Annotated in this window: 228 protein-coding genes, 1 other RNA gene and 1 riboswitch (2 of these 230 only partly in view); of the genes, 102 read left to right on the top strand and 127 right to left on the bottom strand. The window is 58.7% G+C overall.

What is annotated here, in order from left to right; genetic code table 11:
• Window positions 1-248: the 3' portion of an elongation factor G gene (locus tag RA28_RS12730; RefSeq protein WP_039529169.1), read on the top strand. 1,681 nt of this gene lie to the left of the window's left edge; only the last 248 of its 1,929 coding nucleotides appear in the window; the start codon falls outside the window, past its left edge; it ends in the stop codon at window positions 246-248.
• A 20-nt stretch (window positions 249-268) separates the two neighbouring features.
• On the opposite strand, the gene RA28_RS12725 is transcribed toward RA28_RS12730, so the two are convergent.
• From RA28_RS12725 to RA28_RS12705, 5 genes are all read right to left on the bottom strand, one after another.
• Window positions 269-1,846 carry an ABC transporter ATP-binding protein gene (locus RA28_RS12725; protein WP_039529167.1) on the bottom strand — a complete coding sequence of 526 codons (1,578 nt, stop codon included), beginning with the start codon at window positions 1,844-1,846 and terminating at the stop codon, window positions 269-271.
• Entirely contained in the window at window positions 1,843-2,949 is a 1,107-nt protein-coding gene (locus RA28_RS12720) for an ABC transporter permease (RefSeq protein WP_039529165.1), read from the bottom strand. Before RA28_RS12720 ends, RA28_RS12725 begins: the two co-directional genes overlap by 4 nt.
• The gene (locus RA28_RS12715; protein WP_039529163.1) at window positions 2,950-4,044 is read right to left on the bottom strand and encodes a microcin C ABC transporter permease YejB; all 1,095 of its coding nucleotides are present in this window, start codon (window positions 4,042-4,044) and stop codon (window positions 2,950-2,952) included.
• A 1-nt stretch (window position 4,045) separates the two neighbouring features.
• The gene (locus RA28_RS12710) at window positions 4,046-5,959 is read right to left on the bottom strand and encodes an extracellular solute-binding protein (RefSeq protein WP_241481127.1); all 1,914 of its coding nucleotides are present in this window, start codon (window positions 5,957-5,959) and stop codon (window positions 4,046-4,048) included.
• Between the two features lie 166 nt (window positions 5,960-6,125).
• A complete protein-coding gene (locus RA28_RS12705) occupies window positions 6,126-6,635 on the bottom strand; it encodes a c-type cytochrome (RefSeq protein WP_039529157.1) in 510 nt (169 codons plus the stop codon).
• A 120-nt stretch (window positions 6,636-6,755) separates the two neighbouring features.
• Here RA28_RS12705 and RA28_RS12700 point away from each other — a divergent pair, with 120 nt between their 5' ends.
• A complete protein-coding gene (locus tag RA28_RS12700; protein WP_039529155.1) occupies window positions 6,756-7,589 on the top strand; it encodes a prephenate dehydratase in 834 nt (277 codons plus the stop codon).
• A 12-nt stretch (window positions 7,590-7,601) separates the two neighbouring features.
• On the opposite strand, the gene RA28_RS12695 is transcribed toward RA28_RS12700, so the two are convergent.
• The 3 genes from RA28_RS12695 to nudC are packed head-to-tail and all read right to left on the bottom strand — an operon-like array spanning window position 7,602 to window position 9,663.
• The gene (locus RA28_RS12695; RefSeq protein ID WP_241481134.1) at window positions 7,602-8,123 is read right to left on the bottom strand and encodes a chloramphenicol phosphotransferase CPT family protein; all 522 of its coding nucleotides are present in this window, start codon (window positions 8,121-8,123) and stop codon (window positions 7,602-7,604) included.
• Between the two features lie 49 nt (window positions 8,124-8,172).
• Entirely contained in the window at window positions 8,173-8,640 is a 468-nt protein-coding gene (locus RA28_RS12690; protein WP_039529148.1) for an SRPBCC family protein, read from the bottom strand.
• 39 nt (window positions 8,641-8,679) lie between these two features.
• A complete protein-coding gene (gene nudC / locus RA28_RS12685; RefSeq protein WP_039529145.1) occupies window positions 8,680-9,663 on the bottom strand; it encodes an NAD(+) diphosphatase in 984 nt (327 codons plus the stop codon).
• 177 nt (window positions 9,664-9,840) lie between these two features.
• On the opposite strand from nudC, the gene RA28_RS12680 reads away from it, so the two are divergent.
• The 3 genes from RA28_RS12680 to rsgA all read left to right on the top strand — a co-directional run bounded on the left by RA28_RS12680 (window position 9,841) and on the right by rsgA (window position 13,059).
• Window positions 9,841-11,736: a bifunctional 2',3'-cyclic-nucleotide 2'-phosphodiesterase/3'-nucleotidase gene (locus tag RA28_RS12680; RefSeq protein WP_039529142.1), complete on the top strand. Its 1,896-nt coding sequence runs from the start codon at window positions 9,841-9,843 to the stop codon at window positions 11,734-11,736.
• A gap of 39 nt (window positions 11,737-11,775) precedes the next feature.
• Window positions 11,776-11,874: signal recognition particle sRNA small type (ffs, locus tag RA28_RS22510), an RNA gene on the top strand.
• 156 nt (window positions 11,875-12,030) lie between these two features.
• Window positions 12,031-13,059 carry a ribosome small subunit-dependent GTPase A gene (rsgA, locus tag RA28_RS12675; protein ID WP_039529139.1) on the top strand — a complete coding sequence of 343 codons (1,029 nt, stop codon included), beginning with the start codon at window positions 12,031-12,033 and terminating at the stop codon, window positions 13,057-13,059.
• Between the two features lie 30 nt (window positions 13,060-13,089).
• Here rsgA and RA28_RS12670 read toward each other — a convergent pair whose 3' ends face one another.
• On the bottom strand, window positions 13,090-13,950 hold the full coding sequence (locus RA28_RS12670) for an alpha/beta hydrolase family protein (protein WP_039529135.1): 861 nt from the start codon (window positions 13,948-13,950) through the stop codon (window positions 13,090-13,092).
• 178 nt (window positions 13,951-14,128) lie between these two features.
• Window positions 14,129-14,350: riboswitch (cobalamin riboswitch) on the top strand.
• Window positions 14,351-14,442: 92 nt separating this feature from the next.
• Here RA28_RS12670 and RA28_RS12665 point away from each other — a divergent pair.
• A complete protein-coding gene (locus RA28_RS12665; protein WP_039529486.1) occupies window positions 14,443-14,850 on the top strand; it encodes a hypothetical protein in 408 nt (135 codons plus the stop codon).
• Window position 14,851: 1 nt separating this feature from the next.
• Here RA28_RS12665 and RA28_RS12660 read toward each other — a convergent pair whose 3' ends face one another.
• Entirely contained in the window at window positions 14,852-15,355 is a 504-nt protein-coding gene (locus RA28_RS12660) for a protein-tyrosine phosphatase family protein (RefSeq protein ID WP_039529132.1), read from the bottom strand.
• A 171-nt stretch (window positions 15,356-15,526) separates the two neighbouring features.
• Here RA28_RS12660 and RA28_RS12655 point away from each other — a divergent pair, with 171 nt between their 5' ends.
• The 5 genes from RA28_RS12655 to RA28_RS12640 all read left to right on the top strand — a co-directional run bounded on the left by RA28_RS12655 (window position 15,527) and on the right by RA28_RS12640 (window position 19,618).
• Window positions 15,527-17,284 carry a DNA polymerase III subunit gamma/tau gene (locus tag RA28_RS12655; RefSeq protein ID WP_039529129.1) on the top strand — a complete coding sequence of 586 codons (1,758 nt, stop codon included), beginning with the start codon at window positions 15,527-15,529 and terminating at the stop codon, window positions 17,282-17,284.
• An 81-nt stretch (window positions 17,285-17,365) separates the two neighbouring features.
• Window positions 17,366-17,710 (top strand): YbaB/EbfC family nucleoid-associated protein, encoded by a 345-nt coding sequence (locus tag RA28_RS12650; protein ID WP_039529126.1) that lies wholly within the window; start codon window positions 17,366-17,368, stop codon window positions 17,708-17,710.
• Between the two features lie 61 nt (window positions 17,711-17,771).
• A complete protein-coding gene (gene recR / locus RA28_RS12645) occupies window positions 17,772-18,365 on the top strand; it encodes a recombination mediator RecR (protein WP_039529123.1) in 594 nt (197 codons plus the stop codon).
• A 102-nt stretch (window positions 18,366-18,467) separates the two neighbouring features.
• Window positions 18,468-19,028, top strand: a complete 561-nt coding sequence (locus RA28_RS22505) for a thermonuclease family protein (RefSeq protein ID WP_082029817.1) — start codon at window positions 18,468-18,470, stop codon at window positions 19,026-19,028.
• 101 nt (window positions 19,029-19,129) lie between these two features.
• On the top strand, window positions 19,130-19,618 hold the full coding sequence (locus tag RA28_RS12640) for a hypothetical protein (protein ID WP_039529484.1): 489 nt from the start codon (window positions 19,130-19,132) through the stop codon (window positions 19,616-19,618).
• Here RA28_RS12640 and RA28_RS12635 read toward each other — a convergent pair.
• Window positions 19,615-20,256 carry a ribonuclease T2 family protein gene (locus RA28_RS12635; protein WP_052261456.1) on the bottom strand — a complete coding sequence of 214 codons (642 nt, stop codon included), beginning with the start codon at window positions 20,254-20,256 and terminating at the stop codon, window positions 19,615-19,617. The two genes, RA28_RS12640 and RA28_RS12635, sit on opposite strands and share 4 nt — an antisense overlap.
• A 131-nt stretch (window positions 20,257-20,387) precedes the next feature.
• On the opposite strand from RA28_RS12635, the gene RA28_RS12630 reads away from it, so the two are divergent.
• Both RA28_RS12630 and RA28_RS12625 read left to right on the top strand, forming a co-directional pair.
• Window positions 20,388-21,149 (top strand): DUF1013 domain-containing protein, encoded by a 762-nt coding sequence (locus tag RA28_RS12630; protein WP_039529120.1) that lies wholly within the window; start codon window positions 20,388-20,390, stop codon window positions 21,147-21,149.
• Between the two features lie 53 nt (window positions 21,150-21,202).
• Window positions 21,203-21,592, top strand: coding sequence for a hypothetical protein (locus RA28_RS12625; protein ID WP_039529118.1), 390 nt, complete (start codon window positions 21,203-21,205; stop codon window positions 21,590-21,592).
• 37 nt (window positions 21,593-21,629) lie between these two features.
• On the opposite strand, the gene RA28_RS12620 is transcribed toward RA28_RS12625, so the two are convergent.
• A complete protein-coding gene (locus RA28_RS12620; RefSeq protein ID WP_039529115.1) occupies window positions 21,630-22,661 on the bottom strand; it encodes a permease in 1,032 nt (343 codons plus the stop codon).
• Window positions 22,654-22,962 (bottom strand): ArsR/SmtB family transcription factor, encoded by a 309-nt coding sequence (locus RA28_RS12615; protein ID WP_039529112.1) that lies wholly within the window; start codon window positions 22,960-22,962, stop codon window positions 22,654-22,656. Before RA28_RS12615 ends, RA28_RS12620 begins: the two co-directional genes overlap by 8 nt.
• 134 nt (window positions 22,963-23,096) lie before the next feature.
• Here RA28_RS12615 and pdxR point away from each other — a divergent pair, with 134 nt between their 5' ends.
• From pdxR to RA28_RS12580, 7 genes are all read left to right on the top strand, one after another.
• Window positions 23,097-24,557 carry a MocR-like pyridoxine biosynthesis transcription factor PdxR gene (pdxR, locus tag RA28_RS12610; protein WP_039529109.1) on the top strand — a complete coding sequence of 487 codons (1,461 nt, stop codon included), beginning with the start codon at window positions 23,097-23,099 and terminating at the stop codon, window positions 24,555-24,557.
• A gap of 125 nt (window positions 24,558-24,682) precedes the next feature.
• Window positions 24,683-26,461, top strand: a complete 1,779-nt coding sequence (gene xsc / locus RA28_RS12605) for a sulfoacetaldehyde acetyltransferase (protein WP_039529106.1) — start codon at window positions 24,683-24,685, stop codon at window positions 26,459-26,461.
• 4 nt (window positions 26,462-26,465) lie between these two features.
• Entirely contained in the window at window positions 26,466-27,473 is a 1,008-nt protein-coding gene (gene pta, locus RA28_RS12600; protein WP_039529102.1) for a phosphate acetyltransferase, read from the top strand.
• Window positions 27,474-27,571: 98 nt separating this feature from the next.
• Complete coding sequence (locus RA28_RS12595) at window positions 27,572-28,603, top strand: putative sulfate exporter family transporter (RefSeq protein ID WP_052261459.1); 1,032 nt, start codon at window positions 27,572-27,574, stop codon at window positions 28,601-28,603.
• A 24-nt stretch (window positions 28,604-28,627) separates the two neighbouring features.
• Window positions 28,628-31,444, top strand: coding sequence for a molybdopterin oxidoreductase family protein (locus RA28_RS12590; protein WP_039529098.1), 2,817 nt, complete (start codon window positions 28,628-28,630; stop codon window positions 31,442-31,444).
• Window positions 31,441-32,190, top strand: coding sequence for a 4Fe-4S dicluster domain-containing protein (locus RA28_RS12585; protein ID WP_039529095.1), 750 nt, complete (start codon window positions 31,441-31,443; stop codon window positions 32,188-32,190). Before RA28_RS12590 ends, RA28_RS12585 begins: the two co-directional genes overlap by 4 nt.
• Window positions 32,190-33,077, top strand: coding sequence for a dimethyl sulfoxide reductase anchor subunit family protein (locus tag RA28_RS12580; RefSeq protein WP_039529092.1), 888 nt, complete (start codon window positions 32,190-32,192; stop codon window positions 33,075-33,077). Before RA28_RS12585 ends, RA28_RS12580 begins: the two co-directional genes overlap by 1 nt.
• Before the next feature lie 129 nt (window positions 33,078-33,206).
• Here the strand turns inward: RA28_RS12580 and dapA are convergent, their stop codons facing one another.
• Window positions 33,207-34,079, bottom strand: a complete 873-nt coding sequence (gene dapA, locus RA28_RS12575) for a 4-hydroxy-tetrahydrodipicolinate synthase (protein ID WP_039529089.1) — start codon at window positions 34,077-34,079, stop codon at window positions 33,207-33,209.
• A gap of 135 nt (window positions 34,080-34,214) precedes the next feature.
• On the opposite strand from dapA, the gene RA28_RS12570 reads away from it, so the two are divergent.
• Window positions 34,215-36,188, top strand: a complete 1,974-nt coding sequence (locus tag RA28_RS12570) for a lytic transglycosylase domain-containing protein (protein ID WP_039529476.1) — start codon at window positions 34,215-34,217, stop codon at window positions 36,186-36,188.
• Here RA28_RS12570 and RA28_RS12565 read toward each other — a convergent pair.
• The gene (locus tag RA28_RS12565; protein ID WP_039529086.1) at window positions 36,162-37,031 is read right to left on the bottom strand and encodes a DMT family transporter; all 870 of its coding nucleotides are present in this window, start codon (window positions 37,029-37,031) and stop codon (window positions 36,162-36,164) included. The genes RA28_RS12570 and RA28_RS12565 overlap by 27 nt on opposite strands.
• Entirely contained in the window at window positions 37,028-37,693 is a 666-nt protein-coding gene (gene mnmD, locus RA28_RS12560) for a tRNA (5-methylaminomethyl-2-thiouridine)(34)-methyltransferase MnmD (protein ID WP_039529083.1), read from the bottom strand. The genes RA28_RS12565 and mnmD overlap by 4 nt, the downstream gene beginning before the upstream one ends.
• A 55-nt stretch (window positions 37,694-37,748) precedes the next feature.
• Between mnmD and RA28_RS12555 the strand changes: the two genes are divergently transcribed.
• Window positions 37,749-38,783, top strand: a complete 1,035-nt coding sequence (locus tag RA28_RS12555) for an NAD(P)/FAD-dependent oxidoreductase (RefSeq protein WP_082029816.1) — start codon at window positions 37,749-37,751, stop codon at window positions 38,781-38,783.
• Here RA28_RS12555 and RA28_RS12550 read toward each other — a convergent pair.
• From RA28_RS12550 to RA28_RS12535, 4 genes are all read right to left on the bottom strand, one after another.
• Complete coding sequence (locus RA28_RS12550) at window positions 38,775-39,587, bottom strand: FAS1-like dehydratase domain-containing protein (RefSeq protein WP_039529076.1); 813 nt, start codon at window positions 39,585-39,587, stop codon at window positions 38,775-38,777. The two genes, RA28_RS12555 and RA28_RS12550, sit on opposite strands and share 9 nt — an antisense overlap.
• A 44-nt stretch (window positions 39,588-39,631) precedes the next feature.
• Window positions 39,632-40,174 carry an NADPH-dependent FMN reductase gene (locus RA28_RS12545; protein ID WP_039529073.1) on the bottom strand — a complete coding sequence of 181 codons (543 nt, stop codon included), beginning with the start codon at window positions 40,172-40,174 and terminating at the stop codon, window positions 39,632-39,634.
• Between the two features lie 134 nt (window positions 40,175-40,308).
• Complete coding sequence (locus tag RA28_RS12540) at window positions 40,309-40,980, bottom strand: OmpA family protein (protein WP_039529473.1); 672 nt, start codon at window positions 40,978-40,980, stop codon at window positions 40,309-40,311.
• A gap of 119 nt (window positions 40,981-41,099) precedes the next feature.
• Window positions 41,100-41,792, bottom strand: a complete 693-nt coding sequence (locus RA28_RS12535; RefSeq protein ID WP_039529070.1) for a helix-turn-helix transcriptional regulator — start codon at window positions 41,790-41,792, stop codon at window positions 41,100-41,102.
• Between the two features lie 105 nt (window positions 41,793-41,897).
• On the opposite strand from RA28_RS12535, the gene RA28_RS12530 reads away from it, so the two are divergent.
• The gene (locus tag RA28_RS12530) at window positions 41,898-42,089 is read left to right on the top strand and encodes a hypothetical protein (RefSeq protein ID WP_039529067.1); all 192 of its coding nucleotides are present in this window, start codon (window positions 41,898-41,900) and stop codon (window positions 42,087-42,089) included.
• 2 nt (window positions 42,090-42,091) lie between these two features.
• Here the strand turns inward: RA28_RS12530 and RA28_RS12525 are convergent, their stop codons facing one another.
• Window positions 42,092-42,739, bottom strand: a complete 648-nt coding sequence (locus tag RA28_RS12525; protein ID WP_039529065.1) for an RluA family pseudouridine synthase — start codon at window positions 42,737-42,739, stop codon at window positions 42,092-42,094.
• A gap of 96 nt (window positions 42,740-42,835) precedes the next feature.
• Between RA28_RS12525 and RA28_RS12520 the strand changes: the two genes are divergently transcribed.
• Together RA28_RS12520 and RA28_RS12515 are read left to right on the top strand one after the other, a co-directional pair.
• Window positions 42,836-43,246: a nuclear transport factor 2 family protein gene (locus RA28_RS12520; protein ID WP_039529062.1), complete on the top strand. Its 411-nt coding sequence runs from the start codon at window positions 42,836-42,838 to the stop codon at window positions 43,244-43,246.
• A 2-nt stretch (window positions 43,247-43,248) separates the two neighbouring features.
• Entirely contained in the window at window positions 43,249-43,959 is a 711-nt protein-coding gene (locus tag RA28_RS12515) for an SGNH/GDSL hydrolase family protein (RefSeq protein WP_052261455.1), read from the top strand.
• On the opposite strand, the gene rarD is transcribed toward RA28_RS12515, so the two are convergent.
• From rarD to RA28_RS12465, 10 genes are all read right to left on the bottom strand, one after another.
• Window positions 43,950-44,855, bottom strand: coding sequence for an EamA family transporter RarD (gene rarD / locus RA28_RS12510; protein WP_039529058.1), 906 nt, complete (start codon window positions 44,853-44,855; stop codon window positions 43,950-43,952). The genes RA28_RS12515 and rarD overlap by 10 nt on opposite strands.
• A gap of 191 nt (window positions 44,856-45,046) precedes the next feature.
• Entirely contained in the window at window positions 45,047-47,500 is a 2,454-nt protein-coding gene (locus RA28_RS12505) for a GcvT family protein (protein WP_039529056.1), read from the bottom strand.
• An 88-nt stretch (window positions 47,501-47,588) separates the two neighbouring features.
• On the bottom strand, window positions 47,589-48,572 hold the full coding sequence (locus RA28_RS12500; RefSeq protein ID WP_039529054.1) for a GlxA family transcriptional regulator: 984 nt from the start codon (window positions 48,570-48,572) through the stop codon (window positions 47,589-47,591).
• Between the two features lie 10 nt (window positions 48,573-48,582).
• Complete coding sequence (locus RA28_RS12495; protein WP_039529468.1) at window positions 48,583-49,476, bottom strand: homocysteine S-methyltransferase family protein; 894 nt, start codon at window positions 49,474-49,476, stop codon at window positions 48,583-48,585.
• A 12-nt stretch (window positions 49,477-49,488) separates the two neighbouring features.
• Complete coding sequence (locus RA28_RS12490; protein ID WP_039529051.1) at window positions 49,489-50,541, bottom strand: zinc-binding dehydrogenase; 1,053 nt, start codon at window positions 50,539-50,541, stop codon at window positions 49,489-49,491.
• Window positions 50,542-50,551: 10 nt separating this feature from the next.
• A complete protein-coding gene (locus RA28_RS22255) occupies window positions 50,552-51,028 on the bottom strand; it encodes a cupin domain-containing protein (RefSeq protein WP_052261454.1) in 477 nt (158 codons plus the stop codon).
• A gap of 18 nt (window positions 51,029-51,046) precedes the next feature.
• On the bottom strand, window positions 51,047-53,494 hold the full coding sequence (locus tag RA28_RS12480; protein ID WP_039529048.1) for a GcvT family protein: 2,448 nt from the start codon (window positions 53,492-53,494) through the stop codon (window positions 51,047-51,049).
• 15 nt (window positions 53,495-53,509) lie between these two features.
• Window positions 53,510-53,890 (bottom strand): GFA family protein, encoded by a 381-nt coding sequence (locus RA28_RS12475; RefSeq protein ID WP_039529045.1) that lies wholly within the window; start codon window positions 53,888-53,890, stop codon window positions 53,510-53,512.
• A gap of 4 nt (window positions 53,891-53,894) precedes the next feature.
• The gene (locus tag RA28_RS12470; protein WP_039529043.1) at window positions 53,895-54,518 is read right to left on the bottom strand and encodes a LysE family translocator; all 624 of its coding nucleotides are present in this window, start codon (window positions 54,516-54,518) and stop codon (window positions 53,895-53,897) included.
• On the bottom strand, window positions 54,518-55,087 hold the full coding sequence (locus tag RA28_RS12465) for a helix-turn-helix domain-containing protein (RefSeq protein WP_039529039.1): 570 nt from the start codon (window positions 55,085-55,087) through the stop codon (window positions 54,518-54,520). Before RA28_RS12465 ends, RA28_RS12470 begins: the two co-directional genes overlap by 1 nt.
• Before the next feature lie 57 nt (window positions 55,088-55,144).
• On the opposite strand from RA28_RS12465, the gene RA28_RS12460 reads away from it, so the two are divergent.
• Window positions 55,145-55,486 (top strand): DUF1294 domain-containing protein, encoded by a 342-nt coding sequence (locus RA28_RS12460; protein ID WP_241481126.1) that lies wholly within the window; start codon window positions 55,145-55,147, stop codon window positions 55,484-55,486.
• A 42-nt stretch (window positions 55,487-55,528) separates the two neighbouring features.
• Window positions 55,529-56,701 (top strand): peptidase S41, encoded by a 1,173-nt coding sequence (locus tag RA28_RS12455; protein ID WP_039529460.1) that lies wholly within the window; start codon window positions 55,529-55,531, stop codon window positions 56,699-56,701.
• 17 nt (window positions 56,702-56,718) lie between these two features.
• Here the strand turns inward: RA28_RS12455 and RA28_RS12450 are convergent, their stop codons facing one another.
• Window positions 56,719-57,174 (bottom strand): GAF domain-containing protein, encoded by a 456-nt coding sequence (locus tag RA28_RS12450; RefSeq protein ID WP_039529036.1) that lies wholly within the window; start codon window positions 57,172-57,174, stop codon window positions 56,719-56,721.
• A gap of 54 nt (window positions 57,175-57,228) precedes the next feature.
• Complete coding sequence (locus RA28_RS12445) at window positions 57,229-58,401, bottom strand: thiolase family protein (protein WP_039529034.1); 1,173 nt, start codon at window positions 58,399-58,401, stop codon at window positions 57,229-57,231.
• A gap of 98 nt (window positions 58,402-58,499) precedes the next feature.
• On the opposite strand from RA28_RS12445, the gene RA28_RS12440 reads away from it, so the two are divergent.
• The 3 genes from RA28_RS12440 (at window position 58,500) to RA28_RS12430 (ending at window position 61,106) form a co-directional block, all read left to right on the top strand.
• The gene (locus tag RA28_RS12440; protein ID WP_039529031.1) at window positions 58,500-58,838 is read left to right on the top strand and encodes an STAS domain-containing protein; all 339 of its coding nucleotides are present in this window, start codon (window positions 58,500-58,502) and stop codon (window positions 58,836-58,838) included.
• Window positions 58,839-58,860: 22 nt separating this feature from the next.
• Window positions 58,861-59,310 carry an ATP-binding protein gene (locus tag RA28_RS12435; RefSeq protein WP_052261453.1) on the top strand — a complete coding sequence of 150 codons (450 nt, stop codon included), beginning with the start codon at window positions 58,861-58,863 and terminating at the stop codon, window positions 59,308-59,310.
• A 218-nt stretch (window positions 59,311-59,528) separates the two neighbouring features.
• Window positions 59,529-61,106, top strand: a complete 1,578-nt coding sequence (locus RA28_RS12430; RefSeq protein ID WP_039529029.1) for a gamma-glutamyltransferase family protein — start codon at window positions 59,529-59,531, stop codon at window positions 61,104-61,106.
• A 25-nt stretch (window positions 61,107-61,131) separates the two neighbouring features.
• Here RA28_RS12430 and hspQ read toward each other — a convergent pair whose 3' ends face one another.
• A complete protein-coding gene (gene hspQ, locus RA28_RS12425; RefSeq protein WP_039529025.1) occupies window positions 61,132-61,458 on the bottom strand; it encodes a heat shock protein HspQ in 327 nt (108 codons plus the stop codon).
• Between the two features lie 80 nt (window positions 61,459-61,538).
• Here hspQ and RA28_RS12420 point away from each other — a divergent pair, with 80 nt between their 5' ends.
• Together RA28_RS12420 and RA28_RS12415 are read left to right on the top strand one after the other, a co-directional pair.
• Window positions 61,539-62,420, top strand: a complete 882-nt coding sequence (locus RA28_RS12420; RefSeq protein ID WP_039529021.1) for an AEC family transporter — start codon at window positions 61,539-61,541, stop codon at window positions 62,418-62,420.
• 60 nt (window positions 62,421-62,480) lie between these two features.
• Entirely contained in the window at window positions 62,481-63,062 is a 582-nt protein-coding gene (locus tag RA28_RS12415) for a transglycosylase SLT domain-containing protein (protein WP_039529018.1), read from the top strand.
• A 13-nt stretch (window positions 63,063-63,075) separates the two neighbouring features.
• On the opposite strand, the gene RA28_RS12410 is transcribed toward RA28_RS12415, so the two are convergent.
• The 4 genes from RA28_RS12410 to RA28_RS12395 all read right to left on the bottom strand — a co-directional run bounded on the left by RA28_RS12410 (window position 63,076) and on the right by RA28_RS12395 (window position 69,249).
• A complete protein-coding gene (locus RA28_RS12410) occupies window positions 63,076-63,672 on the bottom strand; it encodes a LolA family protein (RefSeq protein ID WP_039529015.1) in 597 nt (198 codons plus the stop codon).
• Between the two features lie 39 nt (window positions 63,673-63,711).
• Entirely contained in the window at window positions 63,712-66,615 is a 2,904-nt protein-coding gene (locus tag RA28_RS12405; RefSeq protein ID WP_039529013.1) for a DNA translocase FtsK, read from the bottom strand.
• A 14-nt stretch (window positions 66,616-66,629) separates the two neighbouring features.
• Window positions 66,630-67,811, bottom strand: a complete 1,182-nt coding sequence (locus RA28_RS12400) for an aminotransferase class I/II-fold pyridoxal phosphate-dependent enzyme (RefSeq protein WP_039529011.1) — start codon at window positions 67,809-67,811, stop codon at window positions 66,630-66,632.
• Between the two features lie 109 nt (window positions 67,812-67,920).
• Window positions 67,921-69,249: an amidase gene (locus tag RA28_RS12395; RefSeq protein WP_039529007.1), complete on the bottom strand. Its 1,329-nt coding sequence runs from the start codon at window positions 69,247-69,249 to the stop codon at window positions 67,921-67,923.
• Window positions 69,250-69,303: 54 nt separating this feature from the next.
• Between RA28_RS12395 and RA28_RS12390 the strand changes: the two genes are divergently transcribed.
• Window positions 69,304-70,566 carry an FAD-dependent monooxygenase gene (locus tag RA28_RS12390; RefSeq protein WP_446737315.1) on the top strand — a complete coding sequence of 421 codons (1,263 nt, stop codon included), beginning with the start codon at window positions 69,304-69,306 and terminating at the stop codon, window positions 70,564-70,566.
• Here RA28_RS12390 and RA28_RS12385 read toward each other — a convergent pair.
• The 4 genes from RA28_RS12385 to RA28_RS12370 all read right to left on the bottom strand — a co-directional run bounded on the left by RA28_RS12385 (window position 70,563) and on the right by RA28_RS12370 (window position 73,196).
• Window positions 70,563-70,748, bottom strand: a complete 186-nt coding sequence (locus RA28_RS12385) for a Trm112 family protein (protein ID WP_039529006.1) — start codon at window positions 70,746-70,748, stop codon at window positions 70,563-70,565. The genes RA28_RS12390 and RA28_RS12385 overlap by 4 nt on opposite strands.
• Window positions 70,745-71,386 carry an LON peptidase substrate-binding domain-containing protein gene (locus RA28_RS12380; protein ID WP_039529003.1) on the bottom strand — a complete coding sequence of 214 codons (642 nt, stop codon included), beginning with the start codon at window positions 71,384-71,386 and terminating at the stop codon, window positions 70,745-70,747. Before RA28_RS12380 ends, RA28_RS12385 begins: the two co-directional genes overlap by 4 nt.
• A gap of 27 nt (window positions 71,387-71,413) precedes the next feature.
• Window positions 71,414-72,331, bottom strand: coding sequence for a thioredoxin (gene trxA / locus RA28_RS12375; RefSeq protein WP_039529000.1), 918 nt, complete (start codon window positions 72,329-72,331; stop codon window positions 71,414-71,416).
• A 76-nt stretch (window positions 72,332-72,407) separates the two neighbouring features.
• Window positions 72,408-73,196 (bottom strand): exodeoxyribonuclease III, encoded by a 789-nt coding sequence (locus RA28_RS12370; protein WP_039528996.1) that lies wholly within the window; start codon window positions 73,194-73,196, stop codon window positions 72,408-72,410.
• A 223-nt stretch (window positions 73,197-73,419) separates the two neighbouring features.
• On the opposite strand from RA28_RS12370, the gene RA28_RS12365 reads away from it, so the two are divergent.
• The gene (locus RA28_RS12365; RefSeq protein ID WP_039528994.1) at window positions 73,420-73,875 is read left to right on the top strand and encodes a hypothetical protein; all 456 of its coding nucleotides are present in this window, start codon (window positions 73,420-73,422) and stop codon (window positions 73,873-73,875) included.
• Between the two features lie 150 nt (window positions 73,876-74,025).
• On the opposite strand, the gene RA28_RS12360 is transcribed toward RA28_RS12365, so the two are convergent.
• Window positions 74,026-74,712 (bottom strand): response regulator transcription factor, encoded by a 687-nt coding sequence (locus tag RA28_RS12360; protein WP_039528991.1) that lies wholly within the window; start codon window positions 74,710-74,712, stop codon window positions 74,026-74,028.
• A 161-nt stretch (window positions 74,713-74,873) separates the two neighbouring features.
• Between RA28_RS12360 and ribA the strand changes: the two genes are divergently transcribed.
• On the top strand, window positions 74,874-75,968 hold the full coding sequence (gene ribA, locus RA28_RS12355) for a GTP cyclohydrolase II (RefSeq protein ID WP_039528988.1): 1,095 nt from the start codon (window positions 74,874-74,876) through the stop codon (window positions 75,966-75,968).
• Window positions 75,965-76,465, top strand: coding sequence for a L,D-transpeptidase family protein (locus RA28_RS12350; protein ID WP_039528986.1), 501 nt, complete (start codon window positions 75,965-75,967; stop codon window positions 76,463-76,465). Before ribA ends, RA28_RS12350 begins: the two co-directional genes overlap by 4 nt.
• On the opposite strand, the gene RA28_RS12345 is transcribed toward RA28_RS12350, so the two are convergent.
• Together RA28_RS12345 and RA28_RS12340 are read right to left on the bottom strand one after the other, a co-directional pair.
• Window positions 76,449-77,108, bottom strand: a complete 660-nt coding sequence (locus tag RA28_RS12345) for a YggS family pyridoxal phosphate-dependent enzyme (RefSeq protein WP_039528983.1) — start codon at window positions 77,106-77,108, stop codon at window positions 76,449-76,451. The genes RA28_RS12350 and RA28_RS12345 overlap by 17 nt on opposite strands.
• Window positions 77,109-77,211: 103 nt before the next feature.
• Complete coding sequence (locus RA28_RS12340) at window positions 77,212-78,159, bottom strand: porin (protein ID WP_039528980.1); 948 nt, start codon at window positions 78,157-78,159, stop codon at window positions 77,212-77,214.
• A 280-nt stretch (window positions 78,160-78,439) separates the two neighbouring features.
• Here RA28_RS12340 and RA28_RS12335 point away from each other — a divergent pair, with 280 nt between their 5' ends.
• The 4 genes from RA28_RS12335 (at window position 78,440) to holA (ending at window position 83,049) form a co-directional block, all read left to right on the top strand.
• Window positions 78,440-78,922: a DUF3576 domain-containing protein gene (locus RA28_RS12335; protein WP_039529448.1), complete on the top strand. Its 483-nt coding sequence runs from the start codon at window positions 78,440-78,442 to the stop codon at window positions 78,920-78,922.
• A 71-nt stretch (window positions 78,923-78,993) separates the two neighbouring features.
• Window positions 78,994-81,546: a leucine--tRNA ligase gene (leuS, locus tag RA28_RS12330; protein ID WP_039528978.1), complete on the top strand. Its 2,553-nt coding sequence runs from the start codon at window positions 78,994-78,996 to the stop codon at window positions 81,544-81,546.
• Entirely contained in the window at window positions 81,533-82,024 is a 492-nt protein-coding gene (gene lptE, locus RA28_RS12325) for an LPS assembly lipoprotein LptE (protein ID WP_039528975.1), read from the top strand. The genes leuS and lptE overlap by 14 nt, the downstream gene beginning before the upstream one ends.
• Window positions 82,021-83,049 (top strand): DNA polymerase III subunit delta, encoded by a 1,029-nt coding sequence (holA, locus tag RA28_RS12320; protein WP_039528972.1) that lies wholly within the window; start codon window positions 82,021-82,023, stop codon window positions 83,047-83,049. Before lptE ends, holA begins: the two co-directional genes overlap by 4 nt.
• On the opposite strand, the gene RA28_RS12315 is transcribed toward holA, so the two are convergent.
• Window positions 83,046-84,230 carry a TIGR03862 family flavoprotein gene (locus RA28_RS12315; protein WP_039528970.1) on the bottom strand — a complete coding sequence of 395 codons (1,185 nt, stop codon included), beginning with the start codon at window positions 84,228-84,230 and terminating at the stop codon, window positions 83,046-83,048. The genes holA and RA28_RS12315 overlap by 4 nt on opposite strands.
• Before the next feature lie 45 nt (window positions 84,231-84,275).
• Here RA28_RS12315 and RA28_RS12310 point away from each other — a divergent pair, with 45 nt between their 5' ends.
• Window positions 84,276-84,572 carry a hypothetical protein gene (locus RA28_RS12310; RefSeq protein ID WP_039528968.1) on the top strand — a complete coding sequence of 99 codons (297 nt, stop codon included), beginning with the start codon at window positions 84,276-84,278 and terminating at the stop codon, window positions 84,570-84,572.
• Here RA28_RS12310 and RA28_RS12305 read toward each other — a convergent pair.
• The 3 genes from RA28_RS12305 to RA28_RS12295 are packed head-to-tail and all read right to left on the bottom strand — an operon-like array spanning window position 84,569 to window position 86,657.
• Window positions 84,569-85,306, bottom strand: coding sequence for a VOC family protein (locus RA28_RS12305; RefSeq protein WP_039528964.1), 738 nt, complete (start codon window positions 85,304-85,306; stop codon window positions 84,569-84,571). The two genes, RA28_RS12310 and RA28_RS12305, sit on opposite strands and share 4 nt — an antisense overlap.
• Window positions 85,303-85,911 carry an enoyl-CoA hydratase/isomerase family protein gene (locus tag RA28_RS12300; RefSeq protein ID WP_039528960.1) on the bottom strand — a complete coding sequence of 203 codons (609 nt, stop codon included), beginning with the start codon at window positions 85,909-85,911 and terminating at the stop codon, window positions 85,303-85,305. Before RA28_RS12300 ends, RA28_RS12305 begins: the two co-directional genes overlap by 4 nt.
• Window positions 85,908-86,657 (bottom strand): SDR family oxidoreductase, encoded by a 750-nt coding sequence (locus RA28_RS12295; RefSeq protein WP_039528957.1) that lies wholly within the window; start codon window positions 86,655-86,657, stop codon window positions 85,908-85,910. The genes RA28_RS12300 and RA28_RS12295 overlap by 4 nt, the downstream gene beginning before the upstream one ends.
• A 133-nt stretch (window positions 86,658-86,790) precedes the next feature.
• Here RA28_RS12295 and RA28_RS12290 point away from each other — a divergent pair, with 133 nt between their 5' ends.
• The 5 genes from RA28_RS12290 (at window position 86,791) to lpxK (ending at window position 92,813) form a co-directional block, all read left to right on the top strand.
• The gene (locus tag RA28_RS12290) at window positions 86,791-88,314 is read left to right on the top strand and encodes a hypothetical protein (RefSeq protein WP_039529445.1); all 1,524 of its coding nucleotides are present in this window, start codon (window positions 86,791-86,793) and stop codon (window positions 88,312-88,314) included.
• A gap of 145 nt (window positions 88,315-88,459) precedes the next feature.
• Window positions 88,460-89,806 (top strand): TldD/PmbA family protein, encoded by a 1,347-nt coding sequence (locus RA28_RS12285; RefSeq protein WP_039528954.1) that lies wholly within the window; start codon window positions 88,460-88,462, stop codon window positions 89,804-89,806.
• On the top strand, window positions 89,793-90,593 hold the full coding sequence (locus tag RA28_RS12280) for an inositol monophosphatase family protein (RefSeq protein WP_039528951.1): 801 nt from the start codon (window positions 89,793-89,795) through the stop codon (window positions 90,591-90,593). The genes RA28_RS12285 and RA28_RS12280 overlap by 14 nt, the downstream gene beginning before the upstream one ends.
• Entirely contained in the window at window positions 90,590-91,825 is a 1,236-nt protein-coding gene (locus tag RA28_RS12275) for a 3-deoxy-D-manno-octulosonic acid transferase (RefSeq protein ID WP_039528949.1), read from the top strand. Before RA28_RS12280 ends, RA28_RS12275 begins: the two co-directional genes overlap by 4 nt.
• Entirely contained in the window at window positions 91,812-92,813 is a 1,002-nt protein-coding gene (gene lpxK / locus RA28_RS12270) for a tetraacyldisaccharide 4'-kinase (protein WP_039528946.1), read from the top strand. Before RA28_RS12275 ends, lpxK begins: the two co-directional genes overlap by 14 nt.
• A gap of 46 nt (window positions 92,814-92,859) precedes the next feature.
• On the opposite strand, the gene RA28_RS12265 is transcribed toward lpxK, so the two are convergent.
• Together RA28_RS12265 and RA28_RS12260 are read right to left on the bottom strand one after the other, a co-directional pair.
• Window positions 92,860-93,522 (bottom strand): DsbA family protein, encoded by a 663-nt coding sequence (locus RA28_RS12265; protein WP_039528943.1) that lies wholly within the window; start codon window positions 93,520-93,522, stop codon window positions 92,860-92,862.
• 13 nt (window positions 93,523-93,535) lie between these two features.
• The gene (locus RA28_RS12260; RefSeq protein WP_039528939.1) at window positions 93,536-94,042 is read right to left on the bottom strand and encodes a DUF721 domain-containing protein; all 507 of its coding nucleotides are present in this window, start codon (window positions 94,040-94,042) and stop codon (window positions 93,536-93,538) included.
• Window positions 94,043-94,123: 81 nt separating this feature from the next.
• On the opposite strand from RA28_RS12260, the gene mutY reads away from it, so the two are divergent.
• Window positions 94,124-95,179 carry an A/G-specific adenine glycosylase gene (mutY, locus tag RA28_RS12255; protein WP_039528937.1) on the top strand — a complete coding sequence of 352 codons (1,056 nt, stop codon included), beginning with the start codon at window positions 94,124-94,126 and terminating at the stop codon, window positions 95,177-95,179.
• A 58-nt stretch (window positions 95,180-95,237) separates the two neighbouring features.
• Window positions 95,238-96,374: an alkane 1-monooxygenase gene (locus tag RA28_RS12250; RefSeq protein ID WP_039528935.1), complete on the top strand. Its 1,137-nt coding sequence runs from the start codon at window positions 95,238-95,240 to the stop codon at window positions 96,372-96,374.
• An 81-nt stretch (window positions 96,375-96,455) separates the two neighbouring features.
• Here RA28_RS12250 and RA28_RS12245 read toward each other — a convergent pair whose 3' ends face one another.
• From RA28_RS12245 to RA28_RS12230, 4 genes are all read right to left on the bottom strand, one after another.
• Window positions 96,456-97,838 carry an adenylate/guanylate cyclase domain-containing protein gene (locus tag RA28_RS12245; RefSeq protein ID WP_039528933.1) on the bottom strand — a complete coding sequence of 461 codons (1,383 nt, stop codon included), beginning with the start codon at window positions 97,836-97,838 and terminating at the stop codon, window positions 96,456-96,458.
• A 132-nt stretch (window positions 97,839-97,970) separates the two neighbouring features.
• Window positions 97,971-99,074 (bottom strand): site-specific DNA-methyltransferase, encoded by a 1,104-nt coding sequence (locus tag RA28_RS12240; RefSeq protein ID WP_039528931.1) that lies wholly within the window; start codon window positions 99,072-99,074, stop codon window positions 97,971-97,973.
• Between the two features lie 105 nt (window positions 99,075-99,179).
• Window positions 99,180-99,797 (bottom strand): ribonuclease HII, encoded by a 618-nt coding sequence (locus tag RA28_RS12235; RefSeq protein ID WP_039528929.1) that lies wholly within the window; start codon window positions 99,795-99,797, stop codon window positions 99,180-99,182.
• A gap of 116 nt (window positions 99,798-99,913) precedes the next feature.
• Complete coding sequence (locus tag RA28_RS12230) at window positions 99,914-100,408, bottom strand: hypothetical protein (RefSeq protein WP_052261452.1); 495 nt, start codon at window positions 100,406-100,408, stop codon at window positions 99,914-99,916.
• A 175-nt stretch (window positions 100,409-100,583) separates the two neighbouring features.
• Between RA28_RS12230 and RA28_RS12225 the strand changes: the two genes are divergently transcribed.
• The 3 genes from RA28_RS12225 to RA28_RS12215 all read left to right on the top strand — a co-directional run bounded on the left by RA28_RS12225 (window position 100,584) and on the right by RA28_RS12215 (window position 103,180).
• Complete coding sequence (locus RA28_RS12225) at window positions 100,584-100,868, top strand: hypothetical protein (RefSeq protein WP_082029824.1); 285 nt, start codon at window positions 100,584-100,586, stop codon at window positions 100,866-100,868.
• Window positions 100,840-101,541 carry a winged helix-turn-helix domain-containing protein gene (locus tag RA28_RS12220; protein WP_039528924.1) on the top strand — a complete coding sequence of 234 codons (702 nt, stop codon included), beginning with the start codon at window positions 100,840-100,842 and terminating at the stop codon, window positions 101,539-101,541. Before RA28_RS12225 ends, RA28_RS12220 begins: the two co-directional genes overlap by 29 nt.
• Window positions 101,542-101,623: 82 nt before the next feature.
• Window positions 101,624-103,180 carry a DUF427 domain-containing protein gene (locus RA28_RS12215; protein ID WP_039528921.1) on the top strand — a complete coding sequence of 519 codons (1,557 nt, stop codon included), beginning with the start codon at window positions 101,624-101,626 and terminating at the stop codon, window positions 103,178-103,180.
• Between the two features lie 106 nt (window positions 103,181-103,286).
• Here RA28_RS12215 and RA28_RS12210 read toward each other — a convergent pair whose 3' ends face one another.
• From RA28_RS12210 to RA28_RS12185, 6 genes are all read right to left on the bottom strand, one after another.
• The gene (locus RA28_RS12210; protein WP_039528919.1) at window positions 103,287-104,078 is read right to left on the bottom strand and encodes a DUF1217 domain-containing protein; all 792 of its coding nucleotides are present in this window, start codon (window positions 104,076-104,078) and stop codon (window positions 103,287-103,289) included.
• The gene (gene flbT / locus RA28_RS12205) at window positions 104,075-104,476 is read right to left on the bottom strand and encodes a flagellar biosynthesis repressor FlbT (RefSeq protein ID WP_039528916.1); all 402 of its coding nucleotides are present in this window, start codon (window positions 104,474-104,476) and stop codon (window positions 104,075-104,077) included. Before flbT ends, RA28_RS12210 begins: the two co-directional genes overlap by 4 nt.
• The gene (flaF, locus tag RA28_RS12200; RefSeq protein WP_039529439.1) at window positions 104,476-104,850 is read right to left on the bottom strand and encodes a flagellar biosynthesis regulator FlaF; all 375 of its coding nucleotides are present in this window, start codon (window positions 104,848-104,850) and stop codon (window positions 104,476-104,478) included. The genes flbT and flaF overlap by 1 nt, the downstream gene beginning before the upstream one ends.
• A gap of 77 nt (window positions 104,851-104,927) precedes the next feature.
• The gene (locus RA28_RS12195; protein WP_039529437.1) at window positions 104,928-106,175 is read right to left on the bottom strand and encodes a flagellin; all 1,248 of its coding nucleotides are present in this window, start codon (window positions 106,173-106,175) and stop codon (window positions 104,928-104,930) included.
• 210 nt (window positions 106,176-106,385) lie between these two features.
• Window positions 106,386-106,733 (bottom strand): flagellar biosynthesis protein FlgN, encoded by a 348-nt coding sequence (locus RA28_RS12190; protein ID WP_039528913.1) that lies wholly within the window; start codon window positions 106,731-106,733, stop codon window positions 106,386-106,388.
• Complete coding sequence (locus RA28_RS12185) at window positions 106,723-106,998, bottom strand: rod-binding protein (RefSeq protein WP_039528910.1); 276 nt, start codon at window positions 106,996-106,998, stop codon at window positions 106,723-106,725. Before RA28_RS12185 ends, RA28_RS12190 begins: the two co-directional genes overlap by 11 nt.
• 112 nt (window positions 106,999-107,110) lie before the next feature.
• On the opposite strand from RA28_RS12185, the gene RA28_RS12180 reads away from it, so the two are divergent.
• The 3 genes from RA28_RS12180 to RA28_RS12170 all read left to right on the top strand — a co-directional run bounded on the left by RA28_RS12180 (window position 107,111) and on the right by RA28_RS12170 (window position 109,877).
• A complete protein-coding gene (locus RA28_RS12180) occupies window positions 107,111-108,301 on the top strand; it encodes a flagellar hook-length control protein FliK (protein WP_039528908.1) in 1,191 nt (396 codons plus the stop codon).
• Window positions 108,302-108,304: 3 nt separating this feature from the next.
• Window positions 108,305-108,955, top strand: coding sequence for a flagellar hook capping FlgD N-terminal domain-containing protein (locus RA28_RS12175; protein ID WP_039528905.1), 651 nt, complete (start codon window positions 108,305-108,307; stop codon window positions 108,953-108,955).
• Between the two features lie 136 nt (window positions 108,956-109,091).
• Window positions 109,092-109,877, top strand: a complete 786-nt coding sequence (locus tag RA28_RS12170; protein WP_241481125.1) for a phosphotransferase — start codon at window positions 109,092-109,094, stop codon at window positions 109,875-109,877.
• Between the two features lie 4 nt (window positions 109,878-109,881).
• Here RA28_RS12170 and RA28_RS12165 read toward each other — a convergent pair whose 3' ends face one another.
• The 5 genes from RA28_RS12165 to RA28_RS12145 all read right to left on the bottom strand — a co-directional run bounded on the left by RA28_RS12165 (window position 109,882) and on the right by RA28_RS12145 (window position 115,170).
• A complete protein-coding gene (locus RA28_RS12165) occupies window positions 109,882-111,183 on the bottom strand; it encodes an NAD(P)/FAD-dependent oxidoreductase (RefSeq protein ID WP_039528902.1) in 1,302 nt (433 codons plus the stop codon).
• Entirely contained in the window at window positions 111,180-111,998 is an 819-nt protein-coding gene (locus RA28_RS12160; RefSeq protein ID WP_039528899.1) for an ABC transporter permease, read from the bottom strand. The genes RA28_RS12165 and RA28_RS12160 overlap by 4 nt, the downstream gene beginning before the upstream one ends.
• Window positions 111,995-112,885: an ABC transporter permease subunit gene (locus tag RA28_RS12155; RefSeq protein WP_039529431.1), complete on the bottom strand. Its 891-nt coding sequence runs from the start codon at window positions 112,883-112,885 to the stop codon at window positions 111,995-111,997. The genes RA28_RS12160 and RA28_RS12155 overlap by 4 nt, the downstream gene beginning before the upstream one ends.
• Window positions 112,885-114,012: an ABC transporter ATP-binding protein gene (locus RA28_RS12150; protein WP_039528896.1), complete on the bottom strand. Its 1,128-nt coding sequence runs from the start codon at window positions 114,010-114,012 to the stop codon at window positions 112,885-112,887. The genes RA28_RS12155 and RA28_RS12150 overlap by 1 nt, the downstream gene beginning before the upstream one ends.
• A 72-nt stretch (window positions 114,013-114,084) precedes the next feature.
• Entirely contained in the window at window positions 114,085-115,170 is a 1,086-nt protein-coding gene (locus RA28_RS12145) for a polyamine ABC transporter substrate-binding protein (RefSeq protein ID WP_039529429.1), read from the bottom strand.
• A gap of 140 nt (window positions 115,171-115,310) precedes the next feature.
• Here RA28_RS12145 and RA28_RS12140 point away from each other — a divergent pair, with 140 nt between their 5' ends.
• On the top strand, window positions 115,311-115,994 hold the full coding sequence (locus RA28_RS12140; RefSeq protein WP_039528891.1) for a GntR family transcriptional regulator: 684 nt from the start codon (window positions 115,311-115,313) through the stop codon (window positions 115,992-115,994).
• Between the two features lie 76 nt (window positions 115,995-116,070).
• Complete coding sequence (locus RA28_RS12135) at window positions 116,071-117,468, top strand: aspartate aminotransferase family protein (RefSeq protein WP_039528888.1); 1,398 nt, start codon at window positions 116,071-116,073, stop codon at window positions 117,466-117,468.
• A gap of 96 nt (window positions 117,469-117,564) precedes the next feature.
• Here RA28_RS12135 and RA28_RS12130 read toward each other — a convergent pair whose 3' ends face one another.
• From RA28_RS12130 to RA28_RS12120, 3 genes are all read right to left on the bottom strand, one after another.
• On the bottom strand, window positions 117,565-117,828 hold the full coding sequence (locus RA28_RS12130) for a hypothetical protein (RefSeq protein ID WP_039528885.1): 264 nt from the start codon (window positions 117,826-117,828) through the stop codon (window positions 117,565-117,567).
• A gap of 153 nt (window positions 117,829-117,981) precedes the next feature.
• On the bottom strand, window positions 117,982-119,298 hold the full coding sequence (locus RA28_RS12125) for a lytic murein transglycosylase (protein ID WP_039528881.1): 1,317 nt from the start codon (window positions 119,296-119,298) through the stop codon (window positions 117,982-117,984).
• 63 nt (window positions 119,299-119,361) lie between these two features.
• Window positions 119,362-120,075, bottom strand: a complete 714-nt coding sequence (locus RA28_RS12120) for a helix-turn-helix transcriptional regulator (RefSeq protein WP_039528879.1) — start codon at window positions 120,073-120,075, stop codon at window positions 119,362-119,364.
• Between the two features lie 82 nt (window positions 120,076-120,157).
• On the opposite strand from RA28_RS12120, the gene RA28_RS12115 reads away from it, so the two are divergent.
• Complete coding sequence (locus tag RA28_RS12115) at window positions 120,158-120,856, top strand: glutathione S-transferase family protein (RefSeq protein ID WP_039528875.1); 699 nt, start codon at window positions 120,158-120,160, stop codon at window positions 120,854-120,856.
• Window positions 120,853-121,239, top strand: coding sequence for a DUF1801 domain-containing protein (locus tag RA28_RS12110; RefSeq protein ID WP_039528873.1), 387 nt, complete (start codon window positions 120,853-120,855; stop codon window positions 121,237-121,239). Before RA28_RS12115 ends, RA28_RS12110 begins: the two co-directional genes overlap by 4 nt.
• Here the strand turns inward: RA28_RS12110 and rnr are convergent.
• Genes rnr through dapE form a run of 3 tightly spaced genes read right to left on the bottom strand, consistent with a single transcriptional unit; the run spans window position 121,230 to window position 125,254 of the window.
• Window positions 121,230-123,488 carry a ribonuclease R gene (gene rnr, locus RA28_RS12105; RefSeq protein ID WP_039528871.1) on the bottom strand — a complete coding sequence of 753 codons (2,259 nt, stop codon included), beginning with the start codon at window positions 123,486-123,488 and terminating at the stop codon, window positions 121,230-121,232. The genes RA28_RS12110 and rnr overlap by 10 nt on opposite strands.
• 47 nt (window positions 123,489-123,535) lie before the next feature.
• Window positions 123,536-124,111, bottom strand: coding sequence for a TIGR04282 family arsenosugar biosynthesis glycosyltransferase (locus tag RA28_RS12100; RefSeq protein ID WP_039528867.1), 576 nt, complete (start codon window positions 124,109-124,111; stop codon window positions 123,536-123,538).
• A 3-nt stretch (window positions 124,112-124,114) separates the two neighbouring features.
• Window positions 124,115-125,254 (bottom strand): succinyl-diaminopimelate desuccinylase, encoded by a 1,140-nt coding sequence (gene dapE / locus RA28_RS12095; protein WP_039528863.1) that lies wholly within the window; start codon window positions 125,252-125,254, stop codon window positions 124,115-124,117.
• A gap of 209 nt (window positions 125,255-125,463) precedes the next feature.
• On the opposite strand from dapE, the gene RA28_RS12090 reads away from it, so the two are divergent.
• Window positions 125,464-126,522, top strand: coding sequence for a transporter substrate-binding domain-containing protein (locus RA28_RS12090; RefSeq protein ID WP_082029815.1), 1,059 nt, complete (start codon window positions 125,464-125,466; stop codon window positions 126,520-126,522).
• Here RA28_RS12090 and RA28_RS12085 read toward each other — a convergent pair.
• A complete protein-coding gene (locus tag RA28_RS12085) occupies window positions 126,519-126,857 on the bottom strand; it encodes a hypothetical protein (RefSeq protein WP_052261451.1) in 339 nt (112 codons plus the stop codon). The two genes, RA28_RS12090 and RA28_RS12085, sit on opposite strands and share 4 nt — an antisense overlap.
• Before the next feature lie 318 nt (window positions 126,858-127,175).
• Between RA28_RS12085 and RA28_RS12080 the strand changes: the two genes are divergently transcribed.
• The 8 genes from RA28_RS12080 to RA28_RS12045 all read left to right on the top strand — a co-directional run bounded on the left by RA28_RS12080 (window position 127,176) and on the right by RA28_RS12045 (window position 134,739).
• On the top strand, window positions 127,176-128,915 hold the full coding sequence (locus tag RA28_RS12080; RefSeq protein WP_039528860.1) for an ABC transporter substrate-binding protein: 1,740 nt from the start codon (window positions 127,176-127,178) through the stop codon (window positions 128,913-128,915).
• Between the two features lie 83 nt (window positions 128,916-128,998).
• Entirely contained in the window at window positions 128,999-130,048 is a 1,050-nt protein-coding gene (locus RA28_RS12075) for an ABC transporter ATP-binding protein (RefSeq protein WP_039528858.1), read from the top strand.
• A 1-nt stretch (window position 130,049) separates the two neighbouring features.
• Window positions 130,050-131,126 (top strand): ABC transporter ATP-binding protein, encoded by a 1,077-nt coding sequence (locus RA28_RS12070; RefSeq protein ID WP_039528857.1) that lies wholly within the window; start codon window positions 130,050-130,052, stop codon window positions 131,124-131,126.
• The gene (locus RA28_RS12065; RefSeq protein WP_039528854.1) at window positions 131,123-131,986 is read left to right on the top strand and encodes a carbohydrate ABC transporter permease; all 864 of its coding nucleotides are present in this window, start codon (window positions 131,123-131,125) and stop codon (window positions 131,984-131,986) included. Before RA28_RS12070 ends, RA28_RS12065 begins: the two co-directional genes overlap by 4 nt.
• Window positions 131,983-132,780 carry a carbohydrate ABC transporter permease gene (locus tag RA28_RS12060; RefSeq protein WP_039528851.1) on the top strand — a complete coding sequence of 266 codons (798 nt, stop codon included), beginning with the start codon at window positions 131,983-131,985 and terminating at the stop codon, window positions 132,778-132,780. Before RA28_RS12065 ends, RA28_RS12060 begins: the two co-directional genes overlap by 4 nt.
• Window positions 132,781-132,788: 8 nt before the next feature.
• Window positions 132,789-133,193: a DUF2160 domain-containing protein gene (locus RA28_RS12055; RefSeq protein WP_039529422.1), complete on the top strand. Its 405-nt coding sequence runs from the start codon at window positions 132,789-132,791 to the stop codon at window positions 133,191-133,193.
• A gap of 66 nt (window positions 133,194-133,259) precedes the next feature.
• Window positions 133,260-133,655: a BlaI/MecI/CopY family transcriptional regulator gene (locus tag RA28_RS12050; protein ID WP_039528848.1), complete on the top strand. Its 396-nt coding sequence runs from the start codon at window positions 133,260-133,262 to the stop codon at window positions 133,653-133,655.
• Window positions 133,642-134,739, top strand: a complete 1,098-nt coding sequence (locus tag RA28_RS12045) for a M56 family metallopeptidase (protein ID WP_039528846.1) — start codon at window positions 133,642-133,644, stop codon at window positions 134,737-134,739. The genes RA28_RS12050 and RA28_RS12045 overlap by 14 nt, the downstream gene beginning before the upstream one ends.
• A 119-nt stretch (window positions 134,740-134,858) precedes the next feature.
• Here RA28_RS12045 and dapD read toward each other — a convergent pair whose 3' ends face one another.
• Both dapD and RA28_RS12035 read right to left on the bottom strand, forming a co-directional pair.
• Window positions 134,859-135,686, bottom strand: coding sequence for a 2,3,4,5-tetrahydropyridine-2,6-dicarboxylate N-succinyltransferase (gene dapD / locus RA28_RS12040; protein ID WP_039528842.1), 828 nt, complete (start codon window positions 135,684-135,686; stop codon window positions 134,859-134,861).
• A 109-nt stretch (window positions 135,687-135,795) separates the two neighbouring features.
• Window positions 135,796-136,713: a threonine/serine dehydratase gene (locus RA28_RS12035; protein ID WP_039528839.1), complete on the bottom strand. Its 918-nt coding sequence runs from the start codon at window positions 136,711-136,713 to the stop codon at window positions 135,796-135,798.
• A 79-nt stretch (window positions 136,714-136,792) separates the two neighbouring features.
• Between RA28_RS12035 and RA28_RS12030 the strand changes: the two genes are divergently transcribed.
• Window positions 136,793-137,635 (top strand): LOG family protein, encoded by an 843-nt coding sequence (locus RA28_RS12030; protein ID WP_039528836.1) that lies wholly within the window; start codon window positions 136,793-136,795, stop codon window positions 137,633-137,635.
• Window positions 137,636-137,638: 3 nt separating this feature from the next.
• Window positions 137,639-138,739: a cystathionine gamma-lyase gene (locus RA28_RS12025; RefSeq protein ID WP_039528833.1), complete on the top strand. Its 1,101-nt coding sequence runs from the start codon at window positions 137,639-137,641 to the stop codon at window positions 138,737-138,739.
• Here RA28_RS12025 and RA28_RS12020 read toward each other — a convergent pair whose 3' ends face one another.
• Window positions 138,740-139,123, bottom strand: coding sequence for a hypothetical protein (locus RA28_RS12020; RefSeq protein WP_039528830.1), 384 nt, complete (start codon window positions 139,121-139,123; stop codon window positions 138,740-138,742).
• 161 nt (window positions 139,124-139,284) lie between these two features.
• On the opposite strand from RA28_RS12020, the gene RA28_RS12015 reads away from it, so the two are divergent.
• Both RA28_RS12015 and RA28_RS12010 read left to right on the top strand, forming a co-directional pair.
• Entirely contained in the window at window positions 139,285-140,202 is a 918-nt protein-coding gene (locus RA28_RS12015; protein ID WP_039528827.1) for a DnaJ C-terminal domain-containing protein, read from the top strand.
• Window positions 140,199-140,543: a hypothetical protein gene (locus RA28_RS12010; RefSeq protein ID WP_039528824.1), complete on the top strand. Its 345-nt coding sequence runs from the start codon at window positions 140,199-140,201 to the stop codon at window positions 140,541-140,543. The genes RA28_RS12015 and RA28_RS12010 overlap by 4 nt, the downstream gene beginning before the upstream one ends.
• Window positions 140,544-140,562: 19 nt before the next feature.
• Here RA28_RS12010 and RA28_RS12005 read toward each other — a convergent pair whose 3' ends face one another.
• The 4 genes from RA28_RS12005 to RA28_RS11990 form a co-directional block, all read right to left on the bottom strand.
• On the bottom strand, window positions 140,563-141,138 hold the full coding sequence (locus RA28_RS12005; protein ID WP_241481124.1) for a cytochrome P460 family protein: 576 nt from the start codon (window positions 141,136-141,138) through the stop codon (window positions 140,563-140,565).
• A gap of 278 nt (window positions 141,139-141,416) precedes the next feature.
• The gene (gene rlmN / locus RA28_RS12000; RefSeq protein WP_039528818.1) at window positions 141,417-142,604 is read right to left on the bottom strand and encodes a 23S rRNA (adenine(2503)-C(2))-methyltransferase RlmN; all 1,188 of its coding nucleotides are present in this window, start codon (window positions 142,602-142,604) and stop codon (window positions 141,417-141,419) included.
• Window positions 142,605-142,765: 161 nt separating this feature from the next.
• Window positions 142,766-143,143 carry a lysozyme inhibitor LprI family protein gene (locus tag RA28_RS11995; RefSeq protein WP_039528815.1) on the bottom strand — a complete coding sequence of 126 codons (378 nt, stop codon included), beginning with the start codon at window positions 143,141-143,143 and terminating at the stop codon, window positions 142,766-142,768.
• A gap of 231 nt (window positions 143,144-143,374) precedes the next feature.
• Window positions 143,375-143,908 carry an invasion associated locus B family protein gene (locus tag RA28_RS11990; protein WP_039528813.1) on the bottom strand — a complete coding sequence of 178 codons (534 nt, stop codon included), beginning with the start codon at window positions 143,906-143,908 and terminating at the stop codon, window positions 143,375-143,377.
• Between the two features lie 179 nt (window positions 143,909-144,087).
• Between RA28_RS11990 and RA28_RS11985 the strand changes: the two genes are divergently transcribed.
• Complete coding sequence (locus RA28_RS11985) at window positions 144,088-145,086, top strand: asparaginase (RefSeq protein WP_039528810.1); 999 nt, start codon at window positions 144,088-144,090, stop codon at window positions 145,084-145,086.
• A gap of 5 nt (window positions 145,087-145,091) precedes the next feature.
• Here RA28_RS11985 and RA28_RS11980 read toward each other — a convergent pair whose 3' ends face one another.
• From RA28_RS11980 to RA28_RS11970, 3 genes are read right to left on the bottom strand one after another with little or no spacing between them, the layout of a single operon-like run.
• Entirely contained in the window at window positions 145,092-145,412 is a 321-nt protein-coding gene (locus tag RA28_RS11980) for a YciI family protein (protein ID WP_039528807.1), read from the bottom strand.
• A gap of 21 nt (window positions 145,413-145,433) precedes the next feature.
• Window positions 145,434-145,862 (bottom strand): SRPBCC family protein, encoded by a 429-nt coding sequence (locus RA28_RS11975; RefSeq protein ID WP_039528804.1) that lies wholly within the window; start codon window positions 145,860-145,862, stop codon window positions 145,434-145,436.
• Window positions 145,850-146,179, bottom strand: coding sequence for an ArsR/SmtB family transcription factor (locus tag RA28_RS11970; RefSeq protein WP_039528801.1), 330 nt, complete (start codon window positions 146,177-146,179; stop codon window positions 145,850-145,852). The genes RA28_RS11975 and RA28_RS11970 overlap by 13 nt, the downstream gene beginning before the upstream one ends.
• 369 nt (window positions 146,180-146,548) lie before the next feature.
• On the opposite strand from RA28_RS11970, the gene RA28_RS22825 reads away from it, so the two are divergent.
• Entirely contained in the window at window positions 146,549-146,707 is a 159-nt protein-coding gene (locus RA28_RS22825) for a hypothetical protein (protein WP_193747401.1), read from the top strand.
• A gap of 17 nt (window positions 146,708-146,724) precedes the next feature.
• Window positions 146,725-149,049, top strand: a complete 2,325-nt coding sequence (locus RA28_RS11960; protein ID WP_052261450.1) for a caspase family protein — start codon at window positions 146,725-146,727, stop codon at window positions 149,047-149,049.
• Window positions 149,050-149,055: 6 nt separating this feature from the next.
• Here RA28_RS11960 and serB read toward each other — a convergent pair whose 3' ends face one another.
• The 5 genes from serB to hutI form a co-directional block, all read right to left on the bottom strand.
• Entirely contained in the window at window positions 149,056-149,931 is an 876-nt protein-coding gene (serB, locus tag RA28_RS11955; protein WP_039528795.1) for a phosphoserine phosphatase SerB, read from the bottom strand.
• Between the two features lie 67 nt (window positions 149,932-149,998).
• A complete protein-coding gene (hutU, locus tag RA28_RS11950; RefSeq protein ID WP_039528792.1) occupies window positions 149,999-151,681 on the bottom strand; it encodes a urocanate hydratase in 1,683 nt (560 codons plus the stop codon).
• Window positions 151,678-152,475 (bottom strand): N-formylglutamate deformylase, encoded by a 798-nt coding sequence (gene hutG / locus RA28_RS11945; RefSeq protein ID WP_039528789.1) that lies wholly within the window; start codon window positions 152,473-152,475, stop codon window positions 151,678-151,680. Before hutG ends, hutU begins: the two co-directional genes overlap by 4 nt.
• Window positions 152,475-154,010: a histidine ammonia-lyase gene (gene hutH / locus RA28_RS11940; protein WP_039528786.1), complete on the bottom strand. Its 1,536-nt coding sequence runs from the start codon at window positions 154,008-154,010 to the stop codon at window positions 152,475-152,477. Before hutH ends, hutG begins: the two co-directional genes overlap by 1 nt.
• Window positions 154,007-155,212: an imidazolonepropionase gene (hutI, locus tag RA28_RS11935; RefSeq protein WP_039528782.1), complete on the bottom strand. Its 1,206-nt coding sequence runs from the start codon at window positions 155,210-155,212 to the stop codon at window positions 154,007-154,009. The genes hutH and hutI overlap by 4 nt, the downstream gene beginning before the upstream one ends.
• 81 nt (window positions 155,213-155,293) lie before the next feature.
• On the opposite strand from hutI, the gene RA28_RS11930 reads away from it, so the two are divergent.
• From RA28_RS11930 to RA28_RS11920, 3 genes are all read left to right on the top strand, one after another.
• A complete protein-coding gene (locus tag RA28_RS11930; protein ID WP_039528779.1) occupies window positions 155,294-156,649 on the top strand; it encodes a formimidoylglutamate deiminase in 1,356 nt (451 codons plus the stop codon).
• A 27-nt stretch (window positions 156,650-156,676) separates the two neighbouring features.
• On the top strand, window positions 156,677-157,381 hold the full coding sequence (locus RA28_RS11925; protein WP_052261449.1) for a GntR family transcriptional regulator: 705 nt from the start codon (window positions 156,677-156,679) through the stop codon (window positions 157,379-157,381).
• A 98-nt stretch (window positions 157,382-157,479) separates the two neighbouring features.
• On the top strand, window positions 157,480-158,997 hold the full coding sequence (locus RA28_RS11920; RefSeq protein ID WP_039528775.1) for a malonate--CoA ligase: 1,518 nt from the start codon (window positions 157,480-157,482) through the stop codon (window positions 158,995-158,997).
• On the opposite strand, the gene RA28_RS11915 is transcribed toward RA28_RS11920, so the two are convergent.
• The 7 genes from RA28_RS11915 to RA28_RS11885 all read right to left on the bottom strand — a co-directional run bounded on the left by RA28_RS11915 (window position 158,984) and on the right by RA28_RS11885 (window position 168,758).
• Window positions 158,984-159,721, bottom strand: coding sequence for a metallophosphoesterase family protein (locus RA28_RS11915; RefSeq protein WP_039529418.1), 738 nt, complete (start codon window positions 159,719-159,721; stop codon window positions 158,984-158,986). The genes RA28_RS11920 and RA28_RS11915 overlap by 14 nt on opposite strands.
• A gap of 122 nt (window positions 159,722-159,843) precedes the next feature.
• The gene (gene serA, locus RA28_RS11910; RefSeq protein ID WP_039528773.1) at window positions 159,844-161,439 is read right to left on the bottom strand and encodes a phosphoglycerate dehydrogenase; all 1,596 of its coding nucleotides are present in this window, start codon (window positions 161,437-161,439) and stop codon (window positions 159,844-159,846) included.
• A gap of 97 nt (window positions 161,440-161,536) precedes the next feature.
• On the bottom strand, window positions 161,537-162,691 hold the full coding sequence (locus RA28_RS11905) for a phosphoserine transaminase (RefSeq protein WP_039528771.1): 1,155 nt from the start codon (window positions 162,689-162,691) through the stop codon (window positions 161,537-161,539).
• A gap of 192 nt (window positions 162,692-162,883) precedes the next feature.
• Complete coding sequence (gene gcvP / locus RA28_RS11900) at window positions 162,884-165,739, bottom strand: aminomethyl-transferring glycine dehydrogenase (RefSeq protein WP_039528769.1); 2,856 nt, start codon at window positions 165,737-165,739, stop codon at window positions 162,884-162,886.
• 115 nt (window positions 165,740-165,854) lie between these two features.
• Window positions 165,855-166,220 carry a glycine cleavage system protein GcvH gene (gene gcvH, locus RA28_RS11895; protein WP_039528766.1) on the bottom strand — a complete coding sequence of 122 codons (366 nt, stop codon included), beginning with the start codon at window positions 166,218-166,220 and terminating at the stop codon, window positions 165,855-165,857.
• An 18-nt stretch (window positions 166,221-166,238) separates the two neighbouring features.
• The gene (gene gcvT / locus RA28_RS11890) at window positions 166,239-167,333 is read right to left on the bottom strand and encodes a glycine cleavage system aminomethyltransferase GcvT (protein WP_039529416.1); all 1,095 of its coding nucleotides are present in this window, start codon (window positions 167,331-167,333) and stop codon (window positions 166,239-166,241) included.
• Window positions 167,334-167,570: 237 nt separating this feature from the next.
• Window positions 167,571-168,758, bottom strand: a complete 1,188-nt coding sequence (locus RA28_RS11885; protein ID WP_039528763.1) for a Zn-dependent hydrolase — start codon at window positions 168,756-168,758, stop codon at window positions 167,571-167,573.
• Between the two features lie 127 nt (window positions 168,759-168,885).
• Here RA28_RS11885 and RA28_RS11880 point away from each other — a divergent pair, with 127 nt between their 5' ends.
• From RA28_RS11880 to RA28_RS11865, 4 genes are read left to right on the top strand one after another with little or no spacing between them, the layout of a single operon-like run.
• On the top strand, window positions 168,886-169,536 hold the full coding sequence (locus RA28_RS11880; RefSeq protein ID WP_039528760.1) for a histidine phosphatase family protein: 651 nt from the start codon (window positions 168,886-168,888) through the stop codon (window positions 169,534-169,536).
• A gap of 10 nt (window positions 169,537-169,546) precedes the next feature.
• Complete coding sequence (locus RA28_RS11875; RefSeq protein ID WP_039528756.1) at window positions 169,547-170,161, top strand: glutathione S-transferase family protein; 615 nt, start codon at window positions 169,547-169,549, stop codon at window positions 170,159-170,161.
• Between the two features lie 14 nt (window positions 170,162-170,175).
• A complete protein-coding gene (locus RA28_RS11870) occupies window positions 170,176-171,231 on the top strand; it encodes a saccharopine dehydrogenase (RefSeq protein WP_039528753.1) in 1,056 nt (351 codons plus the stop codon).
• Window positions 171,232-171,234: 3 nt separating this feature from the next.
• The gene (locus RA28_RS11865) at window positions 171,235-172,377 is read left to right on the top strand and encodes a saccharopine dehydrogenase family protein (protein ID WP_039528749.1); all 1,143 of its coding nucleotides are present in this window, start codon (window positions 171,235-171,237) and stop codon (window positions 172,375-172,377) included.
• A 98-nt stretch (window positions 172,378-172,475) separates the two neighbouring features.
• On the opposite strand, the gene RA28_RS11860 is transcribed toward RA28_RS11865, so the two are convergent.
• The 4 genes from RA28_RS11860 to RA28_RS11845 form a co-directional block, all read right to left on the bottom strand.
• Window positions 172,476-172,676 carry a DUF1127 domain-containing protein gene (locus tag RA28_RS11860; protein ID WP_039528746.1) on the bottom strand — a complete coding sequence of 67 codons (201 nt, stop codon included), beginning with the start codon at window positions 172,674-172,676 and terminating at the stop codon, window positions 172,476-172,478.
• A gap of 59 nt (window positions 172,677-172,735) precedes the next feature.
• Complete coding sequence (locus RA28_RS11855) at window positions 172,736-172,963, bottom strand: DUF1127 domain-containing protein (RefSeq protein ID WP_152612081.1); 228 nt, start codon at window positions 172,961-172,963, stop codon at window positions 172,736-172,738.
• Between the two features lie 123 nt (window positions 172,964-173,086).
• Entirely contained in the window at window positions 173,087-173,404 is a 318-nt protein-coding gene (locus tag RA28_RS11850; RefSeq protein WP_039528741.1) for a DUF3775 domain-containing protein, read from the bottom strand.
• 85 nt (window positions 173,405-173,489) lie between these two features.
• Window positions 173,490-174,263, bottom strand: coding sequence for a DUF1365 domain-containing protein (locus tag RA28_RS11845; RefSeq protein WP_039528738.1), 774 nt, complete (start codon window positions 174,261-174,263; stop codon window positions 173,490-173,492).
• Between the two features lie 229 nt (window positions 174,264-174,492).
• Here RA28_RS11845 and RA28_RS11840 point away from each other — a divergent pair, with 229 nt between their 5' ends.
• From RA28_RS11840 to RA28_RS11830, 3 genes are read left to right on the top strand one after another with little or no spacing between them, the layout of a single operon-like run.
• Entirely contained in the window at window positions 174,493-175,059 is a 567-nt protein-coding gene (locus RA28_RS11840; protein ID WP_241481132.1) for a sigma-70 family RNA polymerase sigma factor, read from the top strand.
• Between the two features lie 10 nt (window positions 175,060-175,069).
• Window positions 175,070-175,720, top strand: coding sequence for a ChrR family anti-sigma-E factor (locus RA28_RS11835; RefSeq protein WP_039529412.1), 651 nt, complete (start codon window positions 175,070-175,072; stop codon window positions 175,718-175,720).
• A gap of 54 nt (window positions 175,721-175,774) precedes the next feature.
• Window positions 175,775-176,179 (top strand): hypothetical protein, encoded by a 405-nt coding sequence (locus RA28_RS11830; protein ID WP_052261448.1) that lies wholly within the window; start codon window positions 175,775-175,777, stop codon window positions 176,177-176,179.
• Between the two features lie 2 nt (window positions 176,180-176,181).
• Here RA28_RS11830 and RA28_RS11825 read toward each other — a convergent pair whose 3' ends face one another.
• The 6 genes from RA28_RS11825 to RA28_RS11800 all read right to left on the bottom strand — a co-directional run bounded on the left by RA28_RS11825 (window position 176,182) and on the right by RA28_RS11800 (window position 183,500).
• Window positions 176,182-177,411, bottom strand: a complete 1,230-nt coding sequence (locus tag RA28_RS11825) for a DNA recombination protein RmuC (protein WP_039528730.1) — start codon at window positions 177,409-177,411, stop codon at window positions 176,182-176,184.
• 55 nt (window positions 177,412-177,466) lie between these two features.
• Window positions 177,467-179,323, bottom strand: coding sequence for a DNA mismatch repair endonuclease MutL (gene mutL, locus RA28_RS11820; protein ID WP_039528727.1), 1,857 nt, complete (start codon window positions 179,321-179,323; stop codon window positions 177,467-177,469).
• A 281-nt stretch (window positions 179,324-179,604) separates the two neighbouring features.
• A complete protein-coding gene (locus RA28_RS11815; RefSeq protein WP_039528725.1) occupies window positions 179,605-180,534 on the bottom strand; it encodes a metal ABC transporter permease in 930 nt (309 codons plus the stop codon).
• Window positions 180,531-181,736: a metal ABC transporter permease gene (locus RA28_RS11810; protein WP_039528723.1), complete on the bottom strand. Its 1,206-nt coding sequence runs from the start codon at window positions 181,734-181,736 to the stop codon at window positions 180,531-180,533. The genes RA28_RS11815 and RA28_RS11810 overlap by 4 nt, the downstream gene beginning before the upstream one ends.
• 3 nt (window positions 181,737-181,739) lie before the next feature.
• The gene (locus tag RA28_RS11805; protein ID WP_039528719.1) at window positions 181,740-182,543 is read right to left on the bottom strand and encodes a metal ABC transporter ATP-binding protein; all 804 of its coding nucleotides are present in this window, start codon (window positions 182,541-182,543) and stop codon (window positions 181,740-181,742) included.
• 3 nt (window positions 182,544-182,546) lie between these two features.
• Window positions 182,547-183,500, bottom strand: a complete 954-nt coding sequence (locus tag RA28_RS11800; RefSeq protein WP_039529409.1) for a metal ABC transporter solute-binding protein, Zn/Mn family — start codon at window positions 183,498-183,500, stop codon at window positions 182,547-182,549.
• A gap of 201 nt (window positions 183,501-183,701) precedes the next feature.
• Here RA28_RS11800 and deoC point away from each other — a divergent pair, with 201 nt between their 5' ends.
• From deoC to RA28_RS11785, 3 genes are read left to right on the top strand one after another with little or no spacing between them, the layout of a single operon-like run.
• Complete coding sequence (gene deoC, locus RA28_RS11795) at window positions 183,702-184,700, top strand: deoxyribose-phosphate aldolase (RefSeq protein WP_039528716.1); 999 nt, start codon at window positions 183,702-183,704, stop codon at window positions 184,698-184,700.
• A 48-nt stretch (window positions 184,701-184,748) separates the two neighbouring features.
• Complete coding sequence (locus tag RA28_RS11790) at window positions 184,749-187,082, top strand: aldehyde dehydrogenase family protein (RefSeq protein WP_039528713.1); 2,334 nt, start codon at window positions 184,749-184,751, stop codon at window positions 187,080-187,082.
• 25 nt (window positions 187,083-187,107) lie between these two features.
• On the top strand, window positions 187,108-187,923 hold the full coding sequence (locus tag RA28_RS11785) for an SDR family oxidoreductase (protein WP_039528710.1): 816 nt from the start codon (window positions 187,108-187,110) through the stop codon (window positions 187,921-187,923).
• Between the two features lie 23 nt (window positions 187,924-187,946).
• On the opposite strand, the gene RA28_RS11780 is transcribed toward RA28_RS11785, so the two are convergent.
• The 7 genes from RA28_RS11780 to RA28_RS11750 form a co-directional block, all read right to left on the bottom strand.
• Window positions 187,947-189,257: a M16 family metallopeptidase gene (locus RA28_RS11780; RefSeq protein WP_039528708.1), complete on the bottom strand. Its 1,311-nt coding sequence runs from the start codon at window positions 189,255-189,257 to the stop codon at window positions 187,947-187,949.
• On the bottom strand, window positions 189,254-190,591 hold the full coding sequence (locus RA28_RS11775; protein ID WP_039528705.1) for a M16 family metallopeptidase: 1,338 nt from the start codon (window positions 190,589-190,591) through the stop codon (window positions 189,254-189,256). Before RA28_RS11775 ends, RA28_RS11780 begins: the two co-directional genes overlap by 4 nt.
• Window positions 190,592-190,671: 80 nt before the next feature.
• Window positions 190,672-191,187: a DUF3035 domain-containing protein gene (locus tag RA28_RS11770; protein ID WP_039528701.1), complete on the bottom strand. Its 516-nt coding sequence runs from the start codon at window positions 191,185-191,187 to the stop codon at window positions 190,672-190,674.
• Between the two features lie 50 nt (window positions 191,188-191,237).
• Window positions 191,238-191,708 (bottom strand): signal peptidase II, encoded by a 471-nt coding sequence (gene lspA, locus RA28_RS11765; RefSeq protein ID WP_039528698.1) that lies wholly within the window; start codon window positions 191,706-191,708, stop codon window positions 191,238-191,240.
• Window positions 191,708-193,297 (bottom strand): bifunctional phosphoribosylaminoimidazolecarboxamide formyltransferase/IMP cyclohydrolase, encoded by a 1,590-nt coding sequence (gene purH, locus RA28_RS11760; RefSeq protein WP_039528697.1) that lies wholly within the window; start codon window positions 193,295-193,297, stop codon window positions 191,708-191,710. Before purH ends, lspA begins: the two co-directional genes overlap by 1 nt.
• Before the next feature lie 22 nt (window positions 193,298-193,319).
• Window positions 193,320-195,059: a heparinase II/III family protein gene (locus tag RA28_RS11755; protein WP_039528694.1), complete on the bottom strand. Its 1,740-nt coding sequence runs from the start codon at window positions 195,057-195,059 to the stop codon at window positions 193,320-193,322.
• Between the two features lie 88 nt (window positions 195,060-195,147).
• Window positions 195,148-196,407, bottom strand: coding sequence for an RsmB/NOP family class I SAM-dependent RNA methyltransferase (locus tag RA28_RS11750; protein ID WP_039528691.1), 1,260 nt, complete (start codon window positions 196,405-196,407; stop codon window positions 195,148-195,150).
• Window positions 196,408-196,496: 89 nt separating this feature from the next.
• Here RA28_RS11750 and RA28_RS11745 point away from each other — a divergent pair, with 89 nt between their 5' ends.
• Entirely contained in the window at window positions 196,497-196,679 is a 183-nt protein-coding gene (locus RA28_RS11745; RefSeq protein ID WP_039529405.1) for a DUF1674 domain-containing protein, read from the top strand.
• Window positions 196,680-196,683: 4 nt separating this feature from the next.
• Here the strand turns inward: RA28_RS11745 and RA28_RS11740 are convergent, their stop codons facing one another.
• Window positions 196,684-197,538: a LysR family transcriptional regulator gene (locus tag RA28_RS11740; RefSeq protein ID WP_039528688.1), complete on the bottom strand. Its 855-nt coding sequence runs from the start codon at window positions 197,536-197,538 to the stop codon at window positions 196,684-196,686.
• Window positions 197,539-197,637: 99 nt separating this feature from the next.
• Between RA28_RS11740 and tmpA the strand changes: the two genes are divergently transcribed.
• The 3 genes from tmpA (at window position 197,638) to RA28_RS11725 (ending at window position 200,366) form a co-directional block, all read left to right on the top strand.
• Complete coding sequence (gene tmpA, locus RA28_RS11735; protein WP_039528685.1) at window positions 197,638-198,774, top strand: 2-trimethylaminoethylphosphonate dioxygenase; 1,137 nt, start codon at window positions 197,638-197,640, stop codon at window positions 198,772-198,774.
• A complete protein-coding gene (gene tmpB / locus RA28_RS11730) occupies window positions 198,771-199,361 on the top strand; it encodes a (R)-1-hydroxy-2-trimethylaminoethylphosphonate oxygenase (protein ID WP_039528683.1) in 591 nt (196 codons plus the stop codon). The genes tmpA and tmpB overlap by 4 nt, the downstream gene beginning before the upstream one ends.
• Window positions 199,362-199,505: 144 nt before the next feature.
• Window positions 199,506-200,366, top strand: coding sequence for a hypothetical protein (locus RA28_RS11725; RefSeq protein ID WP_039528680.1), 861 nt, complete (start codon window positions 199,506-199,508; stop codon window positions 200,364-200,366).
• Between the two features lie 4 nt (window positions 200,367-200,370).
• On the opposite strand, the gene dapB is transcribed toward RA28_RS11725, so the two are convergent.
• The gene (gene dapB, locus RA28_RS11720; protein WP_039528677.1) at window positions 200,371-201,180 is read right to left on the bottom strand and encodes a 4-hydroxy-tetrahydrodipicolinate reductase; all 810 of its coding nucleotides are present in this window, start codon (window positions 201,178-201,180) and stop codon (window positions 200,371-200,373) included.
• A 90-nt stretch (window positions 201,181-201,270) separates the two neighbouring features.
• On the opposite strand from dapB, the gene rbfA reads away from it, so the two are divergent.
• From rbfA to rpsO, 5 genes are all read left to right on the top strand, one after another.
• Window positions 201,271-201,666 (top strand): 30S ribosome-binding factor RbfA, encoded by a 396-nt coding sequence (gene rbfA / locus RA28_RS11715; protein WP_010438628.1) that lies wholly within the window; start codon window positions 201,271-201,273, stop codon window positions 201,664-201,666.
• On the top strand, window positions 201,663-202,406 hold the full coding sequence (locus RA28_RS11710; RefSeq protein ID WP_039528671.1) for a phosphodiester glycosidase family protein: 744 nt from the start codon (window positions 201,663-201,665) through the stop codon (window positions 202,404-202,406). Before rbfA ends, RA28_RS11710 begins: the two co-directional genes overlap by 4 nt.
• Window positions 202,407-202,460: 54 nt before the next feature.
• Window positions 202,461-203,366, top strand: a complete 906-nt coding sequence (truB, locus tag RA28_RS11705; RefSeq protein ID WP_039528669.1) for a tRNA pseudouridine(55) synthase TruB — start codon at window positions 202,461-202,463, stop codon at window positions 203,364-203,366.
• Window positions 203,367-203,387: 21 nt separating this feature from the next.
• Window positions 203,388-203,891 (top strand): DUF1643 domain-containing protein, encoded by a 504-nt coding sequence (locus RA28_RS11700; protein ID WP_039528666.1) that lies wholly within the window; start codon window positions 203,388-203,390, stop codon window positions 203,889-203,891.
• Window positions 203,892-204,106: 215 nt separating this feature from the next.
• Entirely contained in the window at window positions 204,107-204,376 is a 270-nt protein-coding gene (gene rpsO / locus RA28_RS11695; protein WP_039528663.1) for a 30S ribosomal protein S15, read from the top strand.
• 205 nt (window positions 204,377-204,581) lie between these two features.
• Here the strand turns inward: rpsO and RA28_RS11690 are convergent, their stop codons facing one another.
• Window positions 204,582-204,959, bottom strand: coding sequence for a winged helix-turn-helix transcriptional regulator (locus RA28_RS11690; protein WP_039528660.1), 378 nt, complete (start codon window positions 204,957-204,959; stop codon window positions 204,582-204,584).
• A 182-nt stretch (window positions 204,960-205,141) separates the two neighbouring features.
• Here RA28_RS11690 and RA28_RS11685 point away from each other — a divergent pair, with 182 nt between their 5' ends.
• A complete protein-coding gene (locus tag RA28_RS11685; protein WP_039528658.1) occupies window positions 205,142-205,912 on the top strand; it encodes a nuclear transport factor 2 family protein in 771 nt (256 codons plus the stop codon).
• Window positions 205,913-205,972: 60 nt separating this feature from the next.
• Here the strand turns inward: RA28_RS11685 and RA28_RS11680 are convergent, their stop codons facing one another.
• Both RA28_RS11680 and RA28_RS11675 read right to left on the bottom strand, forming a co-directional pair.
• Window positions 205,973-207,574: a BCCT family transporter gene (locus RA28_RS11680; protein WP_039528655.1), complete on the bottom strand. Its 1,602-nt coding sequence runs from the start codon at window positions 207,572-207,574 to the stop codon at window positions 205,973-205,975.
• Between the two features lie 277 nt (window positions 207,575-207,851).
• A complete protein-coding gene (locus RA28_RS11675) occupies window positions 207,852-208,601 on the bottom strand; it encodes a DUF3299 domain-containing protein (protein ID WP_241481122.1) in 750 nt (249 codons plus the stop codon).
• Window positions 208,602-208,849: 248 nt separating this feature from the next.
• On the opposite strand from RA28_RS11675, the gene pnp reads away from it, so the two are divergent.
• On the top strand, window positions 208,850-210,997 hold the full coding sequence (pnp, locus tag RA28_RS11670) for a polyribonucleotide nucleotidyltransferase (RefSeq protein ID WP_039528653.1): 2,148 nt from the start codon (window positions 208,850-208,852) through the stop codon (window positions 210,995-210,997).
• A 95-nt stretch (window positions 210,998-211,092) separates the two neighbouring features.
• Here pnp and RA28_RS11665 read toward each other — a convergent pair whose 3' ends face one another.
• Both RA28_RS11665 and RA28_RS11660 read right to left on the bottom strand, forming a co-directional pair.
• Entirely contained in the window at window positions 211,093-211,779 is a 687-nt protein-coding gene (locus RA28_RS11665; protein WP_241481131.1) for a class I SAM-dependent methyltransferase, read from the bottom strand.
• A gap of 226 nt (window positions 211,780-212,005) precedes the next feature.
• Window positions 212,006-212,656: a peroxiredoxin gene (locus RA28_RS11660; RefSeq protein WP_039528650.1), complete on the bottom strand. Its 651-nt coding sequence runs from the start codon at window positions 212,654-212,656 to the stop codon at window positions 212,006-212,008.
• Window positions 212,657-212,874: 218 nt separating this feature from the next.
• On the opposite strand from RA28_RS11660, the gene RA28_RS11655 reads away from it, so the two are divergent.
• Window positions 212,875-214,314: an aldehyde dehydrogenase family protein gene (locus RA28_RS11655; RefSeq protein ID WP_039528647.1), complete on the top strand. Its 1,440-nt coding sequence runs from the start codon at window positions 212,875-212,877 to the stop codon at window positions 214,312-214,314.
• 50 nt (window positions 214,315-214,364) lie between these two features.
• Here RA28_RS11655 and RA28_RS11650 read toward each other — a convergent pair whose 3' ends face one another.
• The 3 genes from RA28_RS11650 to RA28_RS11640 form a co-directional block, all read right to left on the bottom strand.
• Window positions 214,365-214,802 carry a glyoxalase superfamily protein gene (locus RA28_RS11650; protein WP_039528645.1) on the bottom strand — a complete coding sequence of 146 codons (438 nt, stop codon included), beginning with the start codon at window positions 214,800-214,802 and terminating at the stop codon, window positions 214,365-214,367.
• 175 nt (window positions 214,803-214,977) lie between these two features.
• Window positions 214,978-215,829, bottom strand: a complete 852-nt coding sequence (locus RA28_RS11645; RefSeq protein ID WP_039528642.1) for a methylated-DNA--[protein]-cysteine S-methyltransferase — start codon at window positions 215,827-215,829, stop codon at window positions 214,978-214,980.
• 67 nt (window positions 215,830-215,896) lie between these two features.
• Window positions 215,897-216,913 carry a heme-binding protein gene (locus RA28_RS11640; protein WP_206539633.1) on the bottom strand — a complete coding sequence of 339 codons (1,017 nt, stop codon included), beginning with the start codon at window positions 216,911-216,913 and terminating at the stop codon, window positions 215,897-215,899.
• Window positions 216,914-217,155: 242 nt separating this feature from the next.
• Between RA28_RS11640 and nth the strand changes: the two genes are divergently transcribed.
• Both nth and RA28_RS11630 read left to right on the top strand, forming a co-directional pair.
• Window positions 217,156-217,800, top strand: coding sequence for an endonuclease III (gene nth, locus RA28_RS11635; RefSeq protein ID WP_039528639.1), 645 nt, complete (start codon window positions 217,156-217,158; stop codon window positions 217,798-217,800).
• The gene (locus RA28_RS11630) at window positions 217,797-218,786 is read left to right on the top strand and encodes an adenosine kinase (RefSeq protein WP_039528636.1); all 990 of its coding nucleotides are present in this window, start codon (window positions 217,797-217,799) and stop codon (window positions 218,784-218,786) included. Before nth ends, RA28_RS11630 begins: the two co-directional genes overlap by 4 nt.
• Window positions 218,787-218,790: 4 nt before the next feature.
• Here RA28_RS11630 and RA28_RS11625 read toward each other — a convergent pair whose 3' ends face one another.
• The 5 genes from RA28_RS11625 to RA28_RS11605 all read right to left on the bottom strand — a co-directional run bounded on the left by RA28_RS11625 (window position 218,791) and on the right by RA28_RS11605 (window position 222,877).
• Entirely contained in the window at window positions 218,791-219,627 is an 837-nt protein-coding gene (locus tag RA28_RS11625; protein WP_039528634.1) for a DUF547 domain-containing protein, read from the bottom strand.
• Window positions 219,624-220,997, bottom strand: coding sequence for a radical SAM protein (locus RA28_RS11620; protein ID WP_052261446.1), 1,374 nt, complete (start codon window positions 220,995-220,997; stop codon window positions 219,624-219,626). The genes RA28_RS11625 and RA28_RS11620 overlap by 4 nt, the downstream gene beginning before the upstream one ends.
• A gap of 73 nt (window positions 220,998-221,070) precedes the next feature.
• On the bottom strand, window positions 221,071-221,781 hold the full coding sequence (locus tag RA28_RS11615) for a glutathione S-transferase family protein (RefSeq protein WP_039528630.1): 711 nt from the start codon (window positions 221,779-221,781) through the stop codon (window positions 221,071-221,073).
• A gap of 64 nt (window positions 221,782-221,845) precedes the next feature.
• On the bottom strand, window positions 221,846-222,385 hold the full coding sequence (gene sigZ / locus RA28_RS11610; protein ID WP_039528628.1) for an RNA polymerase sigma factor SigZ: 540 nt from the start codon (window positions 222,383-222,385) through the stop codon (window positions 221,846-221,848).
• A gap of 6 nt (window positions 222,386-222,391) precedes the next feature.
• Complete coding sequence (locus RA28_RS11605; protein ID WP_039528625.1) at window positions 222,392-222,877, bottom strand: RNA pyrophosphohydrolase; 486 nt, start codon at window positions 222,875-222,877, stop codon at window positions 222,392-222,394.
• Window positions 222,878-223,014: 137 nt separating this feature from the next.
• On the opposite strand from RA28_RS11605, the gene RA28_RS11600 reads away from it, so the two are divergent.
• On the top strand, window positions 223,015-224,340 hold the 5' portion of the coding sequence (locus RA28_RS11600) for an NADPH-dependent 2,4-dienoyl-CoA reductase (protein ID WP_039528623.1). 702 nt of this gene lie beyond the right edge of the window; the window shows 1,326 of its 2,028 coding nt (coding positions 1-1,326); it begins with the start codon at window positions 223,015-223,017; its stop codon lies off the right edge, out of view.

Here is a 224,340-nt window from a genome sequence, read left to right as displayed (position 1 = left end):
TCGTTGGTGATCTGGTGCCCACGATCAGCTCGCTTCAGGGTCAGGTGCTGGGATTTGAAGGCAACCCGAACGCCTCGGGCTGGGAGATCTTCAATGCTCAGTTGCCCGCTGTTGCCGAAGACGAGTTGCATCGCAGCCTTGCAAGCGCCACACGCGGCACCGGCTGGGTCAAGTTGAGCTTCGATCACTATGAAGAACTACGTGGACCGGTGCCAAAGGCCGCCGCCAAGGAAAGCGCAAACGCCTGATAAATCAGCGCGGGCTTGGGTCAGCCCGCTGCCGCAATCAATTCGCGGGTGTAGTCGGTCTGGGCGTTTTCGAACAGGTCCTCGGCCGATCCCATTTCGACCACGTCACCGTTGCGCATGACGATAACGTTGTGCGACATCGCGCGGACGACCTTGAGGTCGTGACTGATGAACAGATAGGCCAGCCCGTATTTGCGCTGGAGATCGCGCAACAGATCAACAATTTGCACCTGCACGGTCATATCCAGCGCACTGGTCGGCTCGTCCAGAACCAACAGCTTAGGTCGCAGAACCATGGCACGCGCAATGGCGATGCGTTGTCGTTGACCGCCCGAAAATTCGTGGGGATAGCGATCCATCGCAGCGGGATCCAAACCCACCTCTGTCATGACCTCAGCTACCAATTCGCGCGGTGCGCGATGTGGGTCGACCTTGTGGATGGCCAAGCCTTCAGCAATGATTTGCATACAGGTCATACGCGGGCTGAGGCTGCCGAACGGGTCCTGAAACACGATCTGCATGTCCTTGCGCAGTCGCCGCAGCTCGCGCGTGGACCAGCGCCGCACATCCTGATCGCGGAAGGTGATCCCACCCTCGGACGCGATCAATCGCATGATGGCCAGCGCGAGCGTGGTTTTACCTGAGCCGCTTTCGCCGACAATGCCCAGCGTTTCCCCCGCGCGAACGCTCAGCGTCGCATCGTTGACTGCCTTCACGTAACCGACTGTCCGTTTCAGGAACCCCCGCTGGATCGGAAACCAAACCTTCAGATGTTCCGTACGCGCAACCTCTTCCGCGTTTTCACCCACCGGATCAGGTTCACCCGAAGGTTCCGCAGCAAGCAGCTTTCGCGTGTAAGGATGCTGTGGGGTGTCGAAAATCTCGGACGTGACACCGGTTTCGACAATCTCTCCGTCTTTCATGACGCAGACGCGATCTGCAATTCTGCGGACAATACCCAAGTCATGGGTGATGAAAAGCATCCCCATGTTTTCCGATTTCTGAAGCTCTGCCAGCAAGTCAAGGATCTGGGCTTGGATAGTCACGTCCAATGCCGTGGTGGGTTCGTCCGCAATCAATATGTCGGGCTTGTTCGCCAATGCCATCGCGATCATGACCCGCTGCCGTTGGCCGCCTGACAATTGGTGCGGATAGCTGTCCAACCGCTCTTCTGGGTCGCGGATACCGACTTTGGTCAGCAACTCGATGATCCGATCCTTTGCTGCATCGCCGCTCAAGCCTTGGTGCAACGCCAGCGACTCGGCCATCTGTTTCTGGATCGTGTGCAACGGGTTGAGTGAGGTCATTGGTTCCTGAAAGATGAAGCTGATATCGTTGCCCCGAGCATCCATCAGCTTGTCTTCGGACGCCCCGATCATCTCGTCGCCGTCATAGGTGACTGACCCTTCGACAATTGCGCTGTCGCCCAACAGGGACACCGTCGACAAAGCCGTCACCGATTTTCCGGACCCGGATTCGCCCACAAGGGCGACCGTCTCGCCACGATCGACCGTAAAGGACACGCCCTTGACCGCGGCGCTGACCCGACCGTCCTGCTTGAACGAAACCTTGAGATTGTTCACATCCAGCAGGCTCATGAAAAGGTCTTTCTGGGATCAAACGCATCGCGAACGCCTTCGAAGATGAAGACCAGCAATGACAGCATGATGGCAAAGGTGAAGAACGCCGTGAACGCCAGCCAGGGGGCCTGAAGGTTCTGTTTCGCCTGCAGGGTCAACTCGCCCAGCGATGGGGCTGAGGATGGCAGGCCAAAACCAAGAAAGTCCAGCGACGCCAGCCCGCCGATGGTCCCGGTCACGATAAATGGCATAAAGGTCAGCGTCGCGACCATTGCATTGGGCAGCATGTGGCGGAACATGATGGTCATGTTGCCGACGCCCAAGGCCCGGGCTGCACGGACATATTCCAGATTGCGCGCGCGCAGGAATTCAGCCCGAACCACACCTACAAGTCCCGTCCAGCCAAACAGGATCATCAACGCAACAAGCAGCCAGAAACTTCGCCCCAGGATCGCGAACATAATGATGATGACATACAGCGACGGCGTCGCCGACCAGATTTCGATCACGCGTTGGAAAATCAGATCCAGCCAGCCGCCAAAAAAGCCCTGAATCGCACCTGCGAAGATGCCAATCAGACTGGCCGCGCCGGTCACGATCAGCGTGAACAGGATCGAAAGGCGAAAGCCGTAGATGACGCGGGCCAGAACATCGCGTTTGGTGTCGTCGGTGCCCAGCAGGTTCTGGCCGTTCGGCGGCAACGGTGCTGCGCCGGGGCGGTCGACACTGGTGTTGAAGGAATAGGGGATCAGCGGCCAGATGGCCCATCCGCGTTCAAACCCGTCGGCCTCAAACGTACCCGCCTTGATCTCATCAATAATGCCTTCGGGGTCGTCAAAACACTGATCCAGACCGCCGCTGTCGATCAGGCACATGACCTCGGGGTCGCGATAGATCGCCTCGGTCTGGAAATCGCCGCCAAACTCTGTCTCGGCATAAAAGTTGAAGACCGGCGTGTAGAACTCGCCGCGGTATTTCACGAGGATCGGTTTGTCATTGGCGATGAACTCGGCGAACAGCGAAACACCGAACAGGACCGAAAAGATCAGAAGCGACCAATACGCCCGGCCATTGCGGCGGAAATTGCGCCAGCGGCGCTGATTGAGAGGGGAAAGTGCCATTTACCCCTCCCGCTTTTCGAAATCGATGCGTGGGTCGACCAGCACATACATCAGGTCGCTGATGATGCCGACGACCAGCCCCATCAGGCCAAAGATGAACAGCGTTCCGAAGATCACCGGATAGTCGCGCGCCACGGCAGCCTCGAAACCCAATCGACCGAGACCGTCCAGCGAGAAGATGGTTTCAATGATGATCGAGCCGCCAAAGAACACGCCGATGAACACCGCCGGAAAACCCGCGATCACGATCAGCATCGCGTTGCGGAAGACATGGCCATAAAGAACCTTGCCCTCGCTCAGACCTTTGGCGCGGGCGGTCATGACATATTGCTTTTTGATCTCATCCAGAAACGAGTTCTTGGTGAGCAGCGTCAAGGTTGCAAAAGCCGAGATGGTCAGCGCGATGATCGGCAAAGTGATATGCCAGAAATAATCCGCTATCTTGCCCATCAGGCTGAGGCTGTCCCAATTGTCGGAGGTCAGACCGCGCAGCGGGAAAATCTGCCAGTACGAGCCCCCGGCAAACAGCACCAGCAACAGGATTGCGAACAGAAATCCGGGAATGGCATAGGCCACGATGATCGTGCCGCTGGTCCAGGTATCGAAGGTCGAACCATCCTTGACCGCCTTGCGAATGCCCAGCGGGATCGACACGAGATAGGCGATCAGGGTGGACCACAGACCCAACGAAATCGACACGGGCATCTTTTCCAGTACCAGATCAATCACGCTGATCGAGCGGAAATAGCTCTCACCAAAATCCAGCGTCAGGTAATTGCCCATCATCCCCAAGAACCGCTCAAGCGGCGGTTTGTCGAAGCCGAATTCCTTTTCCAGTTCCGCGATAAACTCGGGCGGCAGGCCACGCGCACCCACATATTTGTCGTCAAAAACACCGCCGCCGGGTTCAGCCCCTGCCCCGGCATCGCCGCTGCCGGCAAAACCGGCAAACACGTCGCCCTGGCCTTCGATCTGCGCGATGATCTGTTCGATCGGACCGCCTGGCACAAACTGCACAAGCGTAAAGTTCACGACCATGATGCCCAGCAAGGTCGGAATGACCAGCAACAGGCGTCTTAGGATATAGGCGCCCATATTATCGCAGCGCGCCTTTTGCTTTCAAAGCAGCTTCTTTTTCCGGATTGATCCACCACAAGTCCAGATAACCCAGATTGAAGGGCGGCAGGTTTTCCGGGTATTCGTACATGTCGTAATATGACGTCCAATAATCTGCGATGTATCCAACCGGGATCACAAAGAACTCGTACCGCAATGCGCGATCAAGCGCCATCAGGGCGGTATCTTGATCCGCCTGATTGTCGGTCTCGAATGACGCTTCGATGATGGCATCTACAAGGGGACTGGCCAGACCCGCCGGGTTGAACAGGCTGAACGCAGCTTCTTCGGACCCGTACATCTGGCTCAGACCGCCACCGGTAGACAGGAACGAGCCATAGCGTGTCGAGTACACCATGTCGTAGTCCCGCTCGCGACTGCGCAATGTGTATTGTGCCGGGTCCACCTTTTCAGCCGAGGCATCGACGCCGATAGACTGCAGGTTCTGCACATAGGTCTCGATCATCGTCGCGGTCGACGTTGGAAGGTTGGACGGGTACGGGATATTGACCTTGAGCGTCTGACCTTCGGCATTGCGGCGCAGATTGCCCTCTCCTACGGGCCACCCTGCTTCGTCCAGAGCCTTTGAAGCCTGACGCAGATTGCGCCGATCGTTCAGCCGCGCTGGGTTTGACTCGTGCACTAACACGGCCTCTTCGGTGAGCAATTCGGGTGGAACCACATCCCCCAGACCTTCCAGAAAGGTCAGTTCGTTCCCCTGCGGCAAACCCTTTGCCTCAAGTGGCGTTCCCTGAATAAAGGAACTGCGTGGCGAGTTCAGGCCGAACAGCAACGACTCGTTGGCCCATTCGAAATTGAAGGCAAGCGCCAGAGCCTTGCGGACGTTCTTGTCGGCGAATTGCGGTTTGCCAAGGTTGAATACAAAGCCCGACGGGGTCGGCGGGCTGCGATCGGGAATTTCGTCGCGGACAACAGTGCCCTCTGTCAGCTTTGGAAAGTCGTAGGCCGACGCCCACAGCTTGGGGTCGTTTTCGATTCGGATCGTGTATTCGCCCGCTTTGAAACCCTCGAACGCGGCAGTCTGATCGGCGAAATACTCGACCCTTATGGTGTCGAAATTGTTCTTCCCGACGTTGAAAGGCAGGTCTTCACCCCAATAGTCATCGCGACGCTTGTAGACGATCCGGCGGTTGATGTCGTAGCTGTCCAGTTTGTAGGGACCCGATCCAACCGCGACCTCCAACCTTGGCTCGTCCAAACGCCGGGACTCGTCGGCCTCAAACCAAGCCTTTGAAAATACCGGTGTCGCACCAACAGTTTCGATCAGGCTGCGTCGGGTGACCTCTGGGTTGAAGGTGAATTTCACCGTGTGATCATCCAACGCCTCGGCACCGGTAACCATTCGACCAACGGCTTGGGCGTAGGACGGTAACCCCTGCTCAATGAACAGCCTGTGACTGTAAACAACATCTTCGGCAGTCACCGGCGTGCCATCCCAGAACATCGCCTCGGGTCGCAAATGAAAAATGACAAAGTTCCGCCCTTCGTCGTATTCCAAACTCTCGGCGAGGACACCGTAATACTGACCAACGCTGTCATCGGTGCTTTCGAACAAGCGGTCATATTGAATTGTCGTCAGGGCACCGGGGCGGCCTTTGCGGGAATACGGATTGAGCGAATCGAATGTGCCTGAGGCGGCCAAGGACAGCTCGCCGCCCTTTGGGGCGTCTGGGTTTACGTAGTTCAGGTGAGGATAGTCTGCCGGGTAATCGAGATTGCCGAAATATGAATACCCATGGCTTCGGATCAGATTGTCTTCGGTCGCTGCCGCAGCGCCGTTCCAGAAAACTGCCGCTGAAATTCCCAAAACCGCCGCCAAAGGCCGAAAACTCGAAACGCGTGCTGCGGTCAAACAGGAAATCATAAGGCTCATCCTCTGCGTTCTGTCACGGTTCATATGTTGTTCATGCTAGCTAAAGGTCCAGCACTGTCAGTTGCAAGTTTAGAATGCGTGAGCGCAATGTGAAGATTACCTCAGACAAAAAATAAGGCCGCAACGGGACGTCGCGGCCTTGGAAACTTGCATTTTGAGCAGCAGATCAGTTGCCGATTGTCTGCAAATACGCAATCAGGTCAGCGCGTTCTTCTGGCTTTCTCAGGCCAGCGAAGCTCATGGATGTGCCCGAAATATAAGCGCTTGGGCGTTCGAGGAAGGCATCCAGCGCCTCGGGTGTCCAGTTGCCGCCGTGTGCTTGCATCGCCGCAGAGTATCCGGTGAACCCTTTTGCCGATGCAACGGGGCGGTCAACAATCGCGTACAGATAAGGGCCGGTACCGTTCGCGCCATCCTCGAGTTTGTGACACGCGGTGCACTTACGGAATACCCGCGCGCCTTTCTCCGGATCGGCTGCGGCCAGCAGTTCTTCGAAGACAACCTCTTCGCCGTCGGCGCTTTCGCCCGAGCTTTCGGTTTCGATGATATAGGCCGCTTCGGCGCTGTGGCCGCCAACGTGATACAGGATGTCACCACCCCATTTAGCCAGAAGAAGCACCAGGAAGGTTCCAAACAGGCCAGCGGCGGCCTTGGTAACTGTCATCGTGTCGAACATTTTGATCGCGATCCATTTCAGCTGTCTGCGGGGTGTCTAAGGCTTCCCCTCGCAAGAGGCAAGGTATAGACACCGCGACGAAACGCCCAATGCGGGAACTTGTTGCATGGAATCGACCAAATGACCAAACGCATCGCTTTTCAAGGGGAACCCGGCGCTTACAGTCATGAAGCTTGCCGTACCGCACGGCCGGATATGGACGCCCTGCCCTGTCGTACCTTCGAGGACGTGATCGAATCGGTTCGATCCGGTGAGGCGGAACTGGCGATGCTGCCGGTGGAAAACTCGACCTATGGGCGCGTCGCCGATATCCATCGGCTGTTACCGCACAGCGGTCTGCACATTATCGAAGAGGCCTTTGTGCGTGTGCATATCAACTTGCTTGCTGTCCCGGGTGCGACGCTTGATGATATCACCGAAGCGCATTCGCATCTGGTTCTGCTGCCCCAATGCGCCGGCTTTCTGAAAGAACACGGAATTCGCGGTCGTGTGAGCCCGGACAATGCCCGCGCCGCGCGCGAAGTGGCAGAGGCCGGTGACAAACACTCGGCGGCGCTGGCCAGTGAAATCGCCGGAGAGATTTACGGCCTGGATATTCTGGCACGGCACATCGAAGATCAGGGCGACAATACGACCCGCTTTCTGGTCATGTCCCGGCAGGCCGACACATCCCGCCGCGGGGCACATGGCATGATCACCAGTTTCGTTTTTCAGGTGCGCAACATTCCCGCGGCGCTTTACAAGGCAATGGGCGGTTTCGCGACGAACGGCGTCAATATGACCAAGCTGGAAAGCTACATGATTGATGGATCGTTTACGGCGACGCAGTTCTATGCCGATATCGTAGGTCACCCCGAGGATCTAAACGTCAGGCTTGCGATGGAAGAGCTTGAGCATTTCACCACAAATGTGGAGATTCTTGGCGTGTTCCCGGCTGCCCGGCCAAGAGGGTGATGCGCCACGCGGTCAACTGAATTCCGATCGCCTTAAACCGCTGCGCCAGGCACCCAGCAACATCTTGATATTTGCATCAAGCCCATCCTCGGAATTGAGCTCAAGATCGTACACGCGGGTCTTATGGATGCTGCGCTGGTCCCGCTCCGCGCTGCCGATGGGGCGGTCGGCGCGACGCCTTTCGCGCTCGGTCAGGACCGGCAATGCACAGTGAACGGCAACAAAAAAGACATCGTGACGCGCAAACTGTTGACTTAACGCAGACGCCCATCCGGGTGTGTCCAGAATATGCTCCAATATCAGGTTGTTTCCGGCGTCGGCATAGGCACCCACGGATCGATGAAATCCGTCAAAGATGCGTTCACGCTCTTGTCGCCAATCAAACGCGCCGTCGTGGAACCTGTTCATCGGCAACATGCCTGAATCTCGCAGGTGATCTATAGAAACATGCCAGAATGGGATCTCGATCCTTTTTTGCAACGCCTGCGCCAAGGTCGTCTTTCCGCTGCTTGATGCGCCGTGCAGAAATATCACCTGAGCCAATTCACATCTCCGGTACTGTCTGTGGTCGGTCTTCGGCGGTTCAGGTCCGATGCCGGTAACGGTCTTCAATCTCGCGTGCGAAGTCACTTAGCCTGGACTGGAACTGTCGCCGGATTCGCGACTGGCCCAGTTTCATGGATTGCAATAACAACTTTGCTGGCAGGGTTTTGGCAGATAGCGACATCGACAGAGTCAGGCGGGTTCGGTTTCTTGATAGCGCCAGCAAATCAACCTTGGTGATCCCGACCATACCTTTGCCATTGGCCTGAAATTCCATCAGCGCCGGATCGTCCCGTTCCGTCATTTCAATCGTGACCTCGCGCGGCTTGCCCCGGATATTGAACTTGGTTTCCCAAACGGTTCCCGCTGCCACCGGTCCCCTATCCGCAACGCGCCGCACATCAGCGCCCCGCCGAAGGGCCATACGTTCGAAACGCTCGAAATCGGCAACCATTGCGAACACATCATCAATGGGGGCTTCAATGTCTTCTTGCGCTGAGAACTTCATTGTCTGTCTTGTCTGCCCTTCTGCCAGCTCAATTTCGCGTCAGTCCAGCGTATCCGCAAGCCAGTGATGCAACAAAAAATGGGCAATCGCGCCTTTGCGCGCTGGCAGCAGGTTGGGGTGCTCGCCCGAAAATGCCTGCATCATTTCGGTTCTGGTGACCCACATGGCATCTTCGATTTCAACCGGGTCGATCTTTATGTCGCGTGACAACGCCCGCCCTGCACACCCCATCATCAAGGATGCCGGAAACGGCCAGGGTTGACTGGCCAGATACTGCACTTCGCCAACCGGTACCCCGGCCTCCTCCATCACTTCCCGACGCACTGCAGCTTCCAGTGTTTCACCTGGCTCTACAAACCCCGCCAGCAATGAATACATGCCTTCAGGCCACCCCGGGGAACGCCCCATCAGGACCGAGTTTCCATGCGTTATCAGCATGATCACCACCGGGTCTGTGCGGGGAAAGTGATGTGCGCCGCAAGCCGGGCAACTGCGTTGCCAACCGCCCTGCGAAATCTCGCTCGGCGCACCGCAGCGGGCGCAAAACCGGTGCGTATCGTGCCATGCGATCACAGCTTTCGCAGTCGCGGCCAGTTCTGCGTCACGTGGCGACAGTCTGGTCATGATCCGACGCAGTTCGGCAAAGACATGGCCGTCGGGCAAATCGGGGTGCTGTTGTTCAGTCCGGTCAACGAAGTCGCCGACGCCCGACAGATCCAGTCCTTCAGCCTGCCAGCCGGATATGTCCATGGCGAAAAGTGGCGCGCTTGCGTCGTTGTTGCCGAGAAAGACGGGCGCTTCAATCGCGCCGCCCGACGCGTTTTGTATCAGGTCGTGGCGCATTGGCACCAGGGCAAGACCGTCCAGATCCGGTCCACGGACCAACACCTTGCCGCGCCACACCATCACACATTGCGCGTCGGGATGGGTGGTTGCCTGCTTCATGCTGTCTGCGTCGCCGCGAATATGGGCCGCGCGGTCCAGACCCGAGCCCCCGAATGTCACCTGTTCCGCGCGCTTCATATTTTCTTTCCTTCGCTTCCGAGCCAAGGGCTGCCATGTCTTGACCTCTGACGCAACGGCGTTTCAATACGCACGGGTCCGGTGCCGCCTTCGAAAGGCCGAACGATCGCCTCGGAAATTGCATTAACGCGAAGTTTAGTGAACACAAGATTACCAGTTCCATCAGAAGCAAGAACTTTGGAAGACACAAAAAGACCGCCGCAAGGCGAAGACCCGCAAGCCACGGCACGGGTTCGAATACTGGCCACGTCAGATCTGCACATGAACCTGATTGGTCACAACTATTATTCCGATTGCAGAGATGAGCGAATCGGATTCGCCAGAACCGCCACTTTGATCCGACAAGCGCGACGTCAGACCGAGCGGGATGGCGCATTGACCCTGCTGTTCGACAACGGAGATTCGCTGCAAGGCACCCCGCTTGGCGATTGGGTCGCGCAGAATAGCACAGGCCTGCACCCATTGCCCTTGGCATTCAAGGCGCTTGGGTATGACGTGGTCGGGCTGGGCAATCATGACTTCGGATTTGGATTGGACTTCTTGCAGCAGATCGCCAAGCAGTCCGTCTATCCGATTGTCAGCAGCAATGTCACTTTCAATGACGGTTCGAACAGCATCTGGCAAAAGGCGGTTGTCCTGACCCGCACAGTGATGGTGAACGACTTTCCTGAGGAGCTGAAAATTGGTGTCCTCTCCGTTCTGCCGCCCCAAACAGCCCAGTGGGAGGCCCATAAGCTTGGCGGCCAAGTCACGGTCGACGACATCCTGATCGCTGCACAAGACACCGCAAGCGAGCTTCGCCAGGAAGGCTGCGATCTCATTGTTGCATTGGCGCATACCGGGCTTGGCCCGGCTGAGGCAGCTCCGGGTCTGGAGAATGCCGCCATTCCCCTTGCCGCGAACAAGGAAATCGATGCCGTTGTAGCAGGACATACCCATCTGACTTTTCCGGCAACCGCACCGCAAGGTTTAGACTATGTCGACCATCAGAAGGGGCTGGTTCACGGCACGCCGCTGGTAATGCCCGGATTTGCCGGGTCGCATCTTGGCGTGATCGACCTTGACCTGGCACGGGATGACCGAAACCGATGGCGCATCTGCAGAAGCAAGTCAGAGATTCGGGCAATACATGGCGGCAATGGCGCCGCCACGTTCGAGGTCGCAGAGGACGTTGAAATCACCAAACTGCTGGGAAACGCGCATGATGCGACCCGTGCCCATGTCGCCCGGCCAGTGGGTCGAACGCGCCAAAGGTTCCACAGCTATTTTGCCTACTGCGCGCCGGATCGTGGATTGGCGTTGCTGGCCGCAGCACAGGCAGCCGCTTTGCGCCCGTTCCTGACGGGCACGTCCCTTGTAGACCTACCTGTGTTGTCCGCCACGGCACCGGCCAAATTCGGGGGACGCGCCGGGCCCGAGTTCTATACCGATATACCCGCAGGCGATCTTTCCGTCCGCCATGTAGCCGACCTGCACGTCTTTCCGAACGAGTTGCGCGGCGTATGTGCCAACGGCGCGCAAATCCTCGATTGGCTTGAGATGTCTGCCGGGCTCTACAACCAGCTATTGCCGGACAAACTGCGCGACCTGCATGATCCATCGCGCGCGGGTCACAATCTGGATGTCATGCATGGTCTGTCCTATCAGATTGATCTGTCCCGACCCGCTCGCTTTGACGCAAACGGCAACCTGGTTGACCCATCGCATCGCCGTGTGCGTCATGTGGTATTCAATGGCCTGCCAATCGACCCGGAGCAGTTGTTTGTCGTCGCAACAAACAACTACCGCGCCAACGGTGGTGGCAATTTCCCGATCGCCAATCAGGGTGGGGCTATCCCTGTTCCGCCGCTGCAAATTCACGACGTGCTGACAGAGTATCTGGCTGCACAGAACAGGCCCGATCCACTCGAGACTGCGCCAAGGCCCTTTTCCTTTGCATCGCTTGGCGGCGTTCGCACCGTTCTGAAAACAGGGCCGAAAGCCCGAAAGTATATGGATGAACTGTCAGAATACGCACCGCGGGATTTGGGCCTTGATCCTGACGGGTTCTTGCGCGTTCAACTGACCTTGTGACGGGTTGCCATTTTATCACGAGACGCCTATATCGTGGGTTGAGAGGTTGGCGCGGGCGAGCGCCTCGCCAACCTGGTCAGGTCCGGAAGGAAGCAGCCACAACGAGCCCCGCTTGGGTCGATGTCCAACCTCTCACTTGATCCACTCGGCCGCAGGAGGGCGTTTATGATTGTTGCAATGACCCTTCAGGCGGATCGGTTCTAGATCTACTTCTTCGGTTCTGCCTGAACACATAGCCAACGAATGCGCGTACGCCATTCGTTTGGTCCGCTGTCCCTGAAAACAGGCAGACCAATGAAGTATTCCCTATCGGACCTCGGATGGTCCTCTCACTTTGCTGCGCAACATGCAGCAGACCCCTCGTTCGCACCGTTTCGCATCAGCGCCGTCCATCGGGACCGCCTGATCGGAATATCCCCGGGCGGCGAAACACCGCTGTTGACGCCCAACCGGTCAAGCGGTGACTTTACCGTCGGTGACTGGGTGCTGGTTGACGAAAACCAGCGTGTTCAACACCTGTTGGAGCGGCGCAGCGTTTTGCAGCGTCGCGCTGCGGGAACAGGCGCGGAACCGCAGTTAATCGCCGCCAATGTTGATGTTCTGTTCATTGTCAGTTCCTGCAATGCCGATTTCAATCTGCCCCGGCTCGAGCGCTATCTTGCACTTGCCCATCAGGCTGGGTGCTATCCGGTTGTTGTCCTGACCAAAGCCGACACCTGCGAAGATCCTGGATCTTACGTCACGCGCGCCGAAGAATTGGGGCCCTTTTTGACGGTTCTTGCGATCAATGCGTTCAGGCCAGAAGACATCGCGCAAGTTCTGTCCTGGTGTCCGAAGGGTCAGACCGGCGCATTGGTCGGGTCATCCGGCGTCGGAAAAACGACATTGGCCAACGGAATGACCGGTCACAGAGATGCCACAGCACCCATTCGCGAAGATGACGCGCGCGGACGCCACACGACAACGGCCCGGGCGGTACGAAGACTGCGCAATGGCGGCTGGTTGATCGACACCCCCGGAATGCGGGCGCTGAGATTGATGGACGCTCAAGAAGGTGTGGACGAAGTGTTTTCGGACGTGGCCGAACTGGCGTCAGCGTGCCGGTTCTCGGATTGCCAACACATTTCGGAACCGGGGTGCGCCGTGCAAAAGGCTATCGCTGAAGGCTCGTTGGACCCGTCCCGGCTGGAGCGGTGGCGCAAGCTGCGCCGCGAGGATCGGCGCAACTCGGAAACCATTGCCCAGTCCCGCGCGCGCAACAAGGCGTTCGGCAAGATGGTGCGGTCGGTCATGCTCGACAAGAAATCCCGCAAGGGGTTCTGAGGGTGTCGGGCGCTGAGTCAGCGCCCGGCCCTATAGGGCAATCAGTCGGGGCCACACAGCCGCGTTGCGACGGGCAAAGGCCCCGATATGGCCTATTTCTTTCAGGCCAAATTCCTGCGGGGACAGCAAATGTCGACGCGTGTCCGGTCCATAGAGATCGGCAAGTCGCCAAACGGCCTCGGGCGGGACCATCTGATCGTCATCAAAAGTGAACAGGTCCACCTGTCGACCGGCCTTTGGCCAGTTTGCGTCCGGCAGCAAGTTCCCGATGTCGGGGACATAGTTTTTGGGTGCCGTGCACCAGCGCCGCCATTGCCAATATACCGCTGCCGGCAAATCTGTTCCGAATCCGGTGAGTTTTCCCGGAAGATAGCCCAGCATCCGCGTCGCCAGCGGAGCGTGCCCATACCAGAATAACCAGGCCAACGCACGATATGGCCAAGGGTGATCCGCCAGCGTCACCAACCCCGAGCAGACGCAGATCATACGATCTATCTGTTCGGCGTCTGGCTGAACCGGGCCCAACATGGCACCCACCGAATGTCCGATCGTCCAATGCGCGGCGTCAGGAAACCTCCGCCGCATCTCGGCGCGCGCGGCGGGCATATCAACCAGCGCCCAATCCGCCATAGTCGTCTTCGCGCTCGACATGCGCCGTTGAACGGAATGCCCGAAATCGCGGTAGTCATAGGTCAGGCAAGCGATGCCCTGTTCCGCTGCCAACCACCTGGCGAAATGTCGGTAATAGTCCCTCGGAACGCCGGTTGCGCTGTTTATCACCACAACTGTCTTGGGATCAGTCGCGGGTAAGTACAAACGGGCCGACATAGTTGCCTGACCACATGGGATGGGGAAGTCCTCGGTCAGAATCGCAGTTTGAGTGTCCAGCATCGCAAGCTCCGAACCAATTCAATGAATTTTTAAACCAATCAGTTCACTTTCGGTAATCGACCGGTTTTGCTGTTCCAAGTCAATACTTTGGTAAGTTGACCAAACGTCCACTTGTGTCCGTTTCCTCGAACACGGGCGATATCACCTCGCAAGCTGCTTGACTCGGACTGGTATCGCCCGATAGCGATGCTGTGATGGTTTCCGCGCCCCTGATCGGGGTCCGGGATGAAAAGGGAACACGGTGCGGCCCAGCCGGTTTATTCCGGGACAGCCAAGTCCGCGACTGCCCCCGCAACTGTAAGCGGAGAGCAATGCCGAAATACCACTGGCCGCAAGGCTGGGAAGGTCGGCAAAGCGACGACCCGCAAGTCAGGAGACCTGCCATCAGGAACTGAAACCGAAACTCGGGCGGGGTGTCCGGGCAGGGTAGGACCGCACCGTGCGGATACTCCTGATCTATACCCCTCGTCTGCTATGCGCGGAGGGCGCATCATGATCTGGAAGTCCAACACACATCAATTCTCGGCGACCGTTTGCCAGCGCACTGGAAAGACCTGCCCGGCATTGGCACGCATGGCGCGCGCACTTGTTCAGTCAATCTCGACAGCCGGGTCTGCGACGACACGAGAACTGGAAATCGAAGGCAGCGCCGAACTGACCCACTGCCCCGGCGGCTGCACCGCAAGGTTCCGTGCGCAACCCGACGAAATTCGCATCTTCTGTGGCACGCTTCCCAATTCGGATATCGACAAGCTCGACGATTATGCCAATCTGATGTTTGGAACCGGACCGAGCGCATTGCCGTCAGGCGCAATCACCGATCCGCCGTGCGCAATGCTGCAGGCACTTGCATGCGAACCCACGCGGTCCGCGACGGCGGATGCGCGCGCGAGCGTCTGATTCAAGACGCGGCAAGCGCCACCGACGGTGCTGTGGCCCAATGCAATTGATCATCCGTCTCGACAGCACAAGGCCGCAAGGCACGCAAACGCGTCAATGCGGTATCAGGGTTTTCGCCGCATTCCACCATCAGGCGCAACACGACCATCCCTGACCGTCCGCAGCCGCCCCGGCAATGAACCAGAACGCGACCACCGCCCGACAGCGCCTGCCGTGCCGAGGCGCTGACACTTTTCCAGCGCTCGCGGATTTCCGCCGACGGCGCACCGAAATCGTCGATTGGCAGGTGCGCCCACCGGCTTGCCCGGCTTTGCACATCTCGTCCAAAGTCCCGGGCGCCGTCCTTGATCATCTCGATTTCGGTCGTCATGGAAATCACCAGACCCGGTTGCCATCCGGCGACAAGCTCAAGATCACCGGCATAGTCCCCACCCCGTCCCGGCATAGAACTAAGCGCCAATGAGCCACCGCCCACCTGCAATGCATGAATCACCATCTGAGACATCTTTGCGTTCCCCCCGAAACGAAAATCAGAAAGTCTTACCCCTGGCCTATGAGTCGGCGATGTTACCTGTGCGGACCCCGTTTCCAAAACAAAAATCCTGCCGACCCGCTGTGGACGCGGCGGGCGGGGCCAACTACGCTGCACTTTGAATACGAATCCGCCAGAGCAGACATGACCGATACCCCAACGCCCGCCTATCAGGTTCTCGCCCGAAAATATCGCCCGGAAACCTTCGCCGATCTGGTGGGCCAGGATGCGATGGTGCGCACGCTCAAAAATGCGTTTGCGGCGGACCGGATCGCGCAGGCTTTCATCATGACCGGAATTCGGGGAACCGGTAAGACAACCACCGCCCGGATCATTGCGAAAGGCATGAATTGCATCGGCCCGGACGGCAATGGCGGCCCCACCACCGAGCCTTGCGGCGTCTGCGAGCATTGTACCGCGATCATGGAAGGCCGGCATGTCGACGTGATGGAGATGGACGCGGCCAGCCGAACCGGCGTGAATGATATCCGCGAGATCATCGACAGCGTGCGTTACCGGGCCGCCTCGGCCCGCTACAAGATCTATATCATCGACGAAGTTCACATGCTGTCGACCAGCGCGTTCAACGCGTTGCTCAAAACGCTGGAAGAACCGCCCGAGCATGTGAAGTTCATCTTCGCGACAACCGAAATCCGCAAAGTGCCGGTGACGGTTCTGTCCCGCTGCCAGCGCTTCGACCTGCGCCGGATCGAGCCTGAGGACATGATCGGGTTGCTCAACAGGATTGCCGCGTCGGAAAACGCCCAGATTGCCGAGGATGCGCTGGCCCTTATCACCCGTGCCGCCGAGGGCTCGGCCCGTGACGCAACTTCGCTGTTGGATCAAGCCATTTCGCACGGGGCTGGTGAAACCACCGCGGAACAGGTTCGCGCCATGCTGGGCCTCGCCGACCGGGGCCGGGTTTTGGATCTGATGGACATGATCCTGCGGGGCGATGCAGCCGGGGCGCTGACAGAGCTCAGCGCGCAGTATGCCGAAGGTGCCGACCCGCTGGCGGTGCTGCGCGACCTGGCCGAGATTACGCACTGGGTCTCGGTCGTGAAGATCACTCCTGACGCCGCCGAAGACCCGACCGTTTCGCCGGACGAGCGCGCCCGCGGCCAGCAGATGGCCGAGGCGCTGCCGATGCGTGTTCTGACCCGTATGTGGCAGATGTTGCTCAAAGCGCTCGAGGAGGTTTCGGCAGCACCAAATGCCATGATGGCCGCCGAGATGGCGGTTATCCGCCTCACCCATGTCGCAGACCTGCCCAGCCCCGAAGAGCTGATCAAACGGTTACAGGACACCCCGCCGCCTCCGAACAGCGGACCGGGGGGTGGCACACCCTCACCGTCCCCGCGCAATGCCGCGCCTCAGGCCGCTGCGCAACCGGCATACACCGCCGCGCCAAGCGGCCCGGCAGGCGCCCCAACAACGGCCTTGGCTCAGGATGTTCAGACCGCTCTGGCGCGTTATCCGACATTCGGACATGTTGTCGAGCTGATCCGGTCAAACCGGGACGTCAAACTGCTGGTCGAGGTTGAAAACGGTGTCCGCCTGGTCTCGTACCAACCCGGGCGGATCGAATTCACGCCGACCACGCAGGCACCCACCGACCTGGCAGCGCGTCTGGGGTCGGCCCTGCAGCGCTGGACCGGCAACCGCTGGGCAGTATCGATTACCTCCGAAGGTCAGGCCTCGACGATCGCCGAACTCCGGGATGCCGCAGAACTGGCTTTGCGCAACGAGGCCAAAGAACATCCGTTGGTCCAGGCGGTTCTCGCTCACTTTCCCAAGGCCCGGATCACAAATATCGAGACGCCCGAGCAACGCGCTGCGAAAGTCGAAACCGAAGCACTGCCCGAGGTCGAAGACGAATGGGACCCGTTTGAAGAAGACTGACCCTGCGACCCTGCCCCGGCCCTTGTGTCGAACGAATGGCGCCCGTATTTAAGCTTCAAACGGACTTACAGGAGAATTCCGATGCTCAAAGGACTAGGCGGTCTGGGCGATATGGCCAAGATGATGAAATCCGCGCAGGATTTGCAGACCAAGATGACGGACATGCAGGAAGAGTTGAACACCATCATGGTTGTCGGCGAATCCGGTGCCGGTCTTGTCAAAGCCACCGCCACCGCCAAGGGCGAACTCAAGGGCCTCGACATCGACCCGTCGATCTTCAACGGCGACGACAAGGAAGTGGTCGAGGACCTGATCCTCGCCGCCATCAAGGACGCGCAGACCAAAGCCGCCGAACGCTCGCAGGCGGAAATGGCCAAACTGACCGAAAGCATGGGCCTGCCCGCAGATATCAAGCTGCCGTTCTGATCTTCATCTTTTCAAAAATACTCCCGCCGGAGGCTGCCTCCGGCGCCACACAGGACAGGCCGTGAGTTCGAACAGCGACATTGAAAACCTGATCGACCTGATGGCCAAACTGCCCGGCCTCGGCCCGCGCTCGGCCCGTCGCGCGGTGCTGCACCTGATCCGCAAACGCGCGCTGCTGCTGACCCCGTTGTCAGACACGATGCAACAGGTCGCGGCTACCGCCCGCGAATGCCTGAACTGCGGCAATGTCGGCACCACCGATATCTGCGACATCTGCAACGACGAAGCCCGCGCAACTGGAGAGCTTTGCGTGGTCGAAGACGTTGCCGACCTCTGGGCGATGGAGCGCGCCGGCGTGTTCAAAGGCCGATACCACGTTTTGGGAGGCACCTTGTCAGCACTGGACGGTATCGGCCCCGAAGACCTGCGCATCCCGCGCCTGAAGGATCGAGTGGTGGCCGAGGGTATCACCGAGATCATCCTCGCCCTGAACGCCACCGTCGACGGCCAGACCACCGCCCACTACATCGCCGATCAGCTTGAGGGACAGGTCCGCCTGACCTCATTGGCGCAGGGCGTTCCGATTGGGGGTGAGTTGGACTATCTGGATGACGGGACGATTACAGCAGCGCTGCGGGCGCGTAAGGAGTTGTAGTCGCAACCCCCACAACAGTCTCAAAGTAATTGTTTACACAGCTTGCCTTAGAGCGATAGTTTTTGACCTGTTTTTGCCAATTGAGTTTGAAGACAGGAAATTATGATAAGATTTCTGATAAGAGCGTTGTTCGGATCTTTCCGAAAACCCTCAAGGATTCCACGCCGATACAGTGCCACAAATCCTTCCAGTAGACCAAGCATCAAGCGAAACGCTTCGCCCCCTCCGTCGCGACTACCAACGACCGATACCTTAAAGGGCAAATGTCACGTAATCGATGGCGACACGATCGTTATCAGCGGTACAAAAATTCGAATTGCAGGGATCGACGCACCGGAGTTGGAGCACCCATGGGGAAAGAAATCAAAGTTTGCTTTGATTCAAATGTGCAAAAGGCAAGTAGTTACTGCGATAGTCAGTGAGGAACCGTCATACGACCGCATCGTTGCCAAATGTGTACTACCGGATGGGACCGATGTCGCCGCTGAACTTGTGCGACAAGGATTGGCGCTTGATTGGCCCAAATTCTCTGGTGGAGCATATTCTCATCTTGAACCACCAGACGCACGTAAGAAATTGTGGCGAGCGGCTGCACGTCAAAAAGGCCATATGAAAGCATTCAATTCGGAAGTTAAACCGAAGAGGGCACCGGGCCAGAAATGATTGATCGCTAGCTCAGCAAAATTGCAAATGCGTGGTGACCTTTCGGCATTTGGGTCTAAAAGTTAGAAAACAGAATTTGAATGCATTCATTGGAGTTCAAAATGACCCGCCTTCTCGCCCTCACCCTAGCCGCCTTCACCGCAACCGCCGCCCTCGCCCAAGACCTCATCGACAAAGGCTTCGTCGAAGGCTGGAACATCATGATGGACCCAGCACTCGGCAACGGGTGCCTGATCCAGACAGTGTATCAGGACCTCTCGGTGGTGCGGATTGGCTATGATGCGCTGGACAATCGCGGCTATTTCGCCGTTTACAACAAGGCTTGGGGCGACATCAAACAGGGGGAAAGCTATCCGATCCGGTTTGAACTGGACGGAAAGAGTTACGACGCGACTGCCATCGGGTTCAACGAACGCGACGTACCCGGCGCGACCGTATTCTTCACCGACCGCAGTTTCGTCAACGCAATTGCGCAGAACAAAACCCTGACGGTGTACAACCCGGCGGGCGACGTGGTGATGGCGATTGATCTGAACGGAACCGCCAAGGCACTGGAATACGCGCGCGAGTGCCAGAATCGCGAACTTTAGCGAATCGGATCAAACAGCGCGTCGGTGGCCGTGCAATCCCGGATCACGTCACGCCCGCAGGGCACGGGTTCAAGATCACGAGACAGGCACAAGCGCACCTCTTCGATATAGCCTTGTTTGCAGGTGACGGTGATCATATCCCGCTCCAACCCCGGATTGGCGTTCAGAAACGCTTCTTCCACGACCGAGGCCGGAAGTTTGACCGAGCTATCCAGCTTGCGGAACACTTGCGGGCGCTCAACGCCCTCAAATGCCTGCCGGGATAGCGCAAAGTAATCGCGCGGCGACAGGCCCGAACACGTCCCGTGTTTTTTCCACTGGTGCCAGGCCAGTCCGGAACTGCCCTGAATATCCGCCATATCGCGTGTCATCGCGCGCGAGGGCGGGGCCTCGGATGTGCGGCAATAGGCGGGCCAGCCCTGATGGTATTGCGGCCAAAGACCATGCAGGATCCAACCGTGATCGTGGCGCGTATCGCATTGATCAGAACCTCGCGCATCACCTTCGCGCGCACACCAATTCGGCGACCAGCTGAGCGCCAGCACGTAGTAGTCGAATTCACCCGCTTTTTCGCCATCGGCAAACGCCGCCATTGCGGCCAGCATCCACAGAACAAACGCGGTAATCCCCTGGCGCATTCGCCTCTTCCCTTCTCAGCCCGACGCGACTATATACAGCCCAAGTTCCCCGACAACGGAAACCTGCCCCAAAAATTGCGGGGCCGCCGAATTCCGGCGACGGGACAGATGTATGTATAGGAGACGGGCTGATGGCAAAACCGCTTATGGCCAAGGCTACCGCCGTTTGGCTGGTGGACAACACCACGATCAGCTTCAAGCAGATCGCGGATTTCGTAGGGATGCACGAGCTGGAGGTGCAGGGCATCGCCGATGGTGACGTGGCCGCCGGCGTCAAGGGTTTTGACCCGCTTGCCAACAACCAGCTGACCCAGGAAGAGATCGAAGCGGCGCAGGACAATCCACTGCACAAGCTGAAGCTCAAGTTCAATCCGGCCGCCTCGGGCGAGGAAAAACGCCGCGGCCCGCGTTACACTCCGCTGTCCAAGCGTCAGGACCGTCCGAATTCGATCCTGTGGCTGGTCAAGTTCCATCCCGAACTCAGCGACGGTCAGATCGCCAAGCTGGTCGGCACCACCAAACCCACGATCCAGTCCATCCGAGAGCGCACGCATTGGAACATCTCGAACATGCAGCCGATTGACCCGGTTGCACTGGGGCTGTGCAAACAGTCCGAGCTGGATGCGATCGTCCAGAAGGCCGCCGCGAAGAAAGCCGCCGAAGGTGGCGTGATGAGCGACGACGAACGCCGCAAGCTGGTTTCGACCGAACAATCGCTGGAAATGGATTCGACGCCCAAGATTCCAACTGCGATTGAGGGTCTGGAAACCTTCTCGCTGTCCGATGATGGCGAAGAAAAAGAAGAAGCAGAGCCCATTGTGGATGCGGACAGCTTCTTCAACCTGCCCAAGGGTGGCGGTGAGGACGAAGACGAAGACGATTTGCGCCCCTGATTCAGGTCTGGCCCCGGCCCTTGTCGCCGGGGTCTTTCTTTTGGGAAATCGCTATGCTGAACCTACTATCTGCAATTTTTGGCCCGCACCGTGCCGTCTCCATCTATGTGTTTTTGAAAACAAAGGCTCTGGCGATTGCCGGGGGTGTCGTGATGATCGCGATTGTAACCAGCCTTTTTTTGCTTGGCGATGATGGCGATCATGAACACGAGGCCTTTATGACTGTCGCGGTGCTTTCTGCGACTCCGATGAATGGTGATCTAAAGAACGGCGTGATCGCCTCGGTCCGATTGCCGGACGGAACGGCCACATCGATCACGTCGAACGAGGGGCCGGTCGCGCAAACCGTAGGCACCAGCGCCTGCGTGGAAAAACGGGTCTATGTCGAGAGTGGCGAGGCACGGTACAGATTCAAACTACCCCGCTATTGCGAGGCAGGGTAAGGGCAATCCGCCCGGGCATTGCCGGGCGGGATTTGTCTTAAAGCATCTGAAACAGAATACCGGCCACAATCGCACCGCTGATACCCAACCCAAGGTATGTGGCAAACACCCTTGGTTTAACCAGCGACCAAACAGCCGCCATCGCGGGGATCGAGCTGACGGCGCCAGCAACCATGAATGCCATCGCCGCGCCCGCTGTCATCCCCTGCTCCATCAGCCCGGCCAACAGCGGCGGTGCAACGTACGAATTCAGGTAGGCGGGCATACCGACCAGCGCGGCAACCACGATGGGAACGATCCCCTCGCCACCAACGACACGCGCAATCAAGTCTGCCGGTACGTAATTGACCAAGAGCGCTTCGAGCACATAGGCCAACGCCAGCCACTTGAGCAGGAACAGACCGTTGTGCACAAACTCGGAGCGGAAACGCATGCGGCGCTCGGGTTCTTGCCAGAACTTCCAGACCGGTTTGTCATCCATCTTGGGGCCGCAACCACAGCAGCCAGTTGGTTTATATTCCCGCAGCGGCTGCGCAAAAGCACCCCCGCGCATCAAAAAGCGCACGGCAAACCCGCCGAACAAACCAAGCGCAACCGCAGCCACGGCTTTGCCGATTGCAAAGGGCCAACCCAGCGCGGCGGCCGTGATCAGCAAGGTCGGCGGGTCGATCAGCGGCGAGCTGAGCCAGAAGGCCATGACCGCCGACAATGGCGCACCCAGGGCCAACAACCCGGCGATAAACGGTATCACCTCGCAAGAACAGAATGGAGCCAGACCACCAAACACGGCAGCCAGAAAAATCATCCGGGTCTCGCGTCCTTCAAACGCGCGTGCGACCATGACCTCGGCCCCGGTCGCTTTGAGGTATGATAACAGCAGCACGGCAAACAGGATATACTGCCCGGTATGCGCCAATGCCTTACCGGCAAAAGTGACAACCGCGATCCAGTTTCCCGGGTCGAGAATGGCGACCGCCAAAAGTAGCGCCAAAATCAACGCCCACGGCGTCTTGATCATTTCGACAAGCGCCTTGGGCGACACTTTCGGGTTTTGCGTCAGCTCAGCCATCGTTCGCGGCCTTTCCAAATTCATCAGCGCAACATTCGGCAAGGATAAACTGCGCGAGATTTCTAAGCTCATCATAACAGGCGCGATTGATGGTGCTGCGCCCAACTTTCTCTTGCTCGACAACCCCGCCCGCGGCCAGAAACCGCAGATGATGGGCCAATGTCGACGGAGCGATTCCGGTGCGGTCCTGAATTTCGCCCACGGTCAATCCAGCCTGTCCGGCACGGACCAGAGTTCTCAGAACTTTCAACCGGGCTTCGGACCCCATGGCAGAAAACCCTGCAGCAGCTGTTTCCCACATTCGATTTCTCCATTAAACTAATTTTCTAGTTATTTAGTTCAATCAGCAAGACACGTCAACCCTTAAGACAAAGATCCCTTCATCCGCCTTATGTCCAGATTGCAGCCACTGTAAGTCCAGCCTATAACCTGTTCATGAGCATCTCAGTCGACACATTCTTTCTTGAGCCCAACGGCCAGGGCACCTTGCAGGCCCGCATTCAACAGATGATTGCCGAAGGTATTCTGTCGGGTCGGTTTCATGTGGGTGAGAAGCTGCCATCCTCCAGAAACCTTGCCGCGCATTTGGGTGTCAGTCGGATCACGGTCACGCTGGCCTATACCGAATTGTTGGCCAACGATTACCTTACCGCCAAGGATCGCTCGGGATACTACGTGTCTCAGAACGCGCCGGTGCCGCCAAAATACACTCCGTTGCAGCGCGGAACCGAAACCGTTGATTGGGATGCCGCGCTGGCCAGGCGGTTTTCGGGTGGTGACTTTCTGCACAAACCCAGTGATTGGCAAAACTACCGGTACCCGTTCATCTATGGGCAGGCCGACAGAACCCTGTTCGATCATGCCAACTGGCGCCTTTGCGCGGTGCGGGCATTGGGGCACAAGGACTTTGACACACTGACGTCTGACTACGTCGATCAGGACGACCCCCTGCTGATCGAGTTTATTGCGCGTCACAGCCTGCCGCGCCGGGGCATCGCCGCGCGTCCAGAAGAGATCCTGATCACCATGGGCGCACAGAACGCGCTGTGGCTGGCGTCGCGTATTCTGCTGACCCACAACCGCAATGCGGTGATCGAAGACCCCTGTTATTACGCGTTGCGGACATTGCTAAACTACTGGGATTGCAACGTTACCCCATTGGGCGTCGACCGCGATGGCCTGCCACCAGAGCTGTTGCCAGACAACACCGACGTCATATTCACCACACCCAGCCACCAAAGCCCCACAACAGCAACCATGCCGGTGGATCGCCGACGTCAGCTGCTGGATCGCGCCCGCGCGCTGGATGCGATGGTCGTTGAAGATGATTATGAGTTCGAAATGGCCTTTATGGATGCGCCTTCGCCCGCGTTGAAATCCATGGACCAGGATGGGCGGGTGATCTACGTCGGCAGTTTCTCAAAGTCTTTGTTCCCCGGTCTACGTCTGGGTTACATGGTCGGGTCAGAACCCTTCATTCGCGAGGCGCGGGCGTTGCGTTCGCTGGTTCTTCGGCATCCCCCCGGCCATATGCAACGCACGGCGGCCTACTTTCTTTCGCTTGGGCACTACGATGCCCAGATCCGACGCATGTCCAAGACACTGGCCGAGCGTCGACAGGCTTTGGATACGGCAATAGAACAGTTCGGACTGACCGTCGCCGGGCGCGGTATCATCGGCGGGTCTTCCCTTTGGATGTCTGCACCTGAACATGTCGACACAACGAAACTAGCAAGAACGCTACAAGATCAAAGCGTGCATATCGAACCCGGCGCATCCTTTTTCTCAGAGCCGGACCAACCGCAGAATTTCTATCGCCTTGGCTACTCCTCGATCGCGGCCGAACAGATTCCCGCCGGCGTGGAACTGATCGCGAACGCGATCGGCGACTACTGACTCGGCGCTGGACTTATTTCGCCTCTCTGTCTGGCCCTAACGCCGCCGCGCGCCATGCTCCAAAACCAAGTGCAACGGCAGGGCGGCATGCCCGGCCAGTCCTTACTTGCGCGGAGATCAATCAGATGAAAATGACGACCGAAGAGGCCTTTGTTAAGGTTCTGCAAAAGCACGGTATTGAACATGCGTTTGGAATCATCGGTTCGGCGATGATGCCGATCTCGGATCTGTTCCCAAAGGCAGGGATCATGTTCTGGGACTGCGCGCACGAAGGCAGCGCCGGCATGATGGCGGACGGCTACACCCGCGCCACCGGCAAGATGTCGATGATGATTGCGCAAAACGGCCCCGGCATCACCAACTTTGTGACCGCTGTGAAGACGGCATACTGGAACCACACCCCGCTGCTGTTGGTAACGCCGCAGGCGGCAAACAAGACGATTGGTCAGGGCGGCTTTCAGGAAGTCGAACAGATGAAACTGTTCGAAGATATGGTCGCCTATCAGGAGGAAGTGCGCGATCCGACCCGTGTGGCCGAGGTCCTGACCCGTGTGATCAGCCAAGCCAAACGTCTGTCCGGTCCGGCACAGTTGAACATCCCGCGCGACTTCTGGACTCAGGTCGTCGACATCGAAATCCCTGATCCGGTTGAGTTCGAGCGCAGCCCGGGCGGCGAAAACTCGGTCGCCAAAGCGGCTGAAATCCTGTCGAATGCCAAGAACCCGGTCATCCTCAACGGTGCTGGCGTGGTTCTGTCCGAAGGCGGAATCGACGCGTCGATCGCGCTTGCCGAACGCTTGGATGCTCCTGTCTGCGTTGGCTACCAGCACAATGATGCGTTCCCCGGCAACCATCCCCTGTTTGCCGGTCCGCTTGGCTATAACGGCTCGAAAGCCGGAATGGAGCTGATCAAAGACGCCGACGTCGTGCTGGCACTGGGCACCCGCCTGAACCCGTTCTCGACCCTGCCGGGCTACGGCATGAGTTATTGGCCCGAGAACGCGACAGTCATTCAGGTGGACATAAACCCAGATCGCATTGGCCTGACGAAAAAGGTCACCGTGGGCATCGTTGGTGATGCGGCAAAGGTTGCAAACGGCATTCTGCGGCAGCTGTCAGACGAAGCTGGAAACACCAACCGCGCCGAACGCAAAGCCAATATCGCGCAGAAGAAATCGGCTTGGGCTCAGGAACTGACCTCGCTCACCCACGAACAGGACGATCCGGGCACGACTTGGAACGAACGTGCCCGCGCGGCCAAACCTGACTGGATGAGCCCGCGCATGGCGTGGCGTGCAATTCAGCAGGCTCTCCCACGCGAGGCGATCATCTCGTCCGACATCGGCAACAACTGTGCCATCGGCAACGCCTATCCTGATTTCGACGAAGGCCGCAAATACCTGGCCCCCGGCCTTTTTGGTCCGTGCGGTTACGGCCTGCCGGCAATTGTTGGCGCGAAAATCGGGCAACCCGACGTGCCGGTTGTCGGTTTCGCCGGTGACGGCGCATTCGGCATCGCGGTGAACGAATTGACTGCAATCGGTCGCTCGGAATGGCCCGCCGTGACCCAGATCGTTTTCCGGAATTATCAATGGGGCGCGGAAAAGCGCAATTCGACCCTTTGGTTCGATGACAACTTCGTCGGCACCGAGTTGGACACGCAAGTGTCTTATGCCGGTATCGCGCAAGCCTGCGGATTGAAAGGTGTCGTTGCACGCACGCAAGACGAACTGACCGCCGCCCTGAACCAGGCCATTGAAGATCAGAAAAACGGTATAACCACCCTGATCGAGGCAATGATCAATCAGGAGCTCGGGGAACCCTTCCGCCGCGACGCAATGAAGAAGCCCGTTGCTGTAGCCGGGATTTCGTCGGACGACATGACAGCGCAGGCCGGGACGTAAACGCGTGACGCCATTGCGCACAATTCTCGGGGCTGCCAGCAGCCCCGACAAGATCATCGCCCTTGCCGAGGGCGATGACCCAAGGATTGTCGAAGGTGCGCTGAAGGCGCGTAAGGAAGGTGTTGCGCGCGTCATTCTTGTAGGCGATGCAGCAAAGGTTCGGTCACTTTTGGCAGAACATGATGCTGAAACCGTTGATGGCATCGAAATCCACGACCCAAATGACTCGCCACACGCCGAAAGGTTTGCAACCGAGCTTTACGAGTTGCGCAAGCACAAGGGCATGACCGGTGATCAGGCCGCGCAGCAAATCCGGAATCGCCTGACCTATGCCGCCATGCTGGTACATACAGGCCTGGCAGATGGCACCGTAGGCGGCGCGGTCGAAACAACCTCGGACACCGTTCGGGCTGCGCTGCAGATCATCGGTAAGGCACCCGATGCGGCGATGGTTTCCAGCTTTTTCCTGATGTTCTATTTCCGCGATCACCATACGGTGAAAGGCGCGCATATCTTTGCCGATTGCGGTCTGGTCGTCGATCCGGACGAGCAGGAACTGGCGGAAATCGCCCGTGCATCTGCCGCATCGTTCAAGACGCTGACGTCCCAGACACCTCGGGTTGCGATGCTGTCTTTTTCGACCAGTGGCAGCGCCAGCCATCCGAAGGTCACAAAGGTCAGCCGGGCCACGCAGATCGCCAAGTCAGCCGAGCCGGATTTGCTGATCGACGGAGAACTTCAGTTCGACGCCGCATTCGTCCCCGAGGTTGCCGACAAGAAAGCCAAGAACTCTCCTCTGCGGGGAGAAGCAAATGTGTTTGTGTTTCCAAATCTCGATGCGGGCAACCTTGGCTACAAGATCGCCCAACGCATTGGCGGAGCAGAGGCAATCGGTCCGATCCTGCAGGGCCTGGCGAAACCGGCCAATGATTTATCCCGCGGCTGCTCGGCCGAGGACGTCTTGCACATGATCGCAGTCACGGCGGTGCAGGCGCAACACAGCCAGTCATAATCTGGCAACCGCACCCACCCGGGCGAGGCGTTGTTCTTGGGCCCGAACCGCATATGCCGGACAGGTTCGGCCAACACGATAGAAAGAGCGTCAAGCAAATGCTGGCAACACCGAAATCGCGAAATCCAATGGGCTTGGAAGCCGCTCGAACCGCCCGAACGCTGTTTCCCGGCATCGCGGTTTCCGCCATCGTCGCAGTGACCGCGCAGTTCCTGGCGGACCACTACGCCACCCCCGCGATGCTGTTGGCCTTGTTGCTGGGTATCGCGCTTGGATTTCTCAGCGAAGAAGGCAAGGCCGTCGCGGGCATCGCCTTTACATCCCGCACATTGCTAAGGGTGGGCGTCGCCCTGCTGGGCGTTCGCGTTTCGATGGTTCTGATGATCGGACTTGGCCCGCAATTGATCGCACTGGTGATCGGCGGCCTTATCGCCACAATCCTGTTCGGGTTTCTGGTTGCACCCTTGTTTGGCCACAAGTGGCGCTTTGCCTTGCTCACTTCTGGTTCGGTTGCCATTTGCGGGGCGTCGGCGGCTATGGCGATCAGCGCCATTCTTCCGCGCGACGAACGCTCGGAAGAGCGGCTGATTTTCACTGTTTTGGGCGTCACTGTACTGTCCACAATCGCGATGATCCTCTATCCGATCATCGTCAACAGGCTTGGGTTATCGCCGCTTGAGGCCGGGGTCTTCCTTGGCGGAACAATTCACGATGTTGCACAGGTCGTCGGTGCCGGTTTTTCGATCTCGGACGCTGCTGGCGAAACGGCCACTTTGGTCAAGCTGATGCGCGTGGCGATGCTGGCCCCGATTGTTCTGATTGCATCGATCGTGATCCGGACCTACGCCGAATTGCCCGCAGACGGGAAACGCCCACCGATCCTTCCGGGTTTTGTGATCGCGTTCATCATTCTGGCCGGCTTGAATTCTGCGGGCTTGATTCCGCTGGAGATTAGTGAATTTCTTGGACAGGTATCGCGCTGGCTTTTGCTGACGGCCATCGCCGCGGTGGGAATGAAGACGAACCTGAAACAGGTGCTGTCTGTCGGCGGGGCCGCGATTGCCCTGATCGTCGTTGAAACGCTGTTTATCGCAGGTCTGATCCTCGCGGGAATACATATCTTGACCTGAAGCAACATCAATTAGGGAGGCCAGATGACATTCCAGCAACCCCAGATCGAGACCTCGCCGAAGGTCTCGGACGAGGTCCGCAAGACGACCTGCTACATGTGCGCCTGCCGGTGCGGCATCAACGTGCATATGAAAGACGGCAAGGTCGCTTACATCGAAGGAAACCGGGATCATCCTGTCAACAAAGGTGTTCTTTGCGCCAAGGGGTCCGCAGGAATAATGCAGGTCAACGCGCCGTCGCGCTTGCGCAAACCGTTGCGTCGTGTTGGCCCGCGCGGCTCGGGCGAGTTCCGCGAGATCGAATGGGACGAGGCGATCAGCACCGCCGTCGGCTGGTTGAACGAATTGCACGAGACAGCGCCGCAAAAACTGGCATTCTTTACCGGTCGCGATCAAAGCCAGAGCTTCACCAGCTTCTGGGCCCAGAATTTCGGCACTCCGAATTACGCAGCCCATGGCGGATTCTGCTCCGTCAACATGGCAGCGGGTGGCATCTACACGATGGGTGGCGCATTTTGGGAGTTCGGCCAACCGGACTGGGAACACACCAAGTTGTTCATGCTGTTTGGCGTAGCCGAGGATCACGACAGCAACCCAATCAAAATGGGTATCGGCAAGATCAAGGCACGCGGCGCACGGGTGATCGGCGTGAACCCGATCCGCTCGGGATACAACGCTGTCGCAGATGATTGGGTCGGCATCACACCCGGCACCGATGGCCTGTTCATCCTGTCGCTAATCCATGTTCTGATGAAGGCGGGGAAGATCGACCTCGACTATCTCAGCCGCTACACCAACGCACCCGTTCTGGTAAACGCCGCTGAAGGACCGGAAAAGGGTCTGTTCCTGCGTGATACGGACGGCAAGCCGCTGGTCATCGACCGGGTGACGGGCGCGCCCACTGCCTTTGACAAACCCGGCGTGCGCCCGGATCTTTCGGCCACCTATGAAAAAGACGGCGTTACGCATCGCCCCGTCTTTCACCTGATGGCCGAGAAGTACCTCTCGGACGATCATGCGCCCGAAGCCGTAGCCGACCGCTGTGGCATATCCGCAAAACGCATCCGCGCCATCGCAGCGGAAATTGCCCGCGTCGCCTTCGAAGAAGCCATCGAGCTGGATCACGAATGGACCGATTTCCGGGGTGAGACACACGCCAAAATGACTGGCCGCCCTGTCAGCTTCCACGCCATGCGCGGGATTTCCGCGCACGCGAACGGATTCCAGACATGTCGGTCCTTGCACGTGCTGCAGATACTTCTGGGTACGGTCGAGGTTCCGGGCGGCTTTCGCTTCAAGCCCCCCTACCCCAAGCCGGTCGAGGCGCACCCGACACCGCACGGCGATCGCCGGCCCGGGCGGTCGCTGAACGGGCCGCATCTGGGCTTCCCGCGTGGACCGGATGACTTGTTGCTGGACGATTGCGGCACACCGCAGCGCATCGACAAAGCGTTTACATGGGAAAACCCGATGTCTGCCCATGGGCTGATGCATATGGTGATCTCGAACGCAGTCGCTGGCGATCCCTACAAGATCGACACGCTGTTCATGTATATGGCGAACATGTCGTGGAATTCATCCATGAACACCAAGGGTGTGATGGAGATGCTGTCCGCTAAGACCGAGGACGGAAAATACGTCATCCCAAGGATCATCTACTCGGATGCCTATTCGTCGGAAATGGTCGCCTATGCCGATCTGATCCTGCCCGATACCACCTATCTGGAACGTCACGACTGTATCTCGTTACTCGACCGCCCGATCTGCGAGGCCGACGCCGCCGCAGATGCGATCCGCTGGCCGGTGGTGGAGCCTGACCGGGATGTCCGCGGATTTCAGTCGGTTCTCATTGAACTCGCCAACCGCATGAACCTTCCCGGTTTCACCAACGAAGACGGCAACCCCAAGTGGAAGGATTACGCAGACTACATTGTCAATCACGAGCGCAAGCCGGGCATCGGCCCCCTTGCCGGATTTCGGGGCAACGGGGAAAAAGTCGGGCGTGGCGAGGTCAATCCGAACCAATTGGATCAATACATCGAAAACGGCGGGTTCTTTGTTGCGCATATTCCGGAAGGCGCGGACTACTACAAACCTTGGAATACCGCCTATCAGGACTGGGCCGTTGGCATGGGTCTTTACGACTCACCACAGCCGTACCTGTTCCAGCTCTATTCCGAACCGATGCGCCGGTTCCAGTTGGCTGCCGAGGGCCATGGCGACCGCCAACCGCCCGATCACCTGAGACAGCGCCTCAAGGAAACGATGGACCCCCTGCCAATCTGGTATGAAACCGACCAACAAGGCAACGAAGGCTTCACCGTTAACGCCCTGACGCAACGCCCGATGGCAATGTACCACAGTTGGGGCACCCAGAACGCTTGGCTGCGCCAGTTGCACGGGCGCAATCCGCTTTACGTGCCCACAAAGCTAATGCGCGAGCACGGATTGCAGGACGGCGACTGGGCCAAGGTCACCTCGCCACATGGCGAGATCACCGTGCCCGTCATGGAGATGGCAGCGCTGAACGAAAACACCGTCTGGACATGGAACGCAATCGGCAAACGCAAAGGCGCCTGGGCGTTGCAAGAGGACGCACCGGAAGCGACCAAAGGCTTTTTGCTGAACCATCTGATTCACGAATTGCTGCCCTCGAAGGGCGATGGAATGCGCTGGGCAAATTCGGACCCGATTACCGGCCAGGCCGCCTGGTTCGACCTCAAAGTCAAAATTGAAAAGGCCGCGGCCCCATCAGATGCAGAAAGCCAGCCCGAGTTTGAGCCGATCAAATCCCCGGTCGGGACCGGCCCCAAAGACCTGGCGTGGAAGGTAGGCAAATGACCCAACTCCCCCAATCCACCGAACGCAAGATGGGTCTGGTGATCGACCTGGACACGTGCGTGGGCTGTCACGCCTGTGTGATTTCCTGCAAAGGCTGGAATACCGAAAACTACGGCGCGCCGTTGTCGGATCAGGACGCCTATGGCGCGAACCCGTCAGGCACATTCCTGAACCGCGTGCACTCGTACGAAGTTCAGCCAGACGACGGTCCGGCCCAATTGATCCACTTTCCCAAATCCTGCCTGCATTGCGAAGACGCGCCCTGCGTGACCGTTTGCCCCACCGGGGCCAGCTATAAACGGGTCGAGGACGGTATTGTGTTGGTCAACGAAAGCGACTGCATCGGTTGCGGTCTCTGCGCGTGGTCCTGCCCCTACGGCGCGCGCGAGATGGATATGGCCGAGGGCGTGATGAAGAAATGCACGCTTTGCGTGGATCGCATCTACAATGAAAACCTGCCCGAGGTGGATCGCGTCCCGTCCTGCGTACGCACCTGTCCCGCAGGCGCACGCCACTTTGGTGATCTGGGCGATCCTGATAGCGACGTCAGCAAACTGGTTGCCGAGCGCGGCGGCATGGACCTGATGCCCGAGATGGGCACTAAGCCGGTCAACAAATACCTGCCGCCGCGTCCCAAAGATCAGGTCGAGGACCAGATCGACATTCTGGCGCCTTTGCTTGCCCCTGTCGCAGACGAGCCCAAAGGGTTTCTCGGCTGGCTCGATAAGACCTTGGAGAAGCTCTGATGCATCCGGCCCCTTCTGTCATCATTTTCACCACCTTTTCGGGTCTGGGCTTTGGATTGCTGTTCTTCCTGGGCCTCGGCCAACCGGCGGTAACGGGCCTCGTTGCGTTCGTGTTCTATGCGATCGCCTTTGGTTTGGCGGTCGGGGGGCTGCTTGCTTCGACCTTCCATCTGGGACATCCGGAACGTGCATGGAAGGCGTTCAGCCAGTGGAGATCCAGCTGGCTCAGCCGCGAAGGCGTTTGCGCCGTTGCGGCTCTGGTCGCTATGGGACTCTTTGCCTTTGGCGCCGTTTTCCTGCACAGCCATTGGACACTGCTGGGATGGATCGGTGCGCTGCTCAGTCTTGCAACAGTGTTCACCACATCGATGATTTACACCCAGCTGAAGACGATCCCGCGCTGGAATATGAACCTGACGCCCGCGATGTTTCTGTCCTTCAGCCTTGCGGGCGGCGCATTGTTGTCCGGAGCGGAGGCACTGGCCCCATGGCTGCTGATCGTTGCCGGCGCTGTTCAGCTTGCCTATTGGACCAGGGGCGATGCAGCGCTGGACGGATCCGGTACAAACCTGGCTACGGCCACAGGATTGGGCAGTCGTGGAACCGTGCGCGCTTTCGAACCACCGCATACCGGGACAAACTATCTGCTTCGCGAGTTCGTCCACGTGGTTGGCCGTAAACATGCGCAGAGATTGCGCGTGATTTCCTTCGGGCTGGCTTTTGCACTACCGCTGCTGCTTATTTTGATCCCTGTCACCGGCGTTGTCGTAAAGCATATCTTTGCGCTGTTTGCGGTGCTGTCGCATTTGGCGGGGATTTTGGTCTCTCGCTGGTTGTTCTTCGCGCAGGCAGAACATGTGGTGGGGCTATACTACGGAAAACGGTGAAGGGGGCTCTGCCCCCGTCGCGGCAAGCCGCGCCTCCCCCGGGATATTTCTGGCCAGATGAAGGTTGGATCCGCAGAGAATGGGCGGCGCGCAAGGATCACGGCCGCTCATTCGTTGGTTTGACGGGAACTAGATCAGGCCCGCGTGTGCCATCGCCGCGTCAATCGCGGATTTGGTGCTGTCTTCCAATGTCGTCAGCGGAGAGCGAACTTCATCCGTACACCGTCCCAGTTTGCTGAGCGCATATTTGGCGCCAACCAGGCCGGGCTCGATAAAGATCGCCTCGTGCAATGGCATCAACCGGTCCTGATAGGCCAGCGCTTTGACGTAGTCTCCGTCCAGCGTTGCCTTCTGAAATTCGGCACAGAGTTTCGGAGCGACGTTGGCCGTCACCGAGATGCAGCCCACACCGCCATGGGCGTTGAAGCCAAGCGCAGTGCCATCTTCGCCAGATAACTGGCAGAAATCTGCACCGCAGGTTGCCCGTTGTTGGCTGACGCGCGCCAGATCGCCGGTGGCATCCTTGACCCCGATGATGCGTGGCAGCTTGGCCAGTTCACCCATCGTGTCCGGGGTCATATCGACCACGGAACGGCCCGGGATATTATAGATGATGATCGGGATATCGGCGCAATCATGCAGTGCACGGAAATGCGTGAACAGACCTTTCTGGGTCGGCTTGTTGTAGTAGGGCGTCACGACGAGCGCCGCGTCCGCACCAACCTTCTGGGCGAAGCGCACGAAACGGATCGCTTCGACCGTGTTGTTCGACCCCGCACCGGCGATGACCGGAACACGGCCCGCCGCGGTTCTGACAACCTCTTCAACGACGATCTCATGTTCCTCATGGCTCAGCGTCGGGCTTTCGCCGGTTGTACCAACAGGAACCAATCCGGTCGAGCCTTCCTGAATCTGCCATTCCACCAATTGTTTGAGCGCATCCAGGTCCAACTCGCCGTTGTGGAACGGGGTGACGAGGGCTGGCATAGAGCCTTTGAACATGGGTGCACTCCTTCAAGGTGCGAATTGCAGTTTTTGCGCCTCGGTGTCTGAGGAATTACGGTTTGTGAGTTGATCCCGGCGGCGCAAGGCTTATCCTGAATGGCTCTATCCTTGGTTGGTCAGGAATTGCAAGGGATGACACGCTTTCTAGCGCTTTTGATGACGGTGATTATGGTCTGGGCGCTGCAACCGCAGATTGCCCGTGCGGATGCGACGGCAGATTTGCGCGCCGGGTTGCACGAGATGCGCAAGGGCGATTGGAACGAGGCGCTTCGCGTATCGGGCGCGCGTGGATCGGTGTCGCGCGACATCATCGTTTGGCATTGGCTGCGCGAGGGGTTCGGATCATCCGGGGATGTGCTGGTCTTTCTTGACCGTCGCCCGGACTGGCCCGGCCTGAGCTGGTTGCGGCGCAAAAGCGAACCGGCATTTACCGGTGCGGACCCAGACCGCGTTTTGAAGTTCTATGCCGAGACCCCGCCGCAAACCGCCGAAGGGGCACTGAACTATGCTGTTGCGCTGATGGCCAAGGGTCAACAGGGCGAAGCACAGGCCGACATCGTCACCGCGTGGCGGACAATGCCCATGGGTTCTGGGTTGCAAACCGACTACCTCGAAAATTTTGGCAAATTGCTCAGGCCCCACCATACGGCGCGATTGGATCGCATGCTGTGGGACGGTCACCTTGTCAGTGCCGGAAACATGTTGCCTTTGGTCAACGCGGATGAACGCAAACTGGCCGAGGCGCGGATTGCGTTGCAGAAACGCCAGCCCGGAGTGGACGGCAAGGTTTCCGCAGTGCCCAAATCCCTCTCCAATTCTCCGGGTCTGGCCTTTGACCGGTTTGTGTGGCGCGACAAGAAGGAATTGGATGACAGTGCCATCGACCTGATGCTGCAACGTTCGACAGGACCCGATGCGCTGGGGGAACCGGATCAATGGGCCGAAGGTCGCCGCCGTCTGGCGCGGCTGGTCATGCGGCAAGGCAAAGCTTCGCGCGCCTATGACATCGCCGCAAATCACCACATGACCCCCGAGATGGGTTACGGCTATGCCGATCTGGAGTGGTTGTCCGGTTTTCTGGCCCTGCGCATGCTGAATGACCCCGACACTGCCGTTCGGCATTTTCAGAACTTTTCCTCGGCCGTCCAATCCCCCATCTCGAAAGGACGGGGCGGCTATTGGCTGGGCCGGGCGTACGCCGCACAGGGCAACTCGGACAAAGCCTATGAGGCTTATGCGATCGGTGCCGACTATCAGACGTCGTTTTACGGCTTGCTGGCTGCCGAGCAGATCGGTCGCCCCTTTGACGCGGAGCTGGCCAACCCCAGGCGGGCCGCGCATTGGAAACAAGCCGAATTCGCCGATTCCAGTGTTCTTGAAGCCGGATTGTTGCTGCTTCGGGCGGGCGAGGACAATCTGGCGGAACGGTATCTGACACATCTGGTCGAAAGCCTCGATCCTGTTCAGGCCAACCAGCTGGGCGATCTGGTGATCGAGCTGAAGGAACCGCATCTTGCGGTCATGATTGCAAAACGTGCGGCGACGACCGGCACCGTGCTGCCTGCCGCGTATTACCCCGTTCATCCGGTCGCCGATATGGGTCTTCCAATGGCCAAGGAGATGACTTTGGCCATCGCCCGCAGGGAAAGCGAATTTGATCCGGTGGTGGTCAGCGGTGCAGGTGCGCGTGGCCTGATGCAGGTGATGCCGGCGACGGCACAACTGGTGGCCAAAGAACTGGGAATCCTCAGCGGTCACAAGACCGGTCGCCTGACTTCGGATTGGCAATACAACGCCAAACTCGGGGCGAACTATCTTTCAGGGCTAGCGGCGGATTTCAACGGCAATGTCGTCATGATGTCCGCCGGGTACAACGCAGGGCCCAGACGGCCAATTTCATGGATGAACCGGTTCGGTGACCCGCGCAGGGGCGAAGTCGATGTGATCGATTGGATCGAAATGATCCCGTTTACCGAGACCCGCAACTACGTGATGCGTGTGGCGGAAAGCCTGCCGGTTTATCGCGCGCGTCTTGGCAAGCCGCCCTTGCCGGTACCGTTTTCGCAGGAACTGGTGGGCTCAACCCTGTCGTCTTTCGCGCCATAGGGTGAACAACCCGGCCGCGATGACCAGCCCGGCACCGACGATCACCGCCGGGCGCAACGTCTCGCCAAAGACCGTTATGCCCAGGATCGCGCTCCACATCAGATGAAAATATGCGAAGGGCTGGACCGCGCTGGCTTCGGCCATTTCATAGCATTTGATCAGCAGCCAATGGCCCAGAACACCGCTTACGCACAAAAGACCCATCCAACCCCAGTCATGGATTTGCATCGGTTCCCAAAACCAAACCCCGACCACGGTCATAGCGGCGGCACCGGCAACACCGGTCCAAAAGAAACTGGTCGCGGCGCTGTCTCTCCGTGCTGCATATCGGGTGAGAAGGCCATAAACGGCAAACATCAGCGCCGAGATCAACGGGATAACCGCCCACGGGTTAAAGACCCCGACTCCGGGTTGCAGGATGATCAGCACGCCGACACAGCCAACACCGATGGCCGCCCACCTGCGCCAGCCTACTTTTTCACCCAATACCGGACCACTGAGTGCCGCGATCAAAAGCGGATAGCAGATGAACACCGCCTGACTTTCAATCAGGCCGAGGATGGTAAAGGCATATACGGCGACGCAAACCTCGGTTGCCAACAGAACGCCGCGCGCGATTTGCAGACCCAGTTGACTGGTATGCGCTGTTGCCCTGATCCCACCGGTCGTGCGCAAGGCCAGCGTCACAACAAAGGCCGCAAAGAACCAATAGCGGATCATGACCACCATGTAGGTGTTGTACGCCCCTGCCAGATGGCGCGAGATACCATCCTGCAGGGCGAAAACCACCGTTGCCGCGATCATCAATGCGATACCGGCACGGATGTTGTTCTGCTGCGTCATGGCAGGCTGGCCCGCGTCATATGCCGCTTGCGCCCATAGCCCGGCGTTCGGGTCACGGTGAACCCACCCTCCTGCAATCCGCGCCGGACAAAACCGGCGGCAGTGTATGTGGCGGCGGTTCCGCCTTCTGCTGTATGCTCGGCGACTTGTTTCATCAGGTCCGCGCCCCAAAGCTCGGGGTTTTTTGCCGGAGAAAATCCATCCAGAAACCAGGCATCGGCGGCACCGGACCAGCTGGGCAGCGTATCGCGCGCATCACCTTCGACAACCTGCAACCGCAATGTTCCGAAGTCGCAATGCCCGCCCTGCCATTCAGCTAAAAACCGGGTGCTCCAAGGCCCGAGTTCCGGGAACGCGGCCAGGGCGCGGGACATGTCGTCAAGGTTCATCGGAAAGGCTTCGAAACTGGTGAAGGTCAGGGGGGTGGTCTGGCCGGACTTTTCCCATTCGGACCACGCGGTCAGCATGTTCAGACCGGTGCCAAATCCCAGCTCGGCGATGCGAAAACCGGGCGCGAACCGCGCTGGCAGATCATTGCCCGCAAGAAAAACATGCCGCGTTTCTTCCAACCCGTTTTGCAATGAGAAATACGGATCATCGAACCGGTCCGAGACGGGGATTTGATCCTTGGTCCACGTCAGTTTGGCGCGCTGGTCTGCCATGAGGTATTCCTGTAGCTAGGCCGCGCGACACTGAACAAGGATAAAGGGATTGGCAATGGTCGATGTGACGGTGCGCGGCGCGGGTATTTTTGGCCTGTCAATCGCCTGGACGTGTGCCCGACGCGGCGCACGGGTACAGGTTGTCGACGCATTTGGCGCGGGTTCAGGCTCCAGCGGTGGATTGGTCGGTGCGCTGGCCCCGCATGTGCCGGAAAACTGGAATGTCAAAAAAGCGTTTCAGTTCGAAAGCCTGATCATGGCCGAGCCGTTCTGGAGAGAGGTCGAAGCCACCGGCGGTGTATCGTCGGGATTCGATCGGCTGGGGCGCATTCAACCGATTGCCGACGCGCGAACCCTTGATCTTGCGCGCGAACGTGAAAACAGTGCCGAAATCCTCTGGCAGGGTCGGGCCGAATGGCGCGTTCGCGCAGTACAGGACGTGGGTGCTTGGTGCCCGCCCAGCCCGACGGGATTTGTCATACACGACACCCTTAGCGCACGGATGCACCCGCGCCGTGCCTGCGCGGCATTGGTGGCCGCTTTGGGCGTGATGGGCGTAGAAATTAACTCCGAAGCACCGGACGCAGGGCGGGTCGTTCACGCAACCGGGGTCGCGGGGTTGAAGGAGCTCAACGAGGCTTTTGGAAAGACAATTGGCAATGGCGTCAAAGGTCAGGCGGCGCTGTTGCGCTTTGATGTTCGTGATGCCCCCCAGCTATTTGCCGATGCGATCCATATCGTGCCGCATGCAGACGGGACCCTGGCCATCGGATCGACGTCAGAACGCGATTATGACGACGCAAACCGGACTGACACGCAATTGGATGACGTAATCGAGCGTGCGATGCGCGCGGTACCGGTGTTGCACGGTGCCGAGGTGATCGAACGTTGGGCCGGCGTCCGTCCGCGCAGCAAAAGCCGGGCCCCGATGTTGGGCGCTCATCCGCTGCACGCAGGTCAATTCATCGCCAATGGCGGTTTCAAGATCGGGTTCGGCATGGCCCCCAAAATCGCCGACGTGATCGCCGATCTGATGCTCGAAGGCCGCGATACGATCCCGCCGGAGTTCCGCCCCGAGGCCTCATTCTGAAGCCGCGCCCGCCTCGGCCTGCATGCATTGCCGCCCGTCCGGGCCCCGGACCCACAGAGAACTGCCGTTTCGGCACAAAGTTGCAGTTTCAAAGTCAAAAAGCGGCGAGGACGCGCGGAAGGAAAACGTTGCCAACGGACCCAACAGCTCCGAGGCATAAAGCATCAGCATCTGCGCCAGCAGCGGCCCATGAACCACCAATCCTGCATAGCCTTCCACGTCTCTGGCATAGTCAAGGTCATAGTGAATTCGGTGCCCGTTGAACGTCAGCGCTGAGTAGCGGAACAACAGCGTTGAATCGAACGTCTGGTACCTGCGATCTGTTTCATCCGTTCGGGCCATCGGAGGCTGAGGTTTTGCCGCGTTCCCAGCCGGGTCTTCCCGGTAAACCAGATCCTGCCATTCCGTCACACACAGCGCCTCGTCCTGCCATACTTCATGGCGCAGCGTCACAAACCCCAGCGGCCCGGTGCGGCCCGTTTTTTGTTGCGACGTCTCCAGAACCGACTTGCGAAGCGCCGGTTTCCCGGCAATCAACGGTGCGTCAAACCGAAGCCGACCCCCCGCCCACATACGCCGAGGCAGACCCATATCGGGTATCAGCCCCTGTCCGACACTTGGATGCCCATCGCGCCCCAGAGCGCTCGGCGGCAGAGGGGACCAAAAGTAAAGTTGGTGGAAAAACGGCGGCAAAACTGCGCCGTCCGAGATCGTGACGGCCTGCGACAGCGCAGTTTGCAAGGCCGCGCCGCGGGCCGGGTCCATCACGTCGCGGCATGTCTCGGTTGCTGCGTTTGTCGTCATGCTTTGACTCTAGGCAGCCTGCTCTGACGGAACAACCCGCACGTTCAAAACCCGGCAGTGGATCGCAGTTTTTGCATCAGTTTATGCAGGCTTTTTTCATAGCGTTCACTGCTCAACTTGCCGTCGTCATCGAACTCGTTCGAGCTGTTTGCCAGATGAATTTCCGGGCCCTGAAGGATACAGGGCTGAAACGGGACCATGTAGGCCCGCAGGATCATCTGTGCGCGCTCACCACCAGCGCGCCCCGCTGCGGCCGACATCACGGCAACAGGCTTGTTGGCCCACGGGTTGCCTTCGGTCCGGCTGACCCAGTCCAGTGCGTTTTTCAGAACGCCGGAAGGACCTTTGTTGTATTCGGGTGTGGAAATGATCACCGCATCGGCTTGGGCGATTTGGTCAGCTAGTGTCCGAACCGCTTCGGGAATGCCTTCGCCTTCCTCCAGATCACCATCATACAGGGGCAGGTTCAGGTCAGCTTCGACAAAGCGTTCAGGATCAAACAACCGGGCCGCTTCGCGCAGCAGCTTGCGGTTGGTGGCATTCTGGCGCAGCGACCCGGACAGGCCAAGCAGGTTCGGTTCGGACATCAGGGGAAACTCCGGTAGATTGTTTTCTCCTGTGTACACCTAGATGCCTGCCTGCCAAATACCAGTGGCCGCACAACCGATGCGCATCGGACAACGTTCCGGGTTTTGATGCCTTGGTCCGCTGTTTTGTCCGATCAGGCGTTGCCGCTGGGCACGATGACAATCTCGACCCGCCGGTTTTGTGCCTTGCCTTCCGGCGTCAGATTCGACGCAATCGGGTTGCTTTCGCCCTGACCGATTGTTGTGATCCGGCCAAAGCTCACTCCGTTGGCCTGAAGAATATCCGCAACAGCGTCGGCTCGACGGACCGAGAGGCCCTGGTTGTAAGCGGCATCCCCATCGCTGTCGGTATGCCCGATGATCTGCACATTCGAATTGGGGTAGTCGACAAGGTTCTGACCGACGCGAACCAGATCGGCACGCAACGCCGGGCGCACCGTCGCGCTGTCGATGTCAAAGGTGATGTCGTTGGGAACCGTGACAATTAGGCGATCACCCGCATTGACGATGGTGATTCCGTCGTTGGCAAGCTGCTGACGCAGTTCCGCCGCCTGTTTGTCCAACTGGTTGCCGATCAGCCCGCCGCCAGCCGCACCAATCGCGCCACCAGCCAGCGCCCCCAACAATGGATCCGAGTCGTTGGCAATTGCACCAACACCCGCGCCGACCAGGCCGCCCAAAATGGCCCCCTGCTTGGCGTTTTGGTTGGGATCGCTGGGCAGGTTCAGAGTTCCGGGGTCCGTACAGGCCGCAAGTGCCAAAACAGAACACAGCCCCAATGGCAGCGCAAACTTGGAAATGGTCATAAAATCACCTTCTGCTCCGATACCCGTTTGCCGGGTTTGCTTCGTTTGGCACAGTATAGCACCCGGTCCGCAGGTGGCCTCAAGCAACAAATCGGTGAAATGAGCAAATACCCGCCGTTTCAGGCCGCTCCGTAAGTTTCAGCCCAGCGGTTCTGTTCCTGCCAAAGCGCGCGCAGTGGCTCTCCCTGTCCGCAAAAATGATCTTCGACCAGGTCGCAGGCCCAAATCCGGTCGGTCCTGAAATGCCGAAACCCATTCCGCAATTCGCACCACCCGGCCAGCATGGTGCATTCTATATGATAGATCAGGGCAACTGGCCGGACGATGCGCTCGGTGCGGCTATGGTCCGAAGATTCGTAGGTAATCCGAATCTTTTGTTCGGCCCGGATCGCCTCGCGATAGGTTGCGATGGTGACGCACCCTTTGGCCGGATCGTCCGGCGGTGCGCCCCACGGCGCAACCTGCAGCCAATCCGCGGGTGCGCGCAGGGCTTCGATCTTGCGACACACCCGATCTGCGGCCTGTTGCAAGGTACTGTCGCCAGTACGAGCCAACATCGACAGCCCTACCCAGAGCGCTTCGACCTCTTCAGCATCAAAATTCAATGGCGGCAGATCGTAACCGCGCCGCATTAGATAACCAACACCGGCCTCGCCCTCGATTGGAGTCCGCTGCGCCTGAAGGGCAGCGATATCGCGATAGACCGTGCGCACCGACACTTCGAGTTTGGCAGCCAACTCTTCCGCCGTGACCGGATCACCCGATGCCCGAAGTATTTGAATGATTTCAAACAGCCGCGCCGATCTGCGCATGTCAGCCTCCTTAACGTCTCCTGACAGTTTAGCACATCCCACTGACAACGTGGTGTCAGGAGCATTGCGCCACACTGGTCGCAACTTCAAGGAAAGGAGATTGCCATGCCAAGCCGCGACAACCACGTGATGATGACCCTGAAACTGGACCGTTGGGCGCAAGATCACACTCTGCGAGGGTTCGAGATCGAACGCGAACTGGCCGCCGCCCGCACTCAGCCCAGATCGCAAACCCGAAAGCGCGCAAGGCGGTTTTCGCTCGGCAACCTGAAATTGCTTTGGACAAGCTGGGCCTGAGTTCAGAAATCAGGGGCCGCGCGAAACTTCATCGCGATACCACCTTCGGGGTGTTTCAGCCGCAATTCTTCCGAGTGCAGCATCAAGCGGGGGAAGTCACGCGCGTCCCCTTCCGCATAAAACGGGTCACCCAAAATCGGGTGTCCCAGCGCTTTCATGTGAACCCGTAGCTGATGTGAGCGACCGGTTTTGGGAAACAGGCGAATGCGCGTTGTGCCGGCATCATATCGAACCACGCGCCAGTCGGTGACCGCCGGTTTGCCGGTGTCATGACACACCATCTGGCGCGGACGATTGGGCCAGTCCACGATCAAGGGCAAGTCCACCGTCCCTGTCTTCTGGGCCACTCGCCCCCAAACCCGCGCCACATAGGTTTTGCGGGTCTGACGGTTTTCGAACTGCAGACCTAGGTGGCGTTGCGCATGCGCAGTTTGCCCAAATACCATGACACCCGAAGTGTCGCGATCCAGCCGGTGAACCAGCAGAGCCTGCGGAAACGACGCCTGCACACGTGCAAGCAGACAATCGGCAAGATGTTCGCCACGCCCCGGCACCGACAAAAGCCCTGCGGGTTTGTTCACCACGATCAACTGCGCATCTTCATGCAACACATCCAACGGCGTCATGGGGGGGTCGTATGCTTCGCTCATGCGGGCCTGCCTAACGCAGCCTCCGACCTCCCGCAACGTCGTCCTTGCCCTCTGCACTCTGTTGGTCAACTCTTTCTGCACAAAACAGGAGTTGTCATGCACCCCACAATCGCGCGTATGCAGGAGGTGGTCGCCAAAGGCGATGAAAGCCTGATCCAGGAATTGCTGGCCGAAGACGTGCGATTTTCGCCGCCCACCTACTTCAGCACCTGGACGGGGCGCGCGCCAGTCACGGCGGTTTTGGGGCATGTCGGCCAGGTATTTTCCGGCTTTCGCTATCGCCGGATCATGGGTCTGGATCGGGATTGGGCGCTGGAGTTTCAGTGCAAGGTAGGTGATCTGGACGCAATAGGTGTCGACCTGATCACTCTGAACGCGGATGGGCTGATACAGGAGTTCGAAGTCGTCATGCGCCCGTACAAAACGATCGGGGCTCTGCGCGACGAAATGATGGCGCGCGTGACACAGGACCCGAGGTTTCTGGCCTTCAAGGACGCGCTTGGCTGAGTATGCGATCCCCTGTCTCCGTCGATCAGGTTCTGCGCATTCCATTGCTGCCCGTTTTGGCTGCCCAAGCCGTTGCCGTGCGCCGCAAGGCAACGCTGCTGCCCGAACCCGACGGGCCACGCACGGGATGCGTAGGGCGCGGCCCTCGGGTGCGGCTGTTGATTGCGGGCGACAGTTCTGCCGCCGGCGTTGGCGCAAGCACGCAGGAACAGGCATTGAGCGGCCAACTGGTAGCCTGCCTGGCACGTCACTTTACTGTCGAATGGCGGCTTGAAGCGACGACAGGTCACACGACCAGAGATACTCTGGATCGGTTAGCGGATCTGGATGGTCCCTATGATGCAGCCGTGACGGCTTTGGGGGTAAACGATGTAACGCGGGGCGTCACTCAACGGCAATTCCAGAGCAGGCAATCCCGGCTTTTTGACCTTCTGTCAAACAAACTGGGCGTGCGTTGCATCGTGGCCACCGGCGTGCCGCAGATGGATCGTTTCCCGGCGCTTCCGCACCCTCTTGCTTGGGTCTTGGGGCAACAGGCGGCTCGACTGGATCGTGGCCTGCGCCAGGCCGCAGATGCGTTTCCCGCCGTGCGTCATCTCGCCCTGGACTTTCCCGACGATCCAGCGCTGGCCGCAGCGGATGGGTATCACCCCAGCCCAAAAGCATATCAGTTATGGGCCGCAGCCGCAGCCGATCTGCTGCGTCAGGCCTGAGCCCGAATTTGCCGGATCATCGGGATGCTGTAGACAACCAAAGCAGCCCAGATCAGCGGAAACGCAATCATCCGACCCCGATCGATATGTTCGCCAAACACCGCAACCGCAGTGATGAAGATCATTGTGGGCGCGATGTATTGCAGAATACCCATTGTAGACAGCCGCACCAGTTTTGCTCCGTTCGCGTAAACGAGCAAAGGTACAGCCGTCACCACGCCTGCACCGGCCAACAGCATGGAATCGGCAGCAAGTGCTCCGAAATGCCCTGCGCCGCTCGCACCCAGCCAGGTGACATAGGCCAGCGCGGGGATCAGCAGGATCAAAACCTCCAGCAGGAACCCCTGGTTCGGGCCAATAGGAAGCGAGCGTTTGAAAAAGGCATAAAACCCCCAGCTGACCATCAGGCCCAGCGCCGCCCACGGCAGCCTTCCGGCCTCAAGCACCAAAACCAGAACACCAAGGGCCGCCAGACCAACCGCCAACAACTGAGTTCGGTTCAGTGGTTCACGCAGCAGCACCGCGCCCAGCGCGATACTGAACAGCGGATTTATATAGTAGCCTAACGCCGCATCCAGCGCATTACCGCTGGCAATGGCCCAGACGTAGATTGCCCAATTCACCGATATCAGGGCCGCAGTCAGGCACGCCATCCCAAGCATCTGAGGGTTTCGCAATGCGGCCTTCAGGTCCTTAGTGCGCCCAAGGGCCACCAGCAACAGCCCGGCAATAGGGACCGACCAAATGATGCGGTGCGCCACGATCTCAACCGGACCGATATGCGCCATTGCCTTCATGTAAAGCGGCAGAAAGCCCCAAAGAACATAAGCCGTCACCGCCAGGGCCAGCCCTTTTGGCGTATCCACATTCTGCGGCGGTGTGAGAGGTGCGGCCATCACAGGTCTCCGACTGACATCGTGCTTCTCTACGGCAAATCAGGCCCGGTTGGGAACCGCGGAAACTGTGAAGCGCCCCATAAGGGATTTTGATAGGTCAAGCGCGTGCACGCCTAATGTTCTGGACGCCTCTGACGCGGACAGTGTGATTGCTCGAACGATGGGGGCAAAGCCCCCACCGAACCAAGGGTTCAGACTTTCACGCGCTCGGACTTCGGATCATACATCGGCTTCAACGAGGCCTCGGCTTTGACTTTGACGCCACACACATCGATCTCGTAGGTCGAGGCCAGAACGTCCGCCGCCTTTTCGCCCTCGCAAGGCACGTACCCCAGACCAATGGCGCCGCCCAGCGTGTGGCCGTAATTGCCCGAGCTCAGATACCCCACGTATTCCCCGTCGCGCACGATCGGTTCATTGTGGAACAGCAGGGGTTCTGCGTCGGTCAACTTGAACTGCACAAGGCGGTTTTTCGGCCCGCTTTCCTTGCGCTTGATGACCGCTTCGCGCCCGATGAAGTCGCTGCCTTTGTCCACTTTGACCGCAAAACCCAGACCTGCATCCACAACATGGTCTTCGCAGGTGATATCGTGACCGAAATGTCGGAAGCCTTTTTCGATCCGGCAGCTGTCCATCATGTGCATGCCGCACAGTTTCAGACCCAAGTCCTGCCCGGCCTCATGCAATGTTTCAAACACGTGCCCGGCCATGTCGGACGAGACATAGATTTCCCATCCAAGCTCACCGACGTAAGTTACACGATGTGCACGGGCCAAACCCATACCGATTTCGATTTCCTGCGCGGTTCCGAACGGGTTGGTTGCATTCGAAAAGTCGTTGGGAGAGACTCTTTCGAGAAGCGCGCGCGTGTTCGGGCCCATGACAGCCAGAACGCCTTCGCCCGAAGTCACATCCGTGATGACCACGTTGAAGCCGCCCGCGTTGCGCATCATCCATGTCTGATCCGCCAGACGGGTCGCAGCAGGTGTTACCACCAGGAAAGAAGTTTCGGTCAGGCGTGTCACGGTCACATCCGCCTCGATCCCTCCACTTCGGTTCAGGAACTGGGTATAGACGATCTTACCGTTCGACACCGAATAGTCGCCACCGCCGATGTAGTTCATGAACTTTTCTGCATCGGGTCCTTCGACCCGGATCTTCCCGAACGAGGACATATCGTACATGCCCACGTTTTCGCGGACCGCGCGATGCTCGGTCGCCGAGTTCTCAAACCAGTTCTGGCGCTTCCAGCTGTATTTGTATTCTCGTTCCTGTCCCTCATCGGCAAACCAGTTGGCGCGTTCCCACCCTGCCAGTTCGCCCATGACGGCACCTTGTTCCAACAGATGATGGTGGAACGGCGTTCTGCGCACGCCCCGGGCCGTCGCCTTCTGCCGATAGGGGAAATGATCGTCATACAGCAGGCCCAACGTTTCCTTCGACCGTTCAAACAGGTATTTCTTGTTGCCCTGAAACGGTTGCATCCGGCTGATGTCCACGTCGCCCAGATCAAAGGGTTTCTCGCCCGTGTCCATCCACTCGGCCAGCGCCATGCCCGCGCCACCGGCGGACTGGATGCCGATCGAGTTGAAACCGGCGGCAACCCAGACGTTGTCCATCTCGGGTGCCAGGCCAAGATGATAGGCATCATCTGGCGTGAACGACTCCGGACCATTGAAGAAGGTGTGGATGCCTGCTTCGGCCAGCAAAGGTACGCGTTCCACCGCCTTTTCGAGGATCGGCTCGAAGTGGTCGAAATCCTCTTGTAGTTGGTCAAATTCGAACGAGTCGGGGATACCATCCATCGCCCACGGTTTTGACTCCGGTTCAAACGCACCCAGCAGAATTTTACCTGCGTCTTCCTTGTAATAGGCATATTCGTCCGGGACACGAAGAACCGGCAGCTGTGTCATTCCGTCGATGCCTTCGGTCACGATATAGAAGTGTTCGCAGGCGTGAAGCGGCACATTGACGCCCGCCATGCGGCCCACCTCGTGCCCCCACATGCCCGCGCAATTCACCACCATGCCGCATTCGATATGGCCCGACGCACTGCCGTCGTCGGCAACCCAGTCCACGCCTGTGACCTTGCGGCCTTTCTTGACGATTTCGGTGACTTTCACGCGTTCCTTAACGACACCGCCGCGCTGACGCGCACCCTTGGCCAGCGCCAGCGCGATATTTGCCGGATCACCCTGGCCATCCAACGGCAGGTAGACGGCGCCCTTCACGTCCTCGACATTCAGATGCGGATAGAGCTCTGCCACGCGATCGTTCGAGATTTCTTCGACCTCAACCCCAAAGGCACGCGCCATCGCAGCCTGCCTATAGATTTCTTCCTTGCGTTCTTCGGTCAGGGCAACGGTGATCGATCCACAGCGCTTGAACCCGGTGGCCACGCCCGTTTCCTCTTCGAGCGAGCCGTAGAGTTCCTGACTGTACTTAGCCAGTTTGGTCATGTTGGCGGTCGCGCGCAGCTGCGCGATCAATCCCGCCGCGTGCCACGTCGTGCCGCTGGTCAACTGCTTGCGTTCCAGCAGGACCACATCGTTCCAGCCCTTCTTGGTCAGGTGATAGGCAACCGAGCATCCGATCACGCCGCCGCCGATGATCACGACCCGTGCTTTGTTGGGAAGATCAGCCATTCTGATGACTCCGAATTTGAGGTTTTGCCCTGAATGGCATGGATAGGCGACGGGAAGTGTGCAAAAAACGTCAATTGCCGCGCTAAAATCAACTTTGTACGGATTGTCGCTTTGCCCGCCGCTGGGCAAATGGCGTGATGCCAAAGAAACTTTTGTAAACCGAGGAAAACCCGTTTGGGAAACCACAGGCCATGCCGATCTCGCGGACACTCATGGTGGTGTTGAGAAGCAGATTGTTCGCCTTGGCCAATCGCATTTCTCTGTAGAACCCGTTGGGAGTGGTGCCAAAGAAGGACTTGAACTTGCGCTCCAGCGAGCGGTTTGAAAGTCCCAGCATGCCCACGATTTCATTGATGGGCAGTGGGTCTTCGATGTTGGCCTGCATCAGTTTGATGCACTGATCCAGCTTGGCATCCCCCGTCGCCGTGTTCTTGAAACCGGAAAACGGTTGAAGTGAAGAAAAGTCGCGGATGTTCTCGTGCAGCATGATGTCGGCCACCGTCATCTTGGCCGGTCCAGAGATGTGACGCCCGATAACGGCCAAAGCCACGTCCGCGGTTGCCTCCATCCCAGCGCAGGTGACGACAGGGCCTTGTTCAGTCGCCAGCGACAACTTCGCTTCGAAACGAGCCCCACGTTCGCGCAGGAACGATGCGTTTTCCCAATGGGTCGCCATATCGGCACTGCCCTTTTCGTCGATATACCGGCTGGCGGCTTCGGCGAGCAAAAACACTTGAGCGCCGGCATAGGTATAGTCCGAAACCGTACGCCCGAGGGATAACTCCGGTTGATCCGGATCGGAATTGCCGATCACGAACAGATAATCCGCGCGCGGTCGGGCCGGAATAGCTTCGGTCGGGATCGTCGCGCAGCTGCTGCTTTCCACGGGTCCGCCCCGCAGCGACCGATAGGTGTAGCTGAAAGGCGGTTTGGGGCAGACCCGGTTGGCAACACGCAGTACATCAACCAAAGAGGCAAACTCCAAAAGCACAAAGCCCGGCGCGACAAGTATGTCAAAATGTGTTTGCTGATCGACTTCATCTTCCTTGCCGAACGACGAACGGGCTTGCATGGCTGTTTCCTCAAACGATCCGGTGCCCTGCGGCGCGCAGGCGCTCGGCAATGGCCGAGATATGATCCGGTCCGACTTCACAGCATCCGCCGACGATGGTCGCGCCCTGATCCAGCCAGAGCATCACGTGGTCGGCATAGGCGTCTGGCCCAAGATCATGTCGCCTTTCCAAAGCGTCCACGGTCGGGGCGTCTTTTAAAAACCCATCCGAAATACCGGTGAACCCATTGGCATAAGCGCCAAACGTGACACCCATGGGTGCCAGAATACCAAGGGCTGCGGGAATTGCTTCGGGGCGAGAGCAATTGATCAAAAGCGCCTGAGGTTTGTACCGTTCGACCAGAGGCTGGATGTCAATCAAAGCCTCGCCCGAACGCAGGCGGTGTCCGTCATTGTCCATGACAGACAGGGCCAGCCAAACGGGTTTGCCGCAATTCTGTGTGCCGCGCAGGATGCCTTCGGCCTCTTGAACGGACGACACTGTTTCGATCAGGAACAGATCAACGCGTTGCGCCATCAGGTTCACCAGCTCGGCGAATTTTTCGGCCGCATCCTGCGGATCGGGCTTCAGGTCCGGTCGATAGCTGGCCAGCAATGGGCCCAAAGCGCCGGCAATCCGTCCTTGACCGCCATTTCGTGCCCGCTCGGCCTGGGAAAGCGCGGCATCGATCAGGATTGGCAGTTGATCCTGAAGTCCCACCCGCTCCAACCGCGAACGGTGCACCGCATATGTATTGGTTGTCGCGACCGTTGCACCGCGCCGGAAGTATTCCGCATGCATGTCACCAACCAGATCCGGATTGTCGATCATGACGCGGGTCGACCACAAGGGTGTCGGTGTCTTTCCGCTGCGATGCACCAGTTCCTGACCGATCGAACCGTCCAGAAGTGTGATATCCGCCAAAACCAAGCCTCCTTAAGGAATGAGAACGAGTTTTCCCGGCATCGCCTTGGACTGAAACTCTTGCTGAGCCATTTTGATATCACGCAGCGCATAGGTTTTCGAGATCAGGGGTTTGATACGACCCGCATTCATAAGTTCGACGAGGCGCCCGAAGACCTCATACGCCTGATATGTGCAGCCGTGTATGGTGATGTCGCGCAGATAGATGTCGCGCAGATCAGCCGACACCACCGGGCCTGCGATTGCGCCCGAGACGGCATAGTCCCCGCCGGGCCTCAAGGCCAGTATCAGCCTCGGCCAGGCTGGACCGCCGACAACGTCGATGACGACATCGAACATATCTTTGGGCAAGGACGCGTCGCGGTCAAATGTCTCAACCGCGCCCTGCGCTTTGACCACCCCAGCCTTCGCCGAGCTGGTCACGCCCCAGACCGATGCGCCCCGCAATGTCGCGAGTTGAACGGCAGCCAGACCCACGCCGCCTGATGCCCCGGTGACAAGCACCTTTTGCCCGGTCGTAACACCCGCGCGGGTCAACAGGTTCTCAGCCGTGCCAAACGCGCAGGGGATCGCAGCAACCTCGACATCCGAAAGGGGCGAGGCCGTCACATCGTACAGGTCACCAGCGTCGACCAAACAAAATTGGGCAAAAGCTCCGTCGACTTCCGATCCCAGTGCGATAAAGCCGTTTGGGTTGTTTGGTCGTGGGCGCGGCAGGTTGATCGGGCAAGTGACGCGCTGTCCCGGCTTGAATCCGCTCTGGGCGCCGGCGATCTCGACAATTCCACACAGATCGCCACCCTGAATACGCGGAAAGGTCAAAACGCCTCCCCACCCTCCGACTTCTACATCCTGATCCACATCTTCGGTCGCGCTGGTCACGTCCGACGAATACCAGCCTATGCGCGTGTTGATGTCCGTATTGTTGACCCCTGCTGCCGCGACGCGAACCAGAACCTGTCCGGGGTCGGGAACCGGCACCGGAATATCCTCATGCCATTCCAGCGCGTCAAGGTCGCCGTGCCGGGTGAGGTAGACGCCGGACATTACTTTTGGAATTGCCATCCTCGCGCCTCTATCTCTTGTCATCCGGATGAGGTGGAACCGGCCCCATTGGGATAATATCATACCGGGCGTTCAGGGCGTTCATTTTGGTCTCATCGGCAAAATCCGCCTCGTTCATCTTGGCCAGTTCTGCCAGAAAGCCGTCGAAACCCGACGGTTGGAATATCATCAGCATCTTTGCCGGTTTGCCTTCTGCCACACGACAGGCATGGGGGACGCCGGGCGGTACGTGCATGGTTGTGCCAGCGGTACACTGGTGCCAATCGCCATCCACGTAGAAATCAACGGCACCGTCCAGAAAGTAGAAGGTTTCGGCATGGGTGTCATGGCGATGAAGGCCAAGCGCGAAGCTGGCCTTCAGATTGTCTTCCATGAGCGTGTATGCGCCGTCGGTGTCCTGACCTGAAACCTTCACAAAGGTGTGGTCGTTTTCCCAATCATAATTGGGACCTTCGCCGGGCCCCAATTTGGCATATCGTTTGCTCATGGCGAACTCCGTTCGTGGTTAGGCGCGCAACCGTTCGTTCTGGGGATCCCAGAGCGGCTGATCCTGCTCTACCACAGCGCGGAATTTTTGCCCGTAAATTTCAACTTCAAGTTCGGTACCCGGGTTCGCCAGCTCTGCCTTGATCATCCCCAGGGCGATGGACTTGCCCACGCGATAGCCCCAGGCACCCGAAGTGGTCTCGCCTACGATCTGATCACCCTGCCAGATGCAGGACATATAGGGCGCATCGCAATCCCCGGCCTCGACCGTCAGCGTCACGAAGGCTTTCTTGACGCCTTGCTGTTTCTCGTTCAGGATCGCGGCCTTACCGGGGAAGTCCTGTGGTTTGTCCAGTTTGACGAACCGTTCCAGCCCGCCTTCCAGCAGAGAGTAGTCGGTCGACAGATCGCCCTTCCACGCGCGATATCCTTTCTCGATACGCAGCGAATTCAGAGCATACATTCCGAACGGCGTGGCACCGGCGTCAAGGATCGCGCCATAGATCGCCGGCATGTCTTCGTTCAGGGCGTGCACTTCCCATCCCAGTTCGCCTGCAAAAGAGACGCGGATCAGGAAAGCGGGTTTGCCCGCAACTGTCGCAGACTGGTGGGTCAGCCATCCGGAAGACAGGTCTGCATCGGTCAAACCGGACAGGATCTGACGCGACTTCGGGCCGGTTACGATCAGCGTATCGCGGGTTGTGGTCACATCCTCAACCGAGACACCGGTTGGCATTGCGTTCATCAAGATGTCGCGGTCATGCCATTGCGCTGTGGCGGCTGTGATCATCACGAACTCGTCCTCACCCAGGCGGATGCAAGACATTTCCGTCAGAATGCGGCCCCGACCGTCCGAGATGTACACCAGATTGATGCGTCCAACCTTCGGCAGGCCGCCGGTGACCAGCCCGCGCAACGCCTCAGCCGCGCTTTCGCCCTTGACCATAAAGCGCGAGAAGCCGGGCAGGTCCAGCACGCCGCAGTGATCGCGGACGGCTTCACATTCTTCCTTGATACGCTGCTCCCACGGGCCGGAACGTCCCCAAGTATGGGTAGCCTCAAGCGAGGTATCATCGCCCGGTTTCGCAAACCAGTTGGCACGTTCCCACCCGTTATAGGCACCCATGACACCGCCAAGTTCCTTGACCCTGGCGTGAACCGGCGACAGTTTTTTGTCGCGCGCGGCAGGCCATTCGTGGTGCGGGAAGTGCATGGCGTATTCGTTGCCGTAGACTTCCATGCCCTTCTGGTTGCAATAGTCCTGATCGGTGTAGTCGGTATAGCGTCGCGGATCGACGGCCCACATATCCCATTCGGTGTGACCATCAACGATCCATTCGGCCAGCACTTTGCCAGCCCCGCCGCCCTGCGCGATACCGAAGGTAAAGCTGTGCGCTTCAAACGCATTTTTGACACCCGGCATCGGGCCGATCAGCGGCAGACCGTCTGGTGCATAGGGGATTGGGCCATTGATCACGCGGCCAACGCCCGAAGTTGCCATCAATGGGACCCGTTCCATCGCGTCTGTGACGATGTCTTCGATACGGTCCAGATCGTCATTCCAGAGCTGGAAGCTGAAGTCGTCGGGCATCGGGTCGTCCTCGGTCATCCAATGGCCCTTGCAGTTGGGCTCATAGGGGCCGAGGTTGAAGCCGTTCTTTTCCTGCCGCAGGTAGTACGAGATATCCACGTCGCGCAGCAACGGCAATTTGCCGCCGTGTTCCTTTGACCATGCCTCAACCTCGGGCACTTCGTCGGTCAGCAGGTACTGATGGCTCATGACCATCGCGGGCACCGTGCGTCCGCCGAAGGGCTTGAACATCTCACCAACGCGCTGCGCATAGTACCCGGCCGCGTTCACGACATAGTCGCACGCGATGTCGCCTTTGTCCGTCGCAACCGTCCATGTGCCGTCTTCATGTTGCGTGACACCGGTGGCCGGTGTGAAGCGCAGAATCTTCTGCCCCAGATCGCGGGCACCTTTGGCAAAGGCCTGAGTCAGCTGCGCAGGATCGATGTCACCATCGGTCGGATCGTACAATACACCTTCGAGGTCGTGGGTTTCGAGGAAGGGATAACGCTCTTTCGCTTCCTCAGGCGTCCACATTTCCATCGGAATTCCCTGATACAGGCCCATGGACATGGCGCGTTCAAATTCCTGCATCCGCTCTTTGCTGTGTGCCAGACGGATTGAGCCCGAGACGTGATAGTTCATCGGATAATCGACTTCTTCGGCCAACCGCGAATACAGCTCGGTCGAATAACGTTGCATGTTCATGATCGCCCATGAGGTCGAAAAGGTCGGAACGTTGCCTGCCGCATGCCAGGTCGACCCGGCTGTCAACTCGTTCTTTTCCAGCAGCACGCAATCGGTCCAGCCTTTCTTGGCCAGATGATAAAGGGATGAACAGCCGACAACGCCGCCGCCGATGATGACCACGCGGGCCTTAGTTGGAAAATCACTCATCTGTTTTGATCCTTGTTACTGTGCCTTCTGAGGCAGATCGTCTGTGATGTCGTAGTAGTCGCCCTTGTCGGCCACAAAGATGTGGCGGGCGAGGTTCAGTCCGGTGGGCTCATCCAGCGCCCCCATGGAAATCGAAATCGTGTCTTCTTTGTTATGTTGCCAGAAAAGGAACGAGCCGCACGTACTGCAGAACCCGCGCCGCGCGGTGTCTGATGCCCTGTACCACCGCAGCGTGTCGCGGGCAGTAAAGGTCAGGTTGTCCTCATGGGTCCAGGTCGAGGCCCAGACATGGCCCGACTGCTTGCGGCATTGACCGCAGTGACAGACCGAAGGCGGCGACAGGTGTCCGTCGATGGTAAACGCGACCGCGCCGCAGAGGCAGGAACCAGTAAGCATCTTTCTACCCCCTGGCCGTCGGCGCGGTGCTGAAACCCAGCAAAACGCCGTAAACGACAAAACATCCCGCCATTACGCGGCGAAACCATGTGTTGAACACGGCCCCCAATGCGGCTTTGCCCATCACCGCGCCAAGCAAGGTGAAGCCTGTGTAGCTCAGCGTCGTGATGACCAAAGCAGTTGGCATGATGACAACCATTTGCTGCCAGATCGGTACGTCTGGCTGAACGAACTGAGAAAAGGCCGCAAGATAACCTGCCACGCTTTTGGGGTTTATGGTCGCAACAGCGAGCGCATGCATGTACACCTGACGCGCGGGCCGCTCTGTCGCCGGAGCCGGGCGCGCGGCATTTATCCAGCCGCGAATTCCGACCCAGATCAGGAACCCTGCGCCAGTCAGTTTCGCAATGAAAAACCCCGTGGGCGACGCTGCAATCAGGGCCGTGATACCCAAAGCAGACAGGATCAGAAACGCGCTGGCCTGCGTCAGGATTGCCAGAACCCCCAGCATCGCCTTGGGGAAAGGCAGGCTCATCCCGTTGGAAATGCAATTGACCGCGTTCGGCCCCGGTGTGGTCACGAATACCACCCAGAACAGAGCGAATATGGTCCACACCTCAAAGCTCATCAATACACCGGCGGGGCAATGACCCAGACAGCCACGGCAGGCTCGTCATAGGGATTTGCCCATTGATACGGCTCGTTCTTGATGCGAAAGCTGTCGCCCTCACCCACAGTGAAATGGCGCGAGCCGATCGTCAGATCGAGTCGGCCGGACACGATATAGCCGACTTCCTGCGTTGGTCGGTCCGCTGGGGTCTGCATTCTCGAGCGGGGCTCGAACGTAGAATGTACCATCTCAAAGTCATCGGTCAGATCCGGGGAGAGCAGCTCTTCGATCAAACCCTCGCGATCCGATCCCATCGGGCGACGCGCGCCGGCACGGACGACATAGCCCAGTTCCTCCGCCGGCGCAGCAGAATGCGCAAACAGCATCGACATCGGCACGCCAAGGCACTCGGCAATCAGACGCAGGTCCGAGATCGACGGGTCCGACATGTCGCGCTCAACCTGACTGAACCATCCGACGGACCGATCAAGCCGCGCTGCAATTTCGACCAACGTGAATCCGCGTGCCTTGCGAAGGGCACGGATATCGGCACCAAGAGTGGCACTACTGGGGGCCTGGGTGTTCAAGTGGCGCTCCGGACTTTGGTGAAATTTTCTTTCTTTTTTTCACGATGGCCCGAATCGGTGAAAATTCCAAGCGTTTTTTCACTTGGTCAGGCGGTGCTGATTGGCTATGCCGCGCTGATGTGGATCGCGATTTCTTACCTCTGGGTGATCAACACCCTGACCTTGCTGGCATTCGGCTGGGACAAACTGCGCGCCCGACGCAAGCGAGGGCGTATCAAGGAACGAAGGTTGCTTTGGCTGGCCGCATTGGGCGGAAGCCCCGGTGCGCTGGTCGGGCGCTGGATCTTCCGGCACAAATCCCGAAAAGGACGGTTCTCGCTCTGGCTGTTTGGATGGTTTGTCGCTCAGGTCCTTATGGTCTGCTTGATTGCCTCGAAGGATTTCAGGGGTTTGTTCTAAACCGGGTTGGACAGGGCTGAATCGCGGGCGTAAACAGATGTGGTGTCGTTGACAGAAGACTTTGATCTGCTGGCCGAAATCGTATCATCGGTTGACCCGAGCTTTCGCGGCGCGGACCAGCGCGAGCTTGCGGTTTGCCTTGACGACGCCCGACAGCAAGCAAGTGCAAACAGACCGCAGGGCTTTGTGCTTGCCGCGATGCGCGTGATGGCTCTGGCAAACAACGGACACACCCGCGTGATCCCGAACGCGGCAATTTCTGTGCTTCCCATGCGGTTTGTTTCAATTGGCTCGCGCGTCCATCTGCTAAAATCGTCACTGCATGGAGGCGAAACCCCGATTGGCGAATTGATCGCGGTAAACGATATGCCCGTTGAGGACGTGTTGTCCCGGAGTGCCGCTTACCTGGCGGGAACCAAACAGCGAAAGCGCGTCATTGGCCCCATTCTTTTGAGCTGGCCGTTTGCCCTGTCGGAACTGGGCGTTTCATCGGCAAACCCCTGCACAACCTATCGGGTTCGAAACACCGACGGGAACGTTTTCATTGTCAAGTTGGACCACGACGACGCAGTCCCCGCAGGAACTTTGTATCCGCGCAATGAACATGGCCGTTCCGACCCAGATTGGGCACCTGAAACCTTTGCCAATATCCATGAATGCGATGTTGGTCTCGCCATCGCGTTGCCAAGCTTTTTCGACCCCTCTGGGGATCGTCTGGAGCCTTGCATTGCGCAGGCGGCCGAGCGCGTGTCCGCTTGTCGCGGCGACGGTTTACTGTTGGATGTTCGCGGGAACACCGGTGGCGATTTTCTCAGGACATTGCCTTTGATCGAAGCGATTTCTCAGCACCCAGAATTACGACAAGTGGCTGTATTGGTAGACAAATTCACGTTCTCTGCCGCAATTGTCTTTGTGGCCCTTCTCAAGCACCGGCTGGGGCAGCGATTGACGATATTTGGAGAAGAAATGGGCGACAGGACGACGTTTTTTGCCGAAGGCGATCTTGTCACGCTACAGCACTGTGGCGCCGAGCTTCGATATTCAACTGCCTTCCATGACTGGACTTTGGGATCCGTCGACGACACGACCCCTGAGGACATCGCAAAGCACGTTGTTGCGGCGGGTTCTCTTGAAATCGACAGAGGCTGGATTGCGAGTCCAAGCGACCTATCCGCGCCTGACAGCGAATATCGGACCATATTGCGCAGTTTGTGAAGACCTTTGAGAGCCCCTCAGGCGCGAGCGAATACACCGGTCAGAATCGCGCCAATGTGATCAGCGTCTTGATCGGTAAACGCATCGGGTTGATCACTGTCGATATCAAAGACAGCAATGATCTCACCACCGGCATTCCGAACAGGAAGCACCAGTTCAGACCGTGTGGAAGACGCGCAGGCGATGTGACCCGGAAAGCTGTCCACGTCGGCAACGCGCTGAACTTCACCCGTGCGGGCCGCCGCGCCGCAGACACCACGTTCGAAAGGGATGACGAGGCACCCGTGCCCGCCTTGATAGGGGCCGATTTTCAGAAGCCCCGGTTGGGTCACACGGTAAAACCCGGTCCAGTCGAACCTGTCGTCAGCGTGATGGACCTCGCACGCGACCGTAGCCATGAGGGCGATCTGATCCGTCTCGCCTTCGGTCAGGGCAGCGATGGTCTTGGCAAGCGTTGTGTAGTCGGCGGTCATGCTGGTTCTCGTTTCAGGCGTCCGCGCCCCGAGTATTTGGAAAAAGATGAAGCGTCAAATTCGTTCGATCGCAATTGCCGTGCCTTCGCCGCCGCCGATGCAGATTGCGGCGATTCCGCGTTTCAGGTTTCGGGTCTCCAGCGCATTCAACAGCGTGACCATGATCCGGGCGCCTGAGGCCCCGATTGGATGACCCAAAGCGCAGGCACCGCCATTTACGTTCACGATCTCGCGCGGCAAGCCCATTTCCTGCATGAAAGCCATCGGAACAACGGCGAAGGCTTCGTTGACTTCCCATAGATCGACATCGTCTTTGGACCAGCCAATACGGTCCAGCAGTTTTTGGGCGGCCGGAACCGGCGCAGTGGTAAACAGACCCGGCGCCTGCGCGTGGCTTGCATGACCCAAGATACGGGCGCGGACCGTCAGGCCGTTTGCTTGCGCCGCGCCTGCCGAAGCCAGGACCAGCGCCGCGGCCCCATCCGAAATCGAGGATGCGTTGGCGGCGGTCACGGTCCCATCCTTTCGGAATGCCGGTTTCAGGGTCGGAATCTTCTCGGGACGGGCCGATTGCGGCTGCTCGTCGGCGCTTTGCCTGACATCCCCCTTGCGGGTTTTTAGTGTCACCGAAGTTATTTCACCCTCGAATGCTCCGCTTTGCTGGGCGTTGAGGGCGTTGGACAGAGACTGCAGCGCGTATTCGTCCTGCGCCTCGCGGGTGAATTGGTAGGTTTCCGCGCAGTCTTCGGCGAAGGTTCCCATAAGCCTGCCCTTTTCATAGGCATCTTCCAGCCCGTCGAGGAACATATGATCCACGACCTGGCCATGACCGATCCGCGCGCCGCCGCGCATTTTGGGCAGCAGGTAAGGGGCATTCGTCATGCTCTCCATCCCGCCGGCAACCATGGTGTCCGCCTGCCCCAAGGCGATCTGGTCGAAGGCCATCATCGCAGCCTTCATGCCCGATCCGCACATTTTGTTCAGCGTCGTGGCAGGAACATCCTCGGTCAACCCAGCGGCGAAGCCAGCCTGGCGCGCCGGGGCCTGACCTTGACCTGCTGGCAAAACGCAGCCCATCAGAACCTCATCCACGGTCTGCGCGCCCGCACCATCCAGCGCGGCGCGAATGGCTGCACCGCCCAGGTCCGCTGCTGCAACCCCGTCGAACATGCCCTGAAACCCGCCCATTGGTGTGCGCGCGGCCCCCGCAATCACAACCTCGTTCATCTGATGCCTCCCCAGCGATTTCCCCTCATGGATACCGAATGGTAAGAATTGCCGTCTAGCGTATTTCTACGATCCAATTTGACCGGAGGGTGGCTGCCATGTCGCTTAGCAGCACAACAACCGACGATACGCAGGTGATTTCAGTGCAGTGCGACCGCATCGATGCCGCCATGGCAATTCAGTTCAAGGAAGATATGCGCACTGAAACCGGCACCGGCGCCCGGCGCGTGGTTCTGGACCTGTCGGCAGTAGAATTCATAGATTCCAGCGGGTTGGGGGCAATCGTCGCGTCGATGAAACAACTGGGGGACGGGCGTCGTTTGGATCTGGCCGGTTTGCACCCAGTGGTCGAAAAAGTGTTTCGGTTGACACGAATGGACACCGTTTTCAGGTTGTTCGCCTCTTTGGACGACGCGCTGGCGGCGGGTTCAAACTGATACCGGGCAGGAGTGGATTGGCGTGTCCAAGAACTGCGGAGAAGGCAGCATCGACCTGAGCTTTCGCGCCACCGAAGCTCAAGCCAGCGCCGGGATCGCAGATTTCAGCAGGCAGTTATTGTCGCGTGGCGTTCCCCCGGAATGGGTGGACAGCGTCAAAATCGCAGTTGCAGAGGCGATCAATAATGTAGTCGAGCACGCCTATGCCGGACCCAAACCGGGAATGGTCAATTTGAGATGCAGAATGATGCAGACCGCCCTTGAAATCCAGATCGTGGATAAAGGTGTCGCGATGCCTGGCCTTCATCCTCCAGACGGTATCCCGCCGAACATCGTGAAAGAGCGCCAACTCCTGCCCGAAGGTGGCTTTGGATGGTTCATGATCCACCAGCTGACCAGCGGTGTCATCTACAATAGAGAGGATGGCATCAATCGCCTCTGCCTGACCTTCGACTTTGCCGATCCTCCGTGACGGGCACCAAATGGTCACAATGAAGCCCAGATCGAACCATTGTCGCGCCGCAAAGCGCGGCCAAACAGAGAGGGTAGCTCAGATAGCTTCCCTCGGCGCCTAGCGTCACAGCCCCCACCCAGTGAACGGCGCCGAGGACCTCTCCCTTCTTACCGAAAATATTGGACAACCCTGCGCCGGGGCTTAGTGTCTGCCTGCCAAACTCAGGGGAATTCACTATGCGCGATTTGCATCAGCCGGGCCGGTCCGAAGTTTTGTCCACCAATGGAATGTGCGCCACATCGCATCCGCTGGCGGCCAAGACGGCACTGGATATTCTGGCCCAAGGCGGCAACGCGATGGATGCCGCCATCGCCGGGGCCGTTCTGCTGGGCATTTGCGAGCCGCAGATGACAGGGATTGGCGGCGATTGCTTTGTGTTATTCAACCGGGCCGGAGAGGACAGAATTCGCGCTCTGAACGGGTCCGGGCGTGCGGCGGCGGCGGCAAATGCGGAAGCCCTGCGTGCAAAGGGGTTGATGACTGTTCCAATCGCAAGCCCCGACGCGGTGACGATACCCGGCGCAGTGGACGCGTTTTGCCATCTTGCCGAAGCCGAGGGTCAGTTGGGCCTGGATGCGATTTTGCAACCTGCCATCCACTATGCCGAAACCGGCGTGCCCGTGGCACCGCGCGTGGCATTTGATTGGGCCGTCGGAGAACAGACGCTGCAGGGCGCCGCCCGTCAGCACTATTTGATCAATGGAGATGTGCCAACCACCGGGCAGGTTTTTCGCGCGCCCGGTCAGGCAGAGGTTTTGCGGCGCGTTGCAAAGGACGGCAGGGATGCGTTCTACACCGGCGAAATTGCCCAGGACATGGTGGAAGCCTTGACCGGGTTTGGCGGTGTTCACAGGTTGCAGGACTTTGCTGACGTCGCATGTGATGAGACGGACACAGTGAGCGGCGAATATGCTGATGTCGAACTTTTGGAACATCCACCCAACGGTCAGGGCGCGACCGCATTGCTTTTGCTCAACATCCTCAAGCATTTTGATCTCTCCGGTATGGATCCCTTCGGGGCCGAGCGCATTCATATCGAGGCTGAGGCGACAAAACTGGCTTATGATGCACGCAATCGGTTCATTGCAGACCCTGACTACAGCACCCGGATGGCGCATTTCCTGTCACCTGAAACGGCCGAAAACCTGGCGGCTCTGATTGATCCAAGACGTGCAATGCCCGCCCCTGCCGCGCTGACCGAAGCAATTCACAAGGACACGGTCTATATCACGGTCGTTGATCGCGACCGGATGGCCGTTTCGTTGATTTATTCGATTTTTCACGGCTTTGGGTCGGGCATCGCCTCGGAAAAATTCGGTATCCTGCTGCAGAATCGAGGGGCCGGATTCACGCTCGAAGCTGGCCATCCGAACGAGTTGTCGGGCGGCAAACGCCCCATGCACACGATCATACCCGGAATGCTGCGGCAGAACGCGCGGGTTCTGATGCCGTTCGGCGTAATGGGTGGAGCGTATCAGCCCACAGGCCACGCGCGGTTGTTGTCGAACCTCACCGACTTCGGCCTTGATCTACAACACAGCGTTGATGCACCGCGCGCGTTTGCGGATGCTGGCGTGTTGAAAGTCGAACGCGGCTACTCTGATGCCGTCAGGCAACAATTGACTGACCTGGGGCACACTGTTGAAACACCACCCACACCATTGGGCGGCGCACAAGCGATCCGAATCCGCGAAGATGGTGTTCTTGAGGGCGCAAGCGACCCGCGCAAGGATGGCTGCGCACTGGGTTACTAGCGTGCAGAACGACGTTGCGACCGAGTCAGTTCAACTGAAAATGCAGAGGGTAGGATCCGTCCTGAAACGGGCCAAACATGTTGGGGATGTCGGGATGATCAACAGGCTCGCCCGATTGATCCTCGACCAGATTTTGTTCTGAAACATAAGCCACATAGAAGGATTGGTCGTTCTCTGCCAGCAGGTGATAGAACGGCTGATCCTTAACCGGGCGGCTGTCTTCCGGGATGGCCTGATACCATTCTTCAGAGTTCGCAAACTCTGGGTCCACGTCAAAAATCACCCCTCGAAAGGGATGTCTGCGATGTCGAACCACCTGGCCTAGGCGGTACTTGGCTTGTGTCTTTAGCATTGTCTTGGCCCCCAAAGTATTTACTACATCGTTCCGGGCCGAAATGCCAATAATTGATCTGAATTTCCGGGAAACAGTCTGTGAACCTCTTAACTACAGTGTTCGAAATCGTGGCCCCGGTTTTTCTTTTGGCAGGAATTGGCTACGCGTGGGTCAAGCTGGGATTCGAATACAAGCTTGAGTTCGTGACCCGATTGGGCGTAACCCTTGCGGTGCCCAGCCTGATCTTTGTCGCGCTGATGCAGACCCAGATTCCCGGTGGTGACCTGACCCGTTTCACGATGGCGGCCATTGTCGCGCATATCGTTTTTGCGTTGGTCTTTTGGGGTTTTGTGCGCGTAACCGGATTGGAGCAACGTACCTACCTGTCGCCGCTTATCTTCGGCAATACCGGAAATCTTGGTCTGCCCCTGTGCATATTTGCGTTTGGGCAAACCGGTTTGGGCTATGCGGTGATTTTTCTCGCTGTTACGGCTTTGTTTTCATTTACTTATGGGATCTACTTGGTGGCCGGTCGCGGTGCTTTTGGAAAGGTCCTGCGCGAGCCTATGGTGTGGGCCACGTTGCTGGGCGCCCTGTTTTTGTGGCGTGGGTGGCAGACCCCGGTGTTTCTGACAAACACGCTGGAATTGTTGGGGCAAATGGCCGTGCCCTTGATGCTGATCACTGTTGGCGTGGCGATTGCACGCCTCACCACACGCAAGATCCGTCAGGCGGTTTGGTTATCTCTTTTCAAACTCGCCGTGTGTTTTGCGACCGGTTGGGTTTTGGCCGTCACCTTCGAATTGGAACCGGTGGCTTTTGGCGTTGTCGTCTTACAGGCCTGCACGCCCGTTGCCGTTACATCTTACCTACTGGCCGAGCGTTTCAAGGCGGATTCTGATGCTGTTGCGGGCATGGTCATGGTCTCAACGCTGCTGTCCGTGGCCGCATTGCCGTTAATTCTAGCGATTATTCTGTAACGATTGTGATTTCCTCAGGGCTCAATCTGCGCTAGAATAAAGAAAAAAGGCACGAGGCACATGAGCAGATTTCTTTTCGTTCTCTTCGGGGTGCTGCTTTTGGCATCCTGTGGGGGCGGTTCGAAACAACCGCCCAGCAGACTGAATGACGCGTGCAGTATTGCGCGCGAAAAGCCTGACTACATCAAGGCCTTCCAAAGAACCGAGCGGAAATGGGGTGTCCCTGTCCACGTTCAGATGGCGACGATCTATCAGGAAAGCCGATACAAGCACGATGCGCGCACGCCGCACAGATATGTTCTGGGCGTTATCCCGATGGGGCGGCAAAGCAGTGCCTATGGCTACAGCCAGGCTCTGGACGGAACATGGAAGGAATACCAGCGCGAAACCGGCAAGCGCCGCGCCAAGCGGGATCGCATTCGCGACGCGTCGGACTTTATCGGCTGGTACATGAACAAAAGCTACGAGCGTAACGGCATCCATCCCACGGACACGCGCAACCAGTATCTGGCCTATCACGAAGGGCACACTGGGTATGCCAGGGGCAGCTACAACAGAAAGTCATGGTTGCTGAATGTTGCCGGCGACGTGGACGCTCGTGCTCAGATGTATCAGACGCAACTGGCGGGATGCCGTTACTGAGGCTTAACGCGGGTCAGCGGTCAGATGACCCGCGTTTCTTGCTATCTGAAAACAGGCTTTGATCCAGTCGGCCGCCTTCGGAAAGCGGCCCGAGCAAAACCGTTGTCTGGGTCCCCGCATTGTCGTGGATGACCCATTTACGCAACTCGATCGGGTTGTCCGTGAACATCAGCTCAATGCGGCCACTTTCGGGGTTCTTGGGATCCTGCGCCGTCACGACTGTTGCAGTGCCGTCGAAATCATGCCCAACCACCATATTGGCTTGGCTGAGGTTCACGTTCCGCGCCAATACAAGTGACAACGGGGTGCGCCGTAACGGGTATTGTTCGGGCGGCTGATTGGACTTTGCGTCATAGATCAGAACCGATCCCGACCGTGCCAGAACAACCGCGTCGTTGGGCGGATCGTATTCGAACCGCATCTTTCCCGGGCGCTCAAGCCAAAGCCTGCCGGTGCTGAGCGAACCATCGTCGTTCACTTGGGTGAACGTTGTCTGAACGGTTTTCAATCCGTTCAGATAGTTGGATATCTGAGACAACGGCAGTTTGTCCGCCGCCCACGCAGCGGGCGCGGCCAGTGTCAGAGCAAGGGCAAAAGCAATCTGTTTCATAGGCTCCAGATAGGCGTTCCGCCCTTGTTATTAAATATCCTATTGCTCGGGGACGAGGATTTCGCGTTTCCCAACGTGATTGGCCCCGGAAACAACGCCTTCGTCCTCCATCTGCTCGACCAGACGCGCGGCCTTGTTGTAGCCGATGGCGAGTTTCCGCTGAATGTACGAGGTTGAACATTTGCGATCCTTGATCACAATCGCCACCGCCTGATCGTACAGCGCATCCTCTCCGTTGGTGTTGCCCCCGGTGTTGAGGCCCAGAACGGCGTCGATATTGTCAGCTTTCTCTTCAGCTGGACCATCGACGACACCACTCATATAATCCGGCGGGCCGAACTGTTTCAGGTGGTTGACGATTTCCTCGACCTCTTCGTCCGCGACGAACGGACCATGGCACCGGGTGATCTTGGCCCCGCCCGCCATATAGAGCATGTCGCCCTGCCCCAGCAGTTGTTCGGCGCCCATCTCGCCCAGAATGGTGCGACTGTCGACTTTCGAGGTTACCTGGAACGAAATCCGGGTGGGGAAGTTCGCCTTGATCGTCCCGGTGATCACATCGACCGAAGGCCGCTGCGTCGCCATGATCAGGTGAATACCCGAGGCCCGCGCCATCTGCGCCAGACGCTGGATGCAGGCTTCGATCTCTTTGCCCGCAACCATCATCAGGTCGGCCATCTCGTCGACGATGACGACGATGTAGGGCATCGCTTCGGGCGCGAATTCCTCGGTCTCGAACATCGGTTCGCCGGTCTCATCGTCAAACCCGGTCTGGACCGTGCGGCTGAACAACTCTCCCTTGGCCAGCGCATCCTTTACGCGACCATTGTAGCCCGCGATGTTGCGCACACCCATTTTGGACATCTTGCGATAGCGGTCCTCCATCTCGCCCACGACCCATTTCAGGGCGACAACCGCCTTTTTCGGGTCGGTCACAACGGGTGAAAGCAGATGAGGGATACCGTCATAGACCGATAGTTCCAGCATCTTGGGGTCGATCATGATCAAACGACATTCATCCGGCGTCAGCTTGTAAAGCAGCGACAGGATCATCGTGTTGATCGCAACCGATTTACCCGAACCCGTCGTCCCCGCGATCAGCAAGTGAGGCATCTTGGCAAGGTTTGCCACAACGGATTCACCGCCGATATCCTTGCCCAAGGCCAGCGGCAGCGCGTGGTTGCCATCACCAAAATCACGGCTGGCGAGGATTTCACGCAGCACCACCATCTCACGATTTTCGTTGGGCAGTTCGATCCCGATGACTGACCGCCCCGGCAGGGTCGATACGCGTGCCGACAGCGCCGACATCGACCGTGCTATGTCATCCGCCAGACCGATCACACGGCTCGCTTTCAATCCCGGCGCGGGTTCCAGTTCATACATGGTGACCACCGGGCCCGGGCGGACGCTGACGATCTCGCCCTTGACGCCATAATCATCCAGCACGTTTTCCAGCATCCGCGCGTTTTCTTCCAAAGCCTCATCGCTCAGATGATGACGCTGAATGTTTGCGGGATTTGCCAGCAGACCCAGCGGCGGCAATTCAAAGTCGGAGTGCTTTTCTTCGAAGGACAAAGTCGGCTGTGCTTCGGCTTGCGCGCGACGCGACGGCGGCGGTGTCCGACGCACGGGCTGCGCAACGACGGGCTTACGCGGTTCTGCAACCGGTATTTTCATCGCAGGGCGCGCGTGCGGCGCGGGCTCAGGAACAGCCGAATCCTCAAACACAGCGTCGTCTTCAAAATCCGTTTCGGGATCATAGTCCTGGTGGTCCGGCTCATCCCACGCGGGCTCTGGATTGGACGTAAGCATCGGTTCGGGCGGCAAACCCATCGACGTCATCGGCGGTTCCGGCGGCAGTTCGCTATTCTGGCGCTCGCTCAGGATCAACGGGTCCGGTCCTCTTCCCCGGCCTTTGGTCAGGGGCCGGTTCGGATCGTGCTCGGGGGCCCCTTCACCCGCCGCAACCTTGCGGTTTCGAACGGCTGCCGAAATTTTCGAACGAATGCGATCCTCGCCCGGCATTTCGTCGTAACCCTGCACAGGCTCCTGCATCACCAGTTCGGGTTCAGGCATCGGTTCTGGCCGACGGATCAGCGACGGCATGCGTGCAAGCAACCCCGGCTTTGGCGCAGGTTCGGGCGCTTCGACCATTGGCTCTTCAAAGATTGGGTCGGCGTAGGCCAGATCGTCGTCAAACCCGGCCTGCACAGGGACCGAGCGTTCGGCTTTTCGTTCCGCCCATTGCGCATGTCGGTCCCGCGCGGCTTGTGCCGTCGCCGTGGCACTACGGCCAAGCAGGTTCATCAGCAAATCGTACGCCATTACCAGGCCCAGCAGGAAGGCGCGGAACCCGCGTTTCACATCGGTCTTGGTAAAGCCCAGCACAAAGACCCCGAGCGCCAGCATGCCAAGTGCCATGGTCAGCGACATCATCTTGACCATGAAATGCGACGAGATCGGCAGAAGCGTCAGAAACGCGCCCATGACGGTATCGCCAAACAGACCGCCCAACCCATAGCTGTGCGTCGCGCGCCATGCTTCTCCAGGCACAAGCGTTGCGGCATAGACCGAAACCACAGCGATCCAGATCGGTGCAAAGATAAGGCGGGCGATGGCGCGTTCTTCCGAGAAATGCCCGGTGAACCGCACACCCCAACCGATCAACACAAGAGCAACACCCCAACTGCCCCATCCGACGATCATGAACAGCGGTGCTGCGATTGATGCCCCGATACGGCCCATCCAGTTCTGCACCGGTGCGTCGGTCGAGACCATCCAGTTCGGATCGTCCGGCGTGTAGGACCAGATCATCGCCGCAGCAGCCAGACCCAACAGAATCAGGGCGATCCCAATCAGTTCCTTGCTGCGCCGTTCGATGGCCGCCTGCGTTGTGCTGTCCAGTAATGGATCGCGGTTGCGCACGTTCAATGATGCCATTTTGCCCTCGTACCTCACGAATAGATGCAGTCGCGGAGCGTAACCAGCCCGCGCTGCACTTCGGTTTTTGGGGCCACCAGCGCGACCCGGATAAAGTTTTCGCCCGGGTTTTGCCCCGGATCCCCTTGTGAAAGATATTCGCCCGGCAAGACCCGTACCCCGGTTTCCTTCCAGACTTTCAATGCTGTTTCTTCGCCATTTTCGACCGGCAGCCACAGGAAAAACCCGGCTTCGGGCGACATATAGCCTTGGCTACCGGCAAAGACCTGATCCGCGATGGCGTATTTTTCTTGATAAAGTGCGCGGTTTTCGCGGACATGAACCTCATCCGCCCAAACTTTGGCCGCGGCTGCCTGCAACGGCAGCGGCAAAGGCGCGCCCGCATAGGTGCGCAGCTTTTTGACGTGGTTGATGGTCTGAGGTCCGCCAGCAATCAGACCGGACCGCAGACCGGCCAGATTGGACCGTTTCGACAGCGAATTGAACAAGGTCACCCGTTCGGGATCGGCGCCAAGCTCTTGCGCGACGGTCAACGCCCCGACGGGTGCCCTGTCGCGATAAATCTCGGAATAGCACTCATCCGCGAAAATTCGGAAGTCGTATTTCTCGGCCAGTCGGATCAGATCCGCCCAGTAGTCACGCGATGCAACCGCACCCTGCGGGTTGGCTGGGGAACAGATATACGCGACGGCGGTGCGATTCAGCACATCCTCTGGCAGGCCTGCGTAGTCCGGCAAATGACCGGTCGCCGCAGTCGCTGGCACAAAATACGGCTGCGCCCCGACCGAGATCGAAGCAACCATGTAAACCTGATAGAAGGGATTCGGGCACAGGACGATCGGCTGTGCGCCATTCTTTTGTTCGGGGCACAGCGTCATTGCGGCGTTGTACAACCCCTCGCGTGTCCCATTCAGCGCCATCACGTTGGCGTCCGGGTCCATCTTCACACCGTAACGACGCCCGATCCAGTCGGTGATGGCCGTGCGCAATTCGACCGAGCCTTCGTTCGGGGGATATCCCTGAAATCCGGCAGCATTCTCCATGACCACATCCGTGACCCATGCCGGAAAATCATGGGTTGGCGCACCGATGGTCATGTGAACAACCTCGCCGCCCGGCTGATGGTGATCCAACAGGGCGCGAAGACGCGGGAATGCATATGCCGGTAGGTCCGAAAACCGCTCGGGAAAATTCATAACAACTGCCTCAATACCGGGATCGTTCTCGCCCCGTTTATCTGGCAGATTACAGATCGCGCACCTCTTCGTCCAGACAAAGAGGTGCCGAATCAGGGGATTGTGGCATTCAGGCCAATGCGGATTCCGCCGCTGAACCCAGCCGCAACAGGGCCTCTTCGGACCCCGGATAGCCCATCATCATGAGCCCGCAGCTTGGGGTTCCGGTGGGCAGCGTCAGCGCCGCAAGACCCATCAGATTGCCGATCCGCGTGTTGCGCAGGGCAAGCAGGTTCTCGGTGACGTAGTAGTCATGGTCGTTCATCAACCGATCCAGATTGGGCGGCAGGATGGGTGCCGTAGGCGCGAGAACAGCGTCGAACTCTGCCGTTGCCGCGTCCCAAACGCTGCGGCACGCCTTGAGCTTTGACCACGCCGCGACGTAATCCGGTCCTGAAAAAGCTTTTCCGGCCCGAAACCGCTCAAGAATCTCGGGATACATGGCCTCGGGGTTGGCCTCGATCACGTCGCGCCACAGGCCATAGGCTTCGGTGGTGTAAAGGACACCAGACAGGCCCATCGCTTCGGTCAGTTCCGGCACCTCCAGCGGGATGATTTCGGCCCCGGCGTCCTTCAGTTTCTCCAAAGCTTCCGCGTAGGCTTTGCCCGGTTCCGCGCGAAGATCGTCCTTGGCGACGTTTTGCAGATCGGCAAAGCGACATCCCTGCAACGACGCGCCGCGCAAATCGGCTGGGGTGCCGCCTTCGAGAACGGCCAGCATATGCGCCGCGTCTTCCACCGACTTGGCCAAAGGACCGACCGTGTCGAACCGCAGACACAAGGGCACGACGCCTTCAAGACTTAGCCGACCGGACGTTGTTTTGAGACCGACCAGATCGTTCCAAGCCGCAGGAATACGCACCGACCCGCCGGTGTCAGACCCAATACCACACGCCGACAGCCCCCACGCGACAGAGGCAGCGGCACCGGATGACGATCCGCCCGGTATGGCCGTTTCGTCATGAATACACGGCGGCGTCGCGGTTGTTGGGTTCAAACCAAGGCCCGAGAAAGCAAGTTCGCTCATATGTGTCTTGCCCAGGCAGACCGTTCCCATTGCCGTTGCATTGCGCAGAACCAACGCGTCAGCGTCGGGGACGCGGTCTTTCAAAAGGGCAGAGCCTGCCTCGGTACCAATCCCCGCCGTGTCGAACAGGTCTTTCCAACTGATGGGCACGCCATCCAGCAAAGACCGCCGCAAACCGGATTTGACGCGGCCCTGCGCCGCCTGCGCTTCGGCTCGCGCACGGTCATGGGTGACGCGCGCGAAAATCGCGTCGCGATGCGGATGGGCATCAATGGCGCTCAGAAAGGTCTCGGTCAGCTCAACCGGGTCGATCTGGCCCATGCCGATTCCGCGGCCCAGATCACACGCGGTCATGGTCAACCAGTCCTGCATCCTCACCCTCCTGACTTTGGCGTGGTGAGCGCGACGGTAGCGACAGGACCGCACATGGACAATCCCGAAACGGCGGGCATATTGCAGGGCATGACAACAGGTTCCGAGATTCTGATCGTTGGCGGCGGCTTGAATGGCCCCGCACTGGCGCTGGCCCTGGCGCAAACCGGTCATTCGGTCACGGTGATCGACGCGCTGGCCGAGAAAATCCGCAAAAATGCCGCCTTTGACGGACGCGCCTATGCGCTGGCGTTGGCTTCAAAACGTTTGTTGGATGCAATCGCCGTTTGGGACCGGGTCGCTGAACATGCGCAGCCCATGCTGGAGATCAAGGTGACCGACGGCCATGCAGGTGCCGGGCCGTCGCCCTTTTTCATGCACTTCGATCATGCCGAGATCGAAGAAGGCCCGATGGGCTATATGGTAGAAGACCGCCACCTGCGCCGCGCCTTTTTGGACGCCATGTCGGACCAACAGGGGATTACTCGGATCGACGGCAAATCTGTCACCGCGCAGGACCCCGTCGCGAACGGCGTTTCGCTGACATTGGATGACGGAACCAAAGTTCAAGGCGGGTTGGTGATTGGTTGCGATGGTCGCAACAGCGGAACAGCCGCACGCGCCGGCATCACTCGCACGGGCTGGGATTACGGGCAAACGGCCTTGGTCTGTGCGATCGAGCATGAATTGCCACACAATGGAACCGCGCACCAGTTCTTCATGCCGCCCGGCCCGCTGGCGATCTTGCCACTGACCGGCAACCGCAGCTCGATTGTCTGGAGTGAACGCGCCGAGACCGCCCGAAACATAAATGCCCTGCCAAAACCCGACTACCTGCAGGTGCTGCGCCCGCGCTTTGGTGATTTTCTTGGCGAAATTGAGCTTGCCGGAGAGCGTTTTGCTTATCCCCTGAACCTGACCATCGCCAATTCGTTTATCGCTGATCGGCTGGCCCTGGTCGGAGATGCCGCACACGGCCTGCATCCGATTGCGGGTCAGGGACTAAACGCAGGTCTGCGGGATGTCGGCGCGCTGGCCGAGGTGCTGACGCTTGCCGTGCGTCGGGGCGAAGACCCAGGTTCGACCTTGGTGCTGGAGCGTTATCAGGAATGGCGTCGGTTCGACACCGCATCGTTGGCGTTGGCCACGGACGTGTTCAACAAGCTGTTTTCCAACGACAATCCGCTTCTACGGATTGGGCGGGACATTGGAATGGGACTCGTCGGATCGCTGCCAGCGTTGCGTCGCGGGTTCGTGCGCGAAGCGGCCGGGTTGACCGGTGATCTGCCGCGGCTGCTGCAGGGTCGCGCGATCTAATCCAATTCGCGTGCTTCATCGACCAGCATAACGGGAATGCCATTGCGGATCGGAAAGGCAAGGCCCGCAGCTTTGGATACCAGCTCTTGCCGGTCAGCATCATAGTGCAGCGTCGTTTGTGTCTTGGGGCAGATCAACGCCTCAAGCATATGCCGGTCAAAGGCGTGTTCCGGTTCGCTCATTGCAGTTTTTCCTCGTTCGAGCCGCCACGCATGGCAAATTCGATCAATGTAACCAATGTCTCGCGACGCGTGCGCAAGCAGGGCGCTTCGAGCAGGGCCTGTTTTTCTTCGGGGTCAAAGTCCAGAAGCATCGACAGGGAGTTCACCAAAAGCTCGTCGTCAGCGTCTTTCATCGTTTCCCAATCGGTCGACAACTGGCGCGACGCAAAGAAACGCTCGAGAAGCGTCAGAAATCTGGTGCGGTTGAAACCGTCATCGACTTCGGCCTTGCCAAGATCGCGGTCAAACCCATTCCATGACACGGCGCAGCGGCGATAGGGCGTGAACCCCTCAAGCTCGGAGGTCACGCGAAATCGCGATATTCCGGTCAATGTGATCAAGTAACGACCATCTTCCGTTTCCGAAAACTGTGTGACACGTCCGGCGCAGCCGATCTGATGCAGCTTGGTTTCGTCGCCCTGACAGGTATTGGGCTGCACCATTCCGATCAGACGCTCCTTGGTCTTGAGCGCGTCATCCAGCATTTGCAGGTAACGCGGTTCGAAAATGTGCAGTGGCAAGCGCGCGCGCGGCAACAGCAGCGCCCCGGGCAATGGAAAAACAGAAACCGTTTCCGGCAAATCAGCGGGATGCATCATAAACCCGAGTCTAGCCCTGAACGGAGTTTAGGCAAATATCATCGAGCTAAGCTTGCGACGTCCGTTCAGAACAATCGGGTCGTTGGGCTTGAGCGCGTCGAAGATCGTGAACAGTTGCGCCTTTGCTGCACCCTCGTTCCATTCACGATCGCGCCGGAACAATTCCAGCAATTGCGCGACCGCCTCTTCGACGTCGCCGTTGGCATGCAAAGCCTGCGCAAGATCGAACCGGGCCTGATGGTTGTCAGGATCGGCTTCTACGGCGGCTGTCAAATCCCCAACGGGTCCGGCATCGGCGGCCTGTCTGGCCAGCTCCAATTGCGCATGGGCCGCTTCAATCTCGGGCGAGGTGGAAATTTCTGCCGGCGCGCCGTTCAGGATGGCTTCGGCCTGATCCAGATCACCCAGCGCAATATGCGCCCGAACCAGTCCACCATAGGCCGCCGCATGGTTCGGATCTTCGCCCAGAATCGCGGCGAAGGTCTGTGCTGCATCGACGGCGGCACCATCGGTCAGCATTTCTTCAGCGGCCTGAACGGCATCTTCCAGTTGGCCACCGGGGCTTTCGCCCCCGCCCGCTTCGACCACGCGGTCTACAAACGCCTTGATTTCGGACCCGGGCACAGCGCCTTGGAACCCGTCCACCGGCTGACCTTTGAAAAAGGCATAGACCGTCGGGATCGACTGAATGCGCATCTGCGACGCGATCATCTGCGCCTCATCGACATTGATCTTGACCATCTTGACCGCGCCTTTCGCGGCAGTCACGGCGTCTTCCAGCATCGGCCCCAGTGTCTTGCAAGGTCCGCACCACGGTGCCCAGAAATCGACAATCACTGGGGTTTCCTGCGACGCTTCGATCACGTCGGTCATGAACGTAGCCTCAGAGCCATCCTTGATCAGATCGGTGGCTGGGGTGTTGTCTGCGCCGTTCAGAAGGTCCATGGCAATCACTCTCTGGTTCGAATTTGCGCCTTATATGCAACCGCCGGACGCGGAAACCAAGGGCAGAGTTACTGTGTTAAAGGTCGAAAGCGGCAAAAACCGGGGCGTGGTCGCTGGGTTTTTCCCAGCCGCGCGCCTCGCGCAGGATCCGGCTGGAGTGGCCCGCGTTCGAGATATCCGGCGTCGCCCAGATATGATCCAGCCGCCGCCCTTTGTCGGCTGCATCCCAATCGCGCGCTCGATACGACCACCAGCTGTAAAGGTTTCCTTCGGGGATATCCTGCCGGGTGATGTCCACCCATCCGCCAGAATCCTGGGTCTCGGCCAGATGTTCCACCTCGATCGGTGTGTGCGAAACGACCTTGAGAAGCTGTTTGTGCGACCAGACGTCATCCTCGCGCGGGGCGATATTCAAGTCGCCAACCAGAATTGATTTTTCGGGCTTTTCGGAATGGAACCAGTCACGCATATCAGTCAAATAGTCCAGTTTTTGGCCGAACTTTTCATTCTTTTCGCGATCCGGAACGTCACCGCCTGCCGGGACATAGAAGTTATGGATTGTGACACCGTTTTCCAGTCGGCCAGCAATGTGACGGGCATGCCCAAGCCCCGCGAAATCTTTGTCGCCCACCTCTTCCATCGGAATACGCGACAGGATCGCGACGCCGTTATAGCCTTTTTGACCGCGTGCAATCATGTGGGTGTAACCCAACTCTGCAAAGCCTTCGGTCGGGATTTTATCGACCGGCGATTTACACTCCTGCAGGCACAACACATCCGGCGCTTCTTCCTGCAGCAGTTTCAGCACGATAGGTTCGCGCAGACGGACCGAGTTGATGTTCCAGGTGGCAAGGGTGAATGGCATGGGGGATTCCTTCGTCGGGGTTGGCGCAGACTAACGCGCAGATTGCGCGTGCACCATGCCAAAACGAATTTTGCGACACGGGCCGAAAACCGGCGACCCTTTGCGACGGGAACGGGTGCGGGCTAACTTAAAGCACAGATGAATTCCCCTTTATGTTCCGCCCTTCGCATAGAAATCAGGCAGACAACTGCCAACATTGGCTACAGGAAAAACGGAGGAAATCATGACCAGATTCAAGACACTTGGTGCCGCCGCTCTGGCCAGCACATTTGCCTTTGCCACCCTTGCGGCTGCCGAAACCACGCCCGACCTGCGCGGCGTCTGGAGCGGACAACACACCGTTGCCGCGTTACCCAACGAAAACAGCGATGGAGCGCCGCGATTCAATCAGTCTGAATGGGTTCTCGAGATCAAAGAACAACAGGACAACGTGTTCTGGGGCACCAGCAAGTGGAGCCGGACAAGCTCGGACAGCTGGAATGAAGGTCAGGTAACCGGAACGATCAGCCGCGACGGCTCTGGTTCGATCGCTATGGTCGAAAGCCGGATCGGCGAAACCAATCAGGTTAACGGGTTGATTGATGCCACCTTCGAAGATGGCAAAATCTACGCAGATTTTCGCAGCCTAAACAGCGGCATAACCTACAGCACCGTTCTTGAAAACGGCGAAACCAGCTAATCTGAGTTTTGGCCTGAAAGAAAAAAGCCGGGCCATACGGCCCGGCAGTCCAACAGGGAGGTGCATGCCGTTACCCGGACATGCGCGGGTTGGGAGTAATCTGTTTATGGCCCAAGGGTATCACTTTGAGCCCAATCAATCCACCTTCCGTCAAGAGACCAGTCGATATCCGCCAGATTCTGTGACCAAAAGGCGTGCATTTGACGGATCGGGCTCGATTTTCTGCCGAAGACGATAGATGTGAGTCTCAAGCGTATGGGTTGTGACGCCCGCGTTGTATCCCCAAACCTCATGCAACAGCACATCGCGAGCGACCACGCCGTCGGTTGAACGGTAGAGGAATTTAAGAATATTCGTCTCTTTCTCGGTCAGGCGAATTTTTCGGTCGTCTTCGGTCATCAACATCTTCATGGCCGGTTTGAACGTGTAGGGGCCCAACACGAAAACGGCATCTTCGGATTGCTCGTGTTGACGTAGTTGAGCGCGAATACGGGCAAGCAGAACGGGGAACTTAAACGGCTTGCTCACATAGTCGTTGGCGCCCGCATCCAGACCCAGGATCGTATCTGCGTCGCTGTCATGTCCGGTCAGCATCAAGATCGGGCTTTTGACGCCCTGTTTTCGCATCAGACGGCACAGCTCGCGCCCGTCAGTGTCGGGCAGGCCCACATCGAGGATAACGAGGTCGTAGATCGCTTCGCGCGCGCGCTCCATCGCGGATGCACCGTCAAAGGCTTCGAACACATCGAAATCCTCGGTCATCACCAATTGCTCGCTAAGCGCCTCGCGCAGGTCTTCGTCGTCATCCACAAGCAGGATTTTCTTGAGCTGAGCCATGTGCGGTCCTCCTAAGCCTTTTCCATCACTTGCTTACGGAAGATGCAATCAGCAAGCTTTGCTGCAAGCGTCTCACGCCCATGTGTCTGACGCATAGGAAATGTTTCACATTTTGCCGGGATCGGGTTAGGAGAAAGGCGAAACGTTACAGGGTAACATGAATGAGTCTTATTCCCGACATCACCGAATTGCTGGCGCGTGCGCGGGCTGATCTTCGTATGGGTGTTCCTGTCGTCCTGAATGATGACAGCGGCACAAGCGTTCTGGCCCTTGCATCCGAGACGCTGAGCCCGCAGCGCCTTGCCGATCTGCGCGCGCTGGACGATGATCTGGTGGTTGCCATCACAGTCCGTCGCGCGGAAACGCTCAAGGCACGGGCATACGACGGCGATCTGGCCCGGGTTGTCATCCCGGCGGACGCAGATCACGCCTGGGTGCGGGCGGTCGCGGACCCGTCGGATGATTTGAATGCGCCGATGAAGGGCCCGTTGATGACAGAACGGCAGGGAAACGCCCACCTGCATCGAATCGCAATCGCGTTGACGAAATCCGCCCGCCTGCTGCCCGCCGCCGTCGTTGTAAAGGTTGCGGACGGACCGGCCTTTGCCGCTGCGCACGGTCTGACCCGGATCGACCACACCCGCGCGGCACCGCATCTTGCCGATCGCAGCGCCCTGCACGAAGTCGTTGCGGCCCGGTTGCCAATGGAAGTGTCCGAGGCCGGTCGCCTGCACGTGTTCCGTCCGGAAGATGGCGGCGAAGAGCACTATGCCATCGAAATCGGTCGCCCGGATCGGTCCCAACCTGTTCTGGCGCGGCTGCACTCGGCCTGCTTTACCGGTGACCTGATGGGCAGCCTGAAGTGCGACTGCGGCCCGCAATTGCGCGGTGCGCTTGCGCAAATGGGGGCAGAAGGCGCTGGTGTCTTGCTGTACCTGAACCAAGAAGGGCGTGGGATTGGGCTTGCGAACAAGATGCGCGCCTATTTCCTTCAGGATCAGGGGTTCGATACCGTCGAGGCGAACCATCGTCTGGGTTTCGAGGATGATGAGCGCGATTTTCGGCTTGGATCGGACATTTTGAAATCGTTGGGATTCGGCGCCGTTCGTTTGCTGACAAACAACCCCGCAAAGATCGCGATGATGGAGCGGACAGGAATCGCGGTCACCGAACGCGTTCCTCTGAAAGTCGGCGAAACCGCGCATAACCGCGGCTATTTGGCCACCAAAGCCGCGAAGTCGGGCCATCTGCTGTGACGCCCGGCGACCTGGTGCTGGCACCGGGCGGTGTCCGGTTTCTGGGCCGGCGGTTTCCCTGTTCGATCGGCCGCGGCGGACTGAGTTCGGACAAACGCGAAGGTGACGGTGCGACGCCAATCGGCGAGCATCGCATCGTGGGCATGCTTTACCGTTCCGATCGAATGGCGCGTCCCGCCTCTTGGGCCCGCGCGATCGGTACCACGGATTTATGGTCAGATGATCCAGCCGACGCAGACTATAATCATTTGGTACAAGCACCTTATGGTCATAGCCATGAAAGGCTATGGCGCGCCGATCCTCTCTACGATCTGGTATTCATAACCGATTGGAACTGGCCGAACGCCGTACCCGGGCGCGGATCGGCCATATTCCTGCATCAGTGGCGCCGACCACATTATCCAACCGAAGGCTGCGTGGCGTTTCGGCGCGATCATCTGCGCTGGATTGCCAGCCAAATCGTACCCGGTTCGCGATTGATCATCCCGGCTGTTTGACCCGATCCCCGAAAATTGCAGAGCCCACGCGCACATGTGTTGCGCCCAGCGCAATGGCAGATTCAAAATCGCTGCTCATGCCCATCGACAAACCCGTCAATCCGTTTCGTTCGGAAATTTTGGCGAGCAATGCGAAATGCAGCGCGGGTTCCTCTTCAACCGGCGGAATGCACATCAGGCCTTGGATAGGCAAGTCGAGGTCGCGGCATTCTGCGATAAACGCATCAGCGTCTTTGGGGAGGATTCCAGCCTTCTGCTCCTCTTCGCCTGTATTGACCTGAATGAACAGATCAGGACAGGATCCCATCTCTTGCGCCAATCTGGCCAAGGTTTTGGCCAGCTTTGGTCGGTCCACGGAATGGATAGCGTCGCACAGGTCCATCGCCTGTCGCGCCTTGTTGGTCTGCAATGGGCCAATCAGATGCAATTCGATGTCGGGATAGCTTTCCCTGAAGGCTGGCCACTTCCCTGACGCCTCTTGCACGCGATTCTCTCCGAAACAACGGTGGCCTTGCTCCAGCACGGCTTCGACCCGTTCGTTTGGTTGCACCTTCGAAACCGCGATCAGTCTGACCGACCCTTGGGCGCGACCTGCGGCGGTTTCAGCTTTGGCGATGCGTGTGTTGATGTCTTGCAGTGACATGGGGCCCTTACCTTCTGCGTTTGCAGCAGAAAAACACCATGTCGGCGCAAAAGAAAAGGGCGGGTCCGAAGACCCGCCCTTGAACCTTGTGGTTCAGGACAACTTAGAAGTTGAACTGAGCACCAAAGTCTGCACGGAGCTGACCGTCTTCGTCACCGGTTTTGATTTCACCGATACCACCGCGCAGCGATGCACCGCCGCCCAGGTCGTAAATGGCACCAATACCATAGTTGCGAGTGTCGGCGTCAGCACTACCGTCACCGTAAACAGCGTTCAGAGTCAGAGCTGCGCCAACATTGTACGCAACCGAGAAGCCGTATGCAGTGCCGTTCTCGTCATCGTCTGCAACGTCATCGTCAGCAACAAACAGGGTACCCGAGAAGTCGCCGAATTCTGCGCCCAGTGTCAGAACCAGCAGGCTCTGATCATCAATGCCGCTGTCGCCGTCGCCGGTTGCACCATAGGCCAGTGCGGCCGTGATGTTGTTGAAGGTGTAGGTCGCGCTGATATCCCAGCGGTCTGCACCGTCAGTTGCGTCGGTGTCATACGATGCACCGAATGCAAAGTCGCCAACTGCGTACTGGAAGAACACAGCGTTTGCGCCAGTGCCGGTCGAATCGTAGGCCAGGAAGTCATAGTCTACACCGGAGTACTGACCAAGGAACGACTCCAGACCAGGCTCGTTACCGTAGTAGTTGGCCAAGTTGTCGAACGAACCGGCAACGTTGCCGGCGTCAACACGAAGACCACCGAAGATGACCGAGAAGCGTGCGCCGTTCAGGCCGGCTTCGCCTTGCTCACCTGTCGAGGCGTCATCGTCAGCCTGCAGACGAACGCGGCCTTCAAAGCGTACACCGCCGTCGGTTTCGGTGATGCCGTCGATGTTCAGACGGAAGCGCGAAACCAGGATGGTGTCGTCTACGTTGTCGTCGGTCGAACGGTCTTCCAGGTAGCCGATACCAAAACGGCCGTAGCCGCTCAGGTTTACGTCAGCTGCTGCAACGCCTGCGGTCGCTACCAGCGCCGTCGTTGCGAAGAGAACTTTTTTCATCTTGTTTCCCTCGGTTTCAAAGGTTTTTCTACTCGACACATGCCACGCATATGTCTCAGCACGGACACCGTGTCGCTCTTTTTGCCCCCTTTGTGCAAGTATGGCTTAGGCGACTTTCCGTCATTCGGCCCAAATTGGTGCAAGGATGTCACAGTGGATTTCGGCCTTTTGCCACCGCCACGCACGGACATTTCAAAAGAATAGGCTTGTTGCTGACTGGGTCCTTGGCTAGGAGTATGCTCCAGCTAATGCATTACCAGTGAAACAGGACCCGCTCACGATGCGCCTGACACCGCTTATGTCTTTGATCGTGCTGACTGCAACCCTTTCCGCTTGCGGACAGAATCGCAGCACGTCGACGGTCAACCCGAACCTCATTGGCGGCAACACCGACGAGCGGGAGCTCAACGACCCCAACCGCTCGACCATATGGGATATCTTTGACCGCGGCGAAGCTGAACAGATCACCAATGTTAACCGTTATCTGTGGACTGCTTCGCTGGACGTTCTGAACTTCCTTCCGTTGCAGGAAATCGATCCGTTCACCGGCGTAATCGTAACCGGATATGGAACGCCGCCGGGCGGGGGGCGGTCCTATCGGGCCACTGTGCATATCAGCGATCCGGCGCTTGCTGCGCGATCCCTGTCCGTGGCGTTGCAAACCAGCGGCGGCGCACCTGTCAGTGCCGCAACCACGCGCGCGGTCGAGGATGCGATTCTGTCGCGGGCCCGCCAGCTGCGGATAGCGGACAACAAGTTCTAGCAACCCGCCGAAAATCAATCTATGACACGCCGGGCTCACACCCGGCGTTTTCATTCACGAAGGACCGCACGATGTCGCGCTACTCGGCCACCGAAATCGAAGCAAAATGGCAAGAGGCCTGGGACAAGGCCGGTATCTTCACCGCCAACCACAAGGCAGATAAGCCAAAGTACTATGTGCTTGAGATGTTCCCTTACCCTTCGGGGCGCATCCATATGGGACATGTACGCAACTACACGATGGGCGACGTGATTGCGCGGCACAAGCTGGCGACCGGGCACAATGTGCTGCACCCGATGGGCTGGGATGCCTTTGGAATGCCAGCAGAAAACGCCGCGATGGCGATTGGCGGCCATCCCAAAGACTGGACCTATGGCAACATTGCCGACATGCGCGGGCAAATGAAACCACTGGGCTTGTCGATCGACTGGTCACGTGAATTTGCCACCTGCGACCCTGAATATTACGGCCAACAGCAGGCCTTATTCCTCGATATGTTGGATGTCGGTCTGGTCTATCGCAAGAACGCCGTGGTCAACTGGGACCCGGTGGACATGACCGTTCTGGCCAATGAGCAGGTGGAAAATGGCCGCGGATGGCGGTCAGGTGCATTGGTGGAACGCCGTGAACTGACGCAATGGTTCTTCAAAATATCCGATTTTTCGGAAGAACTGCTCGACGCGCTGGATACGCTGGACAATTGGCCGACCAAAGTGCGGTTGATGCAGGAAAACTGGATCGGCAAGTCGCGCGGTCTGCAGTTTGGATTCGAACGCACCGATGGTGGTGCGCCGATCACGGTCTATACGACTCGCCCGGATACGCTGCTGGGCGCGTCCTTTGTTGGTATCTCACCGGATCATCCGATTGCCAAACAGCTTGAGGCCGAAAACCCGGAAGTCGCTGAATTCGTTGCTGAATGCCGCAAGGGTGGCACCACGGAAGAGGCGATCGAGACGGCTGAAAAGCTGGGATATGACACGGGGATCAAGGTCAAGCACCCGCTGGACCCGAATTGGGAACTGCCGGTTTGGATCGCCAATTTCATCCTGATGGACTATGGCACGGGCGCGATCTTTGCCTGTCCGGCCCACGATCAGCGTGACCTTGATTTCTGCCGCAAATACGACCTGCCGGTGATCGACACGTTCTTTGCGCTGGATGACGACACGCCAGTCGACAAAATTGCCTTTGTTCCCCCCAAGACCGAGAAAGTCCGTTGGGTGAACCATTTCGCCGGATTAACCGAGGCAACGGGCGAAGTGGCCATCAACGCAACGGTGGATTTTGCCCAAAAGGCGGGATGGGGCGAAGGTGTTACCAAATACCGCCTGCGAGACTGGGGCCTGAGCCGCCAACGCTATTGGGGTTGCCCGATTCCCGTTGTCCATTGTGAAAAATGCGGCACGGTGCCCGAGAAGAAAGAGAATCTGCCGATTCAGCTGCCTTATGATGATGGCAATGGCAAACCCATCGACTTCTCGATCCCCGGGAACCCGCTGGACCGCCATCCCAATTGGCGCGACACGCCCTGCCCGGCCTGCGGCGCACCTGCCAAGCGCGAAACCGACACGATGGACACTTTTGTCGATTCGTCTTGGTACTACGCGCGTTTCACCGCTCCGCATGCCGAGACACCCACCGATCTGGCCGAGGCGGAGTACTGGATGAATGTCGACCAGTATATCGGCGGGATCGAACACGCGATTCTGCACCTGCTTTACTCGCGCTTCTTTGCACGGGCGATGAAAATCACCGGGCACTTGCCGGAAAAGGCGATTGAGCCGTTCGATGCGCTGTTCACTCAAGGCATGGTGACGCACGAGATCTACCAGACCCGCGATGACAAGGGTCGCCCGGTTTACCACTTGCCCGAGGACGTGACGGACGGAAAACTGGCTGACGGCACAGAGGTCGAGGTCATCCCCTCTGCCAAGATGTCGAAGTCCAAGAAAAACGTTGTCGATCCGGTCAGCATCATCTCGGCCTTCGGTGCCGACACGGCCCGCTGGTTCGTGTTGTCCGATTCGCCGCCCGAGCGTGACGTGGAATGGACCGCATCCGGGGCAGAGGCCGCGTTCAAACACCTCAGCCGCGTACATCGCATTGCCACCGAAATCGCCGAGTCGGACGTTCCGGCCAATGGCGAGGACGAAGCCTTGCTGCGCGAGATGCACAAGGCGGTCCACGATGTGTCGGGCGGTGTGGAATCCTTTGGCTTCAATGCCTCTATCGCCAAACTCTATGCGTTCACCAACACGCTGGCGAAATCCAAGGCTGGCACCACTGCTAAACGCGAAGCCGCCAAGACGCTGGCGCAGTTGATGTCACCGATGACCCCGCACCTGTCCGAAGAATTGTGGCAGATGCTGGGGGGTGAGGGCCTTGTGGCCGTTGCCCAGTGGCCGGTCGCGGACGAAGCGATGCTGGTCGACGATACGATTACCCTGCCGATCCAGATCAACGGCAAACGCCGTGCGGAAATCAGCGTGGCGAAAGATCTGAACAAAGCCGAGGTTGAAAAAATCGCGCTCAGCACCGAAGCTGTGCAAAGAGCGCTGGATGGTGCCACGCCCAAGAAAGTGATCGTAGTGCCCGGACGGATCGTGAATGTCGTCGTGTGACCGCAGAACCTTGTTGCTGATGCCACTGGCGCTTGCCGCCTGCGGATTCCAACCGGTCTATGCACCGGGCGGGGCGGGCACAGAGCTGGATGGTCGTGTTGCTGTCTCGGCGCCGAACACCGTCGAGAGCTTTCTGCTTGTCCAAAACCTGGAACAGAAGCTGGGGCGCAGCGCCACCTCGGGCAGCGATTACATGCTGGCGGTTAATGTCTCGACCACGACGCGGGCGGTCTCGATCACAACCTCAAACGAGACGGATCGGTATTCCATCAACGGCGTCGCGCGGTACTCGTTGACCTCTGAATCCACTGGCCAGATCGTGACCTCTGGCCAGGTCGCAGACTTCGTTTCGTACTCAGCAGCAGGTTCAACCGTATCGACGCTTGCGGATGAACGCGCGGCCACGGAACGGCTGATGGTGATCTTGTCGGACCAAATTGTCGCCCGCCTGTACACCACGCCGGACCTGACCGCATGAAGCTGAGCCCGCGCGAGGCCGAAGGGTATTTTACCAAGCCAGACGTGAACAAGCTGGGGTTGCTGATTTATGGAGCTGACGCAATGCGCGTCGCCCTCAAACGGCAACAGGTTCTTGGCGCTTTGCTAGGACCAGCGGCCGAAGAGGAAATGCGCCTGACACGGATTGCAGGCGCGGAATTGCGTAGCGATCCGGCGCTATTGCTGGACGCAGTCAAAGCAGTGGGCTTTTTCCCCGGTCCACGTGCGGTTTTTGTCGAGGATGCGGGCGAGGCCGCCGCCCCGGCACTGCTCGCCGCGATCGAGGATTGGGCGCCCGGGGACGCGCAGATCATTGTTACGGCGGGACAGCTTAAACCCAGTTCAAAAGTCCGCAAAGCGTTCGAGGCCCACGCGCAAGCGTATGCCGTGGGTATCTATGACGATCCGCCGTCACGCGCCGAAGTGGAACGAGTCCTGGCGCAGGCAGGTCTTCGGAACATCCCGCGCGATTCGATGTCCGCGCTCAGTGAGCTTGCAGCATCGCTCAGCCCCGGGGACTTCGCACAAACCGTTGAAAAACTGTCACTTTACAAACGCGGTGACGAAACCGAACTTTCCATCGAAGATATAGAAGCCTGCGCGCCGCAGTCGACTGAGGCCGCATTGGACGATGTACTGAACACCGTTGCCGAGGGTAAGGCGACAGAGATTGGCCCGCTGATCAAACGGCTACAGGCGCAAGGTACGACCGGCGTTACATTGTGCATCGGAGCCACCCACCATTTCCGCAGGCTCTACGCCTGCGCGTCGGATCCCGGCGGTGCCGCACAAGGTATTGGAAAACTGCGCCCACCGATCTACGGCAAACGGCGGGATCGTATCGTTCGTCAGGCACAAAACTGGGGGGCACCAAAACTGCAGACCGCATTGACGGTGCTGACAGACACGGATTTGTCTCTACGCTCGGCCGGGCAAACCGCGCCTTCAATGGCGCTGGTCGAGCGCGCCATGATCCGATTGGCGATGCTGGCGCGGTCAGGCTAGGTTTTACGCCGCGCCCAGTCTGCCGCCGATCGTCCGGCCCAACGCCCGGTCGCCAAACAGGCGGTCAACAGGTAACCGCCTGTCGGGGCCTCCCAATCCAGCATTTCTCCGGCGCAGAAAACGCCGGGCAACGCCTTCAACATCAACCCTTCATCCAGTGCGGTTTCGGGCACGCCTCCGGCGGTAGAAATCGCCTCATCCATAGGGCGAAGGCCCGAATGCAGGATCGGCAGCTGCTTTATCGCGCTGACCTGAGCGGGTGCCGGAATGCGACCGCGCTTTGTCATCTCGTGAAAAAGTGCGATCTTTTGCGGGGACAGGCGCAGGGACTTTTTCAACCATTGCGACAGTGTGGTTTTAGGACTTTTCAAAGCCAGTCGCCCCAACAAGGTACTTTCATCCAGATCGGGCACCAGATCGACAAACAAGGGTGTCGCCACGCGCATAGCCGGAGTGAGCGGGTACACCCCACCCCCTTCCAAACCGGTGGCTGAAATCGTGGCTTCACCGCGGCTCTCCAGCTCGCCAGCAATCCAGCGAACCGACTTGAGGGCGGCACCATGGTGGCGTTGCATGTGTGGGCTCCAATCCACAGAAACTGCTGAATTCGCAGGGGCGAACGGAGTTACGTCCACGCCGTTGTGCAACAGGACCTCCGCCCAAGCCCCGTCCGACCCCAAGCGAGCCCAACTTGCCCCACCCAACGCCAAAACCGTCGCAGCGGCGGTAATACGCTGCTCACCTTCCGGTGTTTCAAAGACCAATTCGTCGTTATCCCAACCCAACCATCGCCAACGTAGCTTGATCTGAACGCCCGACCCGTCGAGGCGTGCGAGCCACGCGCGCAGCAGTGGCGAGGCTTTCATTGCCTTGGGAAACACCCGGCCCGTCGATCCGGTGAACACGTCCTGCCCCAATCCCCGCGCCCAGTCCTGAACCACGCGCGCGTCCATTTCTGCGATCATTGGCCCAAGCCAAGTTGCGGCCTCGCCATAGGCGGCCATAAGTGTTTCAAACGGTTCGTCTTTTGTCAGGTTCAGCCCGGATTTACCGGCCATCAGAAGTTTGCGCGCGACCGAGGGTTTGGCCTCGGCCACCAGAACGTCATAGCCGTGCTCGGCCAGTTGATCCGCCGCCATCAACCCGGCGGGCCCTGCCCCGATCACCACAGTCTGCGCCATCGTCACCTCTTGCCTTGTCCGCTGATCGTGGTGTCTTCTGCCGTCATGAGCGATGACGCACCGATCTGCCCGCTATGCGACCGCCCGATCCCCAACGGGGGCGGCAGCCTGCACCATCTGATCCCAAAACTCAAAGGAGGCAAGGCCGGCCCGACAGTTCTGCTGCATCAGATTTGCCACAAAGAGGTACACGCCACATTGACCGAGACAGAACTGGCCCGCGACTTCAACACCGTCGACGCGCTGCGCGGGCATCCGAGGTTGTCAAAATTCCTGAAATGGGTCCAAAAACGCCCGCCGGGCTTTCGCTCGAAGGTGCCGGGAAAGCGACGCGGACGCTAACCGGGAAATATCGAATCCCCAAACGCATCCTTCGCCGGTTCGGTCAATCCCTCGACCTCGATCCCTTGGTAGTCCGGCACCGGGGCAAACTTCGCACCGGCAATGTGTTGAAATTCGAGCGTTGTGTAAGGCCGCTTCCCAAGCCACTCGCGGTTCTGGACCGACCAGAGGTCGGGAACCGGAGGCTTTTCTTCGGTAAACCCATAAAAATGCAGATCGAACCCGTGGGGGGCAACCTCCTGCATCGACAACAATCGCATTCCAATCGAACGGCAAAACGCATCTTCGGCAGCGATGTCACCGGTGCGCAGGGTAATCTGGCCAATTCCGGCGTCGGCAAATGGGGCGTCCGGACTCGCCGCATTCGCCGGACGGTTGCCCTCAAAGTCATGCTGGAGCAATTCTATGGCGAACCCACAAGGATCGGTGAGATGGCACATATAGCCGATATCGAGAAACTGACCCGGTGCACTGACGGAAATACCCTTGTTACGTAGGTGAGCAGCCGCAAGATCGACGTCCGGCAAAGTAATGCCAATCTTCCAGTACCTCTGCCCCAGGTCGTGCGTGTATCCACCGCCGCCAGGCGTCAGCAGCAGATCGGCATCCTGTCCGGGATATCCAACGCGCCGGTTCGCACCTTCGGTTTTGACGCGCATGCCCAGCGCGTCGCGATAGAATCCTGCCAACATGTCGGGGTTCGCGACCCGAAGGCGCAGCGCCGAGAGCCTCATCTGCACAACTCTGCAATCCCCGCCGCAACGTCGGTATCTGCCGTCAGGCAATCCGAGACAAGTTCTCGTGCCGTTGGAAGCAGATCTTCGGGTTCCACAATTCGGTCGACCAACCCAAATTCATAGGCTTCCTGGGCGCTGACCTTTTGCCCTGCCATCAGAATCAGCTTGGTCCGCGCCGGTCCGATCAATGCCGCCATCCGCTTTGGATCAGACGGTTGCGGCAGAAAGCCGAGCTTCATGACAGGATAGAAGAACTTGGCCGTCGGCACTGCAATGCGCAGATCACAGGCCAGAACCATACCATTCGCTCCGCCTGCCAGCGTGCCGTTCAACGCGGCAACCGTCAGGCAGGGCAAACCCGCGATGGCCCCCGACAGCGTTTCCCAGAGGGTCGAGGTCGCAAGCCCTGCCCGTGCCGCGTCCAAATCCGCCCCGGCGCTGAACACGCGTCCGGCCCCGGTCAGGATCAACGCGCGCGCATCAGTGGCGGCCCGGACGATGGACACCAACTCCTCGAGCATCTCAGCCGTCAGGGCATTGGCCTTGGTCGGGTTGTTCAGGGTGACGGTCCAAAGCCCGTCATCCTGCTGAAGATCGATCAAATCAAGCCCACCCGTTGGCGAATATCCTCCTGACGCAGCGAGATTTCCGACCCCAGAAACTCATCCGCGTCGCTTGAGCACATCCATAGCAACGCACGGGCAGGCCAATCCGCCGGAATGTGGACATCCCAGTCCAACTGACTGACCGGATTGATCCCGCTGGCCTTGATGACCCGTTGCATGTCGGTTGCGACCGTGCCCGGCGACAAGCCCATGGCGCGAATGCCATTGTGGCCCTCTTCCAGATGCAGGCATTCTGTCAGCATTTTGGCCCCGGCCTTGGATGTGCAGTAGTGGCTCCACGCTTCGACCGGGTTGGAAGCGGCACCTGACGAAACCGTGATCACCGTGCCGCCGCCGGTGGCGCGCATAATGGGCAAAACGGCCCGCATGCCGTGGAACACGCCCTTTAGATTGATGTCGATGGCTTGCCCCCAAGCGGCGACGTCGGCGTTCGTCAAATGAAAGATCGGCTCGATGACACCGGCGTTTCCAATCAGAACGTCCACACCGCCAAAGCGATCGACGCAGTTTGCAACTGCTTGTTCCATTTGCGCAAAATCGCTGACATCGCAGGCCAACGCCATCGCGTTGTCGCCCAGCGCCGCCGCCAAAGCGTCGATTTGATCATGACTGCGCGCCAAAAGAGCGACATTGGCCCCAGCCGCGGCAAAAACGCGCCCCGCCTCGGCGCCAATTCCACGGCTTGCACCCGTAATCAGCACCGCTTTGCCTTGCATTTCCATTCTCTGACCCCATTCGTTTGCAGATGCGCTCAGTCGTACCCTGCAAACGGGGAAAGGGTCCAGCCCTTGCCCCTTGACGATATCCGCCACAGGCACGACGATGCCGGAAAAATTGATCAAGAAGGGTTCTCTTATGTCTGTTTATCTTCGCCGCGGTTGCGGCGCTGCTTTGGCCTATGCTGTTGCGACCCAAGGTGCGCTGGCCGACCTAACCGCCAACGATGTCTGGGCCGACTGGAAAGCGTATATGGGCGGCATGGGCTATACCGTCTCGGGCGATGAAAGCACATCCGGGGATGTGACCACCATTTCCAACATGGTCATGAGCATGGTCGCGCCGGACTCGGACAGCCGGGTGAGCCTTGTCGTACCGGAAATGACATTGACTGAAAACGGCGACGGCACGGTTCAAATCGCGTTCCCGGAAAGCTTTCCGATTACCATTGAAGGGACAGGCGATGGCGAGGCTTTTTCGGTGGAAATGCTGTACATCACCGAAGCGCTGGACATGGTGGTTTCAGGCACTCCCGAAGACATGACTTACGACTACAGCGCCGCCAGCATTGGACTAGAGCTTGCCTCGCTTGATGTGGAAGGCGAAGACATTCCCGAGGATGCACTGGACGTTGATTTCAAAATCAATGACCTGTCCGGTCAGTCCCGCATGCAAATCGGTGAGAACCGGGAAATCAACCAGACCTTCAAAGCCGCCGATCTGGTTTACAACCTTGCCTTTCAGGACCCCGAGTCGGGTGAAGACGCACGGGTCAACGGCAAGCTGGATCAATTGGACTTTGAAGGCGACACCGTGGTCCCCGCCGAGTTTGATCTGGAAAACATCCGGAGCATCTATGACGCCGGCTTTGCTGCATCCGGAACATTCACCTATGGTTCCGGTTCGACCGAGATCGCAGGTGTGTCCGAAGGAGAATCATTCTCGATGGGCAGTTCCTCGGAAGGGGGCCGCTTTGCAGGCAGCATCGACGCGCAACGCATCGTTTATGATCTGGAGCAGAACAGCACCAAGCTGGCGGTCACAACGGCAGACCTGCCATTCCCGATCGAAATCGCGATGGAAAACGCAGGCCTTAAGTTTGAATTCCCCATTGAGGCGTCAGACGAAATCCAGCCCTTCGGTATTGGCGTGAACCTGACCGAATTCACCATGTCGGACGTTTTGTGGAGCATGTTTGATCCCGCAGAAGCCCTGCCGCGTGATCCCGCGACAATCGCCCTGGATGCAACGGGAACCGCCAAGGTCTTGGTTGATTTCATGGACCCCGATGTCGCCGAGACGCTTGAATCCGGCGATATCGTACCGGGTGAGCTGCACTCGTTGAAGATCAATGAATTGCTGGTATCGCTGGTCGGTGCCGAACTGACCGGCGATGGCGACTTCACGTTTGACAACACCAACACCGAAGAGTTCGGAGGAATGCCAACACCCACCGGCGAGGCGAACCTGCGTCTTGCGGGGGCGAATGCCTTGCTCGACAAACTGATCGGAATGGGCTTTGTGTCGGAGGAAGACGCATTGGGCGCACGGATGATGATGGGACTGATGGCCGTTCCGGGCGAAGAGCCTGATACACTGAATTCCAAGATCGAATTCACCGAAGATGGTCAAATCATTGCAAACGGTCAGCGCATAAAGTGATTTCGCCGCGCTGAAAGACCGATTTAGCAGTCTTTCCAAAGGGGCCGCACCCGGAAACGGGTCCGGCCCTGTTTTCTTTCCGGTCGCAGGTCTTGCGGGTCGGGCAGTCCAAGGCTAGGTCCAATGTGGTCAGACCGGAGGCGACATGACACAGACACCAGAACAGATCAGCCACAACCTGCTGGACGCAGCCCGTACAGCGGGCGCTGAGGCAGCGGATGCGATTGTTATCGATGGAACGTCTGTTTCGATTGAGGTGCGCGAAGGCGCGCTGGAACATGCCGAGCGGTCCGAGGGCACGGACCTTGGTCTGCGCGTGTTTCTGGGCAAACGCCAGGCCATCGTGTCCAGCTCGGACAGCCGGCCTGAGACCCTTATCGCGATGGCCGAACGCGCCGTTGCAATGGCGCGCGAGGCACCCGAGGACCCTTATACGGGCCTGGCCGCCGCGGATCAGCTGATTTCCGACTGGGACATGGACGCGTTGGAGCTTTTCGACCCGACCCCCGAACCCAGTGCAGAGGCGCTGATGCAGGACGCCTTGGCGGCAGAAGCCGCCGCCGCAGGAATAACCGGCGTTACGCAGGTCTCGGATGCGGCGGCGTCCTATGGCACGCACCGCGTGCACCTGTCCGCAACCAACGGGTTTTCGGGTGGATATTCACGCAGCAGCCGCTCGACCTCATGCGTTGCAATTTCGGGCGAAGGCACCGGGATGGAACGCGACTATGATGGTGACAGCCGCACGTTTCAAAGCGACCTGCGCGACCCAGTCGAGATCGGTCAAACCGCCGGCGAACGCGCAGTCGCACGAGGCGGTGCACGCAAGCCTGAAACGGGCACTTATCCGGTGCTGTTTGACGAGCGCATCTCATCGTCGCTGGTCGGTCATCTTCTGGCCGCCAGCAACGGTGCCGCAATTGCACGCGGTGCCTCTTGGCTAAAAGACTGCCTTGGTCAGCAAGTTCTTCCGGACCACTTGTCGTTGATCGAGGACCCGCACCGTCCCCGTATCGCGGGCTCACGCCCGTTTGACGCCGAAGGTTTGCAGACCCAAAAACGCGCAATCGTTGAAAACGGCATCCTCACCGGCTGGACTCTGGACTTGTCCAGTGCGCGAAAGCTTGGGATGGCCCCCACCGGAAACGCCGCGCGCGGGGTGTCGGGACCACCTTCGCCCAGCAACTGGAACCTCAGCCTGACGCAAGGCGATCAAAGCCGGGAAGACCTGATCCGCGACATGGGAACCGGCTTGCTGGTGACGTCGATGATCGGATCGACGATCAACCCCAATACCGGCGACTACTCGCGCGGTGCATCCGGGTTCTGGGTCGAAAACGGCGAGATCAGCTATCCGGTCAATGAATGCACCATCGCCGGGAACCTGCGCGAGATGCTGATGCGGATCATCCCCGCCAATGACGCGCGCCGCTATTTGTCGCGCGTGGTGCCGTCGATCCTGATCGAAGGGATGACACTTGCCGGCAACTGACCTGCCCCTGCTGATTGACGCCGCCAAACAGGCCGGACGGATCGCAACCCGGTTTTCCGGACCTCAAGCGCAGCGTTGGGACAAGCCAGATGGCGCAGGTCCGGTGACCGAGGCGGATCTGGCCGTCAACACGATGCTGGAACGCGAATTGCGCACAGCACGACCCGATTACGGCTGGTTGAGTGAAGAGACTGAAGACACCGAGGACCGGTTGCACCGCGACCGCGTATTCATCATCGACCCGATAGACGGCACACGCAGCTTTGCCGAAGGCTCGCGCACATGGGCGCATTCCATCGCCGTAGCCGACAGCGGTGAAATCACAGCAGCGGTTGTATACCTGCCAGCGCGAGATTTGCTTTACGCCGCCGCAAGGGGACAAGGGGCCACGCTGAACGGCGAGGACATTTGTGTATCCAACCCCGGAATCATGTCCGAGGCCGAGGTTCTGGCGGCGAAACCCAACCTAAATCCGCGCCATTGGCGGTCCGGGTCGGTGCCGGAATTCCAAAGGGTCTACCGCCCGTCACTGGCCTACCGCATGGCGTTGGTTGCCCAAGGCCGGTTCGATGGCATGCTCACCTTACGCCCCAGTTGGGAGTGGGATATTGCAGCAGGCGACCTGATCTTGCGCGAGGCTGGCGGGCTTTGCACGGACCGCTGGGGGGGAGCGTTGCGATTCAACAATCCGCACCCCCGTTTGAACGGCGTTGTCGCGGCAGGACCGGACCTGCACCCCCAGCTTTTTTCGCGTCTTGAACCGCAAGGATCAGGAATACCGGGATGAGCAAGCCGCGATCTCTCAGTCTTGCGGCCTATCGCGTGCTGTCGTGGGGCGTGCAATCCGGCAACGGGTCGACGGACACAGTCCGGCCCGAGGGCGAGCTGCTGTGGGTCCATATCGAAAACCCGGCCAGATTACGTGTGGTCGATGACTTCTGCCGTAGGTTGATGCCCCTAAGGCCTGAATTGTCGCTGCTGCTTACGGCGCCACCCGAAGCGGATCTGTCAGATTGGGGCGATTGCATTGCACCGCTGGTCAGACTGCCCGCCGAACAGGCCGGGGCTGCGCGGGGCTTCCTTGATCATTGGCGCCCGGACATGGGTATCTGGGTTGGCGGTGGATTGATGCCAAACATCATCACCCGTGCAGAAGAACGTGGCATTCCAATGGTGCTTGTCGAAGCCAGCGTCGATATCAAACCTGCGCGCAGCGGTCGGTGGCTTCCCGATCTCAGCCGCTACACGATGGATTGCTTTGGCCAAATTCTGGCAACATCCGAGGACACGGCGAGGCAAATTCGGAGATTGGGCATTCCCAGTCACAAAGTGACGGTTTCCCCCCCGCTGAGGATCAGCCCCAACCCGCCGCCCTGGCCTGAAGAAGAGTTGATCCAAACCAATCAATCCCTTGCCGGTCGCCCGGTATGGCTGGCCGCTTGGGTGCAGGACAAAGAGTTCATCTCGATCCTCAGCGCACATCGACAGGCCATGCGGATGTTGCCGCGTCTGGCACTTGTGCTGCATGTGGCGGACATAGCCGAGGTCGTACCCCTGCAGCGCCGGCTCTCCGCCATGGACCTGCGCTGCGCGAACTGGGATGACGGGCATCCAATCGAAGATACAACGCAAGTTATCCTGACGTCCGACCCCGAGGACCTCGGGCTGTGGCATCGCGTCTCGGCTGTGACCTTCATGGGCAGTTCGCTGGAGCGGGGCGTTGGCGGGCACGACCCATTGACCTCGACGGCACTTGGCTCGGCGGTTATTCACGGACCGCATGTCAACCGGCATCAGGATGCCTATGACAGGTTGGACAAGGCCGGAGCTGCGTTGAAAATCAAATCCGCAACCGAATTGGGGGATGGTGTCGTGGCGTTGCTGGCGCCGGACCGCACGGCTGATATGGCGCTCGCCGGATGGCAGGTTGTGACTGAAGGTGCACCGCAGATCGACCAACTGACCGATATGGTTCAGGATGAACTGGACCAGCGGAGGGCTCGGAATGCGCGCACCTGATTTCTGGGACACAGCCCCCGATCAACTGGACCTGCGCGCCAGACTGCTGGCTCCGCTGGGTCGGATCTACGCTGGGGCAACGGCGCGCAGGGTCGCATCGACTTCGGGCTTCAAACCCGACGTTCCGGTCATTTGCATTGGCAACCTGAACGCCGGTGGTACAGGAAAGACGCCAACGGCCATCTGGGTTTTGGAACAGCTTCGTGACGCCTGGCATACCCCACATGTCGTCACGCGCGGGTACGGCGGATCACTGGAAGGACCGGTGCAAGTCGATCCGTCACGCCACACGGCCGCACAAGTCGGGGACGAACCGCTGTTGCTTGCCGCCTTCGCCGAAGTCTGGGTTTCCAAGGATCGTGCGGCGGGCGCACGCGCAGCGGTGGACAGCGGTGCAACCGTTATCGTGCTGGACGACGGTTTCCAGAATCCCTCTGTCGCCAAGGATTTTTCGATCATCGTGGTCGATGCCAAACGCGGGTTTGGCAATGGGCTTTGCCTTCCGGCCGGGCCGCTGCGAGAGCCGGTTGAGGCGGGGATGAAGCGGGCAGATTTGGTCCTGTCTCTGGGGGACTCCAAAGCTCAGGACATGTTTTCCAAGAAATGGCGCAATGCGTTGACCGTGCCGCATGTCGTTGGGCAAGTCAGCCCGTTGCAAACCGGGATGGATTGGACCGACACGCCCGTTGTCGCGTTTGCCGGGATCGGCCATCCCGAAAAGTTTTTTCAGACGCTACGCCAGCAGGGTGCGACGCTTGTACGGTCCGAGGCTTTGGACGACCATCAACCGTTGACACCCGCATTGATGACCCGGCTTGAAAGCGAAGCCCGAGCATTGGGCGCGCAAATGGTCACGACCGAAAAAGACGCGGTGCGCCTGCCCGCCGCATTCCGTAGCAAGGTCGTAACCCTGCCCGTCCGGCTTCAAATTGCCGAAGCTGATCGGGTCAGGAATATGCTGCTCAAGTCGGCACCATCACCGAAATAGATCGGTGTGGTTGGCCATCCCTCGGGGGCATGACCAACTTGGGTGATCACGAACCCAGTTCTTCCTCGATCAACTGTTTGAAGCTGTCGTAGGACTGGTTCTCGATCTTCTTGCCGTTCAGGACAAAGGACGGTGTGGCCTGCACGCCGTCACGTTCGGCGTTCTCCTGATACCATGCGACCAAGGTCTGTGCGCGGGTCCCGTCCTGAAGGCAGGCTTCAAGCTGGTCATTGTCGATACCGGCCAGACGACCAATCTTGCGCAGCTCATCCACAATCTCGGTCGGGCCACCGGCTTGTGTCCATTCTGGTTGGCCCTCGTAGATCAGATCGGAGATGCCAAAGAACTTGTCCGGCCCGGCGCAGCGCGCGACCATCGAAGCCCACAGACCGTAGCGATCAAAATACACTTCGCGATAGATGAACCGAACCTTTCCGGTGTCGATGAAATCCTTCTTGAGCTGCTTGAACGGCCCCTGATGGAAATTTGCACAATGCGGACACGTGTAAGACGCATATTCGATTATCTCGACCGGCGCGTCCTCGGCCCCAAGCACCATTTCGACGATGGTCGAGGTATCCAGGTCCGCCTCTTGTGCCTCGGCGCTGCTGATCAGCGGAGCGGCGGGGGTGGTGTTGGACGTCGTCAACCAATATCCGCCCGCGGCCACGGCGACGGCCGCACAGATTACTGTTGCAATACGGCTCATTCTCAGCCCTTTCTTAGTGTTTCTGTCTGGATAAAACGTTGCGGCCCAGTCGTTCAAGGGCAGCGCGCAAATCTTCATCGTTAACGTCACGCGACACATTGTCTGCTTCGGCCGCTATTTCAGGCGCTATTTCGGGTTCTGCCTGTTTTGGCTTATGGTCGAAACTTGCCTGGCCTTCCGCAAATCCGGTCGCAGCGGTCTGGGTTATACGAACACGACTGATCGCACTGAAGCCATAGACGGCGTTGACGCGCTCTTTCAGTTGTTCCTTCTGCATTTCCAGCATCGGCGCTTGGGGACCGGTGGTCAGCACCGTCAAGGTGGCTCCAAACCCGCCCTTGGCGTATCCGACCTTGACCGGTTGGGCGATCGCAGCGATGTCCTGGCCCACGATCTCGGTCCAATGAGTCAGCAGACGCGACACCGCAAAGCCACGGCTTTCACCCGCGCGCCTGATCTGGTCGTTCAGCAAGGTCGCGGTGCGCTTGAACCCGCGTGTCGAGGATCGTCTGCGTTGCATCTGGTATCCAACTCCTGCGCCGCTATTGTAATAGGCAGACGCCCGGGCGCCAGCGAAACCCGACAGAGAGACAGATAAAACTTGCGTGACATAGCTGAATTTGACGTGAGCGCCGAATTGCTCGACTGGTATGACCGCCACGCGCGCCAGATGCCTTGGCGCATAGGCCCGGCGGACCGGGCTGCGGGCGTCGTTCCCGACGCCTATCGCGTCTGGTTGTCCGAGGTCATGTTGCAGCAAACCACTGTCGCAGCGGTGCGCGACTATTTCGTGCGCTTTACAACCAGATGGCCCACTGTGGACGCGTTAGCCGCGGCGAAGGATGAGGATGTCATGGCAGAGTGGGCCGGGTTGGGGTACTATGCCCGCGCCCGAAACCTCTTGAAATGCGCGCGGGTCGTGGCGAACGAAAACGCGGGCAGGTTCCCTGATACTTATGATGCCCTGCTGGAACTACCGGGCATCGGCCCTTATACCGCCGCCGCAATTGCCGCGATTGCGTTTAACCAGCCCGAAACGGTTCTGGATGGCAACGTAGAACGGGTGATGGCCCGCCTTTTCGACATTCACGATCCTTTGCCCGGGTCAAAACCCATCCTCAAAGAAAAAGCTGCGTCGCTGACGCCAACCAGGCGGCCCGGAGACTATGCGCAGGCCGTGATGGATTTGGGCGCAACAATTTGCACGCCGAAGTCCCCTGCCTGCGGTATTTGCCCATTGCGTGCGCCTTGTCTGGCACGGGCCGTCGGCACGCAGGCGGAGCTGCCCAAAAAGACGCCGAAAAAGCCGAAACCTGTCCGACATGGACACATCTACATCGCACGCCGCGAGGATGGCGCGTTGGTGCTGGAACGCCGACCGGACAAGGGTCTTTTGGGCGGCATGCTTGGTTGGCCAGGCTCGGAGTGGTCGGATGCCCCGATACCATGCCCGCCTTTCGACGCGGATTGGACGGCGTTGCAGGGCGAAGTGCGCCACACCTTTACGCATTTTCACCTTGTTCTGCGGGTTTGGACAGCCTCGTTACCCAACGGAATCAACCTGGATGGGCTGATCGTTCTGGACAAACATGACTTTCGGCCAAAAGATTTGCCTACAGTGATGCGCAAGGCCCACGATCTTTGGCGTGGGCGCTAGCGCGCCAATCAACGCAACAGGGCAGGCCCACTGCCCACAAAAGGTTTGAAGCATCCAGATGATCGCGTCGGAAACCTTGTCCCGTTGGCAAACTGCCCTGCCGTTTTGGGCGTCATTCCTTCTGATCCCGTTGATTTGGATTTCAGCATTCTCTGGCGGCGTGTGGATTCTGTTGGTGCCCGTTTCGACATGGTGGGCTTACGCTGTACTGGACCATTTTGTGGGTCTGAATCTGGAAAACGCCGATACCGAAACACCAGACGGGCCGTTGCGTTGGTACATCTTGCTGACGAACGCCTGGGCGCCGTTCCAGTTTCTGACACTTTACGGGCTGATCTGGTATGTGACCCACTCGGGCACGTTGAGCACGCTTGAAAAGATTGGCGTCTTCTTCGGGATGGGCGTGATTTCTGGCACCATCGGGATCAACTACAGCCACGAGTTGATGCATCAAAAAGGTCGTGGCGAGCGTTGGTTGGCCGACATCCTGCTTGCAATGGTGCTGTATTCGCATTTCCGGTCCGAACACCTTTTGGTCCATCACCGATATGTCGGTACGCCGCGTGATCCAGTGACCGCGCGCTACAACGAAGGCTTCCATCGGTTTTATCCTCGTGTGCTTAAACAGAGCCTCGTTTCTGCCTTTCGTGCAGAACGCGACAAACTCGCGCGGAAGGACTTGCCGTGGACAGACCGATCCAACCCGTTCTGGCGTTATTGGATGTTGCAAGGCGCGATGCTTTTACTTGCCTTTGTGGTCGGCGGCTGGGCCGGGATGGGTCTGTTCTTGCTTCAGGCCGGTATCGCGATCTGGCAGTTGGAACTGGTCAACTATGTCGAACACTATGGTCTGACCCGCAAACACCTGGGCAACGGAAAATACGAACACGTTCGACCGCGCCACTCCTGGAATTCATCCCAGAAAGCCTCAAACTGGTTGCTGATCAACCTGCAACGTCACTCGGATCACCACTACAAGCCAAGCCGCCGCTTCCCTTTGTTGCAACACCATAGTCAGGATGCGGCACCGCAATTGCCTTACGGGTATCCAGTTATGACCGTGGCAGCGATGATGCCGCCCTTGTGGCGGCGGGTCATGAACCCAAGAGTACGCGCCTGGCGGCGTCAGTATTACCCTGAAATCACAAATTGGCAGCCCTACAACAAGGCGCAAAACCCTTATCCACCCACCTGACCGCAGCGCGTTTGCGCGCTGCTCAGCCCAACCGGCAACGTGCATCTATGATGCGCAATTGCCGGGCGGGAGCGTTTCCGACTAATAGGCCCAGACGTCCATCGGAGCTTCGACGCCCCGTATGGCTTGGTTCGATTTCCGGACAAAGCCCTGCATATCCTGCTGCGAAGCGGGGTTTTCCCGGCGAGCCTGCTTGTGAACGGCGTCGCTGATAACGATGCGGGCGGAAAGATCACGGGTCATGGCTTCGAGTTTGGCAGCCACATTTACGGCGTCTCCGATCACCGCGAACTCCAACCGATTTGCACCGATATCGCCCAGGACGACGGGGCCGAAATGTACGCCAATCCCTACGCGAACCTCGGGCTCTCCGGTCCGGCGCCGATCAAGATTCCAGCGCTCTATGACATCGACCATCGACCGCGCACAGGCGAGGGCGTTGCTGGCATCCAGCGGTGTTGGAACGGGCGTGCCGAACGTTGCCATCAACCCGTCGCCCAAATATTTGTCCAGCGTGCCATGATGCCGGAACACTTCGGTCTCCATTCGCGCATGGAACCCGCGCAGGGCCTCGATGACTTCATACGGATCGCGCCCGGCCGCAAAGCGGGTAAACCCGACAATATCAATGAACAGGACCGCGACATTTTCTTTGCGAACCTGTTTCAGCGGTTCGTCGTTGTGGCTGAGCGCCTCGACGACATTGGGCGAAAAATAACGGGACAAATTGGCGCGTTCGCGCTCAAGACCAGCGTTGCTCAGCAACAGGCGGTTCAGCCGCCGCATCGAGATCCCCAACGTCACCGCGACCATGACAAAAACGACCACCTGTTGAATGCGCTGATGTACCATAAAGCTGTTGGGGTCCAGCAACTCGGCCACGTCGGGGTATCCTTGCAATGCTTCCGCCACGCGCTCGCTGATTCCCGGTATCGGCGTCGCGACCCACCAGGCAATAATCCAGCCCAAGGTCCATATTCCGGCAGTCCACGATCCTATGGCCACAACCGTACGCCAGGAATACGCCATCGTGCCCGCGGCCAGGATGATAAAGAAATACTGGAAATTATCGAACCGGTACTGCATCGCCAGCGGTCGCACATCGTCGCTGAACGGATTGGGCACGATCATCGCCAAGGTCATGATCAGAAGATCAAGAAAAATCAACAACAACTCGGTTCGCGACTGGCCCACACGACCTGCGCGGCGGATCAGCCACCCATTTGCGCAGATCAGAAGTAGAATGAAGTGATACCACAGAACTTCCCAATGCGGGTTCAGAAACACCAACAGCACACCGGTCAGCCCCATGGCGATCCAACGTGCGTAAACGGCCAGTTCCAGCCCTTCGCGTTTGTGCCGCTCAAGTGCGGCTTCGGTATACTTATTGTCCAGATCGACGCTGTCAGGTTGCGTTATGAAAAACCGGTCCAGGCGGGACGGGCTGGCGGAAGTATCGGTCATGGGTCTGCTCTCCCATTCGGACTGTCAGGGACAGGGCTATGCAATCATTCCTGCACAAAAAACAAAAGACCCCGCCGAAATCGGCGGGGCAAGGCTTAGTGCCTTGTGTCAGGCCACAGGCACCGGCGGTATTCAGTTGTGCAGTTCGGCCCTGATCTGCTGGCGTAAGACATCGATGGGCACCGTCTTGCCGTCACGCTTGAAGCACCAATAGGTCCAGCCGTTACACGACGGCGCGTTTTCCAGATGCGCGCCGACCTGATGAATCGACCCTTTGACATTTTGCCCAACCAGCGTGCCATCTGCCCGAACCTTGGCCTTGTGACGTTGGTTCATCGAATAGAGTTCTTCGCCCGGGCGCAGCATCCCGCGTTCAACCAATTGGCCGAAGGGCACACGTGGTTCTGCGCGTTTGCTGGCGCTGACCTCAAGCGCCTCGCGGTCGAACTTGCGAACCTTCGCGATGCGTTTTTCGGCCACCTTGCGATAGCTTTCCTCGCGTTCGATGCCAATAAATTCACGGCCCAGCATCTTGGCAACCGCGCCAGTTGTGCCCGTTCCAAAGAACGGGTCCAGAATTACGTCACCGGGGTTGGTCGAGCCGATCAGGACCCGGTGCAACAGCGATTCCGGCTTTTGTGTCGGATGCGCCTTGTCACCGTTTTCATCCTTGAGACGCTCGTGCCCGGTGCAGATGGGCAGCACCCAATCGCTGCGCATCTGTACACCTTCATTCAGGGCTTTAAGCGCTTCGTAGTTAAAGGTGTACTTCGCCCCTTCCCGTTTAGACGCCCAAATCATCGTCTCATGCGCGTTTGTAAAGCGCTTGCCGCGGAAATTCGGCATCGGGTTCGACTTGCGCCAGACTACATCGTTCAGAATCCAATAGCCCGCATCCTGCAACGCCGATCCAACGCGGAAGATGTTGTGATAAGATCCGATTACCCAGATCGCGCCATTGGGCTTGAGCAAACGGTGCGCCGCCTTGAGCCATGCGCGCGTGAATTGGTCATAGGCCCCAAAGCTTGAGAACTGGTCCCAGTGATCGTCGACCGCATCCACTTCTGAATTGTCCGGGCGATGCAGCTGGCCTTTCAGTTGCAGATTGTACGGCGGGTCCGCAAAAATCAGGTCCACCGACGCCTCGGGCAGACTGTTCATCGCTTCGATGCAGTCCCCGGACAGAATCGTGTTTAAAGGGAGCGCGGTTGCGCCCTTCGTCTTAATAGTGGTCATATCACTGCCTCAGTTCCACGGCGCTTTTGCGCTCATTTGGTTGAAACAAGGATGAGTCAAAGATGATTCGCCGTCAAATTCTTTTTTGAATCAGTGACTTACGATTTACTCTTGATACAAGATATTGTGGACCGGTTTAAAGGAACGTCTATGGTGTGGGGTCACACCAAGATTTCGCAACGCTTCGCGATGCATTTTTGTCGGATAGCCCGCATTTGCTTCCCATCCATAACCAGGATGCTGTTGCGCCAAATCCACCATCACCTGATCGCGCCAGTTTTTCGCGATGATCGAGGCCGCCGCGATCGAAACGGACCGCCCGTCGCCTTTGACAACGGCCTGTGACGGGATCGTCAAACCGCTGGGAACCAGGTTACCGTCGATCAGTAGAAAATCAGGCGCCGGCGTCAGCGCCGCCACCGCGCGTTCCATCGCCAGATGCGAAGCCCGAAGAATGTTCAAGGCGTCAATCTCCGCAACTGACGCTTCGGCCATTGCAATTTCGGCTTGGCCGCGCAGCGCTGTTTCCAGCGCGATCCGTCGCTTTGCCGTCAGTTTTTTGGAATCGTTCAGACCATCGGGAATATTGTCTGGGTCCAAGATTACGGCCGCGGCAACCACCGGACCGGCCAAAGGACCACGCCCGACCTCATCCACTCCGGCTATTCGAACATAGCCACGAGAATGCAAGTCCTGCTCGATCTCAAAACTGGGTTTGGTCATAGCGTCCGGCAAAGCGTGTTTTGTCCCAATTCGCAAGAACAAAAGAGGGGATGGCCCAAGCCACCCCCTCCCGGTGCGACGCTTCTGATGGCGTCGCTCCTGCTCGATATTCGCAATCAATAGACGACGCGGTAACCGTATTCTCGCAGGCAAGCGGGTTCGTAGGCGCGTTTTACCTGTTTCCCGTTCCAGAATCCAACTTTGCACTGGTTGGGCAGTTTGCCTGCATGCTTGTAGTATTTGTTCAGGCAGCTTGGTCCAAGCAGTGGCCGCGATCCGGAGTAGTTCTTGTATGTGCGCAGGCAGCGCTGCGGCAGATCATACCGGGCGACACGGTCAGGCAGCGGCCGCGCCTTGTAGTGGTTCTTTTTTGCTTTTTTACGAACGTTGTTTTTTGGCTTTTGGTACTCGTAACGCGGCGCGCGGGTCACTGTTTGAGCGCGATCCTTGCGCTCTTGATTGGAATAGTGGTGAATCGCTGCCCCCACGATTGCAATGGCGGCCAATCCGCCAAGTATGTCCCGCGCATCCGCTGCCCGCGCGTTTGACGCTGAAATCCCGGTAATAGCCACCGCCGTGGCAACAATCAAAGCAATGAATTTCCGATGCATGATGCATGTCCTTTCGGATGTTCCTGCGGTCTGCATTAGTCCGCGTCTTCTATGCATCGACACTGCGGGCGTGGCCGTCAGACAGGCAATAACGGGACGTTGTTATCGGATAACGCCTGCCTAAACCCCTTGAGGTTATTGAATATCGGCCCCACCCATGCGCAGGATGCAGCTTATGAAAACGATCCTCTCTTCTCTGGCCGTTGCGGCCCTGATATCGCTTGGCTCTGCGGCGGCGGCGGATTGCTATGCGGACTACAAAGCCAAGCAGGACGACCCCCTGCGCCTGCATTATGGGGTGATGCAGGTATCGGGTTGCGATAAGGGCAAGGCCAAAACTGAAGTTGCCAAACGTCTGAAATCGTCCGGTTGGACATTGCTGAATGTAATGTCTGTGTTCGGGCCGGAAGGGTTGGATCAAAGGAAGGCCAATGCCGGAAAATTCTATCTCCGTTACTGAGGCGCGTCGCTCTGGCGTCAGACTGGTTGGGGCGGGTATCGCGGCGATTGTCCTGATTCTGATCACGGCCGCGGTTTTTCTGTTCTGGACGTTGCCAGATGCCAACGCATTCAATGCGCGCGTCGAGCGGTTGTTCGTCGAAAGCGACCTGACCTCGCAGGCTGAAATCCGCTTGCTGGAGATTTTGGCGCAATCCGGCACGGCCTTTGCCGACACCCTGTCCAGTTACAGGATGGTGATTTTTGTGTTGTTGGTGTTTGCCAGCGCCATGCTGATCACAGCGCTTGTTGTTCTGGTCATGCTGGTTCTGTTGAACCGGCGCATGGCACAGATTGAACGAACGGGCATTCAGGTCACTTCCCTGCTGATAAGCCGCGAGGAGAATACCGTTTACCTCAACAATATGGATTTTCACCTGACGCCTGCCGCGATGGAAACTCTGTCAGTTCTGGCCGAATCCCGAATGGATGACGAGGTTCTCTCCGGTGCTCAGATCGAGGCCACGATTTCGGGGCGGGATGCGGCCGATTGCGACGAAGCCGCAGGTGCGACCCGCATAAAACGGCTGCGCGATGCCCTAGGCAATCAGATGGTCAGCGAGCTGCTGGTCAAGAACATCGCCAAGCGTGGCTATATGTTGTCGATCGAAAAAGACGTGATTCAAATGGTCTGAGCCGGTATATTCTGCGTCCCGCCCCTTGGAATGGTCTGCAAAAGGACCCATCCTATAGGGGCCCGAGCAAGGGAGGCTGATGATGAACGTCCATGCCACGCCGAGAATCAAAGGCTACGGGATTTCTGTCGAACACCTACAGGGTCGCGTCGCGATCTATCGCGGAGATATCCTGCTGGCTGAAAGCCACAATGCCAAAGTGATGTATGAAACACGGCTTCCGCCGGCGATTTACATCCCACGCGCAGACCTTTGCGTTGAACTGAGCCCCGAGACCGAGTTGCAGACGTTCTGCCCCTTCAAGGGTACCGCCACCTATCACGATATCAGCCTGCCGGGCGAAAGACTGGCAAACTCGATCTGGGCCTACGAGGATGCACTGCCTGAAAGCGCAGCCATACAGGGGCATATCGGATTCATGCCGGATGCTTTTACTCATATCGACTTGGGTGAAAACACGTTGCGCGAACCCGAGGACGGCAACATCAGCGGTCCGCTGATTGACTGGCTGATGCGCGGTGCTGCCGAGATAAAAACGGCTGAAGAGTTTACCAAGACCCTGTCGGAAAAGATGCTGGAACACGGGATCGCAATTCAGCGACTCAGCGTTCTGGTTTGGTCCCTGCATCCTTTGATCGCCGGCAAACACCACATCTGGGAAAAGAACGTGGCCGAGATTTCCACGAATGTTCCAACTTACGAAATTCACGACCATCCGGCCTTTATCAACAGCCCTCTGCGTCACGTGTCGAATGGTTTGGGCGGCGTGCGGCAACGCCTGGACGACGACCACCCCCACAACAGCTTTCCCATCATGGAAGACCTGCGCGCCCAGGGTGGCACGGACTACGTCGCCATGCCGCTGCCCTTTTCGGACGGCCGGATCAACGTACTGACCCTGACCAGCGATCATCCAAATGGGTTCACCACCGAGAACCTTGGGCTGGTGTTCGAATGCTCGACCGTGATCGCCCGGTTTTACGAGGTATTCATGCAGCGCGAGAACGCGCAGGTGTTGCTGGAAACCTATGTCGGCAAGCGAACCGGTGCACGTGTTCTGGGCGGCGAGATTCGGCGCGGCGATGGTGATGACATTGATGCAGCAATCATGTTCTGCGATTTGCGGAACTCGACCAGCTTGGAAGAGAAACTGGGACGCAGCGAGTATATCAACCTGCTGAACGACTTTTTCGAGACGGTTTCGAACATCGTGGACCGAAACGATGGCGAAGTGCTGAAATTCATCGGGGACGCGGTCCTGGCCGTGTTTCCCGCTGAGGAAGACCCGAACGCAGCCCGGGAGAATGCGCAGCGCAGTGCGATTGAAATCGTTCAACGATTGGCCGAGGCGCGGCAAACGGAAAAGACGGATCACTGCGACTGTTCTATAGGTGTTGCCTATGGCCGGGTGACCTATGGCAACGTTGGATCACAGGAACGCCTTGATTTTACGGTTATTGGTCAGGCCGCCAACGTTGCGGCGCGTTTGGGTGAATTCAGCAAATCCACGGGTCACAGCATCGTCGTGTCACACGACATCCAACCCGCTTGCGTTCACGCGATCCCTCTGGGCGAGGTTGAGCTGCATAACGTATCTCAGCCGGTAAAAGCCTTTGCGCTGCAGACGCCCGACGGGTGAAAATCCGCACAAACGACCAAGGTCAGTTTGGATGGGCGAGGTTCGAACTTTGAAGTTACACCGGCTTAGACAAGCTCGCCTGTAGGCTGCGTTCCGTCCCTGTTTCTCACCCCCCCAACAAGATCAACGCCGTTTGCGCCGGAGAAAAACCGGCCTGAAACTGCGCAATCTGATTTCGCGCCAAATAGGTATCTGTCAGCTTGCTGACGGCTTCGGGATCCGTGAACTGTGCCAGATCATCCGAGCCCGTGACGCGCGCGAGTCGCTCTTTGAATTGTCCCAACTGCCGGTCGAGATCGAGTTGTGCGAAAGATGACGGTAGACCCAGTGCTGTCTCCATCATCTGGCGAAGGGGCGGGTTTCCCATAAGCTCAAACCATTTGCGATCGCCGGATCTATCCAGTGAGGCGATTTCTGGCAGAGCGTGCTGTGCGTATAGCGCGATGCGCATCGCATCATCGGATTGCCCGACGGCAACCTCGAACCGGGCGGTCAGACTGTCGTCCGCAATCTGTTCCATATTCGTGATCAGGCCGGTTTTACGCGTGGCCCCGGCCCCCAGACCAAACGCGTCTGAAAACTCGCGATATCGACCGTCGGCCAGCCTGTTGGCCAGCGCGTCATCAGCGCGTGTCCCGTCGGACAGGACTTTCTGAATGAAGTACGTATTGTTGAGATCATCTTCCAATCCGAAAGCACCCAAAGCGACTTGTAACAGCCGCCGATCCGAGACCAGATCCTCGGCTGTCCGGACGTCTCCGATGTTGTCCAGAAAGTACGCCCTGTCGCGGGCGTTGACGTCTGAGTCTGCAAAGCTCTGAAGCTGCGCGTCGTAGGTGCGTTGCAAAAAACGCCAACCCGCGATTCCTCCGGTGGGGACGACCGGTTGGAAAGTCATTGGTGATACGCCATCAGGCGTTCCTCGCGCGGCAACAACGAGCGAAGCGCTTTGAGGCACTTGTAGTACTGCTCCGCGACCAAAGCCTCGGTTGCCTCGGTCAAAACCCGGCGGCTGTCGGTATCTGTGAACACCTGGCTCAACTCCTCGACGCGGCGCAGGAGTTGCTGACGGGCCTGATCCGGCGCCGTGTCGCCAGACAACACGAGCTGAGCGGCGTAGCAGACGCGCCGCACGGGTGTATTGACCTCATCGGGGTGTATGGCATCCCGCAGTCGCAGAACGTTGGCCTGTGGTGTCATGATGGAAAATCGACTGCGCCGATCGCCATTCTCGATCACTACGCCATTGATCAGCACCCGCTCTTTGGGCGCAAGTTTCAAAACCAGTCCACTCATCACACGCCTTTCATCTGCCTGAGGCCCCGTAAAACGGCCATGTTAATTTCCAACAGCGGTTCAACCACGGCATTGTTGTTCAGAACTTGGCTGCTGTGCTGTTCGGTGAATTCAGCAAGGTAGAAAATTCTGGCGCGCAGGTCGTTGGGCAAGCCATTGTCAGAATCCGAAACACTGGTTGCAAGGACGTTCCACAGACGCCGGTTTTCATGCAACGCGCGAACAAACCCACCAAAATCCGTGGTGCGTCGCGCTGCAGCGGCTTTGAGCCTGTGCGTGATCTTCGAGATTGCTTCATATTCGGTATCGCGCGGTGTTCGCGTCGGCGCAGCAGTTTGGGCGTAAGCACGTTGTGCATTGATTTGAGGGGTCACGAAGTATCCTTCCAAGCGTCCATCAGGTATCTGTCAGTCACGGGGCGCGGTAAACGCGCCCCGATCTGGTTCTGCGATCAGCGGAACAAGGACAGGATGGACTGCGGTGCCTGGTTCGCGATCGACAGCGACTGTGTTGCCAGCTGTTGCTGAACCTGAAGCGCCTGCAAGCGGGCAGAGGTTTCTTCCATATCGGCGTCAACCAAAGAACCGATACCGGATCGGAACGAGTCCGTCAGGTTCGAAATAAACTCTTTCTGAGTTTCAATGCGCCCCTGAGCCGAACCGAAGGCTGCCGCTGCATCGATTGAGGTGTCGATCAGCGTTTCGATGGTCCCCAGCGCAGCCGCTGCACCGGCATCCGTTGAGACATCGATCGAGCTCAACGCGCCAAGCCCCCCCGCACCAGCATTCGTGAATTGGGCGGATATCGAAATATCCTGATCCGCATCAGCGCCGGCCGCGGCCGCGCCGGTGGCGAAAGACAGGGTGTTCGGCGCACCAGCAGAGTCGTAATCGACGGCAAGGCCGGTAATCCCAAGTGCGTCGACCTGATTCTTGAGGCCTACGGCAACCAGAGCATCCGTGTAGTTCGCATCGTACGTTCCGGACGGATCAAGATCGCTGTCCTGGATGGTGTAAGCCACCTCTTGATCGCCGACCCTGATCGAAACCCGGTCACCGACTTCAAAGTTGGTTGTCGAGCTGTCGATCACGATGTCGCCGGCGCCCCCGGCCCGGTCCATTGTGAAACCGGCAACATCGTTGTCGGTGGTTGCGCCATCCGAACCGGCGAGCACAGCCTTGGCGGTGTACCCCCCAATGGACAAGTCCTGACTGGCCACCGAAATTGAAGACGCGGTAACCGCACCCGTACCATCCCGATCCAGAGAGGACAGGATATTGGCCCCTGCACCCCCGTTCACCAAGTTCAGACCGTTGAACTGAGCCGCGCCAACAACCGCCTGAATCTGATCACGCAGCGCTGTTACGTCATCGTTGATCTTATCACGATCAACGTTGTCCTCCTGCGCCGCAACGATCTTTTCCTTCATCTGGTTCAGCAGGTCAGTCACGGTTTCCGAAGCATTGCGAGCCACGGCAACGGTCGATTCCCCCAGCGCCAGACTGTCCTTGATCGCGTTGAAACCCTTAACATCCGATTCCATGACTTTGGAGATTGCCCAGACAGCCGAGTTATCCTTGGCCGAGGCAACTTCCTTACCGGTTGAAATCGCGTTCTGGGTCATCGCCAGGTTCTTGTTGACTGACTTGAGCGTCTGCAGCGCAACCATCGCGCCGTTGTTCGTCAGAATGCTGGACATAATTGTCATCCTTCTTTTGTGCGGGCGCATTTGGCACCCATGTGTTTCCCACCAAGCAGGCAGGCATTCTGTCGTTCTGACCTGTGCGTCTTGCCCTTCGGCCTGCGCGCCACCTGCTTTGTCAGGTGCGAGGCCACGTTGGCCGCTTATCCCCTAACGGAGTGCTAAGACACGACGCCGGAAAACCTCAGATTTGAATCAAACCGTGCGTTAAGCGCGTTTTTCCAGTTTGGCTTTGCCCCGCATCGGGTAACCGCTGCGCTGGCCGTCCGCATCATATGTGCTGAATTCCTGCCGCACTTTCCGAAGTTCGGACATACGGTTGGCCACCGAACGGATTCCTTCAGCAGCGCTGTTGAGCAGTGACTGATTGCGCTCAAGCTTCTTTTGCAGGGCGATCAAATCCGCGCTGTTCAGCACCTGCAATTCATTGATTGCCCCGATCAGTTTCTCCTTTTCCGGAGTCATGGTTTTCAGCCGGTTCAGATCGCCTTCGACCAGCGCCGCACGCTCCAGATCCAACACTTCTTCCAATGCCGTAATCAGCTCATTTGACATCTGACTTCTCCATCATTGCCGTTATCAGAATCTCAGACAGTCCAATGCCGCCGGATTGCGCCAGTTGGCGGGCCTGATGCTGCACCAGGAAAGAGCTGAACTGATCTTCGCCCGCGCCCCCGCCAAAGGACTGGCTTGTCTTTCCAAGCCCTGCGGATTTAAGCATCTGAGCAAGAAAGGTGGCTTCCAACTCGACTGCAGCAGATTTCAAATGGGGCGGAATCTCTGATTTCTGCGCCACCGGAATCGTCGGTGTAATCTTCATCGGGTTCTCTGAAATTTGCTTCTAACTTTCTTGATCAAAACGGAAAGCAGTTAAAAAAAACGTAACTTCCTGCGGGCAGGGTTCTGGTGAACAAACGGTCCCGGAGTAAGAAATGCCCAATCCTCTGACAAACGCATCATTGGCATCGCAGACAGGGACCGCACCCGGAGCCAACAGCATGGACACCGATCAGAAAACGGCCGAATCGTCCTTTCTGAGCATTCTGAATGGGCTCGAACCAGACGTGGGTTCAGATCAGCAAGAGCCTGTCACCAAGGAACCGATTCTGGACGCAGAGGACCTTGAAGAACCTGCTGAACCGGAAGCCTCGGCGCCGCCTGAAACTGCCGACATTGCTACGCCATCTTTGGAAAGCCCCGCAAATCAGGACACACCCCGGAACAACCCCGAAATACAGTCATCCTTGGCCAATTTTTTTTCCGCGAAAGGCGCACCATCAGGCGAGCCGTTGGATGATCGGGGCCAGGCCAATTTGCCAGCCACCCATCAGCATTCGGGCAAAACCAGCAGCGAACCGAGCACGGGATTACAACACTTAACAAATGCACGCGTCCCGGAGCCGCGGCAACAGACCTCCATCTCCGCCACCTATGATGCGCCCAGGATCGCAGGACCAATAGACCGCGATGGCGAGGCGCGTATTCCCGCGCCAAACGCATCACCACAATCAACGGAAACATCGGCGGCACCCGAAACGCGACGACAAACCGTTGTGGCACACGCAGTTGCGACCCAAGCGGCCGCGTCCGCCGCCGAAACAAGAGACAAAAGCAGCCCCATCTTCACCGATTTCGAAGTTCCCGCAGATGCGGAGGCGGCAGACGTTGCTCCTGTCGCCACGACGCGCGACAGTGCAACCACGTCAAACGCCGCACCATTTCGCACCGAAGTCGCCCGCGCTGTAGCCGGTCAATTGGCGGCTTCCATAACCGCCCGACCCAGCCAAGGCGGACTTGAAATCGCACTCAACCCCGAAGAGTTGGGGCGCGTTTCCATCTTGATGGGCGGGCGAGACGATGGCCTTCACCTTTTGATTACAGCAGAGCGCCCCGAGACATTGGATCTCATGCGGCGGCACATCTCTGTGCTGGCAGCCGAGTTTGAGAAGGCGGGGTATGGCGAAATGTCCTTTGACCTCGGCCTGACCGGAGAAAACCAGCATGACGCAGACAAATCGTCCAGCGAAAAGACATATGATTTGAGCGAGACAGAAGACCCTTCCGATCCGGCACCGCCACCTTACCCGACCGCGTCTGGTGCTGGCCTTGATCTGAGGCTGTGATCGATGATTGATAGTGTCAATTCCGCGACCGCTGGCTCGGCGGGCTCTGGCAGCAGGCAAGGCGCCTCGGCCCTGGCGTCCGATTTTGAGACCTTCCTGTTGATGCTGACCACACAGGCCAAAAATCAGGACCCGCTGGAACCTTTGGACTCGTCGGAATACGCGTCACAACTGGCACAGTTTTCGATGGTTGAGCAACAGGTTCAAACCAACAGCCTGCTGGCAGAGCTGACGAATACAATCGGCCTTAACCAGTTGTCCAGCTGGATCGGTACAGAGGTCCGGGCAGCAGCAGATTTTCGATATGACGGTGAGCCCGTCGACATCGAAACCCTTGTTGCTGCCACCGCCGACCGCGCAACGCTGGTCATTCGGGACGCAAACGAAGCAGAGGTTGCCAGAATTCCAATCCCGATCGACCAAACCGAGTTCGAATGGGACGGCGTGGGCAACACTGGTGAATTGCTGCCGCACGGTACCTACTCTGCGACCGTTGAAAGCCACAATGGTCGTCAGTTGCTGGCCAGTATTCCAGCCGCTGCGTTCAGCCGTGTGGTCGAGGCGCAGATTCGTGACGATTTGGTCACGTTGACGCTGGACAGCGGTGCAATTGTTTCAGCCGACTCGGTCCGACAGGTTCGCAAGGGCGCTTGATCTGAACAGCAGGGCGGTCCAAGTCTTAGCAACCTTCGATTCGCCTGCAAGTTCTGGTGCCGCTCTGACCGACCCGATACTCCCACCTCCCGAACTCGTAAGTCACCTGAGAGTTCTGGGCCATACCCAGCCGAGCGTGCGTTTCGAAACCTTGTACGGGGGACGCACAAATCAGGTCTGGAAAGTCCTGGACGAGACGTGCAGCTCGGTATTGAAGCTATATGACACAGCCTTCAAAAACCCGCTGTTTCGCAATGACGCGACGCTTGAGGCTGCGTGTTTGCGCGCACTCAATGAGGCAGGCTTCGCGCCCAAACTCAGAGCCTCGGGCTCGTTCGAAAACGCACATTGGGTGTTATATGACCATGCACCCGGTGCCCCGTGGCGATCACAGGCGGACAGCGTTGCCAAATTGCTGCGTAAACTGCACGGCCTGTCCGTCAACGTCGACGCCCCAAATGGATGCAACGGCAGCGATGATCTGGCAAGAAACGGGCAAAGCATTTTGGACGATTGTCATTCAGATTTCGCCGAATTCTTGAATGCGCGGAAACCCGACATTCATGTGGACCCGACCAAAAAGTTAAGCCTTGTCCACGGTGATCCGGTACCGGGAAACATACTGGTGGATACTACGGGGTTGACGCTGATCGACTGGCAGTGCCCAAGTTTTGGCGACCCTTGCGAGGATCTGGCGTTGTTCCTGTCACCCGCCATGCAACACATCTATCGCGGCTCGCCCTTGTCACAATCCGAGATCCAGCGCTTTTTAACGGCATACGAAGATACCGAAATTACAAATCGTTATCTGGCTTTGCAGCCTTGGTACGCGTGGCGCATGGCAGCATATTGCTTGTGGCGATCCGAAAACGGTGCGCCGGATTACGCCGCCGGAGTGGAACTGGAACTGGCCACGCTGTAGCAGGTCAAAAGTCAGCCATTGCCAACAGGGCATAGGCGGGCGGCATAAGCAGCCTGCGCCACCGGCCCAATGGAATGCGCCCCGGGGTGGTAGAAATGGGAATGGGCACATCAGACGGTTGCCCCATAGCGAGACGGGCAAGCGCCCGACCACAATAAGTACCCATGGCAATACCATTGCCGTGATAAGCGAAACCCGCGAACAGACCGGGCTGATCCGGTATCGGACCCGCGAAGGGCACCAGATTTCGGGCAAGACAGACAAGGCCCGACCAGCAATGGGTCACTTCGACCTGTGACCATGCCGGGAACATGCGCCGGAAGTTTCGCTGAACCGTGCGACGAATGCGGGCCTCTGCCGTGGGAGAGGACCGCAACCCTCCGCGCATACCGAACAGAAACCGTTTGTCGGGCATCAGGCGAAAATAATGCAGCAGATTGCGCGTGTCATAGCACATCTGATCCGATGTCCAGCCTTGCGCCCGCAATTCCGTCTGTTGCAATGGGCGCGTTACCAAAACCGTGGACTGCGCGGGCATGTAGCGGGTTGCGAGCCACGGCGGCAGGTCCTCGCTAGAGTAGCCGTTTGTGCAGATCAGAACTTGTTTCGCATGAACCAAACCATTGCGCGTCTGCAGTTCGAACCGGTTTGAGAGACGCCGAACCTGCGTGACGGCGCTGCGCCCGAATACGTGGGCACCTGAAGCCCGCGCCGCGGCGGCAAGGCCAAACAACAGTTTTCTGGGATTCAGCCCAAAGCCAACAGGCGTCGTGTATCCGCCAAAGAACTTACCATTCAAACCCAGCGCCGGGAGGTCACCAACCTCATGCAGCGCCCCGTTTTCATCCGCGTTTTCACGCAGTTTTTTCATAGCGCGCGGCGAATGTGCCAGAACCGTTTCGCCCTGTGAATGCGTATCTGCGTCAATCTGATATCGGGCCAGCAGATCTGATACCAAGCCAACGGCCTCGACCTCCGCCCGTGCGTAGGCATCCGCTGCGTCTTCGCCATACCGTCGAACAAGCGTTATATGGTCCAGTTTAGACCCGCCCACACAACAAAAACCGCCATTTCTGCCCGAAGCCCCCCATCCGGGGGCTTCCGCCTCAAGCACAGCAACCTGCGCTCCATTCTCTGCCAGGTTCAGCGCCGCAGAAAGGCCAGTAAACCCACCGCCAAGGATCGCAACGTCGACATCCTGTTGACCGCTTTGCACCGGCCAATCGGGTGCCGCGATGGTCTCGTCCCACCAACAGTTGGTGCGGGGGTCCGGACCATAGGTGTAGTCGGGAAAAATTCGCCTCATTCCGCGCGGACAGCAGCCAATTCATCCTGACGTTGCCGCATCATCGCGCGCTTGGTCACCAAAGAGGCGGTGATCACACCGACCGTTACAACGGCAATCATCAACGTCGACAAAGCGTTGATCTCGGGACTGACACCCAGCCGCACGGCCGAGAAAATCTTGATCGGCAACGTGGTCGAGGACGGACCCGAGGTGAAAGACGCAATCACCAGATCGTCCAACGACAAGGTAAAGGCCAGCAGCCATCCCGAGATCACGGCAGGCGCGATGATTGGCAGTGTTACAAGGCGAAAGGCCTGGGCAGGTGAGCATCCAAGATCCAGCGCGGCCTCTTCCAGTGAACGATCAAAAGTCACCAGCCGCGATGACACGACGACCGAAACGAAACACATGGAAAAGGTGGTATGCGCCAGAACGATCGTCAGGATACCCCGGTCCAGGCCGATTCCGATAAAGAGCAGCAACAGCGAAAGGCCCGTGATGACTTCGGGCATGACCAGCGGCGCGTAAATCATCCCGGAAAACAGGGTGCGGCCAAAGAACCGGCCACCGCGCACCAATACGTAAGCCGCCGCCGTGCCCAGAATCGTTGCCAGCGTCGATGAAAAGACGGCAACCCGCACCGTCACCCATGCCGCGTCAAGGAACGCCTGGTTCTGCACCAGCTCACCGTACCACTTTGTTGAAAACCCGGCCCAAACCGTGACCAGCTTGCTTTCGTTGAAGCTGAAGATGATCAGAATGATCATCGGGATGTAAAGGAACGCAAATCCCAGTGTCAGCGAAACCGCGTTGAACCAGCTGAGCCTGTTCATTGGTCAGCCTCCGTCTGTTTCTGCTGATTGCGCTGGAACAGCACGATCGGAATCACAAGTATCAGTAGCAAGACAACGGCCACGGCACTTGCGACCGGCCAGTCGCGGTTCGAGAAGAACTCTTCCCACAACACTTTGCCAATCATAAGCGTACCGGACCCGCCCAGCAGTGACGGGATGACAAACTCGCCGATGACCGGAATCATCACGAGGAAACAGCCCGCTATGATGCCGGGTTTGGACAGCGGCACTGTCACCAGCCAGAACGCCTGAAAGCGCGAGCATCCAAGATCCTCGGCCGCTTCGATCAGGGATCCGTCCATCCGCTCGAGCGCGGAGTAAACGGGCAGGATCATGAATGGAAGATAGGTGTAGACGATTCCGATATAGACCGCCGATTGCGTGTTCAGGATCGTCAACGGTGTCGAGATTATGCCCGTCCAAAGCAGAATTTGGTTCAGGTAACCTTCGTTCGAGAGAATTCCCATCCACGCATAGACTCGGATCAGAAACGAAGTCCAGAACGGCAAAATGACCAGCATCATCAAGGTCGGGCGCCATTCTTCCGGCGCGCGCGCCATGCCATAGGCGATGGGATAACCCACAATCAGGGTCAGGAAGGTCGAGATCAAAGCGATTTTGACGCTGGACAGGTAGGCTTTCCAATAGAGGTCATCCTCGGTCAACCAGACATAGTTTTCGAAATCCAGCTGGCTGAAGAAGCCCTTGATCCCGGCCCAGCCCTGCGACAGGTCCAGCGTCGGCGTATAGGGTGGAATGGCCAGTTCCGTGTCCGAGAGCGAGATTTTGAGAACGATGAAGAACGGCACCAGAAACAGCGCCAGTAGCCAGACATACGGAACGGCGATCAGCAGGGCGCGACGCATCAGCTTGCCAGCAGAACCGCAGCCGTGGCTGTCCATGACAACCAGACCGGGTCTTCCCATGTGAAAGATCGGCGCGAGATTCGCCGGGTGTTGGCCGATTGTGCCTTTATGATCGTGCCGTCAGGCAATTGGACGTGATAGGTGGAAAGGTTCCCCAGGTAGGCGATGTCGTGCACTTTGCCCTGTATCGCATTAACCGCATCAACCGGCCGTTCCGCCGAAATCGTCACCTTTTCAGGCCTTATCGCCAAATGGCATGTCTGGCCATTTTCGAACCCCGCCAGCGAGGTCGCCGTGATCGGCGCCTGCCCTTCGGCCCAGTCAATCCGGTAGGTTTCGTCCCCCTGTGCCGAGGCGCGGCCCTTTATGATGTTCACATCTCCGATAAAGTCGGCGACGTAGACCGAGGCCGGGTTCTCGTAGATACGGTCGGGCGTTGCCACCTGCATCAACTTTCCCTGATCCATCACCGCGACCCGGCTGGCGACGGTCATGGCTTCTTCCTGGTCATGAGTCACGATCACAAAAGTGGTGCCGGTCTTTTCCTGAATATCCATCAGTTCAAACTGCGTGTCTTGTCGCAGTTTCTTGTCCAGTGCACCCAGCGGTTCGTCCAGCAACAACAGCTTTGGCGCCTTGGCGAGCGATCGGGCAAGGGCCACCCGTTGCCGCTGACCACCGGAGATCTGATGAGGTTTACGGCGGGCGAACTGCTCAAGCCGGGTCAGTCGCAGCATCTCTTCGACCCGCGCGTCAAGTTCGGGTTTGGGCATGTTGTCCCTGCGCAGCCCGAAAGCGATGTTTTCCCAAATGCTGAGATGCGGAAACAGGGCGTATGACTGAAACATCATGTTCACCGCCCGTTTGTTGGGTGGGATCGGGTCGATGTCCTGACCGCCCAACATGATGTGTCCCTCGGTTGGCGTTTCAAACCCCGCCAGCATTCGCATCATCGTCGTCTTGCCACAGCCCGATGGGCCAAGAAGGGCAAAAAATTCACGTTCGAAAATGTCCAGAGACAAGTTGTCGATGGCAGTGAAATCTCCAAACCGTTTGGTAACATTCCGGAACTGGATCAGAGGTTTCGCCTGCGGATCTTCCCACGGCGCAAAAACAGTCGAGTTCAAATCAGCCCCCGTATGTCGGTCTGGATTGAAGTGACGCAAGGCGGACGGTCCGCCTTGCGCAAGTCGTTCAGATCAGGTGCCTGATTTGATCTTGGTCCAAAGACGGGTCACAACGCGCTGAGTTTTCGCCGGGTACGGCGTCGTGATATAGAGGTTCTGCATGGTCGTTTCATCCGGATAAATTGCCGGATCGCCAATTACGTCCTCTTCCAGAAACTCTTGCGAGGCTTTGTTGCCATTGGCGTAGTAGACGTAGTTCGACGCGGCGGCCATGTTGTTGGCGTCCAGAATGAAATCCAGAAACTTGTGCGCACCTTCCGGGTTCGGCGCGTCAACTGGTATCGCCATCTGGTCGAACCACATCAACGAGCCTTCGGCAAATGGGTGGTACTCAATCTCGACACCGTTGTCGGCCTCAGCGGCCCGATCACGCGCTTGCAGAATGTCCCCGGACCAACCGACCGCGACACAGATGTCCCCATTTGCCAGCGCGTTGATGTATTCCGAGCTGTGGAATTTTTGGATGTGCGGGCGCACAGCGGTCAGAATTTCTTCGGTCTTCGCGATGACATCTTTGTCGTGGCTGTCCGGATCTTCGCCGATGTATTGCAACGTCATGGGAATGATCTCGGTCGGTGCGTCCAGGAAATGAACGCCACAGGACGAAAGCTTTTCCATGTTTTCCGGCTTTAGCACCAGATCCATGCTGTTCAGCGCCACATCATCCCCGAGAACTTCTTTGACTTTGGCTACGTTTACGCCCAGCCCCGTTGTTCCCCACATGTAGTTGATCGAATAGGCATTGTTCGGGTCATAGCCCGACGTGCGATCCTGAATGACGTCCCAGAGGTTTCCCGAGTTTGCCAACTTGGCCTTATCCAACTCCTGAAAGGCACCTGCCTGAATCTGTCGCTGCAAGAATGTTCCGGTCGGTACGACCACGTCATAGCCCGACCCGCCGGCCAGCATCTTAGTCTCCAGCACCTCGTTGCTGTCGAACACGTCGTAGATCAACGTCAGTCCGGTTTCTTCTTCAAACTTTTTCAGCAGATCTTCGTCGATGTAGTCAGACCAGTTATAGACGCGCACCTCTTCGGCGAACGCCGCCGAAGCCCCCAGTGCGACGACCGCTGTCATCGTCAGCATTTTCAGTTTCATTTTTTTCTCCCTGTCAGCATGCGGGTATTTTCCCCGTTTTTTGGATTTGATCAAGTTTTGCGTTTCTCGCCGATCCCGGCTATGGTTTCATGAGGTCCGGCACCTGACAAGCGAGGACCACCGAAACCGGGGCGAACTGTTTGGATTTGATCAAAAATAAGGCGACGACATCTCTGACAGAGACTGACAAGCGCCCGGCGCATGCGCAGGTTTATCAAACGCTGAAGGCGCAAATCCTGTTCGGAGACCTCGTGCCGGGTCAGGCTGTCACGATACAGGGTCTGACAGGATCACTTGAGGCTGGCATGACCCCTGTGCGCGAGGCGATCCGCCGGCTTATTTCCGATGGCGCGCTGGTGTTTCAGGGCAACCGCCGGGTCAGTGTTCCATTGCTTTCCGACGCCGATGTCGAACAGGTCATATTTGCAAGAAAGTCAGTAGAATCAGAACTTTCCAGACGCGCCGCTGCCAACCTGTCGCCAAAGGAAATTGATCAGATCGAAAAGATTGACCAGATGCTCGACCGCACGATTGCGGACGGAGATGTCGGCGGTTACCTGCGGCTGAATCACGCCTTTCATGAAACGCTGTACGCTCATGCCGAGGCTCCGATCCTGTTTGATCTCGCCGAACGGTTGTGGCTGCGATTCGGACCATCACTGCGGGTCGTTTGCGGGCGATTCGGAACGCAAAACCTGCCGGACCGCCACAAGGATATCATTTCAGCCTTGCGTGCGAAGGACGCCGAAGCGGCAGCTTTGGCGACTGTACAAGACATTGAACAGGGCATGGAGCTGATCACCGGTTCGTTGTCTCAGCCCTAGGGTATCGCGACTCAATTGACAGCAAATAATTTGATCATATTCTAGCCACCAACCGCTTTTTGCAGGAGGGTCTCTGATGTCTGCCATCACCAATCATATGCCGACAGCCGAATTGCAGGCGCTGGATGCGGCACATCACATGCACCCGTTTTCCGCAAACGGATCGTTGGGACAAGAAGGCGCGCGTGTCATTACCCGCGCAAAAGGCGTTTACCTGACCGACAGCGAGGGCGAAAAAATACTCGACGCGATGGCAGGTCTTTGGTGCGTCAATATCGGGTATGGCCGCGACGAACTGGCCGAGGCTGCCGCGCGCCAGATGCGCGAACTGCCCTATTACAACACCTTCTTCAAAACGACCCATGTACCCGCCATCGCGCTGGCTGCAAAGCTGGCAGAACTGGCGCCCGGCGATCTGAACAATGTCTTTTTCGCTGCTGGCGGGTCCGAGGCGAACGATACCAACATTCGTCTAGTGCGCACGTACTGGGCCGAAAAAGGTCATCCCAACAAGAACATCATCATCAGTCGCAAAAACGCTTATCATGGGTCTTCTGTTGGTTCGGCCTCTTTGGGCGGGATGGCCGGGATGCATGCTCAAGGTGGCATACCAATTCCGGACATCCACCATATCAACCAGCCGAACTGGTGGGCCGAAGGCGGGTTCATGACACCCGAGGAATTCGGATTGGCCCGTGCCCGTGAATTGGAAGATGCGATTCAGGAGTTGGGTGAAGACCGTGTGGCCGCGTTTATTGCAGAACCGGTTCAGGGCGCTGGCGGCGTGATTGTCGCACCCGATACCTACTGGCCCGAGATTCAACGGATTTGCGACAAGTACAATATTCTTCTGATCGCGGATGAGGTGATCTGCGGCTTTGGTCGAACCGGCAATTGGTTCGGGTCGCAAACCGTGGGCATCAAACCGCAGATCATGACCATCGCCAAGGGGCTCAGTTCCGGTTACGCGCCGATCGGCGGATCGATTGTAAACGACGAGATCGCCGAGGTTATCGGGCGCACCGAATTCAACCACGGCTACACCTATTCAGGACATCCGGTTGCTGCGGCGGTGGCGTTGGAAAACCTGCGTATTCTGGAAGAAGAAAGGATCGTCGATCACGTCCGCGACGTGGCAGCCCCCTATTTGAAAAAGAAATGGGAGGCTTTGGTCGATCACCCTCTGGTCGGTGAGGCAAAAATCGTGGGCATGATGGCTTCAATTGCCCTGACCCCGGACAAGGCCAGCCGCGCCAAATTCGCATCGGAGCCGGGTACGGTCGGGTATGTGTGCCGGGACCGTTGTTTTGCCAATAACCTGATTATGCGTCACGTCGGGGATCGCATGATCATCTCACCGCCGTTGATCCTGACACCAGCGGATATCGACGAAATGTTTGTCCGCATTCACAAGTCGCTGGACGAAGCGCAGGACGACATCATCGCCCAGGGGCTAATGAAAGCTGCGTCCTAGAGAACAGGGCAGAACAAAGGCGGCTGTCTATAGCCGCCTTTTTTTGTTTGCTTCACAGTGTTTCAAGGCTCTGCCCCAAAACAGAACTGGCGCAGGCTACATTTCACCGGGAGACAGGGAGCCTTGGCTCCAGCCGTTTTCGTACTCTCCCATCACTCGGGACAAATCCAGTAGTGAAGCAAAAAGCCGCGCGTAGAAGTCCCGCGACATAAGCGGCTCGTTCTCGTCCAGCAATTGCACAAGCTTTACAACGTCGGCCGCAAAGGCCTCATAGACGTCTTTGTCCGCGGATGTCGGATCAAAAGTCCAGATATCGTGCTTGTCATAGTATTGTGCTGGCTGTGGTTCGTCATCAATCATCGCGTGGCCTCGTGAATCTGAGCCACAGGTGGGAGCAGCAGGCCAACGCACAATAGCGATGGCAGGTCGTCACAAGAAATTGGCGACTACAACCAAGTGTTTTTTGGTTTCGGCGCTAAACCAATAGAAGCTGGCCCGGTCCCGCCCGACGTCTCAGCGCAATCGTTCCAGCAGCTTCAGACTTGCGTACCCGTCGGGCAACAATCCTTGCGCCAGTTGATACGCGCGCACTGCGTTTATTGTGTTGGGTCCCGTTCGACCGTCGATGCCCTGGGTGTCAAATCCAGCCTCCGTGAGGCGGGTTTGAAGCTCTTTCTTTTCGGAGAAGCTCAGAACCCGATCGCCGCGTGGCCAATCCGCTTGAAACGGCGCACGACCGGCCAGACGGTCGGAAAGATGCCCGATGCCAATCACATAGGCGTCGGCCCCGTTATAGGCTTCGATAACTCTGAAATTGTCGAAAATCATCAACGCCACGCCCTGACCGCCAGCAGGCAGCAAAATAGCCGCACGGCCATGATCTGGCACCGGTCGGCCATCCAGTGCGACGACGCCCAACGCAGCCCAATCCGAGGGCATCAAGGTATGATCACGCTTGGCCGATGCATAATCGAAATCGTCGGGCAGACGCACCTCAACGCCCCAGGGTTGCCCTTTGGACCAGCCGTGTTTTGCAAGGTACGACGCGGCAGACGCCAGCGCGTCGGTCGGGTCATCCGACCAGATGTTCCGCTGGCCATCACCATCAAAGTCGACAGCGTGCTCAAGGAATGACGTCGGCATGAATTGTGTATGCCCCATCGCACCGGCCCAACTGCCGACCATGTCATTCGGTCGAACGTCACCCGCCTGAACGATTTCCAGCGCAGCGATCAACTGCGTCTCGAAAAACTGCGCCCGCCGCGCATCGAAAGCCAGGGTCGCCAAGGCTTGAACCGTTCGATTGTTGCCTCTGAACCCACCAAACGAGGTCTCGAGACCCCAAATCGCCGTCACAACTTCCTTTTCGACACCGTATCTGGCCTCGATCCGTTCCAGCGTCCGCTGATGCCGTTGCAACGCATTGCGACCGTCTGAAAGACGCCGTTGTGAAACCGCGGAATCCAAATACTCCCAAATCGGTTTGGAAAATTCCGCCTGATTTCTGTCCCGTTTGATGACGTCCTTATCATAGGTCAGACCCGACAAGGCGCGGTCCAACGTCAAAGAAGAAATTCCATGATCCAGCGCCCGCTGCCGAAATGCGCCAAGCCATGCCTGAAACCTTGCATTCCCTTCAGCCGACACGCGCCAGACCTCGTCCGCAGGCCGAAGGGCCGGTCGGATGGAAACCGCAACATCGGCCGAGGCCAGATAGACCCGGGCATCTAACTGTTTGGATTTTCGCCATTTTGAGTTTTCTGGTTCGTCCGCCTGCACAATGGATGCCCATAATGCAACGGTCATTACGCCGCTTACGCATTTCCGCATTCCGGTTTTTCCTGATTACTGCTCGGCGACAGGATAGCGTAAAATCAGGTTTTCTCAAAACGCTCAGGCCTCGTTTGCTTGTTCTTTCGCTGCACGGTCTGCACGAATCCGATCCAATGCAGCACGTAACAATGGGACCCGGTTGGGCCGAAAGCTTTCATCCGTGACGGACATGTCGCGCATCCGGTCCAATCGGAAAACCCGGAAATCCTGACGCAGATGGCACCAACTGAGCAACACATTCGACCGGTCCATATAGACGATGCTCAAAGGGTTCACGCGTCGACGGGTATCGTCGCCCTTGACGTCAGTATAGGCGAATTCGACGGCGCGTTCGTCCCATGTGGCCTGACGCAAATCTGAAACTTCGATACTGGGCAGTGCTGGCCTGTCAAAACGCGTGGCGGTCAAGACCGCGTGGCTCAACCGATGGGATTGTCTTCGCGGCAACCGCCCCTGCAGCTTGCGCAGCGCTGCGGCGGCGGCATCAGACAGTGCCGGATCACCGATCAGTTGCACCTCTCGCAGGCCCAGAACCAATGCTTCCAATTCGTCGTCGGTGAACCCCAACGGCGGCAAGGTCGCGTCTTCGATCAAGGTGAACCCAAACCCGGCCTCGCCATCAATAACGGCCCCAAGCCCGCGCAGGGTGTCAATGTCGCGATGCACTGTCCGGGCCGAAACACCCAAATCCTGGGCCAATTGGTTGGACGTCTTCGGCGACGGGCCAGAGCGGAGGGCTTGCATCAGTTGAAACAGACGGGCGGTGCGGGACATAGCGCAGACTAACCTAATGCTAATGACGGCTTCTGTCATCAGCGGACGGTATCCCTGACGACGTTCTGTCACGGAGGTACCAATGCTGACCCTTCTTACCTACCCCGCGGCGTTTGGCGTGTTCAGTGCCAGCCCGTTTTGCGTGAAAACTGCGTATATGCTGCAAAAATCCGGGCAGCGTTGGCAGCGTTCCGACATGCTTGACCCGCGCAAGATGCCGCATCAGAAACTGCCGGTTCTGCGCACTCCAGAAAGGCTTTTGCCAGACAGCGACCAGATTCGCGAGTGGCTGGAATCGCAGGGGGCTGACTTTGACCAAGGCCTGACCGACATTCAAAAGGCCCAAGCCCGAGCGCTTATCCGACTGGCCGAAGAGCACCTGTATTTTCACGTCGTTCAGGACCGTTGGGCAAATTACGAGGTCTGGCCCGTGCTGCGCCGAACGTTCTTCGTCGAAATCCCGTCGCTGCTCCGCAATCCCATTGCGAACTCGATCCGCAAATCCGTCGTCAAAGGACTGTCGTTTCAGGGCATAGCCCGATTTTCGCAGGCGGAGCGAGAAGACCGGCTGGAACGCGACCTCGAAGCGATTTCGGCCTATCTGTGGCAATCACCTTTTCTGCTGGCCGAGCATCCCACATCGGCTGACATGAGCGTGGGTCCAATGCTTGCAGCCATGCGCGCAACGCCGGCAGACACCCCCCTGACCAAACGGATCAAACAAGATACGCTGCTCAACAGCTATGTTGACCGAATGGAAAAAGCGATCCCGCTGTTATGACGCCCTTCGACGATCCCAAAGTTGCTGCAGCATTTGATGCATTGCCGAAACCGGCACGCCCTGGGGCAATGCTGTTGCGAGAGTTGATCTTTGACACCGCTGGTTCTTTGCCCCGCGCGCAACCGCTCAGCGAAGAATTGCGCTGGGGTCAGCCCGCTTATCTTGCGCCCAAGGGATCGACGATCCGGTTGGGCGGGCATAAATCCGCGACCTTTGCCCTGTTCGTGCACTGCCAAAGCCGATTAATGGGTGATTTTACCTCGGCCTTTCCGGGTGAAGACAGGATTGATGGCACTCGCGCCATTCTGTTTGACGACCCTGCACAGATCGACGCAACCCGGCACGGCTGGCTGATTGCGCGGGCTCTGACCTATCACCTCTGACGGCGTTTGCGTTCGACCTTGCGCTTGATCTTGTCCTTCTTGCGCTTGGTGCTGACAGCTTTGCGCCGGGCGCCCCGTTTGGTCGGTCCGCGCCCGCGCGGCAGGGCCTGATCGTCGATGGACAAAAGCTCCAGCTCCAATCCGCCCGTCACCGGTGTCGCTTCGGTCAGTCGTACGGTCACGCGTTGACCGATGGCGATGGTCAGGCCGGTCTCCGACCCCATCAATGTCCCGGCCTCACGATCAAAATGGAAAAACTCGCGCCCCAGCGAGCGGATCGGCACCAGCCCATCCGCGCCTGTTTCGTCCATTTTCACAAAGGCCCCGAACCGCGCGATCCCGCTGACACGCCCGGTAAACTCATTGCCCACGCGTTCACTCAGGTAAGCGGCAAGGTAGCGGTCAGTCGTATCGCGTTCAGCCATCATCGAGCGGCGCTCGGTGTCCGAGATATGCGTCGCGGTTTCGTCCAACCGCATGATTTCATCCTCGGTCAGCCCATCCTTGCCCCATCCATGGGCCGAGATTAGCGCACGATGCACGATCAGGTCGGCATAACGGCGAATGGGTGACGTAAAGTGTGCATAGTTGCGCAGTGCCAATCCGAAATGGCCGAAGTTCTCGGGGTTGTAATAGGCCTGTGCCATAGACCGCAGGGTCGTCAGGTTGATCAGTTCCGCATCCTCTGTCCCGGCAGCCGCATTCAGCAGCGCGTTCAGGTGGCGGGTTTGCAGCACCTGCCCCTTAGCCAAATTCAAACCTGCGGCCTGCGCGGTTTCCCGCAGGCTTTCCAGCTTTTCGGGTGCCGGTTCTTCGTGGACGCGGAACAGCAGCGGACGCCGCTTCGCGATCAGCGTTTCCGCAGCGGCGACATTGGCGAGGATCATGAACTCTTCGATCAGCTTGTGGGCGTCCAGCCGATCGCGGAAGGCCACGCTTTCGACCTTGCCCGCCTCGCTAAGCACGATCTTGCGTTCCGGCAGGTCCAGTTCCAGCGGCTGTCGCACCGAACGTGCCTTTTTCAGCGCCCCATAAGCGGCGTAGAGGGGTTTCAGCACCGGCTCCAACAAAGGCCCGGTGCGATCATTTGGGTTGCCATCGATGGCCTCTTGCACCTCGGCATAGTGCAACGACGCAGCCGAGCGCATCAGGCCGCGCACAAAGCGATGCCCGATCGTGTTGCCGTCCGCGTCGATCTGCATACGGACCGCGATACAAGCGCGCGGAACGCCTTCGTGCAACGAGCACAGATCCCCGGACAGCCGATCCGGCAGCATCGGCACCACGCGGTCGGGGAAATAGCTGGAGTTTCCACGCTTGCGCGCCTCTCGATCCAGAGCAGTGCCGGGCTGCACATAAGCCGCGACATCGGCGATCGCGACCCATATGACATGACCGCCGGGGTTTTTGGGATCGTCATCGGCATGGGCATAGCAGGCGTCGTCATGATCCCGCGCGTCCGACGGGTCGACAGTGATCAGCGGCATGTCCCGCAGGTCTTCGCGCCCTTTCAGGCCAACCGGTTTGGCCTTGTCTGCCTCGGCGATCACCTTGTCGGGAAAATCGTCTGGGATGCCGTGCTGATGGATGGCGATAAGCGAGACAGCCTTGGGCGCTGACGGGTCGCCCAACCGCTCGACAATGCGCGCGCGGGGCAGGCCCATGCGGTTTTTTGGTCCGGCTTGTTCGGCCTCGACCAGTTCACCATCCTTGGCCCCAAGAACCGCCCCGTCCGCAACCAGCCATTCGGACTGACCAGCCTTGTCGATGGGCAAGATACGCCCGCCCTCGGCCCCTTTGCGAAAGATGCCGACGATCTTGCGCGGGTTGGTTCCGATGCGGCGGATCAGACGCGCCTCGTAATTGTGGTCTTCCTCGTGCACCACGGTCAGCCGGGCCAAAATCCGATCACCCTCACCCAGCGCCGGGTCGCTGGCGCGGGCGATGATCAGAACGATGGGTTCCACGCCTTCGCCGTGCCATTCCAGCGGTCGTGCAAACAGGTCTCCATCCGAATTCGGCGCTTTGACCTGCAGCACGCTGACCGGTGGCAGACGATCCGGGTCGCGATAGCTGCGCTTGCGCTTTTCCAGATGCCCTTCGGCCTCAAGCTCTTTGAGGATTCGCTTCAGATCAATCCGATCCGCGCCCTTGATCCCAAAGGCTTTGGCGATATCGCGTTTTGAGGTCAGATTGGGGTTCGCCGAGATCCAGTCCAGGACCTCCTGCTTGGTGGGGATGCGAGTCATATCTTCGGCGTATCACGGGGATACGACCGCGTCATGACCAAAATGTCTCAGGGTTTTAGATCGGCAACCGTGTCGACGTCACGCAGGCAGCTCAGCAGTGCCACGCGGCAATCAGGGACCGATGACAGCGTATCTGCCAGAGCATGCTCGGTAGACCAGCGAACGTCGTGAAACAGGCCAAGCGGCACAGCGCAGAAACGCTGCGCACCGACCAGCCAATAGCCACCGTCCGGGGCCGGTCCGAATACCAATTGTTCTGACCCGAGCGCGCGGAATGCCTGCCCAACATGGGCCCGCTCGATGCCGGGGATATCCGCTCCGATCAGGCAAACAGGCCCTTTGGGCATACAACGCAGCATCCGGCCCATTCGATCACCCAGATCGCCCCCTCTCTGCGCGGCCCGGGGCAGGTCGGCTGGCCAGACGCGGCTTAGCATACCCGCCCGGTCCGGCGAGACGGCCAGCACGATCTGCCAGCGCGGATCACGCAGACGCCGGATCAGATTTCGGGTCTGATGCCGGAACCACCACGCCGCACCAACCATCCCGATGTCGCGCCCGAGCCGTGTCTTTACCCGCCCCGGACGTGGTTCTTTCACCATGATCACAAGAGTGCGCTGCATGGTTCAGGCAAAGTAATCCTGCAGGATTCGGGTATAGATCGCCTTAAGCTGCACGATCTGCGCCACCGGTACGCATTCATCGACCTGATGCATGGTACGCCCGACAAGGCCGAATTCGACCACGGGACAATGGTTCTTGATGAACCGCGCATCCGAAGTCCCTCCGGTGGTCGAGAGGTCCGGCTGGACGCCGGTTTCCGCCTCGACTGCTTGTGCCACCAGATCGGACAGTGGACCCGGCGGTGTCAGAAAGCTTTCGCCCGAGATTTTGATCTTCACATCGACCTCAACGTCGAAAGCTTCTGCAACGGTGCGGGCTTCGGCCTTTAACCACGCGCTCAGGCTTTCGCCGGAATGCAAATCGTTGAACCGGATGTTCACGGCTCCGCTGCATTGTGCCGGGATCACATTGGTCGCGGTGTTTCCGGTGTCGATGCTAACGACGGCAAGTGTCGACGCGTCGAAATGGTCGGAGCCGGTATCAAGTTCATGACTGGCCAGCCGATCCATCAACCGGGCAATGGCAGGCAAAGGGTTCTTGGCACGGTGAGGATAGGCCGAATGGCCCTGCACTCCGGTCACTGTGAACCACGCGGTCATCGACCCACGACGACCGATCTTCATCATCTCACCCATTTCGTTTGGACAAGTCGGCTCTCCTACAAGGCAGACCGACATGTTCTCGGACGCGCTCTCCATGTAATCCAGCAAGGCCGTAGTGCCATGCAGGGCATCCGCCTCTTCATCCCCTGTGATCGCAAGGATCACCGCCCCGTCGGGCGGGGTATCCTGTACGAATTCCATAGCCGCAGCAGCAAAGGCCGCGACACCGGATTTCATGTCCGTTGTACCGCGCCCATACATCACGCCGTCTTTTACCTCGGCACCAAAAGGCGGCATGGTCCAGGCAGCTTCGTCCCCAACTGGTACGACGTCCGTGTGACCATTGAACCCAAAACTGCGTGGGTGGCCCTTATCCCCCCACCGTGCAAACAGATTGCTGATCCCACCCCGATCGACACGGGTGCAGTCAAATCCTGCGCCGGACAGGACACTCTCCAAAAGTACAAGCGCCCCACCCTCTTCAGGTGTGACCGAAGGGCAACGGATCAGGTCGGCTGTCAGTTGGATCGGATCAGTCATGTCGCGCCTCGTTTTTCGGGTTCAGACCAGGGTTCGCGCACAGATTCAATGAATTGACCGAATTGCCAACCCCAGCTGAGCAAAATTTACCGGCATGTGCTTGAAGTTTCCTCTTGATACACAAACAAAATCGGCGCGGTTGACCTCGTGTACGCCTTGCCGCGCGCCTCAGAATTGCGTTACAGCGCCGCCAAACAGGTGTTGTGACGATGATGCGTATATTCTTCGCCTTGATCTGCCTGACCTTCTCGGTTCTTGCCCAGCAAAGTCAGGCGCAGACGCTGACGGTGACCACGGTCACCCGCCCTCCGTTTTCCTATGTCGAGGACGGAGCACAGACCGGTTTTTCCATGGATCTTCTGGCCGCATTGGCCGAATCTCTGGACTGGGACTATGAGATCAATCGTGTTGATAGCTTTGGCGATATGTTGGACGCGGTTCAACAGGGCGACGCAGATCTGGCGATTGCGAATATTTCGATCACTGCGTCCCGCGAAACGATGATGGATTTCAGCCAGCCTATTTTCGAGGCCGGTCTGCAAATCATGATCCCATCGGATGCCGCGCGCAGACCGTCGCTTTTGCAGGCACTGCTGTCGCGCGAGCTGTTCATTGCAATCGGGCTGGCCTTTGCCATTCTGCTTGGCGGCGGTATGCTGATGTGGGGTTTCGAACGCCGCGCACAGCCCTATTTCGACCGCAAGCTGAACGAGGCCTGGTTTCCTTCGTTTTGGTGGGCGTTGAACCTTGTGGTCAATGGCGGGTTCGAGGAACGGATGCCGCGCACTCCGTTTGGTCGTCTATTGGGCGTGGTGCTGGTGGTTTCCTCACTGTTCATCGTTTCGGTCTTTACCGCCCGGATCACATCGGTCATGACCGTGGACGCAATCACAGGAAGCGTAAATTCGGTCAACGATCTTTACGGAAAAGAGGTTGGAACGATCACTGGATCGACCGCAGCCAATTTCCTCAATCGCCGCGAAATCGAGTTCACCGGCTACCCCGGCCTGCAGGAAATGCTGACCGCATTTGAGGACGATACGCTGAACGCGATAGTGTTCGACGCGCCAATTCTGTCCTACTATGCCACGCATGAGGGCAGGCGCATTGCGACTATGACCGGTGGTGTTTTCCTGCGAGAAAACTACGGCATAGCCTTCCCCACCGGGTCTCCGCTGGTTGAAGACGTCAATCAGGCGCTTTTGGCCCTGCGCGAAGATGGAACCTATGACCAGATTTACCGGGACTGGTTCGGGTCGCGCAACTAGTCTTCATCGCCATAAAACGGGGTCATCTGCGCGACGATGACGGCGTTTTCGTCCAACGCCCTTTGCATCAGTGCCCTTTCGTCCGCGTCAATTTCGTGCCCTTGCGCCTCGCGCTCGGCCAGTGTGCCATAACCCGTGACATCAAGGGGTGCTGTGTCCGCCTGTTTCAGGATGGCGACTGTTTCGCGCACGGCTTCGGCCTCATCCACGCCGCTGGCAAAACACATCAGCGCAGCCCCGGTCGCCCCTTCAGGCAGGCCATCACCGTCCTTGCGACCGATTTGGACCAACAGGGTATAGACCTGCTGCCGTGAGGGTTTTTTTTGCTTTTCCATGAAGGCGGCCTTAGCGACCCGTGCCGCAATGGTCAAGTTGGCGTCCCTTTGGGTCGACTCCTGCTTGGTGTATTGGCCTGCAGGCAGGCCACCAGCGGCGGCCGCGCGAACGGAACCAGCGGGTTTCTTTGGCAGTGATTGCCGGGATTGGGCTTGCCTGAACTTGCAGTCTGTAACACCGAAAATAGTGTTATAACTTTGTTATTTATGCACTTTTAACATTTACTAAAAATTTAGTTTGACACGTCACCTCTAAATCGCTGATGCTGACGGCCATCCGGTGCGTGCCGGATAACCATAATCTTTGGGAGGAGACAGATGCGGAGACATCTACTTTCCGCAGTGGCGGCGGCTGCCGTCATTGCGGGGCACGGTCCTGCTTGGGCCGACGAAGCCGCAGCACAACGTTGGATCGACGACGAATTCCAGCCATCGACCCTGTCGAAAGACGAACAGATGGCAGAAATGCAGTGGTTCATCAAAGCTGCTGAACCTTATTCCGGTATGGAAATCAACGTCCTGTCCGAAGGCATTCCAACGCATTCCTATGAATCCGAGGTTCTCGCCAAGGCGTTCGAGGAAATCACCGGCATCAAGGTCAACCATCAGATTCTTGGTGAGGGCGAGGTGGTTCAGGCCGTTCAGACCCAGATGCAGACAGGCCGGAATCTCTATGATGGCTACGTCAACGACAGCGACCTGATCGGAACCCACTCGCGCCTGCAACTCGCCTATCCTTTGACCGACATGATGGAAGGTGATTGGGCTGCGACGACCTCGCCGACGCTGGACCTGGATGACTTCATGGGCATTCAGTTCACGACCGGGCCGGACGGCAAACTTTACCAGTTGCCGGATCAGCAATTCGCGAACCTCTACTGGTTCCGCAAGGACTGGTTCGATGACGAGGACAACAAGGCCGCGTTCAAGGAAAAATACGGCTATGATCTGGGTGTGCCGGTCAACTGGTCGGCCTATGAGGACATCGCCGAGTTCTTCACCAATGATGTGAAAGAAGTCGATGGCGTCGCGATCTATGGCCACATGGATTACGGCAAGCGCGCGCCTGACCTAGGGTGGCGTATGACTGACGCGTGGCTCTCGATGGCTGGTGCTGGTGACGTGGGTGAGCCGAACGGCGTTCCCGTTGACGAATGGGGCATCCGCATGGAAGCGGGCACCTGTAACCCTGTGGGTGCGTCCGTCTCGCGCGGTGGTGCTGCGAATGGCCCGGCTGCGGTCTATGCGATCCGCAAATGGGACGAATGGCTGCGGAACTATGCGCCTCCGGGTGCGGCGTCTTACGACTTCTATCAGTCGCTGCCTGCACTCAGCCAGGGCAACGTGGCCCAGCAGATCTTCTGGTACACCGCCTTTACCGCTGACATGGTCAAGCCCAAGTCCGAAGGCAACAACACCGTGGATGACGAGGGCACGCCGCTGTGGCGGATGGCGCCCAGCCCGCACGGCCCCTATTGGGAAGAAGGTCAGAAGGTTGGCTATCAGGACGTGGGTTCCTGGACCTTCCTGAAGTCGACGCCCTCGGATCGTGCTCAGGCGGCTTGGCTTTACGCACAGTTCGTGACGTCCAAGACGGTTGACGTGAAGAAGTCCCAGGTGGGTCTGACCTTCATTCGCGACAGCTCGGTCAATCATGAGTCGTTCACCGAGCGCGCGCCCAAGCTGGGTGGTCTGGTCGAGTTCTACCGCTCGCCTGATCGTGTGGCATGGTCGCCGACCGGCATCAACGTGCCGGACTATCCCAAGCTCGCCCAGATCTGGTGGCAGCAGATCGGTGACGTGAACTCGGGAGCGTTTACTCCGCAAGAGGCGATGGACCGTCTGGCTGAAGAGATGGACATCACCATGGCCCGCATGCAGGCCGCGGATGAAAGCGCCGGTGTCTATGGCGGTTGCGGTCCGCGTCTGAACGAACCGCAGGACGATGCGTTCTGGCTTGAAAAAGCGGGTTCGCCCAAGGCCAAGCTTGAGAACGAAAAGCCGCAAGGCCAGACCGTCAACTATGACGAACTGGTTCAGCGCTGGCAGTCTCAGTGAGCCATTGAAAACCGGGGATGCCGATTGCGGCATCCCCAGCCCTAAGACCAGTGCAATGCACTGAAGGACCGGAACCCACGGACATGATCGAACTTCAAGACGCGACCAAACGGGTCGGCAACGTCATCCATATAAAGCCCACCAACCTGACGTTGCAGACAGGCCACTTCAATGTGCTGCTTGGTGCGACGGGTTCGGGCAAAACGTCTCTGATCAAGATGATGGCCGGGCTGGACCCGATCGCGTCGGGCAAGGTCCTGATGGACGGTCAGGATGTGACCCGCCTGAACACCCAGAAACGGCAGATCAGCCTCGTGCATCAGTTCTTTGTGAACTACCCGCATATGACCGTATTCGACAACATCGCCTCGCCGCTGCGCGTCGCGGGCATGGCGCAATCCGAGGTCGAAGGCCGCGTTGAAGAAGCCGCCGACCTGCTGCAATTGCGCCCGATGCTAAAGCGCCGTCCGCACGAGCTGTCGGGTGGGCAGCAACAGCGTACGGCCCTGGCGCGCGCCATCGCGAAAGAGAGCCGCGCCGTATTTCTGGATGAGCCACTCGCCAACCTCGACTACAAATTGCGCGAAGAACTGCGCGAGCAGCTGCCCGACCTCTTTGCAGGACGCGGTGCGGTTGTCGTCTACGCAACATCTGAGCCTGAAGAAGCCCTGCTTCTGGGCGGCTATACTGCGTTGATGGAAGACGGGCGTGTGACACAGTTCGGACCCACCGCCGACATTTACCGCAACCCCGAAAACATCGCGGCGGCACGCGTGTTTTCCGATCCGCCCATCAACGTTGCCGGCATTACAGTGTCCAACACTCAGGCTCAGTTGGCCGGTGGCGGCGGCTGGACTGTGACCGACATGCCGGACGGAGAGTACATGGTCGCGGTCCGCCCGCATCGCGTGACGCCGTATCGGACCTCGGACGCGGATGTGGAACTGACCGGGCGTGTGATCGTGACTGAGCTTTCGGGCTCGGATTCCAGTGCTCATTTCCGGCATGGATCCGACGACTGGGTGTCTTTGGCTGCAGGCGTTCACCCTTATCAAGTGGGCGAAGACCACAGTTTCTACATGAACCCGGCCCATTGCCGGTATTTCGGCCAAGACGGCAAAAGGGTGGCCTGACATGGCGCAGATCAATCTCTCCAACCTCAAACACAGCTATATGCCCGCGCCGAAAGGTCCCGAGGATTACGCGTTGAAGGAAATCGACGTGACATGGCGCGATGGCGGTGCCTATGCACTGCTGGGCCCGTCGGGGTGTGGCAAGTCCACGCTGCTGAACATCATCTCGGGTCTTTTGACACCGTCAGAAGGGCAGATCCTGTTCGACGACCGGGACGTAACCGCCCTTCCGCCGGATCAGCGCAACATTGCGCAGGTTTTCCAGTTCCCCGTAATCTACGACACGATGACTGTGGGCGAAAACCTCGCCTTTCCGTTGAAGAACCGCGGCGTCGATGCCGCTACGATCAAACGCCGCGTCGATGAGATCGCCGAGATGTTGGATGTCACGGATATGCTGAATACCCGCGCCAGCGGCCTGAGCCCGGACAACAAGCAGAAGATTTCGATGGGGCGCGGGCTGGTCCGCGATGATGTGAACGCGGTGATGTTTGACGAACCGCTGACCGTGATCGACCCGCATCTGAAATGGAAGCTGCGGTCCAAGCTGAAGGAACTGCACCAGCGCGTCAAAGCGACGATGATCTATGTGACCCACGACCAGACCGAGGCGCTGACCTTTGCGGACGAAGTCGTCGTCATGCAAGAAGGCGAAGTGGTACAGATCGGCACGCCGGTCGAACTGTTCGAACGGCCGCAACACACATTTGTTGGCCACTTCATCGGCTCTCCGGGCATGAATGTTCTGCCGTGCGAAGTCAAAGGCGACCGTGCGGTGTTCGAGGGCCACGAAGTCATGCTGGAAGGCCCAACCCGTGGCGACGGCGGCCGCACCGATCTGGGCATCCGCCCCGAATATGTGGGTTTTGGTGAAACTGGCATCCCTGCGCAAGTCACCAAGGTTTCAGACATCGGTCGCCATTACGTGGTCAGCGCAATGGTCGGCAACACCGCCTTGAAGGCGGTTGCCGAACACAACGCCCCTAACCTGGGTTCACACGTTTTCCTGCAATTCAAACCTGAACAATCCCGCGTCTATCGCGACGGCTGGATCGCAACCGAGGAGCGGGCGCAATGAGAACGGAAAACCAAAAAGCATGGTTCTTTGTCCTTCCCGTGCTGGCACTGGTCGCGTTCAACGCGCTGGTGCCAATGATGACGGTGGTCAACTATTCGGTGCAGGAAACCTTTGGGAACAACCAGTTTTTCTGGGAAGGTTTGGGCTGGTTCGAACAAATCCTGCGCTCTGACCGGTTTCAGGCCGCATTGGGGCGGCAGTTCCTGTTCACCTTCCTGATCCTGATCATTGAGGTTCCGCTTGGCATCATCGTTGCCCTGTCTATGCCGCGCAAAGGGTTCTGGGTGCCCGTCTGTCTGGTCCTGATGGCCCTGCCGATGCTGATCCCGTGGAATGTGGTTGGGTCGATGTGGAACATCTTCACCCTGCCAAAGATCGGCCTGATGGGGTATTTCCTGAATGACGTCCTGGGCATCAACTATGACATGACCCAACAGCCGCTGTCGGCCTGGATCACCGTCATTGTCATGGATGTCTGGCACTGGACCTCGCTGGTCGTTTTGCTGTGCTATGCGGGCCTCGTGTCGATCCCGGATGCCTATTATCAGGCTGCCAAGATCGATGGTGCCAGCCCGTGGTCGGTGTTCCGCTACATCCAGTTGCCCAAGATGAAAACCGTCCTGACCATCGCCATCCTTCTGCGCTTTATGGACAGCTTCAACATCTATACCGAGCCGTTCGTGTTGACCGGCGGTGGCCCCGGCAATTCCACCACCCTGCTGTCGATCGACCTTGTGAAGATCGCGCTGGGACAGTTCGACCTTGGCCCTGCGGCCGCGATGAGCCTGATCTACTTCGCCATCACGCTGCTGGTCAGTTGGGTCTTCTACACTCTGATGACAAAGGATGACGCGCAATGAAGAAGCGGTCCCTCATCCCGATCCTTTATATCGCGTTCCTGATGCTGCCGATCTATTGGCTGGTGGCGATGTCGTTCAAGACCACGAACGAGATTCTGTCGGGCTTTTCCCTGTTCCCCCAGACCTTCACGCTGGAAAACTATGTCACGATCTTCACCGACCCGACGTGGTATTGGGGCTACATCAATTCGATCATCTACGTGACGATGAACACCGTGCTGTCGGTGTGTGTTGCCTTGCCTGCGGCCTATGCGTTCTCGCGCTATCGGTTCTTGGGCGACAAGCAGTTGTTCTTTTGGCTGCTGACCAACCGGATGGCCCCGGCTGCGGTCTTTGCACTGCCCTTCTTTCAGCTCTATTCGTCGATCCACCTGTTCGACACCTATCTGGCCGTGGCGCTGGCCCACACACTGTTCAACGTGCCGCTGGCGGTGTGGATTCTGGAAGGATTCATGCGCGGTATACCCAAGGAACTTGATGAGACGGCCTATGTCGACGGTTATTCTTTCCCGCGTTTCTTCGTGACGATCTTTCTGCCGAACATCAAAGCCGGCGTCGGTGTCGCGGCCTTCTTCTGCTTCATGTTCTCGTGGGTCGAGATGCTGCTGGCCAAGACGCTGACCGCGGTCGAGGCCAAACCCATCGCTGCCGTCATGACCCGGACCGCATCCAGCGCGGGGTATGAATTGGGACTGCTGGCGGCTGCCGGAACACTGACCATCATCCCCGGCGCCATCGTCATCTGGTTTGTTCGTAACTACATCGCGCGCGGGTTCGCGATGGGACGTGTATGAGGTTCGAAATGCGGAAACTTCTTCTTCTCTTTCCTCTCATCCCATCAACGGCCTTTGCGCAGGCACAGGCGGGATGGGGAAATGTCGGCCAGCAAGAGGATAAAGGATTCTCTTGGACCGATCCGCTGTGGCCTGATTTCTGGATGGCCTGGACGCCAGCCACGCTGGCCGTTTTCGTTGGGATATTCTCGGCAATCGCCCTGATTGGTGTGCTCGAGGTGGTCAAGTTCCGTGACGGAATAGAGCGACGAGGCGTTTTGGGGCTGACCACAACCTTGGGCGACCGGTTGTTCATCACCCTTCTTGGGTCGGCCTATATCTTCCTTGCCTGGCTGGGAATTGTGGGACAGCCCGTCTGGACACCCCTGTTTTTGGCCATGGGCTGGGGCGTTTTCGTGTTCTGGAAAGTTTAGGCTTTGAGAAAGGGCGAAAGGATGCTTGTCTGTCAGGCATACTAAAAAATGACGACACCGAGATCGATGCGAAAGAAAAAAAGTACAAACCTGCTGACCGAAGTGGAATTGGAGTTCATGAACGAACTCTGGGCGCTGGGTCAGGGATCGGTCCGTGACGTTCTTGATCGCCTGCCGCCGGAGAGGAATCTGGCCTACACGTCCGGCGCGACCATTCTTCGAATTCTGGATGAAAAAGGGTTCGTTGAAAGCCGCAAGGACGGCAAAACGCTGATTTACAAGCCGCTTTTGCAGAAAGACAGGTATCAGGCGAGGTCGCTTCAGAACCTTTCTCGTACATTGTTTGACGATACGCCGGCAACTTTGGTGGCCCGTCTGGTCGATGATGCAGGGCTGAGCGAAGCAGACTTGGAGGAAATTCGGGCACTGGTAGAAAGGAGACTGCAAAATGACGGCGGTTAAACCGGTTCTCGACATTTATCTCGAACTGAATGTTGTAATTGTTCTTTCAGCTTTGATCTGGCTGGTCGCGAGGTCCCTTCTGGCAAGCACGTCGCTGCGAGCCGACTATTCGGCCCACCTGCGGGTCCTGAAGACGCTGTTCCTGTGCATCCTGTTCAGCCCGCTTCTTGCGCTATGCGTGCCAATTGTATTCGACGCCCTATGGCCGGGGCGTGCCGTTGCAATCGGTGACATAGCCGTGGCCGCCTATTTGCGGGGCGACATCTCGGTTCCGGCAACACAATTCGAGGCTTATCTGAACGCGCGTCAGAACTTTGAGGATACGCTTTTGGGCGGCGGCTCCGCGGCGATCACGCTCGTTATAGCTGCGATGGCCGTTGTGGGCGCAATGCTGGTCTTTCGCGTTATCCTTGCCGCGGTGCGTATCCGTGAAACGGTGAACAGCAGCTATTTGTGGCGCAGCACAGCCAAGGTCGACGTTCGTTTGTCGGACCGCATCGTTGTGCCGTTTGCCGTACGGGGCGTTTTTCGGCGCCATGTTGTCATACCAAGCCATCTGCTCGACAAACCAAACGAGTTGCGATTTGCAATATCGCACGAGTTCCAGCATGTCCGCGCATGTGATGTTGAATGGGAGCTTGCGCTCGAGCTTATGCGCCCCCTGTTTTTCTGGAACCCGGCTTATCACGTCCTGAAATACCAGTTCGAACGCCTCAGAGAATTGGGATGCGACCAATCAATCGTCGAGAGACGTCGCCTCGACACGTCGGACTATGCAAACTGCCTTTTGGATTATTGCGCGCGAACAGTATCTGGCGAGAAGTCTTACGTTTTCAAAGTTGCATTGGTGACGGGCGGCAAAGCCAAAAGGGTTTTGCGGCAGCGCGTCCTGGCCCTTGCAGACGCCTCGACCGGAACGCGGCAACTGCCCGCTATTGTGTTCGCAGTTTCCCTTGTCTTTGGATCGCTGCTCGCAGTCGGCTCTGCGTCACTGCAACAAACAGACGACTGGAGCCATGACCGCATCATGTTGTCGACCGTGGTCAACCTTGAGCGTCTGGCGGAAAGAAGCCGCGGAAACTGAAGAACGTGCAATTGCGGCGCGTTGAGGGTCTGCTCTGTTGCAGATTCCTTTTTAACCCGCGCGACAAAAAAAGGGCGCAGCAATGATCGCTGCGCCCTTTTGTTTCGTCTGTTTGGCGATCAGTCGCGCAGCAACTCATTGATCCCGGTTTTGGACCGCGTCTTTTCGTCGACGCGCTTTACGATCACGGCGCAATACAGGCTGATATTGTTCTTGGAAGGCATCGACCCTGCCACCACCACCGAATACGGAGGTACCTCACCATAAGTGACCTCGCCTGTTTCGCGGTCTACGATCTTGGTCGACTTCCCGATGAACACACCCATGCCCAGCACCGATCCTTCGCGAACAATACAGCCTTCGACCACCTCGGAACGGGCACCGATAAAGCAATTGTCTTCGATGATGGTCGGGCCGGCCTGCATCGGTTCCAGCACACCACCAATGCCGACGCCCCCGGACAGATGCACGTTTTTTCCGATCTGGGCGCATGAGCCGACCGTTGCCCAGGTATCGACCATTGTCCCTTCGTCGACATAGGCACCGAGGTTTACAAATGACGGCATCAATACGACGCCGGGCGCGATGTAGGCCGACTTGCGCACGACGCAGTTCGGAACCGCGCGGAACCCGGCGGCGCGCCATTGATTGTCACCCCAACCGGCGAACTTGCTGTCAACCTTGTCCCACCAGCCGCCAGCTTGTGGCCCGCCTGTCTGAATCTCCATGTCCTTGATACGGAAACCCAACAGGACTGCCTTTTTGGCCCACTGGTTCACATGCCAGTCACCGCTGTCCAGTTTTTCCGCCACACGCAGTGATCCGCTGTCCAGCGCGTTCAACGTGTCTTCGATAGCTTCGCGCTGTTCGCCCGAGGTTGAAGGTGTGATGGTGTCGCGCGCTTCCCAGGCGGTTTCGATCGCGGCTTCCAGTTGTGCGTTGGACATTGGGGGTGCTCCCTGCAGACTTTGTTCACGTTGGTCTTGCCTATACGCAAGCAAAGGACTGGCCGCAATGCGACGCAGCAAGCGCGATTTGCGGCTGATTGCCCGCCTGCTAAGCGGCGAGCGGATCAGGTGAGATATTTCCGCCGCAGATCAAAACGGCCACACGCTCGTCCGGAGCCGGCGTATATGCCCCTGACAACAGCGCCGCCAGCGCCGCCGCGCCTGCGGGTTCAACAAGAATTCGGTGTGCGCGCCACAGGACCTGCTGCGCCTGGACAATCGCATCGTCGCTCACCAGCACCGAACCCATCCCGTTTGCCAAATCAAAGCAGATCGAACCGATACGCCGTGCGCCCAGCGCGTTGGCCGCAATGCCGGAAACGGTCACGTCTACCGGCTCACCGGCGTGCAACGCCGCGTTCAGCGCGCACGAGGTTTCGGGTTCGACCGCCACGACTTTGCGTGCGCCCTGCAACCATGCCAACGCGCCAGCGATCAGCCCGCCGCCACCAACGGCGATCAACAACGTGTCAGCTTGCAGCCCCTGTGCCTCCCACTCGGCAAAACAGGTGCCCTGCCCCGCCACCGTCGCAGGCGCATCGTAGGCATGTATCTGCATCGCGCCCGAGGCATCTTCGTGCGCCTGCGCCTCGGTCAGCGCGTTGGCGTATTCGCCGGGCACGACGCTCAGATCAGCGCCAGTCCGTTTGATCAAAGCAATCTTGGACGGCCCCGCGATCTCCGGCACGAAAATCTTGGCCGGATGGCCAAGCGACCGCGCCGCATATGCAGCGGCAGCCCCGTGATTGCCACCGGATGCGGCAACAACGCCAGCCTTGGGCACATCCTGGCTGAGCAAGGTGTTGAACGCCCCGCGCGCCTTGAAACTACCTGTATGTTGCAGATGCTCCAGCTTCATCTCGACCGGATAGTCCAGCCCAAGCGAGTGGCTTTCCATCACCGGCGTAACCTGCGCATAGCCGGCGATCCGCCCTGCGGCTGCAGAAATTTCGTTCTTCCAATTCATTCTTGTTCTTCCGTGACTGGCGCTCTGTCCGCGAACCCTATAGCTGTTTGAAAAACACGCAAGCCGGGAACCACAATCCATGAGAGAAGATCGCCTCAGCCCCTTCCGCGATGCGCAGACTGATCGCTCGACCGCGCGCGAGGTGCCGGACACACCGCAGACGCGTTCACCCGCCTATCGCCTTGCATTCGCGGACGACGATTTCCTGTGCCGCGATGAATTGCGCCCTGTTCGCTTGCAACTGGAACTGCTGAAGCCCGAGATGATCATGACCGAGCGTGAGATCGCCTCGACCATCGTCATGTTCGGCGGTGCGCGCATCCCCGAACCTGCGCAGAAACATACGGCGCGGACAGAGACCCTGGCCAATCTGTCGGAGTATTATGACGAGGCCCGCGAATTTGCCCGCCTGATGACCGAGAAATCCAACGAAACCGGATGCCGCGAGAATGTGATCGTCACCGGCGGCGGACCCGGCGTAATGGAGGCCGGAAACCGCGGTGCGCAGGACGCAGGCGGTTGCTCGATTGGCCTGAATATCGTGCTGCCCCACGAGCAGGCGCCGAACCTCTATGTGACACCCGATCTCAGTTTCAACTTCCACTATTTTGCCATCCGCAAGATGCATTTCCTGATGCGCGCGCGGGCCATTACCATCTTTCCCGGTGGGTTTGGCACAATGGACGAGCTGTTCGAGTCTCTGACCCTGATCCAAACCGGGCGGATGGAACGCGTCCCTTTCCTGCTGTTTGGTCGCGAGTTCTGGGAAAAGGTCATCAACTGGGCCGCACTGGCAGACGCGGGCACCATCTCGGAAGAAGATCTGGACCTGTTCCGTTTCGTGGACACCGCGCAAGAGGCGGTCGACATCATCGAAAACTGGGAACCCGCGCCCCCGCGCGACGAAATTCCAGGGCGCTGAACCATGGCGAAACCGAAACCCGGAGAGATGCTCCACTTGCGCGGCAACAGTCTGGCCAAAGGCGAACCCGTGGCGCCGCCGCTGACACAAAGCAGCATGTTCCACCTTCCGGGCGCGCCCGACGGGCAATACAGCTATGGCCGTGTCGACAACCCGACGTGGCAGCATCTGGAGCACGTGCTGTCGCACCTGGAAGACGCGCCGTGTCTGAGCTTTCCGTCGGGAATGGCAGCAGTTTCGGCGGCCTTGTTCGCCACACTCAAAGCTGGCGCACGGTTGCTGATCCCATCTGATGGTTATTACGTCACGCGGCTGTTGGCTGATCGCTTTCTCTCAAACCTGGGCGTTTCGGTAACCGAGCGGCCGACAACCGCATATGCCGAGGGCGGTTTTGAGGCCTTTGACGTGGTCTTTGTCGAAAGCCCGTCAAACCCCGGACTGGATATGATTGACCTTGCGGCGGTGGCCAAGCAAGTGCGCGCAGCGGGCGGAATGACAATCGCCGACAACACGACGCTGACGCCCCTCGGGCAGCGTCCGCTTGATCTGGGCATTGACGTGGTCGTGTCCTCGGACACGAAAGCGATGGGCGGGCATTCCGACATGCTGATGGGCCACGTCGCCAGCCGAAATACGCATGTGATGGAACGCGTCGAGGAATGGCGGCGTGTGTCCGGCGCGATCCCCGGCCCGCACGAGGCGTGGCTGCTGCACCGTGGGCTCGAAACACTCGACGTGCGGTACGACCGCATGTGCAATTCCGCTTTGGTTCTTGCAGAGCGATTGGCCGGGCACCCTGCGATAAAGCGCATTCGGTATCCGGGCCTGCCCGACGACCCATCACATGAGCTGGCCAAAGCGCAAACCGCGCGGTTTGGCTTTCTGCTGTCCCTGACCCTAGACAGCGAAGACAAAGCGGAGGCGTTCATCAACACCTGCGCACTGTTGCGCCCAGCCACGTCTTTTGGCGGAGTTCACAGTTCGGCCGAACGTCGCGCGCGATGGGGCGATGACGTCGACCCCGGTTTTGTGCGTCTTTCCGTTGGATGCGAGCCGGTTGAAGAACTTTGGCACGCTATCAAGACCAGCCTGAACGCCCTGTGATTACTTCTTGTTTTCGCGCAATTCGGGGAAGACATAGATCGGCAATACGATGCTGCCGATCAGCGCACCCAGCCAAACCAAAAGCGTGGCACCCAACAGGTTCGAAAGGCCACCGACCGTAAGGCCCGTCGTAATCAGATCGGTTACCAACAGGCCCACCAGTGTCACAATCAGGGCGATCCCGCCTTTAAGCGCCGGGGCCTTCTTTTCGCCCAGCTTCAGGATCAGCGGTTCAGCCACGACCTGAACCACCGTGAAGATGATGACCACGACGATGAAAGAGATCGGTTTGATCGCAAAACCCGTCAACAGCAGCGTGGCAAGCAGCAACCCGATGGCATTCCCGGCCAGCAAGGCCAGAGCGGACTTAATTCTGCGCGACATCTCGACATCCTCGTGTGTGACAACAATCAGACTTAAGCAGATATTACCAAATCAATCGGTTTTGGCGAGGGATTTCAAAAGGCTCTTCCTTTTGACCGGTTGAAAACGCATGATAAAATGCATTCATCAAGATCAGACCTGCCCCTGACCGCGAGAGTGAGATGAGCGACGATCCCTATTCTGTCCTTGGCGTCGCAAAAGACGCCAGCGCCACCGACATCAAGAAAGCCTATCGGCGCATCGCCAAGGACTGCCATCCCGACCTGAAACCCGGCGACGCCAAGGCCGAGGCAAAGTTCAAAGCCGCCGCCGCAGCCTATGACTTGCTGAAAGACCCCGAAACCCGGGCCCGATACGACAGCGGCGAGATCGACGCATCCGGTCAGGAACGGCCACAGCAACAGTATTATCGCGAATATGCCGAGGCGGCCGGCAACCCATATCGCGGGCGGGCAGCTGACCCGGATGATATGTCGGATATATTTGCCGAGTTCATGCGCGGTCGCGGCGGCTATGGCCAACGCAGTCATGAATTTCACGCACCGGGCCATAACCTCAGCTATTCGTTGGAAATCAGTTTTCTGGATGCGGTTTTCGGCGCAAGCCAGAAACTGACGCTGCCGGATGGAGACCGGATTGAGGTCAAGATACCAGCGGGGATAACGGATGGTCAGACGATCCGCCTGCGCGGAAAAGGGGCACCGGGTTACGGCGACGGCCCTGCGGGCGATGCCCTTGTCACGGTCTCGGTTTCCAGCCATCCCGTTTTTGATCGTCAGGGCGATGACATCCATATCACGCTGCCCATCACGATTGACGAGGCCGTTTTGGGTGGAAAGGTTCCCGCGCCCACCATTGACGGGGGCGTCAACGTAACCGTCCCCGCGGGTACAAGCAGCGGCAAAACCCTTCGTCTGAGGGGAAAAGGGGTCAAGAAACGCGGTTCATCCGATCGCGGTGACCAGTTGATCGAATTGACCGTTACACTGCCCGAAACGGTCGACGATGAACTGAAGCAATTCATGGAAACGTGGCGCGACAGCCATCGCTATGACCCGCGCAAAGGAATGCCGTCATGAGCCGCACTTTGACAGAAGACGAACTGATTGAAACCGTCGCGCGGCTGACATCGAGCCGTTTGACCGAGTATCTGGCCGCCGAAATCGTGATCCCCGAGCAATCCGAACAAGGGCTTGTGTATCAGTCGCTGGACGTGGCCCGGCTGGAACTGGCGTGCGAGCTGCACGACCAATACGATATGGAGGCGGACGCGCTGTCGATGATGATTTCACTGATCGACCAGATGCACGGCCTGCGCGCAGAGTTGCGAGAGGTGCTGAACGCCGTCGAAGCGCAACCTGAGCCGGTTCGCCAGCACATGATCGAAGTGATCGGCACCGCTCGGTTCAGCCGCCGATAACCCGCCCCCCGGATCGACCTCACTTGGGAATGCGATACTCTTCGGGTACGTAGAACGTATAGTCGCGGTCGGCGACAGCTTCGTGGCAGACATGACAGTATGCCACCGCACCGGCGCGATCGCCCATCGTGTCACCAAAGAGCGAACCATCGGGCATCACCATGATATAGCGCCAATCTGCCGTATCCGGGCTGCTTCCGGACGGCAGTTTCTCCATCACGAACAGCGCGCCGGGGTGAACATTGCCCTCGTCGGTTACAGTCATGCTGTCCTTCGCCAGAACCGAGCCTACAGGCAACACCTCGCCATCCTGTAACGTGCCATAATTATGCGCCATACGATTGGCATAGCTGTTGACGTACCGCTGGCCATGCGTGGCCGAGATGTAAGGCGCGTCGTTGAACAGCGGCCATGCCTGATAGTTCAGGATCAAATCCAGCTGCGCAGCGGCATAACCCCGCGCCATGCGCCGGATCAGCGACTTGTAGTGCTGCTGCGCCTCGTCCTTTGACAGGTCCGCCGGGTTTTCAATAGCCAGATGCGCATCCTGTTCGCTTGTCTGGGCAAATGCACCCGAGACGTCGGAAAAAATCACGAAAAACGCTGCTGTAATTCCGGAAATACATATATGTCGTGCAATCATAATATTGGTCCACCTGAGTGATCCGTTCGCCTGAATGCCGCGTGTTTAACAATAAAAAGATAGCGGCCTTGAAAAATCTTGCCAGAACCGCCCCCGCCTTCTCACCGTCTTGTGCACAACGGTGAGGTCCCCGGGCCGGGGCAGTCCCGATTCAATATATAGCAAAAATTGCATGTAGAAGCAGCAGCGCGAACATTAATATTTTTTTGTCGGTCGCTGCCGAGCAAAAGTTAACGGTTCAATCCCGCTTCGGCCTCAATCTGCTTGCGCGACTTGCGGGCACGCTCGGTGGCCGACTTCAACTGCCCACAAGCCGCCATGATATCCTCACCTCGGGTCTTGCGGATCGGCGAAGCATAACCTGCCTGATAGATGATGTTGGCAAAGGCGCGAATGCGATTGTTCGAACTCCGCTTGTAAGGGGCACCCGGCCATTCATTGAACGGGATCAGGTTGATCTTTGCAGGGATGTTGTGGCGCTTGATATGGTCGATCAGACGATGTGCATCTTCGTCACTGTCATTCACACCGTCCAGCATCACGTATTCAAACGTGATCCGTTCCGAGTTCGATGCATTGGGATAGCTGGCCAACGCCTGTAGTAATTCCTCGATATTCCACCGCTTGTTGATCGGAACCAGCACGTCCCGGGTCTCGTCCGTTGTTGCGTGGAACGAGATCGCCAACAGGCACCCGATTTCTTCGGCGGTGCGCGCAATCTCGGGTACGACGCCTGATGTCGACAGGGTGATGCGGCGGCGCGACAAGGAAATGCCTTCGGGGTCCATCGCAATCTTCATCGCGTCCCGGACATTCTCAAAATTATAAAGTGGTTCCCCCATGCCCATCAAAACGATGTTCGAGAGAAGGCGGGTCTCGTCCTTCGGTGCGCCGGGGGTCGGCCATTCCTCAAGGTCGTCCCGTGCCATCATGACCTGCCCGACGATTTCCGCCGCCGTCAGATTGCGCACCAGTTTCTGTGTCCCGGTATGACAGAAAGAGCAGGTCAACGTGCACCCGACCTGAGACGAAATGCACAGCGTGCCGCGATCGTCTTCCGGGATGTAAACCACTTCAACCTCGTGACCGCCAGCAATGCGGACAAGATACTTGCGTGTACCATCCTCGGAGACCTGACGGGTCACCACTTCGGGTGTTTCGATCACGAAATTTTCGGCCAGCTTTGCGCGATAGGTCTTGGCCAGATTGGTCATCTCGGCAAAGTCGCGTACGCCCCACTGATAGATCCACTGCCAGATCTGGTTCACCCGCATTTTGGCCTGTTTTTCGGGCGTGCCATGCTCGACCAGTGTTTCGCGCAGGTGATCGCGGGTCAGGCCAACAAGATTGATCTTCCCCTCGGGCATTTTGCGCGGGATGGTCATGACGTCTTGAGTGATCGGCGCTTTGGGCGACATGTGGCTATCTCAGATATTCTGGCTTGGGATGCGCCTCTATATAGGAATGTGCGCCAAGATCAAAAGAAATCGACATCGAAAAGGTTTCGAGCATCTGAACCTTCTCGGTTCGAACAAATATCCGCGCAGGCGAGAAGGTGCAGGCCCAGCGTGCCCCGCTGTCAATCGGCGAGGCTCAGCAATTCATCCACCCGAGCCCGGCCCAGTTCAACTCTGCACGCAGTGATGCCGATTCCGGTGCCGGAACCTCCTCCGAACGAGGCGCCAACGGCTTCGCACTGTGCGTCCCTGTACGCCGTCCAGGCGACCTGCGACGCCTCCAACGCAGGTTGCGCCACGACCCGGCCCGTCACGTCGTCCAATTCCGCGGCCGCGTTCTGGGCCAGCGAATAGGCCGTTTCCACGGCAATGTTCACGCGATTTTCCATATCCGAGACGCAGGCGCCGATTTCCACCTGCGATCCGGCGTCGGGACATTCCAGCGTCGGGTCCGCTAACACGGCACAAGGAAGAAAAAATGCAACAACACCCCAGCGCATGACCAAATCCCTTTATTGTCCGCAACGGGATCAACCTAGCACAAGTTCAAAACCCAACGTAGCAAAAGCGTTTTTGCGCATCCGTTCAGGATCCGATCGCAATTGCCGGCCTTTGAACCCAAAGATCGGGTTCGACGTAGGTGGCCCGATCGCAAGAGGATGTGCCGCGTCGGGGTTGTTTTCCGAAAGGACCACCCGTGCGGTTCGGGACACGCCGTCGGGATGATCAGATCAGTTCGTGCAGCGTTTTTCCGCGTCTTCAAGCGCAGCTGTGAAGCCCAGCAAGGAAAACGTATCCTTTGTCTGCGTACCGCGTTCAGATCGTGCGGTTAGAACAGCCTCGGTTCCGCGCTTCATCGCGGTCACGATCTTTGCATCGTCAGCAGCCGTCGCGGGCCATGCCCATTCGCCGTCCGTGAACAGCTCAAAATCTGTTCCGTCCACGACCAGATTCACCGTTGATCCGGATGCGAACGGATAACCGCCGGTAAAGGTCACTTGGCCTTTGACCTCGGCGTTGGGGCGGTAGAACACGAATAACAGGATGTCGCTGCGGCGAACCGAAACCACGCGTCCACCGCGGGTGTTTACGGTTTCCTTAGGCGCTGACACGCTCCAGCATTCTGTTGGATCATCCTCGACAAAAACGCTCCAATCGGTCTTTGCCGCTACCCGGTTGGTGCTTGTTGCCTGTTGCGCGATCGCAGTTGTTGCCATCCCTGCCACGCACAAGCCCGCAATAACGCGGACGAGTTTTGATCCCATCAGTCCAGCCTCCTAGCTCGCCCCATACCTCTTACCCATCGGAACTGGCTGCAAACCCTGCCGGTTTGTCTGTGATTAGTTGCGCATTCCGATGATTGCCGACATACACACACTATCGCAGGTTTCGCCACAGGTGAAAGGGCGATTGGCAGAATTTTGCGCATTAAGCGGGGGGCCAGATGACGCAGCCGGTGGCAATGACGGAACTGTGGCGCGGGCCATTGTTGGAAAGCCAGCATTTGGGTCACGCCGTGATCTGCGACGACACCGGACAAATCGTGCAAAGCTGGGGTGACCCGAACGCGGTTATCTACCCCAGATCCTCGTCCAAGATGATTCAGGCGTTGCCGCTGATCACTTCTGGTGCGGCGGCAAAATACGGGCTGACCAGTGAACATCTGGCGCTGGCCTGCGCGTCACACAGCGGTGCCGCGATTCATACCAACCGTGTGTCAGCATGGCTGGATCACCTGGGACTGGCCGAACCGGATTTGCGCTGCGGCGCGCAGGAGCCTCAGGACATGGCCGCCCGGGACGGTTTGATTTTGGCAGATGATACGCCGTGCCAGATCCACAACAATTGCTCGGGAAAACACTGCGGGTTTCTGACCGTATCGCAGCATATGGGCGCGGGGCCCGAATACCTCGAAATCGATCATCCCGTTCAACAGGCCTGTCTTACTGCGGTTGAAGAGACGACCGGCGAAACCAGTCCCGCCTATGGCATTGATGGCTGCTCGGCCCCGAACTTTGCCACGTCTTTGGTCGGGTTGGCCCGGTCGATGGCCTGGTTTGCCAGTGCGTCTGATCGGTCAGACCGGGCGGGCGATGCCGCGCAACAGCTGACGACCGCCATGATCAGGCATCCGGAACTGGTCGCAGGTGAATCCCGCGCCTGCACCGAATTGATGCGCGCAATGAACGGACGCGCCGCCATCAAGACCGGAGCAGAAGCCGTCTTTGTTGCGATCATTCCTGAAAAACGTATGGGTGTCGCGCTCAAGATCGTCGATGGTGCGACGCGCGCCAGCGAATGCGCGATTGCCGCCATACTGGTGAGCCTTGGCGTGCTGGAGGCCGATCACCCGGCCACCCGCAGATTTATGAACGCGGCGCAGTTCAATCGCCGGGGGTTGGAGTGCGGCATCATCAAGCCGGCACCAGGATTTCCCGGCTAAAGGCGTTACATTTCGATTTCGTGCACTTCCGCGACTTCAACCGAACCCGACCCGTTCACAACCATAGGACAGCCCTTGGCCATTTCCGTTGCGGCGTCGATGCTGTCGGCCTTGATGACCGTGAAGCCTGACGCAGGATTGGCGCCGCCATTGTCGACAACTCCGCCGTTGCTGACGGTATAGGACTGACCGACCGGGTTTCCTGGAATATCCAGCGCCTCGCCCATGCCCTGAAACCAGGCCCCCCAGGCTGCCATGGTTGCTTCGACCTCTGCCGGGTCTGTTGGGGTATGACCACCGTGATAGACAAACAAATATTGGGGCATTTTGCTCCTCCCTGATTGAAATTACTTGCAGTTGGCTTCCAGCTTGCGCAGGGACGATGTCCAACCCTGATTGTGGTTGGCGGCGACCTCGGCATCTGCCAGCTCGCGATGATCCAGAACCAGCCGCGATCCGCTGTCGGTTGCGGTTACGGAAAACGTCACATGGCTTTCCGCCCCGCGCTGATCCTGATCGTCGTGCCACGCCCAGGTGAACCCCACCGAATTCGGCGGATCGACATGTGTGACGTGTCCGGACACTTTGTATTGCTGGCCTTCGCTGTTTTGCATCACCGAATACCAAGGCCCAAGGCGCGAGAAGTCCAGATCATGTTCCGGCACATGCATCCCTTCCGGCCCCCACCATTGCAACAACTTGGCTCCGTCGCTGATCCACGCGAACAGGGTCGCTGGTTCAACGGGAAACTCCCGTTCCAGTTTCAGGTCGGCCATGAATTCTCCCTTTCAAGAATGTCTCCCAGCCGGTCGAGGCTGCTTTCCCAAAACTGGCGTTTGGAAATGGTCCAATCGGCGATTGCCCGAAGTCCTTCGGGCTGAATGGAATAGATCCGTTGCGGGCCTTTTATGCGCTGCTGCACCAAGCCAGCCTCGCGCAGCACTTTCAAATGGCGTGAGACGGCCGCGCCGGACATGCCTTTTCCATCGATCAGATCGGCAGCAGGCAATTCGCCATGTTCCATGAGCTGCTCAACAATCGACAGGCGCGTGGCGTCGGATAAAGCGGAAAATGCAGAGAGCAGGCTTGTCATGATCTTTATTTAACACAAATGTTAAATGAAGGCAAGCCGACAGTCGTGAGCCCCATAAAGCGCAAAAACCGTGAGGTATTTCACATACAGAACGACGCAGCAGTCTAGAATAGACAGATATTAACCATGGGCGCTATAGTCATAAGCGTATCAGTTGTTTGGTTATCGGTTTATTTGAGGAGACATATGATGCGTATCGCGTCGACTTCAGTAATTGCTCTGAGCACGCTAGCTCTTGCAGGGTGCGCTTCGCCCTGGTCCCAGACCGAAACAGTAAGCACCCCCGCGGCAGCGACAGTTCCTGCGACACCGGCGACTCCAGCACCTTCGACGCCGACATACACGACTGCGTCTTCGTCAACATCATCTTTGGCAGGCGAAGAACGCGAAGGCCGTGACGGCGGCGACTCGGGCGGCGGCGGCGAGTCCGACGGTGGCGGCGACTCGGGTGGAGACGGCGGTGACGGTGGCGACGGTGGTGGTGGCGACGGTGGTGGCGACAACGGCGGAAGCTGGGACGGCGGTTGATCTGAAAGGATCGCGTAATGTCACGCTTTGGCCTGCAACGAAAAACCGCTTGGTTTCTGACGACAGTCGCTTTGTCCCTTTCGCATCCCGGGACCTTGAAAGCCCAGACTGGCACGGTGGCCGAACAATCGGTCAGCGGCGGTCGCGTTGCCATCGTTATTGGCAACCAGGACTACGACGCTGTCGGTGATCTGACCAACGCGCGCAAGGATGCTGAAGACATTGCGGATATGCTGCGCGGGTTCAACTTCAAGGTCTACGACGGCTACGACCTGTCCAAGCGCGAATTCGAAGAGCTCATCCGCACTGCGGTGCTGAACATACCGGATTCGGCGGATGTTCTGTTCTATTATGCGGGCCACGGCATCCAGATCGGGCGGCGAAACTATTTGCTGCCCGTCGATGCCAAATTCGAAAGCATCTATGATGTGCCTCTGGCGACGATGACGCTTGATCGTGTGATCGATACGCTGTCGGCGCGCAGCGCGGCGCATGTCGCCATTCTGGATTCATGCCGCGACAACCCGTTTCAGGACTTGCGGCTGGCAGCCGATTTGGACGCAAACCTGTTTGAAACCCGGTCCGGGTTCGACGTGTTTCGCACGCCCCTGAATTCTCTGATCGCCTATTCGACCTCTCCGGGTGCCGTGGCAAGCGACGGCGATCTGGGCCAAAACAGCCCTTACACCGCAGCGGTTCTTGAGACCGTTCAATCGGCCCCGTTCGACAATATTCAACAACTGTTTCCCGTCATTCGCGAACGCGTTCACACCAAGACCGCGGGCAAACAGATACCCTGGGAAAGCTCGACTCTGGTGCGGCCATTCTTTTTGGCTCAGCAACAGGTGGAGACGGAAGACTTGCCCGTAGCCACTGCTGAGCCGCAATCCTTGGACCTTAGTCTTCAGTTCGACAAAACGGTCCCGTTGACACAAAGCCTTGAGGCCGAATTGGGTGAGGGCATTGTCGGTGTGCGTCTGGTCGACACCCCTGACCGGGGTGTGGTCAATACCGGGGACCAATCCCAAACCGCATCCGTGATTTACGTGCCCGAGGTTTCCGACACACGCGCGGTCGAACTCGGCGGTGGTGGGTTTTCCGACAGTTTCACGGTCGAGATCACAACCAGCGATCAAAAGACCCAGAACGTGGATGTTTCGCTCCAATTGGGCATGAATGCATGTGACCTTGAAGCGGGCGATGCACTGGATCTCAACGGCGTCGGCGTGTTTCGCCTGCCAAACGAGTTGAACATCAGAGATGCATTGGCTGCCTGCACGGCAGCGGTCGCCGATTTTCCGGGCACGGCGCGGTTCAAGTATCAGCTGGGACGTGCACAACAGGCGGCAGGAAATGTCGCCGATGCGTACAACAACTTCTCGGCTGCGTCCGAGGCCGGGCACGTTCGTGCGAAATACGCGCTGGCCATCCTGCTGGACAGCGATCGCATTGATCGCGCGGTTACCAAGATACCCTACGACACCGCCAAGGCGCGCGACCTTCTGGAACAGGCCACTGCCGAGCAAGACCCATATGCAATGCATCGGCTGGGCAAGGCGTTGCTGCGCAACGGCGAAACGACGCAAGACAAGAAACGCGGGTTTGAGTTGCTGGAACGTTCCGTCGAACTCGGTCACACATTTTCAATGAACGAGCTCGGCCTCTACTTTCTGCGAGAGAACTCGGACCACTATATCCCCGAACGCGGCATGCGATACTTGCGGGCGTCCGAATTGCGCAAGGACATATACGGCTACAACAACCTTGCCTATGTGTCCCTGAACGGGCTGGGCGGAAATCCCGTCGATCTGAACAAGGCCGAGGCGTATTTTCTTGCCGCCGCCGAAGGTGGTCACCCGACTGCGCCAGCAAGTATTGCGCGTATGATCCTGCGCGATCAGTTGCCGGGCAGAACCAGCGAAGAAGCCCTGCAATGGTACGACGCGTCACTTTCGCGCGGCGACGCGTGGGGGGGCGCAAACGGCGCCTACATCATTCTGGACGGTCAGGTACCTGGACAAGAACCAGCAGATGCCGCCGTGCGGGCGGCCAAAGCCGCGCTGCTGTCCAACGAAGAACCCGCCGGTCGGGCGGAAGCGCAACTTGATCGGTTGTCACAGGGCGATCTGAATCGAGCCTTGCAAAAGGCGTTGAACGAATTGGGCGGAAACATCGCGGTGGATGGGCAAGTGGGCCCGGCGACGCTGGCGGCGCTGGAAAACATCGCTGCTGAACATGGGGTTCCGGTGCCGTATTCAGCGGCCAACGATCCCAAGGCGCGGCTGCTGCTTGCCGCCCGTGTATACTGGGCGCAAAACCCGGTGCGTTTTGATCTGTTCTGACGGCGATCAGACCACAAAGTCTGCGCGGGAATAGCCCTGAAGATACAGTAGGGCCGTAAGGTCGCCGTGATTCACACGCACGTCGCACTTTGCGGCAACCGATGGTTTGGCGTGCAGTGCCACGCCAGTCCCGGCCCGACCCAGCATGCCCAGATCGTTGGCTCCGTCGCCAACGGCAATCACATCCGCCTCGGCAATCCCCAGCCGGTTTGAGATTTCTTCGAGTGCCTCGATCTTTGCCTGCCGCCCCAGAATGGGTCGCGCAACATCCCCAGTCAGTTTGCCCGCCTCGGCCAGCAGCGTGTTGGCCCGGTTCTCATCAAACCCCAGTTTTTCAGCGACCTTTGCGGTGAAGGCCGTGAACCCCCCTGAAACCAAGGCGGCATATGCCCCATTCGCACGCATCGTCGCCAACAACGCCTTGCCGCCTGGCATAAGCGTGATCCGTTCATCCAGAACCTTACCGATCACGCCAACATCCAGATCTTTCAGAAGCCCGACGCGTTCAATCAACGCGCCTTCAAAGTCCAACTCACCGTTCATCGCGCGGGCGGTGATGTCTTTGACGCGCTCCCCGACCCCTGCCTCGTCCGCCAGTTCGTCGATGCATTCCTGCTGGATCATCGTGCTGTCCATATCGGCCAGCAGCATCTTTTTGCGTCTGCCCTCGGCAGGCTGAACGACAAGGTCGACGCCCATAGGCTGCAGATCGGCCCAGATATCCCAAAGGTTTCCGGGTTTGTGTGGCAATTGGAATTCCGCCGCCGCACCGGGATGCAACCAGTTCACCTCGCTGCCACCCCATGCGTTCCGCATCGAATCGACCAACGCCGCTTCAAGCGATGGCGCATCGGGGTTGGTCAGAAGCGTGGCAACAAACATATTCGATCTCCGGCAAAGTCACCTGCGCATATCGCAGGCGCAGCATTTTCGCCAGAGCCTGTTTGCCCTACCCCAGAATACCCGGCAGACGCAGCCCATGTGCCCGGGCACAGTCCTTCGCGGCCTCATACCCCGCATCCGCGTGTCGCCACACGCCCGAGGCCGGATCGTTCCACAACACCCGCTCCAACCGCCGCGCGGCGTCCTCGGTGCCATCTGCACAGATCACAACACCCGCATGCTGGCTGAAGCCCATGCCAACCCCACCACCGTGATGCAGCGACACCCAAGTCGCACCGCTGGCGGTGTTGATCAGCGCATTCAGCAGCGGCCAGTCAGACACGGCGTCCGAGCCATCCAGCATCGCCTCGGTCTCGCGGTTCGGGCTGGCGACCGAGCCCGAATCCAGATGATCGCGCCCGATGACAACCGGTGCTTTCAACTCGCCACTGGCGACCATTTCGTTTAACGCCAATCCCGCGCGATGACGGTCACCCAGACCGATCCAACAGATGCGGGCGGGTAGGCCCTGAAACGCGATCCGTTCCTGCGCCATGTCCAGCCACCGATGCAGGTGTTCGTTCTCGGGGAACAGCTCTTTCATCTTGGCGTCGGTCTTGTAGATATCCTCGGGATCGCCAGACAGGGCGCACCAACGGAACGGACCAATGCCTTTGCAGAACAGCGGGCGGATATAGGCAGGGACGAAACCGGGGAAGGCAAAGGCGTTCTCAAGCCCTTCATCCTGCGCGACCTGACGGATATTGTTGCCGTAATCCAGCGTCGGAACGCCTGCATTCCAGAAATCAACCATCGCGGATACGTGCTGTTTCATCGAAGCACGCGCGGCTGTTTCTACTGATTTAGGGTCTGTTTCACTTTTTTCGCGCCATTGCGCCAAAGACCAGCCCAGCGGCAAATACCCGTTGATCGGATCATGCGCGCTGGTCTGATCAGTGACGATGTCGGGACGCATCCCGCCTTCGGTCATCCGACGGTATATTTCCGGGAAAACCTCGGCGGCGTTACCCAGTAAGCCGACCGATTTCGCCTCACCCGCTTTGGTCCAGCGATCGATCATCTCAAGCGCTTCGTCCAGCGTGTCGGCCCGCTCGTCAAGGTATTTGGTGCGCAGGCGGAAGTCGATGCTGTCCGGGTTACATTCGACCGCCAGACAGCACGCGCCCGCAAACACCGCGGCCAGAGGCTGCGCACCGCCCATTCCACCTAAACCGCCCGTCAGAATCCACTTGCCCTTGAGAGCACCGCCATAGTGCTGACGACCCGCTTCGGCGAAGGTTTCATAGGTGCCCTGAACGATGCCCTGCGTGCCGATATAGATCCACGACCCGGCCGTCATCTGGCCGTACATCATCAGACCCTTCTTATCGAGTTCGTTGAAGTGATCCCACGTCGCCCAATGCGGAACGAGGTTCGAATTCGCGATCAACACGCGCGGTGCATCCTTGTGGGTTCGGATGATCGCAACCGGCTTGCCGGACTGGACGACAAGGGTCTCGTCTTCCTCCAGATCCTTCAAACCGGCAACAATAGTGTCGAAATCCTTCCAGGTGCGGGCCGCGCGACCGATACCCCCATACACCACCAGTTCGTGTGGATTCTCGGCTACGTCCGGATGCAGGTTGTTCATCAACATCCGCAAGGGCGCTTCGGTCGCCCAGCTTTTGGCGTTCAGTTCCGGACCTGTCGGCGGGTAGATATCGCGGGTATTCTTGCGTGGGTCGGTCATGATGCAAGCTCCAATGCAGTGTCTTCGATGGCGTCGAGGATGTCGTGCAGCCAGCGGCGCAGGCGCCTCGCCTTTCGTTCGTCATAAGCCCATGGCGCGGCCTCAGCTGTCAGGTAAGCGGACTGCGCCAATTCCATCTGAATCGCATGCACCCCCTCGGACGGGCGCCCATAGTGACGGGTGGTCCATCCCCCCCGGAACCGTCCGTTCAGAACGGTGCTATAGGGCGACGAGGCAGAGAACTCATGCGCAATGGCCTCGATCGCGGGCGCGCAGGTTGCGCCGCCGTCGGTGCCAATGTTCATTTCCGGCAGGGTGCCTTGAAACAAAAACGGAATTCGGCTGCGGATCGAGTGGCAGTCGAACAAGACGGCGATCCCGTGTTTGGCCTTTACCCGATCCAACTCTGCCGCCAGCGCGGTATGGTAAGGGGCATGGTAGGCCTGTCTTCGGGCTTCTACATCGCCTTCGGTTGGTTCTTTGCCGTCCTGCCAAATGGATTTGCCATCAAAATCGGTCATCGGCACAAGAGTTGTCGTGTTCTGACCCGGATAGAGCGAGACACCCGCAGGGTCGCGGTTCGCGTCAATCACGTAGCGATGCACATGGGATTGAACGACGGTCGCAGTGGGCCAAATCCCTTCATAGAGCCTGTTTATGTGCCAATCGGTATCGGCAAGCTGGCTTCCGTTTTCGTTCAGCCGGTCGGCGATGTCCTCGGGCACATATGTTCCCCCGTGGGGCTGCCCGAGAACGATCGGGCCGTCACCGCGATGAACATCAAAGACCTGCATCAGAACAGCCCAGGCAGTTTGACGTTTACTGCCTTCAGGATTTCGCCTTCCGCGACGATTGCCCGTGCGGTTTCCAGGTCGGGTGCGAGATAACGATCGTCGCCCAGCGCCGGAATATCCGCGCGCAACCGCGCCACAACACCCTGCAAGGCCGCGCTCGTCGACAAAGGCGCGCGAAATTCGATACCCTGTGCCGCACAAAGCAGTTCGATCCCAAGTATGTAATTCAGGTTCTCGACCATCCGGGTCAGACGTCGCGCACCATGTGCAGCCATTGAAACGTGATCTTCCTGATTGGCAGAGGTTGGCGTCGAGTCGGTGACACAGGGGTTGGCCAGATGCTTGTTCTCGCTCATCAGCGCCGCAGTGGTCACCTCGGCGATCATGAGGCCCGAGTTCAATCCAGGCTCGGGCGTCAAAAACGGTGGCAGGTCAAAACTGAGGGCCGGATCGACCATCAAGGCGATCCGGCGCTGCGCAATGGCTCCGATCTCGGACAAGGCAAGGGCGATCATGTCGGCAGCAAACCCGACAGGTTCCGCGTGAAAATTCCCGCCCGAGACGATGCTACCATCTTCGGCCAGGACCAGTGGATTGTCCGTCGCCGCATTTGCCTCGACCGCCAACGTCGCGGCGGCCTGCCGGATCACATCCATCGCTGCTCCGGTCACTTGGGGTTGGCACCTGATACAGTACGGATCCTGAACGCGGGTATCGCCCTCGCGATGACTTTCGCGGATCTCTGATCCCTGCAACGTCGCGCGCATGGCCGACGCAGCCTCGATCTGACCGCGATGTCCGCGCAGATCGTGAATGCCGGGTTGCAAAGGGGCAGTCGAGCCCATGATTGCATCGGTCGAAGCCGCTGAAATCACCAGCGCATTCTGCGCCGCTCGCCAGCTTTCGAACAATCCGGCCAGCGCGTATGCGGTGGAAAACTGCGTTCCGTTGATGAATGCCAGACCTTCCTTGGGTCCAAGCTGAACAGGCTCTAATCCTACGGAATGCAGCGCCTGGGCACCGGGCATTTCGACACCATCCACCAGCGCGGTGCCCTCTCCGATGACGACCGCGGCCAAATGCGCCAAGGGTGCAAGATCGCCCGAAGCGCCGACCGATCCTTGCGCGGGAATGACCGGTATGACTTTCCGGGCCAGCATCTCTTGCAGCAACTCGATCAATGCCCAGCGAACACCCGAAGCGCCGCGTCCAAACGACAGCAGCTTCAGCGACATCATCAGACGAACAACGCGGCGCGGAACCGCCTCGCCCACGCCACAACAATGGCTGAGGATCAGGTTCCGTTGCAGGGTAGAAGTATCTTCGGGCGCTATTTTGAGGCTGGCCAGCTTACCAAAACCGGTGTTGACGCCATAAACAGGGTCTGATCCAGCTGCAGCTTGGGCAATGCGGGCGGCTGCATCCTCGACCTGAGGGCGGCACCGCTGATCCAACAAGACCGATGCCTCGTCCCAGTAGACCCGCGACAGCTGCGCCAAAGTAGCCTGACCCGGAACAAGGGTTAGGGCCGTCATTCCAGGCCTCCAAAGATACGTTGATGCAACGGGTTGAATCCTATTCGATATGATAATTCGGCCGGGTCGGTGACGTCCCATACCGCCAAATCTGCGCGATAGCCGGGTGCGATTATCCCGGTGTCTGGAAGACCAAGCGCCTGCGCCGCGTGTCGGGTCACGCCGGCCAACGCCTCTTGCGGTGTCATCCCGAACAACGTGCATCCCATATTCATTGTCAGCAACAGGGATGTCATCGGCGAAGACCCCGGGTTGCAGTCCGTGGCCAAAGCCATCGGCACGCCGTGTTTGCGAAGCTGTCCGACCGGGGGCACCTTCGTTTCACCCAGAGTATAGAACGCGCCGGGCAGCAGCACTGCGACCGAGCCTGCATCTGCCATTGCTGCAACACCATCTTGGTCCAGATATTCGACATGATCTGACGACAATGCGCCGTAAGAGGCCGCCAACTTTGCCCCACCAAGGTTTGACAACTGTTCGGCATGCAGTTTCACCGGCAACCCAAGATCCCGTGCTGCATCAAAGACCCGCGCGATCTGGTTCGGGGCGAAAGCGATCCCTTCGCAAAATCCATCCACCGCATCAACCAACCCCTCGGCATGCGCGGTCTTCAGTGTGGGGATACACACCTCATCGATATAGGAGTCGCCCCGACCTGTGTATTCTGGCGGAATGGCGTGAGCACCCAGAAAGCTGGTCACAACACGGATCGGGCGTATTTGCGCGATCCGGCGCGCGGCCCGCAGCATTCGCAATTCCGTTTCGGTGTCCAGGCCGTAGCCGGATTTGACCTCGATGCACACCGCACCTTCGGCGATCAAAGCATCCACACGCGGCAAAGCATCGGCCAGCAAAGCATCTTCGGACGCGGCACGGGTTGCCGTGACGGTGGACAGTATTCCGCCGCCTGCGCGCGCAACCTCTTCATAAGTGGCACCATTCAGGCGCATCTCGAATTCTTTTGCGCGGTTGCCCGCAAAGACAACGTGCGTGTGCGCATCAATCAGGCCCGGCGTCACCAACCGATGCCCATAATCCCGTCTTGGCCAATCCCGAAACTGCGACGGGAGATCAGACGCCGATCCGACCCACACAACGGTCTGCCCTTCAATCGCGATGATACCATTGCCGATCAGACCATAGGACCCACTGCCTTGCAGGGTCGCAACCGAGGCCGCCTGAAGAATTATTTTGTTGGTCATGACGATTCTTTTTGGTTCCCCTACCGGACGCTTTTTACGTATATGTGTAAAAACTTAAAGTCTACACAAAATGGATATACGATGCCGATCCATGCAAAAACCGCCTTTTTAGGCTCTAATTGGGCAAAGAACCTTCGCGTTGAATTCAGTGGCGGGCTTGTCACTGCGGTTGATTCCGGGGGCGCGGCCCATGCCGACGATATTCAAGTCGAGCTGCTGCTGCCGGCCTTGGGAAACCTGCACAGTCACTCCTTTCAGCGCGCCATGGCTGGTCGGACCGAGGTCAAAATGGCGGGCAAAGAAAGCTTCTGGACCTGGCGCAGCCTTATGTACCGCTTTCTTGAAAAGCTGACACCCGAGCAGATCGAAGCCATCGCCGCCCTGACCTTCATGGAGATGCAGGAGGCGGGTTATGCCGCTGTTGGCGAGTTCCATTATGTTCACCATCAACAAGGCGGTACTCCCTATTCGGATTTGTCGGAACTCAGCCAACGCATATGCGCAGCAGCCGCGGAAACCGGGATAGGCCTGACCTTGTTGCCGGTCCTCTATTCCTATGGCGGTACAGGGCAAGAGGCGCTTTCCGGCGGTCAATTGCGGTTCGGCAACGGTGTCGATCGTTACCTTCGTCTGGTCGAAACCTGCCGGAAACACCTGCCTGCGGAAGACGCCGTCTTGGGAATTGCCCCCCATTCCCTGCGGGCCACGACGCCAGACGATCTGAAACGGGTCCTGCAAGAACATGCAACCGGCCCCGTTCACATCCACATCGCCGAGCAGGTGAAAGAGGTTCAGGACGTTCAGGCCGAACTGGGCCAACGTCCTGTTGATTGGTTGTTGAACAACGTAGACGTGAACGCACGATGGTGCCTGATCCACGCAACGCATATGACGGATGACGAAACCCGCGCGCTGGCCTTGTCGGGCGCTGTGGCGGGTTTGTGCCCGATAACCGAAGCAAACCTAGGAGATGGTATTTTCAACGGATCTGTATATGTCGGCAGCAATGGCCGGTTTGGCATTGGATCAGACTCTAACGTTCGCATTTCGATGCCAGAGGAGTTACGGACGCTGGAATATTCTCAGCGCTTGCGTGATCGCGCGCGTACGGTTTTGGTACGCGAACAAGGGTCGGTTGGACAGGCGCTGTATTCCGGCGCGTTACAGGGCGGCGCGCAGGCGCTCGGGCGCAACAGCGGCGAGATTGCGGTCGGGAAACGCGCCGATTTCGTCGCGATAGATCGGGCGCATCCGGCCCTTTCAACGCTGGCCGACGATCAATTGCTCGACGGGCTGTGCTTTGCGGCAACCGATGGTCTTGTGACGGATTTGTGGTCAGCCGGGCGCCACGTGGTGCGGGGCGGGCGGCACATCGCCCGTGACCGGATCGTCCCCGCCTACTCGGCCGCGGTTACAGACCTGCTGGCCGACATATAGTCCGAAAACCCCTGAATCAAAGCCGATATGAGCCAATCAAGCGACACAACCAGTTACAAAGACATCAAGCAAACAGTGCTGGATCGCATCCGGTCCGGCGTCTGGAAACCTGACACCCTGTTGCCGAACGAACAAGCGCTCGCGCTCGAGTTTTCCTGTACCCGTACAACAGTTAACCGTGCGATGCGGGAACTCGCCGAAGAAGGGTTTCTGGAACGTCGGCGCAAAGCGGGAACCCGTGTTTTGCGCGCACCGCATCGCCAAGCCCGATTTACCATTCCGCTGATCCGCGACGAGATCGAAGCGCAAGGGGGTGCGTATCGCTATGCCTTGGTGTCGGCAGAGACGGTGGATGCACCTGAATGGCTGACCGCGCGCCTGGCATTGAAACAAGCGCAACGCGTGGTCCACGTGCGATGCATGCACTATTCGAACAACACGCCATTCCAATTCGAGGATCGTTGTATCGTCGTCCAAAGTGTACCGCAGGTCGAGCAGGCCGACTTTTCGACGCTGGGACCAAATGAGTGGCTCGTCGAAACCGTACCCTTCACAAATGTCGAACTGGCGTTTCTGGCAAGCCGCGCAGATGAGGTTGTGGCGGGTTTTCTGGATGTGCCCAGAGACGAGCCTGTGTTTACCGCTGAACGCATCACATGGCTGCAGGGCCAACCGGTGACCTTTGCGAAGCTGTATTTTGCAGCCGGGTATCGCATGACCACCCGGTTCTAAAATAGCCGCGATCGTACCCGGCGGGGCTTTACCCTTCGCGATTTTCCGATACAGACATCCGAGGTTCTGCAGTGCATCGGTTCGGAAGGGACGAAGGTATGGCCAACCCGCTTTTTGATCGTTTGTTCGGACGGCATCTTGGCAAGCAAACCCCGTTTTTGCGGCTCGCCGACGGGCGTTTTCTGACCCATGCCGACTTTCTGGACATGGCTGCGCGCATTGCCAACGCGCTGACGGGTATGGGACTGGCCCCCGGCGACCGCGTCGCCGTTCAAGTCGAAAAGTCACCCGAGGCCTTGGCGATTTATGCCGCGTGCGTCCAAGCCGGGCTGGTTTTCCTACCGCTCAACACGGCCTACACGACGGGTGAGCTGACGTATTTTATAGATAACAGCGGGGCGGCGCTGATTGTTTGCGACGCTGAGAAGTCTGACGACCTGTTGCCTATCGCACAGGCGCAGAACGCGCGGTTAGAGACTTTGAACGCCGATGGTTCCGGCACTCTGATGCGTCTTGCGTTCGGTATGCTGCCCGCCTTTGAACCTGTGGCACGGGGTGAAGATGACTTGGCCGCGCTGCTGTATACATCCGGGACAACCGGACGGTCCAAGGGTGCGATGCTGACGCAGGCGAATTTGCTGTCAAACGCTGAAACCCTTGCCGAGCTGTGGCGATTTACAGAAGACGATGTGCTACTGCACGCTCTGCCAATTTTTCACACTCACGGTTTGTTTGTGGCAACAAATGTTGTTCTCGCTTCGGGCGGTGCAATGATATTTTTGCCCAGGTTCGATCTGGACGAAATGCTGCGATTGATGCCTCAAGCCACTTCGATGATGGGCGTCCCGACATTCTACACGCGTCTGCTGGGCGATGATCGATTCAATTCTGATCTGACGCAGAACATGCGACTGTTCATTTCCGGGTCGGCCCCAATGCTGGCCGAGACGCATGAAAAGTTCGCGGCCCGCACCGGACACCGTATCCTCGAACGATACGGCATGACCGAAACCAACATGACAACGTCGAACCCCTATGACGGCGAGCGGCGTGCCGGTTCGGTTGGCTTTCCGCTGCCGGGTGTCGAAGTGAAGATCACCGACCCGGACAACGGCGAGGGTTTGCCGCAAGGCGAGATTGGCATGATTGAAACGCGCGGGCCGAACGTGTTTCAGGGATATTGGGAAATGCCCGAGAAAACGGCTGACGAACTGCGCGAGGACGGGTTCTTTATCACCGGCGATCTGGGGCGCGTGGACGCGGATGGCTATCTTCACATTGTCGGGCGCGGCAAGGACCTGATCATTTCCGGCGGGTTCAACATCTACCCGAAAGAGCTTGAACTCGTTCTGGACCAGCAAGCCGGGGTGCTGGAAAGTGCCGTAATCGGGGTACCCCATCCGGACTTTGGCGAAACGCCATTAGGAATTCTGGTCCCGGAACCGGGGGTGTCACCCGATCTTCCAACGATCTTGGCATCCGTCCAGGAACAATTGGCGCGTTTCAAACATCCCCGCAAATTGATTTTGCTGGATGAACTGCCACGCAACACGATGGGCAAGGTGCAAAAGAACGTCCTGCGCGAGCGCTTTGGGGATGAATTTACCTCGGATTAGGCTCTAGTGGGACGCGGCCCTTGTCGGTCAGCAGCCAACACTGTCTGCCTTCAAACACGGCGGTGGCAAGTGGCCGACCATAACCGGCACCTGCGTCCAGATTGATCCGATTGCCGTGGTGTTCGGCGCGCTGGACCGCCGTGTGCCCATGAACAACCAACCAGGGATATGGGCGCGCGTCGTTCAGAAACTCCTGCCGAATCCAGATCAAATCTTCCTCAGACTGATCTGCCAGCGCGACGCCGGGCCGGATACCGGCGTGAACAAAGAGCAATTCGTCTTCCAGCTGGTAGGTGGTCAATCCGTTCAGAAAGGCAACATGCTCTGGCGGGACCGCTGCGCGGGCGCGGGCATGTACCTGATACTGGCGGTCCGCTTCCGAGATTGTGACGCCATATGAAGCCATCGTCTGAATTCCGCCAAGGCGTTCATGAAACCAGCTATATCCGACCAACAAATGCGCGTCCTGAACCGGGTAGTCGCGCATGAACATCGAAAACATCCGGTCGTGATTGCCCAACAACGTGACCCAATTTCGACCGGCCCGTTTCCCGTCGACCAGCAGGTCCAAAACCCCTCGGCTGTCCGGACCCCGGTCGACATAGTCGCCCAAAAACACAACCCGCGCGTCGGGTCCGCCATCTGCTTCGATCTTTTGCAACGCGTCTTGCAGCATGTCCAATTGGCCGTGGATATCGCCGATGGCATAAATCGGGCTGGTCATGTCAGCGCCTTTCAATTCCTGTTTCCTGCCCTTCTGACCCAAACGTGCCCGACAGAAAAGACAAAGCCCGCGCCAGCGGTGGCACGGGCCTTGTTCTGTTTCCCAAACTCAACAAGACAGCGTCAAGCGACGTCGAATTCCAACGGTTTGATCTGCGTAAACAAACCCGTTTCGGCGAGTTTGGCTCGCGCCTCGGCTGGGACCGGTTCGTCGACGTAAAGCAGGGCAATCGCCTCGCCCCCTGCACCAGCACGTCCAAGTGTGAAGTTGGCAATATTCACACCGTTTTCGCCCATCGTCTGACCCAATGCGCCGATGATGCCCGGAACATCTTCGTTGGTGGTATAAAGCATGTGGGCTCCGATCTCGGCATCGATATTGATGCCCTTGATCTGGATGAATCGCGGCTTGCCGTCGCTGAACACGGTGCCCCCGATCGAACGTTCGCGTTTCTCGGTCACGACAGTGACCTTGATATAGCCTTCAAACGCGCCGGATTTATCCTGATTGGTGGTCGAGATTTGAATTCCGCGCTCCTTGGCCACAACCGGGGCCGAGACCATGTTCACCTCGGGGTTAAACTTTTTCATGATCCCTGCAACGACCGAGCAGTTCAGCGCCGCGAGGTTCATGCTTGCCGCCACACCGTCATAGAGGATGTTGATCGCCTTGATCGGCTCGTCCGTCATCTGCCCGATGAAGCTGCCCAAATGACCGGCCAGTTTGATCCACGGGCCCATGACCTTGGCCTCTTCCGCGGTCACGCTGGGCATGTTCAGCGCGTTTTCGACCGCACCGGTCAGCAAGTAGTTCGAAATCTGCTCGGCCACTTGTAATGCCACGTTTTCCTGCGCCTCTGTCGTGGCCGCGCCCAGATGCGGCGTGCACACCACGTTATGCAGGTTGAACAGAGGGTTGTCCTTGGCCGGTTCGACGCTGAACACGTCAAAGGCCGCCCCGGCGACATGACCGGATTGCAGTAATTCGGCCAACGCCTCTTCATCGACCAGACCACCGCGCGCGCAGTTGATGATGCGCACGCCCTCTTTGGTCTTGGCCAGATTCTCGCGGCTCAGGATGTTGCGGGTCTGATCCGTCAGGGGAACGTGCAGAGTGATGAAATCGGCGCGGGCCAGAAGCTCATCCAGCTCGACCTTTTCGACACCCATCTGGGCTGCTTTCTCTTCACCCAGATAGGGGTCATAGGCGACAACCTTCATCTTCAGGCCCAAAGCGCGCTCACAAACGATGCCACCAATGTTGCCCGCACCAATGACGCCGAGGGTCTTGTTGGTCAGCTCGATCCCCATGAACTTCGACTTTTCCCACTTGCCCGCATGGGTCGAGGTGCTAGCCTCGGGGATTTGCCGCGCCACGGCGAACATCATCGCAATCGCGTGTTCTGCGGTTGTGATCATGTTGCCGAAAGGTGTGTTCATCACGATCACGCCCTTCTTGGAGGCCGCATCCTTGTCGATATTGTCGGTTCCGATCCCGGCCCGACCGATCACTTTCAGCTTGTCGGCTTTTTCCAGAATGGTCGGCGTCACCTTGGTGGCCGAGCGGATGGCAAGACCGTCATATTGACCAATCACCTCGGCCAGCTTGTCCTTGTCCTTGCCCAGATCGGGCATGAAATCCACGTCGATGCCGCGGTCGCGGAAAATCTGGACGGCGGTTTCGCTCAACTTATCGGATACGAGTACTTTGGGGGCCATTTCTTTGGTCCTTTGAAGAGTTCTGGCGGATGGCGGGCTGAAACCCGCCCTAAATTTCGGTTATGCGTAGGCCGGGCTTCAGCCCGGCACAGCGATCTCAGGCAGCTTCAGTTTGCGCCGCGATCTCGGCCGCAAAGGCCCAGGCAAGCCAGGGCAGCATCGCCTCGATATCCGAGGTCTCGACCGTGCCGCCGCACCAGATGCGCAGGCCCGCAGGCGCGTCGCGATAGGCCCCGATATCCAGCGCGATATTCTCGGCCTCCAACCGCTTCGCCACAGCCTTGGCGAATGTCGCGCCGTCCTGAATACGAGCGTCGGTGAATTTCAGGCAAACGGACGTGTTCGATTGCGTCGCCGCATCCTCTGCCAGATTGGTGATCCAGTCGTTTTGATCGCAGAACGCGTGAACCGCCCCGGCATTGGCATCGGCACGGGCAATCAAGCCCTGCAAGCCACCCACCGAACGGGCCCAATCCAGCGCGAACAGGTAATCCTCAACCGCCAGCATCGAGGGCGTGTTGATCGTCGCGCCAGTGAATATCCCTTCGATCAGCTTGCCGCCTTTGGTCAGGCGGAAAATCTTCGGCAATGGCCATGCGGGCGTGTAGCTCTCCAACCGTTCCACCGCACGCGGGCTAAGGATCAACATCCCGTGCGCAGCCTCGCCGCCCAGAACCTTTTGCCAGCTGAAGGTGGTCACATCCAGCTTGTCCCATGGCAGGTCCACCGCAAACGCGGCCGAGGTCGCATCGCAGATCGTCAGCCCCTGACGGTCATCTGCGATCCAGTCGCCATTCGGAACCCGAACGCCCGAGGTTGTCCCGTTCCACGTAAACACCACGTCATTGGCGAAATCGACCGAAGCCAGATCAACGATTTGACCGTAATCCGCTGTCTTCACCTCAGCATCAATCTTCAGCTGCTTGACCACATCGGTCACCCAACCCGCGCCGAAGCTTTCCCAAGCCAGCATCTCAACCTTGCGCTCGCCCAAGAGCGACCAAAGCGCCATCTCAACCGCGCCGGTGTCCGAGGCGGGAACGATACCGATCTTGTAGTCCGCCGGAATGCCAAGCACTTCGCGCGTACCTTCGATCGCGGCCTTCAGCTTGTCCTTGCCAACAGCAGCCCGGTGCGACCGGCCCAGCGCGGCATCGGCCAGTTTGCTCAGTTCAAATGTAGGGGGTTTGGCGCAAGGCCCCGAGGAGAAACGCGGATTAGCCAGCCGCGTCGCCGGTTTTTGAATACTCATCTGTATTACCCTTCCAGATACACGCCCCTCGTTGGGGAGGGGTGTCCCACGGACAGGCGTAGGTGGCGTTTCGGTGCGCAGCAAGCAAAAAAGACGCTCGCTGCGCAGAAAACGACACCCGGGAAGGGGATGAATCGGAAAACTGGTTTCCGATTGGCGAAAACCCCACCGGTTTCCCGATAGGGTTAGGGTTTACTCTGCCGCTTCTTCGTATTCCGACATTGGCGGGCATGTGCAGACGAGGTTTCGATCTCCATACGCGTTGTCGACACGGTTGACCGGAGACCAGTATTTGTCGACGCCCATGGAGCCCGGGGGGAAGCAGGCCTGTTCGCGGGTATAGGGTCGATCCCAGCTGCCCACCAAGTCGCGCACCGTGTGAGGGGCGTTTTTCAGCGGGTTGTTTTCCGCGTCGATCTTGCCGTCGATGATGTCCTGCGCCTCGGCACGGATGGATAGCATGGCGTCGCAGAACCGATCCAGCTCGTCCATGGGCTCCGATTCTGTCGGCTCTACCATCAGCGTCCCCGCCACAGGCCAACTCATCGTTGGGGCGTGGAAACCCGAGTCCACAAGACGTTTGGCGACGTCGTCAACGGTCACATGCGCCGCCTCGTCCAGCGGACGGGTGTCGAGGATGCATTCATGCGCCACCCGACCGGTCTCGGACGTATAGAGGATCGGATAAGCATCCTGCAGGCGCGCCGCGATATAGTTGGCATTCAGGATCGCCACTTTCGTGGCCTGCGTCAGACCCGCGCCGCCCATCAGCAGCACATAGGCCCATGAGACGGGAAGGATCGAGGGCGAGCCGAAGGGCGCCGCCGAGACCGGACCCACGGCGGTGCCGTATTCCGGGTGGCCGGGCAGATGCTCCTCCAGATGCGCCTTGACGCCGATCGGGCCCATGCCGGGGCCGCCGCCGCCATGGGGGATGCAGAAGGTCTTGTGCAGGTTCAGGTGGCTGACGTCACCGCCAATGTCACCGGGACGCGACAGGCCCACCATGGCGTTCATGTTGGCGCCGTCGATATAGACCTGACCGCCGTGATCATGGGTGATCTGGCAGACCTCCTGCACGGTGGTCTCGAACACGCCATGGGTGGACGGATAGGTGATCATGCACCCGGCCAGATGATCCGAGTGCTTCTCGGCCTTGGCGCGGAAGTCATTCAGATCAATGTTGCCGTTCTCATCCGATTGCACCGGCACAACCTGCCAGCCCACCATCTGCGCCGAGGCCGGGTTGGTGCCATGGGCCGAGGTCGGGATCAGGCAGACATTGCGGTGCCCTTCGCCGCGGGCGAAGTGATAGTTGCGGATGGTCAGCAGACCTGCGTACTCGCCCTGCGCACCCGAGTTGGGTTGCTGCGAGATCGCGTCATAGCCGGTGATCTGGCACAGCTTGTCGTTCAGATCGGCAATCATCTCGTGATAGCCCTGCGCCTGATCTTCCGGGCAGAACGGGTGCAGATTGCCGAACTCGGGCCAGGTGACCGGGATCATCTCGATCGTGGCGTTCAGCTTCATGGTGCAGGACCCCAGCGGGATCATCGCCCGGTCCAGCGCCAGGTCGCGGTCGGCCAGACGGCGCATATAGCGGGTCATCTCGGCCTCGGCTCGGTTCTTGTGGAAGATCTCGTGGGTCAGATAAGGCGTCTCGCGCAGCGCGTAATCGGGCAGCCGATAGGCCACGTTTGAGCTGTCATCTTCCTTGTCGATGCCAAAGGCACCCCAGACGGCCTCGATGGTTTCAGGCCGGGTCTGTTCGTCGAGACTGATGCCGACCTTTGTCTCACCCACCTTGCGCAGGTTGACGCCACGGGCCACGGCGGCTTCCATGACCGTCTTCTGCAGGTGGCCGACCTCGACCGTGATGGTGTCGAAGAACACGTCCGGTTCGACCGAGAAGCCCGCCTCTTCCAGACCAGCCGCCATGCGCGAGGTCTTGCGGTGCACCGATTGCGCGATGGCCTTGATACCATCGGGGCCGTGATAGACCGCGTACATCGAGGCAATTACAGCCAGCAGCGCCTGCGCGGTACAGACGTTTGAGTTGGCTTTTTCGCGGCGGATATGCTGCTCACGCGTTTGCAGGGCGAGGCGATAGGCTTTGTTGCCCCGGCTGTCGATGCTGACGCCGATGATCCGTCCGGGCATCGCGCGTTTCAGCTTGTCGGTGGTTGCCATATAGGCGGCATGCGGGCCGCCATAGCCCATCGGCACACCAAAGCGCTGGGTCGAGCCGATGGCGATATCCGCGCCCATCTCGCCCGGTGACTTCAGCAGCGCCAGCGACAGGATGTCGGCAGCGACGATGGCGATGGCTTTGTGTTCATGCAGGGCGGCGATTTCCGATGAGAAGTCGCGCACGTGGCCATGGGTGCCGGGATATTGGAAGATCGCGCCGAAGACCGCACCCGCGTCCAATTGATCGGGGTCGGCCACCTGCACGTCGATGCTAAGAGGTTCGGCACGGGTCTTGATCACGGCGATAGTCTGGGGATGACAGTTCTTGTCGACGAAGAAGGCGGCGTTATTGGCCTTGGACCGGCCGCCGCGCTTGGCCATCGCCATGGCTTCGGCCGCGGCGGTGGCTTCGTCCAGCAGCGAGGCGTTCGCCACGTCCAGCCCGGTCAGGTCGCTGACCATGGTCTGGAAGTTCAACAGTGCCTCAAGCCGGCCCTGGCTGATCTCGGGCTGATAGGGCGTATAGGCCGTGTACCAGGCCGGGTTTTCCAGAATGTTGCGCAGGATCGGCGCGGGCGTAGTGGTTCCGTAGTATCCCTGCCCGATCAGTGAGGTCAGAACCTTGTTCTTGTCTGCCACCTGCTTCATGTAGAAAAGAGCGTCGCGCTCCGTCATAGCCGGACCCCAGTCCAATGGCTCTTTCTGCCGGATCGCAGGCGGGACGGTGGCGTCGATCAACTCGTCCAGCGTTTTGAAGCCGATCACCTTGAGCATATCGCGCATTTCGGTCGGGCTGGGCCCGATATGGCGGCGATTGGCAAAGTCATAGGCTTCGTAATCAGTCAGTTTGAAGGCCATTTGGTGCGCTCCTCAAGGATAGGTCGAGCCCGGCGGAGCCTGCGGGAGCCTCCGGCGGGAGTATTTGGGAAAAGATGAAGCAGCGGCGCCCCTGTGCCGGGGTTCCGGCGTGGCGTTAGCCGATGAAGGCCTTGTAGCCGCTTTCATCCATCAGATCTTCGAGCTGCGAAGCGTCTGCGATCTTGATCTTGTAAATCCAGGCATTGCCCTCGGGGTCTTCGTTCAGCGCGCCGGGGTTGTCGGCCAGCGTTTCGTTGACCTCAATGATCTCACCATCGACCGGTGCATAGAGTTCCGAAGCCGCTTTGACGGATTCGATCACGCCGATCTCGCCGTCTTTCTCGAACTCGTCGCCCACTTCCTGTTGTTCCACAAAGACCACATCACCCAGCTGTTCTGCCGCGTGTTTGGTGATGCCGAGTGTGGCGGTGTCGCCGTCGACGTCGATCCACTCATGCTCTTCGGAATAATAGGTTGCCATCTTGTCTTTCTCCTGACTTCAACGCTTGTAATTCTGGGTGACGAAAGGCAGCGCCACGATCTGCGCGGGTTGTGGCTTGCCCCGGATGATCAGGTTCACGGTCTCGCCGGGCTGCGCATGACCCGTCGCGACATAGCCCATCGCAACCGGTCCGCCGACCGTGGGGCCGAACCCGCCAGAGGTTATCTGACCGATCGTGGTGCCTTCGGCGGATTGGATTTCGACGCCCTGACGCGCCGGGGCGCGGCCTTCGGGCTTGATGCCCACCAGTTTGCGGGCCGGACCTTCAGCGAGTTCTCGTTGAATACGGTCCGCACCCGGAAATCCACCCTCTTCCTTGCGTCGTTTCTGGATCGCCCAGCCCAGGCTGGCCTCGATGGGCGAGGTCGTCTGGTCGATGTCATTGCCGTAAAGGCACAGCCCCGCCTCAAGCCGCAGGCTGTCGCGGGCGCCCAGTCCCGCCGGCTCGCAGTCTTCATGCGCTAGGAACGCGCGGGTGATGTCGGTGGCCTTATCCTCGGGGATCGAGATTTCATAGCCGTCTTCGCCGGTATAGCCGAGGCGCGAGATACGGCATTCGACACCGTTGATTTCGGCAACAGTGGTTTCCATGAACTTCAGGTCGCGGGCTGCGGGGCAGAGGCTGCCCACAACATCTTCGGCGCTGGGGCCCTGTACCGCGACCAGCGCGCGGTCGAAGATTTCGATGACTTCAACACCGTCTAGATTGGCCTGCATGTGCGGAATGTCCTGATGGCGCAGCGCCGCGTTCACCACAACAAAGAAATGATCCCCTGCGTTCGACACGATCAGGTCATCCATGATCCCGCCTTCAGCGTTGGTAAAGAACCCGTAGCGCGCCTTGCCGTCCTTCAGCGTTGCATAAGCCTGCGGGCACAGGGCTTCCAGCTTCTCGCCCACATCCTCTCCGCTCAGGATCACCTGACCCATGTGGCTTACATCAAACAAAGCGGCCTTTTCGCGGCACTGTTTGTGTTCCCCCATGATCCCCATCGGGTACTGAACAGGCATCTCCCAACCTGCGAAATCAACCATCTTCCCACCCAGCTCGACATGCAGGTCGTACAAGGGTGTGCGTTTCACATCGGTCATGGCGAGTACCTCTTGGTTCATAGTGGTCAGCGCGCATGTGCGTCAGTCTGACGCAAGCCGCGTATTTTGCAACTTCCGAATGCACTGGTCCCTGCACGTCAGTGGCCGGAGGGGCGGCTGGATCGGTGTCACAAAGCGTCTAGGCGGCTTGCACCAGGGCAAATGGTATGCGAGCGCATGCTTCGATATTTCCTATAGGAAACTTTTTTCCGTTACGCAACACAGAAGATGAAATTGCTAAAGACCCAGTTCGCGGACTGCGAGGTCCAGAACGCGAAGACCTGCAACAAGATCGTCTTCAGCGGTGTCCTCGGCGAAGTCATGACTGATGCCATTTATCGAAGGGACAAACAGCATCGCAACCGGCATCAATTGCGAAACATTCGTTGCATCGTGCAGAGCGCCGGAGGGCATATCGCGCCATTTGCCGGGCGCAACCTGTTCGGCACCGACTTGAAGGGCGCGGCGCAAGGCGCCATCCATCGCAACTGGCTCAAGCCCCAGCATCGGTCCGAAATCGAGGCTCAGATCCAATTCTGCCGCGACGTCTTGCGCTGTATCGCGAATAATCGCTTCCATGCGCCCCAAGCGATCAGAGTCCCCATCGCGCCATTGCATCGAGAACCGCGCGCGGCCCGGCACAATGGAGGACGCATTGGGATGCAGATCGACCCGGCCAATTGTCCAGACCGTTTGCGGTGTCACAACGTTTCGAAACAGGTCATTGATCCGGGTGTTGAACACCGAAACCGCCTGGAATGCGTCCCGACGCAGGTGCATCGGCGTGGTACCGGCGTGGTTTTGTTGGCCGTCGAAGGTGATGACCATATCGCGAATACCGACGATATCGGTCACGACCCCGATTTTCTCATCATTGGAATCCAGTGTCGGCCCTTGTTCGATATGCATCTCAATAAAGCCACGGAACCGTGCCGGATCGACGAACCCGGCCGCCAGATCAGTCATCGAGGAACGGGCATCCCTGAACGTGGTTCCCGAAGCGTCCGTCAAAGTATCGGCTTTCGAGAGCAGCAGCCCTTTGGACCAGACAGCGGAGCCGGTGGTGACGCCAAAACGCCCTTCCTCATCCTGAAAACTCACGACAGAAATGGGCAGATCGCTCGACCGTGCGACCTCGAGCGCGGCGATCACGCCAAGTGCGCCATCCAGCCAACCGCCTTCCGGCTGGCTGTCGGAATGCGAACCCATGAGCAGGGATTGGCCTTCGGCCAGACCGAACAAATTGCCGACCGGATCGAAATGCGGTGTCAGGCCAGCGTCAGACATCCGTTCGGCCAACCACTTGCGGGCTGCGATATCCGCCTCGGAATAGGCGGGTCGGATGACACCCTTGCCAACGCCCGAAGCGCCGAAGCTGCGCAGTTTGTGCAGATCGGCCAGAAACCGTGTGTGATCGACAGCCATTGGTCCCCCTCGAATGGTCGCGGATGACGCGAAACCGCCCCAGACATAGGTTTTTTCAGTCGGCTGTGAAACCCCTCTGGCACCGGCCTTGAACCTGCCCTAAGACATCCGTGCAAGAGGGATCGTCATGTCACATATCACACTGGTGCGCCACGGGCAGGCCAATACAACCGCGCGGGATGAGCTGAGCTATGACCGGCTCAGCGATCTGGGTCACCAACAGGCGCGCTGGCTGGGCGCGCATCTGCGAGACACGCGCGTGCACTACCCGCGCGTCTATTGCGGAACGCTGAACCGGCACATTGAAACCGCAACCAGCATGGGGCTGTCAGAGCCCATCCGCGACGCGCGGCTGAATGAGATCGAGTATTTCACACTGGCCCAACTGTTCCAGCAGCAGCATGGGGTCGAAATTCCGACCGACCGCGAAGGTTTTGTCGATCACCTGCCCCGCACATTTGCCGCATGGTCCCGAGGCGAAATCAAGGATGCACCAGAAACGTTCCACGAGTTCGAGACCCGAGTCTCTGACGCCCTGCACGATATCGGGACCGAGGGCGGCCCCGCGATCATCGTTACGTCGGGCGGGTTGATCTCGATGGCGGTGCGGCAGGCAATGGGGTTGGACATCCCGTCTATGGCACGGGTGACCCTTGCCATCATGAATACGTCGATGCATCGTCTGCACCCGATTGGCGCGCAGCTGAGCCCGGTCCTGTTCAATGCCGTTCCCCATCTGGAAGCACCGGATCGAAAGTTCGCCCAGACCCACTTGTAAGGAAACCCTGATGCAACTCTACTATGCCCCCCGCACGATCTCGATTGCCGTGGCCATCGCGTTGGAAGAAGCCGGGCTAGAGTATGAGGCCATCAAGTTGAACTTCGCCGAGGGCGAGCAGACCAAGCCCGCTTATCACCAGATCAACCCCAAGGGCCGCGTACCGGCGTTGGCCGTTGAGGGAGGCATTCTGACCGAAACCGGCGCGCTGTTGGATTACATCGCGGCAATTGCGCCGGACGCAGGGCTTGTCCCCAGCGACCCGGTTATGGCGGGTCGGATGCGCGAGGTGATGTACTACCTCGCTTCAACCATGCATGTGAATCACGCGCACAAAATGCGCGGGCCCCGCTGGGCCGATAACGAGGCCAGCTGGACAGATATGGCGGCGAAGGTTTCGGAAACGATGACCGCCTCATGTGACTACATCTCGTCGAACGGGCTGCGTGGGCCGTTGGTTCTGGGTGACACATTCTCGCTGGCCGACGCTTACCTGTATGTGGTGTGCAGCTGGCTTGAAGGTGACGGGGTCGACGTCTCTGCCTTTCCCAAGATCGTTGCCTTCCGCGAAGCAATGGAAACGCGGCCATCCGTCAAGGCCGTACGCGCTGCCGGAATGCTCTGACAAAAGGATACGGAATGACACATCTTTGGGTCCGGGCAGAACAACGCCCGAACGAGGAGCGGGTGGGCCTGACACCGCAAGGGGCCGCCGCTTTGATCGCAGCCGGAATTCGCGTGACGGTCGAGGAAAGCTCTGTCCGTGCGATTGCCATCGACGGATACAAGAACGCGGGCTGCGAGATTGCACCCGAGAATTCCTGGCCCGAAGCCCCGCTGGATGCCATCATATTCGGCCTCAAGGAACTGCCCGAGGATGGCACGCCCTTGCCCCACCGCCACATCATGTTCGGACACGCCTATAAGGGTCAACATTCTGGTCGCGCCTTGTTGGCGCGGTTCAAGGCTGGTGGCGGCACGCTCTACGATCTGGAGTATTTGGTGGACGAAGATGGCCGCCGGGTGGCGGCCTTTGGCTATTGGGCGGGGTATGCCGGTGCAGCGGTGACACTTAAGGCATGGGCGGCGCAGCAAAGGGGGCAGCTATGCCCGCCGGTGGGTGTTTACCCGGGCAAAGAGGCGATGAACGCAGAGTTGCTGGCCGAGTTGGATGCGACGGGTGCCAATCGTCCCAACGCCATTGTCATCGGTGCTTTGGGCCGCGTCGGCACCGGTGCAGCAGACATTTGCGAAGCGATGGGTGTGCCCGTCACCAAATGGGACATGGCCGAAACCGCCAGCGGTGGACCGTTCCCGGAAATCCTGAACCATGACCTATTTCTGAACTGCATCTTCGCCCGCCCCGGTACGCCGGTCTTTGTCCCGCGTGACGCACTGACCGCCCTGCGCAAGCTGACCGCCATTGGCGATGTCGCCTGTGACCCGGACAGCGATTACAATCCGGTGCCGATCTACGATCACGCCACCACATGGGACGCCCCCGCCCTGCGGGTGGCGGATAACCCTGTTATGGACGTGATAGCAATCGACAACCTGCCCTCGATGCTGCCGGTCGAAAGCTCCGAGGATTACGCCGCGCAATTGCTGCCTTCGCTGCTGGCCCTGACCGATCTGAATAGCGGCGTCTGGGGTCGGGCGGACGCAATTTACAAAACACAAATCGAAGGGATCTGAGTGATGACGATTCACTGGTGTGGCACCGGCCTGTCGGCCATCCCCGGCCTGCGCCGACTGATCGAGGGCGGGCAAAAGGTGACCGTCTGGAACCGGACACTCGAAAAGGCCAAACAAGCGGTTGGAGATTTGACCGACGACATCCACGCCTTCGATATCGACGCGCTGGGCGCCGTGTTGGAGCAGGGCGATGTCATCGTCTCAATGCTGCCAGGCGATTGGCATGTGCCACTGGCTGAACTTGCGATCTCGAAACAGGCCAACTTTGTATCTTCGTCCTACATCTCACCCGAGATGCGGGCCTTGGACGAGCAGGCGCGTGAAGCAGGTGTGGTGCTTGTCAACGAAGTTGGGCTGGACCCAGGTATAGATCACCTGATGGCGCATGCCTTGGTCGATGACTATCGTGCCTCGGATGTGTTCGATCCACAAAACCACCTGAGTTTTATCTCATATTGCGGCGGTGTCCCGAAACATCCCAACGCATTCCGCTACAAGTTCAGCTGGTCGCCGCTTGGGGTGCTCAAAGCGCTGCGCTCGCCGTCCAAGTCGATCCGCGATTATGCGCCGCTTGAGGTTGCCCGCCCCTGGGACGCAATCAACAGCTATGTCGCCCCTTTGCCCACGCCCGAGAGCTTTGAAGTCTATCCAAACCGCGACTCGATCCCGTTCATGGCCGAGTACCAGTTCGAAACACACTGGCCGGTGAAGGAATTCGTGCGCGGCACGCTGCGCCTGAACGGCTGGACCGACGCGTGGAAGGATGTGTTCACCGAAATCGAAACCCTCTCTGGCCCCGAAGGCGACGCGCGGTTGAAAGAGATGTCAGATCAGTTCTGGGCCGAGAACGCTTACGAAGAAGGCGAACCAGATCGCGTGGTTCTGTGCGTGGGCCTGAAAGCCGAAAAAGATGGCGTAGCGGTCTGGAACAAAACCTACGTGATGGATGCCTGGGGTGATGCGCGCGGAACCGCGATGGCGCGTCTGGTCTCGGTTCCGGTGTCATTGGCGGTTGAGGCAGTTCTGAACCGCGCCATCCCTGCGGGCGTCCACGCGGCCCCGAGCGATCCGAAATTGGTGCGCGACTGGATGACAGAAATCGACAAGCTGGCGCAGCATTTACAGGTCGTGGATCACGCTGGCTGACTTTCGGGGCGGGTCGAACTCAACCGCGTTTCCAAAAAAAAGGCCACTCCAAAACGTTGGAATGGCCTCTATATTCGCAGATCATCAGAAACGTTCATTCAGATGTACCGCCTGATCGTATCTTCGATGTCGCTGCGATTTATGCCGATCTCCGCTAGCTGTTTGTCATTCAGACTGTCGAGCTGCTGCGCAGCGCGGACAACGTCGTCCTTGATTGCGCGAATGCGCATGGCGCGGTCAAACAACAAAAGTGAGCTGGCCATTGGTTCCTGTTCGTTCGTCGGGAATTCATCAAACATTTGGATCACCTTTCACCTGAAGACTGATTTTGTGGCCGGGAAAACACCCGAACATCTGATCACTGCTTGTACGGCTTTTGGTGATACACGCTGTCATACGCGCGCTGTTTGATTTCGTCGCGCGGCACACCAATGTCGTTCAACTGCTGGTCGCTCAGGCGCTCAAGCTCGCGCACGGTCTTGGCAAAATGCTTGCGGCGGAATTGCTCGACACGTGCTTCGGCGTAGTCGGCAAACAACCCTGCGAAAAGCCCGCTTTGAGGGCGTACTGTACTGACGTTCTGCATTGCATTCTCCTCCTGAATTGACTGTGTTTCGTCGTCACAGTTCAAATAAAGGAGCCTTGCATTAAGGCAGCCACAGCGGGAAATTAAGGTCTGTTAACCTTGGCCCCGGCTTGGTTTTCCAAGCTACATCAGATCATTTTCAACGTCTTCTGCCGATATTCCCAGCGCGTTCAAACCGTTTTCCAGATGGTCCGACATATGCGGCGTACCGATCAGGTAATCAGCGCAAGGGGTCGAGGCCTCGGCCTTGGCGGTGGCGATAGCCTCGGCCAAATCCTCGGCAAAAAAGCTCTCGCGTCCGATCCACATAATGGCGACCAATTCGGCCTGTTCGTCCTCGCTCATCCGGTCGACAAACGCGCGCAACTCGCCCTCGGCCCTTTCCAGTTCGCGGCCCATCATGGCGACCTGGGCGATTTTCCGTGCCGAAATTTCCAGCATATGACCAACTCCTTGCGTTCGCGGTTTCGATCTATCCAAAGCACTGAGGAAACGCGCCGTCTTTGATCTTACGCAAACCCGAGCGTCATTGGCGGCGCGAGCGAGACACCGACCGCGCCGGCACGGGGACCGAGCGGAAGGGGACAAACCGCGCTTTTTTGGCCCATAGCTTGAACGCTTGCCAAACGATCAAGGCAAAGGCCCGCCTTGCGCCAAACGGGCGTCGTACCAGGGCCCAAAGGATCGAGCGATTGGTCAGCTTTTGTCGCGTCCCCGTCAGCGTTGCAATCAACCCGCCATTGTCGCGGGTGTAGTCGATCCAGACGCCAACCCGTTCTGCACGATAGTCGAAGCGGAACGTGTAGGTCCCTTCGATCTTTTGAAACGGGGACACGTGCATTTCCTTGTCAGCCACAATGCGATCTCCGGGCAGGATCGGCGACAGGTCGGATTTGTGGCACAGATAGCTGTGGCGCGTGCCAAAGGTATTGGTGACCTCGGACACCACCGCGTAAAGACTGTCATCCTTGTCGAAACAAAACCAAAAACTGACCGGGTTGAACACGTGGCCCAAAACCCGCGGCTGCGTCAGCAGACGAATATGGGCAGGCTGCGGAAACTCCATTTCTTCGAACCGCGCCCGCAGCCAACCAGCCCCGTTGCCTTTGCCGGGTGCACCGCCGTGATCGCGGTCCCGCCAGTTGGTCACGTTGGGCCGATTGAACGAGAACAACAGCGGAGTTTCATGCTGCGCCTCGGGGTCGAACAAAATGTAGTCCACGGAATAGCGAAAAGCGTTTTCGATTGCGCCCTTTCGCCCGTGATAGGTATGACCCGCGATATGGTCCAGTGTATCCATGAGTGACCGCTTTGCCCGTAAACTGTTCACAGGGCATGATTTTCCTTGCATTACCCTGTGTAGCATTACGATATTTAACGCAAACCGGATTAAAACGATCCAGAAAAGTGATCCGACCTGGGGAGAGCCACGTAATGTGGGCATGTTTACCGAAACTGACAGTGCAATTCTGGATGCGCCATCGGCTGATGCCGGTGCGGTTGCCGTACCGGCGCTGCAGAAGCGTGTCATGGGCAAACCGGTGAACGGATCGAAGGGCATTAATCCCCGTCAGGAATGGGTTCTGCATGTCAGACGCATTCGTGACGATCAGGACCAGGCCGCCTTTGCCGAACTCTTCCGGCATTTCGCGCCCCGGGTCAAAGCATTCCTGATCAAGTCGGGCTCGGACGCCACGACGGCAGAGGAATGTGCACAGGAGGTGATGGCGACCTTGTGGCACAAGGCGCACCTTTTCGATCCGTCACGGGCCACCGTGGCCACGTGGGTGTTCACCATTGCCAGAAACAAGCGCATCGACGTCTTGCGCAAGCAACGCCGCCCCGAACCCGAGGATTTGGGCTGGGGGCCGGAGGCAGAGCCGGATCAAGATGATGTGGTCGCACTGCAACAGGAAACCGCGCAATTGCGTGACGCACTCAAAGCGTTGCCAGAGGCGCAAAGACAGCTGATCGAGAAGGCATACTTCGGAGATCTGAGCCATCGAGAAATCGCATCTCAGACCGGATTACCGCTGGGCACGATCAAATCCAGGATACGGCTGGCGCTGGACCGCTTGCGCCACGCGATGAATTGAGATGATGGAAATGAGTAAGGATATCAAACATCACCTGACAGACGACCTGCTTATGGCCTATGCCGCAGGGTCGCTGCCCGAAGCGTTCAACCTGATGGTCGCGACACACTTGTCGCTGTGCGATCACTGCCGTGCGCGTGCAGAAAGCTTTGACGCTGTCGGCGGGCACGTTTTGGAAGAACAGTCTGCGTCAGCGCAGATGGATGAAGGGTCGCTGGCTGCGACGATGGCCCTGATCTCTCAGGGTGCGCCAATAGCGAAACCAGCGCGCCCCGGGTGCGATGTGCTGCCTGCGCCTTTGCAGGACTACGTTGGCGGTGATGTGAACGCGATCAAATGGCGCCCTATCGGCATGGGTGTGAAGCAGGCGATCCTGCCGACCTCGCGCGATGCGACGGCGCGCCTGCTGTTCATTCCGGCCGGTGCCGCAGTGCCAGACCACAGCCACAAGGGCATGGAACTGACCATGGTGCTGCAAGGTGCGTTTTCAGATGAGGTTGATCATTTCGCCCGCGGCGATGTCGAGATCGCGGATGAAAGCCTGCATCACACGCCGACCGCTGACATTTCAGAGGATTGCATCTGTCTGGCAGTGACGGACGCGCCGCTAAAATTCAACAAACTGGTGCCGCGCCTGTTCCAACCGTTCCTGCGCATCTGACGGCCCGGTGTGCGTCATGATATAGTAGTCTGGTTCAAAGCAAGGAATGCGATCATGACGAAATGCTTTTTGGTTTGCCTCTGCCTTATGGGTTTTGCCGTGCCTGCGTCGGCACAAATGACTGCGGACGTAAAATTTCAGCCCGGCAATTTTGGCACGATGGTCAACGGCACTGTGACCGGAGACGAGTATTTCGATTACAAACTGGGCGCCAAAGCCGGGCAAGAGATGTTTGCCGACCTCAAGGTCAGCGACACCAATGGCAATGGTGTCATCTACTTCAATATCCTGCCACCGGGCAGTGACGGGGTGGCGATCTACAATGGTTCGATCAATGGCAACACGGCACGGATCGACCTGCCCGAGGATGGGGATTACACGATCCGCGTCTATTTGATGGGCAATGACCGGGATACAGGAAAGACCGTTGGCTACAGTCTGGATCTGTCGATCCAGTAACCCTAACCCTCGGATTTGCCCAACGGCACGACATTGCTGTGATCGTCCGGCGCCAGTTCTTCGAAATCAAAATTGTCCAGCCGCTGAGCCCGCCGGCCCGCCTTTTCTGCACTTATCTTGATTTCGGAAATATCCTTCGCAGCCTGACCGAAATGACGGTCGAGGTTGGTGACGCGTTCACCCAATCGCTCGACATCCTTGTGCAGCATACCCAGCTCTTTGCGGATTGCCCCGGCCTGTTCCCGCATCCGCGCATCCTTCAGGATTGCGCGCATTGTGTTCAGCGTGGCCATGCATGTCGTGGGTGACACGATCCAAACCCGTTTGCCAAAGCTTTCCTGCACCAGTTCGGGGAACTTGGCATGCAACTCGGCGTAGACCGCTTCGGACGGAAGGAACATCAACGCGCCGTCTGCCGTCTCACCGTCCAGAATGTACTTCTCGGAGATGTCGGTGATGTGCTTGCGCACCGTAGACCGGAACATCTGAATTGCGGCTTTCAGCTCTGCGTCATTGGTCGAGTTGATCAGCGCCTCATAGGCTTCCAACGGAAACTTGCTGTCGATCACGATCGGGCCCGGCGGATTTGGCAGATTGATCAGACAGTCGGCCCGGCGTCCATTGGACAGCGTGGCCTGAAGCCGGAAACTGTCCGATGGCAGGGCTTTGGAGACAATATCGTTCAGCTGAATCTCACCAAATGCACCGCGTGTCTGCTTGTTCGACAGAATGTCCTGCAAAGACAGGACGTCCCCCGAAAGTTTGGTAATATTGTCCTGCGCTTTGTCGATCGCCGCCAGTCGTTCCTGCAATTGCGTCAGTGAGGTCGCCGTCTGCTTGGAGGACCCATGCAGCGATTCCTTCATGCGTTCCTGCATCTCTGCCAAAGCCCGCGCCGATTTCATCGCGTTGTCTGCGAGCCGGTCGTTCATCTGCTGTTGAACAGAAGAAAGGCGTGCCTCGACGGTTTGGATCACCTGTACTTGTGCGTTCGCTTGAGTGTCCGAGACATGTTGCAGCCCCCCGCGCAACTGTTCCTGCCCTTGCCCCAGTTGCTGAACATTTTGGCCCAAATGCGACATTTGCCGCGCCAAGGGTTCCGCCATCCGGGCCGAGCGATTGGCCGCTCTCAAGGACAGAAACAAAAGCAGCAAAATCAGCGAAACGACCCCACCCACCATCAGGATCAGTGGGTCGTTCAGCGCGTATTGGGTACCGGCTATCTCGATCATATCGCCTCGGATGTTCTTGTTTTATTCTTATTCATAGCCCGCGTAGGCCAGCGGATCAACTGCGGCCGAACAAACGCTCGATATCGCTTAGCTTGAGTTCCACGTAAGTCGGACGCCCGTGATTGCATTGTCCCGAATGCGGTGTCGCCTCCATCTCGCGCAGCAGGGCGTTCATCTCTTCGGCCCGCATCCGGCGCCCCGAACGGACCGAGCCGTGACAGGCCACCCGGCTGAGGATCGCTTCGATCCGCGCCTGAACTGTCTGGCTGTTCCCCTGATCGGCCAATTCGTCCAGAATATCGAGGACCATCGCCCGCGCGTCCACCTCACCAAGAATGGCGGGTGTTTCACGCACCGCGACGGCGCCGCCCCCGAACGGCTCCAGGGTCAGGCCAAGGCGCGACAGGTCATCAGCGACTGACATCAGACGCGTGCAATCACCCTCCGACAGTTCGACAATCTCGGGGATCAGCAAAGCCTGCGCCGCGACTCCGTTTTCTGCCATCTGGGATTTGAGCTTTTCATAGACCAAACGTTCGTGCGCCGCGTGTTGATCCACAATCACCAGTCCGTCCGCAGTTTGCGCGATTATATAGTTCTCGTGCACCTGACCACGCGCAGCCCCCAAGGGAAGCTCCTGCGCCGGCGGGTCCTCTGCGGCGGCGGCAGGTGGCGTCGGTTCCACCACCGTGCCGCTGTAGTCATTCGCCAGTTCAGCAAAGCCCGGCGACTGCGCCAGATACGCCGCTTGCCGCGCTGCAGGCGAAGGCCGGTCCATCTGATAGACCCGGGCAGGCGACGGCTGCGCAGGTTCTGGTCGCATGGCCCCCAACGTCGCATTTGCAACGGTTCTCGAGGCGCGATGCCCGGCTTCCGCCAAAGCGTGCCGCAGGGCCGAGACAATCAATCCGCGGGCCACGCCGGGATCTCGGAATCTGACCTCAGATTTCGCGGGATGCACGTTCACATCCACAAGCTCGGGGTCGCAGTCGATGAAAAGCGCCGCAGCCGGGTGCCGGTCGCGGCTGAGGAAATCGAAATAGGCAGCACGCAGGGCACCGGTCAGCATCTTGTCTCGTACGGGACGACCGTTGACAAACAGATACTGTGCCACAGCCGCACCCCGCGAATAGGTCGGCAGCGCCGCATACCCATAAAGCCGGATACCATCGCGCATGGCGTCGATCTGCAACGCGTTCTCTGCGAACTCGCGCCCGATAACACGCGCCAATCGCGCGTGCAAAGCGTCGAACAAATCTCCGTTCTCGCGGTCGGCTCGAAAGGTCACGCGCCCCTCGCCACCTCCCGAAACGTCGCGCAGCGTGAAAGTGACGGCGGGTTCCGCCATTGCAAGGCGTTTGACGATATCGGTGACGGCCTGCGACTCGGCTCGATCCGTGCGCATGAACTTCAGCCGCGCAGGTGTCGCAAAAAACAGATCGCGCAATTCGACGACCGTACCACTGCGCAAAGCCGCAGGTTTGACGGCCTCCATTTTGCCACCCGCAACATGGATCGAGGCCGCCTGCCCCCCGGGGACCCGGCTGGTGATCGTCAGGCGTCCGACCGCGCCCAAGGACGGCAACGCCTCGCCCCGAAAGCCGAATGTGTGGATGTTCAACAGGTCCAAACCGTCGATTTTCGACGTGGCATGGCGCGACAGCGCCAGCGGCAAATCCTCTGCCGCGATGCCGCAGCCGTTGTCGGTGACCCGAATCAACGTCTTGCCCCCGTCCGCGATGTCGATCGCAATTCGGTCAGCGCCAGCATCAATGGCGTTTTCCACCAATTCCTTGACGGCCGAGGCCGGACGTTCGACAACTTCGCCAGCAGCGATCCGATTGATCGCCGCATCGTCCAGTTGCCGGATAACGGGCCGGTTGTCGCTGATATTGGGGTTCGCCTGCGCCATACCCCCAGACCTAGCATAGGTCATCCCGATTCTGCCACCGAATTGAGCGTCTGAACCCCCCAGAATCGAGATGTCCGGCCGCTGGGTCCACGTCGACAAGGGGGAAGCGATCGTGGGTTTAAGCGGCCGGACAATCCAAGGTGAGTGGTGGTCATCCTGTTAACAATTGAATGATGGTTAGCACGTGTTTGCGCATAAATCTTATTAAGAATGTATGATTGTTTCCCTTTGGCGGAGTTCAGCCGAAACCCCGCCAAGAGCATTGGCGTGAATACGCCAAATCAAGTTGAAACGCGCTCTCCGGTACGGGTTCGGCAAGGCCCGAACAAGGCCGTCAGGGCCAGAATCAGTCCAGACATGGTGGCGATCATTCCGGCCGCGCTCACGGCCGCTATACCCCCCACCCACAAGGGACCATACCCGGCAAGGACATAACCGGACACAGCCGAAATCGCCGCGAACACCACGCTCCACGTGATTTGGGTTTCCAACCGGTTGGTCATCATTCGTGCTGCCGCCGGCGGGCAAATGAACATGGCGATCACGATGATCGAACCCACTGCGTCAAATGCCGCAACAGCGGCTATGGCCGCAACGATGACCAACGCGAAGCCCAAAACACCGGTGCGGATACCTATGGTGCGGGCGAACCCTTCATCGAAGGTCGAAATCTTGAGGGGTCGCCAAAGCCACCACGTGAACAGCGAGACGCCAAGCAACGTCGCGGCGATACGCGACAATTCAGGTGGAAGCCCAGCCAGCGCCCGTGCATCCAACAACGATGACCAACCGGTCGCATCAAGCCAGATCAGGCTTTCCAGATTGCCGTAGAGCGCATGCTCGACGTCAAGATGCACGGTTGATGTATCCGTCTGCTCCAACAACAAAACACCGGCGGCAAACATGGTGGTGAACACAACGCCCATCGCCGCCCCCGGTTCGATCCGACCCAGCCGACGTATCGCTTCAATCATAGCAACGGCGACCACAGCGGCAGCAGCAGCACCCAACATCATCGGCCACGTTGAAATCGTGCCCGTCAGCAGGAATGCCACAACGATGCCGGGAAGAACCACGTGACTGATCGCATCCCCGATCAGCGCTTGTTTCCGAAGCACCAGAAAGTTGCCCGGCAAGGCGCAAGCGATGGCCGCGAATGTCCCGATCAAAAGCGGCGTCAGGGACAGGGGAACGAACTCGGCACCGCTCATGGGCGCACCTCTTGTGGGCCGCCGATCTGCCGGTCGATTTCGTCGATCTGGTCCTGTGTCAGGACTGTTTCGATGTCTCGCAACCCATCGTAGAGGGCCGCCGTTGCTTCGTGCGTCTGGTCCGCGCGCACAATCTCCCATCGTTTTTCGTCGCGCAACGCTTTGGCCGCGCGGGCGCGGCCTGCATCCGTGGGCACGCCATCGGCCCGCAGCAATCCGGCCCGACGCAAAAGGCGCAGCGTCAGAGGCTCATAAATCGTCTGGTCCTGTGCCATTGCCAATAACCCCTGCCTGATATGCACACGGCGTTGAAACCGCAGGTGGCGCAGAACGGCGGCCAAAACCCCCCGGACCGGGGCCAGCAATATGGACACTGCAAAAAAGCCAAAGCTTACCAACACGATAATGGGCCCGGTCGGCAGGTTGGGGGCCGAGGCAGAGATTGCCGCCCCAAGGTAACCCGCCATTCCCCCGACCAGCCCCGCAAGAAGGACAACACGGTCAGATCTTTCGGACCAGAACCGTGCGGCTACCGGCGGGATGATCAACAAAGCAACGATCAGGATAAGACCGACAATTTTAAGGCCAACCACGGTCACAGCCATGACCAGCCCCATCATCGCCAGATCGATGCGGTGCACGGCAACCCCCTGGGCTGCGGCATATTCGGGGTCAAATGCAACCAACATCATTGGGCGCCGGATTATCATGACCAGCGCCAGCGTCGCTGCGCCCCCTATGGCGATAATCAACGCATCAGCCCAGAGCATCCCTGCGGTTGACCCCAAAAGGAACCCTTCGAGGCCGGCCTGGCGGCCCACGCCCAAGGTCTGTATGACCGTCAGCAGCACGATGCCGAATCCGAAGAAAACTGACAAAACAGCGCCGATTGCAGCGTCCTCTGCCAACCTGGTGTGGCGTGTCAGCCAAGTCATGCACAGCAACCCGACCCAGGCCGACAGGGCTGAGCCGATCAGCAGTCCAATCAGATTGCGCCCGTCGCCGCCGAACGCCACAAGAACCATGAAGGCAAGGCAGACGCCGGGCAGGGTCGCATGGCTGATCGCGTCGCTGACCAATGCGCGTTTACGTAGAAACAGGAACGTTCCGGTGACCCCGGCTGAAACACCCAACAGAGTCGCCCCCACGGCCACCAGCGTGGCGTTATAGCCAAGCTGAAGGGTCAAAGCGTCCCAAAGCATGAGCTACCCCAATGCGCGTGAGATCTGGTCGATTTGGGCTGTGGCCAAACGGCCTCCGTACGTGGCCTGCAGCGTTTCGGCGTTGAACGCCTGCGCCACCGGGCCTTCTGCAACCTTGCGGGTGTTGATCAGAAACACATTATCGAAATAGTCGGTGACGGTGGCCAGATCATGATGAACGACCACGACGGTCTTGCCGGCCTGTTTCAAAGATTTCAGAACGCCGATGATTGCTTTTTCCGTGGCCGCATCGACACCGGCAAAGGGTTCATCCAACAGGTACAAGTCAGCGTCCTGTGCCAGAGCGCGGGCCAGAAATACCCTTTGTTGCTGCCCGCCCGAAAGCTGCCCGATCTGGCGGTCGGAAAAGTCGCGCATCCCGACGCGGTTGAGGCAATCCATTGCCCGGGCCATGTGACGCGCCCGAATGCGTCCAAGCAGACCCAACTGGCGCGACAGACCCATCAGAACCACATCGATCACGCGTGTCGGAAAATCCCAGTCAACACTGGCACGCTGAGGAACATAAGCGATGCGCGCGCGCTGATCCTCGAGCGCTTGACCGAAAACGGTAACGTGTCCGGACAGGGGTTTCACAATCCCCAATGCTGCCTTCAACAGCGTTGATTTCCCGGCTCCGTTCGGTCCTATGATCGCGGTCAGCGCACCCAGCTGTACCGTCATATCCACCGAAAACACAGCCGGTTTCTGGCCGTACGACACCGTCAATCCGCGCACAGCCAGCGGGCTGTTTTCCGGTTGCGGCTCTTCGACGGTAACACCGCGATCACTGACCAGATCCAGCATGGCTCAGAACCCCGCCGACAGTTTGCCGTCCATGCCCCGGCCCGGAACGTCGCCGCCCAGCGCACCTGCGATCACGGTGATGTTGTGATCAAGCATCCCCAGATAGGTGCCTTCATATGTGCCGGGTTCGCCCATCGCGTCCGAGAACAACTCACCGCCCACGGTGACTTCGTGTCCCTTGGCAGCCGCCCCTTCGATCAGCGCCCGCATCGATCGATCAGAGACCGAGCTTTCGACGAACACAGCGGTGATGTCGCGGTCGACCAGCAGATCGACAAGCTCACCAATCCGGTTCAGGCCAGCCTCGGACTGGGTTGAGATGCCCTGAATACCCAGAACCTCAAACCCAAAGCTCTCGCCAAAATAGCCAAAGGCATCATGTGCCGTGACCAATACCCTGCTTTGTTCGGGCACCGACCGCAGCGAGGCCGCCGCGTAAGCGTTCAACCGGTCGATATCAGCCAGATGAGCCGCTGCGTTGGCAGCAAAAATGTCTGCGGCTTCGGGGCGTGTTTCAGTCAGGGCGGCTTGCACGCCGGTCACCACATCGCGCCACAATTCGGGGTTCATCCAGACATGTGGGTCGTATTTGTCGGCATAGTCGTCATGTGCCTGCAACTTGGAAGGATCGATGCCTTGAGCCACGGCGACGACTGTCTGCTTGCGCCCCAGATCGTTGAAGAAACCTTCCATCTGGGCTTCGAGATACAGACCATGCCAAAGAACCAAATCCGCGCGGGTCATGGCCACGATATCCGTGCGGGTCTGACGATACGCATGCGGGTCCACGCCGGGGCCCATCAAGCCAGTAACCTCAACCTGATCCCCGCCGACCTGACGAGCGGCGTCAGCAATCATTCCAGTCGTAGCGACGACCTTCAACGGCGCATCGGCCCACGCCATCATTGGCAGGGTAGCGACGAAAGCCAAGGTGGCGATAAAGCTGCGACGAATCATGTCTGACCCCAATTTCGGCATCCTGTTGAGAATGAATATGCGAACCATTCGCAACTAAGTCAATGCTATTGAGAATTATTCGCAAGAAAGATCCACTAATTTGTCCAAATGGTCAAATTTTTGCACTGTTGAGGCGAGCCAAGCCTTCCATTTGCCGGCAACCCGTGCGATTTTGACGCAAACCTCCCAAAGGATGTGACTATGGAAACGCAGAGCTCAGAAAGCCCCGTGCGCACCGCGCATCTGCCGCAAGTGACCGAACCCCGGAATCCGGGAATGGACCTGGATTTGGACTGGGTGCGCGCCGTGCAAATCAACACGTCGGCGATTGAACGCCGCGCGGCCACGTTGCCGGGCCGTCGATCGGTAAAGAAGGATCATCAGGCGGCTTGGCTGCTAAAGGCGGTTACCATGATTGACCTGACCACCCTGTCAGGTGACGACACCGTGGGCCGCGTGCGACGTTTGTGCGCAAAAGCCCGGCAGCCGGTCTCGATGTCTTTGCTGCAGGCAATGGATATGCCGCCGATCACAACCGGCGCGGTTTGTGTCTATCACGACATGATCGAAACAGCGGTCTCTGCGCTGGAGGGCACGGGCATCCCTGTGGCGGCAGTCTCGACCGGGTTTCCGGCGGGTCTGTCACCCTTTCATCTGCGCGTCGCGGAGATCGAAGAAAGCGTAAAAGCCGGGGCGGAAGAGATCGATATCGTCATTTCGCGGCGCCATGTTCTGTCCGGCGACTGGCAGGCGCTTTATGACGAGATGAAAGCCTTCCGTGCCGCCTGTGGGGACGCGCATGTAAAGGCCATTCTGGCGACCGGAGAGCTTGGCAGCCTGCGCAATGTCGCCCGCGCGTCACTGGTCTGCATGATGGCCGGGGCGGATTTCATCAAAACCTCGACCGGCAAGGAAAGCGTCAACGCCACCCTGCCTGTGTCGCTGGTGATGATCCGCGCGATCCGCGACTTTTTTGACCGCACCGGGTATCGTGTCGGCTACAAACCTGCGGGCGGCATATCCAAAGCCAAGGACGCGTTGGTTTACCTGTCACTGATCAAGGACGAGTTGGGAGATCGCTGGCTTGAGCCGGATCTGTTCCGCTTTGGCGCGTCGTCACTGCTGGGCGATATCGAACGGCAGTTGGAGAACTACGTCACCGGGGCTTACTCGGCTGGGTACAGACATTCGATGGGTTGAGCCTGACCGCAATGTCCGGACAGTGAGTATTTGGGAAAAGATGAAGTCATGACAGTCAAAGAGATTTTCGAAACCATGGACTATGGCCCCGCCCCCGAAAGCGCTGCCGAGGCGCTGGCCTGGCTGGTCGATCAGGGCGACAAGTTCGGGCATTATATCGACGGGGCTTTCACCAAACCCGGCAAAGGCTTTGAAAGCCGCAACCCGGCGACCGGAGAGGTGTTGGCCAAGCTGACCCAAGCGAAACAGGCTGATGTGGACGCCGCGGTGGCGGCTGCCCGCAAGGCGCAACCGAAATGGGAGAAGCTGGGCGGCGCGGGCCGCGCGCGGTACCTCTACGCGATTGCGCGGCTGTTGCAAAAGCACTCGCGCCTCTTTGCCGTGCTCGAAAGCATGGACAACGGCAAACCGATCCGGGAGTCGCGCGACATCGATATCCCGCTGGTGCAGCGTCATTTCTACTTCCACGCGGGCATGGCGCAGCTGATGGAAAGTGAGTTGCCCGATGCAGAAGCGCTTGGCGTTTGCGGGCAGATCGTTCCGTGGAACTTCCCGCTGCTGATGTTGGCCTGGAAGATCGCTCCGGCGCTGGCGATGGGGAATACGGTGGTTCTGAAACCGGCCGAGTATACTTCGCTCACCGCGTTGCTGTTCGCTGATATTTGTACGCAGGCCGGGTTGCCGAAGGGCGTGGTCAATATCGTTACGGGTGACGGTGCCGTGGGCGAGATGATCGTTGCCTCGGACGTTGACAAGATCGCCTTTACAGGTTCGACCGTTGTGGGTCGGCGCATCCGCGAAGCAACTGCCGGGTCCGGTAAGGAACTGACGTTGGAGCTGGGCGGCAAGTCAGCCTATATCGTCTTTGACGACGCCGATATCGACAGCGCCATCGAAGGGCTGGTCGACGCGATCTGGTTCAATCAGGGGCAGGTCTGTTGCGCCGGGTCGCGTCTGCTGGTGCAGGAAGGCATTGCTGATCGCTTCCACGAGAAACTGCGGGCGCGGATGGACAAGCTGCGCATTGGTGATCCGCTGGACAAATGCATCGACGTGGGCGCGGTTGTGGACCCGGTTCAGTTGCAGACCATCAAGGGGATGGTCGAAAGCAATACGGTGGGCCATGTTCACCACGCAGCGTGTGAGCTGCCTGAAAACGGGTGCTATTACCCGCCGACGCTGATCTCGGGGCTCGAAACCTCAGACCCGCTGATGCAAGAGGAAATCTTTGGCCCTGTCCTGGTGTCATCGACATTCCGCACCCCGGCTGAGGCGGTCGAACTGGCCAACAACACCCGCTATGGGCTGGCCGCGACGGTTTGGACCGAGAATGTGAACCTTGCGCTGGATATCGCGCCCAAGCTGGTTGCAGGTGTCGTCTGGGTGAACGCGACCAATCTGTTTGATGCCGCAACCGGGTTTGGTGGCGTGCGCGAAAGCGGCTTTGGCCGCGAAGGCGGCTGGGAAGGTCTTGCAGCCTATACCAAGCCCAAAGACAAGGCCAAGCCGCTGGCGAAGATGGAAGCGGCACTGGGCGAAGGCGCACCGGTCGATCCCATCGACCGAACGGCCAAGATGTATATCGGCGGCAAACAGGCGCGGCCTGACGGCGGGTATTCGAAACCTGTCTGGGGTAAATCCGGCCTGCTGGGCCATGTGGGCCTGGGCAACCGCAAGGATGTGCGCAACGCGGTTGAGGCGGCCGCTGGGGCCAAAGCTTGGTCGAAGACCACCGGGCATCTGCGGGCGCAGATTCTGTATTATATCGGCGAAAACCTCTCGGCCCGTGCGGATGAATTCGCGGGCCGTATCGACGCCATGACCGGAGGCAAAACCGGCGCGAAAGAGGTTGAGGCCTCGATCCAGCGCCTGTTCACCGCCGCCGCCTGGGCGGACAAATATGACGGTCAGGTGCATGGTGTGCCGATCCGTGGCGTGGCCCTTGCGATGAAGGAGCCGGTTGGCGTCATCGGGGCACTCTGCGCGGATGAGGCACCCTTGCTGGGTCTGGTTTCGATCATGGCGCCTGCGATTGCGATGGGCAACCGCACGGTTCTGGTGGCCTCGGAACCCTATCCACTGGCTGCAACCGACTTCTATCAGATTTTGGAAACCTCGGACGTGCCCGCAGGCGTGGTCAACATCCTGACCGGCAGCCACGCGGACCTCGCCAAACCGCTGGCCTCGCATATGAACGTGGATGCGGTCTGGTCCTTCTCGTCCACCGATCTGTCAAAAGAGATCGAGGTTGTGTCCGCCGGGAACCTGAAACGCACCTGGGTCAATAACGCAACGGCATTTGACTGGGGCGTGGACCATTCCCGCCGCTTCCTTCAGGCTGCGACCGAGATCAAGAACATCTGGGTGCCCTACGGCGAGTAGGGCCCCCCGCAACAGGGAGGCCCAAATGGATTTTTCAGGCAAAACCGTCATCGTCATTGGCGGTACAAGCGGCATCAACCGGGGTATTGCCGAGGCATTTGCAACCTCGGGCGCAAAGCTGGCCGTTGCCAGCCGGTCGCAGGAAAAGGTGGACGATACCTGCGCCGCGCTGAGCCAAGCGGGTGCGGCAGAGGCAATCGGCGCGGCCTTTGATGTACGCGACCCCGAGGCTGTAGCCAGCGGCCTCAGTCAGTTCCATGAGACGCTGGGCGATTTCGATGTTTTGGTCTCGGGCGCGGCGGGCAATTTCCCGGCGCTGACCTCTGAGATGTCGGTGAACGCATTCAAAACCGTTGTGGACATTGACCTGATGGGCACTGTTCACGTGATGAAAGGGGCGTATCCCTTCCTGAAGCGCCCGGGTGCCAGCATCATCAACATCTCGGCCCCACAGGCGTTTCTGCCATATGAAGGGCAAGCCCACGTCTGTGCTGCCAAAGCCGGTGTTGATCAGATCACCCGGACGCTTTCTATGGAATGGGGTATCGAGGGTATCCGAGTGAACTCGGTTGTGCCGGGCTTTATCGAAGGCACCGAAGGCGCGCGTCGTCTGGCGCCAACAGAGAACGCCCATGACGAAATTCGCAGCGATGTCCCCTTGGGGCGCTGGGGCACCCCACAGGACGTGGCGAATGCCTGCCTGTTTCTCAGTTCAGATATGGCCAGCTATATCAGCGGCACGGTTCTGTCCGTGGACGGCGCGCTGTATCAGCGCGGATCGGGCAAGTTCGGTCAGATGATGGGACAAATGCTGCGCGATGCCGCTGGGAAAAAGGACTGAGCATCGCCCGGCCCTGTGTTGCCTCAGTTCGTCGTCTCCAGACCGACTGGTTTGCCGACCACGGTAAAGTGCAAGCCTTCGGGGTCCAGCAATTCCGACGCCACGCGGTTCACCTCCTCCAAGGTTACTGCATTTACCTTATCGTTTCGTGTCGCGATGTAGTCGATAGGCAAGCCCTGCATCTGCATCCCGACCATGATCCCGGCAATCCGACCATTGCCGTCAAACCTTAGCGGATAAGCACCCGTCAGATATGTCTTGGCATCGTCCAGTTCTTTTTGCGTAACACCGTCGGTCGCGGCGCGCGCCCATTCGGCGCGGATCACGTCCACCGTTTCGGCAATCCGGTCATTGGCCGAGGACACTGAACCCAAATAGACCGAGGCCAGATCCTTGGGGACAAGATACGTTGCCACGCCGTAGGTCAGGCCGCGTTCCTCGCGCACCTCTTGCATCAGGCGGCTCTCGAACCCGCCACCACCAAGAATGTGGTTCAAAAGAAATGCCGCAAAGAAGTCTTCGTCATCCCGGTCAATGCCCGCATGTCCGAACAGAGCCACCGATTGGGGCGTGTCAAACTCGACGACGCTCACACCACCGGGAATGTTCACGTCTGCGCGGTCCGGAATGGGCTTGCCAGATTCGGGCAGATCGGCCAGCAGTTTGTCCAGCAGCGCACCCAATTCCTCCGCAGTAATATCGCCCACGGCGCCGACATAAAGCCGGTCCTTTGCGAATACGGCGTCATAAGCGGCAACCACATCGTCCCGCGTCAGCGCGGAAACGCTTTCAAGCGTTCCCTTGCCTTCGCTGCCATAGGGGTGATCCCCATAGGCCATCTGCGCAAAACTGCGCCCTGCAATGTCGTTCGGGTCCGTCTGATCCGACCGCAACCCGGACAGAACCTGCGCTTTTACGCGTTCGACCGCATCCTGATCGAACCTTGGTTCGTGGATCGTCGTTCGCAGCAGGTCGACCACCTCGTCGCGGTTTTCCGTCAGGAACTGCGCGGAAATCGAAACGGTATCGTCGCCCGCATTGTACCGGAACGACGCCGCCAGAGATTCCAGAGCCCGCGCGTACGTGCGGGCATCCATATCGCCCGCGCCTTCCTCGATCAGGCCGCTCATCAGATACACGGCGCCGCGCTTGTCAGGGTCGTCCAGAGATGTGCCGCCGCGAAATCGCAACTCGAGCGCGGTAAACGGGATCGAGTGATCCTCGACCAGCCATGCTGTTATGCCGCCGGGCGAGGTGACTTCTTTCACTTCAATTTCAGCCCATGCGGGCCAAGCGATGACGATCGCAATCAGGGCAGCAAAAATGCGTTTCATTGCGTCACCTCATCGTCGCGCATCAGCCAGCCGGTGACCGATGCCTCTGGTTGCAGCACTTCGCGTGCGGCGGCGATGATTTCATCCCCGGTCACCGCCTGAAGGATGTCCGGCCAGGCCTGTACGTCCTCTACCGTAAGGCCACTGGTCAGCGCCCGGCCATACCGGTTTCCAATGCCATCGACATTGTCACGCGCATAGGTCTGGGCCGCGCGCAGCTGCATCTTGATCCGATCCAAGTCCTCGGCCTTCACGCCTTCGGCGATGAACTCTGCAACGACCTGATCCATTGCGTCCTCGGCTTCTTGCAGCGAAACGCCTTCTGCGGGCACCACAACCAGATCAAAGGTCGTGTCATCCAAGGAAACACCGCGGTAAAACGCTCCGGCGTAAACCACCTTTTCCTGCTCGAATTGCAGTTTTTCGTTCATGTAGGACGTTGTGCTACCGCCCAGAAGCTCGGCCAGAAGGTAAAGCGCCGCCGCTTTTTCCTGTGCCCCGGAATCACGTTCAGGTGCCAGATAGCTGCGCTGGACATAAGGTTGCGCCACACGCGGATCCTTGAACGTCAGTCGGCGTTCGGCAGTTTGCGGAGGTTCCTGCGAGCGCGCGCGCGAAAGGATCTCGGGGTTGGCCGGGATCACGCCGTAATACTGATCGGCAAGCGCCTTGACCTCGTCGGGCTCAACATCTCCGGTAACCACCAGAATGGCGTTATTTGGCGCATAGTGGTTTTGGTAAAAGGACAGCACGTCCTCCATGCCCAGCGTCTCCATTTCGTGACGCCAGCCGATGATCGGCACGCTGTAGCCATGGTTGAGGTACTGCGCCGCACTCATCTGTTCGCCGAACAGGGCCCGGGGGTTGTTCTCGGTGCGCTGGTTACGCTCCTCCAAAATCACATCACGCTCGGTCGCGATGTCTTCCTCGCTCAGGCTGAGGTTGCGCATCCGGTCCGCTTCCATCTGCATCATCAGTTCCAGACGGTCGGCGGCGACACGTTGGAAATAAGCAGTGTAGTCATAAGACGTGAACGCATTGTCGTTGCCACCATTGGCCGCAACGGTCGCGGAAAACTCGCCCGGCGCCAATGTGTCCGTTCCTTTGAACATCAGGTGTTCCAGAAAATGCGCTATTCCGGACGTGCCGGCGGGCTCGTCAGCCGAACCCACACGATACCAGACCATGTGCTGAACGACGGGGGCGCGGTGGTCTTCGATCACCACGACATCCATGCCGTTATCCAGTGTAAAGGTCGTGACGGCCTCGTGGCCTTCGCTGGCCATCAAGGGGGTGGCAAACAAGGCGGCCGACAGTGCAAGAGCCCGAACCATGGGGCGTCCTCCGTTTCGTTTCAAGTCTCAAACTACGGTGGTACGGCCCGTGTTCAAGGGCGATGACGGAAAGTTAAGAATTATTCACTCGGTGGGGACGAGGGGGTTTCCAGGCCGCGCTGCCGTGCCGCTTCGGTCGCGGAAAAGGGATCAATCGACTGCCGTTCATAAACCTGCGCGTATCGATCGACCGGGAACAGGCGCAAGCCGGTCCAGCGACCACGCCGCTTGCGGAAGGCCGTATCGTCCTCTTCAACAACCTGACGCGTATTCGCAGGAACGCCATACCGGCTGGACGCAGTCACAAGCGCTGCATCAGACGAAGGAACCGCCGTATTCGGGTTCAAAGCCGACTCGTTACCGCCAAGTGCAACTACGGCGTCCGCCTTTGGCGTCGGATCGGTCAGGTTCCCGCCGCCGGGCGTCGGTGCCGGCAAAAACGCATAGTCCTTGGGTTGCGTCAGTGGCTTGACCGGCAGAACCGAAAACTCATCCGGTCCCGGCCCCGGTGGTTGCAAATCCCGCAGGCCCGGGTTGGAACAGCCCGCAACCGCAGCGGCGAGCGTCAGGATCAGAATGGCGTGCGACGTGCGCATGGGGTTCTCCGGCCGGTTTCAGGCGCTTTTATCGCATATCCTGCGATAGGTCACGAGGGCTTTTTGCCATCAAACAGAACCAGTCCAATTGCCCCTGCAAATATGAACACATCGGCGAGGTTGAACACAAAGGGGTTGTTGATACCGCAGCAGGACATGTTCAGAAAATCCAGAACATAGCCATAAAGCACCCTGTCCACGACATTTCCCAGCGCACCGCCGATCAAAAGGCCAGCGCAAATCTGCATGAACCTTGTTGGTGTGCTGCGCCTAAGCCAGATCAGTACCGCAACACAGATTGCCAGCGAGATACCGATCAGCACCCAGCGCGCCGCCTCGCTGTTGCCCTGAAACAGGCCGAAATTGATGCCGCGATTCTCGCCGTATTTGAACACCAACAGCGGCGGCAGCACATCGATGTTGCCTTCGGCCACGCGCATTATATGGACGACCAGATACTTGCTGATCTGATCGATCAGGAACGCGGCCAGCGCCGCCCAGAGAAGCAGGCGGGACAGCATCAGTGACGGAAGTGGCGCATGCCGGTGAAGACCATCGCCAAACCGGCCTCATCGGCTGCCGCGATGACTTCGTCATCGCGCATAGACCCACCGGGCTGGATCACACAGGTCGCCCCGGCCTCTGCGGCTTCCATCAGCCCGTCGGGGAATGGGAAAAACGCATCCGACGCCACAGCCGAGCCGATAGTCAACGGTTGGGCCAAGCCCAGCGCGTCTGCCATGCGTTCAGCTTTCTTGGCCGCAATCAGGGCCGAGTCGACCCGGCTCATCTGTCCCGCGCCAACACCCACGGTTGCGCCGTCTTTGACATAGACGATGGCGTTGGATTTGACGTGTTTGGCCACTTTCCAGGCAAAGAGCAGGTCTCTCATCTGTTCGTCAGTCGGGGCCTTTTTAGTAACGACCTTCAGGTCATCCATGCCAACAAAGCCGTTGTCCTTGTCCTGCACCAGCAGGCCGCCAGCAACCTGACGCACGGTTTTGCCCCCGGCAGTTACATCCGGCAAAGCCTCCGTCGTCAGCAGGCGCAGGTTCTTCTTGGCGGCGAAGATGTCTTTGGCCTCATCCGACGCGCCCGGCGCGATCACAACCTCGGTGAAGATTCCCGTGATCTCTTGCGCAGTTTCCGCATCCAGCGGCTGGTTCAGCGCCACGATCCCGCCAAAGGCCGAAGTGCGGTCGCAATCGAACGCTGCTTTGTAAGCTTCCAGCAGGGTCGCGCCTTTGGCCACGCCGCAAGGGTTGGCGTGTTTGATGATGGCACAGGCTGCACCCTCGGCCGGATCAAACTCGGCGACCAGTTCAAAGGCCGCATCGGTGTCGTTTATGTTGTTGTAGCTCAGTTCCTTGCCCTGATGCTGCACGGCAGTCGCCACGCCGGGACGATCCGTGCCATCGGTGTAGAACGTCGCCTGTTGGTGGCTGTTCTCTCCATAGCGCAGTGTCTGTTTCAGCTCACCGGCAAAGGCACGGCGTTTAGGGGCCTCAAGCTGCAGCGCCTCGGCCATCCAGTTCGACACAGCCGTGTCATAGGCCGCCGTGCGGGCATATGCCTTTTGCGCCAACCACTGACGGAACCCATATGAGGTCTTTCCGTAGTTTTCCTCCAGCTGATCCAGAAGCGAGGAATAATCCTCGACATCCACGACCACGTTGACAAAGGCATGGTTCTTTGAGGCCGCCCGGATCATCGCCGGACCGCCGATATCTATGTTCTCGATACACTCATCATAGCCCGCGCCCTTGGCCACAGTCGCCTCAAACGGATAGAGGTTCACCACCAGCAGGTCGATCGCGCCGATACCGTGCTCCTCCATCGCGGCGACATGGGTGTCGTTGTCGCGCAAGGCAAGCAGCCCGCCATGCACCATCGGATGCAGGGTCTTGACCCGGCCATCCATCATCTCGGGGAACCCGGTGATTTCGCTGACGTCCTTCACCTGCAGCCCCGCCTCGCGTAGGGCCCTAGCCGTGCCGCCGGTCGAGAGCAGCTCGACCCCGCGTTCGGACAGCGCCTTGCCCAGCTCGATCAGCCCGGTCTTGTCGGAAACGGAAAGCAACGCGCGGCGCACGGGGTGAAGGTCGGTCATGGTTCCAAAGGTCCTTTTGGCGTCAGTCGAAATCGGGCTCGTCCCGGTGCAGGTCCCGCACGGCATAGGCTGTATCCTGTGCCTTGCTGAGCGTCCACCGGATGCGCGTCGCATACTCCATTGCGCGGCCAGATAGAACGATCTGTTTTGTCGCGCGGGGCTTCAGACGGCCCTTTTCAAGGTAAACGCTTGGTTCGACTGATAACTTTCCAATGTTGTCATGGCGAAATACCCAGATTTCGCCGCTTTTGAGCGCCATGGACACCGCCGACCCGCCCAGATCAAGCGCCGCGTCCACGTCCGGATGCAGGTGAAACCGGATGTCAAAGGCGATCCCTTTCAGGCCGGACGCATCCATTGCCTTGTCGAATTGCCGCTTGGCCTTGTCGGTCGAGGTCAACAGGATATCTTCGCCAATCAATTCTCGCCCATCGAAGCGCAATTCAAGTGTCCGTGCGTGGGTCAGGCCGAACACCTTGGCATAGCCATCCTGGCCGACCATGAACCGCTGCCCTTCAAAGGCATCCTCGGTGTCTGTGGGAACACTTGTGGGACCATCAATCAAGGCCTCGCGTGGGCTTCCGCGCGTCGGTTCGGACAACCGCGCGCTTGAATAGCCATCCACACTGAGCGTCGAATGCGATGGCGTGGCCCTTCCGGCGCGCCGCCAATCCGCGCCGAAACTGTCGCCAGATCCGCAATTCACGATCAGGGGGCGACGACCCGAAGTCAGTTCGAACGCCGCTGTCGAAGCATGCGCGTTAAAAGATGCCCCGCCCTTGGGTGGTGCGCTTGCATCAACGATGACAGTGGTTCTTGCGGCGGCCAGCCGCGCGAACCCCATCGACAAGCCCGCGGCGGGCTGCGGTTTCACCCCGCTTTGAGCCAATGCCTGGTCCAGGCGCCCGTCTATACCGCGACCGCCGCCATGAAACCGGGCCAGCGCACCATCGGCGTGGCGCAAATTGCGCAATGTCGGGGTCATACGTTTGATTGCGTCTGTTTGGGCGGCAGGCGTTCCGCGCCCAACCTCGCTGAGGGCCGCAGACGTCCAGGACAAAAGCGTAAAGACCTCAAGCAATTCCTCTGGATTGCGTGTGGGAATTCCGCCCTGCGTATCAACATGTTTTTCGCATTCGCGGGCCAGTGCTCGCAGCGCGGGATCGGCTATTTGCTCCGACCCTTCCAGCGCAAGGCCAGCCTGCACCAAACCGGCCAGAGCCTCGAACCGCGGCAGGCCGGGGGTCGCAGCAGACCAGCGCTTCGACAGGAACCAGGACTGTTGTGACAACGATCGAAAGAACAGTTTGCTTTGAGCCTCATCCGCGCCGCGCAATAAGAACATGGCGTGGTTGATCCAGCGCATGACCCGACGACCGGTCAGGTCCGGCGCCCATCCGGGACCCTGACCGGCGCCGTGAACCTTGATCCAGGCCCATACCCAGCGTTGCGCTTTTTCGCGGGCACGCATGTCCCCAACCGCTGCAAGATCGTCCAACCACGCAAAACCGTGACGCTCGTCATCGAACTCGGCGCTGGGGGCGGAAACGTCCCACAGATCGGTGTCATCCGCTTCGACCAGATAACCGGCAAACAACAGGTTTCCGGCCACCAACTGCCGACCGCGTGCAAACGAGCCGACCGTTCGTGGCTCGGGTTGCCCGACAAAACCGGACACCGCCCGCCGCCTTTGGCTGAGACGCGCGTACAGCCGGTTCTGGAACCGTGCCCATCGGTTTGCCATGGTGTCTGACTGTGACATGCCGCTCGTTACTCTGCCCCTGACGCTCTGCTGGCGCCTGACCCAACGATAGACAGGACCGAAGGTCAAGTCACCGAAAAGCGTGCGCTCAGGCGGATTTGTTCAGACACGCGATATAGAACCCGTCCATACCCCCGACTTCAGGCCAAAAATCCGGGCGCAGACGCAAACCGCCTTCGTCTGTGATCCAAGCTGGATCAACACCGGAAACCGTCAGCGCCGAACGGTCCGCCGTCATATCCGTGTGCTGCTTTAGTGCATCTTCGATCTGCACTTCGCCCTCATCCGGCAGCAACGAGCAGGTGCAATAGACCAGCCGTCCGCCGGGTTTCAGCAAGGCCCACGCGTGCGATAACATCTGTGCTTGCAAGTCAATCAGGTCGCCAAACTCTGAGCCGTCCTTGGCAAATGGCAAATCTGGATGGCGGCGGATTGTGCCTGTGGCCGAGCAGGGGGCATCCAACAAAATCGCATCGTACTGGCCCTGATGCTGCAGCGCGTCCTCGGCAATAACAGTGGCCGAAAGCCCGGTGCGCGCAAGGTTCTCGCGCACCCGTTCAAGCCGCCCTTCCGACACGTCCAGGGCCGTGACCCGAGCGCCGGCAGCCGCCAGTTGCATGGTTTTGCCACCGGGCGCGGCGCAAAGGTCCAGAACCGTTTCACCGGCCTTCGGCGCCAGAATGCGAACCGGCAGGGCGGCGGCGGCATCCTGCACCCACCAATCGCCAGCGTCAAAACCTGGCAAAGCAGAGACCTGCCCTGCATCCATCAATCTGATGGACCCGGTGGGCAGAACTTGGCCTTCGGGAAGTTGGCCGTTCGACTTTGCGGTCAAATCCAGCGGCGCACCTTTGAAATGGGCCTGCTCGATACCTGCGACAGCATCCTGACCCCACGCCATGATCAACGGGGCGCGCAACCACTCCGGCAAGCGCGGAACCCGCATTTTGGGCCACGCGGCTGGCCCCTCGTCCGCCACTTTTCGCAAAACCGCGTTGACCAGCCCCTTGAGCCGCCCGTGTTTTCGCGAGCGTCCGACGATATCCACCATCGAATTGACGACGCCATGCGCCGCCTCGCCCTGACACAATTCGACCGCACCCACGCGCAGTGCATTGTGAACGGTCAGTGCGGGTGTCCTATTCAGGTGATTGTTTAACAACCGGTCAGCGCGTTCGAGCCCGCGCAGGGTTTCCAGTGTCAGCCGCTGCGCCCTTGCGCGATCCTCACGGTCAAGACGGTCCAACGCGCCGGCAGACAGGCATTCGGACAGCAAGCGCCCCTCACCCAGGATCTGGTCCAGCAAATAGATCGCGCTGCGTCGCGCCGCTGTTGCGCTGTCGGACATGAGGTCGCCTTTCTTCTGACCGAGGCCCGCATTGCCAAATGCGGACGCGGGCGTATATCAAGCCAATGACCGGAAAGGAACCCGATGGCATGAGTGACAACCGCAAAGACCTGCCGCCTGCCGCCCAACGTGCTTTGGCCGAGGCTGAAGAACGCCGCCGCAAAGCTGACGCTGAAGCAGAAAAGCGGCCCAAAGAACTGGGTGGACGCGACGGACCCGACCCGGCCCGCTATGGCGATTGGGAGAAAAAGGGCATCGCGATCGACTTCTGAACGCTCAGCCCCGCATCGCCGTTAGAAAATCATCGATCAAAGCACGCTGTTTCTTTGACCGCACCCGATCCTCGGGCCAGGTCAACCAATAGCCTTCCCGCGTTTCCAATTCCGGCAAGTCAAGCCTGAACAATTGCCCCGACCGGGTGTTTCGCGCCGCAAGCGGCACCGATCCCAGTACCACGCCCATTCCCTGACGTGCCGCTGCGATGGCGTGACCCATCGAGTCGAAACTGACCCGTGCGGACGGCAACTCCTTGACCCCGGCGCTGCTCGCCCAGTTCCTCCATCCCGGACGTTCGCCCCTCTGTTCGATCAGCGGTGCCCCCCAGACGACACCCGGCGCTGCCATCGGTACAAGGACCTCTTCGGCGATCAAGGCTGATTTGCGCCCCGGCCAATCGCCCCGGCCAAACCGGATTTGCAACCAGGTTCTTTCTTCGTCCAGCGACGCGCGTCGGGCAACAGAATCCGTCATCAGGCGTAGTTCGGGTTGCATGTCCAACAAGTGCGGGAGGCAGGGCAAAACCAGCGCGTAGATATGCGATGACAGCCCGGCAACGCGCAGCTCTTTCGGCGATGTCCCGAACAGATCCTCGGTATTCCGCTCCAGCGCTTGCAAACTGTCCTGCACCAGGGGCAGATAGCTTTCGCCTTCAACCGTCAGCGATACACCGCGCGCCTCTCGGATGAAAAGCGTGCGGCCCAGCCACGCCTCAAGATTTCCGATGCGCTGGCTGACCGCTGCCTGCGTCAGTCCGAACTCTCGCGCGGCGGCGGAAAAGCCACCCAGGCGTCCGGCAGCTTCGAAAACGCGCAGCCAATCCAGCGGTGGCAATCCGATCTTTTTCTTAGCCATAAGATTTTCCGGGCCTCAGTCGGAATAAGGTTTAATTGTCGTAATGCCACGAACCGCGTATCCCCTCAAGCAACACCCGCGCCAAACAGGAGCAACCCCATGCTGCGCACCGTCACCTTTGATCCGTCCACGGTTTCTGTTGAATTCGCGGATGGCACCCGATCACGCTTTCACGCAATCTGGCTGCGCGACAATGCGTTGGATCCCGAAACGCGTGCGCCGGGGAATGGCCAACGCCTGATCACAATCGGCGACATTCCCGCGAAGACCACGCTGAGCGCGGCTGAGGTTGTTGGCGGCGCGCTGTCGGTCACCTTTCAGCCAGAAAACAAAACCGTCGCGTTCCCTGCCGACTGGCTGTTCGCGCACAGGTATGATCGCGATCAAAGCGTTGAGCCCGGTCGGGTCGCGCTTGGCCTCACCACGTGGCAAAATGGGTTTGATGCGCCCAGCGGTGACTGGGCGCAGGTTCATTCCAACCCCACCGCCAAGCGCGATTGGCTGGCAGCGGTCGCCGAATTTGGCTTTGCCAAGCTGACAGGTGGCCCGGTCGAGCCGGAGGCCTTGCTGAAGGTGGTCGATCTGTTCGGCTATGTGCACGAGACGAATTATGGCCCCTATTTCGAAGTCCGGACCGAGGTGAATCCCACAAACCTTGCGTATACCGGGCTTGGGTTACAGGCGCACACGGACAATCCCTATCGCGACCCGGTGCCGACACTGCAGGTACTCTATTGCCTCGAAAACAGTGCCGAGGGTGGGGACTCGATCGTTGTTGACGGGTTCCGCGCTGCCCAGCGCTTATGTCAGGAAAACCCGGACGGTTTTGCCCTGCTGGCTGGCCACCCGGCGCGGTTTGAATACAAAGGTGCCGATGGTGTTTGCCTGCGCGCGCGACGCCCGATGATCGAGCTTTCGCCGGACGGCGAATTAATCGGCATCCGCTTTAACAACCGCTCTTCCGCGCCGTTTGTCGATGTGCCATTCGACAAGATGGAAGGCTATTACGCCGCCTATCGGCAACTGGCCGAAATCATCGACGACCCCGCGATGGGCGTTTCATTCAAGCTTGAGCCCGGCGAAAGCTTTATCGTCGATAACACCCGTGTCCTGCATGCGCGGCTGGGCTATTCCGGCGCAGGCTCGCGCTGGTTGCAGGGATGTTATGCCGACAAGGACGGGCTGCTGTCCACGCTGGCCGCGTTAGAGATGGCTCAGCCGGAGGCCGCAGAATGACGCCCGATTTCACCACTCTGAACCGTGACAACGTCGTCGCCTTTATTGCGGATATCTTCGAACGGCGGGGCGATGAGGAATATCTGGGTGAACCAGTGACCATGGCCGAGCATATGCTGCAAGGCGCCACCATCGCCGAACAAAACGGCCAGCCCGAAGAAATCATCGTGGGAGCCCTGCTGCATGACATCGGGCATTTTACGTCCGAGTTCGGCACATATCACCCCGACGACACCGAAGACCGCCATCACGAGGATGCCGGGGCTGCGGTGCTGGAGCAGTTTTTCCCCTCCGTCATCACCGATTGCTGCCGCTATCACGTTGCGGCGAAACGGTACTTGTGTGCGACCAAGCCGGACTATTTCAACCGCCTGTCCGAAGCCTCGGTTCATACGCTGGAACTGCAAGGGGGTCCGATGAGTGCGGAGGAGGTCGCCGCGTTCGAAGCCAACCCAAACCTGAAACAAATCATTCAGGTGCGGTATCTGGACGAGGCAGGCAAGCATCCCGACATGGAAACACCCGGTTTTGCCCATTTCGCACCAATGGTTCAGCGCATGGTCGACAGGCATTTGGGAACCGCGTGATCGTGCCAATCCACATCAATCGGGTCTGTTCAGAACCGGGCGCACGCTCGGGGATCAGCCTCTCACAACGTTCTTTCAGATTTTCTTAACCTTCTGCCCAAACTTCTGCGATACTCTACTTGTGCGTGCAGATCGGAGGCGCTGATGGGATTGAATCGACGGAAAGTGGTCCAGTTGGGAACGGCGGCTGCAATGGGTACGATGGTGCCCCGGTTCGCCATTGGCGCAACACAGCAAAACGACGCGTTCGAGGCGCAGTTTGCTGAGACGCTGGCAGGTTTGAAGGCGGCCTTTGCGGGGCTTGGTTTTTCCGAGGCGCAGCCCTTGTCAATCGCCACCGGCAATTCCGACTATAATGGCGGTCTGCGCCATGACTTCGACCAGGATCAACTGCCAACAAACGCGTTCATCATTCAACCGCTGGCCCGCGTTGCGGATGTGGATGAAAAGGCCCGTCCCGACGTCCTGCCCTTGTTTCACGAGGTCGGATGCCATCCGGGCGAGACCGTCAGTGGGCGTGATACGACCGAATTGATGATTCAGGTTCTGACGCAGGATTTTGGTCTTGATCCCGCGCGCATTGCCTTTGTCAGCGTCCCGCAAGCCAATGACATGCGCGCTGTATTGGACGATCTGAACATGCCCTTTGCCGAAAAAGTCCTGCTGCGTGACGAGGCCGAGGCATTGGCCGCCCGCGATGCTTCAGGCTTTTTCTTCCCCGACCCGATGGGTGAAGACTATCTGGTCACGATGGGTGTTTACTACCGCATCGGCGATACCGATGAGCCTGCGCCGGCCAGCTATCCACCTTCGTCCAACTGGACCGAGATCGGGGAAATCATCATCGGCGGCAAAGTCGCGCCACTGGGCATTTCGATCGGGGCCGAGCGGCTGACATATGCCCAGACAGGCCAGTTCCCGACATGGGATCAGCGCTTAGCCGCATTGTTTGCATTGGCCGCGCAGGAGGGATCTGAACCGGACGGGCTGGCGACCTTCCGCTAGTGAGTTAGAGCCCCAGCACATCCACCATGTCATACTGACCCGGAGCCTTCCCCTGCCCCCACAGCGCCGCCTTCAGCGCACCGCGCGCAAAGATGGCGCGGTCTGTTGCCAGATGGCGCAGAACGATGCGTTCTCCGGGTGCGGCGAACAGAACGTCATGCTCACCCACGATGTCGCCACCGCGAATGGCGTGAAACCCGATCGCGCCGCGTTCGCGTGCGCCGGTGATGCCGTCCCGGCCACGGTCCGCCACATCCGACAGTTTGACGCCACGCCCCTCGGCAGCGGCCTCGCCCAGCATCAGCGCCGTGCCTGATGGCGCGTCGACCTTGTGATGGTGGTGGCCCTCGATCACCTCGATATCAAAATCTTCGTCCAGTGCGGCAGCGACCTTTTTGGTCAGTTGCACCAGCAGGTTGACGCCAAGGCTCATGTTCCCGGCCCGCACGATCACCGCATGACGCGCGGCTGGCTCAAGTGCGGCGATCTGTTCGTCGGTCATGCCTGTGGTGCCGATCACATGCACACATCGCGCCTGCGCGGCCAGCGCGGCAAATTCCAGCGTTGCCTCGGGCGCGGTGAAGTCGATTACGGCCTGCGCCTGCGCAAATGCCTCCAGCGGGTCATCGGTCACGATGACGCCCAGCGCCGGGCCACCCATAGCAACACCAACGTCCTGACCGATCCAGTCGTGGCCCGTACGCTCGACCACGCCGACCAGACGCGCCTGATCGCTGTCGGTCACCGTCTTGATCAGCATCTGCCCCATACGGCCCGAAGCCCCTGTGATGACGATCCCCGGAATATGGGTCATTGCTTTCTTCCCCTGTTGCAGTCGGCTCAAAGCCTCCTACCCCGTTCGCGCCCGCTTGGCAAAGCCCTGCTTTGGGCTTAGATCGGGGACATGGCAAAGAACAAATTCCACGATGGCCCCGGCCCGTCCCAACGGCAACTGCGCGTCGGCGAACTGATCCGCCGCACTCTGTCCGAGGTTCTGGCACGCGGCGACGTCCATGACCCCGATCTGAACCGCATGTCGATCACAGTGGGCGAGGTGCGCACCTCGCCCGATCTGAAGATCGCGACCGCCTATGTTCTGCCCTTGGGTGGTAAAGGACAGGAGGACGTGATCGAACTGTTGGCTCGTAACAAGGGTGAGCTGCGGCGCATGGTCGGCAAGAAGGTCGGGCTGAAGTTTTCGCCCGATCTGCGGTTCCGGCTGGATGACACGTTCGACCGTCTGGACGACACTCGCCGCATGTTCGAACAGGACGCGGTGCGCCGCGATCTGGACGAGTGATCCGCGCGTTTGTCACGGCGGGTGCGGTCCTCTGGGCCGCACAGGCGGGCGCGGTGACCTGCGAAAAGGTCACGCACGACGATAAGCGTTACACCGTTTGCGAAGTCGATGCCGCGACCGAAGACATGCGCTTGTTTTTGAACGGCGATGACGGTGCCCTGTTGGGCCATTTCTCATCGGTAAACGAGGCGTTGGCCACCAACGGCGAGCGGCTGGTTTTTGCAATGAACGCGGGCATGTATCACGACGACCGCTCTCCGGTCGGGCACTATGTCGAGGAGGGTCAGGAGCAGATGCGAGTGATCTCAAACCCCGGCCCCGGCAATTTCGGGCTGTTGCCGAACGGTGTGTTCTGCATCCGCGAGGGTCGCGCCGATGTGTTCGAGACGCTGGATTTCGTCGATCAGGCCCCCGCATGTCGCTTTGCAACCCAATCCGGCCCGATGCTGGTCATCGACGGTGCGCTTCACCCGCGCTTTCTGGAGGATTCAACCTCGCGCTATATCCGGAACGGGGTCGGAACGAGCGCGGACGGCACGCGCGTGGTGTTTGCCATTTCCGAGGACGCGGTCACCTTTCATGAGTTCGGCAGGTTGTTCCGCGATATGCTGGGCACGCCGAATGCGTTGTTCCTCGATGGCAATATCTCTCGGATGTATGAACGGGCGAGCAACCGCTCGGATATCGGCTTTTCGCTTGGGCCGATCGTGGGTGTGGTTGAAGATACCCCATCAAATTGACAGCGCTCTGACGATCCGCTAGGTCGCGCGCCTCAGCAGGAATTTAGGTGCAAGATGGGACGCAAACGCAAGGGTCGCGACATTTCCGGTTGGCTGGTGGTCGACAAGCCCGCGGGCATGACTTCGACCGCGGTGGTCAACAAGGTGCGTTGGGCGATGGATGCCAAGAAAGCGGGCCACGCGGGCACTTTGGACCCCGAGGCGACCGGCGTTCTGGCGGTGGCCTTGGGTGAGGCGACCAAGACCGTTCCCTACATCACCGATGCGCTTAAGGCTTACACCTTCACTGTGCGTCTGGGTCAGGCCACCAACACCGACGATGCCGAAGGCGAGGTCATCGCATCAAGCGCCATGCGTCCTTCGGATGAAGATATCAAACAGGCGCTCGGTCCGTTTCTGGGCGAGATCATGCAGGTGCCGCCCAAATTCTCTGCGGTGAAGATCGACGGTCAGCGTGCCTATAAGCTCGCCCGCGACGGAGAAGAGGTCGCGTTGACCGCCCGCCCGCTTTGGGTCGAAGAACTGGTGCTGATCGACCGCCCCGACGCGGATCATGCGGTATTGGAGATGACTTGCGGCAAGGGCGGCTATGTCCGCTCTATCGCGCGTGATCTGGGTGAGGCACTGGGCTGTCACGGGCACGTCAGAGAGCTGCGGCGCATTTGGTCCGGCCCGTTTGACGCCGAGGATGGGCTGAGCATCGAGCAGATCGACGAGATGGCCAAATCCACCGCATTGGACGACTATCTACAGCCGCTGGAAACCGGCCTATCGGATTTGCCGGAATTGAAATGCACCCCGGAGGGGGCCACGCGCCTGCGCAATGGCAACCCCGGGATGGTCTTTGCCTCTGACGTCGAATATGGAGACGAAGCCTGGGCCTCGCTGGACGGCAAGGCGGTGGCCGTTGGGGTGTATAAATCAGGCGAATTGCATCCCAGCCGGGTGTTCGTCACCTGACGGCTGTGTTAGGCGAGGCACATGATCACCCGTTCCCACACAAAGGGCGATGCGCCCTCGACCGCCGTTTATTCCGATTGCGAGAAATACCGATACAGCTTGACGCGCGTGTGGGACTCGGAGGGGCGCAAAGCGTTGTTCGTGATGCTGAACCCCTCGACCGCGACCGAAGTCCAGAATGACCCGACCGTTGAACGCTGCGAGCGCCGTGCGCGGGCGCTGGGGTTCGGGGCGTTTCAGGTGACCAATATCTTCGCGTGGCGCGACACCGACCCGCGCAAGATGCGCGCAGCTGCCGATCCGGTGGGGCCGGAGAATGATGCGGCAATACTGGACGGTGCCGCATGGGCCGATCAGGTCATCGCCGCCTGGGGAACCCACGGCGCGCATCTGGAGCGTGGCCCAGCGGTCGAGACACTGCTGCGTGGTACTGGCCAGCCCTTGTTCCATCTGGGTCTGACCAAGGAAGGGCATCCGAAACACCCGCTTTACATCGCCTACACCCAACAGCCGGAACCGTGGTGATCACTGGTTTACCCTTGGAAACATGCGGCTTGTAACCGAGATGCATCTGGCGTACTGACTGCCATGGGCTGATCCGGTAAATTCCCTTTGCCATTACGCTCAAAAGCGCCTATACGCGCCCATCCGCATCGGAATCGGTGCGGTTTTCTCCATGGGCCTGTGCTGGACGACATCCCGGCCTGCGCCATTCACGCTAACCTTTAAAGGAGACCCCGATGTCGATTACTGCCGCTGAAAAAGCACGCGTTATGAAAGAATTCGCAACCAAAGAAGGCGACACAGGTTCGCCCGAAGTACAGGTTGCCATCCTGACCTCGCGCATCACCACCCTGACCGAGCACTTCAAGACCCACAAGAAAGACAACCACGGTCGTCGCGGTCTGCTGAAGATGGTTGCCCAGCGCCGCAAGCTGCTGGACTATCTGAAGGGCAAGGAAGAGGCGCGTTACCAGGACCTGATCAAGAAACTGGGCATCCGCCGCTAAGCGCGTTTTGTCCGTGTTGTACACACCCTGAGAACGGGTTTGTGCATCTTGTACATCTTTTTCGCCCGCCGATCTGGCGGGCGTTTTCTTTTTAGGCGTCGAAAAATCATCGCAAACGCGACGGCAAAGCGAACGTGTGCCCGACCGAAGCCGGGCGCTTCCAGATCACCTTCGCATGGCTCAATCCGCCTCGACACGGACCACATCAACCGGGATGGGCGCGGTCATATTCCATGCGAGCGGTTTTGACGTCATCCATCTGTTCGTGGGACCAGTAGACAAGCGGTTTGAGCAGTTCCAGCAGCGCGCGACCCTGCGGCGTGAGCGCATATGAAACCGCCACCGGTGGGCCGGGATCGACCGTGCGGGTCAGATACCCGTCGCGCTGAAGACCCCGTAGATTCTCGGTCAGCACCCGCTGCGTCACGTCACCGATGCATCGCTTGATCTCACCAAAACGCTTCGGTTCATCCTCGAGCGCCAGAATGATGATCATGCGCCATTTGCCAGTGACGTTGGACAGAACGGACCGGATCGAACAGTTGGACGCTTCGGACTTGGTGTGAACACCGATCGGGAGCATGGGAGCCTCTGGTATGATATTGATACTTACTGCAAGCATAGTACCACAGCGCCAAGAAACAAAGCCCTGTTTTATATGGTAGTATCCTTAAAGTAACTACATGACTTATTAGTGCGTAATTGCAATGTGGTGCGTTTTTAATACTTACTATCATCACAACACGAATCATCAGGAATTGATCCATGACCCCCAAAGAGCTTGTCCTTGCCCTGTTCTCGGCTGCCTTCATCGAACACGACCCCGACGCCGCGCGTCAGCTGGTGACTGCGGATTATATTCAGCACGACCCTCAGGTTCCCACCGGTGCCGAGGGGTTGATGGGCCTGATCCCGTTGGTCCAACAATCGGGCATGACCGCCACAACCCATCGCGTCATTACCGAAGGTGACATGGTTGTGCTGCACAACACCTATGACAATGCCGACGCGTTCGGTGCCCCCTCGCTTGCTGCGTTTGACATTTTCCGGGTGGAGGACGGCAAGATTGCCGAACACTGGGACAATTTGCAGCCCATCCCCGAAACCACGGCCTCGGGCCGCGGCATGACGGATGGGCCGACCGAGATCACCGATCTAGACAAAACGCAGGCGAACAAGGCGCTTGTGCTGGGCTTCGTGCGTGATGTTCTGGGCGGGGCCGCGCCTGAGAATGTCACGAACTATATGGACCCCGAGGTTTATATGCAGCACAACCCGTCGATCGAAGACGGTCTGTCCGGCCTGATGGTCGCGATCGAATCCTTTGCGGCGCAAGGCATGGTGATCACGAAGTTCGAGCCGCAATTCGCCGTGGCCGAGGGCAATTTCGTCTTCGTCGCAACGGATGCGATCATGGGCGGGGAGCCTTGGGCATTCTTTGACCTGTGGCGGGTCGAAGATGGCAAGATCGTCGAACACTGGGATGTCGTTTCGCCCATCCCTGCCGAAATGGCGCATGACAACGGCAAGTTCTGACACCGAAACGAAAAAACGCCCGCCGGTCTGGCGGGCGTTTCAATTCTTTTCAGCCAGACGTTACATCTTGGACTGTTCCGATTTCAGTGCCAGCCACAGGCAGTAGCACATGATCAGAACCACCAGCGTGAAGGGGATACCGGTTGAAACGGCGGCCCCTTGCAGCGCTGAAAGGCCACCTCCCAGCAGCAGCGCGATGGCGACCAGACCTTCCAGGGTGCACCAGAACACGCGCTGGATCACAGGTGCGTCCATCTTGCCGCCTGCGGTGATCGTATCAATCACAAGCGAGCCTGAGTCAGACGAGGTGACAAAGAACACCACGATCAGAACCAAGGCGATCGGAGCGATCAGACCGTAGAGCGGAAGCTCTTGCAGGAAACCGAACAGGGCACCTTCGGGGGCATAGCTGTCGATCACCGTTGCCCGTACACCTTCGGCTCCGCCTGCGTTCAGCATGTCGATGGCGGCACCGCCAAAGGTCGACATCCAGAGCGCGCAGACCGCTGTGGGCGCAAGAAGCGCGCAGATCACGAACTCTCGCACCGTGCGGCCCTTCGAGATGCGGGCGATAAACATGCCGACAAACGGCGACCATGCAATCCACCACGCCCAGTAGAACGTCGTCCAACCGTGGAAGTAACTGGTGTCCTCTCGTCCGAACGGATTCGATAGAGCGGGCAGCATCGTCACGTAGTCCACCATCACGTTGAAGTATCGCGCGATGGCCGTGCCGACGCCCGTGACAACGATGACAAAGATGAACAGGCCAACGGCCATGATCATGTTGATCTCACTCAGACGTTTGACACCGGCGTCCATGCCCATCAGCACCGAGCCCATCGCGATGAGCGTAATGCCGATGATCAACAGAACGGTCACAGTCGGGCTTGGTTCGATACCGAAAACGGCATTAAGCCCGGAGGCAACCTGTTGCGCACCCAGTCCCAACGAGGTCGTAAGACCAAAGAGCGTGGCGAACACCGCCAACGTGTCGATGATATGACCCCACCAGCCCCAGACGCGTTCGCCTAGGATCGGATAGAACGCCGACCGCAACGTCAGCGGCAGATCAAGGTTGTAGGCAAAAATCGCAAGACTAAGACCAACAGCGGCGTAAACCGCCCAGCCCTCGAGGCCCCAATGGTGGATTGTACCAACAACACCGATGTATTCATTGCCTGGAACCGCGATATCTATGCCAAGCGGGCGCGCATTCCCGTCTTCTGCAAAGTTGTAATAGACAGGCTCCATCACGCCAAAGAAAAGCAGACCGATACCGATACCGGCTGCGAACATCATCGCAATCCAACCGGCATAGGAATAGTCTGGTTTCGCGTCCTTGCCGCCGATCCGCACCTTGCCGACCGGCAGAATGATCAATGCGAGACAGAACAGGGTTATCGCATCGACCGACAGAACAAGGAACCAATCAAAGGTGCTTGTCAGCCAGGGTCGCAGCCAGCCGAAGAACGATGCAGCGGCGTCCTGATTTGCCAAAGCGATCAGAACGAACGCGAAGATCAGGATGCTTGAGATAAGGAAAACAGGATTGTGAATATCCAGACCAAACGGTCTGACATTATCCTGCCCAAGTTCGTATTCCGTTTCAAAATCGTAGATCCGTGGATCCGGATCTAGCATTTTCTTTGTTTCCGCCATTCGTCTGCCCTTCTGTTCGCTAAGTGCAAAACGCCAAGGTATTCGGTCAGCGGACGGATTGAGATTTTAACCCCCTTGGCGCGTTTCCGTCATCTCGACCGTGGGTTTCGTGCTAACAGGCTACACGAACATCAAAATTTCACAAAATGCATTCATTTTTATAAATGTTAGCGTACAGCAGCCTGACGATTTCAGGGCGGATTTTCGATGTTTCCTGCGGTTCAACTTTGCCTGATCGAAACTGAAAATCCGATCCTTGTTACCATCCAAAACCGCCTCAGTTGCCCTGCCCCGCGCCGCCGGTTTTGCGATGTGCCGCTGCGCGCAATTGATCTGCCATGCTCTGTTCTTCGGCATCCCAGTCAAGCGGTTCTGCCGTGTCCGCATCCAGAACAAAGGTCGCTTGCATCGGGACCAATCCGTCCACCACGTTTATTCGGTGATCTGAAGGCGAGATTCGCAACGTGCCGGTCAACCGCACCGGTTCGTGGTTTTTGTCAGGGGACCAATCACCCGGCAATTGCACCCGGATCATCTGGTTCGGAGGCGGTGGCGGCAGGTGGCTACACATACCGGGTTTCGGTACCAGATAAGCAATGGACCGGCCGTCTGTATCTGGCGGGGCCGGGATCGCATAACCCGAAACCATGACTTCTGTTCCGTCGATTTGTGGGTTTCCCGCTGTCATGGCCCGCGTGCGCCGCTGAATCACGGCCTCGCGCTGAGACAGAAGCCATTCGATATCAATGTCGTCTGTCGCCAGCGCGGCCTCGGTCTCTGACAAAAGCTGTTGCCATTTTTGGCGCTCTTCCTCACTGCCGATGTCCTGTTCCAGTCGGGCGCGAAGTCGCAGGGAAAACACGAGGTCATCGTATTGTTCAGGCGTGAGGTCGCGGAAAGGGTCGTCAAAGCGCTGCGCCGCCGGATCGGGCATTTCTGCCCATTCCAGCATCGCCGCGCCAGCGGTAGCAGCGGAAGCGGCCAAGCCCAGTGCGGCCACCGCCAATGAGTGCCACAATATCCTCATCCAAGCCTCTGACTTTGATCACCACGCAAGTGTCGGAGATTTATCAACGCGGCACAACACCCGGCCAACTGCAGGATTGCGGTTTCTCTTCCCTTCGGGTGCAATCTCATGTATGCGCCCAACATCTGAGACGTTGTGCCCTGACCCCGGCACTCGAATGGAAGATAAATTGGGGTCGGCGGCAATGGGGCCGCCATGCAAAACGGGAGACCCGGAGGGCCGGGAGTGCTCCCTTCTAGGATACGCATATGTTTGATGTAACAAAGAAATCAATGCAGTGGGGCGAAGAGACGCTAACACTGGAAACCGGCAAGGTTGCCCGTCAGGCGGACGGCAGCGTGATTGCCACGCTGGGCGAAACCAGCGTCATGGCAAACGTGACCTTTGCGCGGGCTCAAAAGCCGGGTCAGGACTTTTTTCCGCTGACCGTTCATTACCAAGAGAAATACTATGCCGCCGGTAAGGTTCCGGGCGGCTTCTTCAAGCGCGAGGCGCGCCCGACCGAGAAAGAGACGCTGACTGCGCGTCTGATCGACCGTCCGATCCGCCCGCTGTTCGTCGACGGCTTCAAAAACGAAGTTTTGGTGATGTGCACCGTGCTGTCCCACGATCTGGTCAACGATCCCGACATCGTGGCGATGATCGCCGCATCCGCTGCGCTGACCATTTCGGGCGCACCGTTCATGGGCCCGATCGCCGGTGCCCGTGTTGGGTTCGTGGATGGCGAATACGTCCTGAACCCGACCGTGGACGACATGCAGGACCTGCGCCTGAACCCCGAACAGCGTCTGGATCTGGTTGTGGCCGGAACCAAAGACGCCGTGATGATGGTGGAATCGGAAGCCTACGAGCTGTCCGAGGCGGAAATGCTGGGTGCCGTGACCTTTGCGCATGAGCAGATTCAGCCGGTCATCGACTTGATCATTTCGCTGGCCGAAGAGGCGGCGAAGGAGCCGTTTGAATTCGAAGCGCCGGATTATTCTGATCTGTATGCTGCTGTTGCAGCTGCCGGTGAAGAGCAGATGCGCGCCGCATTCGCGATCACCGACAAGCAAGAGCGCACTGCCGCTGTTGCTGCGGCCCGTGAAGCGATCAAGGAAGCGCTGACCGAAGAGCAGTTGGAAGACGGCAACCTCGGGTCCGCAATGAAGAAGCTGGAAGCAGGCATTCTGCGCGGCGACGTCGTCAAGGGCGGCAAGCGGATCGACGGTCGCTCGACCACCGATATCCGCTCAATCGTTGCAGAAACCTCGATGCTGCCGCGTACGCACGGCTCTGCCCTGTTCACCCGTGGCGAAACGCAGGCGCTGGCGGTGACCACGCTGGGCACCGGTGATGATGAGCAATTCATCGACGCGCTGCATGGCAACTTCAAATCGAACTTCCTGCTGCATTACAACTTCCCTCCGTATTCGGTGGGTGAAGTTGGCCGCGTTGGTGGCCCGGGCCGTCGTGAGATTGGTCACGGCAAGCTGGCATGGCGCGCTTTGCAGGCGGTTCTGCCTGCGGCAACAGACTTCCCCTACACGATCCGCATCGTGTCGGAGATCACCGAGTCCAACGGCTCATCTTCGATGGCGTCGGTCTGCGGTGGTTCGCTGTCGATGATGGACGCGGGTGTTCCGCTGAAAGCGCCGGTTGCCGGTGTGGCCATGGGTCTGATCCTGGAAGATGACGGTGAATACGCCATCCTGTCGGACATTCTGGGTGACGAAGATCATCTGGGCGACATGGACTTCAAGGTGGCTGGTACCGAAAACGGCATCACCTCGCTGCAGATGGACATCAAAGTCGCGGGCATCACGCCCGAGATCATGGAGAAAGCCCTGGCGCAAGCCAAGGATGGCCGGATGCACATTCTGGGTGAGATGGGCAAAGCCCTGTCCGAGACCAACGAATTCTCGGTCCACGCGCCGCGCATTGAGACCATGAACATCCCGACCGACAAGATCCGCGAAGTAATCGGTTCGGGCGGCAAGGTCATCCGCGAGATCGTGGAAACCTCGGGTGCCAAGGTCGACATCAACGACGATGGCGTCATCAAGATCGCCTCGCCCGACGGTGAATCGATCAAGAAAGCCTATGAGATGATCCACTCGATCGTCGCCGAGCCGGAAGAGGGCCAGATCTATACCGGTAAAGTGGTCAAGATCGTCGATTTCGGTGCCTTCGTGAACTTCTTTGGCAAGCGCGACGGCCTGGTCCATGTGTCGCAGATCGAAAACCGCCGCCTGAACCATCCGTCGGACGTGCTGAAGGAAGGTCAGGAAGTAAAGGTCAAGCTGCTGGGCTTTGACGATCGCGGCAAGGTCCGCCTGTCGATGAAAGTCGTCGATCAGGAAACCGGCGAAGAGATCGTGCCCGAGAAGAAAGAAAAGAAAGAAGACGCAGAGTAATCCGCGCCACCTTTTGAATGCGAAAGACCCCGGCTTGGGCCGGGGTCTTTTCAATTTCAGATATCGACAGTCCAACGGCTTTCCAGTTGCAAAACCTAGTCGCCCGGTTTGTGGCCCGCGACGCTGGTCGCGCAACCAAAGAAATGAGATCGCATCTCCACCACAAGACCTGCATTGCGCAGTACCTGCGCCATATGTCGACTGTTGCCGAAATTCCTTGTGTAGGTACCGATCATACTGAAATCATTTGCCCCCTTGAGGAAAAACCGCTCAATTTGCGGTAGCATCCTGTCCAAATAAAACCTGTAGAGAGGGCGAAACATCCATCCCTTCGGGTCAGACGCCTCGATCAAAGAAAATCGACCGCCCGGTTTCAGGATACGCGCGATTTGCTCCGCCAGAACTGCCTGTTGATCCTGATCGAACGTCTTGAGGCCAAATGAAGACACCACAATGTCGGCGTGTTCAGTCGGCAAATCAGTTTCCAATGCATTTACCTCGAGATGCACAATTTTGTCAGCATAGCTTTGGTGCAGACGCTCGACCGCTTCAAGGTGCATTCGGTGCGAAATATCCAACGCGGTTATTGAGCCAACCTCGGGAAACCGCCGCAGAATATGCGGCCAGATTTCACCGGTACCGGCCATCAGATCGACCACGACCGGGGATTCTTTGCCCAAGGGTTCAATGCGCGCAACGCATTGATATCGCCAGACATATATAAAGCCAAAGGAACTTACAGCACTCCATCGACGATAGTTCGCCGAACACCGATCAAACAAATCAGCAACAAATTCGGGATCGTAAATCCTGTCACCTGCCTCGCAAGACAAATTTTCCAACTCTATTCAACTCTTTGGCGACGGTCGCAGAAATCAGCAAAGCTCAAAAACTCGGCTCCAATCAAAGTGAAGCGCCCGCCCGCTTCATCTGTCCAAAAATATCCTCAGGGGGAATCGCGCCCTCAGGGCGCGATGGGGGGCAGACAGCCCCCCGACCCGGCTCCGATTAGGACGGAGCTTTGGTTTTGCGCAGGTACGGAAAAATCGTCTCGAACTCGCCGAACTTTTCCTTGGCATCTTCGTTGGACACTGCGGGCGGTATGATCACGTCCTCACCCGGCACCCAGTTGGCCGGGGTGGCAACACCTTTGGCCGACATCTGCAACCCGTCCAGCGCGCGCAGGATCTCGGCAAAGTTGCGGCCCACTGTCATCGGATAGGTCATCGACAGTTTCAACTGCTTGTCCGGCCCTATGATGAAGACCGAGCGCACGGTGGCGCTGTCGGCAGGCGTGCGACCGTCCGGCAAGTAGGCCTCGGCGGGCAGCATGTCAAAAGCTTTGGATACAGCCAGACCATCATCGGCGATGATCGGGAAACCGGGATTGGCGTTGCCATAGGCCTCGATATCTTTTTTCCACTTCTTGTGGTCCTCGACACCGTCGACCGAGACACCGATCACCTTGGTATTCCGCGCCGCCCATTCATCACTCAACTGTGCGACGGCTGAGAACTCGGTGGTGCAAACAGGCGTAAAGTCCTTTGGGTGCGAGAACAGAATGGCCCAGCTGTCCCCGATCCAATCATGGAACTGGACGGTGCCCTGATCCGTTTCTGCTGTGAAATTCGGGACGGTGTCGTTGATACGCAAACCCATAAGGAATCTCCTTTCCGTAATACAGGCGAGTCGGATGCAGCAAACTTAATCACTTTGCGCTTGGGATAAACCTTTCAGATGCCCTAAGACCGGAATTTCTGGAACCCAACGTTTTTCGATTGGCCACTGGGAATCGGCTTGCCCCTGCGCTGTGCCAATGACAGAGTGCCACAAAACCGACCGCACGGTCGGCATAAACCGGATCAGGAGGAACTGCCATGATCGAGAAACGCAACTTCTATATCAACGGTGAATGGGTTGCCCCCTCGGTGGCCAATGACTTTGATGTCATCAATCCATCGACAGAAGAACCGTGCGCGGTGATCTCGCTGGGGTCAAAGGCCGACACGGATGCCGCTGTTGCTGCGGCCAGAGCAGCGCTTCCCGGATGGATGGCAACCCCAGTCGAGGAACGGATTGCGCTGGTCGAAAAGCTGATCGAGGTCTACCAAAGCCGTTCCGAGGATCTGGCCGAAGCAATTTCTCTGGAGATGGGTGCGCCGATTGATATGGCCCGCACGCAGCAGGCCGGCGCGGGAAGCTGGCATCTCAATAATTTCATTCGCGCTGCCAAAGCGTTTCAATTCGAGCGCCCATTGGGCGATCACGCCCCGAACGACCGAATTATCTACGAAGCCGTCGGCGTGGCCGCTTTGATCACGCCGTGGAACTGGCCGATGAACCAGGTCACGCTCAAAGTCGGGGCCGCAGCGATCGCCGGGTGCTCGATGGTTCTTAAACCGTCCGAACAAAGCCCGCTGAACGCGATGATCTTTGCCGAACTGATGGATGAGGCAGGGTTCCCCGCGGGCGTGTTCAACCTTGTGAATGGCGACGGAGCGGGTGTCGGCTCTCAACTGTCGGCGCATCCGGATGTCGATATGGTCAGTTTCACCGGCTCGACACGCGCGGGCACCGCGATTTCCAAGAATGCCGCCGAGACATTGAAAAAGGTGCATCTTGAACTGGGTGGCAAGGGGGCGAATGTCGTCTTTGCTGATGCGGATGAAAAGGCGGTCAAACGCGGCGTGCTGCACATGATGAATAACACAGGCCAAAGTTGCAACGCGCCCAGCCGGATGCTTGTACAGCGCCCCATCTACGATCAGGCAGTCGAGACCGCAGCGGAAGTGGCAAACACGGTCTCGGTTGGCAGCGCACAAGAAGAGGGCCGCCACATCGGCCCGGTCGTGAACGAAGTGCAATGGACCAAGATTCAGGATCTGATTCAGGCGGGCATCGACGAAGGGGCACGCCTTGTCGCAGGCGGCACGGGTCGGCCCGAGGGTCTGAACAAGGGTTACTATGTACGCCCTACGGTCTTTGCCGATGCCAACAACCAGATGACCATTGCGCGCGAAGAGATCTTTGGCCCGGTTTTGGCAATGATCCCGTTCGACACCGAGGAGGAGGCTGTCGAGATTGCCAATGACACCCCGTATGGCCTGACAAATTACGTGCAGACGCAGGACGGAACACGTGCCAACCGCATGGCGCGCCATCTGCGTTCGGGTATGGTGGAAATGAATGGTCAACCCCGCAGCGCTGGCTCTCCGTTTGGCGGAATGAAACAGTCCGGCAACGGGCGCGAAGGTGGCGTCTGGGGCCTGGAGGACTTTCTGGAAGTCAAAGCCGTAAGCGGCTGGGCTGCAGAGTAAGCCGCGCACGGCTAGCGATTAAGGGCGAGGCGATGTGCCTCGCCCTTTTTTTACACCGGGCGCACGATCAGGTGCGGCTCTCCGTCCGAAGTATGGCGAACCGATCGTCCGTCCCAACCGATCTCGCCTGTGACACGTTGTCGGAAAGACGAAAAGCTGTCGAACCGAACCACGTCCACGGGCGTGTCGAGTTGCAATGAAATCCTGCGGTGTGCGCCATCGCCCAGCACCGTCAAGCCACGGATTTCGGCCGTAAAGTCCTGACCCAGATAGCGCCCCTGCACCCGGTCACCGACGCCCAGATGCACCCGGTTTCCCGCCATTGCGTGCAGCGTGTTCCAATCGCGGACGCCATGTTGATGCGCCAGCATTTCCAAAGACTCGCTGTGTGACAGCGCAACGCCGTCGCGCCGCAGCTTCTCTCGCAAACGTTTGGCCTGAAGCTTAAGTTCACCGACGGGCGGTGTCGTGTTTGATATCGTTTTCATGTGCCTCGTTTCCTTGAACGGGCGCGAAATCAGGACGGGGTTCGCATTGCCATCCGCGCGCCGGGAAGGTGGGCAACAGATGAAGTGTTCAAATGGGTTTCACCAAAGCCAAAGGCCGCGAACGGCAGGAGACCCAAACCGCGCGCCTTTTGGCATTGACGTGGCCTGCTGTCAATCACGCGTCTGCTTGCGCGGCCTCATAGGCAAGCATTGCCCGCTTGACCGGCAGACCCCAGTGATAGCCGCCCAGCCCGCCGGACTTACGCAAGGCGCGGTGGCACGGGATCAGCCAACTGACCGGGTTGCGGCCCACGGCAGTTCCAACGGCACGCACAGCCTGAGGCGAGCCGACACGTTCAGCAATCTCGGAATACGTCGTGACCTGACCCGATGGGATATGCATCAGCGCTTCCCACACTTTGATCTGCAAGGGTGAGCCAATCAGGTAAAGAGGTGTCGGTTCCAGCCGTTCGCTGACCGAACCGAAGGCACTCAGAACCCAAGGTCGCAGGTGCATGGGGTCCTCTACAAACTCTGCCTGCGGCCAGCGCGCAAGCATGTCCTCCATCGCCTCGGCCTCGCCGGTTTCGGCGCCGAAAGCCATGCCGCAGATGCCCTTGTCCGTGCCCATGACCAAAGCCGGACCAAAGGGGCTTTCGAACCAGCCCCAATAGATAGTCAGCCCTGCCCCTTTTCGGGCGTATTCGCCAGGGCTCATGGATTCCCATTTCAGGAACAGGTCATGCAAGCGACCACTGCCCGACAGGCCGACATTGTGCGCTGTTTCAAGCGTTGTGAACCGCTCGCGCAGCAACGCCTTTGCATGGCCAAGCGTCAGGTATTGCTGATAGCGTTTTGGCGAAACACCCGTCCAGCGCGAGAACAGGCGCTGGAAATGCGCCGGGCTCATGTCCATCTGCGCGGCCAATTCGTCGAGGCTCAGAGTCTCGCCGCCCTGATCGATCAGGTCGATTGCCCGGCGCATGACATTGTAGTGATAACCGGTTTCGGGGGTTTGGACGTTCATGGTCGCACTCCTTTGATGGACCATAACTAGACGATCCACGCCAGAGTGCGACCCGTTTCTTGCGCTATTAGACTCCGGGTTTATAGGGATACCGTTCAGCATCTTCCGGTGGGGCAACTTTTTCCATCGTGTTGATGCTGACATGTGGCCAACGGATCAGACCGGGTTGCTGTCCAAATTTCGGGAAGAAATCCAGCCCCACGTTTTGCAGATACATCATCATCAGCTTTGGTTCGGATCCGACGCCGGGCTCATCCAACTCCATGATCCAGAAGATCGAATCCATGACTTCCGCATCCGCCTGTTTCTCGATGAAGGGGATGTTGACGATGCCTGCCTTTTCAAGCTCGGTATTGAAGGGCAACACCGTGGTTCGGACCACATTATTGGGAACGCCCAATTCCAACAACAGATGCGGATGCACCGGGTTGAAGCCATCAAAATCGGGATGCGTGATGGTGCCCTTGAACGGGTTGTCATTGTAGTGCTTGTAGGGGGCCAGATAGCCGCTGTTGAGGTCCTTTGTTGCGCCATCCGGCAATCCGTCAACGGCTGGTATCGTTGGCGGGCCGTTAATGACCTGCGCCTGTCCCAATCCCAGCAGAGAGTTGCCGTGCGGGATTGTACCTAACCGGGCCACATCCAGATCGCTGGTCGTGAAGTTCGTCATGTGCAGGAACAGGCCGGGCTCATGATGGATCGGCAAATCCGCCGGACCGGCCTTGCCGCTGACCGGGTTGTCCTCAGCCGCCAGCTGCGCAATCGACTGCTGGTAATCCAGCGTGACTATGAATTGATCGGTGTCGAAGGATGGGTTGCCGGTCGATGGATCCGGGCGTTCGATCCCCCGGTTCGGCACCGCCTTGTCAACCGTGGTGAATTGCAGCGTTTCTTCATATTGGTTGACCAAGAGACGGTAGTTTATCCGACTGCCCGGCTCGGTCGCAAAGGGCAATGCAATCATGTTCCAGCCACGCCCGCGCGTGCCTTCCGCGTTCTTCCAAACGCCCGGCAAAAGCTTGAGTGGGCCGAGGTCATCGTCGCCTTGATGTGCCAGCTCTACAGACCGATGGAGGGACTGCATTTTTGCGGCAAGATCTGGGTTCGCCATGAGTAAGCCTTTCAATAAGAAATAAGAAAACAACCCGCCGTCGCGGGCAACTAAGCGCTGAAATACAAACTGATACGCGCGTTAGAATTGTATCACACATTTGCTTTACCTTACGTAAAGCAATGAAGCCCGATGCCTGCTGAGCAGAATCCCGCTTGTGCGGTGTCACGCCGCAACCGCTTGCCCTGCACCGTAATACGTGCATACGTCCCAGCATGGCCAAGCAACTCGGATACCACCAGATCCGCGAGATCTTTACGCGTTTTCATGACGCCGACCCCGAACCCAAGGGCGAATTGGAACATGTAAACGTCTACACTCTTGTTGTGGCGGTGGCCCTCTCGGCGCAGGCGACCGATGCTGGCGTGAACAAAGCCACGCGTGAATTGTTCAAGATCGCCGACACGCCGCAAAAGATGTTGGAATTGGGCGAAGCCGGCTTGACCGAGCATATTAAGACCATCGGATTGTTTCGGCAGAAGGCCAAGAATGTCATCAAGCTCAGCAAGATCTTGGTTGAGGATTATGGCGGCGAGGTCCCCAATTCCCGCGCTGCACTTCAGTCACTGCCGGGTGTCGGGCGCAAGACGGCAAACGTCGTGTTGAACATGTGGTGGCGGTATCCAGCGCAGGCTGTGGATACCCATATCTTTCGTGTCGGCAACCGCACGGGCATCTGCCCCGGCAAAAACGTCGACGCGGTGGAACGCGCCATCGAAGACAATATCCCAACCGATTTCCAACTGCATGCACATCACTGGCTGATCCTGCACGGCCGTTATCACTGCAAGGCGCGCAAACCCATGTGCCCGACCTGCATCATCCGCGATCTCTGCGACTTTGAGGAAAAGACTCTATGAAAACCTACCAATTGACTGGCATCGGAAATGCCGTTGTAGACGTGATTTCCCAGGCCGATGACAGTTTTCTGGAGCTGATGGGCATCGAAAAGGGCATCATGCAGCTGATCGAGCAGGAACGGGGCGAGGTTCTGTATGCGTCGATGGAAGGGCGCGTTCAGACCCCGGGCGGCTCGGTGGCAAATACAATCGCAGGGGCCGGAGCGCTGGGTTTGGACGCGGCGTTCATCGGACGTGTGCACGATGACGCTTTGGGCCGGTTCTACGCGGATGCGATGAACGAGGATGGCGTCGATTTCGTAAACCCGCCGGTTCCGGGTGGAGAGTTGCCGACCTCGCGTTCGATGATCTTCGTATCGCCCGATGGCGAGCGGTCGATGAACACTTATCTTGGGATTTCTTCAGAGTTGTCGTCGCAAGACGTGTCCAGCGAGGTGGCCGGTAACAGCCAGATCATGTTCCTCGAGGGCTACCTGTTCGACAAGGAAAAGGGCAAGGCGGCCTTTCTGGAAGCCGCGCGCAACTGCCACAAGGGTGGCGGCAAGGCCGGCATCGCCATTTCAGACCCCTTCTGTGTCGAGCGGCACAGGGTCGATTTCCTGCTGCTGATCGAAAACGAGTTGGATTTCGTCATTGGCAACGAGGCCGAGATCAAGTCGCTTTTCGAAACCGACGATCTGGAAGACGCACTGACCAAGACTGCTGCGATCTGCCCATTGGTCGTCTGCACCCGTTCCGGCGACGGGGTCACCGTGTTGAGCGAAGGTCAAAGAACGGATGTTCCTGTCGAAAAGGTCGTTCCCGTTGATGCAACCGGGGCGGGCGATCAGTTCGCGGCTGGATTTCTGTTTGGCATGGCGACGGGGCGCGATTATGAAAACTGCGCTCGGATTGGCAATGTCTGCGCGCGCGAGGTCATCAGCCATATTGGCCCACGCCCCGAAGCAAACTTGCAAGAGTTGTTGCGCGCAGAGGGGCTGCTGTAGACCCTCAAGGGCTGGTCGCATCGTTCAGGGCCCAGTCATACGCGTAGGAATTCACGCGGGTCACCTGGCTGAGACGTCTGCGCAGGTCAGGTTCAGCCGTCGTTTCCAGATAGGCGATTACAGCCTGCTCGTCAGGGCCAAAGTCCTCGCGGAACCAGATGAATATCTTGGACAGGATCAGGCGTCCCCTGTCATCGAAACGCACGCCGCGCGGGTCATTGACATAGGCGTGTTCGGCCGCAGCGAAGTCCTCGTTCAGCGTCCGGGATTGCCAAGCGCGGGCCATCAGGTTTGGGCACCCAACCGCGGCGCAATTCAGCGCGTAATGGATACGAGGCTCGTTGAAGGTCGGACGTATGATGCGGTGTTCGATATCGTTCAGCGTGAGGGTCTGGTCGCCGACGCGAGCAACAGGTCGGTTCCACGGCCCGATTGAAAATGGGCCATCCTTGATGTCGCGGATCGAGTCGACCGGATAGTTGTCCAGAACAACCTCAACCGTCAGAGCGTTGTACAGGTTGATCCAATAGGCCAGTTGCTGATCGCGCGTCAGACGTGTTGGGTCAATGGACTGCATTCGGCCAAGGTAGTGGCCAAGCCGTTCCCGGTCGATGGTCGATACTTGCCCATAGGCCACACGATTCACGCCTTGCGGGTCCGATGCGACGTAGCGTGACAAAAAGTCGGTCCAATCCTTATGGTCCACGCTCCTGTCGGCGGGCGTTGCCGAACGCGTCAGACTGGTGTCAGGCAGCGGCGTTGCTTTTGGAAGGGCCAGACGCTCAACACTCGCACACGCCGACAGAACGACCAGCAGAAGACATAAGAAGCAGGTCCTCATGATCCGGTTCTTTGACCCGCGCGTCGGGCGCGCAACTGACCTTTGAGCCTTTTCAAAGGTGCCAGATCGGCACTTTGCAGATCCGGTAGGTCCGGTCTATCGGACACCTCGCGCACTGCCGAGTTCCACCAGAACACGCCTTTTTCTGTCTCGATCCGATCCGGTTCCGCCAGATGTTGATCTCTGTGGGCGTTATGCGCGCACATTGAAAGTGGGCCATTCGCCGTGGCAACCATAAAGACGCAACCGGCACAGCGATCCTCTTCCAACGCATCGGCGGCCATAAAGTTGTGAATGAAAACCGATTGCCTTCGCACCGGGCCGCGCAGCAATCCGGCACCCAGTCTCAGAAGACATTCAGCCAAATGCACCCCCGCCCGCAAAGCCAGAACAGGGTGGTGCAGAACGAGGCGCCGCACTGTGTCGCGCGTGTCCAGATGCCCGTCATTCGAGCGATCCAAACCTTCCAACGCTTCGATCAAACGATGCACAAGTTTGCGGTTCGATAGGATCGAAACCGCCCGCCCGTGGACGGTAAGCACACTGGCGTAGCGATTGCAGCGGGAATGACCCACCGCGGCAACGTCGAAATTCAGGTTGGTCTCGTACCCTTCTTCGACCGCACGTATCACACTGTCCTGCGTGATCGCGTCCGGCCGCCTGCGCAGCACACCCCGCCCGGTATCTGCCTGCATCTGAAATGAGACAAATGCCACCTCGGGCTGATCCCGCAGAAAGCGGGCCAGTGCGGGCAGTTCATCAAAGTTGCCACCAAACACAGTGGTGTTGAACAGAATGCGCAAGCCCAAATCCTTGGCTGCCCGGATGTAAGTCAGCCGAACCGTGTTCAACTCCGCCTCGGTGTTGAAACCCTTACGTTGCTGCGTCATGTCCACATGAAAGGCCACGTCGTCCAGACCCGCCGCCGCCAGCCGCGCCAGAAAGGCCCGGCCCGCGCGGATACCATTGGTCATCAGACAAGAGCGCATACCCAAGCGCCCGATCTCGCGACACAGGGCTTCGAGGTCTTCGACTTTGCGCAGTGTGGGGTCTCCGCCGGTCAGTTGCACTGAAACGCCGGGGCCGTAGTGGCTGTGGATCATCGCAAGGCGCGCAAACAGGACCGAAAGCGGTGGGTCATAGGTCAGTTCGGCACGATCCGACAGATAGCACAAAGAACAGTCCAGATTGCAGCGTTGCGTGACCTCAAGCGCGACGCAGGCAACAGGATAGAACCGACCGGCGGTTTGGCCGGGTCCATATTCCCCGCTGCTCCACAACCCGTCCCGCAAGGGCGCACGGCGATCCGATCCGGCGAACCGACGCCCGGCGGGCAGAAAGGCAGTTAGGTCTGGTAGGACATCTTTCATACCAACCAAGCTAGAGGGGCCCGGCCACGCGGGCCATCACCCCTCACGTCAACGTGCAGGACGGTGAGGAAACCTACCCACAGCACCCGCCGCGTACCGGGGTCACGGTATCAGAGGGTGTTTCATCCAAATTCGCACCCCGGCCCAGCCATGTCCGGTCGGATAAGTAGAAATCCAAGAACCTTTCGCTGAAATCCTCGGATATGGACTTTTGCGGGATGCCTGTTGCCAACAGCGCCTTGCGCCACTCCTTTACGCGGGGATAGGCGTCCAACATATCGTGCCCGCTGTGATCCGCCACAATCGCCGAGCGGTGCAGCAATGGCAGCCATGCCATATCGACATTGCCAAGAGTTGCACCCGCAAAGAACGGCCCCTCTCCAAGCTGGGCTTCTGCTTTCTCGAAAGACTTGGCCAGTTTTGCTGCGCGTTCGTCGTAAAGTGTTTTGTCCCCGCTTTGCATGGTGCTGCACTGAACCAGATAGTGTTTGCTGGCCTGATAGCTCCACGCCCTGTTCAGCGCGCGCTGCTCGGGGGTCAGGTCTGGTTGCAACGGCGCGCTGACCTCGTCGATGTATTCGACGATTGCATCGGATTCGAACAAGGCCGTTCCGCCTTCGGTCACCAGAACCGGAACCTGCCCGGTGGGTGAGAGTTTCAGGAACCAGCCGGGTTTGTCGCGCAGGCTGATGTAGTCGATTTGGTATCGAATCTGCTTGGCCTCCAGCATCGCGGTCACGCGCTGGACGAAGGGACAGATTTTGAAACTGATGATGCGGATCATTTGTCTTTCCTTTTGGTGGTTTCATCTGTCAGACGAACCCCCAACCAAAAAGACGACGCTTAGATCAACATTTTTTGCAGGCTTGCGGTTTTTCCTGCACGTCCGAGATGTTTCCGCGCGCATCCATTGAAATATTGCAGCAGTCTTCAAACGCTCTGCGCAATTTGGCCCGACCTTTCCGAACCCGCGATTTCAGCGTCGAATATGGCAGACCCAAGTGGTCCGCATAGTCCTGTTGAGACATCCCTTGGATATCGATGGCCAACAACATATCTGCTGTTTCGGAAGGCAGGCCGCGGATAAACGGTTCAACACAGCCTTCGAGGGCTTGCCGGGTTTCGGGATCATCCCGGTGATACCACAAGTCGTCCGGATGCGCCTGTGCGCGACCGTTTTTTCGATAGTGATCGATGATGGTGCGATCCGCGGTCTGAAACAGCCACGATTGCAATTTGGCAGGGTCCTTAAGCGCGGGAAGCCCGGCCATAACCTTGATCGAAATGTCTTGCAGCAGGTCATCCACATCCGCCGCGTTGGAAACACGCGAATGCAAAAACGCTTTCAGACGCGCACGGTACTTGGGCCAGATGTCTTCGATGCGCATATCGGTTTATGACAGATGATCAGCAAAAGCAGCAACCACCTGTTCATAGACATCCCGCTTGAACGGGACGATCTCGGCGATCAGCTTGGACGGCTCCTGCCATTTCCAGCGGGTGAATTCCGGGTGTTTGGTGTCGATGTTTATCTGATCGTCGCGACCGGTGAACCGCAGCAGGAACCATTTCTGTTCCTGACCGCGATAACGTCCTTTCCATATCCTGGGGACAATATCATGTGGCAAATCGTACGGCAGCCAGCCGTCCGTTTCCGCGATGATCTCAACTAAATCCGACGTGACACCGGTTTCTTCCCACAGCTCCCGCAGCGCCGCATCGCGGGGGTCCTCGCCTTTGTCCACTCCGCCCTGAGGCATTTGCCAAGCGTCCTTTGGTCCGTCATTGCGCATACCGACGAAGATCTTGCCCTCGGCATTCATCAGCATCAGACCAACGCAGGGCCGGTACGGCAATTTGGCGATCTCGTCTGGGGTCATGCGGGGCCTCATGGGTTTCTTACGAACCGTCTGTAGCAACCGTCGCCCCGGACGCAAAGGGGGTGACGTTAGGTTTCACGTGACAATGTTGACGCGGACGTCAATCTAACACTCAATTTCGGGAGGGAGAGTTCGCCATGACTGCGTACCCAAACATGCTGGCCCCGCTGGATCTGGGCTTTACCACGTTGAAGAACCGGGTCCTGATGGGGTCGATGCATACCGGGCTCGAAGAAACCGGGGATTGGAATCGCGTCGCCGAGTTTTATGCAGACCGCGCCCGTGGTGGTGTGGCGCTAATGGTAACAGGCGGAATTGGCCCAAACCTGGAAGGCTCGGTCCTGCCGGGTGCATCCATGATGACCAACGAGAAAGAGGTGGCGAACCATTCGATCGTGACACAGCGTGTGCACGAAGCAGGCGGCAAAATCGCGATGCAGATCCTGCATGCAGGGCGCTACGCCTATGGGCCGAAATGCGTGGCGCCCAGCCCGGTCAAATCTCCGATTTCACCATTTCCACCGACCGAGTTGGACGAAGATGGGATCGAGAAGCAGATCAGCGATATCGTCAATGCCGCGGTTCTGGCCCAAAAGGCTGGCTATGACGGGGTCGAGATCATGGGGTCCGAGGGATATTTCCTCAACCAGTTCATTGTCACGCATACCAACAAACGCACGGATCGCTGGGGCGGGGCTTATGAGAACAGGATGCGCCTACCAATCGAGGTTGTCCGGCGCACCCGTCAGGCCGTCGGGACGGAATTTATCATTATCTACCGGCTGTCGATGATCGACCTTGTGCCCAACGGCTCCACCCATGACGAGGTCGTCCAACTGGCGCAAGAGGTCGAGAAGGCAGGTGCCACCATTATCAATACCGGCATCGGCTGGCACGAAGCACGTATCCCGACCATCGCAACCAGCGTCCCCCGCGCGGCGTTTGCATGGGTCACAAAAAAGTTGATGGGGAAAGTGTCGATCCCGGTGATCACCTCAAATCGGATCAACACGCCCGAAGTCGCCGAAGAGGTTTTGGCGACCGGATGCGCCGATATGGTGTCACTGGCGCGGCCGATGCTGGCCGATGCAGATTTCGTCAACAAGGCGATCGCCGGGCAATCTGCACAGATCGCGCCTTGCATCGCATGCAATCAGGCGTGTCTGGATCACACGTTCAGCGGCAAGCTGACGTCGTGCCTTGTGAACCCGCGCGCGTGCCACGAGACGGAACTGGAAATCGGCACTGCGGATACAGCAAAGACGGTTGCCATTGTCGGCGCGGGTCCCGCCGGTTTGTCGACAGCGATGACGGCAGCTCAACGCGGTCACGATGTAACCCTTTTTGACCGTGCGGGTGAGATAGGCGGTCAGCTCAACATGGCCAAACAGGTACCGGGCAAGGAAGAGTTTTGGGGACTTGTCGATTGGTATCGAACCATGCTGACAGATTTGGGAGTGCGC

Origin of the sequence: Ruegeria sp. ANG-S4 (assembly GCF_000814005.1) — a bacterium.
Taxonomy (GTDB): Bacteria; Pseudomonadota; Alphaproteobacteria; order Rhodobacterales; family Rhodobacteraceae; genus Ruegeria.
Note: the sequence above shows the minus strand (reverse complement) of the source record. Positions and strands in the feature narration are given on the sequence as shown.

What these genes read in the sequence shown, in the direction of transcription:
- RA28_RS12725 (WP_039529167.1), bottom strand. Translation starts at nt 1,846, where the DNA reads ATGAGCCTGCTGGATGTGAACAATCTCAAGGTTTCGTTCAAGCAGGAC.
- RA28_RS12720 (WP_039529165.1), bottom strand. Translation starts at nt 2,949, where the DNA reads ATGGCACTTTCCCCTCTCAATCAGCGCCGCTGGCGCAATTTCCGCCGC.
- RA28_RS12715 (WP_039529163.1), bottom strand. Translation starts at nt 4,044, where the DNA reads ATGGGCGCCTATATCCTAAGACGCCTGTTGCTGGTCATTCCGACCTTG.
- RA28_RS12710 (WP_241481127.1), bottom strand. Translation starts at nt 5,959, where the DNA reads ATGAGCCTTATGATTTCCTGTTTGACCGCAGCACGCGTTTCGAGTTTT.
- RA28_RS12705 (WP_039529157.1), bottom strand. Translation starts at nt 6,635, where the DNA reads ATGTTCGACACGATGACAGTTACCAAGGCCGCCGCTGGCCTGTTTGGA.
- RA28_RS12700 (WP_039529155.1), top strand. Translation starts at nt 6,756, where the DNA reads ATGACCAAACGCATCGCTTTTCAAGGGGAACCCGGCGCTTACAGTCAT.
- RA28_RS12690 (WP_039529148.1), bottom strand. Translation starts at nt 8,640, where the DNA reads ATGAAGTTCTCAGCGCAAGAAGACATTGAAGCCCCCATTGATGATGTG.
- nudC (WP_039529145.1), bottom strand. Translation starts at nt 9,663, where the DNA reads ATGAAGCGCGCGGAACAGGTGACATTCGGGGGCTCGGGTCTGGACCGC.
- rsgA (WP_039529139.1), top strand. Translation starts at nt 12,031, where the DNA reads ATGAAGTATTCCCTATCGGACCTCGGATGGTCCTCTCACTTTGCTGCG.
- RA28_RS12670 (WP_039529135.1), bottom strand. Translation starts at nt 13,950, where the DNA reads ATGCTGGACACTCAAACTGCGATTCTGACCGAGGACTTCCCCATCCCA.
- RA28_RS12665 (WP_039529486.1), top strand. Translation starts at nt 14,443, where the DNA reads ATGATCTGGAAGTCCAACACACATCAATTCTCGGCGACCGTTTGCCAG.
- RA28_RS12660 (WP_039529132.1), bottom strand. Translation starts at nt 15,355, where the DNA reads ATGTCTCAGATGGTGATTCATGCATTGCAGGTGGGCGGTGGCTCATTG.
- RA28_RS12655 (WP_039529129.1), top strand. Translation starts at nt 15,527, where the DNA reads ATGACCGATACCCCAACGCCCGCCTATCAGGTTCTCGCCCGAAAATAT.
- RA28_RS12650 (WP_039529126.1), top strand. Translation starts at nt 17,366, where the DNA reads ATGCTCAAAGGACTAGGCGGTCTGGGCGATATGGCCAAGATGATGAAA.
- RA28_RS22505 (WP_082029817.1), top strand. Translation starts at nt 18,468, where the DNA reads ATGATAAGATTTCTGATAAGAGCGTTGTTCGGATCTTTCCGAAAACCC.
- RA28_RS12640 (WP_039529484.1), top strand. Translation starts at nt 19,130, where the DNA reads ATGACCCGCCTTCTCGCCCTCACCCTAGCCGCCTTCACCGCAACCGCC.
- RA28_RS12635 (WP_052261456.1), bottom strand. Translation starts at nt 20,256, where the DNA reads ATGCGCCAGGGGATTACCGCGTTTGTTCTGTGGATGCTGGCCGCAATG.
- RA28_RS12630 (WP_039529120.1), top strand. Translation starts at nt 20,388, where the DNA reads ATGGCAAAACCGCTTATGGCCAAGGCTACCGCCGTTTGGCTGGTGGAC.
- RA28_RS12625 (WP_039529118.1), top strand. Translation starts at nt 21,203, where the DNA reads ATGCTGAACCTACTATCTGCAATTTTTGGCCCGCACCGTGCCGTCTCC.
- RA28_RS12620 (WP_039529115.1), bottom strand. Translation starts at nt 22,661, where the DNA reads ATGGCTGAGCTGACGCAAAACCCGAAAGTGTCGCCCAAGGCGCTTGTC.
- RA28_RS12615 (WP_039529112.1), bottom strand. Translation starts at nt 22,962, where the DNA reads ATGTGGGAAACAGCTGCTGCAGGGTTTTCTGCCATGGGGTCCGAAGCC.
- pdxR (WP_039529109.1), top strand. Translation starts at nt 23,097, where the DNA reads ATGAGCATCTCAGTCGACACATTCTTTCTTGAGCCCAACGGCCAGGGC.
- xsc (WP_039529106.1), top strand. Translation starts at nt 24,683, where the DNA reads ATGAAAATGACGACCGAAGAGGCCTTTGTTAAGGTTCTGCAAAAGCAC.
- RA28_RS12595 (WP_052261459.1), top strand. Translation starts at nt 27,572, where the DNA reads ATGCTGGCAACACCGAAATCGCGAAATCCAATGGGCTTGGAAGCCGCT.
- RA28_RS12590 (WP_039529098.1), top strand. Translation starts at nt 28,628, where the DNA reads ATGACATTCCAGCAACCCCAGATCGAGACCTCGCCGAAGGTCTCGGAC.
- RA28_RS12585 (WP_039529095.1), top strand. Translation starts at nt 31,441, where the DNA reads ATGACCCAACTCCCCCAATCCACCGAACGCAAGATGGGTCTGGTGATC.
- RA28_RS12580 (WP_039529092.1), top strand. Translation starts at nt 32,190, where the DNA reads ATGCATCCGGCCCCTTCTGTCATCATTTTCACCACCTTTTCGGGTCTG.
- dapA (WP_039529089.1), bottom strand. Translation starts at nt 34,079, where the DNA reads ATGTTCAAAGGCTCTATGCCAGCCCTCGTCACCCCGTTCCACAACGGC.
- RA28_RS12570 (WP_039529476.1), top strand. Translation starts at nt 34,215, where the DNA reads ATGACACGCTTTCTAGCGCTTTTGATGACGGTGATTATGGTCTGGGCG.
- RA28_RS12565 (WP_039529086.1), bottom strand. Translation starts at nt 37,031, where the DNA reads ATGACGCAGCAGAACAACATCCGTGCCGGTATCGCATTGATGATCGCG.
- mnmD (WP_039529083.1), bottom strand. Translation starts at nt 37,693, where the DNA reads ATGGCAGACCAGCGCGCCAAACTGACGTGGACCAAGGATCAAATCCCC.
- RA28_RS12555 (WP_082029816.1), top strand. Translation starts at nt 37,749, where the DNA reads ATGGTCGATGTGACGGTGCGCGGCGCGGGTATTTTTGGCCTGTCAATC.
- RA28_RS12550 (WP_039529076.1), bottom strand. Translation starts at nt 39,587, where the DNA reads ATGACGACAAACGCAGCAACCGAGACATGCCGCGACGTGATGGACCCG.
- RA28_RS12545 (WP_039529073.1), bottom strand. Translation starts at nt 40,174, where the DNA reads ATGTCCGAACCGAACCTGCTTGGCCTGTCCGGGTCGCTGCGCCAGAAT.
- RA28_RS12540 (WP_039529473.1), bottom strand. Translation starts at nt 40,980, where the DNA reads ATGACCATTTCCAAGTTTGCGCTGCCATTGGGGCTGTGTTCTGTTTTG.
- RA28_RS12535 (WP_039529070.1), bottom strand. Translation starts at nt 41,792, where the DNA reads ATGCGCAGATCGGCGCGGCTGTTTGAAATCATTCAAATACTTCGGGCA.
- RA28_RS12530 (WP_039529067.1), top strand. Translation starts at nt 41,898, where the DNA reads ATGCCAAGCCGCGACAACCACGTGATGATGACCCTGAAACTGGACCGT.
- RA28_RS12525 (WP_039529065.1), bottom strand. Translation starts at nt 42,739, where the DNA reads ATGAGCGAAGCATACGACCCCCCCATGACGCCGTTGGATGTGTTGCAT.
- RA28_RS12520 (WP_039529062.1), top strand. Translation starts at nt 42,836, where the DNA reads ATGCACCCCACAATCGCGCGTATGCAGGAGGTGGTCGCCAAAGGCGAT.
- RA28_RS12515 (WP_052261455.1), top strand. Translation starts at nt 43,249, where the DNA reads ATGCGATCCCCTGTCTCCGTCGATCAGGTTCTGCGCATTCCATTGCTG.
- rarD (WP_039529058.1), bottom strand. Translation starts at nt 44,855, where the DNA reads ATGGCCGCACCTCTCACACCGCCGCAGAATGTGGATACGCCAAAAGGG.
- RA28_RS12505 (WP_039529056.1), bottom strand. Translation starts at nt 47,500, where the DNA reads ATGGCTGATCTTCCCAACAAAGCACGGGTCGTGATCATCGGCGGCGGC.
- RA28_RS12500 (WP_039529054.1), bottom strand. Translation starts at nt 48,572, where the DNA reads ATGCAAGCCCGTTCGTCGTTCGGCAAGGAAGATGAAGTCGATCAGCAA.
- RA28_RS12490 (WP_039529051.1), bottom strand. Translation starts at nt 50,541, where the DNA reads ATGGCAATTCCAAAAGTAATGTCCGGCGTCTACCTCACCCGGCACGGC.
- RA28_RS22255 (WP_052261454.1), bottom strand. Translation starts at nt 51,028, where the DNA reads ATGAGCAAACGATATGCCAAATTGGGGCCCGGCGAAGGTCCCAATTAT.
- RA28_RS12480 (WP_039529048.1), bottom strand. Translation starts at nt 53,494, where the DNA reads ATGAGTGATTTTCCAACTAAGGCCCGCGTGGTCATCATCGGCGGCGGC.
- RA28_RS12475 (WP_039529045.1), bottom strand. Translation starts at nt 53,890, where the DNA reads ATGCTTACTGGTTCCTGCCTCTGCGGCGCGGTCGCGTTTACCATCGAC.
- RA28_RS12470 (WP_039529043.1), bottom strand. Translation starts at nt 54,518, where the DNA reads ATGAGCTTTGAGGTGTGGACCATATTCGCTCTGTTCTGGGTGGTATTC.
- RA28_RS12450 (WP_039529036.1), bottom strand. Translation starts at nt 57,174, where the DNA reads ATGACCGCCGACTACACAACGCTTGCCAAGACCATCGCTGCCCTGACC.
- RA28_RS12445 (WP_039529034.1), bottom strand. Translation starts at nt 58,401, where the DNA reads ATGAACGAGGTTGTGATTGCGGGGGCCGCGCGCACACCAATGGGCGGG.
- RA28_RS12440 (WP_039529031.1), top strand. Translation starts at nt 58,500, where the DNA reads ATGTCGCTTAGCAGCACAACAACCGACGATACGCAGGTGATTTCAGTG.
- RA28_RS12430 (WP_039529029.1), top strand. Translation starts at nt 59,529, where the DNA reads ATGCGCGATTTGCATCAGCCGGGCCGGTCCGAAGTTTTGTCCACCAAT.
- hspQ (WP_039529025.1), bottom strand. Translation starts at nt 61,458, where the DNA reads ATGCTAAAGACACAAGCCAAGTACCGCCTAGGCCAGGTGGTTCGACAT.
- RA28_RS12415 (WP_039529018.1), top strand. Translation starts at nt 62,481, where the DNA reads ATGAGCAGATTTCTTTTCGTTCTCTTCGGGGTGCTGCTTTTGGCATCC.
- RA28_RS12410 (WP_039529015.1), bottom strand. Translation starts at nt 63,672, where the DNA reads ATGAAACAGATTGCTTTTGCCCTTGCTCTGACACTGGCCGCGCCCGCT.
- RA28_RS12405 (WP_039529013.1), bottom strand. Translation starts at nt 66,615, where the DNA reads ATGGCATCATTGAACGTGCGCAACCGCGATCCATTACTGGACAGCACA.
- RA28_RS12400 (WP_039529011.1), bottom strand. Translation starts at nt 67,811, where the DNA reads ATGAATTTTCCCGAGCGGTTTTCGGACCTACCGGCATATGCATTCCCG.
- RA28_RS12395 (WP_039529007.1), bottom strand. Translation starts at nt 69,249, where the DNA reads ATGCAGGACTGGTTGACCATGACCGCGTGTGATCTGGGCCGCGGAATC.
- RA28_RS12390 (WP_446737315.1), top strand. Translation starts at nt 69,304, where the DNA reads ATGGACAATCCCGAAACGGCGGGCATATTGCAGGGCATGACAACAGGT.
- RA28_RS12385 (WP_039529006.1), bottom strand. Translation starts at nt 70,748, where the DNA reads ATGAGCGAACCGGAACACGCCTTTGACCGGCATATGCTTGAGGCGTTG.
- RA28_RS12380 (WP_039529003.1), bottom strand. Translation starts at nt 71,386, where the DNA reads ATGATGCATCCCGCTGATTTGCCGGAAACGGTTTCTGTTTTTCCATTG.
- trxA (WP_039529000.1), bottom strand. Translation starts at nt 72,331, where the DNA reads ATGGACCTTCTGAACGGCGCAGACAACACCCCAGCCACCGATCTGATC.
- RA28_RS12370 (WP_039528996.1), bottom strand. Translation starts at nt 73,196, where the DNA reads ATGCCATTCACCCTTGCCACCTGGAACATCAACTCGGTCCGTCTGCGC.
- RA28_RS12365 (WP_039528994.1), top strand. Translation starts at nt 73,420, where the DNA reads ATGACCAGATTCAAGACACTTGGTGCCGCCGCTCTGGCCAGCACATTT.
- RA28_RS12360 (WP_039528991.1), bottom strand. Translation starts at nt 74,712, where the DNA reads ATGGCTCAGCTCAAGAAAATCCTGCTTGTGGATGACGACGAAGACCTG.
- ribA (WP_039528988.1), top strand. Translation starts at nt 74,874, where the DNA reads ATGAGTCTTATTCCCGACATCACCGAATTGCTGGCGCGTGCGCGGGCT.
- RA28_RS12345 (WP_039528983.1), bottom strand. Translation starts at nt 77,108, where the DNA reads ATGTCACTGCAAGACATCAACACACGCATCGCCAAAGCTGAAACCGCC.
- RA28_RS12340 (WP_039528980.1), bottom strand. Translation starts at nt 78,159, where the DNA reads ATGAAAAAAGTTCTCTTCGCAACGACGGCGCTGGTAGCGACCGCAGGC.
- RA28_RS12335 (WP_039529448.1), top strand. Translation starts at nt 78,440, where the DNA reads ATGCGCCTGACACCGCTTATGTCTTTGATCGTGCTGACTGCAACCCTT.
- leuS (WP_039528978.1), top strand. Translation starts at nt 78,994, where the DNA reads ATGTCGCGCTACTCGGCCACCGAAATCGAAGCAAAATGGCAAGAGGCC.
- lptE (WP_039528975.1), top strand. Translation starts at nt 81,533, where the DNA reads ATGTCGTCGTGTGACCGCAGAACCTTGTTGCTGATGCCACTGGCGCTT.
- holA (WP_039528972.1), top strand. Translation starts at nt 82,021, where the DNA reads ATGAAGCTGAGCCCGCGCGAGGCCGAAGGGTATTTTACCAAGCCAGAC.
- RA28_RS12315 (WP_039528970.1), bottom strand. Translation starts at nt 84,230, where the DNA reads ATGGCGCAGACTGTGGTGATCGGGGCAGGGCCCGCCGGGTTGATGGCG.
- RA28_RS12310 (WP_039528968.1), top strand. Translation starts at nt 84,276, where the DNA reads ATGAGCGATGACGCACCGATCTGCCCGCTATGCGACCGCCCGATCCCC.
- RA28_RS12305 (WP_039528964.1), bottom strand. Translation starts at nt 85,306, where the DNA reads ATGAGGCTCTCGGCGCTGCGCCTTCGGGTCGCGAACCCCGACATGTTG.
- RA28_RS12295 (WP_039528957.1), bottom strand. Translation starts at nt 86,657, where the DNA reads ATGGAAATGCAAGGCAAAGCGGTGCTGATTACGGGTGCAAGCCGTGGA.
- RA28_RS12290 (WP_039529445.1), top strand. Translation starts at nt 86,791, where the DNA reads ATGTCTGTTTATCTTCGCCGCGGTTGCGGCGCTGCTTTGGCCTATGCT.
- RA28_RS12285 (WP_039528954.1), top strand. Translation starts at nt 88,460, where the DNA reads ATGACACAGACACCAGAACAGATCAGCCACAACCTGCTGGACGCAGCC.
- RA28_RS12275 (WP_039528949.1), top strand. Translation starts at nt 90,590, where the DNA reads ATGAGCAAGCCGCGATCTCTCAGTCTTGCGGCCTATCGCGTGCTGTCG.
- lpxK (WP_039528946.1), top strand. Translation starts at nt 91,812, where the DNA reads ATGCGCGCACCTGATTTCTGGGACACAGCCCCCGATCAACTGGACCTG.
- RA28_RS12265 (WP_039528943.1), bottom strand. Translation starts at nt 93,522, where the DNA reads ATGAGCCGTATTGCAACAGTAATCTGTGCGGCCGTCGCCGTGGCCGCG.
- RA28_RS12260 (WP_039528939.1), bottom strand. Translation starts at nt 94,042, where the DNA reads ATGCAACGCAGACGATCCTCGACACGCGGGTTCAAGCGCACCGCGACC.
- RA28_RS12250 (WP_039528935.1), top strand. Translation starts at nt 95,238, where the DNA reads ATGATCGCGTCGGAAACCTTGTCCCGTTGGCAAACTGCCCTGCCGTTT.
- RA28_RS12245 (WP_039528933.1), bottom strand. Translation starts at nt 97,838, where the DNA reads ATGACCGATACTTCCGCCAGCCCGTCCCGCCTGGACCGGTTTTTCATA.
- RA28_RS12240 (WP_039528931.1), bottom strand. Translation starts at nt 99,074, where the DNA reads ATGACCACTATTAAGACGAAGGGCGCAACCGCGCTCCCTTTAAACACG.
- RA28_RS12235 (WP_039528929.1), bottom strand. Translation starts at nt 99,797, where the DNA reads ATGACCAAACCCAGTTTTGAGATCGAGCAGGACTTGCATTCTCGTGGC.
- RA28_RS12230 (WP_052261452.1), bottom strand. Translation starts at nt 100,408, where the DNA reads ATGCATCGGAAATTCATTGCTTTGATTGTTGCCACGGCGGTGGCTATT.
- RA28_RS12225 (WP_082029824.1), top strand. Translation starts at nt 100,584, where the DNA reads ATGAAAACGATCCTCTCTTCTCTGGCCGTTGCGGCCCTGATATCGCTT.
- RA28_RS12220 (WP_039528924.1), top strand. Translation starts at nt 100,840, where the DNA reads ATGCCGGAAAATTCTATCTCCGTTACTGAGGCGCGTCGCTCTGGCGTC.
- RA28_RS12215 (WP_039528921.1), top strand. Translation starts at nt 101,624, where the DNA reads ATGAACGTCCATGCCACGCCGAGAATCAAAGGCTACGGGATTTCTGTC.
- RA28_RS12210 (WP_039528919.1), bottom strand. Translation starts at nt 104,078, where the DNA reads ATGACTTTCCAACCGGTCGTCCCCACCGGAGGAATCGCGGGTTGGCGT.
- flbT (WP_039528916.1), bottom strand. Translation starts at nt 104,476, where the DNA reads ATGAGTGGACTGGTTTTGAAACTTGCGCCCAAAGAGCGGGTGCTGATC.
- RA28_RS12195 (WP_039529437.1), bottom strand. Translation starts at nt 106,175, where the DNA reads ATGTCCAGCATTCTGACGAACAACGGCGCGATGGTTGCGCTGCAGACG.
- RA28_RS12190 (WP_039528913.1), bottom strand. Translation starts at nt 106,733, where the DNA reads ATGTCAAATGAGCTGATTACGGCATTGGAAGAAGTGTTGGATCTGGAG.
- RA28_RS12185 (WP_039528910.1), bottom strand. Translation starts at nt 106,998, where the DNA reads ATGAAGATTACACCGACGATTCCGGTGGCGCAGAAATCAGAGATTCCG.
- RA28_RS12180 (WP_039528908.1), top strand. Translation starts at nt 107,111, where the DNA reads ATGCCCAATCCTCTGACAAACGCATCATTGGCATCGCAGACAGGGACC.
- RA28_RS12175 (WP_039528905.1), top strand. Translation starts at nt 108,305, where the DNA reads ATGATTGATAGTGTCAATTCCGCGACCGCTGGCTCGGCGGGCTCTGGC.
- RA28_RS12165 (WP_039528902.1), bottom strand. Translation starts at nt 111,183, where the DNA reads ATGAGGCGAATTTTTCCCGACTACACCTATGGTCCGGACCCCCGCACC.
- RA28_RS12160 (WP_039528899.1), bottom strand. Translation starts at nt 111,998, where the DNA reads ATGAACAGGCTCAGCTGGTTCAACGCGGTTTCGCTGACACTGGGATTT.
- RA28_RS12155 (WP_039529431.1), bottom strand. Translation starts at nt 112,885, where the DNA reads ATGCGTCGCGCCCTGCTGATCGCCGTTCCGTATGTCTGGCTACTGGCG.
- RA28_RS12145 (WP_039529429.1), bottom strand. Translation starts at nt 115,170, where the DNA reads ATGAAACTGAAAATGCTGACGATGACAGCGGTCGTCGCACTGGGGGCT.
- RA28_RS12135 (WP_039528888.1), top strand. Translation starts at nt 116,071, where the DNA reads ATGTCTGCCATCACCAATCATATGCCGACAGCCGAATTGCAGGCGCTG.
- RA28_RS12130 (WP_039528885.1), bottom strand. Translation starts at nt 117,828, where the DNA reads ATGATTGATGACGAACCACAGCCAGCACAATACTATGACAAGCACGAT.
- RA28_RS12125 (WP_039528881.1), bottom strand. Translation starts at nt 119,298, where the DNA reads ATGCGGAAATGCGTAAGCGGCGTAATGACCGTTGCATTATGGGCATCC.
- RA28_RS12120 (WP_039528879.1), bottom strand. Translation starts at nt 120,075, where the DNA reads ATGTCCCGCACCGCCCGTCTGTTTCAACTGATGCAAGCCCTCCGCTCT.
- RA28_RS12115 (WP_039528875.1), top strand. Translation starts at nt 120,158, where the DNA reads ATGCTGACCCTTCTTACCTACCCCGCGGCGTTTGGCGTGTTCAGTGCC.
- RA28_RS12110 (WP_039528873.1), top strand. Translation starts at nt 120,853, where the DNA reads ATGACGCCCTTCGACGATCCCAAAGTTGCTGCAGCATTTGATGCATTG.
- rnr (WP_039528871.1), bottom strand. Translation starts at nt 123,488, where the DNA reads ATGACTCGCATCCCCACCAAGCAGGAGGTCCTGGACTGGATCTCGGCG.
- RA28_RS12100 (WP_039528867.1), bottom strand. Translation starts at nt 124,111, where the DNA reads ATGCAGCGCACTCTTGTGATCATGGTGAAAGAACCACGTCCGGGGCGG.
- dapE (WP_039528863.1), bottom strand. Translation starts at nt 125,254, where the DNA reads ATGACTGATCCGATCCAACTGACAGCCGACCTGATCCGTTGCCCTTCG.
- RA28_RS12090 (WP_082029815.1), top strand. Translation starts at nt 125,464, where the DNA reads ATGATGCGTATATTCTTCGCCTTGATCTGCCTGACCTTCTCGGTTCTT.
- RA28_RS12085 (WP_052261451.1), bottom strand. Translation starts at nt 126,857, where the DNA reads ATGGAAAAGCAAAAAAAACCCTCACGGCAGCAGGTCTATACCCTGTTG.
- RA28_RS12080 (WP_039528860.1), top strand. Translation starts at nt 127,176, where the DNA reads ATGCGGAGACATCTACTTTCCGCAGTGGCGGCGGCTGCCGTCATTGCG.
- RA28_RS12075 (WP_039528858.1), top strand. Translation starts at nt 128,999, where the DNA reads ATGATCGAACTTCAAGACGCGACCAAACGGGTCGGCAACGTCATCCAT.
- RA28_RS12070 (WP_039528857.1), top strand. Translation starts at nt 130,050, where the DNA reads ATGGCGCAGATCAATCTCTCCAACCTCAAACACAGCTATATGCCCGCG.
- RA28_RS12065 (WP_039528854.1), top strand. Translation starts at nt 131,123, where the DNA reads ATGAGAACGGAAAACCAAAAAGCATGGTTCTTTGTCCTTCCCGTGCTG.
- RA28_RS12060 (WP_039528851.1), top strand. Translation starts at nt 131,983, where the DNA reads ATGAAGAAGCGGTCCCTCATCCCGATCCTTTATATCGCGTTCCTGATG.
- RA28_RS12055 (WP_039529422.1), top strand. Translation starts at nt 132,789, where the DNA reads ATGCGGAAACTTCTTCTTCTCTTTCCTCTCATCCCATCAACGGCCTTT.
- RA28_RS12050 (WP_039528848.1), top strand. Translation starts at nt 133,260, where the DNA reads ATGCGAAAGAAAAAAAGTACAAACCTGCTGACCGAAGTGGAATTGGAG.
- RA28_RS12045 (WP_039528846.1), top strand. Translation starts at nt 133,642, where the DNA reads ATGACGGCGGTTAAACCGGTTCTCGACATTTATCTCGAACTGAATGTT.
- dapD (WP_039528842.1), bottom strand. Translation starts at nt 135,686, where the DNA reads ATGTCCAACGCACAACTGGAAGCCGCGATCGAAACCGCCTGGGAAGCG.
- RA28_RS12035 (WP_039528839.1), bottom strand. Translation starts at nt 136,713, where the DNA reads ATGAATTGGAAGAACGAAATTTCTGCAGCCGCAGGGCGGATCGCCGGC.
- RA28_RS12030 (WP_039528836.1), top strand. Translation starts at nt 136,793, where the DNA reads ATGAGAGAAGATCGCCTCAGCCCCTTCCGCGATGCGCAGACTGATCGC.
- RA28_RS12025 (WP_039528833.1), top strand. Translation starts at nt 137,639, where the DNA reads ATGGCGAAACCGAAACCCGGAGAGATGCTCCACTTGCGCGGCAACAGT.
- RA28_RS12020 (WP_039528830.1), bottom strand. Translation starts at nt 139,123, where the DNA reads ATGTCGCGCAGAATTAAGTCCGCTCTGGCCTTGCTGGCCGGGAATGCC.
- RA28_RS12015 (WP_039528827.1), top strand. Translation starts at nt 139,285, where the DNA reads ATGAGCGACGATCCCTATTCTGTCCTTGGCGTCGCAAAAGACGCCAGC.
- RA28_RS12010 (WP_039528824.1), top strand. Translation starts at nt 140,199, where the DNA reads ATGAGCCGCACTTTGACAGAAGACGAACTGATTGAAACCGTCGCGCGG.
- rlmN (WP_039528818.1), bottom strand. Translation starts at nt 142,604, where the DNA reads ATGTCGCCCAAAGCGCCGATCACTCAAGACGTCATGACCATCCCGCGC.
- RA28_RS11995 (WP_039528815.1), bottom strand. Translation starts at nt 143,143, where the DNA reads ATGCGCTGGGGTGTTGTTGCATTTTTTCTTCCTTGTGCCGTGTTAGCG.
- RA28_RS11990 (WP_039528813.1), bottom strand. Translation starts at nt 143,908, where the DNA reads ATGGGATCAAAACTCGTCCGCGTTATTGCGGGCTTGTGCGTGGCAGGG.
- RA28_RS11985 (WP_039528810.1), top strand. Translation starts at nt 144,088, where the DNA reads ATGACGCAGCCGGTGGCAATGACGGAACTGTGGCGCGGGCCATTGTTG.
- RA28_RS11980 (WP_039528807.1), bottom strand. Translation starts at nt 145,412, where the DNA reads ATGCCCCAATATTTGTTTGTCTATCACGGTGGTCATACCCCAACAGAC.
- RA28_RS11975 (WP_039528804.1), bottom strand. Translation starts at nt 145,862, where the DNA reads ATGGCCGACCTGAAACTGGAACGGGAGTTTCCCGTTGAACCAGCGACC.
- RA28_RS11970 (WP_039528801.1), bottom strand. Translation starts at nt 146,179, where the DNA reads ATGACAAGCCTGCTCTCTGCATTTTCCGCTTTATCCGACGCCACGCGC.
- RA28_RS11960 (WP_052261450.1), top strand. Translation starts at nt 146,725, where the DNA reads ATGTCACGCTTTGGCCTGCAACGAAAAACCGCTTGGTTTCTGACGACA.
- serB (WP_039528795.1), bottom strand. Translation starts at nt 149,931, where the DNA reads ATGTTTGTTGCCACGCTTCTGACCAACCCCGATGCGCCATCGCTTGAA.
- hutU (WP_039528792.1), bottom strand. Translation starts at nt 151,681, where the DNA reads ATGACCGACCCACGCAAGAATACCCGCGATATCTACCCGCCGACAGGT.
- hutG (WP_039528789.1), bottom strand. Translation starts at nt 152,475, where the DNA reads ATGCAGGTCTTTGATGTTCATCGCGGTGACGGCCCGATCGTTCTCGGG.
- hutH (WP_039528786.1), bottom strand. Translation starts at nt 154,010, where the DNA reads ATGACGGCCCTAACCCTTGTTCCGGGTCAGGCTACTTTGGCGCAGCTG.
- hutI (WP_039528782.1), bottom strand. Translation starts at nt 155,212, where the DNA reads ATGACCAACAAAATAATTCTTCAGGCGGCCTCGGTTGCGACCCTGCAA.
- RA28_RS11930 (WP_039528779.1), top strand. Translation starts at nt 155,294, where the DNA reads ATGCCGATCCATGCAAAAACCGCCTTTTTAGGCTCTAATTGGGCAAAG.
- RA28_RS11925 (WP_052261449.1), top strand. Translation starts at nt 156,677, where the DNA reads ATGAGCCAATCAAGCGACACAACCAGTTACAAAGACATCAAGCAAACA.
- RA28_RS11920 (WP_039528775.1), top strand. Translation starts at nt 157,480, where the DNA reads ATGGCCAACCCGCTTTTTGATCGTTTGTTCGGACGGCATCTTGGCAAG.
- RA28_RS11915 (WP_039529418.1), bottom strand. Translation starts at nt 159,721, where the DNA reads ATGACCAGCCCGATTTATGCCATCGGCGATATCCACGGCCAATTGGAC.
- serA (WP_039528773.1), bottom strand. Translation starts at nt 161,439, where the DNA reads ATGGCCCCCAAAGTACTCGTATCCGATAAGTTGAGCGAAACCGCCGTC.
- RA28_RS11905 (WP_039528771.1), bottom strand. Translation starts at nt 162,691, where the DNA reads ATGAGTATTCAAAAACCGGCGACGCGGCTGGCTAATCCGCGTTTCTCC.
- gcvP (WP_039528769.1), bottom strand. Translation starts at nt 165,739, where the DNA reads ATGGCCTTCAAACTGACTGATTACGAAGCCTATGACTTTGCCAATCGC.
- gcvH (WP_039528766.1), bottom strand. Translation starts at nt 166,220, where the DNA reads ATGGCAACCTATTATTCCGAAGAGCATGAGTGGATCGACGTCGACGGC.
- gcvT (WP_039529416.1), bottom strand. Translation starts at nt 167,333, where the DNA reads ATGACCGATGTGAAACGCACACCCTTGTACGACCTGCATGTCGAGCTG.
- RA28_RS11885 (WP_039528763.1), bottom strand. Translation starts at nt 168,758, where the DNA reads ATGGCTGTCGATCACACACGGTTTCTGGCCGATCTGCACAAACTGCGC.
- RA28_RS11880 (WP_039528760.1), top strand. Translation starts at nt 168,886, where the DNA reads ATGTCACATATCACACTGGTGCGCCACGGGCAGGCCAATACAACCGCG.
- RA28_RS11875 (WP_039528756.1), top strand. Translation starts at nt 169,547, where the DNA reads ATGCAACTCTACTATGCCCCCCGCACGATCTCGATTGCCGTGGCCATC.
- RA28_RS11870 (WP_039528753.1), top strand. Translation starts at nt 170,176, where the DNA reads ATGACACATCTTTGGGTCCGGGCAGAACAACGCCCGAACGAGGAGCGG.
- RA28_RS11865 (WP_039528749.1), top strand. Translation starts at nt 171,235, where the DNA reads ATGACGATTCACTGGTGTGGCACCGGCCTGTCGGCCATCCCCGGCCTG.
- RA28_RS11860 (WP_039528746.1), bottom strand. Translation starts at nt 172,676, where the DNA reads ATGTTTGATGAATTCCCGACGAACGAACAGGAACCAATGGCCAGCTCA.
- RA28_RS11855 (WP_152612081.1), bottom strand. Translation starts at nt 172,963, where the DNA reads ATGCAGAACGTCAGTACAGTACGCCCTCAAAGCGGGCTTTTCGCAGGG.
- RA28_RS11850 (WP_039528741.1), bottom strand. Translation starts at nt 173,404, where the DNA reads ATGCTGGAAATTTCGGCACGGAAAATCGCCCAGGTCGCCATGATGGGC.
- RA28_RS11845 (WP_039528738.1), bottom strand. Translation starts at nt 174,263, where the DNA reads ATGGATACACTGGACCATATCGCGGGTCATACCTATCACGGGCGAAAG.
- RA28_RS11840 (WP_241481132.1), top strand. Translation starts at nt 174,493, where the DNA reads ATGGGCAAACCGGTGAACGGATCGAAGGGCATTAATCCCCGTCAGGAA.
- RA28_RS11835 (WP_039529412.1), top strand. Translation starts at nt 175,070, where the DNA reads ATGAGTAAGGATATCAAACATCACCTGACAGACGACCTGCTTATGGCC.
- RA28_RS11830 (WP_052261448.1), top strand. Translation starts at nt 175,775, where the DNA reads ATGACGAAATGCTTTTTGGTTTGCCTCTGCCTTATGGGTTTTGCCGTG.
- RA28_RS11825 (WP_039528730.1), bottom strand. Translation starts at nt 177,411, where the DNA reads ATGATCGAGATAGCCGGTACCCAATACGCGCTGAACGACCCACTGATC.
- mutL (WP_039528727.1), bottom strand. Translation starts at nt 179,323, where the DNA reads ATGGCGCAGGCGAACCCCAATATCAGCGACAACCGGCCCGTTATCCGG.
- RA28_RS11815 (WP_039528725.1), bottom strand. Translation starts at nt 180,534, where the DNA reads ATGAGCGGTGCCGAGTTCGTTCCCCTGTCCCTGACGCCGCTTTTGATC.
- RA28_RS11810 (WP_039528723.1), bottom strand. Translation starts at nt 181,736, where the DNA reads ATGCTTTGGGACGCTTTGACCCTTCAGCTTGGCTATAACGCCACGCTG.
- RA28_RS11805 (WP_039528719.1), bottom strand. Translation starts at nt 182,543, where the DNA reads ATGCTGGATCTGGTCAGTGATCGCGGTGTTACCGTCGAAGAGCCGCAA.
- RA28_RS11800 (WP_039529409.1), bottom strand. Translation starts at nt 183,500, where the DNA reads ATGATTCGTCGCAGCTTTATCGCCACCTTGGCTTTCGTCGCTACCCTG.
- deoC (WP_039528716.1), top strand. Translation starts at nt 183,702, where the DNA reads ATGGAAACGCAGAGCTCAGAAAGCCCCGTGCGCACCGCGCATCTGCCG.
- RA28_RS11790 (WP_039528713.1), top strand. Translation starts at nt 184,749, where the DNA reads ATGACAGTCAAAGAGATTTTCGAAACCATGGACTATGGCCCCGCCCCC.
- RA28_RS11785 (WP_039528710.1), top strand. Translation starts at nt 187,108, where the DNA reads ATGGATTTTTCAGGCAAAACCGTCATCGTCATTGGCGGTACAAGCGGC.
- RA28_RS11780 (WP_039528708.1), bottom strand. Translation starts at nt 189,257, where the DNA reads ATGAAACGCATTTTTGCTGCCCTGATTGCGATCGTCATCGCTTGGCCC.
- RA28_RS11775 (WP_039528705.1), bottom strand. Translation starts at nt 190,591, where the DNA reads ATGGTTCGGGCTCTTGCACTGTCGGCCGCCTTGTTTGCCACCCCCTTG.
- RA28_RS11770 (WP_039528701.1), bottom strand. Translation starts at nt 191,187, where the DNA reads ATGCGCACGTCGCACGCCATTCTGATCCTGACGCTCGCCGCTGCGGTT.
- lspA (WP_039528698.1), bottom strand. Translation starts at nt 191,708, where the DNA reads ATGCTGTCCCGCCTGCTTCTCTGGGCGGCGCTGGCCGCGTTCCTGATC.
- purH (WP_039528697.1), bottom strand. Translation starts at nt 193,297, where the DNA reads ATGACCGACCTTCACCCCGTGCGCCGCGCGTTGCTTTCCGTTTCCGAC.
- RA28_RS11755 (WP_039528694.1), bottom strand. Translation starts at nt 195,059, where the DNA reads ATGTCACAGTCAGACACCATGGCAAACCGATGGGCACGGTTCCAGAAC.
- RA28_RS11750 (WP_039528691.1), bottom strand. Translation starts at nt 196,407, where the DNA reads ATGTCCGACAGCGCAACAGCGGCGCGACGCAGCGCGATCTATTTGCTG.
- RA28_RS11745 (WP_039529405.1), top strand. Translation starts at nt 196,497, where the DNA reads ATGAGTGACAACCGCAAAGACCTGCCGCCTGCCGCCCAACGTGCTTTG.
- RA28_RS11740 (WP_039528688.1), bottom strand. Translation starts at nt 197,538, where the DNA reads ATGGCTAAGAAAAAGATCGGATTGCCACCGCTGGATTGGCTGCGCGTT.
- tmpA (WP_039528685.1), top strand. Translation starts at nt 197,638, where the DNA reads ATGCTGCGCACCGTCACCTTTGATCCGTCCACGGTTTCTGTTGAATTC.
- tmpB (WP_039528683.1), top strand. Translation starts at nt 198,771, where the DNA reads ATGACGCCCGATTTCACCACTCTGAACCGTGACAACGTCGTCGCCTTT.
- RA28_RS11725 (WP_039528680.1), top strand. Translation starts at nt 199,506, where the DNA reads ATGGGATTGAATCGACGGAAAGTGGTCCAGTTGGGAACGGCGGCTGCA.
- dapB (WP_039528677.1), bottom strand. Translation starts at nt 201,180, where the DNA reads ATGACCCATATTCCGGGGATCGTCATCACAGGGGCTTCGGGCCGTATG.
- rbfA (WP_010438628.1), top strand. Translation starts at nt 201,271, where the DNA reads ATGGCAAAGAACAAATTCCACGATGGCCCCGGCCCGTCCCAACGGCAA.
- truB (WP_039528669.1), top strand. Translation starts at nt 202,461, where the DNA reads ATGGGACGCAAACGCAAGGGTCGCGACATTTCCGGTTGGCTGGTGGTC.
- RA28_RS11700 (WP_039528666.1), top strand. Translation starts at nt 203,388, where the DNA reads ATGATCACCCGTTCCCACACAAAGGGCGATGCGCCCTCGACCGCCGTT.
- rpsO (WP_039528663.1), top strand. Translation starts at nt 204,107, where the DNA reads ATGTCGATTACTGCCGCTGAAAAAGCACGCGTTATGAAAGAATTCGCA.
- RA28_RS11690 (WP_039528660.1), bottom strand. Translation starts at nt 204,959, where the DNA reads ATGCTCCCGATCGGTGTTCACACCAAGTCCGAAGCGTCCAACTGTTCG.
- RA28_RS11685 (WP_039528658.1), top strand. Translation starts at nt 205,142, where the DNA reads ATGACCCCCAAAGAGCTTGTCCTTGCCCTGTTCTCGGCTGCCTTCATC.
- RA28_RS11680 (WP_039528655.1), bottom strand. Translation starts at nt 207,574, where the DNA reads ATGGCGGAAACAAAGAAAATGCTAGATCCGGATCCACGGATCTACGAT.
- RA28_RS11675 (WP_241481122.1), bottom strand. Translation starts at nt 208,601, where the DNA reads ATGAGGATATTGTGGCACTCATTGGCGGTGGCCGCACTGGGCTTGGCC.
- pnp (WP_039528653.1), top strand. Translation starts at nt 208,850, where the DNA reads ATGTTTGATGTAACAAAGAAATCAATGCAGTGGGGCGAAGAGACGCTA.
- RA28_RS11660 (WP_039528650.1), bottom strand. Translation starts at nt 212,656, where the DNA reads ATGGGTTTGCGTATCAACGACACCGTCCCGAATTTCACAGCAGAAACG.
- RA28_RS11655 (WP_039528647.1), top strand. Translation starts at nt 212,875, where the DNA reads ATGATCGAGAAACGCAACTTCTATATCAACGGTGAATGGGTTGCCCCC.
- RA28_RS11650 (WP_039528645.1), bottom strand. Translation starts at nt 214,802, where the DNA reads ATGAAAACGATATCAAACACGACACCGCCCGTCGGTGAACTTAAGCTT.
- RA28_RS11645 (WP_039528642.1), bottom strand. Translation starts at nt 215,829, where the DNA reads ATGAACGTCCAAACCCCCGAAACCGGTTATCACTACAATGTCATGCGC.
- RA28_RS11640 (WP_206539633.1), bottom strand. Translation starts at nt 216,913, where the DNA reads ATGCAGTCCCTCCATCGGTCTGTAGAGCTGGCACATCAAGGCGACGAT.
- nth (WP_039528639.1), top strand. Translation starts at nt 217,156, where the DNA reads ATGGCCAAGCAACTCGGATACCACCAGATCCGCGAGATCTTTACGCGT.
- RA28_RS11630 (WP_039528636.1), top strand. Translation starts at nt 217,797, where the DNA reads ATGAAAACCTACCAATTGACTGGCATCGGAAATGCCGTTGTAGACGTG.
- RA28_RS11625 (WP_039528634.1), bottom strand. Translation starts at nt 219,627, where the DNA reads ATGAGGACCTGCTTCTTATGTCTTCTGCTGGTCGTTCTGTCGGCGTGT.
- RA28_RS11620 (WP_052261446.1), bottom strand. Translation starts at nt 220,997, where the DNA reads ATGAAAGATGTCCTACCAGACCTAACTGCCTTTCTGCCCGCCGGGCGT.
- RA28_RS11615 (WP_039528630.1), bottom strand. Translation starts at nt 221,781, where the DNA reads ATGATCCGCATCATCAGTTTCAAAATCTGTCCCTTCGTCCAGCGCGTG.
- sigZ (WP_039528628.1), bottom strand. Translation starts at nt 222,385, where the DNA reads ATGCGCATCGAAGACATCTGGCCCAAGTACCGTGCGCGTCTGAAAGCG.
- RA28_RS11605 (WP_039528625.1), bottom strand. Translation starts at nt 222,877, where the DNA reads ATGACCCCAGACGAGATCGCCAAATTGCCGTACCGGCCCTGCGTTGGT.